Consider the following 202,466-nt stretch of genomic DNA (forward strand, 5'->3'; position numbering starts at 1 on the left):
TTGTAGAGCTGCCACAGTTCGGGGCGCTGGCGGCGCGGGTCCCACTGCGAGAACTCGTCCCGGAGGCTGAACACCCGTTCCTTGGCGCGGGCCTTCTCCTCGTCGCGGCGGCCGCCGCCGAACACGGCGTCGAACTTCTCCGCCTGGATCTTCTCGGTGAGCGGCACGGTCTGCAGCGGGTTGCGGGTGCCGTCGGGGCGTTCCCTCAGCCTGCCCGTGTCGATGTACTCCTGCACCGAGGCGACGTGCAGCCGCAGCCCGTGCCGGGCGACCGTGCGGTCACGGTAGTCGAGCACCTCGGGGAAGTTGTGCCCGGTGTCCACGTGCAGCAGCGAGAAGGGGACCGCCGCGGGGGCGAACGCCTTCAGCGCCAGGTGCAGCATGACGATGGAGTCCTTGCCGCCGGAGAAGAGGATCACCGGCCGCTCGAACTCGCCCGCCACCTCGCGGAAGATGTGCACCGCCTCGGACTCCAACGCGTCCAGATGGCTCAGCGCGTAAGGGCTGGCGCCCTCAGGATTCGGAACAGCTTCGGTGATGGTGGTCGCGGTGGTCACGCCAGTCCCCTCTCGGTGAGCAGCGCGTGCAGCGCGGCTGCGGACTCCTGAACGGTCTGCTGGTGCGACTCGATCCGCAGATCGGGGGCCGCGGGCTCCTCATAGGGGTCGTCGACGCCGGTCAGGCCGGAGATCTCACCGGCCGCCTGCTTGGCGTACAGGCCCTTGACGTCACGCTCGGAGCACACCTCCACCGGGGTGGCGACGTGCACCTCCAGGTACGGGGTGCCCTCGCCCTGGTGGCGCTTGCGGACGGCCGCGCGGCTGTCCTCGTACGGGGCGATGACCGGCACCAGGGCCTTGACGCCGTTGGAGGCGAGCAGTTCGGCGACGAAGCCGATGCGCTGCACGTTGGTGTGCCGGTCTTCGCGGGTGAAGCCGAGGCCCGCGGAGAGGAATTCGCGGATCTCGTCGCCGTCCAGCACCTCGACGCGGTGGCCGTCGGTGCGCAGCCGGTCGGCGAGTTCGTAGGCGATGGTGGTCTTGCCGGCGCTGGGCAGACCGGTGAGCCAGACAGTGGCTCCCGTCATGTGCTTCTCCTGAAAGTTCGTCACCCGTGCAGCCCGCATTCGGTCTTGGCGCGGCCCGCCCAGCGTCCGGCGCGGGCGTCCTCGCCGGGGGCGACCCGGCGGGTGCAGGGCGCGCAGCCGATGGAGGGGAAGCCGTCGTCGAGCAGCGGGTTGGTGAGGACGCCGTGTTCGGCGATGTACGCGTCGACGTCGTCCTGGGTCCAGCGGGCGATCGGCGAGATCTTGACCTTCTGCCGCTTCTCGTCCCAGCCGACGACCGGGGTGTTCGCCCGCGTCGGGGACTCGTCCCTGCGCAGCCCGGTCGCCCAGGCGTCGTAGGCGGCCAGGCCCTGTTCCAGGGGCTTGACCTTGCGCAGCGCGCAGCACAGGTCGGGGTCGCGGTCGTGCAGCTTCGGGCCGTACTCGGCGTCCTGTTCGGCCACGGTCTGTACGGGGGTGAGGGTGATGAGGTTGACGTCCAGCACCGCGCCGACCGCGTCGGCGGTGCCGAGGGTCTCCGGGAAGTGGTAGCCGGTGTCGAGGAAGACGACGTCGACGCCGGGCAGCGCGCGGGAGGCGAGGTGGGCGACCACCGCGTCCTCCATGGAGGAGGTGACGCAGAAGGTCTTGCCGAAGGTCTCGGCCGCCCAGCCGAGGATCTCCAGCGGGGAGGCGTCCTCCAGTTCGCGTCCGGCGCGCTCGGCGAGCTCTTTGAGCTCGGCCGCCGTCCGGCGGCTTCCCTGAACGGTCGTCATATCTCTTCCCCTCCGTCGGAGTCACGCGTCAGTCCGCGGGTCAGCAGCCCGAGGAACTTCAGCTGGAAGGCGCGGTTGCAGGCGGCGCATTCCCAGGCGCCGTGCCCGGTCTCGTTGGGGCGCAGGTCCTCGTCGCCGCAGTAGGGGCAGTAGAAGGGGGCGGCTCGCTCGCTCATGAGAGGGCCTCCTCGGATGCGCGGGCGGCCCAGGTGGCGAACCGTTCGCCGTCCGCGCGCTCGGCCTGGAAGCGGGTGAGGACCCGCTCGACGTAGTCGGGCAGCTCGGCGGAGGTCACCTTCAGGCCGCGGACCTTGCGGCCGAACCCGGCCTCCAGGCCGAGCGCGCCGCCGAGGTGCACCTGGAAGCCCTCGACCTGTTCGCCCTGGTCGTTGAGCATCAGCTGGCCCTTGAGACCGATGTCCGCGACCTGGATGCGGGCGCAGGCGTTGGGGCAGCCGTTGATGTTGATGGTGATCGGCTCGTCGAACTCGGGGATGCGGCGCTCCAGTTCGTCGATCAGCGAGGCGCCGCGGGCCTTGGTCTCGACGATGGCGAGCTTGCAGAACTCGATGCCGGTGCAGGCCATCGTGCCGCGCCGGAAGGGCGACGGGTTGACCCGCAGGTCCAGCGCCTCCAGGCCCGCCACGAGCGAGTCGATCCGGGACTCTTCGACGTCGAGCACGATCATCTTCTGCTCGGCGGTGGTGCGCAGCCGCCCGGAGCCGTGCGCGGCCGCGACCTCGGCGATCTTGGTGAGGGTCGTGCCGTCCACGCGCCCGACGCGAGGGGCGAAGCCGACGTAGAAGCGGCCGTCCTTCTGCCGGTGCACGCCGAGGTGGTCGCGCCAGGTTCCGGCGGGCTGCTCGGGGGCGGGGCCGTCGATCAGCTTGCGGTTGAGGTACTCGTCTTCGAGGATCTGCCGGAACTTCTCCGGGCCCCAGTCGGCGAGCAGGAACTTCAGCCGGGCGCGGGTGCGCAGGCGGCGGTAGCCGTAGTCGCGGAAGATGCCGATGACGCCGCCGTAGACGTCCGCGACCTCGTCCAGCGGCACCCAGGCGCCGAGCCGCTGGCCGAGCTTGGGGTTGGTGGAGAGGCCGCCGCCGACCCACAGGTCGAAGCCGGGGCCGTGCTCGGGGTGGCGGACGCCCACGAAGGCGATGTCGTTGATCTCGTGCGCGACGTCGAGCTGCGGGGAGCCGGAGACGGCCGACTTGAACTTGCGCGGCAGGTTGGAGAAGTCGGGGTTGCCGATGAAGCGGCGCTGGATCTCGTCGATGGCGGGGGTGCCGTCGATGATCTCGTCCGCGGCGATTCCGGCGACCGGGGAGCCGAGGATCACGCGGGGCGTGTCGCCGCAGGCCTCGGTGGTGGACAGGCCGACCGCCTCCAGGCGGCGCCAGATCTCCGGCATGTCCTCGATCCGGATCCAGTGGTACTGGATGTTCTGCCGGTCGGTGATGTCGGCGGTGCCGCGCGCGAACTCCTGGGAGATCTCGCCGATGACGCGCAGCTGCTCGGTGGTCAGCCGCCCGCCGTCGATCCGGACCCGGAGCATGAAGTACCGGTCGTCCAGCTCCTCCGGTTCCAGGATCGCGGTCTTGCCGCCGTCGATGCCGGGCTTGCGCTGGGTGTACAGACCCCACCAGCGCATGCGTCCGCGGAGGTCGGCGGGGTCGATCGAGTCGAATCCGGCCTTGGAGTAGATCGTCTCAATACGTGTCCGCACATTGAGACCGTCGTCGTCCTTCTTGAACTGCTCGTTGCCGTTGAGCGGAGTGAAGTGCCCCACGGCCCACTGACCCTCGCCACGGTGACGGCCCGCCTTGCGGCGTGGCGTGGCGGCAGCGGGCTTCTCCGGGGTGGCGGCCATGGCGATTACGTCCTTCTGAACAGCGGGAAAGCGGATCTGACCTGCGCATATAGCGGCGTGCGGCAGTACGCGCGCGGCGTTGCGCGGTGGCGGTCAGGTAAGGGGGTGCGACGGCGAGAGCTGGTCTGTCAGCCCGCCGAACAGATGGCGCTGGACATGCGGCCGAGGTCGACGTGCCGCCGACTCACCAAGGCAATTCCAGCTCGAGACATGACGGAAGCGTGGCACGGGACTTTAGACCCAGTCCACCTTAGTCCGATATATGGACAACACTGTCCCGAGGATCGAGACAGTGTGTCCTTGATCACTCCGTGTTCGCGTAGCGATCGCCTGGCGCGCGTCAGCCCAGCGCGCCCGTCCACGGGCCGGGCGTGGCGACGTCCGGCTCCTCTTCCACCGTGGTGTCGAAGAGCCGGAATCCGCGCCGCAGGTAGTTGTCCATGGCGTGCTGGCCGTCCTTGCTGCAGGTGTGCACCCAGACCCGCTTGGTCGCGGTGCGCCCCGGCCAGCGCTCGGCGAGGTCCCAGGCTCGGGCGACGCCGTACGAGAGCAGATGGCCGCCGATCCGCCGCCCCCGGAACACCGGGAGCAGCCCGAAGTAGGCGATCTCGACGACGCCGTCGTCCTGGGCCGCCAGCTCGATGAACCCGGCGGGCGTCCCCTTCTCGTAGGCGACCCAGGTCTCGATGCCCGCACGCTCCAGGTACGCGCGCCACTGGTCGTAGGTCAGGCTGAGCCGGTCGGTCCAGTGAATGTCACCGCCGACCGCCGTATAGAGGAAGCGGCTGAACTCCGGCGACGGCACCTCGGCCCGCACGATCCGTACGTCCCCCTCGGGCTCGGCGGCGGGGCGCAGGTCGGCCGGAGCGGTCTGCTCCAGGTACCAGGTGGTGACAGTGATGTTCATGACTGCCAGGGAACCATGCCCGCCGACCAGGCGGGTTCTGGGCCTGCCCGGTCGATCAGTCGTAGCTGAGGGCGCCGGTGCGGGTGCGCTTGAGCTCGAAGAAGTCCCGGCGGCCCGCGAGCGTACGCACCGCGTCGAACAGCTCCGCCGCCTCCCGGCCGCGCGGAATCGAGCCGAGCACCGGGCCGAAGAAGGCCACGCCGTCGATGTGCAGGGTCGGTGTGCCGACGTAGGCGTCGGCGGCGGGGTCCTTGCCCATGTCGTGGCTGCGCCGCAGGGCCGCGTCGTACTCCGTCGAGTGCGCCGCGGCCGCCAGCTCGGCGGGGAGGCCGAGCTCGGCCAGCGACTCGGCGACGACGGCGTCGAAGTCCTCGTTCTTCTCTCGGTGGATGCGGGTGCCGAACGCGGTGTAGAGGTCGCGCAGCGTCCCGTCGCCGTGCCGCTCGGCGGCGGCGACGGCGACCCGTGCCGGGCCGGTCGACTTGTCGACCAGCTCGCGGTACCACTCGGGCAGGTCGTTGCCCTCGTTGTGCAGATACAGGCTCATCGCGTGGAAGCGGACGTCGAGGTCACGGTGTGTCTCGGCCTCCAGGAGCCAGCGCGAGGCGATCCAGGCGAACGGGCAGGCGGCGTCGAACCAGAAGTCGACACGGGTACGGGCGGCGGGGAACGCGTCGGACACGGTGTGCGTGGTGTGCGCGGAGTCAGTGGTGGTCATACGGGAGAAGCTAGTCCGGGAGTGGCCTCGGTCCCTGGTCCATTCCGCACCGCTTCGCCTGGGCCATTCGTCAGCCTCGCGGAAGCCCTTTGACCTGGGAAGAGGGGGCGGCCTAGCCTCGCCAGGTGACTCCCGAGCTGCGTACGGACCGCCTGTCCCTGTCTCCCTATGTACACACCGACGAAGCCGACTTCGTGGGGTTCTTCACGGAACCACGGGTCGCGCGGTGGTTCGGGAACGACTCAGCGCGGGAGCTGCGGGCCGTATGGGGCCGGGTCTTCAGCCTGGTGTACCCCGAGGACCGCTTCCAGGTGTGGGCGGTGCGGCACGAGGGGCGGTACGTCGGCCATGCCGAGATCAAGCCGTCGCCCGAGCCCTGGCTCGACGGCCACGAGATCGTCTACGGGCTCAGCCCCGACAGCTGGGGGCAGGGCTTCGGCTCGGAGCTGGTGCGGGCCCTCACCTCGTACGGGCATCAGGAGCTCGGCCTGCCTGAGGTGCACGCGACGGTGGACGCGCGGAACAGCGGCTCGCTGACCGTGCTGAAGAAGGCGGGCTACGTTCATGTCCGGGATGTCCCGGAGGACGACGGGGCCACGACGCAGCTGCTCACCCACCGGCGGGGCTGACCGCCGCCGTTCCGGCCGGAGAGGTCAGCCGCCGGTCAGCTCCATGAGTTTGGCGACGGTGTTCCAGTTGCGGGTGGTGGCGACGGTGCCCTTCAGCAGCGCGGGTCTGGCCAGGGCTTCGGCGAGCTTGGAGCGGCCGAGGCCGTTCGGCGCGTAGAGGTAGAGCGCGCGGTCGCCGAGCCGGAAGTCCTCGGGCGCGTAGGCGGCCGGGTCCACGGACGCGAACCGCTCCGGCTCCACCGGCCGCGTGAAGAACGTGACGTGGAGCTGCTTGCCCTCCAGCGACGCGGCCGGATAGGGGCAGGCGTCGGCGACGGCCCGCAGATACGCGCCCGTGCGGACCAGGCAGTCGACGGAGAAGCCGAAGCGGTCGGCGATCGCCGTGCCCAGCTGCTCGGCGAGCGCGTCCTCGTCGTCCGACGCGCTGGTGAAGACGGCGTTGCCGCTCTGTAGGTAGGTGCGGACTTCGCCGAGACCCAACTCGTTGAGCAGAGAGCGAAGTTCGGCCATTGGGACCTTCTTGTGGCCGCCTACGTTGATGCCGCGCAGCAGGACTGCGTACGTCGTCGTCATGCGCACACGATAAGAGACGTCTCCCCGGTACGAGCCCTAGCCGTCTGACAATTCCCGTCGTCGCGAGGCAGACGGGAATTGTCAGACAGGGCCTAGCCGGGAAGCTCGGCTTCGATCAGGTCCGCCGCGCGCTGGGTGCCGCCCTCCTGGGCGGTCTGGCGCTGGAGCTCCCGCAGCCGCTCGGCGACCCGCTCGTCGCCGGTGAGCGCGAGCACCGCCTCGCGCAGCGCCTCGGGGGTCGCCTCGTCGGTCGGGATGTGGCGGGCGACGCCGAGCGCCTGCAGCATGTCGGCGTTGCCGAACTGGTCGACGGCCTGCGGAACCGCGACCATCGGGGTGGCCGTGGCGAGGCCCTCCTGGCTGCCGCCCGCGCCCGCGTGGGTGATGAAGACATCGGCCTCCCGGAGGATGGCGAGCTGCGGCACCCAGCGGTGCACCTCGACGTCGGCGGGGAGTTCGCCGAGTTCGTCGATGTCCACGTGCTGGCCGATCTGCAGGACGAGATGCCAGCCGGGCAGTTCCCGGAAGGCCTCGACGCAGGCGCGGTAGAACGCGGGCTGCTTGGTGAACGTGGAGCCGAGCGAGACCAGCGCGACCTTGTCGGCGCCTTCGGGGCGCTGCCAGTCGCCCTGCTCGCTTCGGTCGCCCTGGCAGGCGCCGACGAAGGTGTAGACGGACTCGTCGACTCGGTCGGCGTGAGGCTGCAGCGCCTTGGGGATGACGACGACGCACCGGTCGGGGTGGCCCATGAAGCGCTCGACGGTGAGGTCCAGGCCGTTCTCGGCGATCCAGGCGTGGAAGTCGTCGTAGAAGGCCTGGCCGCGGGCGGTTGAGCGGAGCGTCGCGTACATCTGGTCGGCGACCTCCTCCTCGTAGCCCTTCCAGGCCACCAGGTTCGGCGAGAGCTGCACGATCGGGACGCCCCAGCGGTGCGCGAGCACCCGCGCCGGGTACGCGGTGATGTCGTAGAGCACCAGGTCCGGTTCGTCGCCCGCGTAGAGGTCGGCGAGCTGCGGCAGGGCCTGGACCGCGTCGGTCAGGAACGGCTCCAGATTGTCGACGAGTTCGGTGCCCCAGGCGTCCGGGTCGTCGTCGGTGGGCAGGGTCGAGCGCCAGATCCGGGGCTCGGCGCCGGTGGCGGCGACCTTCTCGGCGAAGGCCTCGGGGATCGCGTAACTGACGCGGTGTCCACGGGCGACGAGCTCCCGGATCACCTCGAGACTCGGGTTCACATGTCCGTGGGCGGCGATGGAGAACATGGCGATATGAGCGGGCTTGCGACTGGTCATGATCGAAACCTTAACGAGACGATACGTATCGTGCAAGCGTTTTTCTCCGGGACTTGCGAGACTGTCGCGGACGGCATGAGTACGGCGGAAGGCAAGTGATGGACGAGGCGCGCGCACGGGATGTGCTGGCCGCGGCGGGCCTGGCCCCGGACGCCGAGCTGCTGGCCCTGGGCGAGAACGCGGTGTTCGCCGACGGCGAGTTGGCCGTCAAGGTCGGCCGGGCGGCCGCCGAGCTGCTCGACCGCGCCGCACGCGAACTGCGCGTCGCGGGCTGGCTGGAGAAGTCGGGCGTCCCCGCGGTACGGGCCGCCGAGCCGGAGCCCCGCTCGGTCGACGGGCATCCGGTGACCCTGTGGTACCGCCTGCCGGAGCCGGTGCGCCCCGCCGGGCCAGCCGATCTGGCCGCCCTGCTCCGGCGCGTGCACACGCTGCCCGCGCCTTCCTTCGCACTGCCACGCCGTGAGCTGCTCGGTGGCGTCGAACGCTGGCTGCGGCTCGCGGGCGACGCGATCTCCCCGGCCGACGCGGACTATCTGCGCGAGCGCCGGGACGGTTTCGCGGCGGCCGTGGCCGCGCTGGACCCGCACCTGCCGGTGGGCCCCATCCACGGTGACGCGCTCCCCCGCAACGTCCATGTCGGCGCGGACGGCCCGGTGCTGGTGGACCTGGAGACGTTCGCCGCCGACCTCCGGGAGCACGACCTGGTGGTGATGGCCCTGTCCCGCGACCGGTACGGCCTGCCCGGCGCCGCCTATGACTCCTTCACCGCCGCGTACGGGTGGGACGTCCGGGAGTGGGCGGGCTGCGCCGTGCTGCGCGGGGCGCGGGAGACCGCGAGCTGCGCCTGGGTCGCCCAGCACGCACCGAGCAACTCCCGTGCCCTGGCGGAGTTCCAGCGCCGGGTCTCCTCACTCCGCGACGGCGACACCACGGTGCGCTGGTACCCGTTCTGACCTGCTCCCGGCACGCGTACGCGGTCCGCCGGGCAGGGGTGGGGTGGGGCGCGGTGGGATCAGGTCAACGTCAGGGTCAGGTGCGCAGGGGCCACCGGCCGTCCACGACCGCGTCCGCGTCGCCCTTGCGGCGCAGGAAGCTCTGAAAGCTCTCAGCCCATCGCGCGTACCACTCGATCTGCCGGCGGTGCAGCTCCGCGGGTCCGAGCGAGGCGACCTTCGGATGCCGCTCGGCTATCGCCCGAGCCACCCGCGCCGCGGCCAGGGCGTCCGCCAGCGCGTGGTGCGCGGAGTCGAGCGCGACGCCGTACTCCGCGCAGACCGCTTCCAGCGTGCGCTTGCCCTTGCGGTACTTGTCCACGGCGCGGTCGATCGTGTACGGGTCGACGACGGGGCCCGGATCGATGCCGCCCAGCCGCTCACGCAGGGACGGCAGGCCGTGCCGTCCGAGCTCCGCCGCGAGCAGGGACAGATCGAAGGCCGCGTTGTACGCCACCACCGGTATCCCCTCCAGCCAGTAGCCGGTCAGCGCACCGGCCAGTTCGTCTGCGACCTGGTCGGCCGGGCGGCCTTCGGCCGCCGCCCGCTCGTTGGTGATCCCGTGTACGTCCACGGCGTCCTGCGGGATGACGACCCCCGGATCGGCCAGCCACTCCCGCCGTCCGGCCGGTTCGCCGTCCTTGACCTCCACCAGTGCCCCCGTCACGATCCGCGCCTCGTGCGGGTCGGTGCCTGTGGTTTCCAGGTCGAAGCCGATCAGCAGCTCCTGGTGCCAGCTCATGGTGGCCCCCCTCCTTCGTGGTGCTCCCCCGTTTTCCTACTGGGCTCCACCCTCGCACGCACCACTGACAATCCACTCTCCGCGGCCGTCGGGGCGGCCGCGGCAGAGGCTCAGGACACCCGCGGCTCAGGACACCGGCCGCGAGTCGGCCCAGGCCGCTTCAAACTCCTCGCGGTAGGTCGCGAAGAGCCCGTGCTCGCCGCTCTCGGCGTGTTTCACCACCCGGCCCCCGCCGCGGAGCACCAGCACCGGCGCCTCCATGCCGCGGGTCCTGCGCAGATAGGACTGCACGATCGCGATGCCGTCCGGGCCGTCCCCGTCGACCAGATAGGCCGTGAAGCGCGGGGTCTCGTCGAACACCTGGATCTCGAACGCCTCCGGGTCGCGCAGCCGCGACCGCACTCGCCGCATATGGAGGATGTTCATCTCCACCGCGCGGCTCAACTCGCCCTTCTTCAGGCCGAGCTCCCGCTCCCGGCGCTTGACCGCGCTGCTCGCCGGGTTGAGGAACAGCAGCCGCGCCCGGCAGCCGGACTCCGCGAGCCGCACCAGACGGCGGCCGGAGAAGTTCTGCACCAGGAGGTTCAGGCCTATCCCGATGGCGTCGAGCCGCCGCGCCTCGCCGAAGAGGTCCTCGGCGGGGAACTGCCGCAGCAGCCGCACCCGGTCCGAGTGCACCCCCACCACATCCGCGTACCGGTCCCCGACCAGGTCCTCGACGGCGTCCACCGGCAGCCTGCGGGAGGAGGGCACATCGGAGTCGGCGCCCAATATCTCCAGCAGCCGGGCCGCGGCGCGCTCCGCCTGGGCGAGCACGGCCTGGGACAGCGCGCGGTTGCGCGACACGACGTTCCGGGTGACCTCCAGCTCGTCCAGGGCCAGTTCGACGTCCCTGCGGTCGTCGAAGTACGGCTCGAAGCACGGCCAGTGCTGCACCATCAGCTCACGCAGCTGCGGCAGCGTGAGGAAGCTCAGTACGTTGTCGTCGGCGGGGTCGAGCAAGTACCCCTTACGGCGGCTGACTTCACGTACCGCGACGGCGCGCTGCACCCACTCCTGCCCGGTCGGCCCGGCCGCGGCGACCACCCAGTCGTCGCCGTGCACCGGCTCGTAGACCGGGCGCAGCACCGCGGCGACGACCGCGCGCAGCCGCTGCTCCACCAGGTTCAGCCAGACATAGGCCCGTCCGGCGCGCTGGGCGCGCGTCCGTACCTCGCGCCAGGCTTCGCTGCCCCAGTCCAGTTCGGGTCCTATCTGGTTTCCCGCGTCCATCGACCGCGCCAGGGAGACCGCTGAGGGCGGAACCTCCACGGAGTCCCCCTCCCGGACCGGGTCCCGACCCGATTCGCCTGGGGGCAGCTCCAGCCCTCCCGAGCTCACCCGTGCACCGCCTTCCGCCCCCTGAGGCTCCTGCGAGCCCCCTGCCCGACCCCGTTCACGATCAAGGAAGGGTACTCCGCGAGCGGCGGGCGGTGCAGCCCGATGGGCGCACTCCTAGGCCGGGGCGCTCACTGCGCGGAGAGCAGGTAGCTCACGGAGCCGAAGGAGACCTGGTCGCCCTCCTGGACGATGGCGGCTCCGATCACCCGCCTGCCGTTCACCGTGGTGCCGTTGGTCGAGCCCAGGTCGTACAGCACCCATCGGCCGCTCTGCACCCGCAGTTCGGCGTGCGTCCGGGAGACGGACTCATGGCTCAGCCGCAGTCCGCTGGCCGGGTCGCGCCCGATCCGCAGCGGGTGCGGGGCCGGAGCAGGCAGCAGCAGCTTCGGCAGCCGCTCGGCCTGCCAGGCTCTGCGCACCCGTACCGTGAACGCGGACATCGAGCCCACCGCGCCGGTCACCAGCCGCGTCAGCAGGCCCTGCCGCTGGGGCAGATCGGCGGTGAGCGCGGACAGCTCGTCCAGCCCGCGGGCGCCGAGCGCGAGCCCCATGCGGCGTACGAAGGTGTCGTGTGACAGCCTGCCCTGGACCGCGCCGTCGCGCAGCAGTCGAAGCGCCTTGTCTCGCTCGGCGTCGGAGACCCGCTCGGGGTGCGTAGGGAACTCGAATGACGATGTCACCTCGCGATTGTCAGGTAGCGGGGCCGGAGTGTCCAGCGACCCGGAACTTCCGTCCCTTCGCTGACCTGCGCGAACTCATGTTCCGGCCGATCAACGCGCTGGACGTGGCGGCGGGTTGCCCGTAGGGTCGGCGCGAAGCCGACACCGCGGGAAGACCACAGCAAACCGCGGGAAGACCGCAGGAAGGAGGCCAGAGCCGTGTGTTTCGCCGACGTGTACCCGTGCTCCCGCCCCGCCTGTGCGGCGTCCCCGCTCGCTCGGGGATGACCGGGAGCGCGACCAGGCCTTCCGGAGGATTTTCCCCATGACCGATCTGGTCATCCGCCCGCTCACCGAGAGCGACGCTCACCTCTTTCACACCCTCGCCGACCCCGGTCTCGTCGGCCGGATCGTCACCGGCACCCCGTACCGCACCGTCGCCCAGGGCGGCGACTACCGCCCCGAGTGGACCTATGTGGCGCTGCGCGACGGTGAGGTCGTGGCGCGCGGGGCGTGGTGGGGCGGGCCCGACGACACCGCCCCGGTCAATGTCAACTGGCTCGACTTCGCCGACGGCGAGCAGGAGGCCGGCGCCGAACTGCTGCGCCGGGCGCCGTTCGACGTCGAGTACGAGCTGATCCTGCCGCCCGGCTGGCGCGAGCACCCCGAGACTCGCGCGGCTGGCGAGGCGCGGGTCGCGGCGGCCGAGGCCGCGGGCAAGCGCGTCCTGGCGGAGCGCTGCCGCTACGCGTGGACGCCCGAGCGGGGCCTGCCCGAGCGTCCGGGGCGGCTGGTCTTCCGCGCGGAACAGGACGACCGGGTGCTCCTGGACGTCCTGCGCAGGATCAACTCGGCCACGCTCGACGCGCACGCGCTGCACGCCACCGCCGAGCACGGCCTGGACACGGCCGCGCGGGAGGAGCTGGACTATATCCGCTGGTGCCCCGAGGCGTGGCCGCAGCTGGCCTTCACGCCGGGCGGCGAGCTGGTCGGGCTGCATCTGCCGTGCCGTATCCCGTCCGGCCACGCCGCCGGGTACATCGGGGTCGTGCCCGAGCAGCGGGGGCACGGATACGCGTACGACCTGGTGGTCGAGTCGACGCACTTCCTGGTGGAGCGGGGCGTGACCCAGATCGTGGCGGCGACGGACGACGGGAACTTCCCGATGCTGGCGCACTTCGCCAGGGCGGGCTACCCGATCGTCCAGAAGCGCATCGACCTCGTCTGACGCCGCCTCCGGCGAGCGGCCCGCACGGACTTTCTTGATCGATCTCGCCCGTTCGCCCAGCGCGTCGGCCTCTTCTCCCGCACGATGGACGCCAGGACGCAGGCGTGGGGTCAAAGGGGACGAGCGGCGTCGACGGGACGAGGGAGACGAGGGGGAACCGTCCGTGCGGTTCGAGGTGTGGGCACCACAGGCAGACCGGGTCGCGCTCCAACTGGAGGGCGCTACACACGCGTTGGAGCGCGACCCGGAGCGTACGGGCTGGTGGGCGGGCGAGGCCGACGCGGGCGACGGAGCGCGCTACGGCTTCGTGCTCGACGACGGCCCGGTGCGCCCCGATCCACGCTCGGCGCGGCAGCCGGACGGACCCGACGGGCTGAGCGCCGTCGTCGACCACGACCGGCACACGTGGCGCGCCGAGTGGGCCGGGCGCGGGCTGCGGGACGCGGTGCTGTACGAGCTGCACATCGGGACGTACACCCCCGCTGGCACGCTGGACTCCGCGACCGAACGGCTCGGGCACCTCGCCGAGTTGGGCGTCACACATGTCGAGCTGATGCCGCTGTGCCCGTTCCCCGGCCGGCACGGCTGGGGGTACGAGGGCGGCGGGTCCCCGTGGGCCGTGCACGAACCGTACGGCGGCCCTGAGGCACTGAAGCGCCTCGTCGACCGGGCGCATGAGCTGGGCCTGGGTGTGGTGCTCGACGTGGTGCACCATCATCTCGGCCCGTCCGGGGGCCATCTCTCCGCGTTCGGGCCGTACGTCACCGACGCCCACCGCACGCCTGGGGACGCCGCCGTCAACCTGGACGCACCGGGTTCGGACGAGGTCCGCGCGTATCTCGTCGGCAGCGCGCTGTCCTGGCTGCGGGACTACCGGATCGACGGGCTGCGGCTCGACGCCGTGCACGCGCTGCGCGACACCCGCGCCCGGCACTACCTGGAGGAGCTGTCGGCGGCGGTGGACGCGCTGGCCGACGACGTCGGGCGCCCGCTGTTCCTGGTCGGCGAGTCCGACCTGGGCGACCCGAGAGTGAGCACGCCGCGTGCGGCGGGCGGGCTCGGGCTGCACGCCCAGTGGAACGACGACTTCCACCGCGCCCTGCACACCGCCCTGACCGGCGAATCCCAGGGCTGCTACGCGGACTTCGCGCGGGCGCCGCTGGCCGCGCTCGCCAAGACGCTCAGCCGCGGATTCTTCCACGACGGTACGTACTCGGCGTTCCGCGGCCGCAGCCACGGCCGCCCGGTGGACCGTACGACGACGCCCGCGCACCGCTTCGTCGGATTCGCCCAGGCGCACGGCCGGATCGGTGACCCCGCCCTGGGCGACCCCGCCCTGGGCGACCGCCTCTCGGCCACGCTCTCGCCCGGCCTGCTGGCCTGTGCCGCCGCGCTCACGCTGACCGCGCCGTTCACGCCGATGCTGTTCATGGGCGAGGAGTGGGGGGCGCGCACGCCATGGCGGCACTTCACGGACCGTACGGACCCGGCCGGCCTGGACCGCTCCCGTCTCGACTGGAGCGAGCCGGAGCGCGAACCGCACGCGCGGCTGCTGGCCTGGTACCGCGAGCTGATCGCCCTGCGCCGCGCCCAGCCGGACCTGACGGACCCGGACCTCGCGGCGGTCCGCAGCGCCTACAGCGAGTCGGCGCGCTGGTTCGCGTTCCGGCGCGGTGATCTGCGGATCGCCGTCAACCTCGGTGCGGAGCCGGCCGAGATCCCGTTGCGGAACGGGCCCGAGCGGGTGCTCGCGGCGTGGGGCCCGGTCGAGGCGCCGGGACCGGACGGGCGGCTGCACGTGCCGGGCGAGTCATGCGTACTGCTGACGCCCGCCAAGTCCTGAGCGGTCACGGGTGTCTGTGCACGGCATCTGACGTACGCGCACCGCCTGTTTTGCCGTATCGGCAATGATGTTTGCCGCTTCTGGCGGCCGTGTCGCAGCCTGGCTCCGTTCGATCCCCGAGACCGCACCGAGCCGGGAGGCCGCACGATGACCACACACGACAACGCCGGAACCACTCCGCTGAACGACCGCGTCCACCTCGTCAGGGCCGGTGAGCTGGACGGTTTCGCCGCCATCAGCGGCGGCACCGTCGGTTCCCGGCGGCTGTGGATGGGCCGGGTCGAGAACCCGCCGCTGAGCTCGACCGACAACCACCACCACGGCGACTCGGAGGCGGGAATCTACGTGGTCAGCGGCCACCCCGTGTTCGTCTACCACGACGGCACACGGGAAGTGCGGCTCACCGCCGGGCCCGGCGACTTCTTCCTGGTGCCGCCGTTCGTCCCGCACCGCGAGGAGAACCCCGACCCGGACGAGCCCGCGGTCGTCGTGATCGCCCGGACCACACAGGAGCCGATCAAGGTCTCCGTGCCAGAGCTGTACCGCCGCACCGCCTAATGGTTAGATACCCGAGTAATCATTAATCCTCTCGGGGGTGCCCTATGCTCGTGCTGGCCCAGATCAGTGACCTTCATCTCGACGGGACCGCCCGCGGCACCGAGCGTGCCGAGCGCGTCATGGACCGGCTGCGCGGCCTGTCCCGGCCCGTGGACGCGCTGTTGGTCACCGGAGACATCGCGGACCACGGCACGGAGGCGGAGTACGAGGAGGCGGCGCGGATCCTGGACGCGCCGTTTCCCGTACTGCACTGCCCCGGCAACCACGACCACAGGCCGTCCTATCGCAAGGCGCTCCTCGGCGAACCGGCCCCCGAAGCACCCGAAGCGCCCGTGAACAGCGTCCATCAGGTGGGCGGCGCCGCGATCCTGATGTGCGACTCCAGCATTCCGGGTGAGGACGAGGGGCTGCTCGACGACGCCACCTACGCCTGGATCGAGGACACCCTCGACCGCCTCGGCGGCGAGGTACCCGTACTGCTGGCCGTCCACCACCCGCCGGTCGCGCTGCACCACCCGCTTCCGGACAAGTACCGGCTCCAGGAGCCGGAACGGCTGGCCGCTCTGCTCGGCCGCCGCCCGGAGATCGCGGCGCTGATCACCGGCCACGCCCACACCCCGGCCGCCACCGCCTTCGCCGGGCGGCCGCTGGTCGTCGGGCCCGGTGTGACCTGGACCCTGCGCCTGCCCTGGGAGGGCGAACAGGTCGCGGACCGCGCGGCCGATCCGGGGCTCGCGTTCCATGTGCTGGACGACGCGGGCCGGTTGACGACGCACTTCCGCACGGTGCCCGCCGCGCTCGGGTGACTGACGGGACGTTACCCAGACGCAATGGACGCGCCGGAGACAGCGGCCCCGACCGGTGGCAGGATGCATCGCAACTCGCGCACCACCCGGCGCTTTTGGTCGCCTACGCCCGGTGATCGTCCGACGCTGGTCCCGTCTGCTCTGGAGGTCCCGTGTCCGCTCGTTCCTCTCGTTCCGCTCGTTCCTCGGTGCCTGTCATAGCGATCGTCGCGGCCGCCGGGCTGTTCGCCGCCGGATGCACCAGCGTGGAGTCCGACAGCGACAGCGGCGGGGACGAAGGGAGTTCGGAGATCGAGCTCGTCTCCTCCGGCAAGCTCAAGACCTGCACGCATCTGCCGTACCCGCCGTTCCAGTCGAAGAAGGACGGCAAGGTCGTCGGCTTCGACGTGGACCTGGTCGACCTGGTCGCCAAGGAGCTCGGCGTCACCCAGGAGATCGTCAACACCCCCTTTGAAGGGATCGAGACCGGCCAGGACTTCACCATCCGCAAGTGCGACCTGGCGGCCGCGGGCATGACGATCACCGAGGACCGCGACAAGGTCATGGACTTCTCGGACCCCTACTTCAACGCCACCCAGGCGCTGATCACCCGGAAGGGCAAGCCGTACCAGACGATCGCCGACCTCAAGGGCAAGAAGCTCGGCTACCAGAAGGCCACCACCGGCGGCATCTACGCCAAGGAACACGGCGACGGCGTCGAGCTCAAGGAGTTCGAGGACGTCGGCCTGCTGCTGACCGCCGTGAAGTCCGGCAAGGTCGACGCGGGGATCAACGACAACGGCGTGCTCTTCGAGTACGTCAAGCAGAACCCGGACACCGAGGTGACCGCCGAGTTCGACACCGGTGAGCAGTACGGCATCGGCTTCCGCACCGGCAACGACGCGCTGCGCGAGAAGGTCAACGAAGTACTCAAGGCGGCCAGGGCCGACGGGCGTTACGACACGATCTACAAGAAGTGGTTCGGCACCGCACCGCAGAGCTGACGAGGAGTTCCGCGCGTATGTCCCTGTCCCGACGGCAGCGGGCCCGGCTGTTCCGTGGCGTTCAGTACGCCGTGCTGGTCGCCGCCATCGCCGCCTTCGCCCTGGTGGCCGACTGGGGGACGCTGCGCGCGGCGTTCTTCGACGTGGACGTGGCCAAGGCCCTGTTCCCCGAGATCATCACGACCGCGCTGGTCAACACGGCCCTCTACGCGCTGCTCGGCTTCGGCTTCGGCCTGGGGCTCGGTCTCGTACTGGCCATGATGCGGCTGTCGTCGGTGCCTCCGTACCGCTGGCTGGCCGTCGCGTACATCGAGTTCTTCCGTGGCGTTCCGGCCCTGCTGGTGTTCATCTCGCTCGGCTTCGGCGTACCGCTGGCCTTCGAGGTCGCGCTGGAGATGAACCTGACCGTGATGCTGTCGCTCGGCCTGGTCGGCGCCGCCTATATGGCGGAGACGATCCGCGCGGGCATCCAGGCCGTCCCCAAGGGCCAGCTGGAGGCGGCGCGTTCACTCGGGATGTCGCCGGGCCGCGCGATGATCTCGATCGTCATGCCGCAGGCCTTCCGGATCGTCCTGCCGCCGCTGACCAACGAGTTGATCCTGCTCACCAAGGACTCCTCGCTGGTCTATCTGCTCGGCCTCTCGCTCGGCGAGTACGAGTTGGCCAACTTCGGCCGGGACGCGCTCAACGAGCACAAGAGCCTGACCCCGATCCTGATCGCCGGGCTGCTGTATCTCGTCATCACCCTGCCGCTCGGCCATCTGGTACGGCGGCTCGAGGCCCGTACCGCGAAAGCCAGGTGAACCCCGTGCCCCCCGTGAACGCCGCGAAGGACGGCCAGTCTCCCGCCTCACCCGCGCACGACGGGAAGGCGATCGAGGTCCGCGAGCTGCACAAGTCCTTCGGTGATCTGGAGGTGCTCAAGGGCATCGACTTCTCCGTCGAGCGGGGCGAGGTGGTCTGCGTCATCGGCCCTTCCGGGTCCGGCAAGTCGACGCTGCTGCGCTGCGTCAACCTCCTGGAGGAGCCGACGGCGGGGACCGTCACCGTGGCCGGTACGGAGGTCACCGACCCTGATGTGGACATCGACCGGGTGCGCCGTCGGATCGGCATGGTCTTCCAGTCCTTCAACCTCTTCCCGCATCTCACCGCGCTGGAGAACCTCACCATCGCCCAGCGCCGGGTGCTGCGGCGCGGCACGGACGAGGCGAACCGGATCGCCCGGCACAACCTGCGGCGCGTGGGCCTGAGCGAGAAGGAGACCGCCTACCCCGCGCAGCTCTCCGGCGGCCAGCAACAGCGGGTCGCGATCGCCCGCGCGCTGTCCATGGACCCCGAGCTGATGCTCTTCGACGAACCGACCTCGGCCCTGGACCCCGAGCTCGTCGGCGACGTACTCGCCGTGATGCGCTCGCTCGCGCGGGAGGGCATGACGATGCTGGTCGTCACGCACGAGATGGGCTTCGCCCGTGAGGTCGCCGACCGGGTCGTGTTCATGGACGGCGGCGTCATCGTCGAGCAGGGCGCCCCTGACCAGGTACTCGGCGACCCCCAGCACGAACGGACCCGCACCTTCCTGGCGCGGGTGCACCACTGAGAAAGGCGGCGACAGGTATTTCGCTCTGTGGATGTTTCAGGTTGAGAACATTATCGGCCTGACGACGGCAGCGGTTCCTACCGACCAGTAATGTACCGGGTCCGACCACCACCCCCCCACCCCGGTCGCCTTCGTCGTCGCACAGGAGCTGTCCCCCCACATGTCTTTCGGACCCGACCCGTTCCCGCCACCGCCGTCTCCGCCGGGAGGGCTGTTCACGCCGTACGGTCACAGCGACGGCGGCGGGAACGGGCACGCCCGCCAGGCCCCCGTACCGGACGGGCCCCCGGCCGGGCTCCCGCACCTGCGCTCCTCGTACCGTCTGCTGCGCCGCACCATGTCCATCACGGCGGTGGGCTACTTCACGCTGTTCCTGCTGCTCACCGGCTACGCGCCGGGGCTGATGGAGACCGAGCTGTTCGGCGGGTTCACCTTCGGGCTCCTCATGGGCCTGTTGCAGTTCCCGGTCACCTTCGCCGCGCTCGTCGGCTACGAGCGGAACGCCGTACGCACCGTGGACCCGCTCGCCCGCGACGTCCGCCGCGCCGTCGAGCGGCGCGGCGCCGAGGGAGGCGCCCGATGAACGTCTTCGACTCGTCGGCTCAGATGTTCTCGCTGGTGGCGTTCAGCGCCATCGCCTCCTTCACCCTGCTGCTCTGCATCATCAACAGCGCGGAGCGGGACGACCTGAGCGACTACTACACCGGCTACCGCGGCATGTCGTCGATCCCGAACGGCCTGGCCATCGCCGGTGACTACATCTCGGCGGCCACCATCCTCAACACCGCCGGGTTCATCGCGCTCACCGGTTTCGACGGTGTCACGCTCGCGCTCAGCACCGCGCTCTCGCTGCTGCTGCTGATGTTCCTGCTGGCCGAACCGCTGCGGAACGCGGGCCGCTTCACCATGGGCGACGCCCTGGCGCGGCACTCGTCGGACCGTGCGGTGCGGATGGTGTCGTCCGCGGTGACGCTGGTCGGCCTGGTGCCGATGATGATCGTGCAGCTCGCCGCGAGTGGCTATCTCGTCGCGCTCATCCTCGGCTTCGAGGGCGATGCCATCCGTACCGGCTGCATCGTCGTCCTCGGAATCCTGATGATCGCGTACGCGGCGATCGGCGGCATGCGGGGCACCGCCCTGATCCAGACGATCAAGATCGTGGTGCTGCTCGGCGCGTCCCTCGCCGTCGCCTTCCTGATCATGAACAGGGTCGACTGGAACCCCGCGCAGCTCCTGTCCGACGCCAAGGCCGGCAGCGGCGCGGGCGAGGCCTACCTCACCTCGGGGCTGCGTTTCGGCACCGACGGCCTCGGCAGACTCGACACCGTCAGCGGCATGGTGACCGTGATGCTCGGCGCCGCCGCGCTCCCGCACGTGACCATGCGCATGTACACCGCCCACAGCGCGCGCCACATCCGGCGTTCGATGTCCTGGGCGGTGGGCACGGTCAGCGTGGTCTGCTTCCTGCTGGTGATCATCGGCTTCGGCGCCGCGGCGATCGTCGGCCGTGACGCGCTCGCCGCCGGGGGCCCGCAGGGCACCCTCGCGATCCTCCAGGTCAGCCAGGGCGTGCTCGAGGGCTCGTCGATGGCCGCGACACTGCTGTTCACGGCGGTGGCCACCGCCGTGTTCCTCACGCTGCTCTCCTCGGTCTCAGGCATGATCCTGGCCTGCTCCTCCTCGCTCGCCCATGACTTCTACGCCCTGGGCCTGCGCAAGAAGGCGCTCCCGGCCGCCCGCGAGCTGCGGGCGGCGCGGCTGGCCGCGACGGTGGTGGGCGTACCGGCCATCGCGCTGGCGATCGCCGTACAGGACTGGGGCCTGCAGGCCCTGATCACCCTCTCCCTGTGCGTCGGCGCGTCGGCCATCGCCCCGGCCCTGGTCTACCGCCTCTTCTGGCGTCGCTACACCAACACCGGGCTTCTCTACACCATGGTCGGCGGCACCCTCGCCGTGCTGGTGCTGCTCACGTTCTCGGAGGTGGTCTCCGGCGGCGAGCACGCGCTGTTCACCGACCTCGACTTCGCCTGGTTCCCGATGCACACCACCGGCCTGATCACCATCCCGCTCGGCTTCTTCCTCGGCTGGCTCGGGACGGTCCGCAGCGGCTCCGGCGACCAGCGGAACCAGGAGCGCGAGTACGACGACGCCGAACCCCGCATCCTGGCAGGCGCCGGAACCCGCACCTGACCTGCGGGGCACCGCACACACCTGGGCCGCGCCGCCCTCCCTTCAACGGGGGGCGGCGCGGCCCGGTGCCGTCCTCAGAGGGGGCGGCGGGTTCAGCCCTCGTGCGGCGTCAGGCGCAGCGCGATGGAGTTGATGCAGTACCGCTGGTCGGTCGGGGTCGGATAGCCCTCGCCGTCGAAGACGTGGCCCAGGTGCGAGCCGCACTTCGCGCAGCGGACCTCGGTGCGCACCATGCCGTGCGAGCGGTCCTGGACCAGTTCGACGGCGTCGGTGTCCCTGGGGTCGTAGAACGAGGGCCAGCCGCAGTGCGAGGCGAACTTCGTCTCGGAGGTGAACAGCTCGGCCCCGCAGGCGCGGCAGGAGTAGACGCCGCGGGTGGTGGTGTCCGTGTACTCGCCGACGAAGGCGGGCTCGGTGCCCGCCTCGCGCAGCACCCCGTACTCCGCCGGGGTCAGCTCCTCGCGCCACTGCTCGTCCGGCTTCTCGACCTCGTACGGCATCGCGGGTCTCCCTCGTTCCCTCGGTTCGGGCCAGTGCGGCGGGCTGGCCGCCGCGTCGGTGCGGCAGGCGGGTTCAGCGCGTCAGACGGGCCAGGATCTCCGGTCCGAGGTCCGTCACGTCGCCCGCGCCCATGGTCAGAACGAGATCGCCGGGGCGGGCCATTCCCGCGACCGCGTCCGGGACGCTCTCCTTGTCGGGTACGGGCGTGACGTCGGCGCCCGCCGCGCGGGCCGCGTCGATGATCAGGTCGCTGGTGACACCGGGGATCGGGTCCTCGCGGGCCGGGTAGATGTCCAGCACCGCGGAGGCGTCGGCGAGGGCGAGCGCCTGGCCCATCTCGGCGCCGAGCTCCTGGGTACGGGAGAAGAGGTGGGGCTGGAAGACGACCAGCAGGCGCGCGTCCCCCGCGGCGGAGCGCATGGCGGCCAGGTCGGCGGACATCTCGGTGGGGTGGTGCGCGTAGGAGTCGATGACCTGGACTCCGGCGGCCTCGCCCTTGAGCTGGAGGCGGCGCTTGACGCCGGTGTACTTGCCGAGCGCGGAGGCGAGGTTGTGCGCCGGGACGCCGAGGGCGACGCCCGCCGCCAGCGCGGCGACCGCGTTGTGCGCGTAGTGGCTGCCGGGGACCGAGACCGTGAAGGTGAGCGGCTTGCCCCCGAGCAGCACGGTGACCTCGCTGGTCAGCCCGCGCGGGGTGATCTTGTGGATGCGCAGGTCCGCTGAGTCCGACTCGCCGTAGGTGACGATCTTGAGCGAGGGCAGGTCGCGCCGCAGCCGGGAGGTGAGCTCGACGGCGCCGGACTGGTCGGCGGAGACGACCAGGGTGCCACCGGGGACGATCTTGCCCGCGAAGGTCTCGAAGGACTCGTAGATCTCGTCCATCGACGCGTAGTTGGCGTGGTGGTCGAGTTCGACGTTGAGGACGATGGCGACCTCGGGGGCGTACTTGTGGAAGCTGCGGTCCGATTCATCCGCCTCGGCCACGAAGATCTCGCCCGTGCCGTGCACGGCGTTGGATCCCGGTACGTCCAGGTCGCCGCCGATCGCGTACGAGGGGTCGAGCCCGAGGGATGACAGGGACACGGCCAGCATCGACGTGGTGGTGGTCTTGCCGTGGGTGCCCGCGACGGCGATCGGGCGCAGGCCGTCCATCAGGGCGGCCAGCGCGTCGGAGCGGTGCACGGTCGGCACGCCGCGCTCGCGGGCGGCGGCCAGCTCCGGGTTGTCCTCGCGGATGGCGGAGGAGACGACCACGCAGCTGGCGTCGGCGGCGAGGTGCTCGGCCGCGTGCCCGACGCGCACCGTGACGCCGAGCGCGCGCAGCGCCTCGACCGTCGCCGACTCACGGGAGTCGGTGCCCGCGACCTTCGCGCCGCGCTGGGCGAGGATCTTGGCGATGCCCGACATTCCGGCTCCGCCGATGCCGATGAAGTGCGGTCGGTCCATGGCGGGGGGAAGGCCGGGGGTCATAGAGGTCTCCTGGGCGCGGCGGTACGTCGGGGCGGGCGGCGTCGCGCGCGTCAGCGCGCGGGTGCCGCCCGCCCCACAGCCTATTCGCTGTGCGCGTAGAGCTTGAGCACCGGTACGCCGACCTTGTGGCGGGCCCGCGACGCCCAGTCCCGGTGGAAGAACTCCTCCACGTAGTGCGGTGCGGTCAGCACGATCACCTCGTCGGCCGCGGTTTCCTGGGTGACGGAGGTCAGCACGTCCAGCGGGTGGTCCTCGACGAGCTGGCCCACCGCCTCGCTGCCCGCCTCGCGCAGCTCGGCCAGCGAGTGCTCCAGGGCCCGCTGGGCGGGGTCGTCGTTGTCGTCGCCCTTGCGGTGGGCGGCCTCGCGGACCGCCTCGTCGATCTCGCCGAGCGCGACGTCGTCGACGGCGCGCAACAGGCGGTCCTGGTCGCCGCGCGGCTGCATGAGGACGACGAAGGAGACCCGCTCGTCGCCGTGCAGGGTGGTGACGAACTCCACGTCTACGGCCGACAGGGCCTTCTCGATCATCAATACGCTCGTGAACACGACCGGCGCCCTTCGCCTTCGGGGGCCGTCAGCGGCCCCTGCGGAAACCATCCTGCCCCGCACCCGCACGGGGTCCCCGAGTCATAGTGTGCCCAGCGGAAGCTAAACGGAACGAGCAATTCCGCTTCGTGTCAGCTTCGACGGTAGCGGGTGAACAGGAACCCGTCCTCTTCCAGCACCGAGGCGAGCCGGAACCGCTCGGGCGCGGACAGGGCGGGACCGTGGGCGATCCGCTGCGCGTCGCCCGCCGCGAGCATCGGCGACACGGTCAGGCACAGCTCGTCCAGCACCCCCGCGGCCACGAACTGGCCGAGCAGGCTCGGCCCGCCCTCGGTCAGCAGCCGGGTGAGTCCACGCTCCCCCAGGGCGCGTACGGCCCGAGCGGGGTCCACGCCCCGGCCCGCTCCGGCGATCACCACGTCGGCGCCCGCGGCCTCGGCGGCCCGCAGCCGTTCGGCGGGGGCGTCAGAGCCGGTCAGCAGCACGGTCGGGACCAGCGGCGCGGTGAACAGCGGAAGCGAGAAGTCGAGGTCCAGGCTCGCGCTGACCACGGCGATCGCGGGCGCCGGGCCCTGCCCCGCCGCGGCCCGCCGCGCGGCGAACGCCTCGCGGGCGCGCGGCGGCCGGTAGCCCTCCTGGCGTACCGTCTCGGCGCCCACCACGACCGCGTCCGCGAGCCCGCGCAGGGTGCCGAAGATCCGCATGTCGGCGGGGCAGGAGATGGGCTGCGAGCGCCCGTCGTGCTGGGCCGCGCCGTCCAGCGTGGACACCATGTTGCCGCGCAGCCAGACGCGCTCGCCCGCCGGGTACGCGTAGTAGTCGGCGAGCGCGTCGAGCTCCCACTCGCGGTCGGTCGCCCTCGCGGGGTCCTCTGCCTCGTCGGCCTTGTCAGCCTTGCCAGTCTCGTCGGCCTTGTCGGCCTTGTCGGCCTTGTCGGTCGCAGGGAAGTCGGTTACAGGGAACAAGCTGCGCATGGCCCGCAGTCTTCCACGCCTTTACACGCCCCTTAGGGTGGAGAGCTGTGTCGTCTTCCCCTGCATCCCCGGCCCCCTCCGCCTCTGCCGACCAGCCCATACCCGACGCGGGCCCGCTCTCGCTGTGCGCGCGCCGCCCGCATGTGCCCGCCGACCGGCTGGTCGCCGAGATGGTGCCGCCGCCGCGTTTCCAGGCCGCGCGCTTCGAGACGTACGTGCCCGACCCCCGGCAGTCCAGCCAGGCCGAGGCCGTGCGCGTCCTGGAGGGGTTCGGCGGGACCCTGGGCGGCGCGCACGCCAGCGGCTCGGGCCGACGCCGCTGGTTCGGCAGGAAGGCCGCCGCCGCGCCGAGCGGGCCGCGCGGGGTGTACCTCGACGGCGGGTACGGCGTCGGCAAGACCCATCTGCTCGCGTCCCTCTGGCACGCCGCCCCAGCCGCGCCCGAGCTCAAGGCCTTCGGCACGTTCGTCGAGCTCACCAACCTGGTCGGCGCGCTCGGCTTCCAGCAGACCGTGCGGACGCTCAGCGGCCACCGGCTGCTCTGCATCGACGAGTTCGAGCTGGACGATCCGGGCGACACGGTCCTGGTGTCGAGCCTGCTCAGCAGGCTGGTGGAGGAGGGCGTGGCGCTGGCCGCCACCTCCAATACGCTGCCCGGCAAGCTCGGTGAGGGCCGGTTCGCGGCGGCCGACTTCCTGCGCGAGATCCAGGGGCTCTCGGCCCACTTCCGCGCCCTGCGCATCGACGGCGAGGACTACCGGCACCGCGGGCTGCCCGAAGCGCCGCCGCCGTACTCCGACGAACGGGTGACCCGGACGGCGTACGCCACCGCCGGGGCCTCGCTCGACGACTTCCCGCACCTGCTCGCCCATCTCGCCGAGGTCCACCCCAGCCGCTACGGCGCGCTGACGGACGGGGTGTCGGCGGTCTGTCTCACCGGCGTGGAGCCGGTGCCGGACCAGTCGACGGCGCTGCGCCTGGTCGTACTCGCCGACCGGCTGTACGACCGTGAGGTGCCGGTGCTGGCGTCCGGGCTGCCGTTCGACAAGCTGTTCAGCGAGGAGATGCTGAAGGGCGGCTACCGCAAGAAGTACTTCCGGGCGATCTCCCGCCTGACCGCGCTGGCCCGCGACGCGGGCGCGCTGGCGTCGCCGGACGCGGAGACCGGGTCGTAACCGGGTCGTAGGGGGGCGGCACGCCCGGCGGTAGGCGCGGCACGCCCGACCGTGGGAACGGCACGCCCGACCGGCAGCACAATTAACCGATAAGCGGGTTTTGTCCCGTTATGGTCGGCGGGTGATCCTCTTCGTACGGAGACTCGCCGCCGTCGGCGCGCTGGGGGCGGTGCTGGCCGGGTGCGGCGGCGCCGACCCGCCACGGGCTCAGGGCGCGCGGCCGCACCACGCGTCGCCCGCCGGGTCCGTTCCGGGGCCCGCCTCGGGGGCCGCCTCAGGGTCTCCGACGCCGTCGCCGTCCCGGCCGCCCACCCTCGCGCCGGGCCCCTCCGGCCAGGCGCCCGTGTTCGAGCACGGCCCGCGCGGCGGCGGCAAGACGGTCGCGCTCACTTTCGACGCCGATATGACCGCCGACCAGGGCCCGCGCGCGGCGGGCGGCGAGCGCTTCGACAACCCCGCGCTGATCGCCACGCTGCGCCGCCTGAAGGTGCCGTCCACCGTCTTCATGACGGGGCGCTGGGCCGAGGAGTACCCCGACCAGGCCAGATCGATCGGCGCCGACCCGCTCTTCGAGGTCGCCAACCACTCCTACAGCCACTACGCCTACACGGCCGACTGCTACGGCCTGCCGACCCTCGCGCCCGAGCGGATGCGGGCCGATGTGGACCGCGCCTTCGCCGCGTTCCGCGCGGCGGGCGTGACGCGTACGGTGCCGTACTTCCGCTTCCCCGGCGGGTGTTACGACCGCGCCGCGCTGCGCGCGATCGCCGGGAGCTCGGTCACCGCGGTGCAGTGGGACGTGGTGGGCGGCGACGCCTTCGCGACGGACCCGGACGCGGTGGCCCGCGAGGTGCTGCGCGAGGTCAGGCCGGGTTCGGTGGTCGTCCTGCACTGCACCCGCAGCGCGGCCCCGGCCACCGAGCGGGCACTGCGCACGGTGGTGCCGGAACTGCGCGAGCGCGGGTACCGCTTCGTACGAGTGTCGGAGCTGATCGGGGCGGCGTCCGGCGGACGCCGCTAGGCCCCATGGACCACGCGCGGCCCACTCCGGGTGACCGGTCACCGCCGGTCGCCCGGAGTGGGCCGCCTGGCAGACTGGACGGGGTGAGCAGCCACGACACGAGCACCACCGCCAGCGCGCCCGCCACGGACAGCCCGTTCCGTCACGAGAGCACGGCACGCGACGAGGCCCCGCAGTTCGTCCTGCCCCTGGTGACCCGCATCGAGAAGACCGCGCCGCCGACCCGTACGGACGCGCTGGAGACCGCGGCCCGCGCCGTGCTGGTGATGCTCAGCGATGAGCGGTCGGTCGGCGACGGCGTCTGGGCACAGGCGATCCGCGACTGGCAGGACGCCAGGATCCGCAAGGTCGTACGGCGGGCCCGCGGCGCGGAGTGGCGCCGCGCCGCGGCGCTGCCCGGCATCACCGTCGCCGGACAGACGGCCGAGGTACGGGTGTTCCCACCGGTTCCGCTGGACGGCTGGCCGAAGGACCTGGCCCGGCTCCAGGTCTCCGGCACCCACCTCGACGACCCGGAGCCCCCGCCCGCCGCCGACCCCGCGAACCCGGTCCTCTGGATGAACCCCGAAGTCGACATGTCCACCGGGAAGTCCATGGCCCAAGCCGGGCACGGCGCCCAGCTCGCCTGGTGGGAGCTCTCCGCCGCGGACCGCACGGTCTGGCGCGACGCGGGCTTTCCGCTCGCGGTCCGCACCGCGGACCCGGCCCGCTGGCGCGGACTCACCGCCAGCGGCCTGCCGGTGGTCCGCGACGCGGGCTTCACGGAGATCGCGCCGGGCTCCTGCACGGTCGTGGCGGAAGGGGGCGGTCGCTTCTGCCCCCTTCCGCAGGGCCAGCGGCGGCGCTGAGGAGACGGCGGACCGGGTGAGCGGGCGTCAGCCCCGGAGCCGGAAGAGAGTGTCCCGGTTGGTGGACGACGTGCAGACGCCGCGGCGCTTCACCGTCTTGTCCCAGGTGAAGCCCTTGGGCACCGAGCAGGCCCAGACCATGTCCGCGGGGACCCGGATACGGAACATCTCTTCCCTGTTGGTCGGGTGGCACTTGCCCCGCCGCTCCGCCGTGTCGTCCCAGGTGTAGCCATAGGGAACGGAGCAGGCCCACACCTCGTCGGTGGGGGGAATCACGTGGTACAGGGTGTCCCGGTTCGCGGGGCTGGTGCACGCGCCGCGTCGCACGGACGTGTCGTCCCAGGTGTAGCCCTGCGGCACGGAGCAGGCCCAGTAGCCGTCCGCGGCGGCGGCCGTGGCAACCGCCGGGGACGCCGCCGCGGCCTTCGGGGCGTCGTCGGGCGCGGTAGCGGCGGCGGAGCCCGTGCTGAGGCCGCCGACGAGCAGTACGGCGGCGGCCGAGGCCGTCATCGCCGCGGTACGGAAGTGAGTTCTCGCCATTGGAGTAATTCCCCCTGGGGTTCGGTCAGTTGGAGTTCGGTCGGTCGTGGTCGCCGCTCACCCTGACAGTGTCCGTACAAGCCGCACAACATCACTTGTGTCATCACCGTCGAGAACCAGCCATTCAGGCAGTGTGTGCGGGCCCGTCCCGGAGAGCCGTCAGGACGCGGCGTCGACGAGCGCCTGGAAGAGGCGCTGAGGGTCTTCGGCGAGCCGGTTGCAGACGTAGAGCCACCATTCGGCGCCGAAGACGACGTACTCACGGGTGGGGTGGCCGTGCTCCGCCATCGCCGTGAGACGGTCCCGGCCGAGGCCGAGCAGCGTCTCGAACTCCCACGGCGCCGCGTCCGTGCCGACCCCGCCGAGACGCCGGTCGATGCGGTGGATCAGATCCCAGTCGTGCGTCGCGAACGAGCACAGGTGGCCGGAGTCGGCCAGCAGCCCGGCGTAGTGGAGATACCTCCCCGGCAGTGCGGTGTCCTCGCGGGCGAGAGCGACCCCCTCCGGCTCCAGGAACGCCCCTTTCACCAGCCGGATTCGCCCCGGCCTCGCCAGCAGCGCGGTGAGGTCGTCGCCGGTGCGGTGCAGCCGCGCCTGCACGGTGACGCCGACGTGGTCGAAGCGTTCGCAGAGTCGGCGGTGCACGTCGAGCACGGCGTCGGTACGGTCGGATCCCTCCGCCGATATGACCATCTCTCGGCCGCCGCCGGAGGTGGCCTGGGCGATGCGGACAGCGTTCTCGACGGCGAGGTCCCGGTCCACCGCCAGGCCTATGTGAGACAGGTCGAGTGAGACCGAGCACCCGGACGGGAGCTGTCGGGCGGCATCGACGAACACGTCCGTCTCGGTCACCGCGCGCTCCGGATCGCGGCAGCTCTCGCCGAGGTACTCGGCGTTGGCGCGATGCCCGGCCGCGAGCACGTCCGCCACGCGTTCTCGCGCCTCCGCGACGGTGGTCCCGGCCACGAAGCGCCGGGCCACGCGCCGGGCCAGCGGGCCCAGCACCGGGTCCTCGGGGATCTGCCACTTGAGCCGCTCGTCAAGGGCCAGGGCACGCAGGATCTGGGCCGCGCGGGCTTGGGCGTCGCCGAGGACGCCGTCCTGGCCGGGGGCGACGACGGCGGCGTCGGTGCGGGTGCGGGTGCCGGTGTCGGTGTCGGTGTCGGTGTCGGTGGGATACGTACGGTGCATCGTGCCTCGCTGCTGAAGGGATGAGCTGACGGGATGATCCGACGGATGGCTTGAAATCAGTGAGCAGGCGGAACAACCGGGCTCAGCCTCCCAGCCGCCCGCCGCCCCGAACAGCGGCAGGAATGCCCGGTACCCTGAAATTCCTGCCACTCACATCCGCGGACAACCCGCACCCGCACCCGCACTCACACTCACACCCCACACCCGCCCTGGAGGCCCGGTGCTCCGCGATGTCGCCGTCCTCGCCCTGGAGGGCGGGCATGCCTTTGAACTGGGCACGTTCTGCGAGGTGTTCGGCGTGGACCGCTCCGACGAAGGTCTGCCGACCTACGAGTTCGCGGTCGTGTCCGCCGCCGGACCGAGCGTGCGCGTCGGCCACGGTTTCCGCGTCGAGACCCCGCACGGACTGGAGCGGCTGGAGTCCGCCGACCTGATCGGCGTCCCGGCCGCGCCCCCGGAACTGCCCCAGCCCGAGGCGCTGTACGAGGCTCTGCGCGCCGCGGTGTGGCGCGGCGCGCGCGTGCTCAGCATCTGCACCGGCGCCTTCGTCCTCGGCTCGGCCGGACTCCTCGACGGCCGCCGCTGCACCACCCACTGGCTCTACGGTGCGGAACTCGCCCACCGCCACCCGACGGCACGGGTCGAGTCGGACGTCCTGTACGTCGACGAGGATCCGGTCATCACCGGCGCCGGTACGGCCGCGGGCATCGACACCTGCCTGTACCTGGTACGCAAGGAGCAGGGCGGCGCGGTCGCCAACGGCATCGCCCGGCGCATGGTGGCGCCCCCGCACCGCGAGGGCGGCCAGCGGCAGTACGTGCGGCGTCCGGACCGCGACCCGCGCGCGGGCGCGCTCGCGCCCCTGCTGGCCTGGCTGGAGGCCAACCTCCACGAGGAGCTGACGGTGGAACGGATGGCCCGCCGGGCCCATATGGCCCCGCGCACCTTCGCCCGCCGCTTCCTTCAGGAAACCGGCACCACCCCGCTCCGGTGGCTGGTGGGCCAGCGCGTCGCACTGGCCCAGCAACTGCTGGAGAACACCGACGCGCCGCTCTCCGCGATCGCCGCGCGCTGCGGCTTCGGGACCGCCGACACGCTGCGCCACCACTTCGTCCGGCGCGTGGACACCACCCCGCACGCGTACCGTCGGGCCTTCCGCGGCCGTGGGCCGGGCGCCGTCGACGGGACCGGGGCGGAGATCTAGCCCGGTCGCGCCGGGGCCGGATCAGATGACGCGTTGAACACGGCCAAGGCTCACCGCGTATCTCTCCATGCCGTCAATCAGCCTGTACGGCAGCCTGGTTGACGGCTGGTTCGTGCCCAGGACCCGCTAGTTACGGGAGTCGCCTTGTTCCGACGCATCAACGGCACCGCTCTGATCATCGCCGCGCTGGCGGTGACGCTCGCCGCGCTCGCCTTCCCCGTCTGGTCGTACGCCGACCGGTCCGGCACCGGCGAGGCCAACCTGGAGGCCAGCACCGTCGCCACCCAGTGGGGCCCGCTCAGCGCGACCGACCGGGATCTGCTGGTGAAGGTCAGACTCGCCGGGCTCTGGGAGATTCCCGCGGGCCAGCAGGCCGTGGAGCGCGCGCCGACCAGGGCCGTCAAGGACGCCGGGGACCATCTGGTGGTCGGGCACACCGATCTGGACAAGCGGGTACGGCAGGTGGCGGCGCAGCTCGGCGTCGAGCTGCCGAGCCAGCCGACCGAGCAACAGCGAGGCTGGCTACAGGAGCTCACGGAGGCCGAAGGCGAGGTGTACGAGCGGAAGTTCGCGAACCTGCTGCGCGACTCGCACGGCAAGGTCTTCGGCCTGATCGCGAAGGTGCGGCACACCACGCGCAACGCGCTCGTACGCCAGCTGGCGACCGACGCGAACCAGGCGGTCCTGGACCACATCACCATGCTGGAGCGCACGGGGGACGTGGACTTCGACGCCCTGGCCAGGGACGCGGCGGGCCGGTCGACGGCCAGCCCGACAGGTCCGCCGCCGCCGGTCGTGGGCAGCACGCCGCTGCCGCCGCCCGCGGCCGGTCCTACGGACGGCGACCAGTCGTTCACCTCGCGGCCTTCGGCGCCCGGCACTGCGGACATCAACACCAGCCGTCCCGAGGTGCGCTGAGCACCGCCGAGAGCACCACCTAGAGCACCGCCGAGGGCGAGCGCGGCCGAAACTCGTCGGTGAAACCTCAAATCGAGCTCTGAACGTCCTCCAGGGTGGGTTCACCCGCCTCTTCCTGGCGAGAAGAACCTTACGCACACCGAGGGGGCGGAGGGATCATGAGCAGGGGGATCATGAGCAGGGGGCTGGAGCTGGGTACGGGAATCGGCTGGCGGCCGGAGATCGCCGAGGCCGTGGAGCGGATGCGCGGCGTCGACTGGGTCGAGGTGGTGGCGGAGAACGTCTGTCCTGAGCATGTTGACCCGTCGCTGGCGCGGCTGCGCGAGCGCGGGGTCACGGTCGTGCCGCACGGCGTCGCGCTCGGCCTGGGCGGTGCGGAACGGCCGGACGCCGGTCGGCTCGCGGCGCTCGCGGAGCGGGTCGAGGCGCTGGGCGCGCCGCTGGTCAGCGAGCACATCGCGTTCGTCAGGGCGGGCGGGGCGCTGACCGCGTCGCCGCGTCTGGAGGCGGGGCACCTGCTGCCGGTGCCGCGCACCAGGGACGCGCTCGATGTGCTGTGCGAGAACGTCCGCGTCGCGCAGGACGCGCTGCCGGTGCCGCTCGCGCTGGAGAACATCGCGGCGCTGATCTCCTGGCCGGGCGAGGAGCTGACCGAGGGCCAGTTCCTGACCGAGCTGGTCGAGCGCACGGGGGTGCGGCTGCTCATCGACGTCGCGAACCTGTACACCAATCAGGTCAATCGAGGCGAGGACGCGTCGACCGCGCTCGACGAGCTCCCGCTGGAGGCGATCGGGTACGTCCATGTGGCGGGCGGCGTCCTCCGCGACGGCGTCTGGCACGACAGCCATGCGCACCCGGTGCCGGGGGCGGTTCTGGACATTCTGGCCGACCTCGCGTCGCGGGTGTCGCCGCCGGGTGTCCTGCTGGAGCGCGACGCGGACTTCCCGGACCAGCCCGAGCTGGAACGCGAACTCACCACGATCCGCGCGCACACGACGAACGCCGCCCCCGGCGACCGCCGGGCCCCCGTGGCCGCGCCGCGCGAGCGCGCGCTGGTCACCGCCGGACGACCGTCGGGCGCGCCGCTTCCCGTGGGCAAGGCCCCAGCACGGCACCCGGTCCCGGAACCGAGCACGGACACGAGTACGAGCAGGGGTACGAGCGCCGGCGCCGGCGCGGGCGCGGGCGCGCGGGAGGTGGCCGTGTCGCGCGTAAGCGATGCTGTGCGGCAGCGGGTCGCGCTGCGGCAAGCCTCGTTGTTGTCCGCTCTGGTGGCCGGTACGCCCGCGCCCGAGGGCTTCGACCGGGCGCGGCTGCGGGTGCAGAGCCGGGCGCTGACCGGGAAGCGCGCCGACGTGGTGGCCAAGGTCGCGCCCGAACTGCCCCGCATTCTGGGCGCGGAGTACCGGCCCGCCTTCCTCGCGTACGCGCGCAACCGGCCGCTCACCGCCGGGGCGCGGCGCGACGCGCTGGACTTCGCCGCGCACCTGCTGCGCGCCCGCAGGCCCCGGTCGCCGGGCGCGCGGCGGGAGTTGACCCGCTGGTGGCTGGACCGCTCGGGCCCGGCGCCCCTCACCGGCCGCCCGGTGGCCCGCCTGGCCAGAGCGGCCCGGCACGCGCTGTTGAGGAGGTGACCGGAGGCCGCCACGCCGGGCATAGGGGTTACGGAGCCGACACCGGCCGTCTGGTGCTTTACTTCGCCACCGGCTGACCGAACCATCCTTCTCATCACGCTATATACGGCTGCGGTTCCGCCGTTGCTCGAAGGGATGCCGAGGGATGCCGAAGCGCGGGATGCCGGGGCGCGGGAAAGCGCCTGTCCTGTACGCCGTCGCCGGATCGCTGGTCCTGACGGGCCTGGCCGCGTCACCCGCGGGCAGCGCCCCCGAACCGGTCGAGGACGTCGGCGTCAGGCTCGCCGCCGAGCGCGCCGCGGCCGCCGGAATCGCGTTCGGCCGCTGCCCGGAGGCCGAGCGTCTGCCGTCGGACGTACGGTGCGGCACCGTCTCCGTACCGCTGGACTACGCCGACCCCGACGGGAAGCAGATCAAGCTGACGGTCAGCCGGGTGAAGGCCAAGGACCCGGACAAGCGCCAGGGCGCGCTGGTCTTCAACCCCGGCGGCCCCGGCGGATCCGGGATGTACTTCCCGATGGTGTCGACGGCCGACCTCCCCGAATTCCGGCGCATCTCCGCGGCGTACGACGTCGTCGGCTACGCCCCGCGCGGAGTCGGCCGCTCCGCCCCGGTGTCCTGCCAGGACCCGGCGACGGCCGACCGGGCGCCGACGCTCGCGCCGACCCACCCCGACGCGGCGTACAAGAAGGAGCGCGTCGCGCGGGCGAAGGCCTACGCGCGCGGCTGTCTGCGCAGGACGGGCGACGCGCTGCGGCACTACCACTCGCTCAACAACGCGCGCGACCTCGATGTGCTGCGCGCCGCGCTCGGCGAGCGGAAGCTGAACTTCCTGGGCGCCTCGTACGGAACCTACTTCGGCGCCCTGTACGCGGCGATGTTCCCCTCCCATGTGCGCCGGATGGTCTTCGACTCGGCCGTCAACCCCGACCCGGAGCGGATCTGGTACCGCAACAACCTCGACCAGTCACTGGCGTTCGAGCGCCGCTGGGCCGACTTCCGCGCCTGGGCGGCTCGCCATGACGCGACGTACGGCCTGGGCCGCACCCCGCAGCGGGTCGCGGACTCCTACGACCGGGTCCGGGCGGCGCTGGCGCGCGAACCGGCGGGCGGCACGGTCGGGCCCGGCGAGCTCCAGAGCGCGTTTCTGCAGACCGGCTACTACGACGACGTCTGGCCGGAGCGGGCCGAGGCCCTGGCCGCGTACCTCAAGGGCGATCCGGGGCCGCTCGTCGAGCAGGCGGCCCCGGACCCGGCGCGCGCGGCCGAGAACGAGAACGGCACCGCCGCCTACACCGCCGTGGAGTGCAACGACGCGCCCTGGCCGACGGACTTCCGAACCTGGGATGAGGACAACACCCGCCTCGCGCGCGTGGCGCCCTTCGAGACCTGGGACAACGCCTGGATGAACCTGCCGTGCGCCTACTGGCCGGTGCCACGACAGCGCCCGCTGGACATCAGGATCGCCGACGACGCGCTGCCGCCGATCCTGATCCTGGCCGCCGAGCGGGACGCCGCGACCCCGTACCACGGGGCCTACGAGCTGCGCCGCAGGCTGCCGGGCTCGGCGCTGGTCACCGAGCGCGGGGCCGGGACGCACGGCGTCGCCGGCGGCCCCAACCAGTGCGTCAACGGGCACCTGGACGCCTACCTGCTGGAGGGTCGGCTCCCGGCGCGGCAAGCGGCGAGCTGCGCACCGCGCCCGGAGCCCGAGCCCTAGGGTCTGTCAGCCACCCGGCGGACAGACCCTAGGGGCCCGCCCGGCGGGCAGGTCCTAGGCCAGCCCCGCCACCAGGTCGGCCACCGACTTGCGGCGGCCGGTGTAGAACGGCACCTCCTCGCGTACGTGCATCCGCGCCTCGGACGCGCGCAGGTGCCGCATCAGGTCCACGATGCGGTACAGCTCGTCGGCCTCGAAGGCGAGCAGCCACTCGTAGTCGCCGAGCGAGAAGGACGCCACCGTGTTGGCCCGGACGTCCGGGAAACCGCGGGCCATCTTGCCGTGGTCGGCGAGCATCCGGCGGCGGTCCTCGTCGGGCAGCAGGTACCAGTCGTAGGAGCGCACGAACGGGTAGACGCTGACGTAGTCGCGCGGCGTCTCGTCGGCCAGGAAGGCCGGGATGTGCGACTTGTTGAACTCGGCCGGGCGGTGCAGCGCCATGTTCGACCAGACCGGCTCCAGGGAGCGGCCCAGCTTGGTGCGGCGGAAGAGGTTGTACGCCTCCTGGAGCTCGTCGGCGGTCTCGGCGTGCCACCAGATCATCAGGTCGGCGTCGGCGCGCAGGCCGGACACGTCGTAGGCGCCGCGGACGGTGACGTCCTTGGCGGCGAGCTGGTCGAACAGGTCCTGGACCTCGTCGGCGTAGCCGGTGCGGTCCTCGGGCAGTACGTCACGCAGCTTGAAGACGGACCACAGCGTGTAGCGGATGACCTCGTTGAGGTCCTTGGCCTTCTTGCCTGCGTTGGGGGTCTTGGCGGGGGCGTCGTCACTCATACGGCTATTCTGCCGCGCCGCCGTGCGGGCTCTGGACCGGGTGGGCGCTGAGCCGGTCCACGGCCGCGTACGCGCTGGCGATGCAGGCCGGGATGCCGACGCCGTCGTACGCCGCGCCGCACACCGCGAGTCCGGGCAGCTTGCCGACCTGTTCGCGGATGCGCGCCACGCGCGCGTGGTGGCCGACGGGGTACTGCGGCAGGCCGTCGTTCCAGCGGGTCACGCGGGCGGCGACGGGGGTCGCGGTGAGTCCGGTGGCCGCGCGCAGGTCGTGCCGCGAGACGTCGATCAGCTCGGTGTCGTCCCGGCGCAGGTCCCGCTCCTCGCCGTACCGCCCGACGGAGGTGCGCAGCACCATCAGGTCCGGGTCCTCGTCGGCGATCCAGCCCCACTTCTGGCTGGCGAAGGTGGACGCCTTGATCGTACGGCCGTCCACGGGCGGTACGAGGAAGCCGCTGCCCGCGGGCAGCTCGGCGTCGGCCCTGCGGTAGGCGAGGGTCATCAGAGCCATGGAGGCGTACTCGACGGCGCGCAGCTCGGCCGCGGCGGCGGGCGCGTCGGCGGCCAGGAGCCGGGCGGCCCCCGGTGCGGGCACGGCGACGACGACGGCGTCGGCGGAGATCGCCCCGCCTTCCCCGCCCTCGACGTGGACCTGCCAGCCGTCCGCCGTCCGGCGCAGCCCGCTCACCGGGCAGCCCAGCCGGATCTCGGCGCCACGCGCGCGCAGCGCGTCGGCGACCGCGAGGGGCAGGCTGCCGACGCCGCCCGCGATGCCCATGAACACCGGTCCGGCGGCCCCGGCGTCGGCGGCCTGGCGCTGGATGTCGCGTACGCCGTCCAGCAGGGAGCGGTGGGTGCGGGCGGCCTCGTAGAGCTTGGGGACGGCCATCCGCATCGAGAGGCGGTACGCGTCGCCCGCGTACACGCCGCCGAGCAGGGGTTCCACCAGGCGGTCGACGACCTCGCGGCCGACGCGGGACGCGACGTACTCGCCGACCGCGACATCGTCGCCGACCTCGGTCGGGGGCAGCTCCCGGTCCCGCTCGATCCGTCGCAGCCCGTCGTCGGAGAGCACTCCCGCCAGCGCGTCGGCGGCGCCGGGTACGCCCATCACATGCCCCTTGGGCATGGGGCGCAGCGCTCCGCGCGTCCAGAGCGCGGCGGTCGCGGTGGCGGGCGGCTGGAGCAGGCCGCCCAGGCCGACCGCGCGGGCGAGCTCGACGGCCTCGGGGCGGCGGGCGAGCATCGACTCGGCGCCGAGGTCGACGCGTACGCCCTCGATCTCACCGGCGTGCAGCTTGCCGCCGAGCCGGTCGGCGGCCTCCAGGACGGTCACCCGAGCGCCTGTGCCGAGCAGCCGGTGGGCGGCTGCGAGACCGGCGATGCCACCGCCGATGACGACGACCTGGCCGTTGACCCGGCCCGTGTCCGTGTCCGTGTCCGTGTTCCGCATGGTTTCACTCTCCCAGACCCCCGGCGGGAGTCCGTACCGAGTCCGCACCGTGACCGCTTCGGTACCGGCGGCGGGCAAACCCCGCGTGGGTCTCGCGCGTCAAAACTGCGTCGGGACACCACAACTCTCCGGGGGTCAGATCACGATGCGCACAGCTACCCACTCCACCCGCTCCACCCGCTCCAGGCACTCCGGGCGGCGGTCCGTCCGGGTTCTCACGGCCCTGCTCCTGGCGTCCGCCGTCGCGGTCGGCGGGTGCAGCGCGGACGACGGGTCAGGCGACGCCGGGAGCAAGGCCGCCGCGCAGAAGGACGCCCAGGGCATGCGGGACGAAGCCGCCGCCGAGCCCGAGGCCGGGGCCGGGCCCGGAGCGGCGGACCGGGACGCCGCCGCCGACCCGCGGTCGAGCGGCGAGAACGCCGACCGGGCGCCCGACCCCGTGGGCGTCCACATCATCCGCACCGCCTCGCTGACCGTACGGGTCAAGGACGTGCCGAAGGCCCTGGGCGCGGCGCGCGACACCGCGCGCGACGCGGGTGGCGTGGTCGGCAGCGAGACCACGGACCGCGACCGGGAGGGCAGGGAGCGCTCACGGGTCGTGCTGCGGGTGCCGCAGGAGAAGTACGAGGACGTGCTGGCCGCGCTGGCGGGCTCGGGCGAGCTGATCGAGCGCAAGGTCAAGGCCGAGGACGTCACCGAGCGGGTGGTGGACGTGGGGAGCCGGGTGAAGTCACAGCGCGCCAGCGTCGCGCGGGTGCGGAAGCTGATGGACCAGGCGACCAAGCTGAGCGATGTGGTCACCCTGGAGGGGGAACTGAGCTCGCGTCAGGCCGAGCTGGAGTCCCTGCTGGCCCGCCAGGCCGCGCTCAAGGACCGTACGTCCCTGGCGACGATCACGCTCACCCTGTCCGAGACCGCGCGGAAGAACGCGAAGGACGGGGACGACGGCCCGAGCGTCCTGGACGCCGTCGCGGGTGGCTGGAGCGCGTTCGTCACCGGACTGCGCTGGATCGTCGTCGGGCTCGGCGCGGCGCTGCCGTTCGCGGCGGCGCTCGCGCTGCTCCTCGTGGCGTGGCGGCTGGTGCGCGACCGGCTGCTGCCCCGGCGCGCGTCGGCCGCGCCCGCCGCCGCGCCCAGCGCGCCCGCCGCGCCCGCCGCGCCCGAGGAGGACTGAACTCGCCATCGCCCGTAGCGTGTTCGTATGAGCGAACGACTGGTGGTCATCGGCGGCGACGCGGCGGGCATGTCCGCCGCGTCGCAGGCGCGCAGACTCAAGGGCCGGGACGAACTGGAGATCGTCGCCTTTGAACGGGGTCACTTCACCTCGTTCTCGGCGTGCGGGATTCCGTACTGGGTGGGCGGCGAGGTCCCCGAGCGGGACGCGCTGATCGCCCGCACCCCGGCGAAGCACCACGAGCGCGGCATCGACCTGCGGATGCGTACCGAGGTGACCCGGATCGACGTACCCGGACAGCGGGTGCTCGCCCGCGACCTGGAGTCCGGCGCCGAGGCGTGGACCGGCTACGACAAGCTGGTGATCGCGACCGGCGCGCGGCCCGTGCGGCCTCCGCTGCCGGGCATCGACGCCGCGGGCGTGCACGGCGTGCAGACCCTCGACGACGGCCAGGCGCTCCTGGACACGCTCGCCGCCACCGACGGCCGCCGCGCCGTCGTGGTCGGCGCGGGCTATATCGGCGTCGAGATGGCTGAGGCGCTGTGCGGACGCGGCTACCAGGTGACCGTCGTCAACCGCGGCGCCGAGCCCATGTCCACGCTCGACCCCGACATGGGGCGGCTGGTGCGGGACGCGATGTCCGGCTTCGGCATGGAGATGGTGAACGACGCCGAGGTCACCAAGATCCTCACCGGTGACGACGGGCGGGTGCGCGCCGTCGCCACCGAGGACGCCGAGTACCCGGCGGACGTGGTGGTCCTGGGCATCGGCGTCCGCCCCGAAACCGCCCTCGCCCAGGCGGCGGGCCTGCCGCTCGGCGAGCACGGCGGGCTGCTCACGGACCTGGCGATGCGGGTGCGCGGCCACCAGGACATCTGGGCGGGCGGCGACTGTGTGGAGGTGTTCGACCTGGTCGCGGGCCGGGAACGGCACATCGCCCTCGGCACCCACGCCAACAAGCACGGACAGGTGATCGGCTCGGGCGTGGGCGGCGGCTACGCGACGTTCCCCGGCGTGGTCGGCACGGCGGTCAGCAAGGTCTGCGACCTGGAGATCGCGCGCACCGGGCTGCGCGAGAAGGACGCGCGCGCGGCGGGCCTGCAGTACGTGACGGCCACCGTCGAGTCCACCAACAGCGCGGGCTACTATCCGGGCGCGGCCCCGATGACGGTGAAGATGCTCGCCGAGCGCCGCACGGGGCGGCTGCTCGGGGTCCAGATCGTGGGCCGCGCGGGCGCGGCCAAGCGGGTCGACGTCGCGGCGGTCGCGCTGACGGCGGGCCTGACGGTGGAACAGGTGGTGTCCCTGGACCTCGGCTACGCCCCGCCGTTCTCACCGGTGTGGGATCCGGTGCTGGTCGCGGCCCGCAAGGCGGTGACGGCGGTGCGGACGGGCCCAGTTTGAGCCCGTCCGGCGAGTGAGGACAACGGGTCTGGGGCCAAAGCCCCAGGCCCTCAGCGCGCCGTCCGCGCGTGGACGTGCTCGACCAGCCTGGTCAGCGCGTCCGGGTCGGTCGTCGGCAGTACGCCGTGACCGAGGTTGAAGATGTGGCCTTCGAGGCCGGACGCGGCGTCCAGCACCTCGTCCGCCTTCGCCGCCACCGCCTCCGGCGTCGAGAAGAGCACCGCCGGGTCCAGGTTGCCCTGGAGCGCCTTGCCGGGGCCGACCCGGCGCGCGGCCTCGTCCATCGGCACCCGCCAGTCGACGCCCACGACGTCCGCCCCCGCCTCGCCCATCAGGCCGAGCAGCTCGCCCGTGCCGACGCCGAAGTGGATGCGCGGCACCCCGTACGAGGCCACCGCGTCGAAGACCTTCGCGGACGCGGGCAGCACCGAGGCGCGGTAGTCGGCGGGGGCCAGCGCGCCGACCCACGAGTCGAAGAGCTGCACCGCCGACGCGCCCGCCTCGATCTGCACCTTCAGGAAGGCGGCGGTGATCTCCGCGAGCCGGTCCAGCAGGTCGGCCCACAGCTGCGGGTCGCCGTACATCAGGGCCTTGGTGTGCTCGTGGTTGCGGGACGGACCGCCCTCCACGAGGTAGCTCGCGAGGGTGAACGGCGCGCCCGCGAAGCCGATCAGCGGGGTCGGGCCGAGCTCGGCGGTGAGCATGCCGATGGCCTCGGTGACGTACGCGACGTCGTCGGGGGTCAGGTCGCGCAGTCGCGCGAGGTCCGCGCGGGAGCGGATCGGCGAGGCGACCACGGGGCCGACGCCGGGCTTGATGTCCAGGTCGACGCCGATGGCCTTGAGCGGGACCACGATGTCGCTGAAGTAGATCGCGGCGTCCACCCGGTGGCGGCGCACCGGCTGCAGCGTGATCTCGGTGACGAGGTCGGGCCGCATACAGGAGTCGAGCATCGTGATGCCCTCGCGCACCTTGCGGTACTCGGGCAGCGAGCGCCCGGCCTGCCGCATGAACCACACGGGGGTGTGCGGCACGGGCTCGCGTCGGCAAGCCTTGAGGAAGGCGGAGTCATACGTTGCGTTCTGCTGGCCCGTGGGGCGGTCTGTGGCACTCACAGGGGGAAGTCTCGCATGGGAGCGACCGGGCCGGACGGGCGGCCAGGGCACGCCGGCATCGGGGCCGCGCGGCGGCCGCGCGGCGGCCGTATGGGGTCCGCGCGGCGTCCGTGTGGCGTCCGTCGCGAACTCCGGCCCGCCGTCCGGGTGTCGTGCCCGCCTGCGGGCCCGGTTCCCCTTAACCTTCCCCGCATGGCTGCGGTGCGGGGACAACGGTCGGAGGGTTCGGACGGGATGGACGGTAGGGAGGGGAAGGAGGGGAACGCCGCGGCGGACGCCGCTCCGCTCCCGTTCCGCTCGGCCGTCGAGGCGCTGCGAGCGGCCCGGCTGCGGCCCGGAGTCGAGATCGAGCCGACCCGCGCGCCGAGGCGGCTCGCCCCGTACGCGTACGCGCTGGAGGCCGCCGTCACCGAAGGCGACGAGGATCTCGCGGACGGGCGGCTCGTCCTGCTGTACGACCCGGCCGGGCACGACGCCTGGCAGGGCGCCTTCCGCCTGGTCACCCTGGTGCGCGCGGACCTGGAACCCGAGATGGCGGCCGACCCGCTGCTGCCCGAGGTCTGCTGGTCCTGGCTGACCGGGGCGTTGCAGGGGCGCGGACTGTCGTACGGGGAGCCGAGCGGCACCGTCACCCGAGCCGGGTCGTCCTACTTCGGCGGGCTCGCGGAGCAGCCGCCCACCTCGCAGATCGAGATCCGGGCGTCCTGGACTCCGCGCGAGGGGCTCGGCGGGGTCCCGGACCTGGCGTCACATCTGACCGCGTGGTGCGATCTGCTCTGCCAGGTCGCCGGACTGCCGCCGACGGGTCCGGGCGGCCCCGGCGGGGCGGGCGGTCCCGGCGGGCCGGGGACGTCCACCGACGCCTCGGTCGTCTCGCTGCCGCAGCGCCGTGGGCCGCAGGCCACCTGAGCCCGCCCGAGCCCCCCGTCCGGGCCCCCGTCCGGGCCCACCCGAGTCCCACCCGCGCCGTCTCCCCCGGCCCTCCGGCCTCCCAGTCACGCCCGGCCACCCCTCGAACATGACCCGAACACCGCCACTCGTGCGTGATCGAAGTGATCACAGAGGGACACCCTCCGGCTTGGGTTGATCTTCGGATGATCGATCGCGCGTCCGAATTGCCCAGATTTTGACTCATCAAATCGTGATCATTCGCTAAAGGCGGGCGGGTTTGCTGCCGAAGAGGTCTGTGACCTTGAAAGCACGGTTCATCCCGGCTTCATCCCCGAGCCGGCTCCGTCCCGCCGCCATCCCCAGGAGGCCTGGTGTCCGTTCTCCTCGAGCAGCCCGCAAGCCTGGTCGCCTACCGCCCCAACAAGCCGACCGCCATGGTCGTCGTGGCCGACCCGCGCGTCCGTTCCACCGTCACCCGCCACCTGTGGGCGCTCGGCGTCCGCGACGTCATCGAGGCGTCCTCCATCGCCGAGGCCCGTCCCCGCATCGGTCACCCGCGCGACATCTGCGTCGCCGACGTCCACCTCCCCGACGGCTCGGGGCTCACCCTGCTGTCCGAGACCCGCGCCGCGGGCTGGCCGAACGGCCTGGCGCTCTCCGCCGCCGACGACATCGGCGCCGTACGCAACGCCCTCGCGGGCGGCGTCAAGGGCTACGTCGTCACCGGCACCCGGAACAACGTCGGGCTCCCCGGCCGCCCCGGCGCCGCGCCCATCGGCTCCGGGGCCCGTATGCACCGCCGCCCTCCGGGCGCCCCGAGCCATCCGGGCGGCTACCGCGAGCTGTCGGGCCGCGAGGTGGAGGTGCTGCGCCTGGTCGCCGAGGGTCAGTCGAACAAGGCCATCGGCGTCTCGATGGGCCTGTCCGCGCTGACCGTCAAGAGCCACCTCGCCCGGATCGCGCGCAAGCTCGGCACGGGCGACCGGGCCGGAATGGTCGCGGTCGCGCTCCGTACCGGAATCATCCACTGATCGCATACCTGATCGATTGACAGCTACCCCGCGCCCGTCGACGTAACGTTCCGTCGACGGGCGCGGTGCACACACAGATACCCTTTACTGGTGACCGACGCCCAAGAGACCGCAGCAGACAGCTCACTGCGAACCACCGGAGCCCCGCGGCGACAGCCGCCGGCGTCACCCCCTCCGGACGATGTCGCACCGGCGCCGATCCCCTTGCTTGAGCCGCACGAGGGCATCCCGGACGTGGTCGCCGACACGGCCGCGCTGGACGAGGTGACCGCGGCCTTCGCCGCGGGTTCCGGGCCCGTCGCGGTGGACGCCGAGCGCGCCTCCGGATACCGCTACGGCCAGCGCGCCTATCTGGTGCAGCTGCGCCGCGAGGGCGCCGGATCGGCCCTGATCGACCCCATCGCCTGCCCCGGCCTCTCGGGGCTCCAGGCCGCCATCGGCGACGCGGAGTGGGTGCTGCACGCCGCGACCCAGGACCTGCCGTGTCTGCGGGAGATAGGCCTGACGCCGACCCGGATCTTCGACACCGAGCTCGCCGGGCGGCTGGCCGGGTTCCCGCGCGTCGGGCTCGGCGCGATGGTCGAGTCGGTGCTCGGCTACGTACTGGAGAAGGGGCACTCCGCGGTCGACTGGTCGACCCGGCCGCTGCCCGAGCCGTGGCTGCGTTACGCCACGCTGGACGTGGAGCTCCTGGTCGACCTGCGGGACGCCCTGGAGAAGGAGCTCGACCGGCAGGGCAAGCTGGAGTGGGCCCGCGAGGAGTTCGACGCGATCGCCTCGGCCCCGCCCCCGCCGCCGCGCAAGGACCCCTGGCGGCGCACGTCCGGCATGCACAAGGTGCGCCGCCGCCGTCAGATGGCGGTCGTACGGGAGCTGTGGACCACGCGGGACCGGATCGCGCAGCGGCGCGACATCTCGCCGGGCAAGGTGCTCTCCGACGCCGCGATCGTGGCGGCGGCCCTGGCCCTGCCGTCCAACACCCAGGCGCTGTCCGCGCTGAACGGCTTCGGTCACCGTACGAGCAAGCGCCAGCTGGAGCAGTGGCAGGCCGCCGTGGACCGCGCCAAGGCCCTCCCGGAGGCCGAGCTGCCGCAGCCGGGCCAGACCGTGGCCGGACCGCCGCCGCCGCGCGCCTGGGCGGACCGCGACCCGCGGGCCGCCGCCCGGCTCACGGCGGCCCGTACCGCGGTATCGGCGATCGCCGAGCGGCTGAGCATGCCGCAGGAGAACCTGATCACCCCGGACACCGTGCGCCGCCTGTGCTGGGAGCCTCCCGCCGAGACCACCGTCGAGTCCATCGCCGCCGCGCTCGCCGGGTACGGGGCGCGCCGCTGGCAGATCGAGCAGGTCGCCGCGGCCCTGGCCGGGGCGCTGACCGCGAGTGACGACTGAGACGCGCGCGTCGAGCGGGAGCGCCCCAGAGGGAGCGTGAAGACGGGAGACCCCCGGCCTGGCGGGCCGGGGGTCTCCCGTCTTCAGGGCCCCCGTGAGCGTCGCTCGGGGTGCTCGCCGAGTGTGACCTTCGCCGCTTGGGGCGGGGGGCCTGTTCCACGTGGTTACCGGCAAGTAGCATGAACGGAGTAGCCGCCGGAGCACGCCCAGCGGCAGCGATCCCGCACCCTTGGAGGAGAGCCATCGTGCCTCGTACCGTCAAGGACGTCGTCTTCGTCGACGGCGTCCGCACCCCGTTCGGCAAGGCGGGCCCGAAGGGCATCTACCACGAGACCCGCGCTGACGATCTCGTGGTGAAGGCCATTCGGGAGCTGCTGCGCCGCAACCCTGATCTCGACCCCGCCAAGATCGACGAGGTGGCCATCGCCGCCACCACCCAGATCGGCGACCAGGGCCTCACCCTGGGCCGCACCGCCGGGATCCTGGCCGGGCTTCCGCAGTCCGTGCCGGGGTACTCCATCGACCGGATGTGCGCGGGCGCGCTGACCGCCGTGACCTCGACCGCCGGTTCCATCGCGTTCGGCGCGTACGACGCCGTCATCGCGGGCGGCGTGGAGCACATGGGCCGCCACCCCATGGGCGAGGGCGTCGACCCGAACCCGCGCTTCGTGAGCGAGAAGCTCGTCGACGAGTCGGCCCTGTTCATGGGCATGACCGCGGAGAACCTGCACGACCGCTACCCGACGATCACCAAGCGCCGCGCCGACGAGTACGCGGTGCGCTCGCAGGAGAAGGCCGCCAAGGCGTACGCCAACGGCAAGATCCAGCAGGACCTGGTGCCGATCTCGGTCCGCCGCACGAACGAGGAGGCCGGTGAGACGGGCTGGGGCCTGGCCACCGCCGACGAGCCGATGCGTCCCGGCACCACGCTGGAGAACCTCGAGGGCCTGAAGACTCCGTTCCGCACCCACGGCCGGGTCACCGCGGGCAACGCCGCCGGTCTCAACGACGGCGCCACCGCCTCGATCATCGCCTCCGAGGACTTCGCGCGCGAGAACGGCCTGCCGGTCAAGATGCGCCTGGTCTCCTACGCCTTCGCGGGCGTCGAGCCCGAGGTGATGGGCTACGGCCCGATCCCGGCGACCGAGAAGGCCCTCGCCCAGGCGGGCCTGTCGATCTCCGACATCGGCCTGTTCGAGATCAACGAGGCCTTCGCGGTGCAGGTGCTCGCCTTCCTGGAGCACTACGGCATCGCGGACGACGACGCGCGCGTGAACCAGTACGGCGGCGCGATCGCCTACGGCCACCCGCTGGCCTCCTCCGGCGTCCGGCTGATGACGCAGCTGGCCCGGCAGTTCGAGGAGCAGCCCGAGGTGCGCTACGGCCTGACCACCATGTGCGTCGGCTTCGGCATGGGCGCCACGGTCATCTGGGAGAACCCGAACCACAAGGACGCCGGAGGCGACAAGTGAGCACCACCACCGCCGAACTTCTGAAGGGCGCGGCCGAGCTGTTCCCCGACGAGGTCGTCACGCAGGCGCACGTGCGCCACCTCGACCTTCCGGCCGGCGCGGGCAGGTTCGCCCTGATCACGCTGGACAACGGCCTGGACCACACCAAGCCGACCACCTTCGGACCGCAGTCGCTGGCGAACCTGAACGCCGCTGTCGACCAGGTCGAGAAGGAGGCCGCGGACGGCGACATCGTCGGCGTCGGCCTCACCGGCAAGCCGTTCATCTTCGCGGTCGGCGCCGACCTCAAGGGCGTGGAGCTGCTGAAGCGGCACTCCGACGCGCTGGCCATCGGCAAGGGCGGCCACGACGTGTTCAAGCGGCTGTCCGCGCTGGCCGTGCCGACCTTCGCGTACTACAACGGCGCGGCGATGGGCGGCGGCGTCGAGGTCGGGCTGCACTGCTCGTACCGCACCGTCTCCCAGGCGATCCCGGCGTTCTCGCTGCCCGAGGTCTTCCTCGGTCTGGTGCCCGGCTGGGGCGGCTGCGCGCTGCTGCCGAACCTGATCGGCGCGGACCGCGCGGTCTCGGTCATCATCGAGAACTCGCTGAACCAGAACCGTCAGCTCAAGGGCAAGCAGGTCTTCGAGCTCGGCATCGCCGACGCGATCTTCGAGGGCGCGGACTTCCTGGAGCAGTCGCTGATCTGGACGTCGTCGGTGCTGCGCGGCGAGACCACGGTCACCCGCGCCGACGTCGACCGCGGCGAGGCCTGGGACGCGGCCGTCGAGCGCGGCCGTACGATCGCCGACGGCAAGGTGCACGGCGCGGCCCCGGCCGCCTACCGCGCGCTGGACATCATCGCCGCCGCCAAGAGCGGTGACCTCCAGGCGGGCTTCGACGCCGAGGACACGGCCCTGGCCGACCTCATCATGGGCGGCGAACTGCGCTCCGGCATCTACGCGTTCAACCTGGTCCAGAAGCGCGGCAAGCGCCCGGCCGGCGCCCCGTCCAAGGACCTGGCGCGCCCGGTCACCAAGGTCGGCGTGGTCGGCGCGGGCCTGATGGCCTCGCAGCTGGCGCTGCTGTTCCTGCGCCGCCTCGAGGTGCCGGTCGTGCTGACCGACATCGACCAGGAGCGCATCGACAAGGGCGTCGGCTATGTCCACGCCGAGATCGAGAAGCTGCTCGGCAAGGGCCGCATCAACCAGGACAAGGCCAACCGCCTCAAGGCCCTGGTGACCGGCAGCCTGGACAAGGCCGAGGGCTTCGCCGACGCGGACTTCGTCATCGAGGCCGTCTTCGAGGAGATGGGCGTCAAGCAGCAGGTGTTCGCGGAGGTCGAGGCGGTCGCCCCGGCGCACGCGATCCTCGCCACCAACACCTCCTCGCTGTCGGTGACCGAGATGGCGTCGAAGCTGAAGCACCCCGAGCGGGTCGTCGGCTTCCACTTCTTCAACCCGGTCGCCGTGCTGCCGCTGCTGGAGATCGTGCGCGGCGAGCAGACCGACGACGCCTCGCTGGCCACCGCGTTCGGTGTCGCCAAGAAGCTGAAGAAGACCGCGGTGCTGGTGAAGGACGCCCCGGCGTTCGTCGTGAACCGCATCCTGACCCGCTTCATGGGCGAGATCCAGAACATCATCGACGAGGGCACCCCGGTCGCCGTCGCCGAGAAGGGCGTCGAGCCGCTCGGCCTGCCGATGTCCCCGCTGGTGCTGCTCGAACTGGTCGGCCCGGCCATCGGCCTGCACGTATCGGAGACCCTGAACCGGTCCTTCCCGGACCGCTTCACGGTGTCCCCGAACCTGAAGGCCGTCGTCGAGGCGGGCAAGCGCGGCTTCTACGTGTACGACTCGGGCAAGCCCGAGCTGGACCCGGAGGTCGCGGCGCTGCTGAAGCAGGGCGACAGCGTCCTGACGGAGGAGCAGGTGCGGGCCCGCGTACTGGACGCGGTCGCGCAGGAGATCGGCCTGATGCTCGACGAGGGCGTCGTCGCCGAGGCGCAGGACATCGACCTCTGCCTGATCACCGGCGCGGGCTGGCCCTTCCACCTGGGCGGCATCACGCCGTACCTGGACCGTGAGGGCGTGTCGGAGCGCGTGAACGGCAAGCGGTTCCTGGAGCAGGGCGTGGCGAGCGTGCCCGCGTAACGCTCCGGCGCACCACGGCTGGCGCACTTGACTGGCGCACCACGGCGGGCCGTACGGGAACATCTCCCGTACGGCCCGTCCGCGTGTGCGGGTCCGCTGACGCGGGGTCAGCCGCCGAAGGTCCTGACGGCCTGGTAGTACGTCCACGCGGTCGCATTGCACGCGCTCTCCTTCGCCCCGCTCATCGGGGCGCAGACCCGTCGCATGTCCGCGTAGAAGGCGCTGTCGAGGCGCGCCTTATCAGCCGAGAAGGTTCCGGCCTTCTTGTAGTTGCGGTAGCCGAAGTCATGCCGGGCGCAGGACAGCGCGAACCTGAAGCCGAAGGGGTTGTCCGGCGAGTACGAGCAGTAGTCCGTGGACCAGTCGAACCCGTACCCGGACCAGGCGCCCTGGTTGCCGCGGGCGGAGACGAAGGCGCGGTAACTGCTGGCGCTGGTCTGGGTCCAGGACGACAGCACCTGGCTCTTGTCGGCGGGAGCGGCGCTCGCGGGTGACCCTACGGTGACGACCGCGGCCAGGGCGACGGCGGATCCAGCTAGCCCTCTGACGAGCTGACGTTTCATCAAGTGCCTCCGGAGGCTGAGCGGTTGGGGATCCTCGGGGTGTCGAGGAGGGCCCTGAGTCTCGGAGGGCTGTCTCAAATTCGGCTATATTCTGGATGGCTGACGGGGGAAATCCCGTGTATGGCAGGGCCGCTTACGCCGGAAGGTTCGCCGTTGTTGTTGATCGTGGACGGAGCGAATGTCGTCGGGTCCGTCCCGGACGGCTGGTGGCGGGACCGTCACGGGGCCGCGGAGCGGCTGCGGGACCGGCTGGCGGCGTACGCGACTGACGGCCTGCCGGGCTGGCCGGGGCCGTGCGAGGTCGTGCTGGTCGTCGAAGGGGCCGCGCGGGATGTGCGGTCCGTGCCGGGCGTACGGGTCGAGGCCGCCGCCGGGAGCGGGGACGACCGGATCGTGGAACTGGCCGGAGCGGCGGACCAGCCGTGCGTCGTGGTCACGGCCGACCGTGAACTACGGCGCAGGGTGAGCGCGCTGGGAGCCGAGACGGTGGGCCCGCGGACGGTACGCCCGCGCTCCGGCGAAGAGAGCTGAGCGAGACCGGGGAGGCGTGCCTAGTCGCGGGCGGGCTCTACGGAGTCCGCGATCGTCACCGAGCGGGACGCGTCGCGCCCGTAGCGGCCGTCCAGCTTGGAGACCAGGCCGGTGACCTGGCGTGCGATGTCCGGGGCGGTCAGGCCGATCTCGGCCATGACCTCCTTGCGGGAGGCGTGGTCCAGGAACCGCGGCGGGATGCCGAAGTCGCGCAGCGGCACGTCGACGCCCGCGTCGCGCAGCGCCTGGGCGATCGCGCTGCCCACGCCGCCCGCGCGGCTGTTGTCCTCGACGGTGACCACGACGCGGTGCCGCTCGGCCAGCGGGGCGAGCGCCTCGTCGACCGGCTTGACCCAGCGCGGGTCGACCACGGTCGTGGAGATGCCCTGCTTGTCGAGGAGCGAGGCGATCTCCAGGCACATCGGGGCGAGCGCGCCGACCGAGACCAGCAGCACGTCCGGGCTGTCCGTCCCGGCCTTGCGCAGGACGTCCATGCCGCCGACCTTGCCCACCGCGGGCACGGCCGGGCCGACCATGCCCTTGGAGTAGCGCACCACGGTCGGGGCGTCGTCCACGTCGACCGCCTCGCGCAGCTGGAGCCGCAGCTGCTCGGCGTCACGCGGCGCGGCGAGCCGGAGACCGGGGACGCACTGGAGGATCGACATGTCCCACATGCCGTTGTGCGAGGCGCCGTCGGTGCCGGTGACGCCCGCGCGGTCCAGGACGAAGGTCACCCCGCACTTGTGCAGGGCGACGTCCATCAGGAGCTGGTCGAAGGCGCGGTTGAGGAAGGTCGCGTAGACCGCGAAGACGGGGTGCAGGCCGCCGGTGGCCAGACCCGCCGCCGACACCGCGCCGTGCTGCTCGGCGATCCCGACGTCGTACACCCGCTCCGGGAAGGTCTCGGCGAAGCGTTTGAGGCCGACCGGTTGCAGCATCGCCGCGGTGATCGCGACGACGTCCTCGCGGTCCTCGCCGAGCTTGACCATCTCGTCGCCGAAGACGGAGGTCCAGTCGGCGCCGGAGGCCGACACCGGCAGGCCGGTGTCGGGGTGGATCACGCCGACGGCGTGGAACCGGTCGGCCTCGTCCTGGACGGCGGGCTGGTAGCCGCGGCCCTTCTCGGTGAGGCAGTGCACGATGACCGGGCCGCCGAAGCGCTTGGCGCGGGTCAGCGCGGACTCCAGGGCCTCGATGTCGTGGCCGTCGATGGGGCCGACGTACTTCAGGCCGAGGTCCTCGAACATGCCCTGCGGCGTGATGAAGTCCTTCAGGCCCTTCTTGGCGCCGTGCAGCGTGTCGTACAGCGGCCTGCCGACGACGGGGGTGCGCTCCAGGACCTCCTTGGTGCGGGTCAGGAAACGCTCGTAGCCGTCGGTGGTGCGCAGGGTGGCCAGGTGGTCGGCCAGTCCGCCGATGGTGGGGGCGTAGGAGCGCTCGTTGTCGTTGACGACGATCACCAGCGGGCGGTCCTTGGCGGCGGCGATGTTGTTCAGCGCCTCCCAGGCCATGCCGCCGGTCAGCGCGCCGTCGCCGATGACGGCGGCGACGTGCGCGTCCCGCTTCAGGACCTCGTTGGCCTTGGCGAGGCCGTCGGCCCAGCCGAGCACGGTGGAGGCGTGCGAGTTCTCGATCACGTCGTGGTCGGACTCGGCGCGCGAGGGATAGCCGGACAGGCCGTCCTTGGCGCGCAGCCGGGAGAAGTCCTGGCGTCCGGTGAGCAGCTTGTGCACATAGCTCTGGTGCCCGGTGTCCAGGAGCACCTTGTCCTTCGGCGACTCGAAGACGCGGTGCAGGGCGATGGTGAGCTCGACCACTCCGAGGTTGGGGCCGAGGTGGCCGCCGGTCTTGGAGACGGCGTCGACGAGGAAGGTCCGGATCTCAGCGGCCAGCTGGTCGAGCTGCTCATGACTGAGCCGGTCCAGGTCACGCGGCCCCTTGATGCGGGTCAGCAAGCCCACCCGTGCCTCCTAGCGAGTTCATATGATCGGTAGAGCTGTCCAAGCTTTGCCGGGTCTGTCGAGTCTAATGTTCCGCGCGGGGCGGCGTACGCCGGGTACGTCACTCGTATGGCTGTACGGCGATACGCACCGGCGCCCGGCGCCAGCGGGAAGGCCGGTGCCGGGCACGGAGGCACGGCGCGCCCCGAAGGGGCGCGGGGCCGTGTCGATATGCGGCTCCGCCGCGTGGGCGCGACCAGCCACGACGCACCCGCAGACGGCGGCGCACCGGAACTCCCCGCGGAGCGCCTACGTACGCCCCGCGGACTTCTGTGTCCGACGGGACACAGAGTCAAGAACCACCGCGGCCAGCAGCACCGCACCGGTGATCATGTACTGCGCGGCCTGGCTGGAGCTGCCCTGCATATACAGGCCCGTCATGATCGACTGGATCACCAGGATGCCGAGCAGCGCCGACCAGGGGGTGCCGCGGCCGCCGAACAGGCTGGTGCCGCCGATCACCGCGGCGGCGATCGCGATCATCAGCATGTTGCCGCCGCCGAGGTTGGAGTCGGCGACGCCCGCCTGGGAGGCGATGAACAGTCCGCCGAGCCCGCCGAGGAACCCGGAGACGGCGAACACCGAGATCCGCACGGTCACCACGCTGATACCGGCCCTGCGGGCGGCTTCGGCGTTGCCGCCGACCGCGAAGACCTTGCGCCCGTACCGGGTGCGGCGCAGCACGAAGCTGGCCAGCGTCACCGTACCGAGGAAGATCGTCAGGCCGAGCGGCAGGCCGCGTGACTGGTTGAGGACGTACGCGGTGGTGAAGGCCAGCGCCGCGACGGCCCCGGTGCGCAGCGCGAGCTCGCTGAGCGGGCGGTGCGGCAGGTCGACGGCCTGACGGCGGCGGCGGTCGGAGAGCTGGGCGAGCGCGTACGCCGCGACGCAGACGGTCGCGAGGCCGTAGGCGGCCGCGATGTCGTCGAAGTAGGTGTTGTTCAGGGAGTAGACGACGCCGTCGGAGATGTTGTTCAGGCTGAGCGTGTTGCCGAGCACCGACAGTTGCAGACCGCTCCAGCCGAGGAAGCCCGCCAGCGTCACCACGAACGCGGGCACCCCGATCTTGGCGAAGAAGAAGCCGTGCAGGGCGCCGATGGCGGCGGCCGCGAGCAGGCCGATGAGGACGGCGAGCGCCTCGTTCACGTCCTGCTTGATGGCGAGTACGGAGGTGAGGGCGGCGGTGAGTCCGGCCACCGAGCCGACCGAGAGGTCGATCTCGCCGAGCAGCAGGACGAAGACGATCCCGGTGGCGATCAGGCCGGGGCCGACGATGTACTGGGCGATGTTGGACAGGTTCGCCGGGTCGAGGAACCGTCCGGTGGTGATCTCGAAGATCGCCCAGATGACGATCAGGCCGAGCACCACGGGGATCGAGCCGAGCTCGCCGCCCTTGATCTTGCGCTTGAACTCACCGAGGTACCCGGCGAGTCCCCGCTCGCGGACGAGCAGCCGGGGGTCGACGGCGGGCGCGGCGTCGGCGGACGCGGCATCGGCCGACGGGGTGCCGGGGGCCGGGGCGTCGGGGGCCGGGGCGTCGGCGTCGGTGGTGCGGGCGGTCCGCTGACCGGCGGTCTTCTGGAGGCCGATCGTCGACCGCGTGTCGGCGTCGCCGTCGGCCGCGGCGGCCGCGCCGCCGGAGGCGGCCGGACCGTCCGACGCGGTGGGGTGCTGTGTGTCGCTCACTTCGCGGCCTCCGCGTTGCGCGCCTGTCGTCGGGTCACGGCGTTCTCCGTGGCTCCGGTGATCGCGGCGATGATCTCTTCGTGGCTGGTGTCACGGACGGTGAAGACGCCGTTGTTGCGGCCCAGCCGCAGGACGGCCACCTCGTCGGCGACCGCCTTGACGTCCGCCATGTTGTGGCTGATGAGGATGACCGCGTGGCCGCGCTCCCGCAGCCGTTCGACCAGGTCGAGCACCTGGGCGGTCTGCTCGACGCCGAGCGCCGCGGTGGGCTCGTCGAGGATCACCAGCTTGGGGTCGCCGACCAGGGCGCGGGCGATCGCCACGACCTGGCGCTGGCCGCCGGAGAGCGAGGCGATCGGGATGCGGACGCTGGGGATGCGGATGGACAGCGTGTCGAGAAGCTCCTTGGCGCGCTTCTCCATCGCCACCTCGTCCAGGACGGTGGCCCTGCCGAGCTCGCGGCCGAGGAACAGGTTGGCCACCACGTCCAGGTTGTCGCAGAGCGCGAGGTCCTGGTAGACGGTGGCGATGCCGAGTTCCTGGGCGTCGTGCGGGCGCGCGATGGAGACGGCCCGGCCGCCCCACTCGATGACGCCGTCGTCGACGGGGTGGACCCCGGCGATCGTCTTGACCAGGGTGGACTTGCCGGCTCCGTTGTCGCCGACCAGGGCGACCACCTGACCGGCGTGCACCTCCAAGTCGACGTCGGTGAGCGCCTGAACAGCGCCGAAGCGCTTGGAGACGCCGCGCAACGCCAGTACGGGCGCAGCGGACATGTGAACCATCTCCTTCGACTCGTACGCGGAACGTCGTGCGGGACGTCGTACGGCCGGATGAATCGTGCGGGGAGGGGGCGGCGATGCCAAGGGGGCGGGCATCGCCGGTGTGCGGGATCGCCGGTGTGCGGGATCGCTGGTACGCAGGCATCGCGCCGGTACGCGGGCATCGCCGGTACGCGGCGCACGGCGCGCCCGGCCTGGGCGGCGGGGTGAGGCCTCAGGCCGGGCACGCCGTGCGGGACTGTCGGGCACGCCGTGCGGGACGTCCGTACGGCCGGTGCGGCTCCGTCCGGCGCGCGGGGACTACTTGATGCCCGCGTCCGCGCAGGCCTTGGCGAACTCCGAGGTGCAGATCTCGCTCACCTTGTAGAGCTCGTCCGCGACGACCGTGTCCTTGACGGTGTCCTTGGTGACGACCTTGGCTTCGAGCAGCGCCGCGGGGATGCCCTGGTCGCTGGGGCTGTCGATGGTGCCGGTGGTCAGCGAGTCGATCTTCTCGCCGTTCAGCAGCTTGACCGCGATCTCGGCGGCCAGATCGGCCTCGGGCTTGTACGGCTTGTAGACGGTGAACTCCTGCGTACCCTTCAGGATGCGCTGGATGCCCGCGAGTTCGGCGTCCTGGCCGCCGACCGGCACGTCCTTGACGCCGGCCGACTCCAGGGCGGCGACGATGCCGCCGGCCATGCCGTCGTTGGCCGAGTAGACCGCGTCGAAGCCGTCCTTGCCGAGCGAGGTGATGGCGCCGCCCATCTTCTCGCCCGCGATCTTCGGGTCCCACTCGCCGGTCTGCTCGTAGACGATCTTGCCGACCTTCTCGTCCAGGACGGAGTGCGCGCCCTTCTTGAACAGGGCGGCGTTGGGATCGCTCTCCTTGCCGTTGATCATCACGACGTCGGCGTCCGCGGCCTTGTCGCCGAGCGCGGCGACGATGCCCTCGCCCTGGAGCTGGCCGACCTTCTCGTTGTCGAACGAGACATACGCCGAGACCGGGCCTTCGGCGAGGCGGTCGTAGGCGATGACCTTGATGCCCTTCTCGACGGCGTCGCCCACCCACTTCTTGGTGGCGGCGGAGTCGACGGGGTCGAGGATGATCACCTTGGCGCCGGAGGCGACCAGGTCGTCGAACTGCTGCTTCTGGACGGCGACGTCTTCGCTGGCGTTCTTGTAGTCGACCTTGCACTCCGCGCACAGATCCTTGACCTTGGCCTCGATCAGCGGGCGGTCGAAGGACTCGTAGCGGGTGGTCTTGCTCTCGGGCAGCAGCAGGCCGATGGACTTGCCGTCGCCGTTCGCCTGGTCGCCGTCGCCGCCCGCCTTGCCACAGGCGGTCATGGCCAGTGCCATGGAAACCGCGGCGGTGCCTATCACGACGCGGCGCGTCACTGCGTTCATGTGGGGTGCCTCCCTGACGTGGCCGCGTCGTTGCGGCCGAGGTGGCTCGAAGTCAACTCGGCCGCAACATTGCCGTCAAGGAGTAAAAACTTAACGAGATGACAACGGTGCCATCCGTTAGCTAAGTGAAGGCATGGGCTCGGCGGACGGCGTGCCGTCGAGCAGGGTCGAATCGCCCATCTCGCTGAGCGCCAGGGCGAGCGCGCCCAGCACCTCGGCGCGGCCGCCCAGGGAGCCGGGCAGCACCGACAACTGCCGTGCCGCGCTGGGGATCGCGTACCGGGACACCGACTCGCGGATCGGCCCGAGCACCAACTCGCCGGAGTCGGCGAGGTCGCCGCCGAGCACCACCCGGCTGGGGTTGAGGAGGTTGCAGAGGTTGGCGACGCCGCTGCCGATATGGCGTCCCACGTCGGCGATCACCCGGCGGCAGCCCGGATCGCCCTCGCGGGCGAGGCGGACCACCTTCTCCATGGTCAGATCCGTGCCGTGGCTGGGTTCAAGCAGTGGCAGCACATAGCGGACGGCGGTGAAGGTCTCCAGACAGCCGCGGTTGCCGCAGCGACAGACCGGGCCCGACTCGTCCAGGGTGATATGCCCGATCTCGCCCGCGGTGCCGCCGGGGCCGCGGTAGATCCGCCCGTTGATCACCAGCCCCGCGCCGACCCCGCTGGCGACCTTGATGTACGCGAGGTCCTTGACGCCGCGGCCGCCGCCCCAGACCAGCTCGCCGAGCGCGCCCAGGTTGGCGTCGTTGTCGACGTACACCGGCACGCCGAGCCGCCGCGTCAGCTCCTCGGCCGGGTTGGTGCCCGACCAGCCGGGCAGGATCGCGGTGGAGCCCAGGGTGCCGGACTCCACGTCGATCGGCCCCGGCACCCCGAGCCCCACGCCCACGATCTTGGAACGGTCGGCGCCCGACCCCTCGATCAGCCGGTCCACCAGCTCCCTCGCCCGGTCCAGGCCCTGGGCCGCCGAGGCGTCCACGTCCAGTGGCTCGGCCTCTTCGGCCAGTACCTGGTGGGCGAGGTTGCCGATCGCGACGCGCAGGTGCGTATGCCCGAAGTCGACGCCCACGACCAGGCCCGCGTCTCCGCTGAGCGAGACGCTGCGGGCCCGCCGTCCGCCCGCCGACGTGGGCGTGACCTCGACGGTGCCGCCGTCCTTCAGCTCGCGCACGATGTTCGAGACCGTGGCCGCCGACAGGCCGGTCGTCCTGGCGATCTCCGCCTGGGTGAGCGATCCGGCCATCCGTACCGCGCGGACCACCCGTTCGAGATTGGCCCGGTGCAGCGACGACTGCGACCCCGGAGTCTCCATTGACTCATTCACCTCTGCCCTGTGGACCATACAAGTTATGAAGTCCAAGCAGAGCTCTCGGCGAGAGCGCAGTCAAGTCCTCGACGGGACGGGGATCCGGTGCGGGCGGGTCCTGACACCCGCCCCCGGCTACTTCAGCGCCCCCGCGGTGAGGCCCTGGACGACCTGGCGCTGGAAGACGATGTACGCGGCGAGCACCGGCAGCATCGCCATCACCAGACCGGCGAAGAGCCCCGACCAGTCGCCCTTGTAGCCCTGGCTGACGGCGAGTTGGACCAGGCCCTGGGAGAGCACCTTGTTCTCCTGCTCGGTGTTGAGCACCGTGGGCAGCAGATACTGGTTCCACTGCCCCAGGAAGTTGAAGATGCCCACGCTGACCAGTCCCGGCTTGGCCATCGGCAGCATGACCTGGAAGAACGTCCGGGTGTGCGAGGCGCCGTCCACGAAGGCGGCCTCCGCGATGGAGGTGGGCAGCGTACGGAAGAAGCCGGTGAGGAAGAAGACGGTGAACGGCAGCGAGTACGCGATATAGACCAGGATCAGTCCGGGCAGCGTGTTCAGCAGGCTGAGGTTCTGCATCACGTAGAACAGCGGCACCAGGGCCAGGATGATCGGGAAGCTCATTCCTCCGATGAAGAGGAAGTAGAGGAAACGGTTGCCCGGAAACTCGAACCGGGCCAGCACATAGGCCGCCATCGAGCCCAGCAGCAGGGTCCCGACCAGCGAGAAGCCGACCACGATGAGGGTGTTGGCGAAGTAGTCGCTCATATGCGCCGATCCCCAGGCGCGCGACCAGTTCTCGAAGTGCAGTCGGTCCGGCAGCGACCAGGGCGAGGTGAAGATGTCCCGGTCGGTCTTGAAGGAGGTCATCACCGCCCACAGCAGCGGCATCACGACCATGAAGGCCCAGAGGATCAGGATGCCGTGCGAGAAGACGTTGAGCACCCGGCCCTCGGCGCCGCCCTTCGCGGGCTTCTCGCGCGGCTCGGGGTGCGGCCGCTTGTCCAGCTGGACGCCGCCTCGGGGGGCGTCGGCGGGCTTGGCGTCGGTGGTCTTCATCAGTACTCCAGCCGCTCGCGTCGGCCCAGCCGCATCACGATCGCCGCGAACAGCAGCGTCACGACGAGCAGGGCGACACCGATCGTGGTCGCGTAGGCGGCCTGACCGTCCCGGAAGGCCTTCTGGTAGACGTACAGCGGCATGACGATGGTGGAGTAGTCGGGTCCGCCGCCGCTCGGCCCCACTGTCATGATCTGGACGACCGCGAAGGACTCCGCGCCCAGCGCCAGGATGCCCATGTAGATCCAGCCGGACTGCACGGTGTCCCAGAGCAGCGGCAGGGTGATCTTGAAGAAGGTGGTGACGCGGTTCGCGCCGTCCAGCAGCGCGGCCTCGTAGAAGTCCTTGGGTATGGAGGCCATGCCCGCCGAGAACAGCACCACGAAGAAGCCGACCGTGGACCAGATCAGCACGGCCATCACACACCACAGCGCGAGGTCGGGGTCGCCGAGCCAGTCCGGCTGAACGCTGTCCAGGCCGACCGCCTGCAGGGCGGAGTTGAGCGCGCCGCTGTTGGGGTTGTACGCGAACTGGAACAGCAGGGCGACGATCGCGATGGACAGCACCTGCGGAAAGAAGTACACGATCTTGTAGAACGCCGAGCCGCGCACACCGGCGATCGCCGCGCCCTTACGCCGCCGCCCGCCGACGTTGATCATGAAGGCGAAGAACAGCGCCAGGCCGACCGTGACCAGGGGCAGCAGCACCGCGAAGGTCAGGCTGTGCTGGAGTGACTTCCAGAAGACCTCGTCGTCCAGCATTCTGGTGTAGTTGTCGACGCCGACCAGCTTGAAGTCGGGGCTCAGACCGGTCCAGTCCGTGAACGAGTAGTAGATGGACTGGATGAACGGCCAGATGACGAAGAGCAGGTAGAGCGACAAAGGGGCGACCAAGAACCCCACGATGAAACGGTACTTACCGTGTTGCATGAACACCGACCCCGATCTTCCCGCACGCCGCGGGGTTTTCGTACATCAGGCACCGGGGCCCGGTCAGGCCGGCACGTGACCGGACCGGACCGGGCTCCCGGTCGCACTCAGCGGTGCTGGTACTTCTTGATGGAGTCGTCCTTGGCCGTGTCGTCGGCGTACTTCTGGATCTTCTTGATGGCCTCGACGGGCGTGAGCCGCCCGGCCATCATCTCGCCGAGACCGCCGACGCCGATCTTCTCCTTCTGCAGGGCGACGTACCAGTCCTGCAGCCGCGGGTTGACGACGTTGTCCCCGGCCTTCTCCAGGGCGGCGACGCCGGACGCCAGGCCCGGAGTCAGGTCGAGCCCGTCGGTGCCGCCGTTGTAGGCGGTCAGCGACTTGACCTTGCTGGTGAAGTTCTTCGACGAGGCCTCGCTGAGCATGATGCGCAGCTGCTCCATGCCGCCGTCGGGGTTCTTGGCCTGGGCCGGGACGATGAAGGACTCGCCGCCGGCCGCCCACAGGGTGCCGAACGGCATCTTGTCCGAGTCGTCGAGCCCGGTGGGCGCGGAGACGGCGAGGTCGAAGTCCTTCGGCATGGTGCTCGCCGCCTCGTTCTCCACCCAGGAGCCGTTGGGGATGAACAGGGCCTGGCCCTCGGTCCAGGCGGTCTGCGACTGGATGTGGTCCAGGCCGGGCGTGCCCTTGAGGATGTACCCCTTCTTGTACAGCTCGTAGTACGCCTCGAAGCAGGCCTTCACGGCGGGGTGCTTCCACGCGTTCGGTTCGAGGTTGTCGATCGCGTCGAGCACCTCGCGGCCGCCGACCTTGGCGATCATCGGGTAGAGCGAGAAGGGCAGGTAGTACGGGTGCTTGCCCGCGTAGGTCCAGGGCGCGATGCCCTTCTTCTTGGCCTTGGCGCAGACGGCGAGCATGTCGTCCCAGTTCTCCGGGTACTCGGCGTCCAGCGAGGCGAGCAGTTTCTTCGAGTACCACACGCCGTAGACGGTGTACGCGTAGTACATGATCAGCACGGGGTCGCCGTCGAGCTGGCCCATCTCGACGATGCCGGGGCGCAGGGTGTCCCGGACCTTCCTGGCGGGGTCGTCGATGGACGGCGCGTCCAGCAGCGGGGTGAGGTCGGCGAGCTGGTTCTTGCTGGCCAGGACGCCCAGGTCCATCTGCTTGGCGCCGGAGTTGTCGATGAGGTCCGGCGGGCTGCCGCTGTTGAAGCGCGGCTGGAGCTCCGGGGTGATCTCCGTCGTGGAGCGGAACTTCACCTTGGCCTTGGGGAACCTCTTCTCGTACTCCTTGACCGCGTCCTTGGCGTATTCCTCGCCGAAGCCGCCGTTGAAGAGGACGAACTCCATTCCCGCGCTCTCGTTGACGGCGAGGGGGTTGTCCTCGGTCTTCTCGCCCTTGTCGACCTTCTCGTCGTCGCTGTCGCCGCCGCCGCTGGCGCAGGCGGAAAGGATGCTCATGGTCGGTACGGCTATCAGACCGAGCGCGGCGGAGCGCTTGATCAGGTCGCGACGGCCGAGGCCGCCTGGACCGTGGTGGGCTGAAGTGGGACCCATGCTGTTCATCACTCGCCTTCTACAGGACTCAGGCGGTGAACGGGACCCTCCCCGGCGCCGCGCTGGTGTGCGGCTGGGGTCGTACGACGCTGTCCCGGATGTGCCTGAGTGAAACGGCAGTTGACGCCTTCAGTGCCCTCGCCCCTCTCTGTCCCGGACTTACGGCCGGTCGAACAGGTACGCAGACGCGGACAGGTATAGTCCACTCGCGTTCGGATGGGCAAGATCGAGTGCGGTTTGGCCGACAGTCTTTCCCGAGTTGAGACCTGCCGCTCACGACGGCACAGGCGGGCGGCGACCGCGCTCGTCAGGTCGGTCTTGAGAACACGCCTACGCGGGAAGGGACTTCAGCGGGTTCCGTAGACCGGTGGCGGGGGCGCGGCGGACGTGAGGAGTACGCGGGCGGCTTCGCCCGCCTGGGACGGGGTCCAGCGGGCGCCGTTGTCGGCGGCGGGCCCTCGCCGCCAGCCTTCCATGACGGTGATCCGGCCCGCTTCGGCCTCGAAGACGCGGCCGGTCACTGAGGCGCACGCGGCCGAGCCCAGCCAGACGACCAGCGGGGACACGTTCTCCGGGGCCATGGCGTCGAAGGCGTCGGCGCCTTCGGGTGGCGCGGCCATGGTGTCGGCGAAGGTCCGCTCGGTCATCCGGGTGCGGGCGGCCGGGGCGATCGCGTTGACCTGGACGCCGTAGGGGCCCAGTTCGGCGGCCGATACCAGGGTGAGGGCGAGGATTCCGGCCTTGGCCGCGGAGTAGTTGCCCTGGCCGACGCTGCCCGCCAGGCCTGCTCCGGAGCTGGTGTTGATCACGCGGGCGGTGGGTGTGCGGCCTGCCTTGGCCTCCGCGCGCCAGTGTGCGGCGGCGTGCTTCAGGGGGAGGAAGTGGCCTTTGAGGTGGACGCGGAGCACCGCGTCCCAGTCGTCCTCGTCGAGGTTGACCAGCATCCGGTCGCGGAGGAATCCGGCGTTGTTGACGAGGGTGTCCAGGCTCCCGAAGGCGTCCAGGGCGGTGGCGACGAGGCTGGCCGCGCCGTCGGTGGTGGCGATGTCGTCGCTGTGGGCGACGGCTTCGCCGCCGCGTGACGTGATCTCGTTGACGACCTGCTGCGCGGGGCTCGTCCCCTCCCCCGCCGCACCGAGCGCTCCGTCGAGGCCGACGCCCAGGTCGTTGACCACGACCGAGGCTCCCTCGGCGGCGAAGGCCAGCGCGTGCGCACGGCCGAGGCCGCGGCCCGCGCCGGTGACGGCGACGACCCGGCCGGAGCAGATTCCCGTCATGGTGAAGGCCCCTTCAGTAGTGACCAGTTAGTGGTTGGTGGTGGCCGCGTCCAGGAACGCCGGGCGTTCACCGCCTCCGTGCAGCGCCAGCGCCGCGCCGCTGATGTACGCGGCCCGGTCCGAGGCGAGGAAGACGCACGCGTCGCCCACCTCGGACGGCTCCGCCAGGCGGCCGAGCGGGACGGTGCGCCCGACGGCGGCGACGCCGTCCTCGTCTCCGTAGTGGAGGTGGGACGACTCGGTGCGGACCATGCCGAGTATCAGGGTGTTGACCCGGACCTTCGGCGCCCATTCGACGGCCAGCGAGCGGGCCAGGTTCGCGAGGCCCGCCTTGGCCGCGCCGTAGGCGGCGGTGCCGGGTGACGGGCGGGTGCCGCTGACGCTGCCGATCATCACGATCGCCCCGCCTTGCCGCTGGGCGCGCATCAGGCCGTACGCGGCGAGCGAGGCCGTGAGCGGGGCGATCAGGTTCAGTTCGACGGTGCGGGCCGCGTGCCCGGCGTCGCCGTCGGCGAGCAGTCGGTACGGGGTGCCGCCCGCGTTGTTGACCAGAGTGTCCAGGCGGCCGTACTCGCTCTTGACCTGGGCGAAGAGCGCGCTGACCGCGTCCGGGTCGCGCAGGTCGACGGGCAGGAAGCGGGCGGTGCGGCCCGCCGCCGCGACCGGCTGGCTCGGGGGTCTTCTGGCGCAGATCACGACCGCCGCACCGGCTTCGAGCAGGGCGCGCGTGACGCCCGCGCCGACGCCGCGGGTCCCGCCGGTGACGACGGCGACCTGTCCCGCCAGATCGATGGTCGTGGCCAACTGACACCTCCCGCGGCGCACGTGCCGCTGCTACCTTCTACCTAACAAACGTTTGGTGGAAAGGTAGCTGATCCGCTGATGAGTGTCTCCACCTCCACCCCACAAGAGGGCGTCGCCGTCGTCACCGTGGACTTCCCCCCGGTCAACGCCCTCCCCGTACAAGGCTGGTACGACCTGGCCGCCGAGGTGCGGGCCGCCGGAGCCGACCCCGAGGTGCGCTGCGTGGTGCTCACGGCGGCCGGGCGTGGTTTCAACGCGGGGGTCGACATCAAGGAGCTGCGACGGCGGGCGGGCGGACACCAGGCCCTGATCGGCGCCAACCGCGGCTGCCACGCGGCGTTCGGCGCGGTCTACGACTGCGAGGTGCCGGTGGTCGCCGCCGTGCACGGCTTCTGCCTGGGCGGCGGCATCGGCCTGGTCGGCAACGCCGACGCGATCGTGGCCAGCGAGGACGCGACCTTCGGCCTGCCCGAGCTGGACCGCGGGGCGCTCGGCGCCGCCACCCATCTGGCCCGGCTGGTCCCCCAGCACCTGATGCGCGCCCTGTACTACACCTCGCGCACCGCCACGGCCGCCGAGCTGCACCGGCACGGGTCGGTGTGGCGAGTCGCACCGAGGGCGGAACTCCTCAAGTGCGCCCTGGAGTTGGCGGGCGAGATCGCCGCCAAGGACGGATACCTGCTGCGGCTGGCGAAGGCCGCGATCAACGGCATCGACCCCGTGGACGTCCACCGCAGCTACCGCTTCGAGCAGGGCTTCACCTTCGAGGCCGGTCTCAGCGGCGTCGCCGACCGCGTCCGGGACGCCTTCGGCACCGACGCCGACATCGACGCCGACATCGACGCCGACCGGGAGGGTCCCCGATGAGCCGTGACAAGACGATGACCGCCGACGAGGCGGCCGCCCGCCTGGAGAGCGGGATGACCGTCGGCATCGGCGGGTGGGGAGCGCGCCGCAAGCCGATGGCCCTGGTCCGCGCGCTGCTGCGGTCCGACGTCAAAGACCTGACGGTCGTCTCGTACGGCGGCCCGGACGTGGGGCTGCTCGCCGCCGCGGGAAAGATCCGCAGGCTGGTCGCCCCCTTCGTCACGCTCGACTCCATCCCGCTCGAACCGCACTTCACGGCGGCACGGCAGCGCGGCGCCTTCGCGCTGACGGAGCTGGACGAGGCGATGTTCATGTGGGGGCTGACCGCGGCGGCCCAGCGGCTGCCGTTCCTGCCGGTCAGGGCCGGACTCGGCTCGGACGTCCTGCGGGTCAACCCCCAGCTCCGTACGGTCACTTCACCGTACGAGGACGGCGAGGAGCTGGTGGCCGTCCCCGCGCTGCGCCTGGACGCGGCGCTGGTCCACCTCAACCGGGCCGACGCGCACGGGAACGGCCAGTATCTGGGCCCCGACCCGTACTTCGACGACCTGTTCTGCGAGGCGGCCGACCAGGCGTATATGTCCTGCGAGCGGATCGTGGACAGCGGCGATCTGCTGAAGGACGCGGACGCGGGGCCGCAGACGCTGCTCGTGAAGCGCGCGTTCGTGAGCGGTGTGGCCGAGACACCGCGCGGCGCGCACTTCACCTCCTGCTCTCCCGACTACGGGCGCGACGAGGCCTTCCAGGCCGCGTACGCCCACGCCGCCCGCGATCCGGAGCGGTGGCGGGCCTTCGGCGACCGCTTCCTGTCCGGGGACGAGGACGCGTACCAGGCCGCGGTCGCGGCCTTCCACCAGACCCCCGCGGAGGACGTATGAGCACCCCGACGGCCGCCGCGACCCGAGCCGAGTACTGCGTGATCGCCTGCGCCGAGGCCTGGCGCGGCGCGGGCGAGATCCTCGCCAGCCCGATGGGCACGGTGCCCACGATCGGCGCCCGGCTGGCCCGGCTCACCTTCGCGCCCGAGCTGCTGCTGACCGACGGCGAGGCCCGACTCATGGGGGACGTACCGGCGTTGGGCGAGGCGCCGCGCGTGGTGGAGGGCTGGCTGCCGTACCGGCAGCATCTCGCGCTGGTCGCCACCGGACGTCGGCACGTGATGATGGGCGCCAGCCAACTGGACCGGTACGGCAACCAGAACATCTCCTGCGTCGGCGACTGGGCCAGGCCCGCCCGGCAGTTGCTCGGGGTGCGCGGCGCTCCCGTGAACACGCTGAACAACCCGACCAGTTACTGGGTGCCGCGGCACGCGCGGCGGGTCTTCGTCGAGAAGGTCGACATGGTCTCGGGCGTGGGCTACGACCGCGCCGCCGCGGCCGGTCCGGCGGCGAGCCGCTTCCACCGCGTCCCGCGGGTCATCACCGACCTGGGCGTCTTCGACTTCGAGACGCCGGACCGCACGATGCGGCTGCGCTCGCTGCATCCGGGCGTCGCCGTCGACGACGTGACCTCCGCGACCGGTTTCCCGCTCGCCGTACCGGCGTCGGGTCGGGTTCCGCACACCCGCGCGCCCTCGGCGGGTGAACTCCGCCTGATACGCGAGCTGATCGACCCCGAAGGGCTGCGGAACCGCGAGGTACCCGGATGAGCGCCGGACCGACGGACCGTGAACAGACGGGCGGCGAGCAGGCGGGCGGCCGGGCCATCCGTACCCCGCGGGCCGTCCGTACCCCGCTGACCGATCTGGTCGGGGTGCGGTATCCCCTGGTGCAGACCGGCATGGGCTGGGTGGCGGGGCCCCGGCTGGTGTCGGCCGCCGCGAACGCGGGCGCGCTCGGCGTGCTGGCCTCGGCCACCATGACTACGGACGAGCTGCGCGCGGCCGTACGGGAGGTCAGGTCCCGTACGGACGCGCCGTTCGGGGTCAATCTGCGGGCGGACGCCGGGGACGCCGCCGAGCGGGCGCGGATCATCGTCGAGGAGGGGGTGCGGGTCGCGTCGTTCGCGCTCGCGCCCTCGCGGGAGCTGATCGCGCGCCTCAAGGACGCCGGGGTGGTGGTCATCCCCTCCGTCGGCGCGCGGCGGCACGCGGAGAAGGTCGCCGCGTGGGGCGCCGACGCCGTCCTGGTGCAGGGCGGCGAGGGCGGCGGCCACACCGGCGACGTCGCCACCACCGTGCTGCTGCCCCAGGTCGTGGACGCGGTGGACATCCCGGTCATCGCGGCGGGCGGCTTCCACGACGGCCGCGGCCTGGTCGCGGCCCTGGCCTACGGGGCGGCCGGGATCGGGATGGGCACCCGGTTCCTGCTCACCGCGGACAGCACGGTGCCGGACGCGGTGAAGGCGCGGTACCTGGCCGCCTCGGTGCGGGACGTCACGGTGACCACCCGAGTGGACGGGCTGCCGCACCGGATGCTCCGTACCGAGCTGGTGGACTCGCTGGAGCGGTCGGGCCGGGCGGCCGCCCTGTTGCGGGCCGTGCGGCACGCCGCCGCCTTCCGGCGGCTGTCCGGGCTCAGCTGGGCCGGTCTGGTCCGCGACGGGCGGGCGCTGAAGCACGGCAAGCGGCTGACCTGGGGGCAGCTGCTGCTGGCCGCCAACACGCCCATGCTGCTCAGGGCCGCGATGGTGGAGGGCCGCACGGATCTCGGGGTGATGGCCGCCGGGCAGGTCGCGGGGGTGATCGACGACCTGCCCGGCTGCGCCGAGCTGGTGGAGCGGATCATCGCCGAGGCCCGGCAGACCCTCACCGCGCTCGAAGCGCTCAGCCCTCCGGGGAGTCGGGATTGAGCACGACGAACTCCGCTCCGGACGGGTCCGCGCAGACCGCCAGCCTGCCGACGCCCTCCGCGTCCTCCGGGCCCATCTGGATGGCGCCGCCGTTGCTCGTCACCTTCGCGACGGTGGCGTCGCAGTCCGCGACGGCGAAGACCGGGTGCCAGTACGGGCGGCCGCCGGTCAGGGTGAGGTTCTCGGCGCCCATCTCCATCAGGCCGCCGTGCATACGCTCGTCAGGCTGACCGGCCGGGGTGAGCATCCAGTACGTCTGGTCCGCGTCGCCCGGCAGCTCGAAGGCGGTCGTCCGCCAGCCGAAGAGGTCGCCGTAGAAGGACTTCGCGCCTTCCGCGTCGGTCGTCATCAGCTCGACCCAGCACAGGGTGTCCGGCTCGTCGGCGGCTTCGAGGCCCGGCATCGCGGCGGGCTGCCAGATGGCGAAGTGCGCCCCCTGCGGGTCGCTGAGCTGCGCGAACGTACCCGCGCCCATGGCGTCCATCGCGGGCATCCGGACCGTGCCGCCGGACTTCTGGACCTGCTGGACCGTGGCCTCGGCGTCGTCCGTGTGGAAGTAGACCATCCACGCGGGCCGCGCGCCCTCCTCGGTGAGCCGCCCGATCGCGCCGATCGCCTTGCCGTCCTTGCGCAGGAAGCCGTAGTCACCCGCCTCCTCGCCCAGGGACTCGAAGTCCCAGCCGAAGACCGCGCCGTAGAAGCGGGCCGCGGCCTGGATGTCCGGGACGCCGAGGTCCACCCAGGATGGTGAGCCCTGCACAAAGTCCGTGGTAATCATGAAAACGCTCCTCTCTCGGTGCGCGCATGCCGTTTTCAGCGTGGCACCCGTCACCGACCGTCGCCTGTCGAGGCCCTGCAGAGGGCAGACCGGCGGGCGGGGCGAAACTCATCGCTCGACGGGCGGATTCCCGGCGGATTCGCGAAAAATTCCTACAGCCGTTCGATGATGGTGACGTTGGCCTGGCCGCCGCCCTCGCACATGGTCTGCAGACCGAACCTGCCCCCGGTGCGCTCCAGCTCGTGCAGCAGCGTCGTCAGCAGCCGGGTGCCGGTGGCGCCCAACGGGTGCCCCAGGGCGATCGCGCCGCCGTTGACGTTGACCTTGCCGGGGTCGGCGCCGGTCTCCTTCAGCCAGGCCAGGACGACCGGGGCGAACGCCTCGTTGATCTCGGTCAGGTCGATGGCGTCCAGCGTCATCCCGGCCTTCTTCAGCGCGTACGCGGTGGCCGGAATCGGCGCCGACAGCATCCGGATCGGGTCCTCGCCGCGTGCCGAGAGATGGTGGATACGGGCGCGCGGAGTCAGGCCGTGCTCCCGGACCGCCCGCTCGCTGGCGATCAGCACCGCCGACGCGCCGTCGGAGACCTGCGAGGACACGGCGGCCGTCAGCAGGCCGCCCGCGACGAGCGGTTTCAGCGCGGCCATCTTCTCCAGCGAGGTGTCCCGGCGCGGGCCCTCGTCCGCCCGTACCTCGCCGTACGCCGCGATCTCGCGGTCGAAGCGGCCCTCGTCGACGGCGCGCAGCGCCCGCCGGTGGGAGCCGAGCGCGAACTCCTCCAGAGAACGCCGGGACATCCCCCACTGGCGGGCGATCAGTTCCGCGCCGTGGAACTGATCGACCGGCGCGTCGCCGTACCGGGCCCGCCAGCCCGCGCTGCCCGCGAACGGCCCTTCGGTGAGGCCGAGCGGCTCGGCGGCCTGCCGGGACGCGAAGGCGATCGGCACCTGGGACATGTTCTGGGTGCCGCCCGCGACCACCAGGCCGCTGGTGCCGGACAGGACGGCCTGGGCGGCGAAGTGCACCGCCTGCTGCGAGGATCCGCACTGCCGGTCCACGGTCACACCGGGTACCTCCTCGGGCAGCCCGGCGGCCAGCCAGCTGGTGCGGGCGATGTCACCGGCCTGCGGGCCGACCGTGTCCAGACAGCCGAAGACGACGTCGTCGACGGCCCCCGGATCGACCCCGGAGCGCTCGACGAGCGCCCGCAGCACATGCGCGCCCAGGTCGGCGGGGTGCACGGCGGCCAGCCCGCCGCCGCGCCTGCCGACCGGGGTACGTACCGCTTCGACGATGTACGCCTCGGCCATGACGACGCCCTCCTCACGCGTGCTGGCTGCTCACCGAGATGACCTCCCCGGTCAGATACGAGGAGTAGCCGCTGGCCAGGAACACGATGGCGTTGGCGACCTCCCACGGCTCGGCGTACCGGCCGAACGCCTCGCGCGCGGTGAGCTCTTCGAGCAGCGCGGGCGTGGTGACCTTCGCCAGGTGCGGGTGCATGGCGAGGCTGGGGGCCACGGCGTTGACCCGTACGCCGAAGTCCGCGGCCTCCAGGGCCGCGCAGCGGGTCAGGGCCATCACCCCGGCTTTGGCGGCGGCGTAGTGCGACTGGCCCTTCTGGGCGCGCCAGCCGACCACGGACGCGTTGTTGACGACGACGCCGCCGTGGCCCGCGGCCCGCATGCGGCGCAGGGCGGCGCGGGTGCAGCGGAAGGTGCCGCCGAGTGTGACGTCCAGGACCTTGTCCCACTGCGCGTCGGTCATGTCCGCCAGGTCCGCGGTGCCGCCGAGTCCGGCGTTGTTGACGACGATGTCCAGGCGGCCGTGGCGTTCTTCGGCGTGGTCGAACAGGGCGGCGACCTGGGTCTCGTCGGTGACGTCGCAGGGCAGCGCGGTGACGCGTCCGGGGCCGTACGCGGCGGCCAGTCCGGCCTCGGTCTCCTTCAGCCGCCGGGTGTGCGCGTCCGATACGACGACGTCGGCGCCCTCTTCGAGCAGGCGGCGGGCGGTCGCGCCGCCGATTCCGGCGCCCGCGGCGGCGGTGACGACGGCATGGCGGCCGGTCAGCAGCCCGTGGCCCGGTTCGTACGGCGGGGGCTGGGGCTGGGGCGGGTTGGCGCTGGGCCTCGTCATGGGCCGACCTCTTCCGGGGCGACGACGCTCGGCAGCCGGGATCTCGACGGCTGGGACCCCCTACGCTAATCTACCAAACACTTGTTAGGGAAGGGGAGGCGTGACCGGCTGATGGACCTCGACTTCACCGCCGCCGAAGAGGCCTTCCGCGCCGAGGCGCGGGCCTGGCTGCGCGCCCATGTGCCCGCCGCGCCCCTGCCGTCCCTGGAGACCGAGGCGGGCTTCGCGGCGCACCGCCAGTGGGAGGCCGCGCTGTACGCGGACCGCTGGTCGGCGGTCAACTGGCCGCGCGCGTACGGAGGTCGGGGCGCCTCACTGCTTGAGTGGCTGGTCTTCGAGGAGGAGTACTACGCGGCCGGTGCGCCCGGCCGGGTCAGCCAGAACGGCGTCAGCCTGCTGGCCCCCACGCTCTTCGCGCACGGCACCGACGAGCAGCGCGCCCGCGTGCTGCCGCCGATGGCGCGCGGCGAGGTGGTCTGGGCGCAGGCCTGGTCCGAGCCCGAAGCGGGCTCGGACCTGGCCTCGCTGCGCGCCACGGCGGTACGGACCGCGGGCGGCTGGCGCTTGAGCGGGCAGAAGACCTGGTCGTCGCGGGCGGCGTTCGCGGACCGCGCGTTCGGGCTGTTCCGCTCCGGTTCCGAACCCGGACGGCCGCACCGCGGGCTGACCTATCTGATGTTCCCGCTGGACGCGGAGGGCGTCACCGTACGGCCCATCGGGCGGCTGGACGGCAAGCCCGCGTTCGCCGAACTGTTCCTGGACCGCGTCTTCGTGCCGGACCGGGACGTGATCGGCGAGCCGGGCCAGGGCTGGCGGGTCGCGATGAGCACGGCGGGCAACGAACGCGGTCTCACACTGCGCAGTCCGGGGCGGTTCAGCGCGGCGGCCGCGCGGCTCGCGGCACTGTGGCGGGACGCGGCCGACCCGTCGGACACGGCGCTGCGCGACCGGGTCGCGGACGCGGTGATCGGCGCGCGTGCGTATCAGCTGTTCACGTTCGCGGGGGCGTCGCGGATCGCGGCCGGGGGGTCGATCGGCGCCGAGTCCAGCCTCAACAAGGTGTTCTGGTCCGAACTGGACATCGCCCTGCACGAAACGGCCCTCGACCTGCTCGGCCCGCAGGGCGAACTCTCCGACGAGGCCGCCGACGCGCCCGCGCACGGCGGTTGGTCCGAGGGCTACACCTTCTCGCTCGCCGGACCGGTCTACGCCGGAACGAACGAGATCCAGCGCGACATCATCGCCGAACGCCTCCTGGGCCTGCCGAAGGGCCGCCGATGACAGGCCCGGCGGGGGCCGCGAACGGCCCGCCCGCCACCCGCGTTCCGGGCGGCCCCGCCATCGCCGCCCCGCGCACGCGCGGACACGGCCCAGCGGCGCGCCCCCGCACGCCCGCACGGGCACGGCCCTGCGGCCCTGCGGCCCCGATCAACGCCGGACGACCGCTCGATCCACCGAGAGGCCGCCCGCAGCGGGGCCCGGCGGACAGCCCGGCGATACGGGTGCTGTCGAGCCGCCGTCTTCGCTCCCCCAGCGGCAGCCGGTGCGGCCTTCCGTGCCGGCTGGTGCGCGCGCCTGGCGCGGCTTCGCCTGTCGGCCACCACGCGACCTCCTGAAGGGCGCCCGTGATGAGGTTTCTCCTCGATGAAGAGCAACGCGACTTCGCCCGCTCGCTCGACGCGCTGCTCTCCGCGGCCGACACACCGTCGGCGGTGCGCGCCTGGTCCCGTGGCGACCCGGCGGCCGGGCGGGCGCTGTGGGAGCGGCTGGCCCGGACGGGTGTGTTCGCGCTCGCCGTGCCGGAGCGGCACCAGGGGCTGGGGCCGCTGCCGCTGGAACTGGCCGTCGCGTTCGAGCGGTTGGGGCGGTACGCGGTGCCGGGCCCGGCTGTGGAGACGGTGGCGGCCGCCGCGTTCCTGGACCGGCTGGACCGGCTGGGGCTGCCGGAGCCCGCCGCCGCGTGGCTGCCGTCGCTGGCGTCCGGCAAGGCGGTGGCCTCGCTGTGTCTGCCCGCCGTGTCCGGGCCGTACGCGCTCGACGCCGACGCGGCGGACCTCACCCTCGTCGTGGACGGCGACACGGCCGAGGTCGCGGAGTCGGCCGGGCCCGTGCAGCCGTCCGCCGACCCGGCGCGCCGCCTGGCCCGGCCGGTCGTCGGCGGCGGTCCCCCGCTCGCGTACGGGCCCGCCGTGGCCGAAGCGGCCGCGTACGCCCGCGAGGTCGCCGCGCTGAGCACGGCGGCGCAGGCGCTCGGACTGGGCCGCACGCTGCTGGAGCGGACCGTGGCGTACGCGCGGCGGCGCACCCAGTTCGGCCAGCCGATCGGCGCGTTCCAGGCGGTGAAGCACCGCCTCGCGGACACCCTGATCGCCCTGGAGTTCGCCCAGCCGCTGGTGCACGCGGCGGCGCTCGCACTGGCGAGCGCGGGCGCGAGCGCGGACCAGGACGCGGACCAGGACGCGGCGGCCTCCCGCGAGGTCGCCGCGGCGAAGGTGACCGCCTGCGAGGCCGCGTACGCCGCCGCGCGCGCCGCGCTCCAGCTGCACGGCGCGCTCGGCTACACCGACGAGCTGGACCTGTCGCTGTGGATACGCAAGGCCCGCGCGCTGCGGACCGCCTGGGGCACGCCGTCGCAGTGCCGGGCACGGGTGCTGTCCTGACAGCCTGTCTTCGGCACGGCGACGGACCGCGCCCCGAGCCGGATCGCTTACTTGCGGATCAGGCTTGATCAGGCCGCCGGGGAGCCGGGTCCGCAGCACTCGGCGAGCGTCCAGGTCGTGCACTGCGGCGTTGGGCTGTTCCTGGGCGTCGGGTGGTAGCTGGTGCCGGGCTCGGTGGGGGCGGTGCGCGTTGTAGTGCTGCTGGTAGACGGCCAGGACCTGCCGGGCTCTGCCTTGAAGACCGCGTCGAACGCCGCACCGTACTTGTCGTCGCGGTCACGCAGCAGGAACCGCAGGGACTGGGCGATGGGCTTCGTCGTCCTCGACCCCACGGCCGAGCCCGGCGCCGACCCGGCCGACATCGTGCTGGGCGCGCTCACCGTCGGCGAGGACGCGCGCCGCTTCCTGCCCAAGACGGCTGCCAAGGCCGCAGGGCGAGCGGGACTGGCCCGCCGCCACGGACGAGCCGCCAGCTCGCTACACGGAGATGACCGCGTGGTTCCCCGAGGAGCCTGTCGGCTCCGCCGGCTGACGCCAGAGCGGGCGGAGCCTGCGGCGTGCGGCCCACCCGTGAGCCGGTCCGGTCATACTGTGTGCTGCACGGCGTCCTCCGCCGCCCGCCGCCGACCTCAAACCCCGTCAACCCACCCTGACCACCTGATCAGCACCTCCCGGACACCGGGGGAACCTCACTGGCCGGCCTCCCGGCCTCCCGGTCTCCACCACGATGCGCGCCGCACCCTCAGCGACAGGAGAAGGGTTTTCCGTGTCGACACAGCAGCGGTCTGCCGCCTCATCGACCTGGCAGCGGGGCCGAGGCGGGGCGGGCCGCCCAGGGGACGGCGCCCGCGAGGGCCACCACGGCCGCGCGGCAGTGGTCCGTCCATTCGGTCAACCGGACGTCGTCCCGCCCGGCCTTGTACAGCGCCTCCCGGCGAACCCACAGCCGCAGCAGTGCCCGGCCGGGGTCCGGCTCGGCGCAGGCGGCGTCCACCTCGGCCTCCGGCAGCAGCCGCCGCAGTACGGGCAGGGGTCCCGGCCGACGCGTCAGGGGCTCCACGTCGATGCCAACTGGGCCGGGGCCGACCGCCGCCGCGACCAGCCCGTCGGCGTGGCTGAAGGCGGCGCCCAGCTCGGGGTGGTCCGGGAGGTAGGGCCGGCCGTGTCCCTCCCGGTCGCACTCGGGGCAGCGCTGGGCCGGCTCCACTTCCCAGGGCGGCCGCCCGGTGATCCGGGAGGCGCACAGCCGCAACAGCAGACGGGCCGCCACGACTTCGTCGCGCCGGCCGGGCACCCGGATTCCCGCGAGCCGTCGCCGCTCCCACGGGGCGAGCAAGGCTTCGTCCAGCTCCGGGTGCGCCAGCACCTCGGCGGTGGTGCCCACGAGCGCGACGGTGGCCGCGCCCTTCTCGTACGGCGACGGGAAACGGGTCACCGGCGCGTGCTCACACGGCAGGCGCCTCCGTGAGGCCGACGGAGCTCAGGAAGCGCTCCTTGACGCGGGCGAGGGTGCGGAAGTCGTCGATGGTGACTTCCTGCAAGTCAATGCCGCTGCCCGAGATCTCCTCCAGGAGATCGATGAACTCCAGGAAGTCCATGGAGTCGATGAGGCGGGCCTCGATGAGGTCCTCGTCGACGCCGATGGGGCCGTCGAGGCCGGGATTCTTCTCGTAGAGCCACGCTACGACACGTTCCATGCGAGAAATCGCTCCTCAGACTTGTTCTGTGACCGCTGGGGCCGGGGAGGTCAGGAAGCAGCGGCGCGGAGCCGCTCCAGGGCTTGCTCGGCGGTGCCATGGGCGAGGATCATCGCGTGCACCCAGCGCTCGACGCCGAAGGCGACGCAGGAGCTGTACGCGGGCCCGTGGGATCCGGCGCGGATGCCGAGCCGCTCGCCGAAGAAGTTGCGGTGCCGGTTGACGGAGGCGATGGCGGTTCCGTCGGGGGCTCTGTACTCGTACTTCACCGGATCCAGCGCCATCAGGCGCGCCCGCGATCCCCCGTTGTCGTAGAACGGGTCGTCGGCCGCCTCCCGAGCCAGGGTCAGCCCCAGCCGCCCGGCCGCCTCCTGGATGAACTCCCCGCCGTTTTCCTGGTGTTCGGTGGCACCGTCCCTGGTGCCGAGGTAGATCACCTCACGCATATGGAACCCCCACAGGCGGCGCAGGCCGTCGTAGTGGGTCTCGTTGCGGAAGCAGCGGCCGACCGCCGAGAGCCGCAGCCCGTCCTCGCCGACGTCCCCTCCTTCCAGGGAGAGCAGGAGGCCGTAGCAGGTCGCGGACGGCAGCACGTGGCCGGTCGGGTGCAGCGGGAGGTCCCGCGGTGAGCCTCCGGAGGCCAGGCCGTCGAGCGATTCCGGGTCGAACCGCCCAGCAGAGACGCCGAGATGGGGAAAGTTGCGGAAGAAGTCCAGCCGTGCCAGTCCGTCGGCGGACAGCAGGGGCGGCCCGACGACCTCAGAAGCGGAGAGCCGAGTGGCCAGGCCGGTCAGCAGTTCGTCCAGGCCCCGCAGCAGAGTGGTGCGGACCGGGTCCAGCGTGATCAGCCCGGCACCGGGGCTCTTCAGTTCGATACCCGGCAGGTCCGTGATGCTGGTTGTGTTCATGAAACCGCGTCTTTCTGGGTTGGGCCGACCGTCTGGACACCCACCGGATGCACGGACCGCGACGCCTTGGGGTCGGCGGTCCTCAAGAGGGCCGTCACCGGCCGGAGCGCAGGCGGGTAAACGGGTTGACAGCCCGTCAGAACCCGACCGCACCCTTGGACACTAGGTCCGCTACTCACTTGTTGTCTAGACCAAAAATGCCGAACGACGGGTATCAGTTCAGTGACCGTCAGGCACGGAACGGCATCCCGTATCGCCATATGCGCCGGGCCCTTGACAGCCCAGGTGGTCTGGACCAATCCTGCTGACCTACGTAGTCGCGGCTCTTCCCACCACGGCACCGCCATCCGTCCCGCCGTCGGCCCCGCCTGCACCGAGCGGCGTCGGATGTCCCGTACTTCAGCGCGGACGGCGAGGTCTACCTCGCGCAGACCGCTCTGCGGGAACTCGACAAGTCGCGTCCGCTGCGGGTGCTGTCCGAGGAGGACTTCGCCCACTGGCAGACCTACGGCTATGTCATCGTCCGGGAAGCGGTTCCGGCGTCGGCGGCACGTCAACTGCTGGACTTCACCTGGAACTTCCAGGGGCTGGACCCTGAGCGGCCGGAAACCTGGTACGAGGACCGGCCGCTGCGCTCCGAGCTGGACCGGCAGTTGCACATCTACGGCTTCGTGGAGGCGTACCACCACCAGCTGCTCTGGGACAACCGGCAGTCGCAGCGGGTGTACGACGCCTTCGTCGACGTATGGGACTGCGAGGAGCTGTGGGTCACCCTGGACCGGCTCAACCTGAATCCGCCGAACCGGGGCAACCGTGACCGCGCCCTGATCGAGCCGACGGACCGGGGCTTCGACATCGAACTCCACTGGGACATCGACACCACGCTCGCCGTCCCACCGCAGCGGGTGCAGGGCATCATCGCGCTCAACGACACCCAGATGGAGACGGGCGGCTTCCAGTGCTGCCCGGAGCTGTTCCGGCAGTTCGACATCTGGAAGACGGGCCAACCCGCGGACCGGGACCCTCTGCGCCCGGACATCGACCGGGACGAACTCCCCGTCGTACGACCGGATCTGCGGCCCGGCGACCTGCTCATCTGGAACGGTCTGCTGGCCCACGGAGTGGCGCGCAACCTCTCCGAGAACGGGGTGCGGGCCGTGCAGTACCTGTCGATGATGCCCGCGCTGGAGGAGCACGAGCGGCTGCGCAGGTCCCGTGTGGAGTCCTGGCGCCACCTGCGCACCCCACGCTGGAACCGCACCCTGGTCGGCGACCCGGTGCGGCCCGAGTACCAGCGCTATCCCACGGCCGACCTGAACCCGCTGGGCAGCCGACTGCTGGGGCTCGCCTCGTGGCAGGACCCGGTCGAGGACACAGCACCCTCCACGCGGGGTGCCGACGAGGCGCCGTCCGCCGCGCAGAACGGGGAGCCTTCGTGCGTCGCGTCTGTCTGACCCTGCCTACCCACCGCGCCTGCGCCGGCACCATCGTGGCGATCGGCGAGGAAGCGGCCTACGGCGCCCGGAAGTTCGACGTCGAGGTGCATCTGCTCGTCCTGGACTCCTCCCCCGCGCCGGTGCTCGCCCGGCACCGGCAGGTGGTGGCGGCACTGCCCACGTCCCCCGGTGTGACCGTCCACCACCTGGACGAGGACGAGCAGCGTGCCTTCCTGCGCGAGGTGACCGGCCGGTCCGGCGGGGCTCCGCAGGACCGGCTGCTGGAACTGATGCTGCCGTCCCGCGTCTCCTACGGCGCCTGCACCAACCGGGCGTTCCTCGTCGCCCAGGCCCTCGGCTGCGCGTCCGTCCACCGCCGGGACTCCGACAGCCGCTACCAGTATCTCGACGGCGAACCGGTCTTCCCCCTCCACCAGGAACTCACCTACCTGGGGCAACGGGCGGATGACGTACGGGAGTCAGCGACCCGGAGCCTGCTCGCACCGGGATCCGGCGACCGGCGCGTGGCGATCACCGGCGGCTCCTTCGTGGGCGAGATGTCCGTGGACGTCGCGGAGATCCGCGAGCTGGCCCCGGACATCTATCGCGAGTTGGCCGGCCTGTCGATACCCGAGGGATTCCCGGAGATCTGGCGCGGACATCTGATCGACGCATCCTTCCGGGGTGCCGGGGACGAGGCATTCAGTGGCGACCGCACCACCCTCTCCCCCATCAGCCCGATGCACGTGGACATGTGCAACATCGGACTCGCCCACGAGGTCTACCGCAGAGTCCCGCTGCCGCCCGCCGCAGACACCATCGGCACCGACTACTTTCTGACCCACCTCGTCCACGACGCCCGGCTGCCCGGCGTCCAGCACAACCGGCACATCGTCAACTTCCATACCCCGGAACGGCGTACGGACGCCGGGTTCCTCGGGTACCAGCTGCGCTTCGCGAAGTTCCTGCTGTCGAAGACGTACCTCAACGCCGTGTACGCGAGGACGGCGGCGGCCGGCGAGTCGCTGCTCGACGCCGAGGGACACATCCGGGCCTCCATGGTCGCCGGTTTCGTCCGGGACAGCGTCGGCCTCGACCGAGCCGAGAACGTACGCCGCCTGGACGTCATCGACCGTGCGTACCGGCAGCTCGGGGGCCGTTACACGGCGGTCGCGGACACGCTCGCCGACCGCCGCTCCCGGCTCCTGGACGAGGCACGGGACGACATGGCCGACTTCGCGCTCCTGATGGACCACTGGGAGTCGCTGGCCCGTGCCAGCGCCGAAGTGGACCTGGGGAGTGTCTTGCCGTTCGCGGCCGGACACCGCCTGACCGTGAACCGATGACCTCCGCCGTCGGCAAGGACACCATGCACCCGAATCCCCCACGCACCAGCACGGTCACCGTCGCCTACGCGGGCGGTGAAGAGCGCCGCGGCCCTCTCACCATGGGCCAGGCCAACATGATCCGCTGCATTCTGCGGGACGACCCCGAGCACATCAACAACCACGATGTGTGGGCGATCCCTCCGGGTACCTGCCTGGACTCGGCCGTCGACGCCCTGCGCACCCTGGCCCTGCGCCACGAAGGGCTGCGCACCACGTTTCCGGGCAAGCCGGGGGCCGCGCCCGTGGAACAGGTGGTGGCGGCCGAGGGCACCTTCACGGTGACCGTCGTCGAGCACACAGAGTTCCCCGCAGAGTCCGCCCGGTACGCCGAATCGGTGGCGCGGGCCGCCCGCGCCGGCCGCTTCGCCCTCGACCGGGAGTTCCCCCTGCGGATCTCGCTGCTCACCCTCGACGGTGCACCCGTCCACGCCGCCCTGGCATCCAGCCACGCGGTGACCGACGGCAGTGCGCTGGCCGTCCTGCGGGAGGAGTTCCTCGCCCTGCTGGCAGGTGAGGAACTACCCGCCCCGGCTTCCTTCTCCCCGCTCGACCTGGCCGCCGAGGAGGCCTCGTCCACCGGAAAGCGGAAGTCGGAGGCGTCCCTGCGGTACTGGGAGCGGATCATCCGCACCGAGCCGCAGGAAATGTTCGCCGAGCCGCGTGCGGCTGGTGCGGACGGCCGGGCCCGGCAGCTCACCCTCCGGTCCCGGCGCGGCGCACGGGCCCTCGCCGCAGCGGCCGGACGCACCGGGAACCCGGAGGCCACCGTGCTGCTCGCGGCCTGGTGCGCACTGGTCGCCCACCGGGCCGGTCAGGACTCCTGCGTCACGGCCGTGCCGACCTCAAACCGGTTCCACCCCAGCACCGCCCGCTCGGTGAACACTCTCTCCCAGGACGCGCTGCTCTGCCTGGGCGTGCGAGTCCCGTCCTTCGACACCCTGGTCCGCAAAACCTGGGGCGCGGCCCTCAACGCCTACCGGCACAGCCAGTTCGACTCCGTACGCCTGTGGGAAATGATCGGCCGGGTCACCGAGGAGCGCGGCAGCCACTTCGCGCGGGACGTGGTCTTCAACGACGTCAGCGCGCTTCCCGCCACCCTCCTCTCGGCGCCACCGCAGGACAGCGGCGCCGCCGAACTGGAGCTGACCTGGGGCCCGTTCCAGGCGCTGCCGACGCGGATGCTGGCGTTCACGTACGAGACGGCGCCCCAGCTCCACATCTCCCTGTGGGCCGACCCCGCGCTGTTCACCACGCAGGAGGCGGAGGGCTTCCTGACCGGTTTGGTGCAGCTGCTGGAGGCGGCCGCCGACGGGGACGTGCCGCTGGACTCGCTCGGCGAGGTGACGGGCATCAGGCCGGCCGAGCGCGGCCCCGGCTGGACGCGGGTGGACGGCTGTTGGGTGTCGCCGACCGCCGTGCGGGACGCGCTGGGATCGGCGGTGGGCGGGCTGCCCGTGCACATCGAGGTGGAAGCCGGTGGGGACAGTTCGCCTCCCGGCCTCACCGCGTACATCGCCGTCGGTGACGCCGCCCTGACACCGGTCGGAGCCCACGAGGCGCTGATGGCCGAGGTTCCCGCCCACGGCGGTACAGGCGTCATCACACCCCGCCGCTATGTGCTCGTCGAGAGCCCGCCTGACCAGGCGGACCGGAGCGACGCGTGGCGTCGGCAGATCATCGAGGAAGGGACCGGCAGGAGCCGGCGGGTGCGACATGAGCGTTGACGACAGCACCCGCCAGAAGCCCGAGCTGCCGCCCAGCCCCTGGCGGTCGGGCCGGTTCCGGCTGTTCTTCACGGCCCGCAGTGCGTCGCTGCTGGCCGACGGCATGCTGATGGTCTCCCTCACGGCGGCGGTGCTGGGAGCGGGCCACGGTGCGAGCGGCGTCGGGTACGCGCTGGCCGCGTGGATGACCCCGATCGTCCTTCTGGTGTTGTTCGGCGGGGTGCTGGCCGACCGGTTCACCCCTCAGTTGATGATGATCTGCGCCGACCTGGTGCGGATGCTGGCCATGGTGACGCTGGGCGGGCTGCTCTTCTTCTCGGACGGCGTCCCGCTGTGGCAGATCATGGCGCTGATGGCGCTCAGCGGCGCCGCGTCCGCGATGTTCCAGCCCGGAATGGCGAGCATGGTCCCCCGGGTCGCCGAGGACATCCAGAAGGCCAACGCGCTGCTGCGGATCTCCGAGGCCCTGAGCACCCTGCTGGGCCCGGGCCTGGCGGGCATCCTGGTCGCGTACTGGCAGGTCTCCGGCTCGTACCTGGTCATCGCGGCGGCGTACGCGCTCAGCGCGGCGGTCCTGATGCCGCTGCGGAAGCTGCCCACCGTGCGCGACGAGGGCGACGCCCCGATGTGGCGAAGGCTCGCGACGGGCTGGCAGGAGTTCCGGTCCCGCCAGTGGCTGTGGAGCGTCATCGCGGTCTGGTCCGTCTACGGCCTGTTCGTGTTCGGCCCCGCGCTGCCGCTGGGCGCGACGCTGATGATCGAGCAGCACGGGGCGAGCGGGTACGGCTGGATCGCATCGGCGGACGGCGCGGGCACGATCATCGGCGGCCTGATCGGCATGCGGGTCCGCCCTCGACGTCCTCTCGTGGCGGGCGCCCTCGCCATGCTCTGCTTCGCCCTCAACCCCCTGGCACCGGCCCTCGAATGGTCCTTCGCGGCCACGGCCGTCGCCCATGTCATCGCAGGCTACGGCTTCGCGTTCTGGGGGGTGATGTGGGCGACCAGCGTCCAGTCGCACATCCCGCTGACGGTCCTGAGCCGCGTCTCCGCGTACGACGTCGCCGGCTCCATCATGGTCATCCCGCTCGGCCGCGCCCTGGCGGGCCCGGCAGCCGACACGTTCGGCGCGAACGAAGTGCTGATCTTCTCGTCGGTCATGTCGTTCGTCCTGCTGGCCGTCATGCTCAGCGCGCCGGCGATCCGCGCGCTGCGCAGGGCGCCGGAGGGCATGCCGCGAACGGCGGACAGCGAACCGGCGGCCTGACGCGTACCACCGGGGCGCGTCGTACCGGGCATAGCCGGTACGACGTACTGCGGCCGCTTTGCAGTGACGGCACGGCCAGCCAGCGGCCCGACGGGAACGAGCAGGACATCGTGCGACCACCGCACTCGGGACGGCCGGGATGATCAGGCAGCGAGTCCTGGCCTCCCTGCTCCCGCCCGACGGCCACGAGTCACGACGACGTCGGCCTTCAAGACCACGACCGGGTCTTGAAGGCCGACGTCACGCGCGCCCCCGAATTCGCCGACAGCATCGGCCGAAGCCTGACGGGGCGCTTGTGCGAGGCTCTGGTGCGACGGCCGTTGGCAACGGGTCAGCGACCAGATCCTCCGGCATCCGAGCCGATCAGCTCATCAACCGACGAGTTGGCGCAGCACGTACTGCATGATGCCGCCGTTGCGGTAGTAGTCGGCCTCGCCGGGGGTGTCGATGCGGACGACCGCGTCGAAGTCACGGCGTACATTGTCGGCTTCGCCGGGGGCGGTGTCGGTGGTGACCTTGACCGTGGACGGCGTGGTGCCGTTGTTCAGCTCGGTCACGCCGGTGATGCTGAACGTCTCCTCGCCGGTGAGCCCGAGGGACTCGGCCGTCACGCCCGCCGGGAACTGCAGCGGGAGGACGCCCATGCCGATGAGGTTCGAGCGGTGGATGCGCTCGTAGGACTCGGCGATGACGGCCTTGACGCCGAGCAGCGCGGTGCCCTTGGCGGCCCAGTCGCGGGACGAGCCGGAGCCGTACTCCTTGCCCGCGAGGACGACCAGCGGGATGCCCTGGTCGATGTAGTTGCGCGAGGCGTCGTAGATGAACGACACCGGCGCGTCGGCCTGGGTGAAGTCGCGGGTGAAGCCGCCCTCGGTGCCCGGCGCGATCTGGTTGCGCAGGCGGATGTTGGCGAACGTGCCGCGGATCATGACCTCGTGGTTGCCGCGGCGCGAGCCGTAGCTGTTGAAGTCGCGGCGCTGCACGCCGTGCTCCGTGAGGTACTGACCGGCCGGGGTGTCGGCCTTGATCGCGCCCGCCGGGGAGATGTGGTCGGTGGTGACCGAGTCGCCCAGCTTGGCCAGCACGCGCGCACCGGCGATGTCGGAGACCGGGGTGGTCTCCATCGTCATGCCCTCGAAGTAGGGGGGCTTGCGGACGTACGTCGACTCGGCGTCCCACTCGAAGGTGTTGCCGGTCGGGATCGGCAGCGCCTGCCACTGGGCGTCGCCCGCGAAGACGTCCTGGTAGGACTTGGAGAACATGTCCTCGCCGATGGCGTTCGCCACGACGTCGTTCACCTCGGCCTCGGACGGCCAGATGTCCTTCAGGAAGACCGGGTTGCCCTCGGTGTCGGTGCCCAGCGCCTCGGTGGTGATGTCCACCTTCATGGAGCCCGCGATGGCGTACGCGACGACCAGCGGCGGGGACGCCAGGTAGTTCATCTTGACGTCGGGGTTGATCCGGCCCTCGAAGTTGCGGTTGCCGGAGAGCACCGAGGTCACGGCCAGGTCGTGGTCGTTGACGGCCTTGGAGACCTCGTCCGGCAGCGGGCCGGAGTTGCCGATGCAGGTGGTGCAGCCGTAGCCGACGAGGTTGAAGCCGACCTTGTCGAGGTAGGGGGTGAGCCCCGCCTTGTCGAAGTAGTCGGTGACGACCTTGGAGCCCGGAGCGAGGGTGGTCTTGACCCACGGCTTGCGGGTCAGGCCCTTCTCGACCGCCTTCTTGGCCACCAGCGCGGCGGCGACCATGACGTACGGGTTCGAGGTGTTGGTGCAGGAGGTGATGGCCGCGACGGTCACCGCGCCGTGGTCGATCTCGTACGTCGTGCCGTCGGGGGCGGTGACGGTGGTCGGGCGCGACGGCACGCCGTTGGAGGCGGCCGGGGAGTCGGAGGCCGGGAAAGACTCCTTGCCCGCCTCGTCGTCGTCCTCGACGTAGTTGCGTACGTCCTGCGCGAACTGCTGCTTGGCGTTGGCGAGGACGATGCGGTCCTGCGGGCGCTTGGGACCGGCGATCGACGGGACGACCGTGGCCAGGTCCAGCTCCAGCTTCTCGGAGAAGTCGGGCTCGGCGGCCGGGTCCAGCCAGAGGCCCTGCTCCTTGGCGTACGCCTCGACCAGCGCGACCTGCTGCTCGTCGCGGCCGGTCAGGCGCAGGTACTTCAGCGTCTCGTCGTCGATCGGGAAGATCGCGGCGGTGGAGCCGAACTCCGGCGACATGTTGCCGATGGTGGCGCGGTTGGCGAGGCTGGTGGCGGCCACGCCCTCGCCGTAGAACTCGACGAACTTGCCGACGACGCCGTGCTTGCGCAGCATCTCGGTGATGGTGAGGACGAGGTCTGTGGCCGTGGTACCCGGCTTCAGCTCACCGGTCAGCTTGAAGCCGACGACGCGCGGGATGAGCATCGAGACCGGCTGGCCGAGCATCGCGGCCTCGGCCTCGATGCCGCCGACGCCCCAGCCGAGCACGCCGAGACCGTTGACCATGGTGGTGTGCGAGTCGGTGCCGACGAGCGTGTCGGGGTACGCCTGGCCGTTACGGACCATGACCGTGCGCGCCAGGTGCTCGATGTTGACCTGGTGGACGATGCCGGTGCCCGGCGGGACGACCTTGAACTCGTCGAACGCGGTCTGGCCCCAGCGCAGGAACTGGTAGCGCTCGCGGTTGCGGCCGTACTCCAGCTCGACGTTCTGGCCGAAGGCGTCCTTGGTGCCGAACTTGTCGGCGATCACGGAGTGGTCGATGACCAGCTCGGCCGGGGCCAGCGGGTTGATCTTCGCCGGGTCGCCGCCGAGCTCCTTGACGGCCTCGCGCATGGTGGCGAGGTCCACGACGCAGGGCACGCCGGTGAAGTCCTGCATGATCACGCGGGCCGGCGTGAACTGGATCTCCTGGGCGGGCTGGGCCTGGGAGTCCCAGCCGCCGAGCGCCCGGATGTGGTCGGCGGTGATGTTCGCGCCGTCCTCGGTGCGGAGCAGGTTCTCCAGCAGCACCTTCAGGCTGTAGGGAAGGCGTGCGGCGCCCTCGACCTTGTCCAGCCTGAAGATCTCGTACGACTCGTCGCCCACGCGCAGCGTGGCGCGGGCGTCGAAGCTGTTCGCCGACACGACAGTCTCCTTCATTTATGTGCGCGTACCACCGCATCCTGCCGCCACGCCTTGCCGCCGATCCGCTAAGGTAAGGCTTAGTTAGGTAACCCTTACCGTCAGACTCGATGCTGGCGTGCGGTCGCGGTGCGCCTCGGCAGATATCTCGATGTCGAGATAACTCTAGTACATCGCGGCCGCTGGGTCATGCCCCGACCCGGCCGACCCGGCCGGAAACGCCACTCGCCCGCCGATCCTGACCTCGCTCACCGGAGTCCGATTTGGCCAGAGGCAACCCTATTTGACCCTCCGCCACCCTTATGCCACCCCCAGCGCGTCCGCATCTCATATCTGAGATAGCCTGCCGCCATGTCAGATGACTACCTCGTACGCATCGGCAAGCTCATCCGTGACGCCCGGCAACACCGGGGCTGGACACAGTCGCAGCTCGCCGAGGCACTCGCCACAAGTCAGAGTGCCGTGAACCGCATTGAGCGCGGGAACCAAAACATCAGTCTTGAGATGATCGCTCGAATTGGTGAAGCTCTGGACAGCGAGATCGTCTCTCTGGGCTACGCCGGGCCGATGCACCTGCGCGTGGTCGGCGGCCGCCGCCTGTCCGGCGCCATCGACGTCAAGACGAGCAAGAACGCCTGTGTGGCGCTGCTCTGCGCCTCGCTGCTGAACAAGGGGCGCACCGTGCTGCGCCGGGTGGCCCGCATCGAGGAGGTCTTCCGCATCCTGGAGGTGCTGAACTCCATCGGCGTACGCACCCGCTGGATCAACGACGGCGGCGATCTGGAGATCGTCCCGCCCGCCGAGCTCGACCTGGACGCCATCGACACGGAGGCCGCGCGCCGCACCCGGTCGATCATCATGTTCCTGGGCCCGCTGCTGCACCGCATGGACCGCTTCAAGCTCCCGTACGCGGGCGGCTGCGATCTCGGCACCCGGACCATCGAGCCGCACATGATCGCGCTGCGCCGGTTCGGCCTGGACATCACGGCCACCGAGGGGATCTACCACGCCGAGGTGCGGCGCACGGCCCCGGACCGGCCGATCGTGCTGACCGAGCGCGGCGACACGGTGACCGAGAACGCGCTGCTCGCCGCCGCCCGGCACGACGGGGTGACCGTCATCCGCAACGCGTCGTCCAACTACATGGTCCAGGACCTGTGCTTCTTCCTGGAGGCGCTCGGGGTCCGGGTCGACGGCGTCGGCACCACCACGCTCACCGTGCACGGCGTGCCGGAGATCGACACGGACGTCGACTACTCGCCGTCCGAGGACCCGGTCGAGGCGATGAGCCTGATCGCCGCCGCGGTGGTCACCGAGTCCGAACTCACCATCCGCCGGGTACCGATCGAGTTCATGGAGATCGAGCTGGCGGTGCTGGAGGAGATGGGTCTCAACCAGGACCGCTCCCCCGAGTACGCGGCCGACAACGGCCGTACCCGGCTGGTGGACGTGACCGTACGCCCCTCCAAACTGGAGGCGCCGATCGACAAGATCCACCCGATGCCGTTCCCCGGCCTGAACATCGACAACGTGCCGTTCTTCGCGGCGATCGCGGCAGTGGCCCAGGGCAAGACCCTGATCCACGACTGGGTGTACGACAACCGCGCCATCTACCTGACCGACCTCAACCGGCTCGGCGGCAGGCTGCAACTCCTGGACCCGCACCGGGTGCTGGTCGAGGGCCCGACCCGCTGGCGGGCGTCGGAGATGATGTGCCCGCCCGCGCTGCGGCCCGCGGTGGTCGTCCTGCTGGGCATGATGGCGGCGGAGGGCACGTCCGTGCTGCGCAACGTGTACGTCATCAACCGCGGGTACGAGGACCTGGCCGAGCGGCTCAACTCGGTGGGCGCGCAGATCGAGACATTCCGCGACATCTGATGCGCGGATGCCGCCGCACCCCTTTCTGACTTGCGCCGCAGCGGGCCAGAAGGGGGTACGGCGAAAGCTCTGGGACTTGTCTGAGACTCGGCCCCGCTGCCGAAGCGGCCTGAGAACGGCGGAGCACGCGGCGGCCAGCCCTGTGGCGTCAGCGAGATCCACCAGCGACCGTGCCCCGGCATGACCAATCACCCCCGAACCATCGGCAGTGGGGCACTGGGTGCGTAGCCTCCTCTAAGATCGGATGCGTTGCGCGATCCAGGAGCAGGAGTCTGAACAACGTTGACAGATAAGCGAGTTGTCATCGTGACCGGCGGCGGTACGGGCGTGGGGGAAGCCACCGCCAGACTGCTGCGTGAGAGCGGGCACCACGTAGTCATCACCGGTCGGCGGTCCGAACCGTTGCGGCGCCTCGAACGGGAAACTGGAGTACTGGCATATCCCTCTGATGTAGGCGCCCCCGATGCTGCCGACGGTCTCGTGCGCACGACCCTGGCCGCCCATGGGCGACTCGACGGGCTCGTGCTTAACGCGGGCATCGGACGCGGCGGAACCGTCGGAGATCTGTCGTTGGACGACTGGGACGACGTGATGCGCACCAACCTCACCGGTCCGCTGATGCTTCTGCGCGCGGCGATACCGCACTTGTTGGAGGCGCATGGGTCGGTGGTCGCTGTCGCCTCGGTGTCCGCACTGCGCAACGGCGCGAGCAACGTCCCGTATGCCACGTCCAAGGCAGCCCTGCTTCAGCTTTGCCGCTCAGTCGCCGTCGACTACGGGCGTCAGGGGGTGCGCGCCAATATCGTGTGTCCCAGCTGGGTACGAAGCGAGATGGCCGACCGCCGCATGGCGCGTTTCGCCGAGGAGACAGACCTGCCGGAAGGCGGCGCCGAGTCCGCCTACGAGGAGGCGACCAGGCTTCTGCCCTTGGGTCGGCCCGCCGAGCCATGTGAAGTCGCGGAGGCGATCAGCTGGCTGCTTTCCCCGGCAGCGTCGTACGTCAATGGCGCAGTACTCACGGTTGACGGTGGCGCGACGGCGCTTGATCCCGGAACCCTCGCCTTCGATTTCCAAGTCGCCCCACGCGACGGTGTGGAACGCTGATCCGCCCGAGTCAACTACCCGGCGCGGCGTCCCGCTGCTCAGCGTGGCCAACTCCGTTCCTGGGGCACGCCGCAGGACGCTGACCGGAGCGGTGTACGGCCTCGTGTCAGGTGCGAGCGCGCCTGAGCCTATGCGGGCAGCGCGGGGAACACGACCACCGAGCCGTCCTTGTCGCGGGCGATCTCAACCGCCATGTCCGTCGTGCGGCTGTTGACCATGACGCCGTCGCCCAGCTTGCGAATCCGGTTCGCCGCGCGCAGCAGGCGATCGACGTCACCGATGTGCATCAGGGGCACCAAGCTGGACGAGCGGGTCAGCTCCAACGACGACAAACGCTCCAGGACACCGGCGATGCCCGACTCCAGTTCGTCGAGGCGCTGCTGATCGCATTTGAGGGCGCGGGTGAAGTTCTCGAACGGATTGCCAGGCTCGCTCTGTGCGCGCTCGACTGCCTGTAGGACGACCACTCGCCGCATCATCGCGATGGCCAAGGAAGCGAGTTCGAGGTGGGTGTGGAACGTGCCGCCGTCGTCGTCGACGCCGGGGAACGACTTGGTCAAGGTGCCGAGTTCGGCCGCCTTGCCCTCGGGCAGCCTGTCGAGCGCGCTCTGCCATCGGGCAAGGCGGCCGTTGGCCTTGCTCAGCGCCGTGTCGATGGCATGCACCGCCGAGTCGAGTCCCAGCGAGACACCGAGTTTGCCCTGGTCGAGCAGAATGGCGGTGGCTTTGTCGATGGCGTTGCGGCAGGCGTCAAGTTCGCTGCGCTCGTCGTCGAGCTTGTCCTCCTGAAGCTGCTCCAGCAGTTCCGTGATGTGCTCGATGGCCTGCTGGCGCCTGCGATCGGCATGCGCGCTCACCCCCACTGCCACGGCCATGAGCACGAGCGGAGCGGCCACGGTGAGCGCCGTGCCGCCGGCTGCCGCGGCACCGGCGGTCGCACCGGCTCCGCCGACCGTACCCGCCGCCGCTCCTCCGACTGGCACGAACCTCGCTTTGGAGGCGATCCTGCCCGTCGAGTTCACGAGCTCGCCGAAGATGCCACCGGCCGCCCCCTTCGAGGTCATGGGCCGAACGAGGCCCTGCCCGAACTGGGCGGCGACTTTCGCCGGGACCACCATGCGATACAGATTCTCGCCAGAAGCGGTTGCTCTGGCCGTCGTCAGGGAGGTTCGCGCCGATTGTGCGATGAACTGTGACAGGTACTGCGCCAGGGGACTCGCGGCATCGAGCGGGATGCCACGGCTGCGGTCGATCTTGTCGGGCAGCGGATGCACCTCAAGTGTGAGGATCGGCTCGTCAGCCAGAACGGCCAGCACTCCGCGCAGTTCAGCTAGGCGCTCAGCCGTCATCGACTCTCCCGCGGTCAACCCTGGCACTCGGACGTCAGCGGTCGCCAGCGTCCACACAGGCACGGTCGCCTTGCGGTCGTCAGTCATCGTCCCCTCCTTGTTTTCCGGCAACAGCCTACGGCTGTCACGCCGACTGACCGACGGCTGGCCGCGAGGCCCCGGAACCCGGACCACGGTGCGTGTGCTCCCTTTCCGGCTGGGGAAGAACCCCTTCATGGGGCGCCGTCGGCGTCCCACGGAACAACAGAGCAAGGGGGCTGCCTTGACGGTCCACGCCACTGTCCATGACCCGTTGCTGCTCACATCGCCGTTGCAGCGCTTCCTGACCCGCCGCCTGCCCAACGGCCAGTTCGGCTCGGTCCGTACCGACTCCTCGCGCACCGGCACGGTCGGGGGGACCTCCGTCACCTACAGCCCGCGCCGTGCGCATGAGGGGGTCGACCTGGTCGCGAACCAGGGCGATCCCGTCTTCGCCGTCACGGACGGGACGATCGCCGTGTCGGGGAGCAGCCCCACCGACAGCCGGGGCCCGGCCTGGGTCGTGCTGGACCACCAGCCCGACTCGCTGGGCTATGTGAGCATGTACTACCACCTGAGCGTGGGGCTGCCCGCCGGCACCGACGTCCGGGAGGGCCAGCTGATCGGCTTCATCGGCGCCCACTCCTCGGGGCCGCACCTGCATTTCGAGCTGCGGCACATCGTCAACGACGTCGGCGCCCCCGCCGGGGACACGCTGTCGGTGCCGATCAATCCGGGTCCTTCGCTGGAGCCCTGGTCGTTCTCCGACGCCAGCGCGGTGGAGACCGCCGAGGTCCACATCCGCGAACTACGCCTCCTCCAGCACAAGAACCTCCAGGTGCCGTATCTGCGGGTGCGCCTGGACCACGACGAGAACTACTACTTCCTGCCGATGGAGCACCCCACCCCCGACCAGCTCCAGGCGGCGGAGCTGCTACGGGTGTCGGGCGGGCACGGGGTGCGGCTGCGGTATGTGACGTCGTCCTGGCATGCGGGGCGGAAGATCATCCGAGGGGTGCAGTCGGAGTTCTGACGCCGCGAGGGGCCCGGACCAGCTGACTGGTGCGGGCCCCTCGCCTGGCGGTCAGTCAGGCCTAGGCGTCCACCAGGGCGGCGTGCTCGGCCTCGTGCAGGGACTCGATCAGGGAGGTACGCGCGCGGGCCACGCGGGAGCGGACCGTGCCGACCGGGCAGTCGCTCACGGCCGCGGCCTCCGCGTAGGGCAGGCCGAGGACTTGGGTGAGGACGAAGGCCTCACGGCGTTCGTCGGGCAGGGCGGACAGCAGTTCGTCCAGGGCGATGCCGTCGTCGAAACCGGGCAGGTCGTGCGGCTGGGCGCGCTCGACGGCGCCCTGCCAGTCCTCCGCGTCGGACAGCCGGGGCCGGGCGGCGGCGTGCCGGAAGCTGTCGATCACCGCGCGGCGGGCGATGGACAGCAGCCAGGTACGCGCCGACGAGCGGCCCTCGAAGCGGTGCAGGCTGCCCAGGGCGCGCAGAAAGGTGTCCTGGGCCAGGTCGTCGGCGGCCTGCGGGTCGGCGCAGAGGTAGCTGACATAGCGGCGGACGTCGCGCTGCAGGGCGCGGACGAAGTGATCCACGGCCTCGGAGTCGCCGCCGCGTGCGGCGAGCGCCCAGGCCGTGATCGACTCGTCGGTCGACGTCGCCGGGTCGGGCGGGTCGGTCGGGATCGACCGGCCGGTCGGGGTGGGCGGGGCGGTGTACGTGGTCGGCATGGTCCCGGCGGCCTGCTTCGTCTGGTCGCGCGAGGCGGATAGGGCAGGAGTGATCACCTGGTGTCCTTCTCGGGAATCCGGGACCGGCGGGCCGGCGCATGCGTCGTCGCGGTCCCGGTAAGCGTGTTGGGGTGCGGCCCTACGCGGGGACGGCGGCGCGGTGCGTACGCGTCACCGGCGGCGCGGGGCCGTTGCCCGAACCGCCCGTCGGCCGCGACGCGGCGGCCTGGGGCGAGGTCGGGGAGCCAGCTGTCTCAGGCGACAGCGGTCCCCACGGGCGGACCCCGAGAAGTGATCGCGTGGACGAGGAGGAACTGCCTGAGCGCGCGGGACGAGTGCCAGCGGCGGGCACGGACTCGCGGGCGGTGCGGGGGCGTCGGCAGCCGGAGCGCCAACTCCAGCGGGGCGAAGAGCCATCCGGTCAGGGCCCGCAGAATGCGGAAGGCGGCGCGTTCGCCGTACGCGAGCCACAGCCCGCACAGCAGGGCGGCGAGCAGGTGCGCGGCCAGCATGCCGGTGGACGACAGTCCGCTCATGTCGTGGCCCACCGACGCCATCGCGTCCGCGTGGTGCGCCGTGGAGTCCGCGGGGAACGGCACATGCGCGGCGTGGCCCGTGGCGTCTGCGGGCGTGGGCGGCGCGGCCGCCTGGGACGGCGGCGAGAAGCCGGACAGGAGTCGCTCAGTGGGCGAAGTCCCGCCGGGCCGCACCTGGTTCACCGATGTCTGCGCGAAGGAGAACCACGAGTGCAGCACCGTCTGAGCGGCCACCGCGAACGTGATCACGACGCGCGATCCGCGTTCCCGGCCAGCGAGGCACCATGCCGTGGCGCCGACCGTGGCGGCTCCGGCGGCCAGCGCCCACCCGGCCACCGGGACGCCGGACATCATGACGTGCCCCAGGGCCGAGAGCAGCACGCAGACGGCCGCGAACACCGCGGCCCGTACCGTGCGCACACCCCAACCAGCAGTCATGGCGCTTCATCCTCGCATCCGCGGATCCCCCTTCAAGTGAAGGTACGTATAACTCCCCTCGTATCTCACTCGACACGAGCTGTGTGACGCAGCGCACGCCGAAGGCGGTCTGGCGGTCTAGGGCAGCACCGCCACCCCGTCCAGCTCCACCAGAGCCCGGATGTCCCAGAGGCGGACCGCGCCGATCACCGCCATCGCGGGGTAGTCGCGGCCCGCCAACCGGCGCCAGACCCGGCCCAGCTCGGGGGCGTGGGCGCGGTAGTCGGCGACGTCGGTGGCGTAGACGGTGACGCGGGCGAGGTCCTCCGGGGTTCCGCCCGCGGCCGCCAGGGCCGTGAGCAGGTTGGTGAGCGCCGTCTCGAACTGCTCGGGCAGGGTCTCGCCGACGACCTTGCCCTCGGCGTCGAGCGCGGTCTGGCCCGCGAGGAAGACCAGGCGCGACCCGGTCGCCGTGACGGCGTGCGAGAAGCCGGTGGGCGGGGAGAGTTCGGCGGGGTTGACGCGCTCCAGGCTCATGCGGACGGCTCCTTCGTGGTCGGCGCCGGCTGTGTCGGCTGTGTCGATTGCGTCGGTTGCGTCGGTTGCGTCGACTCTCCCGCGTACAGGTCCTTCGCGATGATGGCGCGCTGGACCTCGGTCGCGCCCTCGTAGATGCGTGGCGCTCTGACCTCCCGGTAGAGGTGTTCGAGCAGGTGGCCGCGTTGCAGGGCGCGGGCGCCGTGCAGTTGCACCGCCGCGTCCACCACCTGCTGCGCGGTCTCGGTCGCCAGCAGCTTCGCCATCGCCGCCCGCCTGGGTACGTCGTCCTCGCCACGGTCGTACGCGGCGGCCGCGGCGTACACCAGCAGGCGGGCGGCCTCGGTGCGGGCGGCGAGGTCCGCGACCTGATGGGCGACCGTCTGAAGGTCCTTCAGCGGGCCGCCGAAGGCGCGCCGCCGCGCCGTGTACGCGAGCGTCGCGTCCAGCGCCGCCTGGGCCATGCCGACCGCGAAGGCCCCCACGCTCGGGCGGAAGAGGTTGAGGGTGCCCATCGCGACCCCGAAGCCCCGCCCCGGCTCGCCCAGCAGGTCCGCGCGGGTGACCGGGACCGCGTCGAAGGCGAGCGCGCCGATGGGGTGCGGCGAGAGCATCTCCAGGGCCGTGCCGGTCAGCCCCGGCCGGTCGGCCGGGACCAGGAAGGCGGTGACGCCGCGGGCCCCCGCGCCGGGGGTCGTACGGGCGAAGACGGTGTAGAAGTCGGCCTCGGGGGCGTTGGAGATCCAGGACTTCTCGCCCGTCAGCCGCCAGCCGGAGGCCCCATCCGGCTCCGCCGTCAGCGCCAGGGCCGCCGCGTCCGAGCCCGCGCCCGGCTCGCTGAGCGCGAACGCGGCCACCTCGCGGCCCGCCGTGACCCCCGGCAGCCAGCGCTCGCGCTGCTCGGGCGTGCCGTGCGCGTGCACCGGGTGAGCCCCGAGACCCTGGAGGGCGAGCGCGGTCTCGGCCTCCGTACAGGCGTACGCGAGTGACTCGCGCATCAGGCACAGGGCGAGCGACGGGGAGGTGAAGAGCCTGGACAGCAGGCCCAGTTCACCGAGCGCCCGCACCAGCGGGCGGTTGAGCCGTCCGGGTTCGCCCCGCTCGGCCAGCGGACGCAGGCGTTCGGCGGCCAGGGCGCGCAGTTCCCCGCACCAGGCCCGCTCGTCCGGTTCCAGTGCGAATGCCGACATGGGCACCCCCTCCGTATCGCGAACTGTTGACTGCCGTCACTATGACGATACGCTCGATGGGCGACCCCACCACACCCAAGGGGCGGACCATGGAGCTGACACCCCTCACTGTCTCCGCGCACGCCGACACGTTCCCCCGAGACCATCTGCCGCCAGCGGAACACTGGCCCAGGCTGGTCTTCGAACTGCCCGAACTGGCCTATCCGGACCGGCTGAACTGCGGCGCGGAGCTCCTGGACCGCACGGTGGACCAGTTCGGCGCGGACCGCGCCGCCTTCCGTACCGCGTCCGGCGAGCAGTGGTCGTACGGTCGGCTGCGCGACGAGGTCGACCGGATCGCCCAGGTGCTCACCGCCGACCTGGGCGTGGTGCCCGGTAACCGGGTGCTGCTGCGCGGGCCGACCACGGCGCGGCTGGCGGCCTGCTGGCTCGCGGTGCTGAAGGCGGGGGCCGTCGCGGTCACCGTGCTGGCCCAGCAGCGCGCCGCCGAGCTGGCCACGGTCTGCGAGATCGCGCGCGTGCGGCACGCGCTGTGCGACGTACGCGCCGTGGACGACCTGACGAAGGCGGCCGTGCCGGGGCTGCGCGTCACCACCTTCGGGGGCGAAGGCCCCGAGGACCTGGGGGCGCTGGCCGCGCGGCGGCCCGAGCCGTTCACGCCCGTGGACACCGCGGCCGACGACGTCGCGCTGATCGCGTTCACCAGCGGGACCACCGGGCGGCCCAAGGGCTGTATGCACTTCCACCGCGATGTGCTGGCCATCGCCGACACCTTCTCGCGGCATGTGCTGCGGCCGGAGCCGGACGACGTCTTCGCGGGCAGTCCGCCGCTCGGCTTCACCTTCGGGCTCGGCGGGCTCGTGGTCTTCCCGCTGCGGGCGGGCGCCTGTGCGCTGCTGCTGGAGCAGGCGGGCCCCAAGCAGTTGCTGCCCGCGATCGCCGAGCACCGGGTGTCGGTGGTCTTCACCGCGCCGACCGCGTACCGCGCGATGCTCGACGAGCTCGAAGCGTCCGACGCGTCTGATACGCCCGATGCCTCTGATGCCTCTGATGCGTCCGACGCGTCCGATGCGCGAGAGTCCGGCCCGTACGACGTCTCCAGCCTGCGTCGCTGCGTGTCCGCGGGCGAGAACCTGCCCGCCGCCACCTGGGAGGCCTGGCGGCGGCGGACCGGGCAGCGGATCATCAACGGCATCGGCGCCACCGAACTGCTGCACATCTTCATCGCCGCGGCCGACGACGCCATCCGCCCCGGCACGACCGGGGTCCCGGTGCCGGGCTGGCAGGCGCGGGTCGTGGACGCCAAGGGCGAGCCGGTGCCGGACGGGGAGCCGGGGCTGCTCGCGGTGCGCGGCCCGGTCGGCTGCCGCTATCTCGCCGACGCGCGGCAGTCGGAGTACGTGCGCGACGGCTGGAACATCACCGGCGACACCTACGTACGCGAACCGGACGGCTACTTCCGCTATGTGGCCCGCGCGGACGACATGATCATCTCGGCCGGGTACAACATCGCGGGCCCCGAGGTCGAGGAGGCGCTGCTGCGCCACCCCGACGTACGCGAGGCCGCGGTGGTCGGCCGTCCGGACGAGCGGCGCGGACAGGTCGTGGTGGCGCATGTGGTCCTGCGGGACGGACGGGAGCGGACCGACGCCGCGGCGGCGGCGCTGCGCGACTTCGTCAAGGCCGAGCTGGCGCCGTACAAGTGCCCGCGCGAGATCGTGTTCCCGGACGCCCTGCCGCGTACGCCGACGGGCAAGCTGCAACGGTTCCGGCTGCGGGAGTCCGGGTGACGGGGGCCGGGGCCAGGGGGTCGGGGCCAGGGGGCCGAGGCCAGGGGGTCGGGCGAGCTGCGGCGGTGCTCGCCTGGCGATCTAGAGTGAGCGCGTGGCAGACCAGCACACTCCGCGATCCCTGATCGTCACCTACTACGGCGCGTACGGCCGCCGTGCGCCCGCGCCCATGCCCACGCCGGTGGCGCAGCTGATCCGGCTGCTCGCGGCAGTCGGCGTGGACGCGCCGTCGGTGCGGTCGTCGGTGTCCCGGCTCAAGCGGCGCGGGCTGCTGGTCCCGGAGCGTACCGAGCGGGGCGCGGCCGGGTACGCGCTGTCGGACGACGCCCGCCAGCTCCTGGACGACGGCGACCGGCGGATCTACTCCGAGATCCGCTCCGGCGCGCGGCCGCGGCTCGACGACGGCTGGGTGCTCGCCGTGTTCTCGGTCCCGGAGTCCGAGCGCAGCAAGCGGCACATCCTGCGCTCTCGGCTGTCCGGGCTCGGTTTCGGCACGGCCGCGCCCGGTGTGTGGATCGCGCCCGCCCGGCTGTTCGACGAGACCCGGCACACGCTGCGGCGGCTGCGACTCGATCCGTACGTCGACCTGTTCACCGGCGCGCACCAGGGGTTCGCGGCGACCGTGGACGCGGTGGCGCGCTGGTGGGACCTGGCGGCCATCGCCGGGCTGCACGAACGGTTCCTCGCCGCCCAGGAGCCGGTGCTGCGCTCCTGGGACGCCCGCGCCGACACCCCGGCCGAGCACGCCTACCGGGACTATCTGCTGGCCCTGGACTCCTGGCGGCGGCTGCCGTACGCCGATCCGGGGCTGCCCGCCGAGCTGCTGCCGCGCGGGTGGCCGGGTGAGCGTTCGGCCGAGGTCTTCGCGCGGCTGCACGCGCGGCTGCGGGACGCGGGCGCGGGGTTCGTGCGGCGCACGGCGGGGTGATCGCGGGTCGGTCCGGGGTGAGGTGCGGAGTGACGGCGGGTCAGTCCAGGGTGAGGCGCGGCTTCGGGGCGTCCGTGCGGCCGGTCTGCGGGGGCCTGCTGCCCGCCCGGTACGGCCGTGGCCAGTCGACGCCCGGATAGCCCTGTTCGGCCGCCGCGTGCAGGGTCCAGTGCGGGTCGTACAGGTGCGGCCTGGCCAGCGCGCACAGGTCGGTGCGGCCCGCCAGGATCAGGGAGTTGACGTCGTCCCAGGAGGAGATCGCGCCGACCGCGATCACCGGGATGCCGGTCTCGTTGCGGATCCGGTCGGCGAACGGCGTCTGGTACGAGCGTCCGAAGGCGGGCCGCTCGTCGGCGACGACCTGTCCGGTCGAGACGTCGATCGCGTCCGCGCCGTGCGCGGCGAAGGCCCGTGCGATCTGCACGGCGTCCTCGGCCGTCGTCCCGCCGTCGGCCCAGTCGGTGGCGGAGATGCGGACCGTCATCGGCTTGTGGTCCGGCCAGACGGCCCGTACGGCGTCGAACACCTCCAGCGGGAAGCGCAGCCGGGCCGCGAGGGAACCTCCGTACGCGTCGGTGCGTTGGTTAGTCAGCGGGGAGAGGAATCCGGACAGCAGATAGCCGTGGGCGCAGTGCAGTTCGAGGAGGTCGAAGTCGCAGCGGGCGGCCCGCCAGGCCGCGGCCGTGAACTGCTCGCGGATCGCGTCGAGCCCGTCGCGGGTCAGCTCGTGCGGGGTCTGGCTGCCCGGCTTGTACGAGAGGGAGGACGCGGCGGCCAGCGGCCAGTTGCCGTCCGGCAGCGGCTCGTCGATGCCGTCCCACATCAGGCGGGTCGAGCCCTTGCGGCCCGAGTGGCCCAGCTGGACGCCGATGGCGGCGCCCGGCGCCTGGGTGTGCACGAAGTCCGCGACGCGGCTCCAGACGTCGGCCTGTTCGGGGGTGTAGAGACCGGCGCAGCCCGGTGTGATGCGGCCTTCGGGGCTGACGCAGACCATCTCGGTCATGACCAGGCCCGCGCCGCCGAGCGCGCGGGCGCCGAGATGGACGAGGTGGAAGTCGCCCGGCACACCGTCGACGGCGGAGTACATGTCCATGGGAGACACCACGACGCGGTTGCGCAGGGTCAGTCCGCGCAGCGAGAAGGGGGTGAACATCGGTGGCGTACCGGCGGGGCAGCCGAACTCGCGCTCCACCGACTCGGTGAAGGCGGCGTCGCGCAGCCGCAGGTTGCCGTGGGTGACGCGGCGGCTGCGGGTGAGCAGGTTGAAGGCGAACTGCCGGGGCGGCTGGTCGGTGTAGCGCGCGATCTCCTCGAACCACTGGAGGCTGGCGCGTGCGGCGCGCTGGGTCGAGGCGACGACGGGGCGGCGCTCGGCCTCGTAGGCGGCGAGCGCGTCCGGCAGAGTGGGCCGCTCCTCGATGCAGGCGGCGAGCGCCAGAGCGTCCTCGACGGCGAGCTTGGTGCCGGAGCCGATGGAGAAGTGCGCGGTGTGCGCGGCGTCGCCGAGCAGCACCGTGCGGCCGTGTGACCAGTGGTCGTTGACGACCGTGCGGAAGGTGAGCCAGCTGGCTCCTGCCGGCTTGGTCGCGTGGGTCCGTGAGGTGTTCGACCTGAGGGTGCGGCCGCCGAGCGCGTCGGCGAAGATCTTGGCGCAGCGCTCGGCCGACTCGCTCTCGTCCAGGTCCGCGAAGCCCGCGGACCGCCACACCTCGTCGCGCATCTCGATGATGACGGTGGACTCGGCGGCGGAGTACGGATAGCCGTGCAGTTGCATGACGCCGTGCTCGGTCTCGGCGATCTCGAAACGGAAGGCGTCGAAGGCGAAGTCGGCGGCCAGCCAAATATAGCGGCAGCGGTGTTCCTCGATGTGCGGCCCGAAGGCGTCGGCGTGTGCCGCGCGGGTGGCGCTGTGCACGCCGTCCGCGGCGATCACCAGGTCGTACGCGGCGGCGAGTTCGGCCGCGGGCGGCGCTTCGGCGCGGAAGCGGAGGCCGACGCCGAGGTCGCGGCAGCGCGCGTGCAGGATCGCCAGGAGGCGGCGGCGGCCGAGTGCGGCGAAGCCGTGGCCGCCCGAGGTATGCCGGTGCCCGCGGTGCACGATGTCGATGTCGTCCCAGCGTACGAACTCCTCCTGGAGTGCCGCGTAGACGACGGGGTCGGCGTGTTCGATGCCGCCGAGGGTCTCGTCGGAGAGGACGACGCCGAAGCCGAAGGTGTCGCCCTGGGCGTTGCGCTCCCATACGGTGATGTCCCGGCCGGGGTCCAGGCGCTTGAGGAGTGCCGCCGCGTACAGCCCGCCGGGGCCGCCGCCGATGACCGCGACCCGCATGGCTATCTGCCCTGCCACTTGGGCGGGCGCTTCTCGGTGAACGCCGCGTGGAACTCCGTGTAGTCCGCGCCGTGCATCAGCAGGGCCTGGGTCGCGGCGTCCAGTTCGACGGCGGCGGCCAGCGGCATGTCCAGTTCGGCGGTGAGCAGCGCCTTGGTCTGTGCGAGGGCGAGCGCGGGGCCTTCGGCGAGGCCGCGGGCCAGTTCGGCGGCGCGTTCGTCGGCGTGGCCCTCGTCGGTGAGTTCGCTGATCAGGCCGATCCGTTCGGCTTCGGCGGCGCGTACCGGTTCGCCCAGCATCAGCAGGCGGGTGGCGTGGCCGAGCCCGACGACCCTGGGCAGCAGATAGGCGGCGCCCATGTCGCCGCCGGAGAGCCCGACCTTGGTGAACAGGAAGCTGAAGCGGGTCGACGGGTCGGCGATCCGGAAGTCGGCGGCCAGGGCGAGCACCGCGCCCGCGCCCGCGGCGACCCCGTGCAGGGCGGCGACGACGGGAAAGGGGCACTCCCGCACGGCGCGGACGACCTGGCCGGTCATCCGGTTGAAGTCCAGCAGCCGCGAGGTGTCCATGGCGAGGGTCGCGCCGATGATCTCGTCCACGTCGCCGCCCGAGCAGAACCCGCGGCCCTCTCCGGCCAGCACCAGGGCGCGGACAGACTTCTCGCGGGACAGTTCGGCGAGCAGGTCGCGCAGATCGGCGTAGGCGCCGAAGGTCAGCGCGTTGAGCCGGTCGGGCCTGGCCAGGGTGACGGTGGCGACCCCGGTGTCGTCGACGGTGAACCGGATGTGCTGCCACTTCGGTGTGCGGGGCGTGGAGCCGGTGAAAGGACTCATGGTGTGCGGCCACCTCCCTCACAGCAACGTATCACCGCTTTGTGACTGCCGTCAGGAGTACGCGATAACTTCGGGTCAGAGGTCCCTGGGGACCCCGACCACCGCCTCTACGGACGGCGCTCTACCATTCGTACGGTTGAAAGCAGGACAGCCTGCACCTCGAACGGACCCGCCGTGCATCCCATCGCCGCCACCCCCCTCGCCGCGCCCGCCTCCGCGACCGCCTCCGCGCCCGTCGCCTCTTGGCGTACCGCACTGCCGCACACCCTGGCGGCCGTGCCCATGGCCCGCGGGCTGGTGCGCAGCGCGCTCGCCGAGGCGGAAGGCGTCGCCGACCGCGACACCGCCGAGCTGCTCACCGCCGAGCTGGTGGCGAACGCCGTCGAGCACACCCCTCAGGCGGCTCCGCTGGAGCTGGTGATCGAGCTGCTGCCGGGCGGCTGCCGGGTGGAGGTGCACGACCCCGACCCGGCGCCGCCCGGTGACCTGTCGGCCTCCTGCTCCGCCGACCAGCCGGACCCCTGGCAGGAGCACGGCCGGGGCCTGCTGCTGATCCGTGCCCTGAGCCAGACCTGCGGGCACCGCCCCACCGCGGCGGGCAAGGCGGTGTGGTTCACCCTGGCGACCGTGCCCGTACCGACCGCTCCCGTGCCGACGGCCCCCGCGACGGCCGCTCCCGTGCCGACGGCCCCCGCGACGGCCGCCTCCCTGCCAGCCGTTCCCTGACCTGCGGCGTCCGCCGGTCGGGGCCGACCCGGCCCGGAGCGCCGGTCACCGGCGGCGGGATGCCAGCGCGAGCGCGTCGAGCAGCGGGGCGGTACGGGACCAGCCGAGGCAGGGGTCGGTGACGCTGAGGTCCGGGCGGAGGGGTTCCGCCGCCAGGGACTGGCCGCCGTCGGACAGATAGGACTCGATCATGACGCCCGCCAGCGACTGATCGCCGTCGGTGATCTGCTGGGCCAGTTCGGCGATGACGGCCGGTTGGCGGTTGTGGTCCTTGCCGCTGTTGCCGTGCGAGGCGTCGACGACGATGCGCTGGGGCAGTCCGGCCGCCGCGAGGGCCGAGCGGGCGCGCGCGACGCTCTCCCGGTCGTAGTTGGGGGTCGGGCCGCCGCGCAGGACCAGGTGGGCGTCGGGGTTTCCGGTGCTGTGCAGGGTCGTGAGGCGGCCGTCGGACGACACGGCGGGCAGCGTGTGCGGGTGGGCGGCGGCCTGGATGGCGGCGATCGCGGTGTCGGTGCCGCCGGAGACGCAGTTCTTCATGCCGACCGGCATCGGAAGCCAGGAGGCCAGATGGCGGTGCGGCTGGCTGGCGACGGTGCGCGCGCCGATGGCCGCCCAGGACACCGTGTCGGCCACGTACGGGGCGAGGGCCGGGTCGACGAATTCATACGCGAGGGGCAGTCCGGTGGCGGCCGCCTCGGTCAGGAAGGACCGGCCGACGTGCAGACCGGCGGCCAGGTCGCCCTCGTCGTCCAGCGTGGGGGCGGCGAGCAGACCGGTCCAGCCGGTGACGGTGCGGGGCTTCTCCAGGTAGGCGCGGAAGACGATGACCAGGTCGTCGGCGAGGCGCCTGGCGGCGGTGGCGAGCAGGGCCGCGTACTCCAGTGCGGCGGTGGTGTCGTGGACCGAGCAGGGGCCGACGACCACGAGCAGACGGGGGTCGCGGCGGGCGAGCACGGCGGCCACGGTGTCGCGGTGCTCGGCGACGGCTTCGGCTGTCGCCTCGGGCAGGGGGTGGGCGGCGGCGAGTTCGGCCGGTGCGGGCAGCGGGTCGGCCGTGGCCAGGTCGGCTGGCGTGGGCAGGGGACGGGCAAACGCGCGATCGGACTGTGCGGGCAGCGGGCGGGCGGTGGCGTGATCGGCCGGTGTGGGGTGGATGTGCATCATGACTTCCCTACGTGGGTTCGGGGCAGCCTGGTGGCCCCGGCGGCGGCGAGCAGGCAGAAACCGACCACCCACCAGAAGGTGTCGGCGAAGGCCGCGGAGACGTCCGGGCCGCGGGCGGCCAGCCGGTCCTGGAGCACCACGGCGAGGGCCGCGGTGCCGACCGAGCCGCCGACGGTGTTGAGCAGGTTCAGCGCCCCGGACGCGCGGGGCAGGTGTTCGGGCTCGATACGGCTGTAGACGATGTTCATCACGGGCGCGCCGATCATGGCCATCCCGACACCGCGGACCACGAGCGCCGAGGTGATCAGCAGGTCCGTGGGCGCGTGGTCGAGCTGGGTGAACGGGACGGTACCGGCGAGGATCAGCACGATGCCGGTGACCACCAGGGTCCGGGGCGCGACCTTGTCGATGGTGCGGTTCACCAGGACCGACCCGACGACCGCGCCGAGGCCCTGGGGGGCGAGCAGCAGCCCGGCCCCCCAGGCCGACAGGTCGCGGCCGGTCTGGAAGTACAGCGGCAGCAGGAACATCGTGCCGAACACCGACGCGCCCAGGACGACCAGCGCGAGGGCGGCGGCCCCGAGCGGCGGCCGGGTGAACAGCCGGGGGTCGACCAGCGGGGTGCGGCGGGTCCGCAGCCCGTGCACGACGAAGGCGGCCAGCATGGCGAGGCCCGCCGCCACCCCGACCGCGGCCGGGACGGTACGGCCGTGGGCGACCTCGGTCAGCCCGTACACCAGCACGGCCAGGCCCGGCGAGAGCAGGGCGGCGCCCCGCAGGTCGAACGCCGTGCGCCGCGTCGACGGCGGCACCACGGGCACATGGCGGCGCGCCAGCACGGCGGCGACCACCCCGATCGGCAGGTTGACCAGGAACAGCCAGGGCCAGGGCGCGACCCCGAGGATCGAGCCGCCGACCACCGGGCCGAGCACCGGCGACAGCAGCGGCACGACCGCGACGACGCTGATCACCCGCCCGGTGCGCCGGGGTCCCGCGACGCGGGCCAGCAGCGCCTGCCCGGTCGCGGGCAGCAGCCCGCCGCCGAGGCCCTGGACCACCCGGAACACGACCAGGCTGGTCACCGACCAGGCCAGCGCGCACAGCAGCGAGCCGAGCAGGAACACCCCCACGGCGGCGAGCCAGGTCCGCCGCCCGCCGTACCGGTCGGCCAGCCAGCCGGACGCGGGCAAGGCCGCGACGACGGCCAGCAGGTAGGCGGTGCTGACCCACTGGATCTCGGCGACGGACGCGCCGAACTCGCCCGCCAGCGTGTCGATTCCGACGCTGACGATGGTGGCGTCGATCGTGGCCATGAAGGTGCCGAGCACCAGGATGAACGCGATCCGCAGCAGCTGGCCGTCGATCCGCTCGGCCGGTGGCGCGGCTTCCCCGGCACTCATCGCATCTCCAGGAGTTCGCGTACGTCGTGGTCGAGGTGGCCGCCCAAGGCCCGCAGCAGGGCGAGCAGTTCCTCGGCGAGCCCCTCGACATCGACCCCGGCCCGGTGCGCCAGGACGCCGGTCCAGCCGTCGCCGTCCGGCATCACGGTCAGGGTCGCCGGGTGGTGGGTGGACTCACGGAAGCGGGTGCCGACGACCGTGAGTCCGGGGGCGGGTTCGCGCAGCCGGTCCGGGTCGACCGGGTAGTTCTCGAACACCACGAGGCTGTCGAACAGCCGGTGCCGTCCGGTGAGTTGTTCCAGGTCGGGCAGGGCGACGTGCTGGTGCTCGACCAGCGCCCGCTGCCTGGCCTGCAGGTCGGCGAGCGTGTCGGCGAGTGTGCCGGCGAGCCGGGCTCGTACGGGCACGGTGTTGGCCAGCAGCCCGATGATCTCCTCGACGCCGGCCAGCTCCGGGGGACGGCAGGCGACCATCGCGCCGAAACAGACGTCCGTGCGGCCGGAGCGCCGCGCGAGCAGCACCGACCAGGCGCCCTGCACCAGCGTGTTGCGGGTCAGGCCGCGCCGCGCGGCGAGCTGGGTGAGGTCGGCCACCAGCGCGGCGTCGAACTCGATGAGCGTGGGCTCCTGCCAGGCCGGTCCTGGCTCGGCGACGCCGCCGCTCAGGTAGTCGCCCTCCGGCAGCCCCTCCAACTCGGCGGCCCAGCCCCCGAGATCCGGTTCGTGGTCGGCGCGCCAGCGCAGATAGTCGCCGAACGGGACGGGGGCGGGCAGGTCCGCGACGGTGCCGCTGACCCGTGCGGTGTAGAGGGCGAACAGCTCGGTCAGGATGCGCGGCGCCGACCAGCCGTCGGAGAGTACGTGATGGCTGGTCATGACCAGGTCGGCGCGCTCGGGGCTGTGCCGGATCACGGTCAGCCGGATGAGCGGTCCCTCGGCGAGGTCGAACGGTTCGGCGAGGTCGGCGGCCAGCGCCTCGTCGGCCGGTCCGTCGACCACGCGGCAGTCCGGCCGGGGCGATGGGGGGATCACCGCCAGATCGGCGGGGAACACGGCGCCCAGGTTCGGGTGCCGGGCCAGCAGATCCCCGCCGGCGGCGTGCAGGGCGTCGATGTCGAGCGGCCCGGCCAGCGAGAACGTCGACTGCACGGTGTACGGGTCGGGGCGCTCGGTACGCGAGTGCCGCAGCATCACCTCCTGGAGCGGGGTGAGCGGCTGTACGTCGGCGACCGGGCGGTCCCGGTCGAGCCCGCTGGCCTCCGGAGCGGCGGCGGTACGGACCAGCGCGGTGCGCAGGTGCGCGGCCAGCTCCTCGATCGCGTCGGCCGTGAACAGCGCGGACGGCCAGGTGATCCGCACCCCGAGCGCGTCGTCGCGCACCAGGGCGTTGACCATCAGGCTGTGCGGCAGCGGCAGCGCGTCGGAGCCGCCCGAGCCGAGCGGATCGGCGTCCGGCGCCGCCTGCCACGGTGTCTCCGTCGCCGGTGCGCCGGGGAACTGCCCGAGGTAGTTCCAGGCGATCTCCGGCTGTACGGGGTCGAGTTGGCCGCTCGCGGTGAGGATGCCGTAGCCGAGGCCGTCGCCCTGGGCGCGCAGCCGCTCCCTGACCGCCTTGACGTCGTCGTCCGCGGCGAGCCGTACGGGGTGGACGGCGGTGAACCAGCCGACGGTCTGGGACAGGTCGACCTGCGGCGGGCGGCCGTGGCTCTCCAGCGCGACCAGCAGTTCGGGCGTGCCGCGCCAGGCCCGTACCGCCTGGGCGAGCGCGGTGAGCAGCACGGCGTCCGGGGTGGTGCGGTAGGCGGCGGGCAGGGTGGTGATCAGGGCGCGGGTCGCGTCGGCGTCGAGCCGGATCTCGTGGTGCGCCGCCGTCGCCACGGTGTCCCGCGCGGGGTCGAGCGGCGGGGCGAGGGCCGGTGTGGCGGTCATGCGCCGCCAGTGCGGGAGCTCGGCCCGCCGGTCGGCGTCGCCCAGCGCACGCGCCCAGCCGAGGAACGACTGGCCGTGCCGGGCCAGCGAGCCGCCCGCGTAGGCGTGCTCCAGGTCGTCCAGCAGGATGCGCCAGGACACCCCGTCGACGACCAGGTGGTGGGCGACCAGCGCCAGCCTGCCCGGCCGGTCGGGCCCCGCGTCCACCCACACCGCGCGCAGCATCGGCCCGGTGCGCGGGTCCATCGACGCGCGGGCGGCGGCGACTTGGGCGTCGACCAGTTCCCGCAGCCCGTCCACGCCGGCCGGGGCACCCGCCTGTGGGGCACCCTCCCCCGCGCGTACGCAGGTCAGTACGTCGGCCGAGGTCACCGCGCCGACCGCCGGGATGTGCAGGGTGTCGTCGGCCAGCCGGGCGCGCAGCACGTCGTGGCGGGCCAGGACCGCGTCGAGTACCGCCCGCCAGGTCGGCTCGTCGCCGCCCGCTGGTACGCAGACCTCCACCCACTGGCAGAACCCGTCCGCCGCGCTGCCGGTGGCCCGGCGCAGCAGGTCGCGCATGATCGGGGTCAGGGGCGCGTCCCCGACGGCGGGTGCCTCGTCGCCGCCGAGTGCGCTGGCCCGTGCCGCGATCCCGGCGACCGTCGCGCCCTCGAACACGTCGCGCGCGGTCAGGCCGAGGCCCTGGCGGCGGGCCCGCGACACCACTTGCAGCGACACGATGCTGTCCCCGCCGATCGCGAAGAAGTCGTCGTCGGGGCCGATCGCGTCGGTGCCCAGGATGTCCCGGAACACGCCGAGCAGCACCGCTTCGGCCTCGGTGGCGGGCTCGCGCCGCGCGGCCACGGTGGTCTCGGGGTCGGGCAGCGCGTCCGGGTCGAGCTTGCCGCCCGGGGTCAGCGGCAGCCGGTCGACCGGCACGAGCGCGGTCGGCACCATGTGGTCCGGCAGCTCGGCCGCCAGGTGCTCGCGCAGCCGCGCGGTGTCCGGGTCGGCGCCGTCGGCCGGGATGACATAGCCGATCAGTCTGCCGTCGCGCACGATCACCGCGGACGCCCGTACGTCGGCGTGGCGGGTCAGCGTGGACTCGATCTCGCCCAACTCGACGCGGAAGCCGCGGACCTTGACCTGGTGGTCGGCGCGGCCGAGGAACACCAGCTGCCCGTCGGGCCGCCACCGCACCAGGTCGCCGGTGCGGTACATCCGCTCGCCGGGCGGGCCGTACGGATCGGCCACGAACGCGGCGGCGGTGAGTCCGGGGCGGCCCAGGTAGCCGCGGGCCAGGCTGGGTCCCGCGAGGTACAGCTCCCCCGTCACGCCGGTGCCGGCCGGCTGCAGCCCGCCGTCGAGCACATACGCGCGGACGCCAGGATCGGGGCGGCCGATCGGCAGCGGTCCGGTGTCGTCCGGATCGTACTGCCAGGTCACGGAGTTGATGGTGACCTCGGTCGGCCCGTAGGCGTTGAACAGCGCGCGGCGTCCGGCGCCCCAGCGCCGTGCCAGCTCGGGGTCGAGGCGTTCGGCGCCGACGACGAAGAACACGTCGGGGTGGACGGTTCGGTCGTCGGGCATCGCGGCCAGGAACGACGGCAGCAGATTCACGCCGGTCACCCGGTGCTCGACGATGTAGTCGAGCAGTTCGTCGCCGGGTACGCGCACTTCCTCGGGTGCGATCACGGACGTACCGCCGGACAGCAGCGGCACCATGGTCTGCCAGAACGCGACGTCGAAACTGGTCGACGCGAAGTGCAGATACCGGTCGTGTTCGGTGACCCCGACGACCTCCTCCTGGAGCGCGATCAGGTCGGGTACGCCCCGGTGGGTCACGCCGACGCCCTTGGGCCGCCCGGTGGTGCCCGAGGTGTAGATGACGTAGGCGAGCGCGTCATCGGTGAGCCGGGCGCGCGCGTCGGACGGGTCGGTGTCGGGTACGGACGCGAGCGTAGCCGGGTCGTCGAGCCGCAGCACCGGGATGTCCCGCTCGGTGGGCAGTTCGGCGCTCGTGGTCACGGCGGCGGCCGGGGCGATGTCGTCGAGCATGTACGCCAGCCGCTCGCGCGGGTAGCTCGCGTCCAGCGGTACGTACACCGCGCCCGCCTTGGCCACGCCGAACAGCGCCACCGTCATCTCGACGTCGCGCCCGAGCAGGACCGCGACCGGGTCCTGTGGCCGCACCCCGTGCGCGATGAGGGCGTGGGCGAGGCGGTTGGCCTGGCGGTCGAGTTCGGCGTAGCTGAGGCTGCGGTCGCGGCAGACCAGGGCCTCGGCGTCGGGCTTGCGGCGCACCCAGGCCGCGAACTCGTCCAGCCAGTGGCCACGGGCCCGGGCGGGGACGGCCCCGGCGCCGGTGCTCAGCATGCGCTCCCGCTCGTCGGAGTCGAGGACGGGCAGGCCGGTCGCGGGCCGTGCCGGGTCGTCGGTGAGCTCCCGCAGGAGGTGGTGCAGCCAGCGGCCGTAGTCCCGTACGGTCTGGGCGGTGAAGGCGTGCGGCTGGTAGCCGAGGCCGATGGTGATCTCGTCGTCGGGGATGACGATCACGGTCAGCGCGTAGTGCGTGGCGTCGGTGATGTCCACGCCGGCGAGGTCGAGGCCGGGGGCGAGTGGGGTGCGCTTCCGGCTGGACAGCGGGAAGTTCTCCATCACCAGCATGGTGTCGAAGAGTTCGCCGACGCCCATCGCCCGCTGGATCTCGGGCAGTCCGACGTGATGGTGCTCGGCCAGCGCGACGCTCTCGGTGTGCACCTGGGCCATCAGGTCCCGCGCGCTCTGGTCCTGGGTGTGCCGGACGCGCACCGGGATCGTGGTGCCGAGCTGGCCGATCATCGCCTCCACGCCGTCGACTTCGGCGGGCCGCCCGGACACCGGGCAGCCGAACACGACGTCACGGCGTCCGGTGAGCCTGCCGAGGAGCAGGCCCCAGGCGGTCTGGAGCACGGTGGTCAGAGTGACGCCCTGGTCGCGGGCGAAGGCGCGCAGCCGGTCGCTGAACTCCCGCCCGAGTCCTACGGTCACCCGGTCGGGCCGCTCCACGACAGTCCCGGTGCTGGTGAGGGCGGGTGCCAGCCGCGTCGCGTCGTCGACACCGGCCAGTGCGTCCCGCCACAGGTCGAGCGACGCCTTACGGTCCCGGCCCGCCAGCCAGCGGAAGTACTCCGACAGCGGCGGGGCGGCGGGGGCCGCCGGGCCGCCGCCGAGTTCGGCGTAGATGGCCAGCAGGGTGCGGCCGACCAGTGGCATCGACCAGCCGTCGAGCAGGGCGTGGTGGTTGGTGATCACCAGCTTGTGTTCGGCGGGCCCGACGCGGGACAGCAGGAAGCGGATCAGCGGCGGCCTGGCCGGATCGAACGGGCGCTCCAGCTCGGCGCGGGCGGCCTCGGGGAACCGGTCGTCGCGCCGCCAGTCCAGGAGGACGTCGGCGGGGATCACCTGGACGACGTCGTCGCCCGCGGGGGCCAGGTAGACGCGCAACGCGGGGTGGCGGCGCAGCAGTTCCCGCGCGGCCTCGGCCATCCGGTCCTCGTCCAGCTCCCCGGCGAGGGTCGTGACGGCCTGCACGACGTAGACGTCGGTGTCGTGGTCGTCGCGGACCAGCGTGTGGAAGGACAGCCCGACTTGGAGGGGCGTGGCGGGCAGGACGTCGTCGACCCGGCCGGTGCGTTCGATGGCGTCGATGGCGGCCTGGTCGAGGTCGACCAGCGGCAGGTCGGACGGGGTGAGCCCGCCGGTGGTGTGCGGGGCGTGCGCGGCGAGCGCGTCCAGGGCCGTGGTCCAGGCGGTTTGCAGGGCCGCTACGGCGTCCGGGCCGAGCACCTCGGTCGCGGCGGTCCACTCGACGGCGAGCCGGGGCGCGCCCTCCTCGTGGACGAAGCAGTTGAGGGCGAGCACCTGCTCCAGGGCCTTGGCGTCGGGCTCGGTCACCGAGAAGGCGTCCCGCTCGGGGAGGCGCCATCCGGTGCCGGGCAGCGGGGCGAACCGGCCCAGGTAGTTGAGCAGGACGTCCGGTGGCGGGGTGGCCGCCAGCTCGGCGCTCGTGTCCGGGTCGAGGAAGCGCAGGACGCCGTAGCCGACGCCGCCGTCGGGGACGCCGCGCTTGGCTTCCTTGGCCGCGCGCAGCAGCTGTCCCACATCGCCCAGCGCGGGAACGCGGACCGGGTACTCGCTGGTGAACCAGCCGACCGTGCGGGACAGGTCGAGGTGTTCGCGGCCGTGGCCCTCCATCGTGACGGTCAGCGCGTCACCGGACACGCCCCAGTCCCGCAGGGCGAGGGCGAGCGCGGCCAGCAGCACCTCGTCGACGCCCGCGCGGTACGCGGCGGGCAGTGTGGTGAGCAGGGCTTCGGTGACCTCGGGCGAGGCGACGGTGACCGACCGGTGGGCGGTGGCCACGGTGTCGCGGGTCTGGTCGAGCGGCCTCGCGCCGAGCCGGGTCGCGGAGTCGAGCGCGGTGTGCCAGTAGGCGAGTTCGGGGCGTCGCGCGCCGGATTCCCCCTGTTCGGCGAGGAGGGTGGCGTGCCGCCGCCAGGACGCCCCGACCGGGTCGAGGGCGCCGCCCGCGCAGGCCGTACGCAGGTCGGGCAGCAGGACCCGCCAGGAGACGCCGTCCATGGCGAGGTGATGGACGACGATGACCAGCCGGTCCGGTGTGCCGTCGCCGGTACGGACCAGGGTCGCCCGCAGCAGGTCCCCGGACAGCGGGTCGAGCTCCCCGGCCAGCCGCTGGGCGAGCTCCTGCTCGGCGAGCCGTATGCCCGCCTCACGGTCCTGCCCGCCGTGGACCTCGCCGACGTGGACCTCGCCGACGGCGGGCCGTACCGCGTCACGCGGCAGTATCTCCAGGCCGTCGTCACCGACGCGCAGCCGCAGCGCGTCATGCCGGTCGAGTACGGCCCGTACGCCTGCCGCCAGTTCGTCGTAGGCGAGCGCGTCGACGCGCAGGGCGGTCCACTGCGCGTACCCGGCGACGACGCGTACGTCAGGGTGCGGGTCGAGCAGGCCGCGCACGATCGGCGGCGCGGGTACGGGCCCTGTCGGGTCGTCCGCCGCCTCGGGTACGTCGGCCACCAGCCCGGCGGACGCGGCCAGCGCGGCGAAGCTGCGGCGGGCCAGCAGGTCCCGTGGCCGCAGCTCGATCCCCTTCGCCCGGAGCCTGCTGCTGACGGTGATCGCGGTGATGCTGTCGCCGCCGAGCGCGAAGAAGTCGTCGTCCACGCTGACCTGTTCGGCCTCGAACACCTCGGCGAGCACGGCGCACAGCAGCCGCTCCCGCTCGGTGCTCGCCTCCCTGCCGCCGCCGGACAGGGCGGGTGCGGGCAGGGCGGCGCGGTCGAGCTTTCCGTTGGGGGTGAGCGGCAGTTCGTCCAGCACCACCACGGCCGCGGGGACCATGTGGTCGGGCAGCCGCCCGGCCAGGTGGTCGCGTACGGCGTCCGGGCTGGCCGAGGCGGACACGACGTAGCCGGTCAGCCGGGACGACCGGACCGTCACGGCCGCCGCGGTGACGCCGGGCACCGCGGCGAGCGCGGCCTCGACCTCGCCGGTCTCCACCCGGTGGCCGCGGATCTTGATCTGCCCGTCGCCGCGGCCCAGGTAGGCGAGGCCGCGTCCCGGCACCCAGCGGGCCAGGTCGCCGGTACGGTACATCCGCTCGCCCGGCGCACCGAACGGGTCGGCGACGAACCGCTCGGCGGTCGCTCCCGGCCTGCCGAGGTAGCCGCGGGCCAGGTGCGGTCCCGCCAGGTACAGTTCGCCCGCCGTGCCGTGCGGTACCGGCTGCAGCGCGTTGTCGAGCAGGTAGATCCGGGTGCCCGCGAGGGGGTGGCCGATCGTCGGCTCATCGCCGTCGACCGGGGCGGTGGTGCTGTCCACGGTCGCCTCGGTCGGGCCGTATATGTTGCGTGCGGTGACCCCGGACTCGGCGACCCGCCGCCAGAGCGCGGGCGGTGTCGCCTCCCCGCCGAGCACCAGCAGCGTCGGCCGCCGGTCCAGCAGGCCGCCGTCGATCAGGGGCGCGGCCATCGACGGTGTGGTGTCCACGATGTCGATGCCGTCGCGGGTGTACGCGGCGAGCAGGGCGTCGGCGTCGCGGGTGGTCTCGGCGTCGTAGACGTGCAGTTCGTGGCCGCACAGCAGCCACACCAGGTGGTCGAACGCGGAGTCGAAGGCGAAGGAGTAGGTGTGCGCGGCGCGCAGCCGTCGGCCCTGGGCCCGTTCGGCCTCGGCGATGACCGTCGACCGCTGGTGGTGCAGGAGTGCGGCGAGGCCGCCGACCCGGCCGAGTACGCCCTTGGGGCGTCCGGTCGACCCTGAGGTGTGGATGACGTAGGCGAGGTGCTCGGGGTGCCGGGGCGCGGCGAGTTCGTCGGCCGTCAGGGGGGTGCCGGGCAGTCCGGCCGCCTCGTCGAGCAGCGTGTCCCAGGGCACGCCGTCGACCGGGCCCGCGTCCGTGCCTGTGCCTGTGGTCAGTACGAGCGCGGGGCGGGTGTCGTCGAGGAGTTCGCGCAGCCGCTCGGGCGGGTGCGCGGCGTCCAGGGGCAGGAACGCGGCGCCCGCGTCCATCACCGCCAGCAGGGCGGTCACCAGGTCGGCCGAGCGCGGCAGGGCCAGCGCGACGACGTCGTCGGGCCCGATGCCGCGGGCCCGCAGGGCGCGCGCCAGCCGGTGTACCCGGTGCGCCAGTTCGGCCGCGGTCAGCCGCTCGGCGCCGCACACCAGGGCGGTGTGTGCGGGATTGGCGGCGGCCATGGCGTCGAAGGCGGTCGGTACGTCGGCCGGTGTGCCGGGCAGGGCGGGTGGCGCCCAGTCGGCGAGGAGCCCCGCCACGTCGTCGGTCAGGGCGACCCGTCCGACGGGCAGGCCGTCGGTCAGTCCGGCCAGCAGGGCCCGCAGCGCGGACAGTTTGCCGTCGACGGCGGCCTGGTCGTTGGTGCGGCCGTCGACCTCGAAGCCGAGCAGCAGCCCGCCGTCGCGGGTCGGCAGCACGCTCAGACCCATGTCCTCCGGCGGACCGCCCGCGACGTTGCGCATCACGCCGGTGGCCCCGGCGAAGTCGATGGACAGGTCGAACGCCTTGAGGTTGATGCCGCGCCCGTGCAGCAGCGCGCCCGCGCCGGGCACGCCGAGGTCGCGTGGCAGGTCCTCGCCCCGGTACCGCTGGTGGTCGCGCATCTCCCGCATGGCGGCGGCGACCCGCCTGCTCAGGTCCCCGAGCCCGTCCCCGCCGCTCACGGTCACCCGCAGCGGCAGCACGTTGACCGCCATGGCCGGGGTGCGCAGCTCGGTCGAGCCCGTACGGCACATCAGGGGCAGCGCGAACACCACGTCGGTGCGGCCCAGCATGCGGTGCAGGAAGGCGGCGTACCCGGCGATCAGAGCCTCGCCCCAGGTGACGCCCTCGCGGTCGGCGAACGCGCGCAGCTTGGCCGTCTCGTCGGGGGTGACGACGGCGCGGGCGGTCAGGGTGCGTCCTGGCGGTCCGGCGGCGGTGTCCAGGTCCCCGAGGTCGCCGACGTCGGGCAGCGGGGTGAACCGGTCGACCCAGTACGCGCGGTCGTCGGCGAACCGGTCGCTGTCGCGGTAGGCGCGGTCGGCGGCGACGAGGGCGGCGAAGGAGCCGAACGTCGACCGTGGGGGCTCGGTGCCGCGCACCAGGGCGGTGTAGCGGGCGGCGGTGCGGCGGGCCAGCATCGCGGCGGTGTAGCCGTCGAAGACCAGGTGGTGGCCGAGCTGGGTGTACCAGACCTCGCGGTCGGACAGCCGGATGACGGTACGCGCGTACAGCGGCCGGCCCGTCATCTCCTGACAGGCCTCGGCCAGTCGCATCCGCTCGGCGTGGACCAGCGCCTCCGCCACGGCGGCGGGATCGGCCTCGGCGCTGACGTCGACGACCTCGGGCGGCTCTACCGGCTCGTCGCTGACCGCCTGGCGCGGCCCGTCGGGGGTGTCGTACACGCGCAGCCGCAGGGTCTCGGCCTCTTCGGTGGTCGCCCGGACCGCTTCGACCAGCGCGTCGATGTCGACCGGCTGGTCGCCGGATATCTCCACCACGTCGCCGACCACGTAGTAGGGCGAGTCGGGCTCCAGGCGCTGTGCGTTCCAGATGCCCGTCTGGGCGCCGGTCAGCGCGAGCAGCCCGTCCGATGACTCGTCTGTCACGTCTGCCAGGTCTGACACGCCGTCCGACGACACGCTTGCGGTGGTCAACTTACTCTCCTTGAAGTGTGGGGACGACCATCGGCGTTCCGGTCACCGGGTCGGGGACGATCACGCTCGGCAGGTCGAACACGTCCTTGATCAGCGCGGCGTCCACGATGTCCGCGGGGTCGCCCTCGGCGACCACGCGGCCGTCCTTCATGGCGACCAGGTGGTCGGCGAACCGGCATGCCTGGTTGATGTCGTGCAGGACGGCGATCACCGTGCGGCCCTCGTCGCGCAACCGGGCGAGCAGGCCGAGGAGTTGGTACTGGTGGGTGATGTCCAGGAACGACGTGGGTTCGTCGAGCAGCAGGTAGGGCGTCCGCTGGGCGAGGACCATGGCCATCCACACCCGCTGCCGCTGACCGCCGGACAGCTCCTGCACCGGCCGGTCGCCCAGGTCCTCGACACCGGCCGCGGCCATCGCCTCGGCGACGGCCTCCTCGTCGCCGCTCGACCACATGGCCAGCAGCGACTGGTGCGGGAACCGTCCCCGGCCGACCAGCTGGCGGACCTTGATGTCGTCGGGGGCCAGCGGGTCCTGCGGCAGGAACCCGAGGTGCTTGGCCAGCGCCTTCGCCGGGTAGCCGCCGACCTCGCGGCCGTCGAACCGCACCTGCCCGGCGTCGGGCCGCAGCAGCCGCACCAGCGCCCGCAGCAGGGTGGACTTCCCGCAGGCGTTGGGGCCGACGACGGCGGTGAACGCCCCGTCGGGTACGTCCAGGCTGAGCCGGGTGGACACCACTCGGTCGCCGTAGCGCAGGGTGATGTCCCGCGCGGTCAGGCGTGCGGTCACGCGCGCCTCACCTCCTTGGTCAACAGCCAGATCAGATAGCAGCCGCCGATCGCGGTGCTCACCACGCCGACCGGCAGCGCGACGGGCGCCAGCAGCATCTGGGCGAGCAGATCGGCGCCTTGGAGCAGCACCGCACCGGTCAGCGCGGCCGGGAGCAGCGGCACTCCGGCCGCGCCCGCGAGCCTGCGGCCGATCTGCGGGGCGGCCAGCGCGATGAACGCGATCGGCCCGGCCACCGCGGTCACCGTGGCGGTGCAGCCGACGCCGACCAGGACCATCAGCAGGCGCAGCCGGTCGAGCCCGACCCCGGTGGCCACCGCGATCGCGTCGCCGAGCGACGCCTGGTGCATGGCGTGCGCGCGGGTGGCCATCAGGGTCAGCAGTACGGCGATCACCGTGAACGGAATCCACAGGTCGGCCCAGCCCACTCCGTTGAGTGAGCCCGCGCTCCAGCCGACCGCGGCGATCGCCACCTCCAGTTCGGCGCGCAGCACGATCCACGAGTTGACCGCGGTCACCATGGCGTTGACCGCGATGCCGATGACGACGAGACGCAGCCCGGAGAAGCCCCGGTCGAACGAGAGCAGATAGATGGCCGTCGCGACGAGAAGTCCACCGGCCACCGAGCCGACGGCCAACTGCGCGGAGGTGCCGGACAGTACGGTGAGGGCGACGAGTGCGCCGGTGTAGGCGCCCGCGTCGAGGCCGATGACGTCGGGGCTGCCCATCGGGTTGCGGGTGAGGTTCTGGAAGAGGGCTCCGGCCACGCCGAGTGCGGCGCCGAAGACCAGTCCGGCCAGCACCCGTGGCAGACGCCAGTCCAGGATCACCACGGAGTGTTCGGCTCCGGTGAGTACGGCCAGTACCTCGCCGGGTGTGGACCAGGACGCGCCGTAGCAGAGCCCGAGCAGTCCCAGGCCGAGCAGCAGGGCGACCAGCACCGCGGTGAGGACGACCGTGCGGCGTTCGGCCCGCGGCCGGGGCAGTGCCTTGCGTTCCCGCGGTTCGACGACGGTCACAGCGCCCCCGCCCCGTAGCGGCGGACGGCCCAGATCAGCATCGGGCCGCCGAGGAACGCGGTGACGACGGCGACCGGCACCTCGCCGGTGGGCAGCAGGACCCGCGACCCGATGTCGGCGACCAGCAGCAGGATCGGGCCGAGCACCATCGTGTAGAGGATCAGCCACGGCACCGAGCCGCCCGCCGGTCGGCGGACCAGGTGCGGCACGATCAGTCCGACGAACAGGATCGGCCCGGCGATCGCCGTCGCCGCCCCGCTGAGCACGGTGATCAGGGCCAGTGTGGCGGCCCGTACCCGGACGACGCCCGCGCCCAGCGTGTGCGCCACGCTCTCGCCGAGCGTCAGGACGCCCAGCGTCCGGCTCAGCAGCAGCGCGCCGAGCAGGGACGCTCCGATCGCGGCCAACGGCAGTTCCAGGGGCGCTTGTTCGCGGGCCGCGAGCGAGCCGACCGACCAGAACCGGTACATGTCGAAGACGTCCGGGAGCATCAGTCTGAGGCCCAGTCCGACGCCGCCGAGCACCGCGGTCAGGGCCACGCCGGTGAGCACCAGGCGCAGCGGCGAGCCGCGCCCGACCGCGGCGACCAGCAGCGCCGCGAGCACCGATCCGATGACCGCGAAGCCCAGTTCGCCCGCCTGTCCGGTGGCCAGGCCGAGCGCCGAGCCGACGGTGATGGCGAACCCGGCGCCCGCGGTGACCCCGAGGATGCCGGGTTCGGCCAGCGGGTTGCGGGCGAGGGTCTGGATCAGCGCGCCCGCGACCGCCAGGGCGGCGCCCACCGCGACGGCCAGCAGCGCGCGGGGCGCCCGGACGTCCCGCACGATCACATGGTCGTCGGTGCCCTGGAAGTCCAGCAGCGCTCGTACGACCTCGGCGGGCGGGACCGGGCGGGCGCCGATGCCGATGCTGAGTACGGCGACGGCGGCCAGCAGGACCAGTCCGCCGGCGAGCAGGCCGAGCTGCGGCGCCGCCCGTCTGGTTCTCGCCGTCTCGGGGGCGTGCCCTGCGACGGTCACTGGTCCAGCAGCGGCGCGAACGACGTGTCGATCGCGTCCAGGGTCTGCATGGCCTGCCCGTAGGTCGCGGCCTCGGTGTAGCGGATCGGGAAGGTCTTCCCGGCCTTCACGGCGGGCAGGTTCTTCCACAGCTTGGAGTCCATGACGTACTTGACCGACTCCGGGACGCTGCCGTCGGCCTTGACGGAGTAGGTGATGACGTCGGCCTCGCCGAGCGAGTCCGGGAGTTCCTCGATGGAGGGGTACTCGCTGACCGAGCGCGAGCCGGGCCCGGACTCCTTGACCTTGCCGTAGTACTCGGCGCCGATGTCCTCGGCGATGTTGGTGCCCCAGGATCCGCTGAACTCGCGCTGGAAGGTGCCCTTGGCGACGTCGCCGTACGAGCCGATGTGGCCGACCTTGTACGGGGACAGCGCGTCCTTGTACTTCTTGGCCAGCTTGTCGGCCTTGGCCTCGTACGCCTTCTGCACGGCGTCGAACTGCTTGAGCGAGCCCGCCGCGTCGGCCTGCTTGCGGGACAGTTCGCGCCACGCGGACGGCACGGTCGGGCCGATCGCCACGACGGGGGCGATGGACTCCAGCCGCTTGACGTCGATGTCGCCGAGCACCGGGGCGGGGACGCCGATGACGATGAGGTCGGGGTCGGCCTCGGCGACGGCCTCGTAGTTGGTCTCGGCCGCCTGCTCACCCGCGATCTTGGGGAGCTTCTTGTAGGTGGCCAGGTCCTCCTCGCTCATCATGGGTTCACCGCGCTGCCAGGAGGAGATCCCGACCAGCGGCGCGTCGGCCTCGATCATGACGGGTACGGCGTAGCCAGTGGCGACCACGCGCTGCGGGTCGGCGGGGATGGTGATCTTGCCGTTGTCCGCGGCGAACACCCGCGTCTCGCTCTTGTCGTCCTTCTTGGCCTTGTCCGATCCGCTGTCGGAGGACGAGGAGCCGCACCCGGTCAGGGCCAGGGCCAGCACCACGGCGCCGACGAGGCCTGACGATCTACGCATGGACATAGGGAACTCCGTATTCATGAGGCAAGGGATTTATTAGGTAAGGCTCACCTCGCTAGGTGGCCTTCAGGGCATGGCGACCGGGCAGCGGCAGGACGTCCGCCCCTGTCAGGTCAGCCAGTTGGTCAGTGGTCGTCTTCGTCGAAGTCGGCGACGCCGCGCTTCCAGTAGCCGGTGATGTCGTGGTCGGCCTTCTCCAGCCGCAGCTCGTCGCGGACCCAGCGGCGCAGCGGCTTGATCTGCCCCGCCTCGCCCGCGGCCCACACGTACACCCGCTCGCCCTCGGGCACGGTCACCGCGGTCACGGCACGCGCCAGCGCGTCGCCGGTGCCCGCCGGGCGGTCGCCGCGGTGCAGCCAGCGCACCTCGACGCCCTGGGGCGCGGAGAGCTCGATCTCCTGGGCGGCGTCGGCGACTTCGACGAACGCCCAGCCCCGCGCGCTCCGCGGCAGCTCCTCCAGCCAGCGGGCGATCGCGGGCAGCGCCGTGATGTCGCCCGCGAGCAGATAGCGGTCGTAAGTGTGCGGGACGATCAGGCCGCCGGGCGGGCCCGCGACATGCAGGACCGCGCCCGGCCGGACCTTCTGCGCCCAACCCGACGCGAGACCGCCGTCGTGCGGGGCGATGTCGATGTCGATCTCGCCCGCGACCGGGTCGTAGCGGCGCACGGTGTACTCGCGCGAGGTGGGCGCGGGCCGTGGCCAGCGCAGCATCATGCCGTTCCGCTCGGGCAGCCGCAGCGAGCCGTCCGGCTCGGGGAAGATCAGCTTCACATGCTCGTCCGGCGCGTGGGCCTCGAATCCCTTCGCGCCCGGCCCGCCCAGGGTCACCCGCAGCAGTCCGGTCCCGACCATGGCGGTCCGTACGACCTCGGTCTCCCGGAGATGGATCGGGTAGCCCACCTTCTCGGCGTGGCGGCCCGCGCGGACCTCGGCGATCCGGTCCAGGTGCCGGTGCCGGTGGTCGACGCGGGTCATGCGGCCGCTCCGGTCAGCAGGGCCGTCCAGTGGCCCAGTTCGGGCTGTTCGGCCAGGTCGGGGAATTCCAGTGTGCTCGCCCCCGCGGCGCGCCAGCGCTCGACCAGGGTCATGATCCGTACCGAGTCCAGGCCGAGGTCGAACAGGTCGTCGTCGGGCGCGATGGCGGCCGGGTCGCAGCCCAGCAGCTCCGCCACGTCGGCGCGGACGCGCTCGGGCGACAGGGTCTGGCTCGTGGTCTGGCTCACGGGCTGGCTCATCGGGCGGCTCCTGCGGGGATCGGCGCGGACAGGGCGGTCAGCGCGTCGGCGGTGGTGGTGACGACGCCGCAGCGCTGGGCGACGTACTCGCATGCCTGGTCGTGGCGTTCGCGGGAGAAGTCGGCGACCGCGTCGGCCACCAGGAACGGCCGCACGTCCCGCATGAACGCCTCGACGGCGGTGGCCTGGCAGCCGATGTGCGCGTAGACGCCGGTGATCAGCAGCTGGTCACGGCCGAGCGCGGCCAGTTGCTCGGCGAACGTGCTGCGCTGGAACGCGCTGTAGCGCCACTTGACCAGTACGGTGTCGGCCTCGGCCGGGGCGAGCGCGTCGACGACGTCCGCGGCCGCCGGGTCGGAGTCGATCACCGCGCCGATGCCGTCGCCCCAGAACTCGGTGAGCAGCCCGCGGTCCGCGGCCTCCTGCCTGCCGGGCTGCGCGGTGTAGAAGACCGGAATCCCCCGCTCGCGGGCGGCGTCGGCGAGCCGCGCGATGTTCGCGGTCACCTCGGGCACCGGAGCCCCGGCGTAGGGCGCCAGGAAGTAGCGCTGCATGTCGTGGATCAGCAGGGCCGCGCGGTCCGGGTCGGGCCGCCAGGCCACCCGCCCCGCGGGCAGTTCGGCGGCCGTGGGCAGCGGATAGGGCCGTATCTCGGGCAGGGACACACTCATCACTCCTTCCGAGCGAGTGCGGCCAGGGCCGCCCTCAGCTCGCGCTTGCTGGTCTTGCCGACGCCGGTCACCGGGAACTCCTCGACGACCTGCACCAGGTCAGGCACCTTGAACGCGGCCACCCCGCGCTCGCGTACGAAGGCGCGCAACTCCCGCCCGGTGGGCCGCTCTTGGGCCATGGGCACGACGTACGCGCAGGTCCGCTCGCCCAGATACGGGTCGGGTACCGCGACGACGGCGGCGTCGAGCACGCCCGGATGGGCCATCAGATGGTTCTCGACCTCTTCGGCCGCGACCTTCTCGCCGCCCCGGTTGATCTGCTCCTTGGCCCGGCCGACGACTTCGAGTTGCCCTGTGGGCGTACGTCGTACCAGGTCACCGGTCCGGTAGAAGCCGTCCGGGGTGAACGCGGCGGCGTTGTGCTCCTCGGCCCGGTAGTAGCCGCGGATCGTGTACGGGCCGCGGGTGAGCAGCGCGCCCACCTCGCCCGGAGCCACATCGGCGCCGGTCTCCGGGTCGACGACACGTACCTCGTCGTCAGGGGAGATCGGGCGGCCCTGGGTCCCGAGCACGATCTCGTCCGGATCGTCCAGGCGCGTGTAGCAGACCAGTCCTTCGGCCATCCCGAACACCTGCTGCAGCCGGCAGCCGAGCGCGGGGCCGATCCGTTCGGCCAGTTCGCGCCCGCACTTGGCCCCGCCGACCAGCAGCACCTCAAGAGAGGACAGATCACGGTCGGTACGGGCCGCGGCCTGCACCCAGGCAGCCGCCAGCGGCGGCACCACGCCGGTGATCGTGACCCGCTCGGCCTCGATCAGCCGGAACGCGGTGTCCGCGTCCGGCCGCGGCGCCATCACCGTGGCCGCGCCCGCGTACAGCGCGCCCAGCACTCCCGGCGAGCTGAGCGGATAGTTGTGCGCCACGGGAAGCGCGGCCAGGTAGACGCTGTCCGGGCTGAGCCCGCAGATCCCGGCGCTCTCGCGGACGCTGTAGAGGTAGTCGTCGTGGGTGCGCGGGATCAGCTTCGGCAGCCCGGTGCTCCCCCCGGAGAGCTGGAGGAACGCCACGCCCTCCGGGTCGGGGTCGGGCAGTTCGCGCGGCCCGGTCGCGGCCAGCGCGGCGAACTCATCCGACCCGACGACCAACACCTCTCGTACGGAGGGCACTTCGGAGGCGACGGCACGGGCCACGGCGGCGTGGTCGTGCCGCTCGTAGGTACCGACCGTGACGATGGCGGCGGCCTCGCTCTGCTCGGCGAAGTGCCGCAGCTCGCTGTGCCGGTGCGCGGGCAGGGCGAACACCGGCAGCACACCGGCCCGCCACATCCCGAACACCACCGGCAGGAACTCCGGGATGTTGGGCAGTTGCAACACCACCCGGTCGCCGGGCGCGAGACCGGAGTCGACCAGTCCGGCCGCGATCCGGTGGGCCCGCTCGTCCAGTTCGGCGAAGGTCCACCGGATGTCCCCGCCGATGACGGCGGTCCGCTCAGCGTACGTACCGGCGAGCGACGTCAGCAGCGCCCCGAAGGTCTCTCCCCGCCAGTGACCGGCGGCCCGGTAGCGGGCGGCGGCCTCCGGCGGCCAGGGCACATGGTCCACGGTCACGCCACGCCCTCCAGGCCGATGGCACGCAGCAGCGTGCGGAACTTCGCGGCGGTCTCGGCCAGTTCGGCGGCCGGGTCGGAGCCGTCCACGATCCCGGCCCCGGCGAACAGCCGGACCGTCCGGTCGCACACCTCGGCGCTGCGGATCGTCACCGCCCACTCGCCGTCGCCGTCGAGCCCGGTCCAGCCGACCATCCCGGCGTAGTAGCCGCGGTCCTCCGGTTCCAGGTCCGCGATGGCCGCGAGCGCCCCGGCCGCCGGGACCCCGCACACCGCGGGCGTCGGGTGCAGCGCCTCGGCGAGACCGAGCGCCGAGCTGGCGGGGTCGGCCGGGTCCGCCAGCCGCCCGGTGATCCGGGTGGACAGGTGCCACATCGTCGGCGTGCCGATCACCTCGGGCCCGTCAGGCACCTCCAGATCAGCGCAGAACCCGCCGAGTACGTCGGCCACCTGTCCGGCGGTGTGGGCGTGTTCGCCGAGGTCCTTGGCGGACTCGCGCAGCCGCGCGATCCGTTCCCGGTCGAGGGCCGCGTCGCCGGACCGGGGTATCGACCCGGCCAGCGGGTTGGCGACCACCGTCGTGCCGCGCCGGGACACCAGCAGTTCGGGGCTGGCCCCGACGAGTGTGCGCGGCGCGGGATCTCCGGGCGCGGTGACATCGGCGGCGAAGGCGTACGCGGCCGGGTCGGCCCGCACCAGCCGGGCCAGCAGCGCGGGCACCCAGACCGGGGTGTCGGCGGTCAGCTCCAGGCAGCGGGCCAGGACGACCTTGCGCAGGTCGCCGCGGCCGATGAGGTCAAGGGCGCGGCGCACACTGTCGGCGTACGCGGCGGGCTCGGGGCGCGGGGTGACCGTCCATGCCACGCCGGACTCCGCCTCGGGGGCCCGTACGGCGTCGGGAACGCCCGCGCGCCGCACCACGGACGGCACCACCAGGCCGGTCTCGGCCTCCGGGCGGAACCCGACGGCCCCGACGACCACGGGCTCGGGCAGCCCCGCCGCCGCGGCCCGGCCCAGCGCCTCGGCGGCGGCCGATGCCCGCGCTTCGCCGCCGGGCCGGACCCGGGCGTGCACGCCGTCGGCGAGCAGCGCGCCCCGCGTGGAGGAGAAGTAGAACGACCCTGGCAGATAGGCGGTCAGCAGATCGGCTGCCCGGTGTACGGGCCTGGGGCGCACAAGCGCGGATAGGGACACGTCGGCTATTCCTTTCTCAGGCGCGCAGAGTCGCGCCGCCGTCGACGAACAGGTCCTGCATGGTGATGTGCCGGGCGCGGTCGGAGACCAGGAACAGCACGGCGTCGGCGATGTCGGCCGGGTCGGCTATGCGACCCAGTGGGATGCCCACCCGGAACTGCTCGGGGGTCCCCGCGATCACCCGCGCGAGGTCGTCCTCGCCGGTCCACAGCTGCCGCTGCATCGGGGTGTCGGTCGATCCGGGCGAGACCACGTTGCACCGGATGCCGTGGCGGGCCAGTTCAAGGCCGAGGCACCGGGTGAGCATCGTGGCCGCGGCCTTGGACGCGGCGTACGCTCCCATCCCCGTACGCGGCACGCCCGCGGCGTTGGACCCGACGGTGACCAGCGAGCCGCGCCCGCGGGGCACCATCTTGCGGGCGAGTTCGCGCAGTACGGCGAACACCCCGGTGGTGTTGACGGCGAAGGTGTCCGCCCAGTCCTCGTCGGTGGTCTCATACACCAGACCCGGCCGCAGGATGCCCGCGACGGACACCCCGATGTCGACGGGCCCGATCCCGCGCTCGATCTGTTCGACCACATCGGTGACCGCGCCGGCGTCCGCCACGTCCACGACGTAGGCCACCACCCGGCCGTCCGAACGGTCCACGAGTTCGGCCAGTCCGTCGGCGTCCACGTCCAGGGCGGCGACGGTGGCGCCCTCGCGGACGAGTCCGTCCACCACGGCGGCACCGATTCCTCTGGCCGCGCCGGTGACCAGCGCGACCGAGCCGGCGACCCCCGTATTCCGGGTCGTCATACGTTCCCCCCGAGCAGATTAGGTAAGGCTAACCTAATCACTACTGAGGCTGAGCGCAAACCAGCCACCACGCAAGCCCCTGAACAGAGCTGACCCTGTGTGATGATCCGCGGGCACGCCGCGGGCCCGCAGGACTACGCCCTGCGGGCCCGAAACGCGTCTCTCCGCTACGTGAGGGTGGCCACCAGGACCGCCTTGATGGTGTGCAGCCGGTTCTCGGCCTGGTCGAAGACGACCGAGTGCGCCGACTCGAAGACCTCGTCCGTCACTTCGAGTGCGCTCAGGCCGTGCCGCTCGTGGATCTCGCGGCCCACCTTGGTACCCAGGTCATGGAAGGCCGGAAGGCAGTGCAGAAACCTGACGTCGGGGTTCCGGGCGGCTCGCAGCACGTCCATGGTCACCGCGTACGGCGCGAGCGCGGCGATCCGCTCGTCCCAGACCTCCCGCGGCTCCCCCATCGACACCCAGACGTCGGTGGCGACGAAGTCCGCCCCGCGCACGCCGTCGGCGACGTCCTCGGTGAGGGTGATCCGGGCGTCGCTGGCCGCGGCGAGCTCGTGGGCCCGTGCGACGATCTCCCCGGCGGGCCAGTAGGACGCGGGCGCGACGATCCGTACGTCCATCCCCAGCAGCGCGCCGGTGATCAGGTACGAGTTGCCCATGTTGAACCGGGCGTCGCCGAGGTAGGCGAAGGCGACCTCGCCGAGCGGCTTGGTCGTGTGCTCGGCCATGGTGAGCATGTCGGCGAGCATCTGGGTCGGGTGCCAGTCGTCGGTCAGCCCGTTGAACACGGGCACCCCGGCGTGCGCGGCGAGCTCCTCGACGGCGGCCTGGCTGTCGCCGCGGTACTCGATGCCGTCGAACATCCGGCCGAGCACCCGCGCGGTGTCGCGTACCGACTCCTTGTGCCCGATCTGCGAGCCGGAGGGGTCGAGGTACGTGGTCGACGCCCCCTGGTCGGCGGCCGCCACCTCGAAGGCGCAGCGGGTGCGCGTCGAGGTCTTCTCGAAGATCAGCGCGATGCTCTTCCCGACCAGCCGCCGGGACTCGGCCCCCGCCTTCTTGGCGGCCTTGAGCTCGGCGGCCAGGGCGATCAGGCCGCGGAACTCCTCGGCGGTGAAGTCCAGCTCCTTGAGGAAGTGGCGGCCGGTGAGGTCGGTGGCCATGGGCGCTCCTGTACTGCGAGGACGGGTCGGCAAGACGGGAAGGCTGGAAGTCTATACGACGGTCGACATTTCTATACAGGGCCCTGTTCGGTGCCGGACTCGGCGCTAGACCGGGTCGCGTTCGACCGGGCAGCTCATGCAGCGCGGGCCGCCCCTCCCCCGGCCCAGCTCGCTGCCCGGAATCTCGATCACCTCGATGCCCTGCTTGCGCAGATAGGTGTTGGTGGTCGCGTTCCGCTCGTAGGCGAGGACCACCCCCGGTTCGACCGCCAGCACATTGCAGCCGTCGTCCCACTGCTCGCGCTCCGCCGCGTGCACGTCCTGGGTGGCCGTCAGCACGCGAATGGCGCTCAGCCCCAGGGCTGAGGCGATGGCCCGGTGCATATGCTCCGGCGGGTGGTCGGTGACCTTGAGCTCCCGAGCGTCGTCGGCGGGCTCGATGGTGTACGAGCGGAGCATGCCGAGGCCCGCGTACTGCGTGAAGGTGTCCGCGTCGATCATCGTCAGCACCGTGTCCAGGTGCATGAACGCCCGGCTCTTGGGCATGTCCAGGGCCACGATCACGCTCGCGCTGCCCGCCGCGAACAGCTTGTGGGCCAGCATCTCCACGGCCTGCGGCGTCGTGCGCTCGCTCATCCCGATCAGCACCGCGCCCTTGCCGATGACCAGCACATCGCCGCCCTCGATGGTCGACGGGTAGTCGCTCTGGCCCTCCGACCAGTGGTGGAAGGCCCCGGCCTCGGGCCCGGTGAACAGCGGGTGGTGCCGGTAGATCGCCTCGAAGTGGACGGTCTCGCGCTGCCGCGCGGGCCAGCGCATCGCGTTGATCGACACCCCGTCGTAGATCCAGGCGGAGGTGTCGCGGGTGAAGAGGTGGTTGGGCAGCGGGCGCAGCAGGAAGTCGTCCAGCTCCATGGCGTGGAAGCGCACCGACGTCGGCTCCGGGTGACGCTCCAGGAACTCGCGCTTGGTCATGCCGCCGACCAGGGCCTCCACCAGGTCCGTCGACGGCGTGGTCTCCATGGCCTCGCGCAGCGGCCCGGCGGCCAGCGGCCCGTACTCCTTCTCGTCGAAGACCCGGCCGAGGACGAGGTCCCTGGCGGCCGGGACGTCCAGGGTCTCGCGCAGCAGGTCGCCGAAGAGGTGCACGGCCACGCCCCGGTCGCGCAGGACGTCGGCGAACCCGTCGTGCTCGTGGCGGGCCCGGCGCACCCACAGCACGTCGTCGAAGAGCAGGGCGTCCTTGTTGCTGGGCGTGAGGCGCTTCAGCTCGAGATCGGGGCGGTGCAGGATCACGCGGCGCAGCCGCCCGGCCTCGGAGTCGACATGGAATCCCATGGAACCCATCCTGGCCGAGACCGGGGTGCCGCGCCGTGACAATCACCGGATACCGCCGACCGGAGCCGGGAGCTGTCTTTCACAGCCGCGGGTCGACCGGCTCCGATTCGAGCGCGAGTACCGCGAAGACCGCCTCGTGCACCCGCCACAGCGGCTCGCCGTCGGCCAGCCGGTCCAGCGCCTCCAGCCCGAGCGCGTACTCCCGCAGGGCGAGCGAGCGCTTGTGGCCGAGCGAGCGTTCACGCAGCCGCCGGAGGTTGTCCGGCCTGGTGTACTCGGGACCGTAGACGATCCGCAGATACTCGCGGCCACGACACTTGACGCCGGGCTGCGCCAGGCGGCCCTTCCCGTCCCGCACCAGCGCGTCCAGCGGCTTGACGACCATGCCCTCGCCGCCCCGCCCGGTCATCTCCAGCCACCAGTCGACGCCCGCCTGTACGGACGCGTCGTCGCCGGTGTCGACATACAGCCGCCGGGTGGTGCGCAGCAGCCCCGAACCGTCGTGCTCGATCATCCGGTCGAGCAGCGCGAGCTGCTGGTCGTGCGGCAGCCCGGCCAGGCTGCGCCCCCGCACGGCCAGCAGCTGGAACGGCGCGAGCCGCACCCCGTCCAGGCCGTCGGTGTCCCAGCAGTAGCGGCGGTACGCGTCCGTGAACGCGGCGGCGTCCGCGGCCCGGTCCCGCTGTCCGGCCAGCAGCTCACCGGCTCCGTCCACCCCGCGCGCCGCGGCCGCTTCGACGGCGGCCAGGGCGTCGGGGAAGACCGCGCCGGAGGCGGCGCCCACGGCCGCGTACTGCTTGCGGAGCAGCCCGGAGGCCTTGAGCGACCAGGGCAGCAGCTCCGCGTCGAGCAGCAGCCAGTCGGTCGCCAGCTCCTCCCAGAGCCCGGCATCGGTGACCGCGGTGCGCAGCCGGTCCAGGACCTCTTCGGTGACGGACGGGTCGTCGAAGAAGGGGCGGCCGGTACGTGTGCAGACCGAGCCGGTCGGGCCGTCAGCCCCGGTCAGGCCGCCCGCGACGCCGAAGCGCTCGCGCGCCGTCCGCGCGTCCCGGCAGAGCAGCACCACCGCCCGCGAGCCCATGTGCTTCTCCTCGCACACCACGCGCCGCACGCCGTCCGCCGCGTACTGCGCGAACGCCTCCGCCGGGTGCTCCAGGTAGCTGTCGCGCCGGGACGTCGCGGTCGGCGCCATGGTCGGCGGCAGATACGGCAGCAGCCTCGGGTCGACGGCGAAGCGGCTCATCACCTCAAGCGCCGCCGCCGCGTTCTCCTCGCGCACCGAGATCCGCCCCGCGTGCCGGGTCTCGACGACCCGGCGGCCCTGGACGTCGCCGAGGTCCAGCGGGCGTCCCTCATGCCCGCCGGGCGCCTCGGTGGCCAACGGCTTGGCGGGCTCGTACCAGACCCGCTCGGCCGGTACGTCGACCAGCTCGCGCTCCGGCCAGCGCAGCGCCGTCATCTTCCCGCCGAACACCGCGCCGGTGTCCAGGCAGATCGTGTTGTTCACCCAGGAGGTACTGGGCACGGGTGTGTGGCCGTACACCACGGCGGCCCGGCCGCGGTACTCCTCCGCCCACGGGTAGCGCACGGGCAGCCCGAACGCGTCGGTCTCGCCCGTGGTGTCGCCGTACAGCGCGTGCGAGCGCACCCGCCCCGAGGTGCGGCCGTGGTACTTCTCGGGCAGCCCGGCGTGGCAGACGACGAGCTTGCCCTCGTCGAGGACGTAGTGGCTGACCAGACCGTCGATGAACTCCCGCACCTGTGCGCGGAACTCCTCGCTCTCCCCTTCCAGTTGCGCGAGGGTCTCGGCGAGACCGTGGGTGTGCTGGACGTTTCTTCCCTTGAGGTAACGGCCGAGCTTGTTCTCATGGTTCCCGGGCACGCACAGCGCGTCGCCGGAGGCGACCATCGACATCACCCGGCGCAGGACGCCCGGACTGTCCGGGCCCCGGTCGACCAGGTCGCCGACGAAGACGGCCGTACGGCCGTCGGGGTGCGAGCCGTCCACATAGCCGAGCTTGCCGAGCAGGGTCTCCAGCTCGGAGCGGCAGCCGTGGACGTCGCCGATGATGTCGAAGGGGCCGGTGAGGTGGGTGAGGTCGTTGTAGCGGCGCTCCAGGGAGATCTCGGCGCGCTCGATCTCCTCCACGCCGCGCAGGACGTGCACCTTGCGGAAGCCCTCGCGCTCCAGGTGGCGCAGGGAGCGGCGCAGTTCGCGCTGGTGGCGCTGGATGACGCGGCGCGGCAGCGCGGCCCGGTCGGGGCGGTTCGCGTTGCGCTCGGCGCACACCTGCTCCGGGACGTCCAGGACGATCGCGATCGGCAGCACATCGTGCTGGCGCGCCAGCTGGATCAGCTGTCTGCGGCCGTCGGACTGCACGTTGGTGGCGTCGACGACGGTGCGGCGGCCCGCGGCGAGGCGCTTGCCCGCGATGTAGTGCAGGACGTCGAAGGCGTCGCGGCTGGCGCTCTGGTCGTTCTCGTCGTCGGCGACGAGTCCGCGGCAGAAGTCGCTGGAGACGACCTCGGTCGGCGTGAAGTGCCGGGCGGCGAAGGTGGACTTGCCGGAGCCGGTGGCGCCGACCAGGACGACCAGGGACAGGTCGGTCACGGCGAGGGTGGTCATACCGCCCGCACTCCCTTCTGGTTCTCGTTGCGCTGGCTCTCGTTGCGCTGGCTGCCGTTTCGCTGATTCCCGTTCCGCTGGTTCTCGCTGTCGCTGAGGCGGAACACGGCCATCTGGGTCGGCGGGCCCACCTCGGGGTCGTCCAGGCCGACGGGCCTGAACTCCACTCCGTACCCGTGGCGTTCGGCGACGGCGCCAGCCCAGGCGCGGAACTCCTGGCGGGTCCACTCGAAGCGGTGGTCGCCGTGGCGCGCGTGTCCGGCCGGAAGCGTCTCCCAGCGCACGTTGTACTCGACGTTCGGCGTGGTCACCAGCACGGTACGCGGCCGGGCCGAGCCGAACACGGCGTACTCCAGGGCGGGCAGCCGCTCCAGGTCGACGTGCTCGACGACCTCGCTCAGCACCGCCGCGTCGTACCCCTTGAGGCGCTTGTCGGTGTACGCGAGCGAACCCTGGAGGAGCCGCACCCGGTCCGCCTGGCGCTCCCCCATCCGCTCGACCTTCAGCCGCCGCGCGGCGGTGGTCAGCGCGCGCATCGACACGTCGACGCCCACGATCTCGGTGAACCGCACGTCCTTCAGCAGCGCCTGCACCAGCTGGCCCTGCCCGCAGCCCAGGTCGAGCACACGGCTCGCGCCGCACTCGGTGAGCGCGTCGAGGATCGCCTCGCGGCGGAGTACGGCGAGCGGCACCGGCTTCTCCTCGGTGTCGGCGTCCTCGTCCACCGCGTTGTCGATCTCCTCGACCTCGGTGTCGTCCGTGTCGGCGAGTCGCGCCAGTTCGAGCCGCTCGCGCGCCTCGCGGGTCAGCGACCGGCGGCGCGCCAGATAGCGGCTGGTGATGAGCTCCTGCTCCGGGTGGTCGGCCAGCCAGCCGTCACCGGCCCGCAGCAGCTTGTCCACCTCGTCGGGCGCGACCCAGTAGTGCTTGGCGTCGTCCAGCACCGGCAGCAGCACATACAGGTGTCGCAGCGCCTGTGCGAGCGTCAGTTCGCCCTCCAGCACGAGGCGTACATACCGCGAGTCACCCCAGGCGGGAAACCTCTCGTCCAGGGCGATCGGATCGGCCGTAACCGTCCAGCCCAGCGGCGCGAAGAGCCTGCCGACCAGTTCGGGGCCGCCGTGCGCGGGGAGCGCGGGCACCTCGATCCGCAGCGGCAGCGGCCGCTCCACCAGCTCGGGGCGCGCGGCGCAGACGCCCCGCAGGGCGCTCTTGAACACCGCGCTGAGGGCGACGGCCAGCAGCGAGGACGCCGCGTACGGACGGTCGTTGACGTATTGGGCGAGGGCCGAGTCGGGCGCGCCGCCCCGGCCCTTGCCTCTGCCGCGCCGCACCAGCGCCACGGGGTCCACGTCGAGCAGCAGCGCGGCCGTGCAGCGCTCGGCGGACGCCTCGGGGTAGAGGACCCGCGCCACACCATGGGCCAGGTGCTCCACCCGCATCCGGTCGGGATGCTTGTGGAGCAGGAACCCCAGGTCGGTGGCGGGCTGCTCGGCGGTGCCGGTGGCACTGATCGTCAGGAACACCCTCCCGAGTATGGGCGGCCTGGCGACCTCTGGACCAGCGGTTTTCCCCGGCGCGCTAGGGCAGCTGCGAGCCCACCTGCGAGGAGATCAGGTCCAGGTGGTCCAGGTCGTCCAGATCCAGGATCTGGAGGTAGATCCGCTGGCAGCCGGCCTCCGCGTACCGGCCGATCTTGTCGACCACCTCGTCCGGGGAACCGGCGAGGCCGTTGGCCTTCAGTTCCGCCACATCGCGCCCGATCACGGCGGCCCGGCGGGCCACCTCGGCGTCATCCTTGCCCACGCACGCGACCAGGGCGTTGGAGTACACCAGGTCGTCGCCGCCGCGTCCGGCCTCCTGTGCGGCGGCCCGGACCCGGCCGAACTGCCGCTCGCTGTCGGCGACCGAGGCGAAGGGGATGTTGAACTCGTCGGCGTACCGCGCGGCCAGCCGGGGAGTGCGGGTCTTGCCATGGCCGCCGATCAGGATCGGGACCTTGGTCTGGGTCGGCTTGGGCAGGGCGGGTGAGTCGGTCAGCCGGTAGTAGGCGCCGTCGTAGTCGAAGGTGCTGCCGGTCTCGGTGGCCCAGAGCCCGGTGACGATGGCCAGCTGCTCCTCGAGCCGGGCGAACCGCTCCTTGGGGAAGGGGATGCCGTACGCACGGTGCTCCTCCCCGAACCAGCCTGCCCCTAGGCCCAGTTCGACCCGGCCGCCGGACATCTGGTCGACCTGCGCGACCTGGATGGCCAGCACACCCGGAAGCCGGAAGGTGCCCGCCGTCATCAGGGTGCCGAGACGGATGCGCCGCGTCTCACGGGCGAGCCCGGCGAGCGTGATCCAGGCGTCGGTGGGTCCCGGCAGCCCGTCGCTGGAACCCATGCTCAGGTAGTGGTCGGAGCGGAAGAAGGCGTCAAACCCCAGGTCTTCGGTGGCCTTGGCCACGGTCAGCAGCGTGTCATAGGTCGCCCCCTGCTGGGGCTCGGTGAAGATACGGAGATCCATGCCTCCATCCTGCCCGCTCAGCGGCGGACTTCGGGTGCGCGGCCACGGCGGGCCGAACGGATGTCGCAGGTCAGTCACGGCTGCCCCGATCTCCTTGCGTGACGCGGGGCGCCGCGGGTTGGCTCTCAGCTGTGCGAGACTCCTCGCACACCCACACGGGCAGCTGACAGCTACGACGCACACAGACGCATACACACGCACGACGGGACCCGGCCTGGCGAAGGGCGACCTCGCAGCGGAGGACCGTCGGATCGGGGGATCCACTCATGACGCAGCCACCACCCGACGGGTACGGCTATCCGCAGCAGCCGCCACCGGGCATGCCGGGGCAGCAGCCGCCCTACGGCCAGCCCCCGCAGCAGCCCGGCTTCGGCCAGCCGCAGCCGGGCATGCCCCCGCAAGGCATGCCCCCACAGGGCATGCCGCCCCAGCCGGGACCGTACGGGCAGCAGCCTCCCGGCCCGCCGCCCGGCCCACCCGGAGCGCCCTACGGGGGGATGCCGCAGCAGCCCGGCGGGATGCCTCCCCAGCAGCCGCCAGGAGGAGGCGCCTCCAGCGGCAAGACCGTCGGCGTCATCCTCGCGGCGGTGGCCGCCATCGGCCTGATCGGCGGCGGCGTCTACTTCCTCACCAAGGACGACGACGAGGGCAAGAAGGACCCGCCGCCGCTGGCCGACCCCTCGATCCCGATCCCCTCCCTCTCCATCAAGCCCCCGGACCTGAAGACCCCCGGCGGAGACGACTCCAAGGACAAGCCGTCCGACGGAGACAAGCCGTCCGCCGACGCCCCCGGCAGCGGCGGCGCGTCGGACGACGGCCTGCGCGGAATCTGGCGGACGAACACCGACAAGCGGGCGTCGCTCATCGTCGGGACCAAGCGAACCTTCGGGGCCGACAAGGGCAAGCGTTCGATGTCGTACCTCGGGTTCCACAATGACTCCCGCTGCCGCGGCATGGGCGAGGAGGAGGACGGCGGCAAGTCGCTCAAGGTCGACTTCGTGTGTACGAAGAAGGGCGACACCGAGCGGAAGAACGTCTCGGCGACCGGCACGGTGAACGGCGACACCATCGAGTTGAAGTGGCCGGACGGCAGCACCGAGAGCTTCGACCGCGCCAAGTAGGCCGTCCGTTCGGCGGCGCGAGCGGCCGTGGGGTTTCCGGGCGGTCGCCCGGACCTCGCCGGACGCTCGCGTCACCGCGAAACTCGCCCGTCACCTCGCGCGGGTGAAAATCCGTCGGCACCGTGGACCGTGCCGCCCGAGCCAGTGACCACCCCGCACAGTGATCGTTGGCTCGGGCGGAGCCGGACCGCCCGGCACCCGCACCGGCGGCCCATGCCGGGCGTCGCTTCGCACCACCGCCTCTCCCCTGGCCGGGAGAGCCAGGGCCGAGGAGTCCGCCATGTCCCAGGAATCCGCGCCTGAGCAGGCCGCGCCGTCCGTACCCGAGCAGGACGGCGGTCAGCCCAAGAGCCTGCTCCAGCAGATGGAGGAGCTGATGGCGGCACTCAACGCCGACCTGACCCAGCTGGACGCCGATCTCCAGTCGTCCGGCACCCGTAGTGCCCCGACGGGCGATGACACCCCCTCCTGACACCGGCTCCCCACTCAAGGCGGGCCCGCCTTGGCGTCCGGGGCGGACAGGCCTCGCTCGCGGACCGCGAGACGGCGAAGCATCTCCAGTACCCGGTCCCGCGACTCATCGGCGGCGTCGATGGCCTCAACACACTGCCAATAGCACGGCTCCTGGTCCACCGAGCAGGCCACGCCCACGAGCGCGATCCCGACCTCTCCCAGCAGACCGCCCAGACCGCCCAGCGTCCGTCGCGCGTCAGCGACACCCGTGAGCCGCGCCGCGCGTATCCCGTCGTGCCCCAGCGGCGGGGGCCCCAGAGCCCCGCACCCCCGGCCGCTGATCTCGCTCAGCCCCAGCGCCTCGCCCCGCAGTTCCGGGGGCCCGCCGACCGCGAGCCGGCTGCCTATCGCCTGCGCGAGGGCCTGCGCCTGCCACGCCTCCGCCATGATGTCCGCCGCTTCCTCACTCCGCGCCAGAGCACCCCTGCTCGCGCGAATGAGCCGCTCCGCGTCCATACGCCACCCCCGTCCATCCCACACTGCCGACCACTCCGCCGCTTGCACGCCGTTAAGGTTCCACTACCCAGAGTGAAGGCAATCAGCCCGAAAGACCAGGGGAATTCGGGAATCTGTGGACAGAATTTCGACTGTGGATATCTCCATCACTCCGCAGAGTGACGACGAGGGATCACTGGCGCGGACGAACCCACCGGATAGCGCCGCTCGTTGCGGTCGATTTTGGCCGCCAGGGCCGCCAGCGGGTCGACTCCGAGCACTTCGCACAGCTGCAGCAGATAGGCCAGGACATCAGCGACTTCGTCCCGCACCCGGTGCGCCGACTCCGGGTCGTCCATCACCCGCGCCGACTGCTCGGGAGTCAACCACTGGAAGATCTCCACCAGTTCGGCGGCCTCCACGCTGAGCGCCGAGGTGAGGTTCTTGGGCGTGTGGTACGGCTGCCAGTCCCGCGCCGCCGCGAAATCCGCCAGCCTGCGCTGTAGCTGCTCTACATCCAGTTGTCCGGTCACGGCCTCAGGTGTACCACCGTCACACCGTCCACGCCGCACACGCCCGCCCCACCCACGGCATCCCCCACCGAGCCCACCAGCCGGACGCGCCCCCTGCCGCACATCCGCACCGCGAGCCCCAGCAGCTCCCGCGCCTGCCGGGTGTCCATGTCGCGCGCGACCCCGTCCGCCAGCACCGTGAGCGTCTGGTACGGCGACGGCACCTCGGCGACCGGGTCGACCGCCAGCACCCCCGGCCCGGTGAGCAGCACCGACGCCAGTGCCAGATACCGCAGTTCGCCGTCGCCGAGACGCTCCACCGGCATCGCCGCCCGCCCGGCGCCGCGCGCGAGCACCGCCCGTACCGTCCCGTCCGTGAGCACATCGGCCCGCACATCCGTAACCGGCCCGGCGCACCCCGCCCGCACCGCCGCCACCAACGCCGCGTACCGTGCCGCGCACTCCCCCTTGGTCCGCCGCAGCACCTCGGCGAGGTTGCCGCAGTCGCCCCGCAGGCGCCCGTCCCCGACCGGCACCGGCGCCCGCATCCCGGCGGGCCGCGGATCACAGGGGAACACCGACCGCAGCGCCACCACCATCTGCTCGGCCGCGGCCAGCACCCGCCGTTGCCCCGCGGTCTTGCCCGCGACCCGCAGCGGCAGCAGCGCCGTGCCCAGGCGGTCGTCCGGCAGCGGCGCCCTCGTCACCGGCGTCGTACCCGCCGTGTGCCACGCCGCCTGGACGGAGCGCCGCGACGGATCGCGCAGCGCCGACTCCAGGAGCACCACCGAGCCGGACGTCAACCGCTCGCCGACCACCCGGAGTTCGGGCTCGGCCTGCACCGCGAGGTCGAGCCGGACCGGGCCCACAGGACCGACGACGGTGCAGCCGATCCGGAATCCACGTCGCCGCTGACGGTCCGGCCGGGCCCGCTCCGGTACACACCCCACCGGATCGGGAAACACCTCGCCGAGTGCCGTGCCCCCGGCGAGCCGCGCTAACGCCTCGTAGGCCTCCAGCGCACTGGACTTGCCGCTGCCGCTCGGCCCCGCGAAGAGCGTGACCGGGCCGAGGGAGAGGTCCGCGCCCCGGTGCGACTTGAAGGCGGAGAGCCGCAGTTCGCTGACGGCGGGCCCACCGCCCGCGCTCCAGCCGCCCGTATACACGCCTGCCGCGCCTGCCGTATCCACCGTATCCGCCGTGTCCGCCGCAGCCGTCGCTTCTGTCAGGGTCTCGGTATCCGTCGCGCCGTCCCACATCACAGTCATATGCGTGACGCTAGGTACCACTGATGCGCAGAACCCTTCCTCCTAACGGATCTTCCTACTATCGGGGGACGTCGACGCCTTCAGTCACCGTGGCCGCGCCGTCCACCAGCTCCCGTACCTCGGTGCCCGACGGGGCCAGCAGGAAGACGTTCCGTTCGACCCGGTGCATGCCGCAGCCGAGACCGAAGACGACCCCGCTGCTGAAGTCCAGGACGCGCTTGGCGACATCGCTCTCCGCGCCGGACAGGTCGAGCAGCACGGGCACGCGGGCCATCACCGTCTGGGCGACATCGCGCGCGTCGGAGAACACGTTCACCCGCATCACCACGAAACGCCGCCTGGCCGCCCCCTTCACCTCGGTCTTCGCCTCGGACATCGCCCGATGCCCCGGCCAGGAAGGCCATGCGTTACGGCTGCGCAGCGGTACGACCTGGGCGAGCCCTTCCCACTGTGCGTCGGTGACGTCGTGGCTGTTCATGCCCCACCCCGTCCGGGCTCATACTGAATGACTGACCGGACAATTCTTACGCGACTCACCCGATCGGCCCAACACCGACACGGGGTCGGCGGCCCGCGCGTCGGCTGGCTACGGTGACGGGCGTTCGTCACGGTGGACGACCGTGACGCGATATCCGGGTCCCGGCGTCTCCAGTTCGTCGACCACGGCGACCGCCAAGTCCTCCGCGCTGATCCAGGATCGGCCGTCGGCGCGGGTGAGCAGGGTGTCAGTGCCACGCAGGTAGCCGCCGGTACGGTCGCCGGGTTCCAGCAGGGCGGGTGGGCTCAGATAGGCCCAGTCGCCATGGGCGTGGGCCTCGCACACGCGCAACTGGGCGACCCCGGCCGTGGCGACGTCCCGCCAGGCGGCGGGCACATACGCGGGGTCGTCGGCGACCAGCTCGCGGTCGTCCGGGCTGTGCAACGCGCCCGCGCCGCCCACCACCAGGACGCGGGCCCCGAGCTCCGCCGCGATGTCCAGCACCGTACGGGTGACGTCGACCAGGAACCGCTGGTCGACCGGAAAGGTCCGCACGGCCAGCACGACGGCGTCCACGGAGGCGGCCAAGGCGGTGGCCGCAGCGGCGTCCACGGCGGCGTGCACGCCGCGGGCAGCCGGGCCCGCCAGCGCCTCACGCAGGGCGTCCGGGTCGCTCGCGTCGACCGCGACCGGTATCGCGTTCGGCTCCACGGACCCCGGCTTCCGGGACAGGGCTAGGGCGTGTGTCGGACACACGCCCTAGTGCCCGGTGTCCCCGTGCGCTGGCCTCGGTGACCACCCGGCCGCCGACCATTCCGGTAGCGCCGAGAACGGCGATCGTCATCATCGAGCCTTCCTTAGTCCGAATCGCTCCGGGGGACGCAGCTGCGCGGCGAGCATGGCGGCCAGGGCGAGCACGAAGCCAAGGGCCTGCGGCAGACTCAGCGACTCGCCGAGCACGACCCCGGCCACGGCCGCGACCAGCGGAGACAGCAGCACCAGCGGCGCGGACGCGCCGACCGGCAGCCGTCCGATCCCGCGGAACCACAGCGTGTACGCGATCAGCCCGCCCATGCTGCCGAGCCACAGATAGCCGCCGACGGCTCCGGCGTCGATCCGCTCCGGCACCCCCTCGACAGCGAGGGTGAACGGGAGCAACATCAGCCCGCCGGCCGCCAGTTGCCACCCGGCCAGGGTGAGCGGACCGACGCCTTCCGGCCGTCCCCAGCGCTTGGTGAGGACGAGCCCGCCAGCCATGGTGGCCGTACCGCCCAGGCCCGCGACCACCCCGACGGCGTCCAGCCGGGCCGTCGGCCCCAGCACCACGAGCCCGACGCCGAGCACACCGATCACGCCCCACGCCAGCCGCCAGGGCGTCGGCCGGTCGCGTACGACCACGACGGCGAGCCCGGCGACCAGCAACGGCTGGGCGGCGCCGAGGGTGGCGGCGACACCGCCGGGAAGCCGTTCGGCCGCGAGGAACAACAGGGGGAAGAACGCGCCGATGTTGAGCGCGCCGAGGACGGCGGCCTTCCACCACCACTCCCCGCGCGGCAGCACACGGGTGATCGCCAGCGCGAGCAGCCCGGCGGGCAGCGCGCGCATCAGCCCGGCGAACAACGGATGCCCGGCGGGCAGCAGCTCCGTGGTCACGGCGTAGGTGGTGCCCCAGGCCGCGGGGGCCAGTGCGGTCAGTGCGACGGTCGCCGCGTACGGCGCGAACGGGGCGCGCGGCGGACCCGGTGGCCGCTCGGTCAAGGTAGCCATGCCGGAAGTCTCGACGAGCGATCACCATGACTCCAAAGCATGGTTGTTATAACAGCTATGAACGGTGACCATGGTCGGGTGGATCTCCAGCAGATGCGTTACGTCGTCGCCGTCGCCGAAACCCGCAACTTCACCCGCGCCGCGGAGCGCTGCTCGGTGGTGCAGTCGTCGCTCAGCCACCGGATCGCCGGCCTGGAACGGGAGCTCGGGGTCAAGCTGTTCGCCCGCTCCAGCCGCCGCACCGAACTGACCAGCGCCGGGGCGGCGTTCCTGGTCGGCGCGCGCGAGTGCCTGGCCGCCGCCGACCGCGCGGCCGCCGACGCCGCCGCCGCGTCCGGCGTGGTACGCGGCCGACTCGCCGTCGGCGTGATCGTCACCACGGCCGCGGTCGACGTACCCGAGGTGCTGCAGCGCTACCGCGCCCAACACCCGGACGTCCGCGTCCTGTTGCGCGCCGGGGGCAGCGACGAACTGGTGGCGGCGATCCGGCGGGGCGAGCTCGACATCGCCTTTCTGGGCCTGCCGGAAGGCGAACGGCCGTCCGGAGTGGACACCCTCGCCCTCGATCACGACGAGCACGTACTGGTGGTGCCCGCCGGACACCGGCTCGCGGGCGCGTCACGGGTCACGCTGCGGGACGTGGCCGATGAGACGTTCGTGGACTTCGTGGCCGGAACGCCCGCTCGGGCCCAGTCCGATCAGGCGTTCGCCGCAGCGGGCCTGGCCCGCGACGTCGCGTACGAGGCTGGCGTGGCGGAGCTGATCACCCGGCTCATCGCACGCGGGCTCGGGCTCGCGCTGCTGCCGTCGGCGTTCATCCGGCCGCTGGCCGCCGGCGACCCCGAACTGGCCCTGGTGCCGGTGGCCGACGGACCGCGGCGCGTCGAGTACCTGGCGTGGAACCGCTTCAACCCCAGCCCGGCCACCCGAGCGCTGCTCGACGTCCTCGGAGTCACAAGATCAATGAATCCCGTCCGGAAATCTTGAGCGCGAATTCCCTGCATCACCTCTCCTAGCGACCCCCGATGGTCTAGATTGACCGTGCTTCGCGCTCTAGGCCAGGTGCTACAGAAAGCCAATAGCCGCGTCTTCGACACCAGTTACGTGGGGGGTGGTCGATTTCCGCACATCTCAAGACTCTGGCGGGACCATGTCCAAACACTGGGGACCTGGGGGGTTCTGTGCGACAGGGGGGATTAGTCAGCCCGTTTTCGCCAACGCGCGGGCGGTTGGCGAACGGGGCCGCCAGTCAGCCCGCGATCGACTGGGAGCAGCGGTACCGCCGTACCGTGATCACCAGCGACACGGTGGCCACCGCGATCGTGGTAGCGGCGATCGGGAACTTCTTCGGGGCCCGAGACGCGGCCGACTGGCACGAGAAGTGGGGAATACTCGCATTCGGCACCGAGCTGCTGGTACTGGGGGCGCTGACGGTGAGCCGGGCATGGACCCCGGCCGTGCTCGGCCAGGGCGCCGAGGAATTCCGTCGGCTCGGACGCTCGCTGTTCACCGCGACCGTCGTACTGGCGCTCGGCGGAATCGCCCTGACCTCGCGCAACATCAAACTCTGGATCTTCGTCGCGATTCCCGCGATCGCGCTCGTCACCATGACCGCGCGGTATCTGCTGCGCCTTTGGCTGCACCGAGAACGGAAGGAGGGACGGTGTCTGCGCTCGGTGCTCGCCGCCGGAAGCCCGGCCACCGTACGCGACCTGATCGCGCGGACCCGTAAGTTCCCGCACCTCGGCTGGCGGGTGGACGCGGTGTGCGCCACGGACGGCCCCCGGCTCGGCGGTACCCGACTCGACGGGGACCGGCTGGACGGGGACCGGCTTGGCGGTGAGCGGCTGGACGGAGTGCCGGTCGTCGGCCGTCTGACGGACGTCGCGGGCCACATACGCCGCGACGGCTACCGTGTCGTCGCGGTCACCCCGGACCCTCACTGGTCGCCGGACCGGCTGCAACGACTGGCATGGGACCTCGAAGGCAGCGAAGCCGAGATGGTCGTGGCCCCCGTGCTGATGGAGGTGGCGGGACCGCGGCTGCACATCGACGCGGTACTCGGGATCCCCCTGCTGCGGGTCAGCATGCCGACCTTCACCGGGGGCCGCCGGGCGGTCAAGGAGGTCGTCGACCGGGCGGGCGCGGCGATTCTGCTGGCGCTGTTCGCGCCCCTGATGGTGATCGTCGGGCTGCTGGTGCTGGCGGACAGCCGGGGCGGCGCGTTCTACCGCCAGCGCAGAGTCGGCAAGGACGGCCGCGAGTTCACCATTCTCAAGTTCCGCACCATGGTCGCCGGGGCCCACCGGGCGCGGGCCGAACTGGCCGACCGCGACGAGGGCGCGGGCCTGTTGTTCAAGGTGCGCCGGGATCCGCGGGTGACCCGCGTGGGAGCGGTGCTGCGCCGGTACTCGCTCGACGAGCTCCCGCAGCTGTTCAACGTACTCACCGGGTCGATGTCACTGGTCGGCCCGCGCCCTCCGCTGCCGGAGGAGTCGGCCGCGTACGGCCCGGACATCCGGCGGCGGCTGCTGGTCAAGCCCGGACTCACCGGCCTGTGGCAGATCAGCGGCCGCAGCGACCTGCCGTGGGACGAGGCGGTCCGGCTCGACCTGCGGTACGTGGAGGACTGGTCGCTCGCCCTGGACACCGTGATCTTGTGGAAGACGCTGCGTGCGGTGCTCTGCGGCCAGGGGGCCTACTGATGCGCGGGGGCCGTCCGGCCGACGCGCGGACCACGGCCCGCGAGGGCCTGCCCAGCGGGAGGAACGGGTCATGAGAGTCAGCGTGTTCGGGCTCGGCTACGTGGGCTGCGTGTCAGCCGCGTGCCTGGCCAGCTTGGGGCACGAGGTCATCGGGGTGGACGTGAACCAGGCGAAGGTCGACCTGGTCAACGACGGCAAGGCCCCGGTGGTCGAGGAACGCATCGGCCAGCTCACCGCCGAGGTCGTACGGACCGGGGCGTTACGCGCCACCCGAGACGTCCGCGAGGCGATCGCGGGCAGCGAGGTGTCGCTGGTCTGCGTGGGCACGCCGTCGGAGCCCAACGGCAGCCTGTGCACCACGTACTTGGAGCGGGTCACCGAACAGATCGGCGCCGCGCTGGCGGATCTCGGGGAACGCGGAGAACACCGCGAGCACGACGGACGCGACGGGCACAGCGGGCGGCACACCGTGGTGTTCCGCAGCACCATGCTGCCGGGCACCTGTCTGAACCTGCTGGTGCCGATCCTGGAGAAGTACGTCGGCGGCACCGCCGGGGCGGACGTCGGCGTCGCGGTCAACCCGGAGTTCCTGCGCGAGGGCACGAGCGTGCGGGACTTCTTCGACCCGCCCAAGACCGTCATCGGCGAGCTCGACCCGGCCAGCGGCGACACGGTGACGGCGCTGTACGACGGCCTGCCCGGCGAGGTGTTCCGGGTGCCGGTCCCGACGGCCGAGGCGATCAAGTACGCGGACAACGCCTTCCACGGCCTCAAAATCGGCTTCGCGAACGAGCTGGGCGCGGTGTGCCAGGCGCTCGGCGTCGACTCGCACCAGGTGATGGACGTGTTCCTGGCCGACCGCAAGCTGAACATCAGCCCCGCCTATCTGCGGCCCGGCTTCGCCTTCGGCGGCTCCTGCCTGCCCAAGGACCTGCGCAGCCTGGTGCACGCGGCACGGCAGGCCGACGTCTCGGTGCCCATCCTCGCCCATGTGCTGCCCTCCAACTCCGACCATCTCCAGCGCGCGGTGGACCTGGTCGAGCGCACCGGCAAACGCCGGGCGGGCCTGTTCGGACTGTCCTTCAAACCCGGCACCGACGACCTCCGCGAAAGCCCGCTCGTCGAGCTGGCGGAGCGGCTCTTCGGCAAGGGGTACGACCTGCGGATCTACGACGCCAATGTGAGCCTCTCCCGGCTGATCGGCGCGAACCGCGGGTACATCGAGACCCGGCTGCCGCACCTCGCGCAGCTGCTCGCGGACTCCGTCGACGAGGTACTCGACCACGCCGAGGTGTGCCTGGTCGGGACCAGGGACCCGGCCGTGCTGTCGGCGCTGCCGCACGGCGAAGGACCGCTGATCGTCGACCTCGTCCGCCTTCCCGACGCCGACGCGCGTCAGACAGAACCGGGGTACATGGGCCTTGCTTGGTAACACGACCGGCGACGACCGGCCGGAACGGCACACACGCGACCGGCGTGCGCTGGTCCTGGTGGAGAACCTCTCGGTGCCGTTCGACCGGCGGGTGTGGCAGGAGTGCACGACGCTGCGCGACGCGGGCTGGACCGTACACGTCATCTGCCCCCAGGGCAGCGGGCGGGACACCGAACCGGAGGCGGAGATCGAAGGGGTGCAGATCCACCGCTACCCGCTGCGCGCGGCCACCGGAGGCCCGGCCGGATACCCGCGGGAGTACGGATCGGCGCTGTGGCATACGGTCCGGCTGGCCCGGAAGGTCGGCCCGGTCGACGTGGTGCACGCCTGCAACCCGCCCGACCTGCTGTTCCTGCCAGCCCTGTGGCTGAAGCGGCGCGGCGCGCGGTTCGTCTTCGACCAGCACGACCTGGTGCCCGAGCTGTACCTCTCCCGGTTCGGCCGCGGCGAAGACCTGCTCTACCGCGCCGTGTGCGCGCTGGAACGGCTGACCTACCGGGCCGCGGACGTCGTGCTCGCCACGAACGAGAGCTACCGGGACGTCGCGGTGCGCCGTGGCGGTCAGCGGCCTGAGGACGTGTTCGTGGTGCGCAGCGCGCCCGACACCGAACGGTTCCAACCCGTACCGCCCGAGCCGGAGCTGAAGCACGGCAAGCCTCATCTGCTGTGCTATCTCGGCGTCATGGGCCCGCAGGACGGCGTCGACTACGCCCTGCGGGCCCTCGCGAAGCTCCGCGACGAGCTCGGACGGACCGACTGGCACGCGGTGTTCGTCGGCGGCGGCGACACGTTCGAGGCGATGGCGGAGCTGTCCCGGCGGCTCGGCCTCGCGGAGCAGGTGCGGTTCACCGGGCGCGTCCCGGACGCCGACCTGGTGCGCTATCTGTCCACCGCGGACGTGTGCCTCTCCCCTGACCCGCGCAATCCGCTCAACGACGTGTCGACCATGAACAAGGTCCTCGAGTACATGGTGATGGGCAAGCCGATCGTGTCGTTCGACCTCAAGGAGGCACGGGTCTCCGCCGGTGACGCCGCCGTCTACGCGCCCGCCGACGACGAGGCCGAGTTCGCCCGGCTGATCGCGCTGCTGCTCGACGATCCGGAGCGGCGGGCCCGGATGGGCGAGAGCGGCCGGGAGCGGATCAACGGGCCGCTCTCCTGGCGGAACTCGCAGGCGTCGCTGCTCGCCGCCTACGACGCCGCCAGCCGTGACCGCGCCCCGGTGCGGCGGGCGGCCCGTGCCGGGCGGGGAGCACCGTACCGGGCAGGGATGAGGCCGCGCCGTTGAGCGACGACACCATACGCCTGGCCACGCTCGGGCGGCTGATCCGTCGGCGCTGGCGGTTCCTCACCGTCGTCGCCGTGCTGGGCGCGCTCGTCGGCTACGGCGTCTCGGTGCTGTTCCCGCCGCGCTACACGGCGTCGGCGTCCGTACTGCTGCCGGGGGCGTGGGAGGCGCGCGAGCTGCGCACCCAGGCGGAGATCGCGTCCAGTTCGGTGGTGGTCGAGCGCGCGGCCGCCGCGCTCGGCTGGACCGCGGTCAGCGACCGCGAGCTGCGGGACCGGGTGAGCGCCGAGGCCGCCGAGGGGAACTTCGTCAAGGTCTCCGGCACGGCCGAGACCCCGGAGCGCGCGCAGCGGCTCTCCGACCAGGTGGTCCAGCAGTACATCACCTTCGCCGCGCGGATCGTCGACGACGAGACCGACCCCGAGGCGGCGGCGCGGCCCGAGACGCTGCGGCAGCTGGTGACGCGGACCAGCCGTCGTATCACCGAGCTGGCCGACGCGGCCGGTCCGGGGCGGACCGTGGAAGACGTACAGACGCACGCCGAGCTCGCGAAGCTGCGCACCGCGCTCCAGGAGGCGGTCAACAAGCTGGACCAGGCCGACCCGGCCGCCGCCAGGACCACCATGGTCGTCATGGGCCCGGCGGCCCGGCCGTCCGGGGCCGCACCGCCGACGCGGACGCACCTCGCCGCCGCCGGGGCGCTGCTGTTCGTCCTCCTCGCGGTCATCGGCCAGCTCGCCGCCGCCCGGACCGGCCGCCGACCGCGTACCGAGCCGGAGATCGCGGCCGCGCTGGGCTCGACGCCGCTGGGCACCGTCGACGTGCCCGGTGAACGGCGCGCGCTCCGGCCGGAAGGCCGTGGCCCGCGGGCCCGGATCCGCTGGCTGCTCGGCGTCGACGTCCCGTGGGACGTGTCCGCCCCGCGGACGTCCGGCGACGAGGACAGCAGGCGGATCCGCTACCAGCGGGTGTGCGCCCGCCTCCGGGACCGGCTGCCGACTCCCCGGCCGCCGCTGGTCGTCGTCCCGGACGACGACCGGATCGCCCGTCAGGCCGCCGAGCGGCTCGCCGCCGAGGCCGGGAGCGATCCGTCACCGCGAGTGGTGGAGGTCTCGGCGTCCCAGCCGACGGTGCCGGACCGCGACGACGAGTCCGGCGTCCTGGTCGTGCTCAGCGCGGGCGTCAGGACCGCCGACGAGCTCGCGGGCCTCGCCGACGCGTGCGCGGACGCCGGGCACGAGCTCGTCGGCGTCGTCCTCACCGGCACGGTCCGGACCCGTGCGGCACAGCCCGCCGACCGTACGCGGGAGGCCGCCACGCCAGCGCCGCTCGCGGTCGGCGGCGGCGCGACGGGGGGCGCCGAGTGACGAGAGCGACGAAGCATGCGACGTCTCAGCCGTCCCTGTCGTCCCAGTCGCCACAGCCGTCCCAGGCGTCCCAGCCGTCTCGGCTGTCTCAGCAGTCCGTCGCGGCTCCGCTCCTCGACCTTCAGGTGCTGGTGGTGGCGATACGGAGACGCCGCCGCCTCTGGTGCGCCATGGCCCTGCTGGGGCTGCTGGTCGGCGCGGCGGCGGCGGTCCTGCTGCCGCCTCCGCCGACCGCGGTGACCAAGGTGCTGGTCGCGCACCAGCAGGACCAGCCGAACGACCCCGGCACGCTGATCCGCACGGACGCCGCGTTGCTGCACACCACGCGGATCGCCGAGCAGGCCCTGCGGTCCCTCGACTCGGCGGAGAAGCCCGAGGACTTCATGCGGGAGTACGAGGGCACCGGCCTGACCAACAATCTGCTCCAGATCAACGCGACGGGCGACAGCGACGCGGAAGCCGTGGCCCGCGTGAAGGCGGTGGCCGACGCGTTCGTCGCGGACCATGTGCGGCGGATACGGGAAGTCGCGGACGCCGAGGCCGAGAGCCTGCTCCGGCAGCGCGACCGGCTGCGCGACGAACTCGCCGACGTCAACAAGACGATCGGGGACGGGTCGGCTCAGAGCGGGCCGAAGGACTCGGCGGACCGGGAGTCGCTGTTCGCCCGCCGGGCCGAACTCACGTCGCGGATCACCGAGTTCGGCGAGCGCGCCGCACAGGCGCGGGTCGGCACGCCCCGGCTCATCGCGGGCACCCAGATCGTGGACGCCCCGCACGCGGTGCGGCACTCGCTGCCCAGGACCGCCGCGGCCAACGGCGCGATCGGGCTCGCCCTCGGGCTCGTCATCGGGCTCGCGGCGGCCACGATCCGTACGGTGGTCGCGGACCGCCCCGTACTGCGCCGGGACATCGCCGCGCACCTCGGCGCCTCGGTCGTCGCGGAGCTGCCCCACCGGTCGGCCAGGCGGTGGCGGCGGCGACGGGTCCGGGCGGCACGGGCCAGGCTCACCACATCCCTGGCCCGCGTCGTGCGCGGCTCGGCGGAACCGGTGTCGCTGCTGGAGCTGGGCTGTGCGCGCGACACGAGCGTGCTCGCCCTGGACCTCGCCAGGGCGCTGGCGGGTCAGGAGCGCGAGGCGGTCGTCGTCGACGGCCTGCCCGGCTCGCGGCTCGCCGACCGCCGCCCGAAGCCGGGCGATCCCACCGTGGTCAGCGGCGAGCGTGACCCCGGCTCTGCGCTCCAGGAGTTCCGGGTCGGCGTCGGCTCGGTGGCGCCCGGCACGGCGTGGACCGACCTCCGGTACCTCGGCGCGCGGACCGTGCTCGTCGTACGCGCCGGACACGGCAGCGCCGCATGGCTGCACACCGTGGCGCGGCAGCTCGCGGACCAGCGCATCGCGGTGATCGGCGTGGTGCTGATCGACCCCGATCCGGGCGACCGGACCGACGGCACGCTGTGGGACGGGCCGCACACCGCCCTGCGCGGCCGTCGTGAGCGGCTGGCCCGGCAGAACGGAACGGCCCAGCGGCGAACGGAGCAGCGGCAGGCAGGCCAGCGGCAAACGGAACGGCAGCGGGCGGAGCTGCCGTCGATGCGGGCGGCACGGATCCCGGACGGCGACTACGACCACGACCACGACCCGAACCACGACCAGAACCACGACCACGACCAGAACCACGAGCAAGGCCAGGGCCACGACCAGGGCCAGGGCCAGGAGGCGCGGTAGAACATGTGTGGCATCGCGGGCACATACCGATGGCCGGACGGGAAGGCCGTGGCCGACCGGCTCACCGACACGCTCACCCACCGCGGCCCGGACGGCGCGGGCCGGTACGACCACCCCGTCGGCGACGGCGAGGTGCACTTAGGGCACCGTCGGCTGGCCATCATCGACCTGTCCGACACCGGCGCCCAGCCGATGGCGTCGGACGGCCTCGTCCTGACGTACAACGGCGAGCTGTACAACGCGCCCGAGCTGCGCGCCGAGCTCGCGGCCGCCGGGGTGCGCTTCCGCGGCACCTCCGACACCGAGGTACTCCTGGAGGCCTGGCGGCGCTGGGGCACGGACTGTCTGCCCCGGCTGCGCGGCATGTTCGCGTTCGGGGTCTTCGACGAGCGCACCGGCGATCTGGTGCTCGCCCGCGACCAGCTCGGCGTCAAACCGCTGTTCCTGCTCCGGCGCGGCGGAGGTCTGGTGTTCGCGTCCGAGCTCAAGGCGCTCGCCGCCGTGACCGGCGGGTCGCTGCGCGTGGACGACGCGGCGCTGGTGGCCTCGCTGCTGTACTACTGGGTGCCGGACTCCCGGTGCGCGTTCCGCGAGGCGGAGAAGCTGCCGCCGGGAAGCTGGCTGCGGTGCCGCCGGGACGGCCGGGTCCAGCGCGGCCGGTTCTGGCGGCTGAGGGACGTCGCCGCCGAGGGCCAAGAGCGCGCCCGGAGCGGTGAACAGCCGGACCTGGCCGCCGTCGTGGAAGAGTCGACCCGGCGGCATCTGCTCTCCGACGTGCCCGTGGCGACCTTCCTCTCCGGCGGTCTGGACTCCAGCTACCTGACCGCGCTGGCGGCCCGCGACCGGCCCGGCATCCCCGCTTACACGATCGGGTTCCGCGCCGAGGACGCCAGGTTCGAGGCGATGCCGGACGACCTGCGCTACGCGCGGCGGGTGGCCGAGCGGTTCGGCGTGGACCTGCGGGAGATCGAGATCGCGCCGAACGTGCTCGACCTGCTGCCGCGGATGGCGTACTCCCTGGACGAGCCGATCGGCGACCCCGCCGCGATCAACACCTTCCTGATCTGCGAGGCCGCCCGGCAGGCCGGGGTCAAGGTGATGCTCTCGGGGATGGGCGCCGACGAGCTGTTCGCGGGGTACCGCAAGCACCTGGCCAACCTGCTCGCGCTGCGCTACCAGCGCGTCCCGCGCCCCCTGCGGCGCGGGGTGTCCAAGGCGGTGGACCGGCTGCCGGTCGCCACCGCCCGCCGCGGCTACCGATCGGTGCGCTTCGCGAAGCGGTTCCTCTCCTTCGCCGAGCTGCCGGAGGAGACCGCGTTCCGGCGCAGTTACACCCTGTACGACCGGGACGAGCTGCTCGCCCTGGTCAATCCGGACCTGGCCCCGGAGGTCGACGACGTGCTGACCGAGCACGCGGACACCTACCACGACAACGCCCTCGACGACTTCGTCAACCGCATGTGCCTGGGCGACACCCGGATGTTCCTGCCGGGCCTGAACCTCGCCTACACGGACCGGGCGAGCATGGCCGCCTCGACCGAGGTGCGGGTGCCGTATGTGGACGTCGAGGTGGTCAAGGCGGCGTTCGCGGTGCCCGGTGACCGCAAGATCGTCGGGCGGCAGGGCAAGGCCGTCCTCAAGGAGGCGGCGGTCTCGGTGCTGCCGCGGGAGATCGTGTACCGGCCCAAGGGCCTGTTCAGCGCCCCGCTGCGGGCCTGGATGAGCCGGGATCTGGCGCCGCTGGTGCGCGAGGTGATCCATGACGGCGCGCTCGTCCGGGCCGGGTTTCTGCGCCGCGACGCGCTGGCGCGGCTCGCCGCCGAGGACGCCGCCGGGCACCGGGACTTCTCCAAGCAGCTATGGCATGTGCTGACCCTCGAGTACTGGTATCGCGACGCGTGTTCAGCGGAGTTCGGGTGAAAGAGGAGTTCGGGTGAAACAGGTTGCACAGAACTACAAGAGCGGCGAACTGGCGCTGATCGACGTGCCCGAGCCGGGGTGCAAGCCGGGCGGTGTGCTGGTCCGCAGCGCGTACTCGCTGATATCGACCGGGACCGAGGTCATGAAGGTGTCCGAGGCCAGCATGTCGATGCTGGGCAAGGCCCGCTCCCGCCCCGACCAGGTGGCCAAGGTCGCGCAGAGCGTGGCCGCCAACGGGGTGCCCGCCACCTACCGCAAGGTGATGGGCAAGCTGGACTCCTATACGCCGCTGGGCTATTCGCTGTGCGGGGTGGTCGAACGGGTCGGCGCCGGGATCGACGATGTGGCGGTCGGCGACCTGGTGGCCTGCGCCGGGAACGAGCACGCGCTGCACGCCGAAGTGAACTGGGTGCCGAAGAACCTCTACGCCCGCGTCCCGGACGGTCTCGCGCCGCGGCACGCGGCGTTCGGCACCGTCGGGTCGATCGCGTTGCAGGGCGTCCGCCGCGGCGAGTCACAGCTCGGCGATGTGGCGCTGGTCGTCGGCCTCGGTCTGATCGGGCAGTTGGTGGTGCAGCTGCTCACCGCGTCGGGGGTCCGCGTCATCGGGGTCGACCCGGATCCGGAGCGCCGCGCGCTCGCCGCGCGGCTGGGCGCGGCGGCCTGCGGCGATCCCGGCTCGTCGGCCGTGGAGAACTCCGTCGCCGAACTCACCGGCGGCCACGGCGTGGATCAGGTGTACCTGGCCGCGGGCGGCGACAGCAACCAGCCCGTGGAGCTGGCCGCCCGGCTGAGCCGGGACCGCGGCCGAGTCGTCGACATCGGCAAGTGCCGTCTGGATCTGCCGTGGAACGCGTACTACGAGAAGGAACTCGACGTCCGGTTCTCCCGCTCGTACGGCCCCGGACGGTACGACCCGGAGTACGAGATCGAGGGGCGGGACTACCCGATCGGCTACGTACGCTGGACCGAGCGCCGCAACCTGGCGTGCTTCCTCGATCTCCTCGCCCGCGGCCGGGTCGACGTGGAGCCCCTGGTGTCGCACACGGCGGACTTCGCCGACGCCGTCGAGACGTACCAGGGCCTGAAGGACGGCGAGCTGAAGGCCGTGGCCGTGCTGTTCCGGTACCCCGAACACACGGCGGAAGCTGGGGACTTGGCGATGCCCGTGCCCGCCGTACGGCACGACGGCGAAGCGCCCACCCCGCGCCGGTCCGCATCCGCATCCGCGTCCACGCCCACGCCCGCGCCCGCGTCCGCGTCCGCGTCCGCGTCCGCCAAGGCTCCGGTGCGGCTGGCGTTCGTCGGCGCGGGGAACTACGCGACGTCGATGCTGCTGCCGCACCTGGCCCAGCGCGACGGCGTCGAGCTGTCCACGGTCGTCACCACGACGGCGCTGTCCGCGGCCAACGCGCAGCGCAAGTTCGGCTTCGCGCGGGCGACCACCGACCTCGACGGCGTGCTCGGCGACCCGTCCGTCGACGCGGTGTTCGTGGTCACCCGGCACAGCTCGCACGCCGAACTGACCCGGAAGGCGCTCCTCGCGGGCAAGGCGGTGTTCGTGGAGAAGCCGCTGGCGCTCACCGAGGACGAACTGGCCGATGTGCTCACCGCCGTGAAGGAGTCCGGCAACGACCGGCTCCAAGTGGGCTTCAACCGCCGGTTCGCGCCGCTGCTACGGGAGGCCAGACAGCGGTTCGGCACCCCCGCCGGACCGGCGAGCCTCCGCTACCTCGTCAACGCGGGGCGGCTCGACCACGGCAGCTGGTATCTCCAACAGGACGCCGAGGGCTCCCGGTTCGCCGGTGAGGGCGGGCACTTCATCGACACGGCAAGCTGGCTGCTCGGGGCCGACCCGGTCTCGGTGTACGCGGTCACCGCACCCGGCGACGACGACCTCCAGGTCGTGCTGCGCTACCCGGACGGGTCCACCGCCGCCCTCAGCTATGTCACCACAGGACCGGGCAGCTTCCCCAAGGAGACCCTGGACGTGTTCGCGGACGGCCGCGCGCTGCGGCTCGACGACTTCGTCCGCGCCTCGGTGTACGGCCGCAGGCGCTGGACCAGTTCCCTGCTGCCCAAGGCGCGGGACAAGGGCCAGCGCGCCGAACTGGCCGCGTTCCTCAGGGCCGTGCGGACCGGCGGGCCGATGCCGGTGCCGCTGGAGTCGCTGGCCGCCACCACGGCGGCCACCCTCGCCGTGCGGGCCAGTCTGGTCGGCGGCGCGCCCGTGACGCTGGCGGGGGCGCGATGACGGTGAGCGCGTCAGGCGCGGGCTGGTACCTGCGGCGGCTGTCCCGGATGGGGCCGCGGGAGGTCGGCGGCCGGGTCGGCGACGCGGTGCGCAGGCGGCGGTGGCGCTCGGCCCCGCCGGACTGCCCGCGCGGCGCCGGCGACGCCTTCACCGCCGTACTGCCCGCCGGGACGATCGCCGCGATACCGCCGGACGCCGCGAAGCGCCTCATCGCCGATGCGGACCGGCTGCTGGCGGGGCACGCCGAGTACTTCGGCGTGCCCCGCGACGACCTGGCCGACCCGGACTGGCGGTACGACCCGAAGACCGGCCGTCGCGCGCCGGAGTGCTACGCCTTCGATGTGCCGTACCGGGACGAGGACGCGGTCGGGGACGTCAAGCAGCTCTGGGAGCTGTCCCGGCACCAGTACCTCACCGTGCTCGCCGCCGCCTACGCGGTCACCGGGGACGAGCGGTACGCCGAGCGGGTTGCCGGGCACCTGCGGTCGTGGTGGGCGGCCAACCCGCCGCTGCGCGGGGTGCACTGGACCAGCGGCATCGAGCTGGGGATCCGGCTGCTGTCCTGGGTGTGGGTCCGCCGCCTGCTGGACGGCTGGCCGGGCGCGGCCGGACTGTTCGAGGACAACCCGGTGGCGGTGGGCCAGGTCTGGCACCACCAGCGCTGGCTGGCGGCCTTCCCCAGCCGGGGGTCGTCGGCGAACAATCACGTCATCGCCGAGGCCGCCGGACAGTTCGCCGCGGCCTGCGCGTTCGGCTGGTTTCCCGAGTCGGCGTACTGGCGGGCCGACGCGCTGCGGTCGCTGGAGCGGCAGCTGCGCGCCAACACCTTCGGCTCGGGCCTCAACCGCGAGCTGGCCACCGAGTACCACGGCCTGGTCCTTGAGCTCGGCCTGGCGGCGCTGGCCGAGGCGGACGCCGCCAGGGTGCCGGCCCCCGCGTCGGTGCGGCTGGTGCTGCTGCGGATGACCGACGCGCTCGCGGCCGTCGTGGACGGCCGGCTGCGGCCGCCGCGCCAGGGGGACGGCGACGACGGGCACGGCCTGGTCGTGGACGGCGCGGGCACCGACCGCTGGGCCTCGCTGCTGGCCACCGGGCAGGCCGTGTTCGGCCGTCTCGCCTGGTGGCCGACGCCGCCCGACGCCGATGCGCGCACCCCGCTGCTGGCCGCGCTGATCCGCCCGTACCCGAAGGAGGGCGGCACACCGGCCGTGACCCGCCCGGCGCACCGGCCGGACCACTTCGCCGACGCGGGCCTGACGATCCTGCGCGGCCCGTCGGGGATCTGGTGCCGCTGCGACGGCGGTCCGCACGGCTTCCTGTCCATCGCCGCGCACGCGCACGCGGACGCGCTGTCCGTGGAGGTCCGGCACGACGGGGTCGATGTGCTCGCCGATCCGGGGACGTTCTGCTATCACGGGCAGCCCGAGTGGCGGCGGTACTTCCGGTCGACCCTCGGCCACAACACCCTCCAGGTGGACGGCGGTGACCAGTCCGCCTCCGGCGGGCCGTTCCTGTGGACCCGGCAGGCGCGCAGCCGCGTCCTGGCCGTGAACACCTCCGCCGACGTCGGGGGCACGGCCGACTGGTGCGCCGAGCACGACGGCTACGGGCCCTCCGTGCACCGCCGCGAGGTGCGGCTGACGGACGCGAGCCAGGAGCTGCGGGTGGTCGACCGGCTGTCGGGACCGCGCCGGGCCGTGCGCCTGGCGTTCCACCTCGGCCCGGCGATCGCCGCGGACCTGGTGGACGACCGGGCGGTGCTCACCTGGACACGGGACGGCGAGGACCGCTCCGCGGTGCTCGACCTGCCCGGACAGCTGCGCTGGCGGGCGCACCGCGGCGAGAGCGATCCGCCGCTGGGCTGGTACTCGGCCGGTTTCGGACGCAAGGAGCCCGCCACCACGCTGGTCGGCACCGGCTTCGCGGGCGGCTCGGACGGGCCGCGCGGCCTCACCACCGTGCTCGGGTTCCGCGGCTAGGGGGGCTGGGAGGTATGGGGATCAGGCAGCGGCGTTGGATGCCGTCGGCGGCCGCGCTGGCGCTGGCGCTGCTGGCGGCGACCGGCTGCGACCGTACGCCGGACGCGCGTCCGGAGCCGGAGCCGACCGGCTCGGCGGCCGCGTCCGTGGCACGGGTGTGCGCCGAGCCGGCGGCCGGGCCGACGAAGGCGCCGGCCGGCGCGGTGACGGTCGACCCCGGCGTCACCGGCGATCTGGCCGCGAAGACCAAGGACAACCCCCCGAACACCACGTTCTGGCTCAGTCCCGGCGAGCACCGGCTCGCGCCGGACCGCTATGCCCAGGTCATCCCCAAGAAGGGCAACAGCTACCTCGGCGCGCCGGGCGCGGTGCTCGACGGCCGGAAGACCAACCAGTACGCGTTCGGCGGCGCCGCCCCCGACGTGACCATCCGCCACCTGACCGTGCAGGGGTTCGTCGCGCCGCACAACGAGGGCGTGGTCAACCACGACTCGGCCGACGGGTGGGTGATCGAGCACGCGACGATCCAGCACAACGCGGGCGCGGGGCTGATGGCCGGAGCCCGCCAGCGGGTCCGCGCCAGCTGTCTGCGCGGCAACGGCCAGTACGGCGTCAACGCGTACAAGGCGAAGGCGGACGGCCGCATCACCGGCCTGGTGCTTGAGGGAAACGAGATCACGGGCAACAACACGGACGACTGGGAGCGGCGGCGGCCGGGCTGCGGCTGCACCGGGGGCGTCAAGTTCTGGGCCGTCGACGGGGCCGACGTACGCGGCAACTGGGTGCACGACAACCGCGGCACGGGGCTGTGGGCGGACACCAACAACAACGACTTCCGCATCGAGGGCAACGTCATCGAGGCCAACGACGGCGCGGCGCTGATCTATGAGACCAGCTACAACGCGGTCATCCGGGAGAACACGATCCGGCGGAACAACTGGGTCGAGGGCCGCCGGAAGGCGGACCGCGACGACGACTTCCCGTTCGCGACGATCTATCTGTCCGAGTCCGGCGGCGAACCACGGGTCCGGGCCCGCACGGACAAGATCGAGATCTACCGGAACGTCCTGGAGGACAACTGGTCCGGGATCACCCTGTGGGAGAACGCCGACCGGTTCTGCAACAGCCCGGCCAACACCTCGTCCGGTGACTGCACGCTGCTGGTGAAGGACGCCGACCGCTGCGCGCAGCCGGAGATCGCCACCGCGCCGCTCTATGACGACTGCCGGTGGAAGACCCAGCGGGTCGACATCCACGACAACCGCTTCGCGCTGGACAAGTCCGTCGTCGACTGCACGGTGAAGTGCGACCGCATGGCGGTCCTGGCCAACTACGGCACGTTTCCGGACTGGTCGCCGTACCAGGGCGAGCGGGTGGCCGAGGCCATCACCCGCGAGCAGCGCAACCGCTGGCGCGACAACGTCTACCTCGGCCCGTGGAAGTTCGTCGCCCACGACCCCAGCCGGGTGCTCGACTCCGCGCAGTGGCAGGGCACCCCGTACCAGCAGGACAAGGGCAGCACCTTCCGCGCACGGGACGGTGGTTGAGATGACCGCGGACCGCACGCCGAAGCTCGTCGGGGCGGCCTGGGGGCTGCTGATCCTCAACACGCTCGGCTCCGCCGGGGCGCGGACCATCGTCCCGCTGCCCCGCTCGCTCATCCAGATGGTCACCATGGGCGCGCTGGTCGCCGCGTTCACGCTGGCGCTCGCCGTCAACCTCCGGCCGCGCGTGCGGGCCAGCGCCTTCCTGTTCCTGCTCACCCTGCTGCTGGTGCCGAGCGTGCTCTCCAGCGCGAGTCTGGAGTCCGGGTTCGGCGCGCTGTTCCGCTGCGCCCGGCTGGCCCTGTTCGTGGGCACGCTGTGGCTGCTCAGCCGCTGGTGGGGCGGCGGCCTGACGTTCGTACGGCACCACATCCGCGCGTACTTCGCGGTCCTCGGGTCGGTGGCCGCCGGTGCGCTCATCTCACCGGGGGCCGCCCTGCCCGACCTCTACGGCGGACGTCTGGTCGGCGCGCTGTGGCCGCTCACCCCGCCGCAGATCGGCCAGTACGCCGCGGTGGTCATCGGGCTTACGGTGCTGCTGCTCCTGGGCCGCCGGACCGACCGGGTCAGCGCGGCGGTCGTCATCGCGCTGGCGGTCGTCCTGCTCGCGCTGACCCATACCCGGACGGCCACGCTCGGCCTGCTCGTCGGTCTCGCGCTGGCGATCGGTTCGCTCGTGCTGACCAGCGCCGTCGCCCGCAGGTTCTTCGCCTGGGCGGTGGTGGGCGCGGCCGTGGCCGCGGTGGCGTTCGAGTCCGCGCTCCAGGCGTGGTTCCTGCGCGGGCAGAGTGAGGAGAACTTCACCAGTCTCACCGGCCGGGCCAAGGTCTGGGACGCTCTGCTGGCCGCGCCGCGGACCACTTCGGAGTACCTGTTCGGCGCGGGTCTGGGCGACAAGTCGTTCGACGGGCTGCCGATAGACAACAGCTGGCTGGCCGTCTACCACGAGCAGGGGATGACCGGCGTCGCCCTGGTGGCGGCGATCGTCGTCGTGCTGGGCGGCGTGGCGCTGCTGCGGCCGCCGTCGCTGGCGCGGGCCTGCGCGATCTTCCTGATCGGCTACTGCGCGATCGCGTCGTACACCGAGGCCGGGCTCGGCGACGCCTCGCCGTATCTGCTGCATCTGGCCGTGGCCGCCTCGCTCCTGGCGTCGCCCGCCGCGGCCCTCCCCACACCCGAAGCCCCCACGTCCGAAGTCCCCACGTCCGAAGCCCCGCTGTCCGAAACCCCTCTGTCCGAAACCCCTCTGTCCGAAACCCCTCGACGACGTGTCCCGCGCTGGGTCCGGGACCGGGAGGTGACCTGAGCATGCGGGTCCTCGTGGTGCACAACCGCTATGCCTCCGCGCAGCCGAGCGGCGAGAACAAGGTCGTCGACCAGGAGACGGCACTGCTGCGCGCGGCCGGTCACCAGGTCGAGATGTTCGAGCGGCGCAGCGACGACATCGCTGCCCGGTCCCTGCTCGGCAAGGTCGCGGTGCCGCTGCTCGTGCCGTGGAACCCGGCGGTACGCGCGGAGCTCGCCGCCCGGCTGCGCGCCGCACGCCCTGACGTGGTGCATGTGCACAACGTCTTCCCGCTTCTGTCGCCCGCGGTGCTGGCCGCCTGCGCCGACGTCGGCGTGCCCGCCGTCGCCACGCTGCACAACTACGCGCAGGTCTGCCCGCCCGGCACACTGCAACGGGACGGGCGGCCGTGCACCGAGTGCGTCGGGTCCGCGCCGCTGCCCGCCGTCCGGCACGGCTGTTACCGGGACTCGCGGCTCGCGACGGTGCCGCTGGCGGTCAGTCTGTCGGTCAACCGACGGCGATGGCGGTCTGGGGTGCGGCGGTTCTTCTGCATCTCCGAGGCGCAGCGCGCCGTCCTGGTGCGGTCCGGCCTGCCGCCCGAGCGGCTGGCGGTGAAGCACAACTTCGTGCCGGAGCCGGGCGTCCGCCGGGCGGGCCCCGGCGAGCATCTGCTCTATCTCGGGCGGCTCGCGGAGGCCAAGGGTCTGCGGCTGCTGATGGCCGCGTGGGACCAGCTCGCCGACGGCGGCGGTGTGGGCGTGCCGCTCGTGGTCGCGGGGGCGGGGCCGCTGGAGCGGGAGGTGGCCGCGTGGGCGGCGGGCCGGGACGACGTGCGGTACGTCGGCCTGTACGACACGGCCCAGAGCCGCGACGCGGTCGCACGGTCGGTGGCCGTGGTGGCGCCCTCCACCTGGCGGGAGACGTTCGGCCTGGTGGTCGCGGAGGCGATGGCGGCCGGGGTCCCGGCCGTCGCCGCCGGTCACGGCGCGTTCGTCGAACTCGTCGAGGACGGGGTGACCGGGCTGCTGCACCGGCCGGGCGAACCCGCCTCGCTCGCGGCCTGCCTGCGCCGGATCACGGCCGAACGGGCCCGCAACCAGGAGATGGGCCAGGCGGCCCGGCGGCGCTACGAGCGGGACTTCAGCCCGGCCGTCGGCCTTGAGCGCCTGGTGGACGGCTACCGCACCGCGATCGCGGACCAGACGGAAGCAACAGAAGCGAACAGAACCGATGGGGGCAGTAGATGACACGATGCCGACTCTGCGGCTCGGCGGCGCTGACCAGCGTCGTCGACCTCGGGGCGACACCGCCGTGCGAGAGCTTCCTCGCCGCGGACCAACTGGACCAGCCGGAACCGGCGTACCCGCTGCATCTGCGGGTCTGCACCGACTGCTGGCTGGCGCAGCTCCCTCCGCTGATCACGCCGGAGGAGACGTTCAAGGAGTACGCGTACTTCTCCTCGTACTCGACCTCCTGGGTGGAGCACGCGCGCGCGTACGTCGCCGACGCCGTGCGGGATCTGGGGCTCGGCCCCGACGCCTTCGTGGTCGAGGTCGCGAGCAACGACGGGTATCTGCTGCGGCACGTCGTGGACCACGGGATCCGCTGCCTGGGCATCGAGCCGTCGGTGAACGTCGGCGCGGCGGCGCGGGACGCGGGTGTGCCCACGCTCACGGAGTTCCTGGACCCGGCCACCGGCGCGGACGTACGCGCCGAGCACGGCCCGGCGGATCTGGTCGTGGCCAACAACGTGTACGCGCACATCCCCGACGTGACCGGGTTCACGCGGGGGCTGCGCGCTCTGGTCGCCGAGGACGGCTGGGTCTCCATCGAGGTGCAGCATCTGCTGACCCTGATCGAGGAGAACCAGTACGACACGATCTACCACGAGCATTTCCAGTACTACACGGTCGCGTCCGCGATCCGGGCGCTCGCGAGCGGCGGACTCGCGCTGGTGGACGTCGAGTCGCTGCCCACGCACGGCGGCTCGATCCGGCTGTGGGCGCGGCCGACCGAGGCGGCGGGCGAGCCCGCGCGGCGGGTGTTCGACGTACTGGACCGAGAGAAGGCCGCCGGGCTGCGGGAGTCGTCCGGGTACACCGAGTTCTCCGCTCGGGTGGCCAAGGTACGCCGGGACCTGCTGCGGTTCCTCATCGAGGCGGCCGAGCGCGGCGAGACGGTCGTCGGCTACGGCGCTCCGGGCAAGGGCAACACCCTGCTCAACCACTGCGGCGTACGGCCCGACCTGCTCCCGTACACGGTCGACCGCAACCCCTACAAGCACGGCAGGTTCACACCGGGCACCCGCATCCCGATCCTGCCGCCGGAGCGGATCGCCGCCGACCGGCCGGACTACGTCCTCGTCCTTCCGTGGAACCTGCGGGCCGAGCTGGTCGAGCAGCTGTCCTATGTGCACACCTGGGGCGGGCGGCTGGTCTTTCCCATACCGGAACTGAGCATTGTCGAGGTCAAGCCATGAAGGTCGTACTGTTCTGCGGCGGTTACGGGCTGCGGATGCGCGAGGGGGCGTTCGACGACGTGCCCAAGCCGATGGCGATGGTCGGCCCGCGTCCGCTGCTCTGGCATGTCATGCGCTACTACGCGTACTTCGGGCACACGGAGTTCATCCTGTGCCTCGGCTACGGGGCCCAGCACATCAAGGAGTTCTTCCTCACCTACGAGGAGACGACGTCCAACGACTTCGTGCTGCGCGGCGGGCGGACCGAGCTGCTGTCGACGGACATCGCCGACTGGACGATCACGTTCGCGCAGACCGGCGTCGAGTCGCCGATCGGGGAGCGGCTGCGCCGGGTGCGGCATCATCTGGACGGCGACGAGATGTTCCTGGCCAACTACGCGGACGTGCTCACCGACGCCCCGCTGCCGGAGATGATCGACCGGTTCGCCCGGCGTGACGCCGGGGCCTCCATGATGGTGGTACCGCCGCAGTCCTCGTTCCACTGCGTGGATCTGGGCGACGACGGCCTGGTGGGGGGCATCACCTCGGTGAGCGAGCTGCCGCTGTGGGAGAACGGCGGCTACTTCGTGCTCCGCCAGGAGGTCTTCGACCACATCCCGGAGAACGGCGACCTGGTCGGCGACGGATGCGTCCAACTGGCCAAGCGCGGGCGGCTGGTGGCCCACCAGCATCGCGGCTTCTGGAAGCCGACCGACACCGTGAAGGAGCGGGCCGCGCTGGACGCCGCCTACGCCCGAGGCGACCGCCCGTGGGCCGTGTGGGAACGGGACGGCTCGGGAGTGGGCACGACCGGCTCGGGAGCGGGCGCGACCGGCTCGGGGGTGAGGGCGTGATCCGGCTCGGGGCCGGGCGTCTTGACCGGCTCGTCGCGGTGGGCGCGCACTGCGACGACATCGCCATCGGCGCGGGCGGCACGCTGCTCACGCTGTGCCTCGCCCGGCCGGGCGTCCGCGTCGACGCGCTGGTGCTCTCCGGCGGCGGCGGTGAACGGGAGCGGGAGGAGCGGGCCGCGCTCGCCGCCTTCTGCCCGGACGCCGACCTGCGGCTGACCGTCCTCAAACTGCCGGACGGCTGGCTGCCCGCGCACTGGGACGAGGCCAAGGCCGCGGTCGAGGAGCTGCGCGCGCGGACCGACCCGGATCTGGTGCTGGCCCCGCGCACCGACGACGCGCACCAGGACCACCGCGGCCTGGCGCGGCTGATGCCCACCGCGTTCCGCGACCACCTCGTACTCGGCTACGAGATCGTCAAGTGGGACGGGGACCTCGGCCGCCTCGCCGCGTACCAGCCGCTGTCGCCGACGGTCGCCGAGCAGAAGGCGAGGCTGCTGCGGGAGCACTACCCCTCGCAACAACACCGGCCCTGGTACGACCGGGAGGCCTTCCTCGGTCTCGCCCGGATCCGCGGCATCGAATGCCACGCCCGCTACGCCGAGGCGTTCGCCGTCACCAAACTCACTCTCAGCTTGGGGGATTGAACCTTGCGCGTACTGCTGACCGGGCACCAGGGCTATCTGGGCACCGTCATGGCCCCCGTCCTCACGGCCGCCGGGCACGAGGTCACCGGGCTCGACGCCGGGCTGTTCGCCGACTGCCTCCTCGGCCCGCCGCCCGCGGACCCGCCGGCGCACCGGGAGGACCTGCGCGACGTCACGGCCGAGCACCTGGCCGGGGTGGACGCCGTGATCCACCTGGCCGCCCTGTCCAACGACCCGCTGGGATCGCTCGCGCCGGAGCTGACCTACGCCATCAACCACCACGCGTCCGTGCGCCTGGCCCGGCTGGCCCGCGACGCCGGAGTGCGGCGCTTCCTGTACGCGTCGACCTGCTCGGTGTACGGCGCGGCCGGGGGCGACGAGCTGGTGACCGAGGACGCCCCGCTGCGCCCGGTGACGCCGTACGCGGAGTCCAAGGTGCGCGTGGAGGACGATCTGCACGCGCTCGCCGACGGCGACTTCAGCCCGGTGTTCCTGCGCAACGCCACCGCGTTCGGCCACTCGCCCCGGCTGCGCGCCGACATCGTGCTCAACAACCTGGTGGGGCACGCCCTGTTGAGCGGCGAGGTGCTGGTGCTCTCGGACGGCACCCCCTGGCGTCCGCTGGTGCACGCCGCCGACATCGCACGGGCCTTCGCGGCCGCGCTGACCGCGCCGCGCGAGGCGGTGCACGACCGGGCGTTCAACATCGGCGGCGAGGTCAACAACGTCACGGTCGCCGAGATCGCCGAGCAGGTGGCCGAGGCGGTGCCCGGCTCGCGGGTGGTGATCACCGGTGAGACCGGCGCGGATCCGCGGTCGTACCGGGTGGACTTCTCCCGGTTCCGCGCCGCGGTCCCCGGCTTCGACTGCGAGTGGACGGTGAAGCGCGGCGCGCTCGAACTCGCCGCCGCCTACCGGGAACACGGGCTGACCCGTGAGGACTTCGAGCACCGCTTCACCCGGCTGGCCGTGCTGCGCGCGGCGTCCGATGCGGGCACCGTGGACGAGACCCTGCGGCGGCGCGGATGACCGCGACCGGAGAGGACACGACGGGCGACGAACTGTACGCGCTGGTGGAGCGGTTGTACCCGCTGTGCCGGAGCATCACCGGCGACGGGGTGCGCGCCACCCTGGACATCGTCGGCGAGTACATCCCGCTGCGGACGCATGAGGTGCCGACCGGGACGCGGGTGCTCGACTGGACGGTGCCGCAGGAGTGGAACATCCGGGACGCGTACATCGCGGACGCCTCCGGCCGCCGGGTCGTCGACTTCGCCGCGTCCAGCCTGCATGTGCTCGGCTACAGCGTGCCGGTGTCGGCGACCCTGCCGCTGGCCGAACTGCGCCCGCATCTGCACACCCTGCCGGACCACCCGTCCTGGGTGCCGTACCGCACCAGCTACTACCAGCCGCGGTGGGGCTTCTGCCTGGCCCAGGAGACCCTGGACGCGCTGCCGGACGGCGACTACGACGTACACATCGACTCCACGCTCGCCGACGGCCACCTGACCTACGCCGAGCATGTGGTCCCCGGACAGGTCGCCGACGAGGTACTCGTCTCCTGCCACGTCTGCCACCCGTCGCTGGCCAACGACAACCTCGCCGGGATCGCGGTGGCGACGTTCCTGGCCCGGTCCCTGGCGGAGCGTCACACGCCGTACTACACCTACCGGTTCCTGTTCGCGCCCGGCACCATCGGCGCGATCACCTGGCTGGCCCGCAACCGGGAGCGGGTCGCGGAGCGGGTCAAGCACGGCCTGGTGCTGGCCTGCGCGGGCGATCCGGGCCAGCTGACGTACAAACAGAGCAGGCGCGGCGACGCGGAGATCGACCGGGTGCTGCGGCATGTGCTGGCCGCATCCGAACGCCCGCACCGCGTCACCGAGTTCACCCCGTACGGCTACGACGAGCGGCAGTTCTGCTCGCCCGGCTTCGACCTCGGCGTGGGCTCGCTCAGCCGCACCCCGTACGCCGGGTACCCCGAGTACCACACCTCGGCGGACGACCTGGACTTCGTCTCCCCGGAGGCGATGGCGGACACGCTCGCCGTGTGCCGGGAGGCGTTCGCCGTACTCGACCGCGACCGGCGGTACGTCAACCTCAGCCCGTACGGCGAACCCCAACTGGGGCGGCGTGGGCTGTACGACTCGCTCGGCGGCCGCAGCGACGCCAAGCAGGCCCAGCTGGCCATGCTGTGGGTGCTCAGCCTCTCCGACGGCGAGCACGGTCTGCTGGACGTCGCCGAGCGGTCCGGGCTGCCGTTCGACGCCGTCGCCGCCGCGGCCGACGCGCTGCACGACGCCGGACTGATCAAGGCGTGAGGGGGAGCACCCGGCGGGCTGTCGTCGGTCGGCTGTCCTGGGGGCTGGCCGACCAGGCGGCCTCCAGCGCGACCAACTTCGCGGTGGGCATCTATGTGGCCCGCTCGCTGGGGCTGGCTGCGTTCGGCGTGTTCAGCCTGGCCTGGGTGACGTACGGCGTGGTGCTCAGCGTCTCGCGCGGGCTGGCCACCGACCCGCTCGTGGTGCGCTTCAGCGGCGTGCCGGACGCGTCCTGGCGCGGGGCCGCGGCACGGGCGTCGGGTACGGCGCTGGGCGTCGGCGGCGCGATCGGCGCGGCGTGTCTGGCAGCCGGTCTCGCGGTGGGCGGCAGCGTGGGGGCCGCGTTCGCCTGCCTCGGCGTCGTGCTGCCGGGGCTGCTGCTCCAGGACGCCTGGCGGTACGCGTTCTTCGCCGCGGGCACCGGGCGGAAGGCGTTCGTCAACGACCTCGTGTGGGGCGTCGCGCTCGTCCCGGCGATGGTGGTGGCGGCCCGCGCGGGCGGCGTGGCCGCCTTCGTGCTCGCCTGGGGCGCGGCGGGCGCGGTGGCCGCCGCGTACGGCTGCTTCCAGTCCGGGATCCGGCCCCGCCTGACCGGGGCGCGCGCGTGGGTGCGCGAGCACCGCGACCTCGGCTACCGGTATCTGGTCGAGAACACCTGTGTCAGCGGCGCGAGCCAGCTGCGGGCGTACGGGCTCGGCGCGCTCGCCGGGGTCAGCGCGGTGGGCGTGATCCGGGGGGCCGAGCTGCTGCTCGGCCCGTTCCTCGCCGTGCTGATGGGGCTGTCCCTGGTCACCGTCGCGGAGGCGGCGCGGGTGCTGCGCCGGGCCCCGCACCGGCTCGGCGCGTTCTGCCTCCTGCTGGGCGGCGCGCAGGCCGTCGCCGCGCTGCTGTGGGGCGCGGCGCTGCTGCTGACCCCGGACCGGTTCGGCGAGCTGGTGCTCGGCGACGTCTGGCACGGGGCGTCCCAGCTCATCGTCCCGGCCACGCTGGGCGTCGCGGGCGCGGGCCTCGGCACCGGCGCGGCCGCCGGGCTGCGCGCGCTGGCCGCGGCCCGGCGCAGCCTGCGCTGCCAGCTGTTCGCCTCCGCCTGCTATGTGACCGGCGGGATCGGCGGCGCGGTCGCGGCCGGGGCGGTCGGCTCGGCGTGGGGCGTCGCCGCCGCGACCGCGTGCGGCTCGGCCGTGTGGTGGCTGCAGCTGCGGGCCGCGCTGCGCGAGCGCCGCCAACAGGATTCCATCCCCGAAGTGAGGACATCATGACCGCCCATCCCCGGCTGAGCGTCGGCCTGCCCGTGTACAACGGCGAGGAGTACCTCGCCGAGTCGCTGGACGCCCTGCTCGGCCAGACCTACGAAGACTTTGAACTGGTCATCTCCGACAACGCGTCGACCGACGGGACGGAGGACATCTGCCGCGCGTACGCCGCACGGGACGCGCGCGTACGCTACCTCCGGCTCCCCCGGAACATCGGCGCGGCCCCGAACCACAACCGCGTGTTCGCCGAGTGCCGCGGCGAACTGTTCAAGTGGGCCTCACACGACGACCTGTACGCCCGCGACCTGCTGCGGGCCTGCGTGGCGGCGCTGGACGAGCGGCCGAACGTGATCCTCGCGCACTCCGGCCAGGCGGTCATCGACGGCGACGGCCGGGTCAAGGTGCCGTACGCGTACGGGCTCGCCACCGACTCGCCGCGCGCGCCGGAGCGCTTCCGCAGCCTGCTGTTCGAGCCCGGCGGCGACGACTTCTACGGGGTGATGCGGGCCGATGTGCTGCGCCGGGTGAAGCCGCACGACAGCTACCACCACGCGGACCGCACATTCGTCGCCGAGATCACCCTGCACGGCCCCTTCCACCAGGTGCCGGAGCTGCTGTACTTCCGCCGCGACCACCCTGCCCGCGCCGAACGCGCGAACCCCGGCAAGCGCTCCCGGTGCGTCAACCTGGACCCGCGCCGGGCGGGCCCGCTGCACCCGACGCCCCGGCTGCTCGCCGAGTACGTCTGGGGCTTCGTCGCGGCGATCCGGCGGGCACCGCTGTCCTCGGCCGACCGGCGCGCGTGCTACCGCCATCTGGCCGCGTGGCTGACCAGCCGCACCAGGCCGGGGGCGGGCGAGCGGGTCGAGGACCGCGCCCCGGCCGACCCGTCCGATCCGTCCGCGCTCACCGTCTCGGTGGACGCCTTGGTGGCGGGCCGCGAGGGGAGGCGGGCGTGACGCCCACGCGTGAAGGCCCGGTCCGCGTCGGGGTGTTCGGCCTGCTCGGCTCCGGCAACCTCGGCAACGACGGCTCGCTGGAGGCCGTGCTCGGATACCTGCGCGCCGAGCATCCGGAGGCGGCCGTGGACGCCCTGTGCGGCGGCCCCGAGACCGTCACGACCCGGTACGGCATCCCCGCGACGCGGCTGCACTGGTACCGCGGCGAGTACCGGACCGCGTCCCGCGCGGCCGCGATCGCCGCGAAGGGCCTGGGCAAGCTCGTCGACGCCGCCCGCACCGCCGCCTGGGTGCGCCGGCACGACGTGGTGATCGTGCCGGGCATGGGCGTCCTGGAGGCCACGCTGCCGCTGCGGCCGTGGGGCTTCCCGTACTCGCTGTTCCTGCTCTGCGCGTCCGGGCGGCTGCTGCGTACGCGGGTCGCGCTGGTCGGCGTCGGCGCGGCCCCGATCGGCAACCGGCCGACCCGCGCCCTGGTGCGCTGGTCGGCGCGGCTGGCGTCCTACCGGTCGTACCGGGACACCCAGTCCCGCGACGCGATGCGGGAGATGGGCGTGGACACCGCGCGCGACGAGGTCTACCCGGACCTGGCGTTCGCCCTGCCCGCGCCGGAGGCGGGCGGGGCGGCGGAGGCGGGCGCGCCCCCGGACGGCCCGCCGGGGCTGGTCTGCGTCGGGGTGATGGACTTCCACGGCGGCGACGAGGACCGCGCCGGGGCCGAGCGGATCCACCGCCGCTACCTCGACGGGACGACCCGCTTCGTCCGCGCGCTGGTCGAGGACGGCAGGCCGGTCCGGCTGCTCACCGGCGACGCGTGCGACGCGGCGGTGGTCGCCGCGATCCGCGACGCGGTGGACTCTCCGCTGGTCACCGCGGCCGAAGCGGCCTCGCTGGCCGACCTGATGAAGGAGACGGCGGCGGCCGACGCCGTGGTGGCGACCCGCTACCACAACCTGGTGTGCGCGCTGAAGACCGGCACGCCGACGCTCGCGCTCAGCTACGCGGCGAAGAGCGACGCGCTGATGGCCCGGATGGGCCTCGGCGCGTACCGCCACCCGGCCCGCGAGATCGACGCGGACCGGCTGCTCGCCCAATTCCGGGAGCTGGAACGGGAATCGGCGCGACTGCGGCGCACCCTCACCGAGCGCAACCTGATCGCTGCCGAGCAACTCACGTGCCAGTTCGCGGCCTTGACCGCGACCGTGTTCCAGGAGGCCCCATGAAAGCGACCGAAGTCCCGGAGATCGCCGGAGCGTATCTCTTCGAGCCGACGCCGTACGCCGACGAACGCGGCTTCTTCTGCCGCACCTTCGACGCCGGCGTGGTCCGCTCGGCGGGCCTCGACCCGGACGCCTTCGTCCAGGACAGCGTGTCCCGCTCGGCGCGGGGCGTGCTGCGCGGCCTGCACCTGCGCTCCGGCGACGGCGAGGCCAAGCTGGTGCGCTGCTCGTACGGGAGGATCTTCGACGTGGTCGTGGACCTGCGGCCCCACTCGCCGACGTACCTGGGCCGGGCCTTCTTCGACCTGTCCGGCGAGACCCAGGCGACCGTGTACGTCCCGGCCGGGTGCGCGCACGGCTTCCAGGCGCTGACCGAGACCGCCGACACCTCGTACCGGATCGACCGCCCGCACGATCCGGCCGAGGACGTCACGATCGCCTACGACGACCCGGAACTCGCCATTCCCTGGCCGCTGCCGGTCACATCGGCGTCCCAGATGTCCCAGCGGGACCGGGAGGCCCCGAGCCTCGCCGAGGTCCTGAAGCGGATGGGGAGGTGAGTTCGGCGTGGACGACTCCCGACAGGCGAACGAGCGGCTGCACGCCCTGATCCCCGGCGGCGCGCACACCTACGCCAAGGGCGACGACCAGTACCCCGAGAACCTGGCCCCGGTCATCAGCCACGGCCACGGCGCGCACGTCTGGGACGTCGACGGCAACCGCTACATCGAGTACGGCTCCGGCCTGCGGTCGGTCAGCCTCGGCCACGCCCACCCGCGCGTGACGGAGGCGGTGCGACGCCAACTCGACCGCGGCGGCAACTTCGTCCGGCCGTCCATCGTCGAACTCGAAGCCGCGGAACGCTTCCTGGACACAGTGCCGACGGCCGAGATGGTGAAGTTCGCGAAGAACGGCTCCGACGCCACCACCGCCGCGGTACGCCTCGCCCGCGCCGCCACCGGGCGGCCCCGCGTGGCCGTCTGCGCCGACCATCCGTTCTTCTCGGTCGACGACTGGTTCATCGGCACCACACCGATGTCCGCCGGCATCCCGGAGGCGACCACCGAGCTCACCGTGGCGTTCCCGTACGGGGACCTGCCCGCCACCGAGGAGCTGCTCGCCCGGTACGGGGACGAGGTCGCCTGCCTGATCCTCGAACCCGCCGCCCACACCGAGCCGCCGCCCGGATACCTCACCGGTCTGCGCGAGCTGGCGGACCGGCACGGCTGCGTACTGATCTTCGACGAGATGATCACCGGCTTCCGCTGGTCCGAGGCGGGCGCCCAGGGCCTGTACGGCGTCGTCCCCGACCTCTCGACGTTCGGCAAGGCGCTGGGCAACGGCTTCGCCGTCTCCGCGCTGGCCGGACGCCGCGCCCTGATGGAACGGGGCGGGCTGCGCCACCCCGGCGACCGGGTGTTCCTGCTGTCCACCACGCACGGCGCGGAGACGCACTCCCTGGCGGCCGCGATGGCCGTGCAGACGACGTACGCCGAGGAGGGGATCACCGCGCGGCTGCACGCCCTCGGCGAGCGCCTGGCCGCGGGCGTCCGCGACGCCGCGGCCAGCATGGGAGTGGCCGACCACGTCCTCGTCCGGGGCCGGGCCAGCAACCTGGTCTTCGCCACCCTCGACGAGGACCGGCGGCCGTCGCAGCGCTACCGCACCCTGTTCCTGCGCCAGCTCATCGCGGGCGGGGTGCTGGCCCCGTCGTTCGTGGTGAGCAGCGCGCTCAGCGACGCGGACATCGCTCATACGGTGGACGTGACAGCCCAGGCGTGTGCGGTGTACCGCAAGGCGCTGGAGGCCGCCGACCCCACACCCTGGCTGTCCGGACGCCCGGTGAAACCGGTGTTCCGCCGCCGAGCCTGACACGACACCACACCACACGAGGTGCCCTCAACGACGCCCCCGCCCACCCCCGTCGGCGACCCGGTCGACCAGCCACGCGGCGGCCGGTACCACCGCCAGCGCCGTACACCAGCCCCCGACGACATCGGTCGCGTAGTGCGCGCCGAGAGCGACCTGCGCCCACCCCATGGCGGCGCCGGCGACGAGCGCCGCGCCGAGCACGAACAGCACACCGCCCACCCTGCCGAGCCCGAGCCGCCCGGCCGCGAGCAGCGCCCAGACGAGGGCGAGCGCGGTGAGAAAGGCGGTGTGCCCGCTCGGATAGGACAGATTGCCGTCACCGTGGATGGTGCGCCCCACCAGCGGCTTGACCAGCATCGTCACCCCGACGGCCAGACCGGTCCCGCCCACGGCCAGCGCCGCCCCGCGCGGCCTCCGAAGAATCACACAGCCCGCCACGGTCCCCCCGACCAGCACCGCCGCCCCCACCGGCTCCCCCAGGAAGTCCACGGCCAGCGCGACCTCCCGCCAGGGCGACCGCACCCCCTCCACCGCGGCCCAGACCCGCGCGTCCACCGCACCGGGCCCACCGTCACCGGCGTACACCATCCCGAGCCCGGCGACCACCAGCGCGGCGACCACCGCGACCAGCCCCAGCCACCCGCGCGGCCCCACCGGCGGCACGCTCACCCCCACACCCGGTCCGCCCCCAACGGCCGGAGGAACCGGCTGGGTTCACCGCTCCACGAGACGGTGAGGGCGTCCCGCGCCACGGACGAACGGGAGACCAGGCGGCCTTCCGACGCGAGCGCGTACGTCGTCGCCAGGTACTGGCTCAGGCTGTCGCGTACCTGCTCAGCGGCGAGGGTCGGTCGCACCCTTCCGTCTCCTTTCGAGGACCCTGTCACGGGACGTCGAGGACCCTGTCACGGGACGCTACCAGTTCCTCACACTCGTGATCGTTCAGAGTGTGAGATTGACCGCGACCGCATCGAACAGGGCTCTGCCGACGAGTGACTTGGCCCTTCCGCGCGGAGACGGCGGGCGAATCGTCAGCGCGGCAGGTCCAGCTCGGCTCGGACCGTCTTCCCGATGGGAACGCGGTCGAGCACGGTCAGCCGGTCGGCCAGCGCCCCGACGAGCAGCAGCCCGCGTCCGCCGCCCGCCGCCGCGTGGGCGGGGCACGGGTGCGGGGCGGGCAGGCGGCGCTCGCCTCGGGCGTCCGACACGTCGATCCGGAGGGTGCGGTCGTCGAGGGTGATCCGCACCTCGAAGTCGCGGCCGGGAACACGGCCGTGCGTGACGGCGTTGGCGGCGAGCTCGCCGACGAGCAGCGCGGCGGTGTCCGAGGCCTCGGAGCCGTACGGGATGTCCCAGACGTCAAGCCGGTGCAACGCGAGATGCCGGGCGAGCCGAGCGCCGCGCCGCGTGGAGCTGAACCGCTGCGCGAACATACGTACGGTGACCGGGATCTGGGGGGCGGGGCGTGGTGTCATGCCCCGAATCTGACCGTCGGCAGACCTCCGGCACCAGGTCAGCCACTAGTACGCTGCGTCAGCGTACTAGCACGGAGGGTAGACAGGGCTGGCAACTGACCGTAACGATGGCCGGGTTGGGCGTGGACTGCGGGGACGGGTGTACGGGAGGTGTCCTGGCATGGCGGACGGTGCGGGCGGGTCGCAGGGCAGCGGTGAGCCGGAGGTGTCGGACAGTCTCAGGACCTTCGGCGAGGTACTGAAGGCCTTCCGCAAGCGGGCGGGCGTGACACAGGAGGAGTTCGCCGAGCTGGTCCCGTGCTCGGTCCAGACGGTCGCGAAGATCGAACAGGGCCGCCGCTTCCCGCAGCCGGACTTCGTCCGGCGGGCGGAGGAGACCCTGGACGCGTTCGGAGCGCTCCAGGGGGCGGCGAAGCATCTGTCGCGGCAGCCGGGGTTGGCTAGTTGGTTCCGGCAGTGGGCGAGTTTCGAGGCGGAGGCGGTGACCCTTTGGACGTACGAGTGCCGAGTGATCCCAGGCCTCCTGCAACCGGGGTCCTACGCGCGGGCGGTGACGGTGAGCGTCCCACCGATCAAGGACGAGGAGCAGGTGAACCAGCAAGTGGCGGCACGTCTGGCGCGCCAGGAGCTGTTCCAGCGGCGGCCGCCGATCGCGTTCAGCTTCATCATCGAGCAGGCGCTGATCGAACGGGGCACGGGCGGGCCGGAGGTGACGCGGGAGCTGATCGACCACCTGCTGGACCAGGCGGAGCGGTTCAACGTGGAGCTCCAGATCATGCCGCTGCGGCAGCCCGATCACGCGGGGTTTGACGGACCACTGCAAGTGCTGGAGGCACCCGATAACCGGTGGTACGGCTACGCCGAGGGACAGCGCGGCGGCCTGCTGATCACCGACTCCAAGGAAGTCAGTATCATGCTCCAGCGCTATGCAAGACTGCGCTCACAGGCCCTCACCCCCGAGGACTCCAAGGGCCTGCTGGAGCGAATGCGAGGAGCGCTATGAGCACGTCCGAACTGGCCTGGTTCAAGAGCAGTTACAGCGGCTCCGACGGTGACGACTGCGTCGAGGTGGCGATGTCTTGGCACAAGTCCAGTTACAGCAGCGGCAGCGACGGCGACTGCGTCGAGGTGGCCGCATGCCCCGACACCGTGCACGTCCGGGACTCCAAGGTGCGGCAGGGCCCGCAGCTCGCCGTGACCCCCGAGACGTGGCAGAGCTTCCTCTCGTACGCGACCCAAGGCTGACGCCGCCGCACCCGCGAGCACCCCGCACGGCCCCGAGGCGTCCCGTGCGGGGCGCTGAGCCTGAGCCAGCGCGTACGCACCGATGGTCTGCTGAGCAGGCGGCGGGGGCATCTCGCTCAACGGACTCTCCTCGTTGGCCGACAGCATCCACGCCGCCGGCGACGCCGGCGACCGGCACGGCCGGTGCGGGCGCGGTGCGGCGCGCCCAGACGGCCCTGGACGGCGGGCCGAAACGCGCGTCGGGGGGTCAGGACGCGAGCGACAGTTCCTGGCGCAGCGCGATCGCGTTGAGCCGGACCGAGAACGGCACCACGTCCGTGAGCTCCAGGGCCCCGGCCCTGGCCTTGTCCACGCCGAGGGTCACGTCGACGCAGAAGGCGATCGCGTAGAGGTGCTCGCCGGTCTCCGCTTCCTGGAGGAAGAACAGGTCACGGTAGTAGCAGGTCCGGTCCGCGTCTTCCTGGTAGTACGCGAGCCCCGGCGCGCCCTCCTGCGCGGCGAGCCCGGTGAACGCGCGGACCAGTTCCCGCTCGACGGTGTCCCACACCGCCGCCTCGGCGGACTCCATGGGCAGTGCCTGGCGAACCGCCTCCTTCAGGGACAGCACCATGACCATGACCGGGGCGTTCTCCTGGAGCCCCCACCCGCGGACCATGCTCACGACCTCGCTGCGGGGCAGGGCGGCGGCGGCCTCCCGGATGTGCGCGAAGTCGAAGTTGACGGTCGCGGGAGCGATCGCGTCCTGGAACAACCGGTCGACTGCCTGGGCCTGTTCGAGGTGCTCCTCTCCCACTTCGATGACGGTTCTGAAGCTGGCGGCCATGCTTCCTCCCACGGATGCGGCGGTGATCAGGTGATCAAGAGCGGCCAGTATGCCGACCGCCGCCGCCCGACGGCACCGCCGTCCCGCCGTGCGGACGGCGCGGCCGGTCGCAGGACGAAGTCCTCGGCCGAGACCTGACGGGCACTCATGCGGCCCGACGCGATCTCCTACGCCGCGGCGGTCTCCGCCTGGGCGATGGCGACGGGGGGCGCCTCTTCGGGAGATCGTCTGCCACGCCCGCGCCGCGCCTCATGCCCAGACGCGCAGAGCGCTGGCGCGCGGTGATCCGGCACGGAGCGGCACCCCGCTCATGGAAGGGGTGACGCGCTCCCCTGCTCCTTCGTTTGCCCCTTCGTTCCGGTCACCGGAAGCACGTACTCACCAGCGAGACGTGCCAGGTGCAGCGGAAGAGGTCGGGCGAGCGGCGGGTAGTCATCGTGGTAGCGCAGTTGGTGCGTGAGCGTCGCCCACTCCGCCGGCCGGTCAGGCAGGTCCCCTGTACGCCCCGAGTCCGCCAGCGTCTTCGCCGACAGGCAGCCGAGCACGGTGATCTCCAGTTGTCCGGGGTTCCAGGCGGTTTTTCCGGGTGCTGTCCGGCCCTGTGCCGTGGGCGCCAGTTTCATGAGTCCCTTCGGCAGTTTCGCCACCGTGTGCGGCTTCGAGGCCGTACTCGCGAAGACACGGCTCGCCGGCTCCGCCGTCCCCCACACGCCCTCGGCGAAGCCGACTTCGCCCTCCGCGTCGTGGGCGTACCACTCCGCCACTTCCTCCCGCGTGTTGGCATCCCGTACGAGCACCACCCGCAGATCGTCTCCGTAGAGCGTGTGGCGCTGGGCGGGTTCGGCACCGAAGCCGAGCATGTCGCGGTCCAGTTTGCCGTTCCGCAGGCCGGGCCAGCACTGGCGCAGATTACCGGCGTCCGCCAGCAGGAGCGTCGGACGGTCGCGGAGCTGGAAGAGCAGCGCGCGGATCTGCCGCTCGGTCTCCCGTTCCCTCTCCGTCGCCACCGGTTCCGCTGCCTGAGAGAGCAGCAGCAACAGCTTCGGGTACGGCACCCATTCGGCGCGCTCGGCGTCCCACCCCTCGATGACGCCCGGCCCGTATTCGGGGCGGACCCGCACCGCGACCAGCCGACGGGCAGGACACCGCGTGGGCCCCTTCCTGGTGTGGCGTACGAGCCAGAGCGCCGCGTACTGAAGGTCGTCGGGGACTCCGGCCCCCACCCGGTGGGCGGGCGGGCTGATCGCGCTCAGCTGCCGGAAGGTGTCCAGCCAGATCCACTTGGCCCGGTGCTCCAGGGCGCTGCCCGTGACGTCGGGCACGTTGACGAACTGGCTCAGTCGGCCCTGCCGCGCCCAGGCGATGCGCAGCGCGTACTTGGGGTCGGAGTCAGGGACGGCGTCGAAGCGCTCCTTGTCGGCGATCTCCGCGATCACGACTCCGACCCCGTCGTCGGCTCGCGGGACCATCCGGTCTGCCACGAGCCGGCAGCGCTCCTCGATGGCTTCGGCCAGCCGGACGGCCCTGGGGCGCCTGGGCTCCCGCGAGACCGGCAGGGCATCGGCCAGAGGCCCCGCGGGCCGGGCACGTACGCGGATCTCGATCCCCTCGCTCCGCCACCGCCAGGTTTCGTCGTCGGCCGACCCCGCGTTCTCCCCTGGAGGGAAGCCGATGAGCTTCGGCAGTTCCGCGAGCAGTGCGGCACGGATCTCTGGGGACTGCCAGCAGACGTCGATCTCCAGGGGCCGACCGTTCAGTGAGCGCGCCAGCGCAGCCCGCCGTTGCAAGGCCAGCTGTGCGTCCCGGACGCCCGGACCGCGTCCGACACCCGAACGGGGCAGCAGCGAGGGAGTGTTACGCCGGGTCACTCGCGTGAGGTCGGGGACTCGGGTCAGCATGGGGCGCAGCCCTTCCTCGACCCATGCGTCCAGCTCCGCCCGCTCCCGTGGCATCAGCCCGGATCCAACCTTGTGCGGGCCGATCGACGGGTGGTAGACGATGCCGGCGGCCACGTCCCCAGACCCGTTGATCCAGCGTTCCGGATGGGCGAAGAGCGCTGCGGGCTGGGGGTAGTTGCGTACGATGTCCAGTTCAGGAACGAGCGGTGCGGGGCTGTGGTGACGCCATGCCAGTTCCTTCAGCCGTCGGTCGTAGCCGAGGGTGTTCACCATCAGCCGATGGCCCCGGTCCGGCCCTCCCGGCCACGGCAGCGGGGTGTCGAGTAGGACGGTCGTGCCTCCGAGCTGGTGGGGGCGCACGTCAAGCTGGGTGGCCCACCGGCGTACCTGGGTGGACACATGGACGCGAAACCGTGGGGCGAACGGCACGGTGTGGACGGTGATGTTGAGGCAGGCCGAGTAGTACCAGGTCCGCCCGCGTCGTTCGTACCGCTGCGGCGGCCAGGAGACGAGTCGCGCACCGTTGCCCGAGCTCTCGACGCGGAAGTGGAGTGTGGCGCCCCCGGTGCGGAACGTCCGGGCGGCCAGCCGGAAGGCGACCCATTCGGGCAGCAGGCTGTAGAGCCGCGTGGCGGGTTCGGCGGTTCCGCCCGCCGAGGTCACGGTCTCGGCGAGGTCGACCGATTCGGCCTCCCAATGCGGCAGCGGGACGGCCTCGGCCGGGTCGTCGGAGCGGAGCCTGTCCTCCAGGTCAGCCTCTTCGGTGTCGTCCCCTTCCCGGCACACGCCCGCCGCCCAGGTACCGATCACCGGGGTCAGCACCTCCGGCGGGACGGCTTCCCGCGCGTAGAGCCACGGCAGGCGGCCGTCCGTTCCGGCGTTGCGGCCGGTCGCGATGACACCCGGAGCCATCGCCTGGAGCAGGGAGTTGAGCCTGCGTACGGGGAGCCGGTCGGGGCGGACGGAGCCCTTGTCGGTCTCGCTGCGCATCCTGGCGAGCTCGGCGTGCAACTCCTCCCCGAGCCGCAGCACTTGCATCTCCTCCCGCCACGGGCCGTATTGCGGGTCGGGCTCGTAGGCCGCGACGCGAATGGTGTGATACACGAAGTTACCTCCGGAAAGCTGGAGTTCATCGCTTATGGACGGGTCGGGGTGGGTGCGGGGGAGAGCAGACGGGTGAGCATGCGCCAGAGCGGCTCGTAGAGTGCGCGGGCGATGAACTGCTCCTCCGCGCTCTTCGTGCCGCCGTCGAAGTACGGGTCCAGCACATCGAGCACGCTGTGCAGCAGGCTGGAGCGGGGGGTGTCGGGGCGTGGCGGTACGGCCTCGCGGTTCGGGGCGAAGGCGGAGTCGACGAAGACCACTCGGGCCGGTACGCCGCCGCGCACCAGTCGGCCGATCACCTGCCACATCAAGACGAGCATGTCCCAGGTGACTTGCTCGCGTACCTCGTCGCCGAGGCGGCTCCACGCCATCGAGCGGGCGAGCACCTGGTACCAGCGCGAGCGGGCGAGGCGGCGGACCTCCTCGGCGCCTTCCTCTACGGTGTCCTGTTCCCGTACCCAGGTGTCGAAGTCACCGCCGGTGACGGCACGGACGATCCAGTCGTTGACGGCGTGGACGGCCAGGGACAGGTCTTCGGGGTGCGGATTGGGCCGTGCCAGGAAGTACACCGTGCCGATGGCCGCCTCATCGTCGTCGTTGAGGATGTTGTGGCCCCGTTCCACGGCCAGCAGGGGCGCCACGAGGATGTCCGCGTCGAGGTCCTTCAGGTGTTCGACGTCGCCCCGGCGGAGCGACCTGGCGCGGTAGGCGGACGGCTTCTCGTCCTCCGGGGCGATCTCCTCGTCGTCCGATACCAGGCACAGCACGCTGTCGTGCCAGCGGGAGTTGAGGTTGTGCAGGGTGTCGGCCACGATGCGTGCCTCGGCGTAACTGCCGACCAACAGGAGGATCTGGTCACGCTTCCCCGGACGGAGGGAGAGCAGCTCGCGCTCCAGTGGACCTCCTTCGGGAGCGTCGTACTCCCCCGCGCCGAGGTGGGTGGCGATGCGGCGCAGCTTCTCGGGGCGGTCATCCGGATGGGTCCCCGACAGACGCAGCTTCTCATCGCCGTCGTCGATGAACTCGAAGCGCATCAGGCTCTCGTCCGCGATGCGTTCGGTCACCTCGGGCCGCGGCTCGATGATCACGCCGACCGGGACGCAGACGTGGTAGCGACTGGACGCGCCCGCCCAGCTGCTGCCGGACATGAGCAGCAGATGAGCGCCCGGCCTGCCGTCGACGGAGGCGAGGTGGGGCATGGCGCGCAGCAGCTCACGCCCGACGCCGCTGCAGCGGAAGAAGGTCAGCTCGCCGCTGCGGACTCCGCCCTCGTCCTCGCCCGGAACCCGGAACTGGAAGCCGAGTACGTTGCCCATCGGGGCCTCGGGCACCATCGGCCCGTAGTCGAGCGGCCGCCGGTACATCGTGTTGTAGCCCAGGCTGAGGGCGGCCTCGACGCGGGGCCACATGGCGTTGATCATGGCGAGTCGGGGTTCCAGGGCGCTGAGCAGCAGCATGAACTCGAAGCGTTCGGCGAGCTTCTGCCGCCACTGCTCGGGAGTCTGGGGCGGCGGCTTGGGCTTCCGGCGGCGCCCGCGCTTCTTCCGCCGTTCCTCCTCCTCGCACTGCCACTCCTCGTACTTCTCCTTGTACTGCTGCTTCCGGGCGGCCATGTACCGCGCGTCGACGCGGAAGACCTCGTCCATGACCTCGGTCAGACGGCGCCGGGTGTTCTCCGGGTTGCCGGTGTGGAGCAGTTCGTTGAGCAGGGCGGTCAGTCGGCTGAAGTCCTCCTCCGTCCTGCGGCGGCGGTCGCCGAAGGGGTTGTCGCGGAAGGCGTCGAGGAGCTTGCCGAGGGCCTGTCTGGGGGCGTGGTTCGGATGTTCCGGCCCGCTGCCTTCGGGGAGTTCGTAGCGCTCGTCGAGCAGCCTGATCTGGATCGTCCAGGCACTGAAGTAGCCCGTCCGCACCCAGTCGCGCAGTTCGTACCCGGCAACGAGCATCGCGTACAGCCGGTCGGTGGCCGATCCGGCGGTGTTGAGGGCCGCGGCGAAGGTCTCCACGTCCCGTTCGGAGAGCTGGGTGCGCCCGCTCGCCGCGAGTTCCCGGATCTTGTGTCGGTTCAGCTGGTCGATGAGTCCCTTGTCCTCGTCGCTGGCGAGGACGACGGCGGGTGCGAAGGTCTGGTCGAGCTGCATCTGCACACGGTCGGCCTCGTCGATGATCACGAGGTCGCTGCGGCGGCAGGCGAGTTCGAGATAGCGGATGCGCTCGCCGTTCTGGGGAAGGGGCGGCGAGGCGTCGATCAGTCCGGCCGGCGTGGCCACCCAGATCAGGGCGCCGACCAGGGTGCGGGCTCCGTGGTGCCGAGGGCAGGCGGACCAGTACGGACAGCTCTTCGCCCCTTTCTGCCATTCGGACGCCCGTCCGCCACCCTTGTCGCGCCGCGGGGCAGCCAGTGGCCGGAGCCGGGAGCAGGGCGCCTCGCCGAAAGCGAGCGGCTCGGGGGGCGAAGGAACTCCCTGCCGCCTGACGTTGAGCACGCAGGAGGTCCCGAGGTAGGCGAAGGCGGGGTCGTCGTGGGCGAGCAACCGGTGCTCGCCCCGCCCGGCGAGTCGGCGGTGCAGCCGCTGGGCGTGCCTCTCCCGGCCGGAGGAGCCGAGCACGGGTGCGGCGGCGCCGTCGGTGTAGAGATCGTAGAGCTGGACGAGCTTCAGCACCTCCGCGACGTCGGTGACCACGATGGTGGTGCGCTTACCGAGCTTGGCGAGATGGACGGCGATGATGTCGCGCAGCGTGCTCTTGCCCGCGCCGACGATGCCGAGCAAGTGCTGGATCCCGTCGACCGTGAACGTGAAGTCCTCGTCCTTGCCGGCCTTGTGAAAGGTGCCGTTCTCCATGGCAGACAGGTCGAAGTCCCGCAGCCGCCCCAGCCAGCGCGGCGGTCTTCCCTCGCCGACTCGGGCGTGCGTGGCGTCCATCTCCGCCGCGGTGCGCTCCAGGCTCTTCCTGGTGAAGACCAGGGGCTCGCCGCCGCCGGCCGGTTCCAGGTCCATGTCGTGGGCGACGAGGGGGGTGTGGGGAACCGCCGGCAGGTCGACGACGGCCGCGGTGCGGCTGACGGGGAAAGTGTGCGGTCCCTGGCTCGCGACCGGCATGCGTGTGCCCGCCAACGGCGGTGCGACACACAGCAGTTGCTCGTAGACGGGGAAACGGTCGCTGGCGACGGAAGGTTCGCGGCGGGCGGCGGGCGACTCGGTGTCCGGTACGTCGTAACCGCGCACCCGAGGGTCGGACAGCTGGTAGCGCTCCAGAGCCTCACGCCAGGTACGGCTCCTGCGCAGCGTCCACAGCGAGTACCGGGCGACACGCAGCGTCTGCGCGGCGTTCGGTGGCAGCGGCGTTCCGTGCGCCTCGGCGAACCCGTATCCGCTGAACAGCACCCAGGCGCTGCCCGCGGGGCTGCCCGGCATCAGCTTCTGTTGGAGGTACAGCCCGAGTTCCACCTGGCAGAGGTCTTCCAGGGCTGGCTTGGGGAAGGACGGCCCCAGGAACGCCTGGAGTGCGCGGAGCACGTCGGTCAGGGGCGGGGTGATGCTACGCATCGTCCTTCTCCTCTCTCCGGTCCCGTCCCAGGTCGGGCACGAGATCCGCGGGTGTGGTGAGCACCACCCGGTCCCGCAGGAGCGCGGGAAGGGCTGCGGTGAAGGCCTCCCGGTAGCCGTCCCTCCCGGTGAGCGCCTCAGGGACCACGACGAAGGTGCGGTCCGCGGGGGGTTCGCTGTCGGCGAGTTGTATGGCAAGGAGGGCCGGCTGCAAGCGGTCGTATACCTGGATGTCCACGATTCCGGGACCGGTGCCCCGCAGCCGGTGGGCGGACAGTGGCCCCGACAGGGCCTCGTGGTCGATCCCGGCGTGATCCAGTGCGTTCAGGGCGGCCTCTTCGGTGTGGTACGGCAGCGCGAGGAACGTCCGCAGCGAGCGTCGCAGGATCCACGCCTGGTCCGGTTCGTGGACCTGCTGCGGGGGTTCGTCACGCGGGCATTCCTCGCCCTCGCACCAGATGTCCGCGCCGGTCGCGGACGGCCCGGACACGGGCGCGGCTCTGTCCTGAGCCAGCGCGGGGAGTCCGCAGGAACGGCAGCACAGGAAGTCTCCGGAGGCGAGCAGGGATTCGGGAATCGGCCCGTAGAGGTGCTTGACCCAGTTCCAGACGGCCTTGCTCCAGGCGGGCTCGAAGCGGTCCCGTTGGTGGACCACCGGGTGGCTCGCCAGGAATCCGCGGCACCGCCGGTAGCGCTCGCCCGGTCCGCACCGCGCTTCCAGGTCGCCCAGAAGCACGTGGGCGTGCGCCGCCACGCCCCCATCCGGCCCGTGCGAAGCGAGTTCGAGGCACGACCGGGTCGGCACCCGGCCAACCGGGTGCACCAGCGTCGCGCCCGGAGTGACCAGGGAGGCGGGAACCGCGAAAAGCGGATCGCCCGCCGGCCTGACCCGGCACCACTCCCACAGCTCCGGAAGGCTCCTCGGCGGTGCCTCCCCGGCATCGAGGCAGTGCGTCACCGTGTGGTCCAGCGCACGCTGGGCGAGGCCGGGATAGGGCAGGGCGAACGAGCGGAGCCCCTCGATCTCGGCGAGGGCCGCCACCATGCGGGCGAGCTCAAGGAAGAGTTCGCCGCCCACGCCCTCGGGCACCTCCCAGGTGTCCGATCGGTCGGCCCGGTGGGCCGCACCCGCCCTCATGCCGCGGACTCCGCAGCGGGCGACGCCGAGCACCATCGGGCCACTTCGCACCGCTCGCAGGAGCGTCCGGGTACGGCCGGGTAGTGGTCGTCCCCGTGCCAGTCGGCCACCATCGCCCGCAGGACTCCCTCCGCCGCGGTCCGGTTGGCTGGAGCGAAGGGGTCGATGATCTCCAGGTCGGCGCCGCCGGGGCGCAGTACCTCCAACTCGACTCGGGCACAGGACGGAGCGCCGCCCAGGTCACCGCGGGCGATCAGCACGACCGCCAGGGCCAGTTGGGGGTAGAGCTCCAGCAGGGGGCGGAGGGACCGCCGGTCGGTGGCGGAGGTCTTGGTCTCGCGCCACACCCATGAGTCAGCGTCCCGGTAGAGCAGGTCGGGCTCGGCGATCACCACTACGTCGGCCGCGGTGTCGTGCCGTACCACTCGGGGTTCGGTCCGCACGTCCGTCCCGTCCTCGACACATCGCAGCGGGCAGACCGCGGCGTGCCGCCGCAACAGGAGCGCGCCGAGGGTGCGTTCACGATCGGGTAGGTCGAATCCGTCCGGCACCCACTGTTCGGGGACCTCGACTGTGCACGGTCGGGGGATCCGTGTCCGTGCCGGTCGGCGAGGTAGGCGTGCAGGGCCCGGCCGCGCTCGGCCGTCACCTCGCGCTCTACGGAGTCCGCCGTGGGCAGGCGCAGTCGACGCATGTGATCGCGGGCCGGGCAGGCCCGGTAGTTACGTCCGTTGGTCACCGACCACGTGCGGCGGGGCCGGCCCGGCGCCTTGACGCCCAGCAGTCCGGGCGCCGCGCGCAGGGCCGGGCAGACCGACAGGTAGGGGCATCCGGCGCAGGCCGCTCCGGGACGGTACTCCCGTCCGTCCAGTACGCCGGCCAGGGCGTCGGGGCCGTGCTCGCGGTACCGGGCGAGTGCCTGCTCCCGGCTACCGGCGAAGAGTTCCCGCGTACGGCCGTCGAACAGCGCGAACTCCACAATCCGCAGGTGATCCGGCGGCGGACCGGGAGTGCCCTCGGCCAGCACCAGGGCGACGGCGGCGGTGAATCCGTCGGGCGGCAGGTCCCGGCTCAGGCGGTACACGGGCAGACGGATCTCACGGTAGGCGCCGCCCGCGGAGGCCAGGCAGCGGCCCCACACGGTGAAGCGGTACTCCTGGGCGTCGCGCGGGTCGGGGCCGGATGGCCGGTAGCAGTACGTCCACGGCTCGGGAACCTCGCTCAGAGGGCGCTCCGGGTCGGCGGGGAAGGCCGCTTCGTACGCTTTTACGCCGTGCTCCGACCAGGCCCTCAAGCCGTCGTGCGGGGGCGCGGTACGGGTCCGGGGCGGCGGCCTGTCGGAGGGCCGGTAGCGGGCGTCACAGGCGGCCATGAAGGGGCCGAGAGCGAAGTGCTCCAAACGCTCGCGGCGTCGCCGTACGGGACTGACGGGGTGGTAGCCGCGGGTCTTGAGGGCATCGGCGGCGGGGCACCGGAATTCTCCCCCCTTGAACATTCCGGCGGATACCGTGATGACGTCGGAGGTGCGGGTCACCCCGTCGGGGGGCAGCCATGGCTGTGACAATTTTCTGCTCCATTTCCGTGCGAAGGAAAGAAGGGTGGCCATGAGGGAGATCGAGGAGATCGGCAATGTGGAGAAGCGTTACGAGGTGCTGGACATGGTCGGTGACGGCGGCCAGGGCGACCTCTTCCTCGGCCGCGACCGCAGGAGCGGGGAGCGGGTGGCGCTGAAGCTCCAGAAGGCCCGAGATCTTGGACCCGAGAGTGACTTCTCTCGGGCTGGCAGGAAGCTCATCGAAGAGAGCTCCCGCATGATGAAGCTGACGGGCATTCAGGCGATTCCCGAGATTTTCGCCACCGGGACGCATCGAGGACGTCGGTGTCTGGTCATGGAGTTCGTCGAGGGACGCCAACTGCAGAACGTCCTGCTGGCGGCCCGGCCCGTCAGGATTCCGGAAAATGTCGCGGCCATTATCGGCCAGCTGTGCGAAATCTTGGGGGAAGTGCACGACCGGAACATGGTGCACTGCGATCTCAAACCCGAGAACGTCATCGTGCAACCGGACGGCCGTCTCCGCCTCATCGATATGGGCCACGCGGTCATGGCGGGTGAGGAGACATCCTTCGAGCGCGGCACGCGTGGTTGGGCCTCCCCCGAGCAATCCGACGCGTGCCCGCCAGGTCTGACACGGCGGGCGGACATCTTCGGGCTCGGCTGCATCCTGCTGGAGATGATCGTCATGCGGCTGCCCTACGGCGGGCTGGAGGAGCGGGCGGAACCGGGCGCCCCGGTGCTGCCGGCCGACCGGCTCGCCAAGCTTCCCCCGGAGTTCGCCTCTCTCGCCCTGTGGATGGTCCGGTGGGAGGCGGAGGAGCGCCCGGCGGATGTCCGTGAGGTGTTCGACCAACTCCGCCCGTACCTGCCCCGGCTGGGCTCGCGGCGGCCGTCGAAGCGGTTGCGTCCCGACCCGACCGAGTACTACCGCACGCATCCGCCCCGGCTGTGACGGCGCCCCGGCGGTCGCCAGCCCGGCGGGTCACCTCAGCCCTTCCAGCGACTCCCGGATCTCGCGTACGCCTTCGCCACCCATCAGCTCGCGCAGCACGATGACTCTCTCCAGTTCCCGTACCGCCTTCTCGGTCTCACCGGCGGACACCAGGACGTCCGCGAAAAGCAGTCGTGCCTTGCCCTCGTTGGGCCAGTTCTCCTGTTCGCGGTAGATGTCGCAGGCCCGCCGGTACAGAGAGACGGCCTCGCCCCGCTCGGAGCGGGCCAGGTGCACCTTGGCCAAGGTGAACAGCACGTCGGCCAGGCCGCTGCGCTCCACCGTGCGCCCCACCACGTCCAGGGCGTCAGCGCACCGGCGGAGCGCCTGCTCATGATCACCCCGGTCGTGGTGAAGCGCGCCGATGGCGTTCAGGGCGGCCGCCTCCCCGACCGGGTCGGATACCTCCCCGCACAACTCCAGCGCCTGGCACAGCGCTTCCTCCGCCCCCGTCCACTCGCCCTGCCTGCGCAGGGTGATCCCGAGCCGGTGCAGCGATCGGGCCAGACTCAGTCGGCCTGCCTCGCTGTGGTCCTCCTCACTGAGCCGGACGGCCCGGCGCAGGTGGCCCACAGCCGCGTCGTACATGCCGAGCCGCCACCGTGTCCCCGCCAGCATCCGGTAGACCATGGCGCAATCGACCGGGGCGGCGGCGGATTCCGCTGCCGCGGCGGCGTACCGGAGGTTCGTCAGCGCGTCGTCGAGGAGGTGACGGCGCCACTGATAGGTGACCAGGGCCATCGGAAGCAGCCATTCGTACCGTTCGATGCCCTGGTCGATGGCTAACCGGATACCTCGTTGGACCGCGGGGTACTCCTCGTCCAGGAACCCCATCGCCTGTGCCGGTTCCGCGGGTTCGGTGACCGTGACTCCGTCGGGCTCGCCGATGGGAAGGGTGCGCTCGTGGTCGAGCACCCGGTCGCAGGCGCGGACGTTGTGCAGCTGATGTTCCAGCACCTGCCGTACGGTCGCCCGCTCGATGTCCGCCGTCTCTCCGTCCGGCCCCGGCCGCACATGCTGGCGGGCGAAGGCCCGCACGAGGTCGTGCAGCCCGTAGCGGTCGCCCTGGAGCTCCACCAGGTTCGCCGCCACGAGCTCCGCCAGGGCCCGGTCGGTGCGCGTCCCTTCACCCGCCGCCCTTCCGAGGTCCATCACCGCCTCCCAGGAGGCGGTGGGACCGGGGTGGGCAGCGAGCTGCCACAGCAGCAGCCGGGCCTCCTCACCGAGTACGCGTGCGGAGCAGTTCAGCGCGGCACGGACCGACAGTTCGTGCTCCGGCAGGTGCAGGGTGTCCAGCTTCGCCCGCTCCTCCTCCATCTGCCGCACCAGGGCGGGGAGGGTACGCAGCGGACGCGCACCGTCATCCAGGAGCCGGGCCACCACGACGAGGGCCAGCGGCAGCCGGCCGCAGAGCCGGACCAGATCGCTGAAGGCCTGGGCGTACTTCGCCCGGTCCGCGACCGACACCTTCTCCTGGAGCACTTCCAGGGCGTCCGCCTCTCGCAGCGGCTCCATCTTGCGGAACAGCACCTTTCTCTCAGACCGCAGGCGCAGAAGGTCGTTGCGGCTGGTGACGATCACGGCACAGGTGCCGTCTCCGGGCAGCAGCGGCAGCACCTGCCGGGCGTCGAGCGCGTCGTCGAGGACGATGAGTGCCGAGCGGTGGGCCAGTGCCGACCGCAGCGCGTTGCTCTTGCTCTCGAGTCCGGTCACCGTGGTGTAGGGCGGCAGCGCGGCCAGGAACCCGTCCAGGACCTCGCCCGGTTCGGCGGGCCGCACGTCTCCGTGGGCGAACCCGTTCAGTCCGGCGTAGAGCACCCCGTCGGGGAAGCGCTGCCGCAGCCGGCGGGCGAGGCAGTGGGCCACCGTGCTCTTCCCGACACCCGCCATACCGCTGATGAGGACCAGCGCCAGGTTGCCGGCGTCCTGTTCCTCGCACACGGCTTTCGCGAGGCCGCGGATCAGTGCGTCCTGCCCGACCGGCCTGGGTGCGCCGCCGGGCAACTGGTCGGGCACGGGCGGCAGGGGCGTCCCGCTCGACCGGTGGGCGACTCCCCGGACCAGGTCGATGGCGCTCTGCACATCGGCGTCCGGCTTTCCGTTGCGCTTCTCCCATTCCTTGATGAGCCGTTCACGCCGTCGCTTTGGCAGGTCATCGTGGGCGAGCAGGTAGAACCGGAAGACCTGGGGCAGATCCGGCGCCTGCTCGAACCATTTCTCCGTCTCCTCGCGGAGCCATTTCCTCTCCCAGGATTTCCAGGCGGCGTCCAGCCGGGCGTACACGGCGGCCATCAACTCGGCCCGTATCTCCTCCCGGCGCAGCCGGAAGCCCCTCCCGGTCAGCCCACGCAGGGGCTCGCCGCCGTCCCACTCCTCCAGGGCCGCACCGAGCTGCTCGAACCGCTCCGGATCGCTCAGCCCCTCGGCCCTCGCCACCCTGCCGCGGAAGCGGAGCAGATCGACGCCGCCCTCCGGCACGCGGAGCCTGCAGTATCCCGACGTGCCCTGCGGCACGGCCTCCCTGCCCAGTCGCCCCCGCAGGTCGGAGATGGCGCGGTCCACCCGCTGGTCGACGTTCCCCTCGCCCTCCCAAAGGACGTCGGCGATCTCCTTCCGGGTACACCGGCAGCCAGGTGACGTCGCCATAAGCGCGAACAGCGCGGCCGGCTTCGACACTCCGAAGACCCGTCCGCCGTCGTTCCCTTCGGCTCTGACCGGGCCCAGCACGTGCCCCTCCATCGCCCTTCCCTTCTCCGCACCGGAAGTAGTGGTACGGCCCCTCCACGGCACCGCCCTTCATCTGTGCGCCGCGGTATGCCGCTTCACACGCGCTCACTCCTTCACGCCCCCTCAGGCCTCAGTTTTTCCTCAGTTTCCGCTCCGCGGCCTTCCCTCACCCCTGGGCACGATGGCACCAGCCGCTCGCAGCAGCACGAGACGGGCGGCGTAGTCATCCATCGACCCATCAGGAAGGAACCCGAAGCTCTATGAACAACCGTCAGCGAAACCGTCGGGTGAGCCGTCTGCGCCAGTCCCCCGACTGGCCGCCGAGCCGCCGCCGGCGGGCGGTCGGCCAGACCGAGGGCACCACGCCGACGAACCCGCGCACCGAGGCGCCGGACGCCTCGCCCTCCGAGACCGCCTGAGCTCCACAACTCATGGGTGCCCGTCCCGGACGGGCACCCACCGCACCTGTCACACGCTCGTGGTCGAAGTCGGCGAATCCCGGTCGACAAGACCAACACCGCATACGCACGCATCAAAGTGGGGCGCCTGGGACCCCCTTCCGTTCCATCCGCATCTGGGGTGATATGACCACCCCACAGGTGAGAGGACATTTCCTGATGTACGCGCTATCCAGCAGTGTGTTCGCCTCGGTGAGGCGGCACTTCGACCAACCCCGGCTCGGCGACACGGTCCTCGTGACCGTTTCTACGGGCGTCGAGCGGGCGGAGCCGGTCCGGCTAACCGCCGCCGAGACGTACGAGGCCTTGTACGGTCCGGGCTCCGACCCGCAGTTCGCCGCCGCGGTCTGGAAGGAGGTACTCCGCACCGCGCTGAGTGACCTCGCTCCACACGGCACCGGGAAGCTCCTGGTGATCTGGCTGGTCTTGCCCCGGCTGACCGGGACGGTCCACCGCGTCTGCACGCGCCTGCGCGCCGACCGGTCGGACGTGGAAGCCGAGATGGCCTTGGCCCTCCTGGAGGAACTGGCGGCCCCGGACGCCGCGAGCCGCCTCTCCAGCTCCTCTCTGATCCACGCGGCGCGCACCAGGGCGTGGCGCTTCGCCCGCGACGGCCTGCGGGAGTTCCCCTCCACCGAGGTCGACCGCATCGCCCGAGAACGCGGACTCACCGCGTCCGGCGGGGAGGCGGACGCTCCGAACGAGGAGAGCCTGGACGTGCGGGTCGACCGTCCGGACTCCCCGGACGGGCTGCGCGCACCGCTGCGCTTCCGGGTCCGCCCGGAGCATCTGCGCACGGGGGTCCTCGTCGACACCGACGACGGTCCGGGGGACCGTTCGACGTGCCACGCCCCCCGGAAGAAGCAACGGTCCGGGCGCCGCGTGAACGGCCGATCGGTTCGCCCGGCGGGGAGGCGAGGATGAAGGACCCGGCAGAAGGCCGACTCAGTTTCACCGAGATGTTCGACCTGCCCGTCGCGGTGGATCTGCGGACGGCGGCCCGAGCGCTCGGGATCGGCTCCACGACCGCGTACCGGTTGGTCCGCAGGGACGAGTTCCCCTGCTCCGTTCTCCGCGTCGGGGGCAGGTACAGGATTCCGACCAACGAGCTGATGCGCGCCCTGGGGATCGAGGACCGTCCGGTGTACAGCGTGGAGACCTGAAGCTGAACGCGGACGGTCCGGACATCAGCTTCTGACAAGCAAGAAGGGCGCTTCGTGTCCCCCGCCGCCGTACGGCCCCGTGGCAGAGGTCACGGGGCCGTACGGCCATAATCGTGCGCCACGGCAACCCGCAGGTCAGGCGCCCTTCGCGGCAGGCTCCAGAATCGCCACGCACTCCACGTGATGCGTCATCGGGAAGAGGTCGAACGCCCGCAGCGTGCGGACCCGGTAGCCGCCGTCGCGGAAGTACGCCAGGTCGCGGGCCAGTGCGGCCGGGTCGCAGGCGACGTAGGCGATGCGGCGGGGGCCGAGGCTCGTCAGGTGGCGTACGGTCTGCTTGCCGGCGCCCGCGCGGGGCGGGTCGAGGACGACCAGGTCGACCTCGGTGATGCCGGTGCGGGGCAGGGCCTGGTCGACCTTGCCCTGTTCGATGCGTACGCGGTCGAAGTCCCTGAGGTTGTGGCGGGCGTCCTCCACGGCGCGCTTGCCGGACTCGATGCCGAGTACGGCGCCCTGCTCGCCGACCCGGTCGGCGATGGCGCCCGCGAACAGGCCCACGCCGCAGTACAGGTCGAGGGCCATGTCGCCCTTGCGCGGCAGCAGGCCCTGCATCACGGCCTTGACCAGGGTGTCGGCGGCCTTGGGGTGGACCTGCCAGAAGCCGCCGTTGCCCACCCGGTGGGTGCGGCCGTCGGCGCGCTCGCGGACGAAGGCGCGGCCGTGCACGCGGTGCACACCGCCGTCGCGTTCGTCGACGCGGAGTACGGAGACCGGCTTGTCGAGCTCGACGAGCGGCAGCCGGGCGCCGGGGCGCGGGGTGAGGATCACCTGGCGGTCGCCCGAACCGGTGGCCGCGATGGCCTCGACGGACTCCATGCCGTCCCAGGCGCGCTTCTCGATACCCAGTTCGGTCACTCCGGGGGCCGCGATCATGCAGTGGTCGATCGGTTCGACCTCGTGCGAGCGGTGGCGGCGCAGTCCGGCGCGGCCCTCGGCGTCGACCGCGTACTGGACACGGGTGCGCCAGGCCGGGACCTCGCCCGCGGGGAGCTTGTCGCCCTCGGCGGGCATGACCGTGCCGTCCCAGCCCGCCTCCTCGGGGGTGAGGCCCGCGAGCCGCTGGAGCTGCTCGGCGATCACCTCGCCCTTGAGGCGGCGCTGCGCGCCCGGCTTGGCGTGCTGCCAGTCGCAGCCGCCGCACCTGCCGGGCCCGGCGTACGGGCAGGGGGCCTCGACCCGGTCCTTGGACGCCTCAAGCACCTGGACCGCGTCCGCGCGCAGGAAGCGGGAGTCCTCCTCGCCGTCCGTGACCCGCGCGACGACCTTCTCGCCGGGCAGCGTGTGCCGGACGAACAGCACCCGCCCGTCGGCGGTGCGGGCGATGCAGTGGCCGCCGTGGGCGACGGGGCCGATCTCGACCTCGTACTCCTGACCCACCAGCGAGTTCTTCGGTTCTGCCTGCATGGTGGGATGGCTCCAAGAGATCGAATGCGTGCGGCCGGACGACGGCCTTCAAGTCGACGACAGCCTTCAAGTCTACGTGGCCGACGGCCGTCCGCCGCCCATGTGTAGCTTGGGGCTCGGTCTGACAGGCTTCTGCCAGGCTGAGGAGCCTCTGCCAGGCTGAGGAGCCTGAGCGCACCACGAAGGACATCCGGAAGGACGGGCGTGCACATCGTCATCATGGGCTGCGGGCGAGTGGGGGCCGCACTCGCGCAGACCCTGGAGCAGCAGGGGCACACGGTCGCGGTGATCGACCAGGACCCCACGGCCTTCCGCCGTCTGGGCTCCGGCTTCGGCGGCCGTCGGGTGACCGGGGTCGGCTTCGACCAGGACACCCTGCGCGAGGCGGGCATCACGGACGCGGGCGCCTTCGCCGCGGTGAGCAGCGGCGACAACTCCAACATCATCGCCGCCCGCGTCGCCCGCGAGATGTTCGGCGTCGAGAACGTCGCGGCCCGTATCTACGACCCGCGCCGCGCCGAGGTCTACCAGCGTCTGGGCATCCCTACCGTGGCCACGGTCCGCTGGACCGCCGACCAGATGCTGCGCCGCCTGCTGCCGTCGGGGGCGGAGCCGCTGTGGCGCGACCCCACGGGAGGGGTGCAGCTGGCGGAGGTGTACGCGTCCACCGCCTGGGTCGGTCATAAGATCAGCAAGTTGCAGGAGGAGACGGGCGTGCGCGTCGCGTTCCTCACCCGGCTGGGCGAAGCGATCGTCCCGACTTCGCAGGCGGTGCTACAGGAGGGCGACCTGGTGCATGTGATGATGCGCACCGACGAGGTCGAGAAGGTCGAGGCGGCGTTCGCCGAAGGCCCGAAGGAGGGTCGCCGATGAGGGTCGCCATCGCCGGAGCGGGCGCGGTGGGTCGTTCCATCGCGGGTGAGCTGCTGGAGAACGGGCACGAGGTCCTGCTGATCGACAAGGCGCCGACCGCGATCTCGGTGGAGCGGGTGCCGCACGCCGAGTGGCTGCTGGCCGACGCCTGTGAGATCACCTCGCTGGACGAGGCGGCGCTGCAGCGCTGCCAGGTGGTGATCGCCGCTACCGGTGACGACAAGGTCAACCTGGTCGTGTCGCTGCTGGCGAAGACCGAGTACGGCGTCCCGCGGGTCGTCGCGCGCGTGAACAACCCCCGGAACGAGTGGCTGTTCAACGAGGCCTGGGGCGTGGATGTCGCGGTCTCCACGCCCCGGCTGATGTCGGCCCTGGTCGAGGAGGCGGTGAGCGTCGGCGACCTGGTCCGGCTGCTGCGCTTCAGCCATGGCGACGCGAACCTGGTGGAGCTGACGCTGCCGCCCGAGTCGGCTCTGGCCGGGACCCGGATCGGCGATATCGCGTGGCCCGAGGACACCTCGCTGGTCACGATCATCCGCGGCACGCGGGTGCTCACACCGGGTCCGGACGATGCCCTGGAGGCGGGTGACGAACTGCTGTTCGTGGCGGCCCAGGCCCAGGAGGAGCAGCTGGAGGACCTGCTGTCGGTACGCGCCTGAGGCCCCCTCTCGGTACGGGTACGACCGGGCCCCGCGCCAGCCCCGTCCCCGGCACCGCCGCCCGCACCGCACGCGGCCGGGCCCAGCCAGTCGCCGGGCCGGCCCGGCCGCAGGTCCCAACCCGGCCGCAGGTCCCAACCCGGCCGTCACCCCGCCTGGCTGCCAGGGCCGACCCAGCCGTCAGGGCGCGCCGCCCTGCCAGGGCGCGCCTCGCTGCCGCCCGGCCCCGCCGTACCTCCGTAACCTCGCAAGCCCGACGGGCCGCGCCACACGCGTCTGGCCTCGGCCGCGCGCCGTACAACGTATGACCGGCCCCACGCGCTGGATGCGCACGAACGGCTATGCGCCGCCCTGCGCGCAGGGCCAGCCCAGCCCGCTCGCGGGCGTGCGTACGGTCGCGCGTGGCTACGCCTCGCCCCGCTCGGCCGCCGCGCGCTCCCGTTCGGCCTTCGCGGCCTGTTCGGCCCGCTCCTCGGCCTCCATCTCGGCGAACACGTCGATCGGCGGCGGCGCCTTGGACAGGAAGAGCCACGTGAAGTAGACGGCCAGCACCATCGGCGGCAGCTTCAGCGCGATCAGCACCCAGCCGAGCTGGGTGGTGTCCGCCCACCAGTAGAGCGGGAAGAGAATCGCGGCCTTGGCCAGGAAGACCGTGCCCCAGGCGAGGCTGGCCTTGACGTAGGCCTTCTTGCGGCCGGGGTTGCGGGTGCGCCAGGAGAGGTTCTCGCGGAAGATCGGCCCGAGCAGGACGCCGAGCAGCGGGAACCCCACCAGCGCGGACACCACGAAAGCGAGGCCGAGGCCGAGGCCGTAGAGCATGCCCGGCAGGTAGAAGTTCTTGGCATCGCCGGTGAAGAGGGCGAAGGCCACACCGACCGCGACCCCGAAGACGCCGCTGAAGGCGTGCTTGACGGTGTCCCTGCGGGCGAGCCGGACGACGACCAGGACGACCGCGACGCACAGTGCGGCGATCGCCGCGCTGTGCAGGTCCCGGTTGATCGTAAAGATCATCACGAAGAGCAGACCGGGAAGCATCGTCTCGACGGTGCCCCGCACGCCGCCGAACGCGTCGAGCAGCGCGGCCTGGGTGACCGCTTGGGCGTCACCGTCCCGCTGGCTCGCGGCGCCGTCGTGCTGGCTCACCTGATCGGTCGGCTTGTCGACAGACGTCACCGGCTACTCCCGTCCGAGCGGTCTGAGTTCGTATTTGGGATTGAAGAGCACTCTGCGGCCATGGCTTATGGATATCCGGCCCGAAGCGATCAGCTTGCGTCCCGGTTCTATGCCCACGATCGCGCGCCTGCCGAGCCACACCACGTCCAGGGGGGCCGAGCCGTCGAAGAGCTCCGCCTCCAGCGAGGGGACTCCGGCCCGTGGCTTGAGGGCTACCGTGCGCAACGTACCAGCAACCGTCACCATCTCGCGGTCCTGGCAGTCTCCGATAGGGGTGCAGCCCGCGGTCGCCGACCGCTCCTGGAGCTCCTCCGACTCCTGGTCCTCCGACGAGGAGGACAGTCGGCCGAGCATCCGGCGGAGCCGGCCCGCCGACTTCTCTGATCGAGGAACTGGGCTCATAGGGGAAGGGTACCGGGGTCGCGGGAGGGGGGATCAACGCCGGTGGCGGGAGGGGTTCCGGCGACTCGGCGAGGCTCCGGGGCTCGACGGGATTCCGGCGGCTCGACGAGGCTCCGGGGGCTATCGCTCGAACCGGTATCCCATTCCCGGTTCCGTGATGAAGTGCCTGGGGTGCGAGGGGTCCGCCTCCAGCTTGCGCCGCAGCTGGGCCATGTAGACCCGCAGGTAGTTCGTCTCGGTGCCGTACGAGGGGCCCCAGACCTCCTGGAGCAGCTCCTTCTGGCCGACCAGACGGCCGGTGTTGCGCACCAGCACCTCCAGCAGGTGCCACTCGGTGGGGGTCAGGCGTACGTCCCGGCCGTCGCGGTTCACCTTCTTCGCGGCCAGGTCGACGCTGAAGTCCCCGGTCTCCACCAGTACGTCCTCGTCGCCGCCCCCGGTGGGCTCCGCGCGGCGGACCGCGGCGCGGAGCCTGGCCAGCAGCTCGTCCATCCCGAAGGGCTTGGTCACGTAGTCGTCGGCGCCCGCGTCGAGCGCCTGGACCTTCTCGTCCGAGCTGTGCCGGGCGGACAGCACCAGGACCGGCACCCTGGTCGAGAGGCGCAGGCCCCGGATCACGTCGACGCCGTCCATGTCGGGCAGCCCGAGGTCCAGGACGACGACGTCCGGGCGGCGGGCGGCCGCGAGCCGCAGCGCCCCGGCGCCGTCGGACGCGGCGTCGACCTCGTACTGGCGTGCCTTCAGGTTGATCTCCAGCGCGCGGACGATCTGCGGCTCGTCGTCGACCACGAGCACCCTGGTCATGGAAACCTGCTTTCTGATCACGAGGCGATCCGGGCGGAGAGGTCGGGCCTGGCGGGCGGCCGCCCGGACGCCGCGGGCAGCGTGAGGACCATGGTGAGGCCGCCGCCCGGAGTGTCCTCGGCGTTCAGCGTGCCACGCATGGCCTCCACGAAGCCCCGCGCGACCGCGAGCCCGAGCCCCACCCCGGCGCCCCTGGGGGCGTCTCCGTAGCGCTGGAAGGGCTCGAAGACAGTCTCTTTCGCGTCGTCCGGGACGCCGGGGCCGCGGTCGGCCACCCGGAGCTCGACGCGGTCGCCGAGCGCGCTCGCGGCCACCGTGACCGCCGTGTCGCCGGGGCTGTACTTGACGGCGTTCTCGACGACGTTGGCGACGGCCCGCTCCAGGAGCCCCTTGTCGGCCGCGACCATCGGGAGGGTCTCGGGAACGTCCAGTTCCACGCTGCCGTCCGGTACGCCGCCGAGCGCCATGGGCACGACCTCGTCCAGGTCGATCTCCCGGATCAGCGGGGTGACGGTGCCGGTCCGCAGCCGTGACATGTCCAGCAGGTTGCCGACCAGGTGGTTCAGCCGGTCCGCGCCGTCCTCGATGCCCGCGAGCAGTTCGGCGCGGTCCTGCGGGGACCAGGCGACGTCGTCGGAGCGCAACGAGCTGACCGCCGCCTTGATGGCCGCCAGCGGGGTGCGCAGGTCATGGCTGACGGCGGCGAGCAGGGCGGTGCGGATGCGGTTGCCCTCGGCGAGCGCGCGGGCCCGCTGGGCCTCGCTGCGCAGCCGCTCACGGTCCAGGACCACGGCGGCCTGCGCGGCGAAGGCGCCGAGCACCCTGCGGTCCTCGGCGGGCAGCACGCGCCCGGAGAGCGCGAGCGCCATATGGTCGCCGACCGGTACGTCCACGTCCGCGTCCTCGGGGCGGCCCGGCTGCTGGGAGCCGACGCTGCCCGCGCACACCCACGGCTCGACGTCGCTGTGCCTCTCCAGGAGGGCGACGGACTCCATGGCGAAGGTCTCGCGGACCCGCTCCAGGAGGGCGTCCAGGGTGGTCTCGCCGCGCAGCACGCTTCCCGCGAGGAAGGACAGGATCTCGGACTCGGCGCGCAGCCGGGCGGCCTGCTGGGTGCGCCGGGCGGCGAGGTCCACCACCGACGCCACCGCGACCGCGACCGCGACGAACACCGCGATGGCGACGATGTGCGTGGGGTCCGATATCAGGAACCGGTGCTCGGGGACGGTGAAGTAGTAGTTCAGCAGGATCGAGCCGAACACCGCCGACGCCAGCGCGGGGCGCAGTCCGCCGAGCATCGCGGCGGCCACGGACAGCGCCAGGAAGAGCATCATGTGGTTGGCGAGGCCGAGGTCGCCGACGAGGTGGATGAGCGACAGGGTCAGCAGGGCCGGGCCGCCGATGCCGACCGCCCAGCCGGCGACGGTCCGGGCGCGGCCGAGCCGGGCGCGGCGGGCCACGGGCAGTCCGCGGCCCGTGCCGACCTCGTCGTGCGTGACGATGTGCACATCGAGGTCGGTGCCCGAGTCGCGGGCGACGGTCGCGCCGACGCCGGGCCCGAAGACGTACTGCCAGGACTTGCGGCGGCTGGAGCCGAGCACGATCTGGGTGGCGTTGACGCCGCGGGCGAACTCCAGCAGGGACGCCGGTATGTCGTCGCCGACGACGTGGTGGAAGGTGCCGCCCAGGTCCTCGACGAGGGTGCGCTGGACGGCCAGTTCCTTGGGCGACGCGGCGGTGAGGCCGTCGCTGCGGGCGATGTAGACGGCGAGGATCTCGCTGCCGGAGCCCTTGGCGCCCATCCGGGCCGCGCGGCGGATCAGGGTCCGCCCCTCGGGGCCGCCGGTCAGCCCCACGACGATGCGCTCGCGCGCCCGCCAGGTGGAGTGGATGCCGTGCTCGCCCCGGTACTGCTGGAGGTACTCGTCGGCCCGGTCGGCCACCCACAGCAGGGCCAGCTCGCGCAGCGCGGTGAGGTTTCCGGGGCGGAAGTAGCGGGAGAGGGCCGCGTCGATCTCGGCGAGCTGGTAGATGTTGCCGTGCGCCAGCCGCCGGCGCAGCGCCTGGGGTGACATGTCGACCAGTTCGACCTGGTCCGCGCGGCGCACGACCTCGTCGGGCACGGTCTCCCGCTGCCGTACCCCGGTGATCGACTCGACCACGTCGCCCAGCGACTCCAGGTGCTGGATGTTGACCGTGGAGACGACGTCGATCCCGGCGGCCAGCAGGTCCTCGACGTCCTGCCAGCGCTTGGCGTGCCGCGAGCCGGGGGCGTTGGTGTGGGCGATCTCGTCGACCAGGGCGACGGCGGGGGCGCGCGCCAGGACGGCGTCCACGTCCATCTCGGCGCGGGCGGCGCCGGGGCGGCCCAGCTCGCGTCGCGGTATCTGTTCCAGGCCGTGCAGGAGCGCCTCGGTGCGCGGCCGGGCGTGGGGCTCCACGGCGGCGATCACGCAGTCGGTGCCGCGCTCCACCCTGCGGTGCGCCTCGGCGAGCATCGCGTACGTCTTGCCGACGCCCGGTGCCGCACCGATGTAGATCCGAAGCCTGCCGCGTGCCATGGCCTCATTGTCTGCCAGACCCCGCTCGCCGCGTCGGGCGGGTACGCGCGCGTGGCCGCTGCTCGGCCGGGCGGGCATGCCGGTGGCCCGTACATCCGCGCCGAACGAGGGGGACGTACGGGCCCCACGGGCAGGCGGCTGGCAGGCCACAGGTCGCTGGTCCGGCGGCCCTGCGGCGTCGGCCGTCAGCGGACCTCGGTGATCTCCGGGCCGCGGGCGAGCTGCCCCATGCCACCGGCGAAGCGGGAGCCTTCCTGGGCCTGCGGCTCCTGCTGCTGGACGCCTTCGGCGACCATCTGGGCGTCGTCCGGCAGCTTGAGGACGATCGGGTCACGCGGGGCCATCGGGGCGTCGCCGCGTACCACGACGGTGTCCCGGAAGATGCTTTCCAGCAGGCCCGCGGCATCAGGTCGCACGGCGCCCTGGCCGGAGATCACTCCGCGCAGGAACCAGCGCGGCCCGTCGCAGCCGATGAAGCGGACCACCTGTACGCCGCCCGTGCCGTCCGGCAGCTGTACCGGGACCTGGGCGCGCAGCTCCCAGCCCAGCGGGCCCTCGATCTCGTCGATGACGCCGCCCTGCTGGGTGATGCCGGAGGCGATCTCCTCGCGGACCTCGCCCCAGATGCCCTCCCGCTTGGGGGCGGCGAAGGCCTGGAGCTGTACGGCGCTGTCGCGCAGCACGACGGTCGCCGCGACGATCGCGTCACCCGCGACCTCGACGCGCAGCTCCATGCCCTCGACTCCGGGCACGAAGATGCCGCCGAGGTCCACCCGGCCCTCGCCTGGCTCACGGACCTCGGAGAGGTCCCAGGGGCCGTCGGGGCGGGGCGCGGGCGGCAGGTTCACCCGCTGAGCCTCGGCCTCCCCCGCCGAGGTCGCCGCGTCTCCCGTGGCGTCCGTGGCGTCCGTGGCGTCCGTGCCTTCGGGGGTCAGGTCTCCGGGCTGTCCGCCGACCTGCTCGGCCTCGCCGGCCGCGTCGTCGGCGGCACCCTTCTTACGACGTCCGAACACGTCACTGTCCTTCCCGGTCGTGTGCGACCGAAGCGTATTGGTTACCGGGCTGCGGACCGCCCGCCGTGCCGTCCACGGCGGCATGGCCGCCGGTGGAACCGAAGCCCCCCTCGGCCCGTACCGAGCCGGGCAGTTCCGCCACCTCCTGGAAGCGGACCCGCTCGACCTGCTGGACGACCAGCTGGGCGATCCGGTCGAAGCGCTCGAACCGCACGCTCTCGCGCGGGTCGAGATTCACCACGATCACCTTGATCTCCCCACGGTACCCGGCATCCACCGTCCCTGGGGCATTCACCATGGAGACACCGCAGCGGGCGGCGAGGCCGGAGCGCGGGTGCACGAAGGCCGCGTACCCCTCGGGCAGCGCGAACGCCACCCCGGTGGGCAGCACCGCGCGCTCGCCGGGGGCGAGCACACAGGACTGGGTGGTCCGCAGGTCGGCTCCGGCGTCGCCGGGGTGGGCGTACTCCGGAAGCGGCACCTGAGGGTCCAGGCGGCGGATCCGTACGGGCAGCGGCTCGCGCGGGGCGGGGGTCACGGGTTCACCTCGAAGGCGCGGGCCCGCTTGACCTGGTCCGGGTCGCTCATGGCGGCCTCGATCTCGGCCGGGCGGCCGTTGTCGATGAAGTGGTCGACCTTGACCTCGATGAACAGGCCGTCGGCCCGGACCGCCACGGGCCCGTCGGGGCCGCCGATCCGGCCGGTGGCCGTGGAGTAGATCTTGCGCCCGGACACCGCGGTGACCTCGGCCTCCAGATACAGCACGGTGTCCACGGGGACGGGCCGGACGAAGTCCGTCTCCAGCCGTCCGGTCACCGCGATGACGCGCAGCAGCCAGTTCAGCGAGCCCAGCGTCTCGTCCAGGGCGGTGGTCAGTACGCCGCCGTGCGCGAGGCCCGGCGCCCCCTGGTGCTCGGGCTTCACCGTGAACTCGGCGGTGATGGCCACGCCGTCGGCGGCCCGCGCCTGGAGGTGCAGACCGTGCGGCTGGCCGCCGCCGCAGCCGAAGCAGTACTCGTAGTGCGCGCCGAGCAGCTCACCGGGCGCGGGGGCCTCGGGGTGCCGCTCGGGCGGTACCGCGTCGCCTGGGGGTGTCAACGTTGTTCGTCCACTCACAGCCGCAGACCCTACCTGCGTGGCCGCGGGTCCGGGGCACCGTGCCAAGCTGGGTTTCATGCAGCCCTCAGCCCAGCTCTTTGAAGAACGTCTGACCGCGCCCCGTTCGTGGTGGGTCATCGTGGCCCTGCTCGGCGTCGCCGGGGGCCTGATGCTGCTGCCGCTCGGCCCGCTCCCGATGCTCGGCGGTCTGATCGGCGCCGGGGCGCTCGCGGCCGTCGCGGTCAGCTCGTACGGCTCGGTCCGGGTGCGGGTGGTGGCCGGGTCGCTGGTCGCGGGGGACGCCAGGATTCCGGTGGCGGCGCTGGGCGCGGCCGAGGTGCTCGACGCGGAGCAGGCGCGCGCCTGGCGTACGCACAAGGCCGATCCGCGCGCCTACATGCTGCTGCGCGCTTACATTCCTACGGCGCTGCGCGTAGCGGTCACCGACCCGTCGGACCCGACGCCGTACGTCTATGTGTCGACCCGCGATCCGCGGGCCCTGGCAGCGGCGCTGGAGGCGGTCCGGGCGTCCTGACGCCTGACGGCCCTGACCTCCTGTGCCTGACTCTGCGCCTGAGACCGGCTGGGCCTGCGCCTGAGGACGGCTGGGCCTAGGGGACGGGACCCGCGGGTCTGGCCAGCGGCTCAGGGGCCTTCGACAGGGCCTTGGGGGCCTTCGACGGCCTGCTGGCGGTCCTCCGGCGGCTCCACGCGCGACGGCTCGGCCTTCGACAGTTCGAGCGGGGTCGGGAGGGGCGGCTGGTCCGGCAGGGCGTCCCAGGGCACCTGTGCGCGGCGCAGGTCCGCGCGGACGCGTGCGGCGAGTTTCCTGGTGTCCCGGCGGTTCATCACCGCGCCGACGGCGGCTCCCACCAGGAACGGCGCCAGGTTGGGCAGGTTCCTGACCGTGCGCTTCATGATCTGCTGCCGCAGCTCGCGCTTCGCCTGGGTGCTGAGCGCGGCGCTGATCGAGGCCGTCTTGGCCACGTCGATTCCGCGCTCGCGGGACCAGGAGGTCAGATACGCGGTGGAGCGCTGGGTGAGGTTGCCCTCGGGGCGCAGCCCGTAGACCTCGCGCAGTTCGGCGATCAGCTTCAGCTCGATCGCGGCGACGCCGGTGATCTCGGCGGCCAGTTCGGCGGGCATCGCGGGCGGTACCGGCATCGCGGCGGCCACTCCCACGCCCGCGCCGACGGTCGAGGTGGCACGACAGGCCCCGGCCACCAGTTTGTCGGCGATCTCCTCGGGCCCCAGGCCCGGAAACTGCTGTCGCAGGGCGGCGAGATCGCGCACCGGCACGCGTGGTGCGAGGTCGATGATCCGGTCGGCCAGGTGGCCGACCGCGGCCTTCGCTGTGCGGCCGCCCTTGCGTACTCCTTCTGTGGCTGTTGCCAGTCGGCCGGGCCTGGCCAGGGCGTCGCTCCCGTCGTGCGGGCCGTCCGTTGGCTCGAGCGAGGCCGACCAGCCTCGCTCGCCGTCACGGACGCCGTCGTACGGGGTGTCGCCCACCGCCTTGCGGAAGCGCCGCTTCCGGGGCGGCTTCGACCCTGTCACGGCCGACCGACCTCAGTCGCAGTCGCGGCAGATGGGCTGTCCGTTCTTCTCCCGCGCCAGCTGGGACCTGTGGTGCACCAGGAAGCAGCTCATGCAGGTGAACTCGTCCTGCTGCTTGGGGAGCACCCTGACGGCGAGCTCCTCGTTCGACAGGTCCGCGCCGGGCAGCTCCAGGCCTTCGGCGGCCTCGAACTCGTCGACGTCGACGGTGGACGTCGACTTGTCGTTCCGCCGCGCCTTCAGTTCTTCGATGCTGTCCTCGTTGAGGTCGTCATCGGTCTTGCGTGGGGTGTCGTAATCCGTTGCCATGTCGCTCTCCCCCTCCGGGTGTCTGTGGTGTCTCAGCGCTCGTAACGCGTGAGAGGCCGGACTTGTGCCCGACCCGAGGCGGAGATTTTGCCTCACATCAAGGTCTGTTACTCAATCGACACCCAACCGCACCTCTGAAGAGGTGATCGACTTGGATGGCGAGGAGGACCGTACACGGTCCGAATATCGCAGTTCACGGCCGCCACCCCGTGTACTTCCCGTGATCAAGACCCCCCAAAACCCGGATTTTCCCGGCTTTCTGGGGACCTTGGTGATCACAGAGAGTGGATGGCCGAAAATTCGCCTTTGTGATCGATCCCACACGGATCTCCCTGGCGGCAGGTCCCGAAAATTCCGCTAAAAGCGAACTTGCGGGCAAATCCAGAGTGACCTCTCACGCGGCATCTCAGAGGGACAGGGTGACTCGCATCACGAGACCACCCCCCTCACGCGGCTCGGCGATGATACGGCCTCCGTGGGCCCTCGCCACCGACCTCGCGATGGACAGCCCGAGCCCGACGCCCTTGTCGCTGCCGGTGCGCTCGGTGCGCAGCCGCCGGAAGGGCTCGAAGAGGTTGTCGATCTCGTAGGCGGGCACCACGGGACCCGTGTTGCTCACCTGGAGCACCGCCTGGCCGTGCTGCACCTCGGTGCGCACCTCGACCCATCCCTGGTCGGGAGCGTTGTAGCGCACGGCGTTCTGCACCAGGTTGAGCGCGATCCGCTCCAGCAGGACGCCGTTGCCCTGGACCACCGCGAGCGCGCGCTCGCCGCGGATCTCCACCCCCCGGTCCGCCGCCTCGGCCCGTACCTGGTCGATCGCGCGCGAGGCGACCTCGGCGAGGTCCACGGGCTTGCGCTCCACGATCTGGTTGTCGCTGCGGGCGAGCAGCAGCAGGCCCTCCACCAGCTGCTCGCTGCGCTCGTTGGTGGCCAGCAGCGTCTTGCCGAGCTGCTGGACCTCGACGGGCGCTCCCGGATCGGAGAGCTGCACCTCAAGCAGGGTGCGGTTGATCGCCAGCGGGGTCCGCAGCTCGTGCGAGGCGTTGGCGACGAACCGCTGCTGGGCGGTGAAGGCGCGCTCCAGGCGCTCCAGCATCTCGTCGAAGGTGTCCGAGAGCTCCTTGAGCTCGTCGTCCGGGCCGTCCAGCTCGATCCGCCGGGAGAGGTCGGACCCGGCCACCTTGCGGGCGATCCGGGTGATCCGGCCGAGCGGCGACAGCACCCGCCCGGCCATCGCGTACCCGAAGGCGAACGCGATCACGCTGAGCCCGAGCAGGGCGAGCAGCGAGCGGCTCAGGAGGTTGTCCAGGGCGTGCTGGCGCACGGACTCCGCGCACTCCGAGATGGCGGCGTTCAGATCGCCCTGGCTGACGGCCGCGCCGACCGCGGGGCACTGCGGGCTGCTGATGGTGACAGCGCCCTCGGCGCTGATCCGCAGGGTCGGCACGGAGCCGCTGCGCAGGGCGTCCGCCGCGAGGAGGTAGATGATCGAGAGCAGCAGGATGCCCGCGATCAGGAACATCCCGCCGTACAGCAGCGTGAGCCGTATCCGGATCGTCGGACGCAGCCACGGGAAGGGCGGCTCGGGGCGTACGGGGTCCCAGGTCGGCTTGGGGGGCGCCGACGGCGGCACCGGGGCAGTGGTCATGAAGGGGTCAGATCCGGTATCCCGAGCCGGGCACGGTCACGATGACCGCGGGCTCGCCGAGCTTGCGGCGCAGGGTCATCACGGTGACCCGTACGACGTTGGTGAACGGGTCGGTGTTCTCGTCCCAGGCCTTCTCCAGGAGCTGCTCGGCCGAGACGACCGCGCCTTCGCTGCGCATGAGCACTTCCAGGACCGCGAACTCCTTCGGCGCGAGCTGGATCTCCCGGCCGTCCCGGAAGACCTCGCGGCGGTTGGGGTCGAGCTTGATCCCGGAGCGCTCCAGAACGGGCGGCAGGGCCACCGTCGTACGGCGTCCGAGCGCACGCACGCGTGCCGTCAGTTCGGTGAACGCGAAGGGCTTGGGGAGGTAGTCGTCCGCGCCGAGCTCCAGGCCCTCGACGCGGTCGCTGACGTCGCCGGACGCCGTGAGCATCAGCACGCGCGTCGCCATGCCGAGTTCGACGATCTTGCGGCAGACGTCGTCGCCGTGCACGACCGGGAGGTCCCGGTCGAGCACGACCACGTCGTAGTCGTTCACGCCGATGCGCTCCAGGGCGGCCGCGCCGTCGTACACCACGTCGACGGCCATGGCCTCCCGGCGCAGTCCGGTGGCCACCGCGTCGGCGAGCAGCTGCTCGTCCTCGACGACGAGTACGCGCACGTCGTGTCCTTCCTCTGGGCCCGCGCGGGCGGGCTCTGCATGTCACTGGGCAGGCCTCCATCCTGCCCCTTTCGGCCATAAACCGGCTGTAAGGCGGCTCGCGGTCCGGGAATTCGGGGATTGCCGGGCCGGTTGAGGTTTCCCGGCAAGTCGCCCAGGGGAGGACGACTGCACATCCGCGATCACACTCTGCATGTGGCGTGCCACGACCCGCTTCCGCGGGCGCGGCGGCCGTGATCGTCCCTTGCCGAGGGCACACCCCCGTGCCACCGACCCACGACCCACGACGAGGGGGCGCACCATGGACGCATTCACCGCAGGGCTCCTGCAACGCATAAAGGCCACTGAGACCGACCTCACGCGGGCCCGCGAAGACGGCGACGACTTCCTGGCCGAGGTCGAGCAGGCCGAGCTCGACGATCTGCACCGACTGGCCGCGGAGCACGGCGTGCAGGTCAGCGCGGCTGGCGCCTGACCCGCGCCGCGTACGTACGAGGGCCCTGGGCACCTGAGAAGGCGCCCAGGGCCCTCGTACGCGTGCGCACCTGCGGCCCGGTGGCCGGGCTGATTTCAGCCCGGCCGACGATTGAGGCCAAGAAAGAGTCAGTCGTGCCAGGCCCCCAGCGCGTCGAGCTGCTCGCGCAGCGGCTCGAAGAGGCCCGGTGACGCCGCCACCACGAGGTCGCCAGAGGGCGCGTCACCAGGCGCGCGGCCGCCGACCAGCGCGCCCGCCTCGCGCGCGATGAGGTCGCCCGCCGCCAGGTCCCAGGGGTGCAGTCCGCGCTCGTAGTACCCGTCGAGACGCCCCGCCGCGACATCGCACAGGTCGATCGCCGCCGACCCGCCGCGCCGGATGTCCCGCACCCGCGGAATGAGCTGGCGCGCCACCTCGGCCTGGTGGACCCGCCGCTCGGCGCGGTAGCCGAAACCGGTGGCGATCAGGGCCTGCTCGAACGGGGGTGCGGGGCGTACGGCCAGCGGCCGGTCGTTGACGTACGCGCCCTCGCCCAGCGCGGCCCGGAACATCTCCGACTGCGCCGGGGCGTACACCACGCCGACGACCGTCTCGCCGTCCTTGCGCGCCGCGATCGACACGGCCCACGCGGGCCGCCCGTACAGGTAGTTGACGGTGCCGTCGACGGGGTCGATGACCCATTCCACGCCACTGCCGCCCTGGACGCTGGCGCCCTCCTCGCCGACGAAACCGTCGTCCGGCCGGTGCTCCGCCAGGAACGCGGTGATCATCTTCTCGGACGCGATGTCCATCTCGGTGACGACGTCGACGGCGCTGGACTTGGTGGCCGCGACCCCGAGGTCGTCCGGGCGGCGCTCGCGCAGGAAGTCGCCCGCCTGCCGGGCGGCCCGCAGCGCGAGGTCGAGGAGTTCGGCGTTGGGCTGGTCGGTCACGGGAGGGCTCCTTACGCGTAGGGGCTGTCGGCGCCCGCCGCCGCGGGGCGCGGGGTCCGGGCGGGGCAGCAGCCCACGGGGCACAGGTCATGGCTCGCGCCGAGCTCCCCGAGCGCGCAGGGCCGTACGTCCTGCCCGCGCTCGGTCGCGGCCCGCTCCACGATCAGCTCGCGCACCGCGGCGGCGAACCGCGGATCCGCGCCGACGGTCGCCGATCGGGCCACGGGCAGGCCCAGCTCGGCGGCCTTGGCCGTCGCCTCGGTGTCGAGGTCGTACAGGACCTCCATGTGGTCCGACACGAAGCCGATCGGCGCCATCACCACCGCGGGCGCGCCCTGCCCGTGCAGTTCCTCCAGGTGGTCGCAGACGTCGGGCTCCAGCCACGGGATGTGCGGCGCACCGGAGCGCGACTGGTAGACGAGCCGCCAGGGGTGCTCGATCCCGGTCTCCTCGCGTACGGCGTCGGCGATCAGCCGCGCGACGTCCAGGTGCTGGCGTACGTACGCGCCGCCCTCGCCGTGCGCGTCGGCGGGGCCCGAGGTGTCCGCGGCCGCGGTCGGGATGGAGTGCGTGGTGAAGGCCAGATGCGCCCCCGCGCGTACGGCGTCGGGGAGCCCGGCGAGCGACTCCAGCACGCCGTCGATCATGGGGCGCACAAAGCCGGGGTGGTTGAAGTAGTGGCGCAGCTTGTCGACCCTCGGCGGCTCAAGGCCCTCGGCCTCGAGCGTCGCGAGCGCGTCGGCGAGGTTCTCGCGGTACTGGCGGCAGCCCGAGTAGGAGGCGTACGCGCTGGTCGCCAGGACCAGCACGCGGCGGTGGCCGTCCCGCACCATGTCCCGCAGGACGTCGGTCAGGTAGGGCGTCCAGTTGCGGTTGCCCCAGTACACCGGCAGGTCCAGGCCGTGGTCCGCGAAGTCCTTGCGCAGGGCGTCGAGCAGGGCCCTGTTCTGGTCGTTGATCGGGCTGACGCCGCCGAACAGGAAGTAGTGCTGACCCACCTCCTTGAGCCGCTCCTTGGGGATGCCGCGGCCCTTCGTCACGTTCTCCAGGAAGGGCACGACGTCGTCGGGGCCTTCCGGGCCGCCGAACGAGAGCAGCAGCAGGGCGTCGTACGGAGTCGAATCAAGCGCTTCGGGCATGGCTCGATCCTGCCACCTGGGGCGAGCGCGGCGGAAATGACGGTACGGAGCGCGAGAGCGCGGGCGTAAGCTGTGTCAGGTCGCTTCACGCCTTACCGGAGTACTCCTTGGCCAGCCCCTACCGCACGATCTTCACCGCCCCCGGCACCCGGTCCTTCTCCGCCGCGGGGTTCGTCGGGCGGCTGCCGCTGGCCATGCTCGGCATCGGCATCGTGACGATGGTCTCCCAGCTCACCGGGCGGTACGGGCTCGCGGGCGCGCTGTCGGCCACCGTCGCGCTGTCCGCCGCGGCACTCGGCCCGCAGGTCTCCCGGCTGGTGGACCGGTACGGCCAGCGCCGGGTGCTCCGCCCGGCGACGCTGGTCTCGCTGACCGCCGTCGCGGGACTGGTGGCCTCGGCCGCCTGGGAGCTCGCGGACTGGACCCTGTTCGTCTGCGCCGCGTTCGCGGGCTGTGTGCCGAGCCTGGGGTCGATGATCAGATCGCGCTGGGCCGAGTTGTACCGCGCCGACCCGCGTCGGCTGCACACCGCGTACTCCTTCGAGTCCGTGGTGGACGAGGTCTGCTTCATCGTCGGGCCGATCGTCTCGATCGGGCTGTCCACGGCCTGGTTCCCCGAGGCGGGTCCGCTGCTGGCGGCGCTGTTCCTGGCGACCGGCGTCTTCTGGCTGACCTCGCAGCGCGCCACCGAGCCGGTGCCGCAGCCGCGCGAGCGGCACGGCGGCGGCTCGGCGCTGCGCTCGGGCGGGCTGCTGGTGCTGATGCTGGCGTTCGTGACCGTCGGCGTGATCTTCGGCTCGATCGACGTGGTGACGGTCGCGTACGCGGAGGAACAGGGCCACAAGGCGGCCGCCAGCCTGGTGCTCGCCGCGTACGCGCTGGGCTCCTGCCTCGCCGGAGTGGTCTACGGGCTGCTCGACCTCAAGACGGCGCCCGCCCGGCGGTGGCTCCTGGGCGTCTGCGCCATGGCCGTGAGTATGATCCCGCTTCAACTGGTCGGGAACCTGGCGTTTCTGGCCGTGGCGCTGTTTGTCGCGGGCCTGTCCATCGCGCCGACGATGGTGAACACGATGGCCCTGGTCGAACAGCACGTACCCCGCGCGAAGCTGACCGAGGGCATGACCTGGACGAGCACCGGGCTCGCGGTCGGCATCGCGCTCGGCTCGTCAGCCGCGGGATGGGTGATCGACGCGGCCGGAGCGCGGGCCGGGTACGCGGTGCCGGTCGCCTCCGGCGCCGTCGCGGTCGTGGTCGGGCTCCTGGGGTACCGTCGGCTGACCCGGCCGGCGCCGCGACGGGGAGGAACCGATGAGCACGGCGAGCAGAAGCGGCACGATGAGCAGGCCGCGCAGATCGTGGCGTAACTGGGCGGGCAACGTGACCTCCCGCCCGGCGCGGGAGATCGCGCCCGCGTCGGTGGACGAACTCACCACGGCGATACAGCAGGCGGTCGCCGACGGCCGCCGGGTGAAGGCCGTCGGCACCGGGCACTCCTTCACCTCGGCCGCCACCACTGACGGACTGCTCGTCCGCCCCGAGCTGTTCACCGGCATCCGCGCGATCGACCGCGCCGAAGGAACCGTCACCGTGCAGGCCGGGACGCCGCTGAAGCGACTGAACCGCGCGCTGGCCAGGGAGGGCCTGTCGCTCATCAACATGGGCGACATCATGGAGCAGACCGTCGCGGGCGCCACCAGCACGGGCACCCACGGCACGGGCCGCGACTCGGCCTCGATCGCCGCGCAGATCCGCGGACTTGAGCTGGTCACCGCCGACGGATCGGTGCTGCGATGCTCGGAGAAGGAGAATCCCGACGTCTTCGCCGCGGCCCGGATCGGCATCGGCGCGCTGGGCGTGATCACCACGATCACCTTCGCGGTAGAGCCGATCTTCCTGCTGACCGCCCGCGAAGCGCCCATGAGCTTCGATCAGGTGACCGCGGAGTTCGACCAGCACGTCGCCGAGAACGAGCACTTCGAGTTCTACTGGTTCCCGCACACGGGCAACTGCAACACCAAGCGCAACAACCGCAGTCCGGGCCCCGAGGCGCCGGTGGGCGCGTTCAGCGGCTGGTTCGAGGACGAGTTCCTTTCGAATGGCGTGTTCCAGGTGGCCAACTCGGTGGGTCGGGCCGTGCCCGCGACCATCCCCTCGATCGCCAGGATCTCCAGCCGGGCGCTGTCCGCGCGTACGTACACCGACATCCCGTACAAGGTCTTCACCTCGCCGCGCCGGGTGCGCTTCGTGGAGATGGAGTACGCGGTCGAGCGCTCGGCCCTCGTCGAGACGCTGCGCGAACTGCGGGCCATGGTCGACCGCTCCGGGCTGCGGATCAGCTTCCCGGTGGAGGTCCGTACGGCGCCCGCGGACGACATCGCGCTGTCCACGGCCTCGGGGCGGGAGACCGCGTACATCGCCGTCCACATGTACCGGGGCACGCCCTACCGGGAGTACTTCACCGCCGCCGAGCGGATCTTCACCGCCCATGGCGGGCGGCCGCACTGGGGCAAGGTGCACACGCGGGACGCGGAGTACCTGGCGTCGGTGTATCCGCGGTTCGGTGAGTTCACCGCTGTACGGGACCGGCTGGATCCGGATCGGCTGTTCGGCAACGACTATGTGCGGCGGGTGCTGGGCTCTTAGGGGTTTCGCGGTTCCCTTTCCCTTCGGTTTGGTTCGGGGTGGAGTGGGGTGGGGTGGCTCGCGTGCGTTATTCGGCGGGGTTAGCCCCGTTCTCCACTGTGCTGCCTGTGTCGGGGGTGGGTGTCGGGGTCGGGGTGGGTGTCGGAGTGGGGGTCGGGGTGGGAGTCGGCGTTGGGGTCGGGGTCGGGGTCGGTGTGGGGGTTGGCGTAGGTGTGGGCGTCGGGGTTTTTTCGTCGTCCGGGGCTGGCGAGTTCTCGCCGCGGGTGGTGTCGCCTCCTGGCGAGGGGTGTGCCGGGTCCGGCGTCGTCGCGTCGTCCGTGGGAGCGGAGCCCGGATCGGCGTCCTGGCCGGCCGGGGATTCGCGGTGCGAGTCGTGCTGAGTGAACGTGGAACCGATGCTGCCGCCCTTGCTGCCGAAGGCGTCGCCGGAGACCGTCTCGTACGTCACGATTCCCGCCATCGTCAGACCGAAGACCAGCGCGGCGCCCAGCAGCGGCCGTTTCCAGCCGCGTATCCGCTTGCCGTGCACCGTGGGCTCACCGAAGCCGTCCGGCGGCGGCGGTGCGGTGCGGAGCAGTTGGGTCCGCTCGGCGTCGGCGGGCCAGGCCCGTTCGGCGGCGGGCCGCGTCCGTTCGGCACCGGCCGCGACACCGGCGGTCGGCACCTGGCGGGTGACGGGCTTGGCCCGCACCGCAACCTCCTTGACCTGCTCCCCGGTGCGGGAGAAAAAATGCTGGAAGACCGTGCCGCCGCAGGTGGCGATGACGCTCACCAGACCGGCGCCGAGGATCGTGCCGTAGACCCCGAAGCTCGACGCGAGCTTCGCCGCCACCACCGCGGCCACGGCGCTGCCCGCCACCTGAGGCACGCTCAGGTCGATGCGCTTCTTCGGTTCTTCGGCCGGCTTCGATTCTTCGTCCGGCTCGTCCGGCCTCTTGCCGGGTTCCGCGTGCTCGGCCATCCCCGTCCCTTGGTCGCCTTTGGTCGCCTTCGGTGCATGCCTCTACAGAAAGGACAAATGGGCGAAGGGAATGGTTCCGGTTCTGGGGATCCTGTGAAGCAAGCCACCCGCGTAAGCAGCGCGTATGCGCCGGGTGGCGGCCAACTCCCTTGCCCCGAGACAACTTGCGTGGCGCGGCGGTCCACCCACGTGGCCCGAATGGAGTACTGTTGCGAGCCCTGGGTCCGGTCTCCAACCTGGGTGTCCGGGGGCCTGACTAACCCTCCGGAAGGGGGCTCGCCACACAGGGTGACGACTCAGTCACTTAGCGTTGCGAATAGGTAACCGTGCCATAACGGCGGTCCAGGGCCCTTGCCCGACACGCCGGGCAAATCGGCAAGGTTGTGGCAGGCTGCACCCTGGGCAGGCCACACTCGACTAGCGGAAGCAGCGACGCACGTGACGTCGGCAGGCACCACCCGGGAGGTCCCCATGCCCGAACTGCGTGTCGTGGCCGTCAGCAACGACGGCACACGGCTGGTGTTGAAGGCTGCGGACAGCACGGAGTACACGCTTCCCATCGACGAACGGCTGCGCGCCGCGGTGCGCGGTGACCGGCCGCGGCTCGGGCAGATCGAGATCGAGGTGGAGAGCCACCTCCGTCCCCGCGACATCCAGGCCCGGATACGGGCTGGCGCCACCGCGGAAGAGGTCGCCCAGCTCGCCGGTATCCCGGTCGATCGCGTACGGCGCTTCGAGGGGCCGGTGCTCGCGGAGCGCGCCTTCATGGCCGAGCGCGCCAGGAAGACCCCGGTGCGCCGCCCCGGCGAGAACACCGGACCGCAGCTCGGCGAGGCTGTTCAGGAGCGGTTGCTGCTGCGCGGCATCGACAAGGACACCGTGCAGTGGGACTCGTGGCGCCGTGACGACGGCACCTGGGAGGTACTGCTCGGATACCGGGCCGCGGGCGAGACCCACACGGCCAGCTGGACTTACGACCCGCCGCGGCGGCTGGTCCAGGCCGTGGACGACGAGGCGCGCTCGCTGATCGGTGAGTCCGACGACTTCTCCACGGCGGCTGAGCCGAGCTTTCCGTTCGTGCCGCGGATTGCCCGGCTGCCGCGTGACCGGCCGCTGGACCGTGCGCTCGACCGCGACCGCGACCGCGATCGTGACCGTCACTCGGAGCGCGCGTCGGAGCGGCCGAGCCTGCCTGGGCCGAGTCCGAGTCCGGAGCCCTCGGAGGAGAGCACGGCCGTCACCGGCTCGTCCGAGCAGGGGCGTGACTCGCTGACCAGCCTCCTGGAGGCGGTGCCCAGCTTCCGGGGTGACATGGTCGTGCCGGAGCGGCCGTCCGCGACGCCGGGGGCGGCGGCCGGGGCGTCTGGGGCATCTGCGGGCTCGGACCTGCCCGCGGCGGACTCGGCCGAACAGGATCTGGACCTGGAGGCGGAGGAGGCGGCGCCAGCCGCTTCGGCGGGTGCCGCGTATGCAGACGTGCTGATGCCGCGTGCGGTGGCCGGGCACCGGGACCGGCTGGTCGGCACCACGGACCGGCAGGCCGAGGCGGACGGCGTGCGGCCTGGCCGCCGGGCCGCGGTTCCCAGCTGGGACGAGATCGTCTTCGGCACGCGCCGCAAGAAACAGGACTAGCGCGCGGCAGCGCAGCGCAGCGGGGTGCGCGGTGCGTGCGTGCGTTCTGTTCGTTGTGGGGCGGGGGCGGGGTGGGGGGTACGTGCTCACGGCGACTGATAACCCGGAAGCTGCGA

Annotated in this window: 176 protein-coding genes and 1 pseudogene; 79 read left to right on the forward strand and 98 right to left on the reverse strand. The window is 72.1% G+C overall.

All coding sequences use genetic code 11. From position 1 onward, the window contains the following. The 8 genes from cysD to ACX6XY_RS02510 all read right to left on the reverse strand — a co-directional run. Positions 1-539: sulfate adenylyltransferase subunit CysD (gene cysD, locus ACX6XY_RS02475; RefSeq protein WP_460326117.1), on the reverse strand; the 539-nt coding region annotated here is incomplete at its 3' end. A 14-nt stretch (positions 540-553) separates the two neighbouring features. Further along, the gene (gene cysC / locus ACX6XY_RS02480) at positions 554-1,087 is read right to left on the reverse strand and encodes an adenylyl-sulfate kinase (protein WP_460325789.1); all 534 of its coding nucleotides are present in this window, start codon (positions 1,085-1,087) and stop codon (positions 554-556) included. A 20-nt stretch (positions 1,088-1,107) separates the two neighbouring features. Further along, on the reverse strand, positions 1,108-1,821 hold the full coding sequence (locus ACX6XY_RS02485) for a phosphoadenylyl-sulfate reductase (protein ID WP_460325791.1): 714 nt from the start codon (positions 1,819-1,821) through the stop codon (positions 1,108-1,110). After that, a complete protein-coding gene (locus tag ACX6XY_RS02490; RefSeq protein ID WP_460325793.1) occupies positions 1,818-1,997 on the reverse strand; it encodes a hypothetical protein in 180 nt (59 codons plus the stop codon). The genes ACX6XY_RS02485 and ACX6XY_RS02490 overlap by 4 nt, the downstream gene beginning before the upstream one ends. After that, a complete protein-coding gene (locus ACX6XY_RS02495; protein WP_460325795.1) occupies positions 1,994-3,691 on the reverse strand; it encodes a nitrite/sulfite reductase in 1,698 nt (565 codons plus the stop codon). The genes ACX6XY_RS02490 and ACX6XY_RS02495 overlap by 4 nt, the downstream gene beginning before the upstream one ends. A gap of 128 nt (positions 3,692-3,819) precedes the next feature. Then, entirely contained in the window at positions 3,820-3,903 is an 84-nt protein-coding gene (locus ACX6XY_RS02500; protein ID WP_359331488.1) for a putative leader peptide, read from the reverse strand. 128 nt (positions 3,904-4,031) lie between these two features. Then, complete coding sequence (locus tag ACX6XY_RS02505; RefSeq protein WP_460325797.1) at positions 4,032-4,598, reverse strand: GNAT family N-acetyltransferase; 567 nt, start codon at positions 4,596-4,598, stop codon at positions 4,032-4,034. A gap of 55 nt (positions 4,599-4,653) precedes the next feature. After that, positions 4,654-5,316 carry a mycothiol-dependent nitroreductase Rv2466c family protein gene (locus tag ACX6XY_RS02510; protein WP_460325799.1) on the reverse strand — a complete coding sequence of 221 codons (663 nt, stop codon included), beginning with the start codon at positions 5,314-5,316 and terminating at the stop codon, positions 4,654-4,656. A 125-nt stretch (positions 5,317-5,441) separates the two neighbouring features. Between ACX6XY_RS02510 and ACX6XY_RS02515 the strand changes: the two genes are divergently transcribed. Then, the gene (locus ACX6XY_RS02515; RefSeq protein WP_460325801.1) at positions 5,442-5,945 is read left to right on the forward strand and encodes a GNAT family N-acetyltransferase; all 504 of its coding nucleotides are present in this window, start codon (positions 5,442-5,444) and stop codon (positions 5,943-5,945) included. 24 nt (positions 5,946-5,969) lie between these two features. Here the strand turns inward: ACX6XY_RS02515 and ACX6XY_RS02520 are convergent, their stop codons facing one another. Both ACX6XY_RS02520 and mgt read right to left on the reverse strand, forming a co-directional pair. After that, positions 5,970-6,518 carry a DUF1697 domain-containing protein gene (locus ACX6XY_RS02520; protein WP_460325803.1) on the reverse strand — a complete coding sequence of 183 codons (549 nt, stop codon included), beginning with the start codon at positions 6,516-6,518 and terminating at the stop codon, positions 5,970-5,972. A 92-nt stretch (positions 6,519-6,610) separates the two neighbouring features. Continuing rightward, positions 6,611-7,807, reverse strand: a complete 1,197-nt coding sequence (gene mgt / locus ACX6XY_RS02525) for a macrolide-inactivating glycosyltransferase (RefSeq protein ID WP_460325804.1) — start codon at positions 7,805-7,807, stop codon at positions 6,611-6,613. Positions 7,808-7,905: 98 nt separating this feature from the next. Here mgt and ACX6XY_RS02530 point away from each other — a divergent pair, with 98 nt between their 5' ends. Then, the gene (locus ACX6XY_RS02530) at positions 7,906-8,760 is read left to right on the forward strand and encodes a phosphotransferase enzyme family protein (protein WP_460325806.1); all 855 of its coding nucleotides are present in this window, start codon (positions 7,906-7,908) and stop codon (positions 8,758-8,760) included. A 76-nt stretch (positions 8,761-8,836) separates the two neighbouring features. Here ACX6XY_RS02530 and ACX6XY_RS02535 read toward each other — a convergent pair whose 3' ends face one another. The 3 genes from ACX6XY_RS02535 to ACX6XY_RS02545 form a co-directional block, all read right to left on the reverse strand. Beyond that, positions 8,837-9,541, reverse strand: a complete 705-nt coding sequence (locus ACX6XY_RS02535; RefSeq protein WP_460325808.1) for an exonuclease domain-containing protein — start codon at positions 9,539-9,541, stop codon at positions 8,837-8,839. Between the two features lie 126 nt (positions 9,542-9,667). Next, the gene (locus ACX6XY_RS02540; RefSeq protein WP_460325810.1) at positions 9,668-10,921 is read right to left on the reverse strand and encodes an SAV2148 family HEPN domain-containing protein; all 1,254 of its coding nucleotides are present in this window, start codon (positions 10,919-10,921) and stop codon (positions 9,668-9,670) included. A gap of 128 nt (positions 10,922-11,049) precedes the next feature. Further along, complete coding sequence (locus tag ACX6XY_RS02545; protein WP_460325812.1) at positions 11,050-11,601, reverse strand: FHA domain-containing protein; 552 nt, start codon at positions 11,599-11,601, stop codon at positions 11,050-11,052. A 304-nt stretch (positions 11,602-11,905) separates the two neighbouring features. Here ACX6XY_RS02545 and ACX6XY_RS02550 point away from each other — a divergent pair, with 304 nt between their 5' ends. The 9 genes from ACX6XY_RS02550 (at position 11,906) to ACX6XY_RS02590 (ending at position 20,785) form a co-directional block, all read left to right on the forward strand. Next, entirely contained in the window at positions 11,906-12,808 is a 903-nt protein-coding gene (locus tag ACX6XY_RS02550) for a GNAT family N-acetyltransferase (protein ID WP_460325814.1), read from the forward strand. 163 nt (positions 12,809-12,971) lie between these two features. Beyond that, positions 12,972-14,651 (forward strand): malto-oligosyltrehalose trehalohydrolase, encoded by a 1,680-nt coding sequence (gene treZ / locus ACX6XY_RS02555; protein WP_460325816.1) that lies wholly within the window; start codon positions 12,972-12,974, stop codon positions 14,649-14,651. Between the two features lie 147 nt (positions 14,652-14,798). Next, positions 14,799-15,209, forward strand: coding sequence for a cupin domain-containing protein (locus tag ACX6XY_RS02560; protein WP_460325818.1), 411 nt, complete (start codon positions 14,799-14,801; stop codon positions 15,207-15,209). Between the two features lie 44 nt (positions 15,210-15,253). Further along, positions 15,254-16,015 carry a metallophosphoesterase gene (locus tag ACX6XY_RS02565; RefSeq protein ID WP_460325820.1) on the forward strand — a complete coding sequence of 254 codons (762 nt, stop codon included), beginning with the start codon at positions 15,254-15,256 and terminating at the stop codon, positions 16,013-16,015. A 188-nt stretch (positions 16,016-16,203) separates the two neighbouring features. Next, positions 16,204-16,998, forward strand: a complete 795-nt coding sequence (locus tag ACX6XY_RS02570) for a basic amino acid ABC transporter substrate-binding protein (protein ID WP_460325822.1) — start codon at positions 16,204-16,206, stop codon at positions 16,996-16,998. A 17-nt stretch (positions 16,999-17,015) separates the two neighbouring features. Next, positions 17,016-17,801 (forward strand): amino acid ABC transporter permease, encoded by a 786-nt coding sequence (locus ACX6XY_RS02575; protein WP_460325824.1) that lies wholly within the window; start codon positions 17,016-17,018, stop codon positions 17,799-17,801. A gap of 14 nt (positions 17,802-17,815) precedes the next feature. Beyond that, a complete protein-coding gene (locus tag ACX6XY_RS02580; RefSeq protein ID WP_460326119.1) occupies positions 17,816-18,595 on the forward strand; it encodes an amino acid ABC transporter ATP-binding protein in 780 nt (259 codons plus the stop codon). 160 nt (positions 18,596-18,755) lie between these two features. Beyond that, complete coding sequence (locus ACX6XY_RS02585) at positions 18,756-19,178, forward strand: DUF485 domain-containing protein (RefSeq protein WP_460325826.1); 423 nt, start codon at positions 18,756-18,758, stop codon at positions 19,176-19,178. After that, positions 19,175-20,785, forward strand: a complete 1,611-nt coding sequence (locus ACX6XY_RS02590) for a sodium/solute symporter (RefSeq protein WP_460325828.1) — start codon at positions 19,175-19,177, stop codon at positions 20,783-20,785. Before ACX6XY_RS02585 ends, ACX6XY_RS02590 begins: the two co-directional genes overlap by 4 nt. Positions 20,786-20,877: 92 nt before the next feature. On the opposite strand, the gene msrB is transcribed toward ACX6XY_RS02590, so the two are convergent. From msrB to ACX6XY_RS02610, 4 genes are all read right to left on the reverse strand, one after another. After that, positions 20,878-21,285 carry a peptide-methionine (R)-S-oxide reductase MsrB gene (gene msrB / locus ACX6XY_RS02595; protein WP_460325830.1) on the reverse strand — a complete coding sequence of 136 codons (408 nt, stop codon included), beginning with the start codon at positions 21,283-21,285 and terminating at the stop codon, positions 20,878-20,880. A gap of 73 nt (positions 21,286-21,358) precedes the next feature. Beyond that, positions 21,359-22,756 carry a UDP-N-acetylmuramate--L-alanine ligase gene (gene murC, locus ACX6XY_RS02600; protein ID WP_460325832.1) on the reverse strand — a complete coding sequence of 466 codons (1,398 nt, stop codon included), beginning with the start codon at positions 22,754-22,756 and terminating at the stop codon, positions 21,359-21,361. An 80-nt stretch (positions 22,757-22,836) separates the two neighbouring features. After that, a complete protein-coding gene (locus ACX6XY_RS02605) occupies positions 22,837-23,304 on the reverse strand; it encodes an indole-3-glycerol phosphate synthase (protein ID WP_460325834.1) in 468 nt (155 codons plus the stop codon). 131 nt (positions 23,305-23,435) lie between these two features. Continuing rightward, the gene (locus ACX6XY_RS02610) at positions 23,436-24,278 is read right to left on the reverse strand and encodes a pyrimidine reductase family protein (protein ID WP_460325836.1); all 843 of its coding nucleotides are present in this window, start codon (positions 24,276-24,278) and stop codon (positions 23,436-23,438) included. 47 nt (positions 24,279-24,325) lie between these two features. On the opposite strand from ACX6XY_RS02610, the gene zapE reads away from it, so the two are divergent. From zapE to ACX6XY_RS02625, 3 genes are all read left to right on the forward strand, one after another. After that, positions 24,326-25,453: a cell division protein ZapE gene (gene zapE / locus ACX6XY_RS02615; protein ID WP_460325837.1), complete on the forward strand. Its 1,128-nt coding sequence runs from the start codon at positions 24,326-24,328 to the stop codon at positions 25,451-25,453. A 121-nt stretch (positions 25,454-25,574) separates the two neighbouring features. Beyond that, complete coding sequence (locus ACX6XY_RS02620) at positions 25,575-26,474, forward strand: polysaccharide deacetylase family protein (RefSeq protein ID WP_460325838.1); 900 nt, start codon at positions 25,575-25,577, stop codon at positions 26,472-26,474. A gap of 83 nt (positions 26,475-26,557) precedes the next feature. After that, positions 26,558-27,322 (forward strand): peptidyl-tRNA hydrolase, encoded by a 765-nt coding sequence (locus tag ACX6XY_RS02625; protein WP_460325839.1) that lies wholly within the window; start codon positions 26,558-26,560, stop codon positions 27,320-27,322. A 27-nt stretch (positions 27,323-27,349) separates the two neighbouring features. Here the strand turns inward: ACX6XY_RS02625 and ACX6XY_RS02630 are convergent, their stop codons facing one another. Together ACX6XY_RS02630 and ACX6XY_RS02635 are read right to left on the reverse strand one after the other, a co-directional pair. Then, a complete protein-coding gene (locus ACX6XY_RS02630; protein ID WP_460325841.1) occupies positions 27,350-27,862 on the reverse strand; it encodes a hypothetical protein in 513 nt (170 codons plus the stop codon). Between the two features lie 159 nt (positions 27,863-28,021). Further along, the gene (locus ACX6XY_RS02635) at positions 28,022-29,053 is read right to left on the reverse strand and encodes a proline dehydrogenase family protein (RefSeq protein WP_460325843.1); all 1,032 of its coding nucleotides are present in this window, start codon (positions 29,051-29,053) and stop codon (positions 28,022-28,024) included. Positions 29,054-29,273: 220 nt separating this feature from the next. Here ACX6XY_RS02635 and ACX6XY_RS02640 point away from each other — a divergent pair, with 220 nt between their 5' ends. The 4 genes from ACX6XY_RS02640 (at position 29,274) to ACX6XY_RS02655 (ending at position 34,529) form a co-directional block, all read left to right on the forward strand. After that, entirely contained in the window at positions 29,274-30,257 is a 984-nt protein-coding gene (locus ACX6XY_RS02640; RefSeq protein WP_460325845.1) for a GlxA family transcriptional regulator, read from the forward strand. A 144-nt stretch (positions 30,258-30,401) separates the two neighbouring features. After that, a complete protein-coding gene (locus ACX6XY_RS02645) occupies positions 30,402-31,175 on the forward strand; it encodes a DUF4142 domain-containing protein (RefSeq protein ID WP_460325847.1) in 774 nt (257 codons plus the stop codon). A gap of 158 nt (positions 31,176-31,333) precedes the next feature. Continuing rightward, on the forward strand, positions 31,334-32,809 hold the full coding sequence (locus ACX6XY_RS02650; RefSeq protein WP_460325849.1) for an MbnB/TglH/ChrH family RiPP precursor modification enzyme: 1,476 nt from the start codon (positions 31,334-31,336) through the stop codon (positions 32,807-32,809). A gap of 145 nt (positions 32,810-32,954) precedes the next feature. After that, positions 32,955-34,529, forward strand: a complete 1,575-nt coding sequence (locus ACX6XY_RS02655; protein ID WP_460325851.1) for an alpha/beta hydrolase — start codon at positions 32,955-32,957, stop codon at positions 34,527-34,529. Between the two features lie 54 nt (positions 34,530-34,583). Here the strand turns inward: ACX6XY_RS02655 and hemQ are convergent, their stop codons facing one another. Beyond that, on the reverse strand, positions 34,584-35,303 hold the full coding sequence (gene hemQ / locus ACX6XY_RS02660; protein WP_460325853.1) for a hydrogen peroxide-dependent heme synthase: 720 nt from the start codon (positions 35,301-35,303) through the stop codon (positions 34,584-34,586). A 4-nt stretch (positions 35,304-35,307) separates the two neighbouring features. Continuing rightward, positions 35,308-36,756, reverse strand: coding sequence for a protoporphyrinogen oxidase (hemG, locus tag ACX6XY_RS02665; protein ID WP_460325855.1), 1,449 nt, complete (start codon positions 36,754-36,756; stop codon positions 35,308-35,310). A 145-nt stretch (positions 36,757-36,901) separates the two neighbouring features. Here hemG and ACX6XY_RS02670 point away from each other — a divergent pair, with 145 nt between their 5' ends. Together ACX6XY_RS02670 and ACX6XY_RS02675 are read left to right on the forward strand one after the other, a co-directional pair. After that, the gene (locus ACX6XY_RS02670; RefSeq protein ID WP_460325857.1) at positions 36,902-37,930 is read left to right on the forward strand and encodes a DUF4349 domain-containing protein; all 1,029 of its coding nucleotides are present in this window, start codon (positions 36,902-36,904) and stop codon (positions 37,928-37,930) included. A 27-nt stretch (positions 37,931-37,957) separates the two neighbouring features. Then, a complete protein-coding gene (locus ACX6XY_RS02675) occupies positions 37,958-39,334 on the forward strand; it encodes an FAD-dependent oxidoreductase (protein ID WP_460325859.1) in 1,377 nt (458 codons plus the stop codon). Between the two features lie 50 nt (positions 39,335-39,384). On the opposite strand, the gene hemE is transcribed toward ACX6XY_RS02675, so the two are convergent. After that, positions 39,385-40,449 (reverse strand): uroporphyrinogen decarboxylase, encoded by a 1,065-nt coding sequence (gene hemE / locus ACX6XY_RS02680; RefSeq protein ID WP_460325861.1) that lies wholly within the window; start codon positions 40,447-40,449, stop codon positions 39,385-39,387. A gap of 192 nt (positions 40,450-40,641) precedes the next feature. Between hemE and ACX6XY_RS02685 the strand changes: the two genes are divergently transcribed. From ACX6XY_RS02685 to ACX6XY_RS02705, 5 genes are all read left to right on the forward strand, one after another. Then, entirely contained in the window at positions 40,642-41,358 is a 717-nt protein-coding gene (locus tag ACX6XY_RS02685) for a DUF3000 domain-containing protein (RefSeq protein WP_460325863.1), read from the forward strand. A 353-nt stretch (positions 41,359-41,711) separates the two neighbouring features. Next, positions 41,712-42,371: a helix-turn-helix transcriptional regulator gene (locus tag ACX6XY_RS02690; RefSeq protein WP_460325865.1), complete on the forward strand. Its 660-nt coding sequence runs from the start codon at positions 41,712-41,714 to the stop codon at positions 42,369-42,371. A 90-nt stretch (positions 42,372-42,461) separates the two neighbouring features. Next, complete coding sequence (locus ACX6XY_RS02695; RefSeq protein WP_460325867.1) at positions 42,462-43,763, forward strand: HRDC domain-containing protein; 1,302 nt, start codon at positions 42,462-42,464, stop codon at positions 43,761-43,763. Positions 43,764-44,008: 245 nt separating this feature from the next. After that, on the forward strand, positions 44,009-45,235 hold the full coding sequence (locus tag ACX6XY_RS02700) for a thiolase family protein (RefSeq protein ID WP_460325869.1): 1,227 nt from the start codon (positions 44,009-44,011) through the stop codon (positions 45,233-45,235). Continuing rightward, the gene (locus ACX6XY_RS02705; RefSeq protein ID WP_460325871.1) at positions 45,232-47,364 is read left to right on the forward strand and encodes a 3-hydroxyacyl-CoA dehydrogenase NAD-binding domain-containing protein; all 2,133 of its coding nucleotides are present in this window, start codon (positions 45,232-45,234) and stop codon (positions 47,362-47,364) included. Before ACX6XY_RS02700 ends, ACX6XY_RS02705 begins: the two co-directional genes overlap by 4 nt. 107 nt (positions 47,365-47,471) lie before the next feature. Here the strand turns inward: ACX6XY_RS02705 and ACX6XY_RS02710 are convergent, their stop codons facing one another. Continuing rightward, a complete protein-coding gene (locus tag ACX6XY_RS02710; protein WP_460325873.1) occupies positions 47,472-47,927 on the reverse strand; it encodes a phospholipase in 456 nt (151 codons plus the stop codon). 120 nt (positions 47,928-48,047) lie between these two features. Here ACX6XY_RS02710 and ACX6XY_RS02715 point away from each other — a divergent pair, with 120 nt between their 5' ends. Beyond that, positions 48,048-48,458, forward strand: coding sequence for a PIN domain-containing protein (locus ACX6XY_RS02715; protein ID WP_460325875.1), 411 nt, complete (start codon positions 48,048-48,050; stop codon positions 48,456-48,458). A gap of 20 nt (positions 48,459-48,478) precedes the next feature. On the opposite strand, the gene dxs is transcribed toward ACX6XY_RS02715, so the two are convergent. The 10 genes from dxs to ACX6XY_RS02765 form a co-directional block, all read right to left on the reverse strand. Then, entirely contained in the window at positions 48,479-50,419 is a 1,941-nt protein-coding gene (gene dxs / locus ACX6XY_RS02720) for a 1-deoxy-D-xylulose-5-phosphate synthase (protein WP_460325877.1), read from the reverse strand. Between the two features lie 288 nt (positions 50,420-50,707). Continuing rightward, positions 50,708-52,144, reverse strand: coding sequence for a sugar ABC transporter permease (locus tag ACX6XY_RS02725; protein WP_460325879.1), 1,437 nt, complete (start codon positions 52,142-52,144; stop codon positions 50,708-50,710). Beyond that, positions 52,141-52,929, reverse strand: coding sequence for an ATP-binding cassette domain-containing protein (locus ACX6XY_RS02730; RefSeq protein ID WP_460325881.1), 789 nt, complete (start codon positions 52,927-52,929; stop codon positions 52,141-52,143). The genes ACX6XY_RS02725 and ACX6XY_RS02730 overlap by 4 nt, the downstream gene beginning before the upstream one ends. A 297-nt stretch (positions 52,930-53,226) precedes the next feature. Continuing rightward, positions 53,227-54,315, reverse strand: coding sequence for a substrate-binding domain-containing protein (locus tag ACX6XY_RS02735; protein WP_460325883.1), 1,089 nt, complete (start codon positions 54,313-54,315; stop codon positions 53,227-53,229). Positions 54,316-54,432: 117 nt separating this feature from the next. After that, positions 54,433-55,635 (reverse strand): ROK family transcriptional regulator, encoded by a 1,203-nt coding sequence (locus ACX6XY_RS02740; protein WP_460325885.1) that lies wholly within the window; start codon positions 55,633-55,635, stop codon positions 54,433-54,435. Positions 55,636-55,764: 129 nt separating this feature from the next. Next, the gene (locus ACX6XY_RS02745) at positions 55,765-56,694 is read right to left on the reverse strand and encodes a carbohydrate ABC transporter permease (RefSeq protein ID WP_460325887.1); all 930 of its coding nucleotides are present in this window, start codon (positions 56,692-56,694) and stop codon (positions 55,765-55,767) included. Beyond that, on the reverse strand, positions 56,694-57,623 hold the full coding sequence (locus tag ACX6XY_RS02750; protein ID WP_460325889.1) for a carbohydrate ABC transporter permease: 930 nt from the start codon (positions 57,621-57,623) through the stop codon (positions 56,694-56,696). Before ACX6XY_RS02750 ends, ACX6XY_RS02745 begins: the two co-directional genes overlap by 1 nt. A 107-nt stretch (positions 57,624-57,730) precedes the next feature. After that, complete coding sequence (ngcE, locus tag ACX6XY_RS02755) at positions 57,731-59,182, reverse strand: N-acetylglucosamine/diacetylchitobiose ABC transporter substrate-binding protein (RefSeq protein ID WP_460326121.1); 1,452 nt, start codon at positions 59,180-59,182, stop codon at positions 57,731-57,733. 347 nt (positions 59,183-59,529) lie between these two features. Continuing rightward, entirely contained in the window at positions 59,530-60,459 is a 930-nt protein-coding gene (locus ACX6XY_RS02760) for an SDR family oxidoreductase (protein WP_460325891.1), read from the reverse strand. A gap of 27 nt (positions 60,460-60,486) precedes the next feature. After that, positions 60,487-61,263: an SDR family oxidoreductase gene (locus ACX6XY_RS02765; protein WP_460325893.1), complete on the reverse strand. Its 777-nt coding sequence runs from the start codon at positions 61,261-61,263 to the stop codon at positions 60,487-60,489. A gap of 78 nt (positions 61,264-61,341) precedes the next feature. On the opposite strand from ACX6XY_RS02765, the gene ACX6XY_RS02770 reads away from it, so the two are divergent. Genes ACX6XY_RS02770 through ACX6XY_RS02785 form a run of 4 tightly spaced genes read left to right on the forward strand, consistent with a single transcriptional unit; the run spans position 61,342 to position 64,920 of the window. Next, a complete protein-coding gene (locus tag ACX6XY_RS02770; protein WP_460325895.1) occupies positions 61,342-62,130 on the forward strand; it encodes an enoyl-CoA hydratase family protein in 789 nt (262 codons plus the stop codon). Continuing rightward, a complete protein-coding gene (locus ACX6XY_RS02775; RefSeq protein WP_460325897.1) occupies positions 62,127-63,008 on the forward strand; it encodes a CoA transferase subunit A in 882 nt (293 codons plus the stop codon). The genes ACX6XY_RS02770 and ACX6XY_RS02775 overlap by 4 nt, the downstream gene beginning before the upstream one ends. After that, positions 63,005-63,778, forward strand: coding sequence for a CoA-transferase subunit beta (locus ACX6XY_RS02780; RefSeq protein ID WP_460325899.1), 774 nt, complete (start codon positions 63,005-63,007; stop codon positions 63,776-63,778). The genes ACX6XY_RS02775 and ACX6XY_RS02780 overlap by 4 nt, the downstream gene beginning before the upstream one ends. Beyond that, positions 63,775-64,920 carry an NAD(P)H-dependent flavin oxidoreductase gene (locus ACX6XY_RS02785; protein ID WP_460325901.1) on the forward strand — a complete coding sequence of 382 codons (1,146 nt, stop codon included), beginning with the start codon at positions 63,775-63,777 and terminating at the stop codon, positions 64,918-64,920. Before ACX6XY_RS02780 ends, ACX6XY_RS02785 begins: the two co-directional genes overlap by 4 nt. On the opposite strand, the gene ACX6XY_RS02790 is transcribed toward ACX6XY_RS02785, so the two are convergent. The 3 genes from ACX6XY_RS02790 to ACX6XY_RS02800 form a co-directional block, all read right to left on the reverse strand. Then, entirely contained in the window at positions 64,895-65,698 is an 804-nt protein-coding gene (locus ACX6XY_RS02790) for a VOC family protein (RefSeq protein ID WP_460325903.1), read from the reverse strand. The two genes, ACX6XY_RS02785 and ACX6XY_RS02790, sit on opposite strands and share 26 nt — an antisense overlap. 152 nt (positions 65,699-65,850) lie before the next feature. Then, the gene (locus ACX6XY_RS02795; protein ID WP_460325905.1) at positions 65,851-67,008 is read right to left on the reverse strand and encodes an acetyl-CoA C-acetyltransferase; all 1,158 of its coding nucleotides are present in this window, start codon (positions 67,006-67,008) and stop codon (positions 65,851-65,853) included. Between the two features lie 13 nt (positions 67,009-67,021). Continuing rightward, entirely contained in the window at positions 67,022-67,834 is an 813-nt protein-coding gene (locus ACX6XY_RS02800; RefSeq protein ID WP_460325907.1) for an SDR family oxidoreductase, read from the reverse strand. A gap of 111 nt (positions 67,835-67,945) precedes the next feature. On the opposite strand from ACX6XY_RS02800, the gene ACX6XY_RS02805 reads away from it, so the two are divergent. Together ACX6XY_RS02805 and ACX6XY_RS02810 are read left to right on the forward strand one after the other, a co-directional pair. After that, positions 67,946-69,115, forward strand: coding sequence for an acyl-CoA dehydrogenase family protein (locus ACX6XY_RS02805; RefSeq protein ID WP_460325909.1), 1,170 nt, complete (start codon positions 67,946-67,948; stop codon positions 69,113-69,115). A gap of 347 nt (positions 69,116-69,462) precedes the next feature. Continuing rightward, a complete protein-coding gene (locus ACX6XY_RS02810; protein ID WP_460325911.1) occupies positions 69,463-70,494 on the forward strand; it encodes an acyl-CoA dehydrogenase family protein in 1,032 nt (343 codons plus the stop codon). A gap of 68 nt (positions 70,495-70,562) precedes the next feature. Here the strand turns inward: ACX6XY_RS02810 and ACX6XY_RS02815 are convergent, their stop codons facing one another. The 4 genes from ACX6XY_RS02815 to ACX6XY_RS02830 all read right to left on the reverse strand — a co-directional run bounded on the left by ACX6XY_RS02815 (position 70,563) and on the right by ACX6XY_RS02830 (position 73,099). Beyond that, positions 70,563-70,919 carry a hypothetical protein gene (locus tag ACX6XY_RS02815; protein ID WP_460325913.1) on the reverse strand — a complete coding sequence of 119 codons (357 nt, stop codon included), beginning with the start codon at positions 70,917-70,919 and terminating at the stop codon, positions 70,563-70,565. Positions 70,920-71,287: 368 nt separating this feature from the next. Further along, a complete protein-coding gene (locus tag ACX6XY_RS02820; RefSeq protein ID WP_460325914.1) occupies positions 71,288-71,929 on the reverse strand; it encodes a 4'-phosphopantetheinyl transferase family protein in 642 nt (213 codons plus the stop codon). A 10-nt stretch (positions 71,930-71,939) separates the two neighbouring features. After that, the gene (locus tag ACX6XY_RS02825) at positions 71,940-72,191 is read right to left on the reverse strand and encodes an acyl carrier protein (protein WP_460325916.1); all 252 of its coding nucleotides are present in this window, start codon (positions 72,189-72,191) and stop codon (positions 71,940-71,942) included. A 50-nt stretch (positions 72,192-72,241) separates the two neighbouring features. Continuing rightward, positions 72,242-73,099, reverse strand: a complete 858-nt coding sequence (locus ACX6XY_RS02830) for a class-II aminoacyl-tRNA synthetase family protein (RefSeq protein ID WP_460325918.1) — start codon at positions 73,097-73,099, stop codon at positions 72,242-72,244. A gap of 368 nt (positions 73,100-73,467) precedes the next feature. On the opposite strand from ACX6XY_RS02830, the gene ACX6XY_RS02835 reads away from it, so the two are divergent. Genes ACX6XY_RS02835 through ACX6XY_RS02850 form a run of 4 tightly spaced genes read left to right on the forward strand, consistent with a single transcriptional unit; the run spans position 73,468 to position 78,911 of the window. Then, positions 73,468-74,553 (forward strand): phytanoyl-CoA dioxygenase family protein, encoded by a 1,086-nt coding sequence (locus ACX6XY_RS02835; RefSeq protein ID WP_460326123.1) that lies wholly within the window; start codon positions 73,468-73,470, stop codon positions 74,551-74,553. Next, positions 74,535-75,881, forward strand: a complete 1,347-nt coding sequence (locus ACX6XY_RS02840; RefSeq protein ID WP_460325920.1) for a DUF6271 family protein — start codon at positions 74,535-74,537, stop codon at positions 75,879-75,881. The genes ACX6XY_RS02835 and ACX6XY_RS02840 overlap by 19 nt, the downstream gene beginning before the upstream one ends. Then, a complete protein-coding gene (locus ACX6XY_RS02845; protein WP_460325922.1) occupies positions 75,878-77,647 on the forward strand; it encodes a condensation domain-containing protein in 1,770 nt (589 codons plus the stop codon). Before ACX6XY_RS02840 ends, ACX6XY_RS02845 begins: the two co-directional genes overlap by 4 nt. After that, positions 77,637-78,911 carry an MFS transporter gene (locus tag ACX6XY_RS02850; protein WP_460325924.1) on the forward strand — a complete coding sequence of 425 codons (1,275 nt, stop codon included), beginning with the start codon at positions 77,637-77,639 and terminating at the stop codon, positions 78,909-78,911. The genes ACX6XY_RS02845 and ACX6XY_RS02850 overlap by 11 nt, the downstream gene beginning before the upstream one ends. A gap of 371 nt (positions 78,912-79,282) precedes the next feature. Here the strand turns inward: ACX6XY_RS02850 and acnA are convergent, their stop codons facing one another. Further along, a complete protein-coding gene (gene acnA, locus ACX6XY_RS02855) occupies positions 79,283-82,018 on the reverse strand; it encodes an aconitate hydratase AcnA (protein WP_460325926.1) in 2,736 nt (911 codons plus the stop codon). A 348-nt stretch (positions 82,019-82,366) separates the two neighbouring features. Here acnA and ACX6XY_RS02860 point away from each other — a divergent pair, with 348 nt between their 5' ends. Together ACX6XY_RS02860 and ACX6XY_RS02865 are read left to right on the forward strand one after the other, a co-directional pair. Beyond that, positions 82,367-83,893: a helix-turn-helix domain-containing protein gene (locus ACX6XY_RS02860; protein WP_460325927.1), complete on the forward strand. Its 1,527-nt coding sequence runs from the start codon at positions 82,367-82,369 to the stop codon at positions 83,891-83,893. A 282-nt stretch (positions 83,894-84,175) separates the two neighbouring features. Then, positions 84,176-84,997, forward strand: coding sequence for an SDR family NAD(P)-dependent oxidoreductase (locus tag ACX6XY_RS02865; protein ID WP_460325929.1), 822 nt, complete (start codon positions 84,176-84,178; stop codon positions 84,995-84,997). Positions 84,998-85,125: 128 nt separating this feature from the next. Here the strand turns inward: ACX6XY_RS02865 and ACX6XY_RS02870 are convergent, their stop codons facing one another. Beyond that, entirely contained in the window at positions 85,126-86,433 is a 1,308-nt protein-coding gene (locus ACX6XY_RS02870; protein ID WP_460325931.1) for a hypothetical protein, read from the reverse strand. Positions 86,434-86,608: 175 nt separating this feature from the next. Here ACX6XY_RS02870 and ACX6XY_RS02875 point away from each other — a divergent pair, with 175 nt between their 5' ends. Then, positions 86,609-87,397: a M23 family metallopeptidase gene (locus ACX6XY_RS02875; protein ID WP_460325933.1), complete on the forward strand. Its 789-nt coding sequence runs from the start codon at positions 86,609-86,611 to the stop codon at positions 87,395-87,397. A 61-nt stretch (positions 87,398-87,458) separates the two neighbouring features. Here ACX6XY_RS02875 and ACX6XY_RS02880 read toward each other — a convergent pair whose 3' ends face one another. From ACX6XY_RS02880 to ACX6XY_RS02895, 4 genes are all read right to left on the reverse strand, one after another. Beyond that, positions 87,459-88,154, reverse strand: a complete 696-nt coding sequence (locus ACX6XY_RS02880; protein WP_460325935.1) for a sigma-70 family RNA polymerase sigma factor — start codon at positions 88,152-88,154, stop codon at positions 87,459-87,461. A 197-nt stretch (positions 88,155-88,351) separates the two neighbouring features. After that, positions 88,352-89,071, reverse strand: coding sequence for a hypothetical protein (locus ACX6XY_RS02885; protein WP_460325937.1), 720 nt, complete (start codon positions 89,069-89,071; stop codon positions 88,352-88,354). A 117-nt stretch (positions 89,072-89,188) separates the two neighbouring features. Further along, on the reverse strand, positions 89,189-89,587 hold the full coding sequence (locus tag ACX6XY_RS02890) for a RidA family protein (RefSeq protein ID WP_460325939.1): 399 nt from the start codon (positions 89,585-89,587) through the stop codon (positions 89,189-89,191). Beyond that, a complete protein-coding gene (locus ACX6XY_RS02895; protein WP_460325941.1) occupies positions 89,584-90,777 on the reverse strand; it encodes an acyl-CoA dehydrogenase family protein in 1,194 nt (397 codons plus the stop codon). The genes ACX6XY_RS02890 and ACX6XY_RS02895 overlap by 4 nt, the downstream gene beginning before the upstream one ends. Positions 90,778-90,866: 89 nt before the next feature. On the opposite strand from ACX6XY_RS02895, the gene ACX6XY_RS02900 reads away from it, so the two are divergent. Together ACX6XY_RS02900 and ACX6XY_RS02905 are read left to right on the forward strand one after the other, a co-directional pair. Further along, positions 90,867-92,567 (forward strand): AMP-binding protein, encoded by a 1,701-nt coding sequence (locus ACX6XY_RS02900; RefSeq protein WP_460326125.1) that lies wholly within the window; start codon positions 90,867-90,869, stop codon positions 92,565-92,567. 94 nt (positions 92,568-92,661) lie between these two features. Beyond that, positions 92,662-93,495: a PaaX family transcriptional regulator gene (locus ACX6XY_RS02905; protein WP_460325943.1), complete on the forward strand. Its 834-nt coding sequence runs from the start codon at positions 92,662-92,664 to the stop codon at positions 93,493-93,495. 40 nt (positions 93,496-93,535) lie between these two features. Here the strand turns inward: ACX6XY_RS02905 and ACX6XY_RS02910 are convergent, their stop codons facing one another. Continuing rightward, positions 93,536-95,824: a bifunctional salicylyl-CoA 5-hydroxylase/oxidoreductase gene (locus ACX6XY_RS02910; RefSeq protein WP_460326127.1), complete on the reverse strand. Its 2,289-nt coding sequence runs from the start codon at positions 95,822-95,824 to the stop codon at positions 93,536-93,538. Positions 95,825-95,826: 2 nt separating this feature from the next. Further along, positions 95,827-96,657: an enoyl-CoA hydratase family protein gene (locus ACX6XY_RS02915; protein ID WP_460325945.1), complete on the reverse strand. Its 831-nt coding sequence runs from the start codon at positions 96,655-96,657 to the stop codon at positions 95,827-95,829. A gap of 174 nt (positions 96,658-96,831) precedes the next feature. On the opposite strand from ACX6XY_RS02915, the gene ACX6XY_RS02920 reads away from it, so the two are divergent. After that, complete coding sequence (locus ACX6XY_RS02920; RefSeq protein WP_460325947.1) at positions 96,832-97,383, forward strand: ATP-binding protein; 552 nt, start codon at positions 96,832-96,834, stop codon at positions 97,381-97,383. A 45-nt stretch (positions 97,384-97,428) separates the two neighbouring features. On the opposite strand, the gene ACX6XY_RS02925 is transcribed toward ACX6XY_RS02920, so the two are convergent. The 18 genes from ACX6XY_RS02925 to ACX6XY_RS03010 all read right to left on the reverse strand — a co-directional run bounded on the left by ACX6XY_RS02925 (position 97,429) and on the right by ACX6XY_RS03010 (position 127,045). After that, positions 97,429-98,544, reverse strand: a complete 1,116-nt coding sequence (locus ACX6XY_RS02925; RefSeq protein ID WP_460325949.1) for a 3-deoxy-7-phosphoheptulonate synthase — start codon at positions 98,542-98,544, stop codon at positions 97,429-97,431. Then, positions 98,544-99,947 carry an MDR family MFS transporter gene (locus ACX6XY_RS02930; RefSeq protein ID WP_460325950.1) on the reverse strand — a complete coding sequence of 468 codons (1,404 nt, stop codon included), beginning with the start codon at positions 99,945-99,947 and terminating at the stop codon, positions 98,544-98,546. The genes ACX6XY_RS02925 and ACX6XY_RS02930 overlap by 1 nt, the downstream gene beginning before the upstream one ends. Then, positions 99,944-110,074, reverse strand: coding sequence for an amino acid adenylation domain-containing protein (locus ACX6XY_RS02935; RefSeq protein ID WP_460325952.1), 10,131 nt, complete (start codon positions 110,072-110,074; stop codon positions 99,944-99,946). The genes ACX6XY_RS02930 and ACX6XY_RS02935 overlap by 4 nt, the downstream gene beginning before the upstream one ends. Position 110,075: 1 nt before the next feature. Next, the gene (locus ACX6XY_RS02940) at positions 110,076-110,861 is read right to left on the reverse strand and encodes an ABC transporter ATP-binding protein (RefSeq protein WP_460325954.1); all 786 of its coding nucleotides are present in this window, start codon (positions 110,859-110,861) and stop codon (positions 110,076-110,078) included. Continuing rightward, entirely contained in the window at positions 110,858-111,880 is a 1,023-nt protein-coding gene (locus ACX6XY_RS02945; RefSeq protein ID WP_460325956.1) for a FecCD family ABC transporter permease, read from the reverse strand. Before ACX6XY_RS02945 ends, ACX6XY_RS02940 begins: the two co-directional genes overlap by 4 nt. Continuing rightward, complete coding sequence (locus ACX6XY_RS02950; RefSeq protein ID WP_460325958.1) at positions 111,877-112,899, reverse strand: FecCD family ABC transporter permease; 1,023 nt, start codon at positions 112,897-112,899, stop codon at positions 111,877-111,879. Before ACX6XY_RS02950 ends, ACX6XY_RS02945 begins: the two co-directional genes overlap by 4 nt. After that, complete coding sequence (locus ACX6XY_RS02955) at positions 112,896-113,906, reverse strand: ABC transporter substrate-binding protein (RefSeq protein ID WP_460325960.1); 1,011 nt, start codon at positions 113,904-113,906, stop codon at positions 112,896-112,898. Before ACX6XY_RS02955 ends, ACX6XY_RS02950 begins: the two co-directional genes overlap by 4 nt. 122 nt (positions 113,907-114,028) lie before the next feature. Further along, the gene (locus tag ACX6XY_RS02960; RefSeq protein ID WP_460325962.1) at positions 114,029-114,880 is read right to left on the reverse strand and encodes a siderophore-interacting protein; all 852 of its coding nucleotides are present in this window, start codon (positions 114,878-114,880) and stop codon (positions 114,029-114,031) included. After that, positions 114,877-115,140 carry a phosphopantetheine-binding protein gene (locus ACX6XY_RS02965; RefSeq protein ID WP_460325964.1) on the reverse strand — a complete coding sequence of 88 codons (264 nt, stop codon included), beginning with the start codon at positions 115,138-115,140 and terminating at the stop codon, positions 114,877-114,879. Before ACX6XY_RS02965 ends, ACX6XY_RS02960 begins: the two co-directional genes overlap by 4 nt. After that, entirely contained in the window at positions 115,137-115,811 is a 675-nt protein-coding gene (locus ACX6XY_RS02970) for an isochorismatase family protein (protein ID WP_460325966.1), read from the reverse strand. The genes ACX6XY_RS02965 and ACX6XY_RS02970 overlap by 4 nt, the downstream gene beginning before the upstream one ends. Continuing rightward, complete coding sequence (locus ACX6XY_RS02975; protein WP_460325968.1) at positions 115,811-117,418, reverse strand: (2,3-dihydroxybenzoyl)adenylate synthase; 1,608 nt, start codon at positions 117,416-117,418, stop codon at positions 115,811-115,813. The genes ACX6XY_RS02970 and ACX6XY_RS02975 overlap by 1 nt, the downstream gene beginning before the upstream one ends. Next, complete coding sequence (locus ACX6XY_RS02980) at positions 117,415-118,611, reverse strand: isochorismate synthase (RefSeq protein WP_460325970.1); 1,197 nt, start codon at positions 118,609-118,611, stop codon at positions 117,415-117,417. Before ACX6XY_RS02980 ends, ACX6XY_RS02975 begins: the two co-directional genes overlap by 4 nt. Before the next feature lie 16 nt (positions 118,612-118,627). After that, the gene (locus ACX6XY_RS02985; RefSeq protein ID WP_460325972.1) at positions 118,628-119,410 is read right to left on the reverse strand and encodes a 2,3-dihydro-2,3-dihydroxybenzoate dehydrogenase; all 783 of its coding nucleotides are present in this window, start codon (positions 119,408-119,410) and stop codon (positions 118,628-118,630) included. 167 nt (positions 119,411-119,577) lie between these two features. Then, positions 119,578-120,576 (reverse strand): ornithine carbamoyltransferase, encoded by a 999-nt coding sequence (gene argF / locus ACX6XY_RS02990; protein ID WP_460325974.1) that lies wholly within the window; start codon positions 120,574-120,576, stop codon positions 119,578-119,580. A gap of 105 nt (positions 120,577-120,681) precedes the next feature. After that, complete coding sequence (locus tag ACX6XY_RS02995; protein ID WP_460325976.1) at positions 120,682-121,914, reverse strand: arginine deiminase; 1,233 nt, start codon at positions 121,912-121,914, stop codon at positions 120,682-120,684. A 79-nt stretch (positions 121,915-121,993) separates the two neighbouring features. Then, positions 121,994-124,540 (reverse strand): polynucleotide kinase-phosphatase, encoded by a 2,547-nt coding sequence (locus ACX6XY_RS03000; RefSeq protein ID WP_460325978.1) that lies wholly within the window; start codon positions 124,538-124,540, stop codon positions 121,994-121,996. Further along, positions 124,537-126,066, reverse strand: coding sequence for a 3' terminal RNA ribose 2'-O-methyltransferase Hen1 (locus tag ACX6XY_RS03005; RefSeq protein WP_460325980.1), 1,530 nt, complete (start codon positions 126,064-126,066; stop codon positions 124,537-124,539). The genes ACX6XY_RS03000 and ACX6XY_RS03005 overlap by 4 nt, the downstream gene beginning before the upstream one ends. A 55-nt stretch (positions 126,067-126,121) precedes the next feature. Next, the gene (locus ACX6XY_RS03010; protein ID WP_460325982.1) at positions 126,122-127,045 is read right to left on the reverse strand and encodes an LLM class F420-dependent oxidoreductase; all 924 of its coding nucleotides are present in this window, start codon (positions 127,043-127,045) and stop codon (positions 126,122-126,124) included. 266 nt (positions 127,046-127,311) lie between these two features. Between ACX6XY_RS03010 and ACX6XY_RS03015 the strand changes: the two genes are divergently transcribed. Together ACX6XY_RS03015 and ACX6XY_RS03020 are read left to right on the forward strand one after the other, a co-directional pair. Further along, positions 127,312-128,166: a hypothetical protein gene (locus tag ACX6XY_RS03015; protein WP_460325984.1), complete on the forward strand. Its 855-nt coding sequence runs from the start codon at positions 127,312-127,314 to the stop codon at positions 128,164-128,166. 280 nt (positions 128,167-128,446) lie between these two features. Then, a complete protein-coding gene (locus ACX6XY_RS03020; RefSeq protein ID WP_460325986.1) occupies positions 128,447-128,638 on the forward strand; it encodes a hypothetical protein in 192 nt (63 codons plus the stop codon). 14 nt (positions 128,639-128,652) lie between these two features. On the opposite strand, the gene ACX6XY_RS03025 is transcribed toward ACX6XY_RS03020, so the two are convergent. From ACX6XY_RS03025 to ACX6XY_RS03050, 6 genes and pseudogenes are all read right to left on the reverse strand, one after another. Beyond that, a complete protein-coding gene (locus ACX6XY_RS03025) occupies positions 128,653-129,135 on the reverse strand; it encodes a DUF6099 family protein (protein ID WP_460325988.1) in 483 nt (160 codons plus the stop codon). Positions 129,136-129,281: 146 nt separating this feature from the next. After that, positions 129,282-129,647: a nucleotide pyrophosphohydrolase gene (locus ACX6XY_RS03030; protein WP_460325990.1), complete on the reverse strand. Its 366-nt coding sequence runs from the start codon at positions 129,645-129,647 to the stop codon at positions 129,282-129,284. Further along, entirely contained in the window at positions 129,644-130,894 is a 1,251-nt protein-coding gene (locus ACX6XY_RS03035) for an AAA family ATPase (protein ID WP_460325992.1), read from the reverse strand. Before ACX6XY_RS03035 ends, ACX6XY_RS03030 begins: the two co-directional genes overlap by 4 nt. A 58-nt stretch (positions 130,895-130,952) precedes the next feature. Further along, entirely contained in the window at positions 130,953-131,372 is a 420-nt protein-coding gene (locus ACX6XY_RS03040; protein ID WP_460325994.1) for a cell division protein SepF, read from the reverse strand. 108 nt (positions 131,373-131,480) lie between these two features. Beyond that, positions 131,481-132,216 (reverse strand): annotated as a pseudogene (locus tag ACX6XY_RS03045) (NAD(P)-dependent oxidoreductase). Continuing rightward, a complete protein-coding gene (locus ACX6XY_RS03050; protein ID WP_460325996.1) occupies positions 132,216-133,139 on the reverse strand; it encodes an EamA family transporter in 924 nt (307 codons plus the stop codon). Before ACX6XY_RS03050 ends, ACX6XY_RS03045 begins: the two are co-directional and overlap by 1 nt. A gap of 78 nt (positions 133,140-133,217) precedes the next feature. Here ACX6XY_RS03050 and ACX6XY_RS03055 point away from each other — a divergent pair, with 78 nt between their 5' ends. From ACX6XY_RS03055 to ACX6XY_RS03160, 22 genes are all read left to right on the forward strand, one after another. Further along, the gene (locus ACX6XY_RS03055; RefSeq protein ID WP_460325998.1) at positions 133,218-134,126 is read left to right on the forward strand and encodes a LysR family transcriptional regulator; all 909 of its coding nucleotides are present in this window, start codon (positions 133,218-133,220) and stop codon (positions 134,124-134,126) included. A gap of 194 nt (positions 134,127-134,320) precedes the next feature. Continuing rightward, entirely contained in the window at positions 134,321-135,844 is a 1,524-nt protein-coding gene (locus ACX6XY_RS03060) for a sugar transferase (protein ID WP_460326000.1), read from the forward strand. Positions 135,845-135,914: 70 nt separating this feature from the next. Then, entirely contained in the window at positions 135,915-137,276 is a 1,362-nt protein-coding gene (locus tag ACX6XY_RS03065) for a nucleotide sugar dehydrogenase (protein WP_460326002.1), read from the forward strand. Continuing rightward, a complete protein-coding gene (locus ACX6XY_RS03070) occupies positions 137,266-138,564 on the forward strand; it encodes a glycosyltransferase family 4 protein (protein ID WP_460326004.1) in 1,299 nt (432 codons plus the stop codon). Before ACX6XY_RS03065 ends, ACX6XY_RS03070 begins: the two co-directional genes overlap by 11 nt. Further along, complete coding sequence (locus ACX6XY_RS03075; protein WP_460326006.1) at positions 138,561-139,931, forward strand: Wzz/FepE/Etk N-terminal domain-containing protein; 1,371 nt, start codon at positions 138,561-138,563, stop codon at positions 139,929-139,931. The genes ACX6XY_RS03070 and ACX6XY_RS03075 overlap by 4 nt, the downstream gene beginning before the upstream one ends. A gap of 83 nt (positions 139,932-140,014) precedes the next feature. Beyond that, a complete protein-coding gene (locus ACX6XY_RS03080) occupies positions 140,015-141,658 on the forward strand; it encodes a Wzz/FepE/Etk N-terminal domain-containing protein (protein ID WP_460326129.1) in 1,644 nt (547 codons plus the stop codon). Between the two features lie 3 nt (positions 141,659-141,661). Then, positions 141,662-143,578 (forward strand): asparagine synthase (glutamine-hydrolyzing), encoded by a 1,917-nt coding sequence (gene asnB, locus ACX6XY_RS03085; protein ID WP_460326008.1) that lies wholly within the window; start codon positions 141,662-141,664, stop codon positions 143,576-143,578. A gap of 13 nt (positions 143,579-143,591) precedes the next feature. Beyond that, positions 143,592-145,832 (forward strand): bi-domain-containing oxidoreductase, encoded by a 2,241-nt coding sequence (locus tag ACX6XY_RS03090; protein ID WP_460326010.1) that lies wholly within the window; start codon positions 143,592-143,594, stop codon positions 145,830-145,832. Then, positions 145,829-147,811: an alginate lyase family protein gene (locus tag ACX6XY_RS03095; RefSeq protein ID WP_460326011.1), complete on the forward strand. Its 1,983-nt coding sequence runs from the start codon at positions 145,829-145,831 to the stop codon at positions 147,809-147,811. Before ACX6XY_RS03090 ends, ACX6XY_RS03095 begins: the two co-directional genes overlap by 4 nt. A 14-nt stretch (positions 147,812-147,825) precedes the next feature. Beyond that, positions 147,826-149,358, forward strand: coding sequence for a right-handed parallel beta-helix repeat-containing protein (locus ACX6XY_RS03100; RefSeq protein WP_460326013.1), 1,533 nt, complete (start codon positions 147,826-147,828; stop codon positions 149,356-149,358). A gap of 1 nt (position 149,359) precedes the next feature. Continuing rightward, the gene (locus ACX6XY_RS03105; protein WP_460326015.1) at positions 149,360-150,661 is read left to right on the forward strand and encodes an O-antigen ligase domain-containing protein; all 1,302 of its coding nucleotides are present in this window, start codon (positions 149,360-149,362) and stop codon (positions 150,659-150,661) included. A 2-nt stretch (positions 150,662-150,663) separates the two neighbouring features. Further along, the gene (locus ACX6XY_RS03110; protein ID WP_460326017.1) at positions 150,664-151,890 is read left to right on the forward strand and encodes a glycosyltransferase; all 1,227 of its coding nucleotides are present in this window, start codon (positions 150,664-150,666) and stop codon (positions 151,888-151,890) included. Continuing rightward, a complete protein-coding gene (locus ACX6XY_RS03115; RefSeq protein ID WP_460326019.1) occupies positions 151,887-153,122 on the forward strand; it encodes a class I SAM-dependent methyltransferase in 1,236 nt (411 codons plus the stop codon). Before ACX6XY_RS03110 ends, ACX6XY_RS03115 begins: the two co-directional genes overlap by 4 nt. Then, complete coding sequence (locus ACX6XY_RS03120) at positions 153,119-153,955, forward strand: glycosyltransferase family protein (RefSeq protein ID WP_460326021.1); 837 nt, start codon at positions 153,119-153,121, stop codon at positions 153,953-153,955. Before ACX6XY_RS03115 ends, ACX6XY_RS03120 begins: the two co-directional genes overlap by 4 nt. Then, on the forward strand, positions 153,952-154,599 hold the full coding sequence (locus ACX6XY_RS03125; RefSeq protein WP_460326023.1) for a PIG-L deacetylase family protein: 648 nt from the start codon (positions 153,952-153,954) through the stop codon (positions 154,597-154,599). Before ACX6XY_RS03120 ends, ACX6XY_RS03125 begins: the two co-directional genes overlap by 4 nt. Before the next feature lie 3 nt (positions 154,600-154,602). Next, complete coding sequence (locus ACX6XY_RS03130; protein WP_460326025.1) at positions 154,603-155,628, forward strand: NAD-dependent epimerase/dehydratase family protein; 1,026 nt, start codon at positions 154,603-154,605, stop codon at positions 155,626-155,628. Continuing rightward, the gene (locus tag ACX6XY_RS03135) at positions 155,625-156,920 is read left to right on the forward strand and encodes a DUF4910 domain-containing protein (RefSeq protein ID WP_460326027.1); all 1,296 of its coding nucleotides are present in this window, start codon (positions 155,625-155,627) and stop codon (positions 156,918-156,920) included. The genes ACX6XY_RS03130 and ACX6XY_RS03135 overlap by 4 nt, the downstream gene beginning before the upstream one ends. Beyond that, a complete protein-coding gene (locus ACX6XY_RS03140) occupies positions 156,917-158,179 on the forward strand; it encodes a hypothetical protein (RefSeq protein WP_460326028.1) in 1,263 nt (420 codons plus the stop codon). Before ACX6XY_RS03135 ends, ACX6XY_RS03140 begins: the two co-directional genes overlap by 4 nt. Next, a complete protein-coding gene (locus ACX6XY_RS03145; protein ID WP_460326030.1) occupies positions 158,176-159,132 on the forward strand; it encodes a glycosyltransferase family 2 protein in 957 nt (318 codons plus the stop codon). Before ACX6XY_RS03140 ends, ACX6XY_RS03145 begins: the two co-directional genes overlap by 4 nt. Then, positions 159,129-160,355, forward strand: a complete 1,227-nt coding sequence (locus ACX6XY_RS03150) for a polysaccharide pyruvyl transferase family protein (protein ID WP_460326032.1) — start codon at positions 159,129-159,131, stop codon at positions 160,353-160,355. Before ACX6XY_RS03145 ends, ACX6XY_RS03150 begins: the two co-directional genes overlap by 4 nt. Then, entirely contained in the window at positions 160,352-160,912 is a 561-nt protein-coding gene (locus ACX6XY_RS03155) for a dTDP-4-dehydrorhamnose 3,5-epimerase family protein (protein ID WP_460326034.1), read from the forward strand. The genes ACX6XY_RS03150 and ACX6XY_RS03155 overlap by 4 nt, the downstream gene beginning before the upstream one ends. Before the next feature lie 7 nt (positions 160,913-160,919). Continuing rightward, positions 160,920-162,224, forward strand: coding sequence for a glutamate-1-semialdehyde 2,1-aminomutase (locus ACX6XY_RS03160; RefSeq protein ID WP_460326036.1), 1,305 nt, complete (start codon positions 160,920-160,922; stop codon positions 162,222-162,224). A gap of 27 nt (positions 162,225-162,251) precedes the next feature. On the opposite strand, the gene ACX6XY_RS03165 is transcribed toward ACX6XY_RS03160, so the two are convergent. From ACX6XY_RS03165 to ACX6XY_RS03175, 3 genes are all read right to left on the reverse strand, one after another. Beyond that, entirely contained in the window at positions 162,252-162,899 is a 648-nt protein-coding gene (locus ACX6XY_RS03165) for a phosphatase PAP2 family protein (RefSeq protein ID WP_460326038.1), read from the reverse strand. Beyond that, positions 162,890-163,081, reverse strand: coding sequence for a hypothetical protein (locus ACX6XY_RS03170; protein WP_460326040.1), 192 nt, complete (start codon positions 163,079-163,081; stop codon positions 162,890-162,892). Before ACX6XY_RS03170 ends, ACX6XY_RS03165 begins: the two co-directional genes overlap by 10 nt. Before the next feature lie 174 nt (positions 163,082-163,255). Beyond that, positions 163,256-163,699: an ATP-binding protein gene (locus ACX6XY_RS03175; protein ID WP_460326042.1), complete on the reverse strand. Its 444-nt coding sequence runs from the start codon at positions 163,697-163,699 to the stop codon at positions 163,256-163,258. A 160-nt stretch (positions 163,700-163,859) separates the two neighbouring features. Here ACX6XY_RS03175 and ACX6XY_RS03180 point away from each other — a divergent pair, with 160 nt between their 5' ends. Then, positions 163,860-164,702: a helix-turn-helix domain-containing protein gene (locus ACX6XY_RS03180; protein ID WP_460326044.1), complete on the forward strand. Its 843-nt coding sequence runs from the start codon at positions 163,860-163,862 to the stop codon at positions 164,700-164,702. Then, on the forward strand, positions 164,699-164,944 hold the full coding sequence (locus tag ACX6XY_RS03185; protein ID WP_460326046.1) for a DUF397 domain-containing protein: 246 nt from the start codon (positions 164,699-164,701) through the stop codon (positions 164,942-164,944). Before ACX6XY_RS03180 ends, ACX6XY_RS03185 begins: the two co-directional genes overlap by 4 nt. A 247-nt stretch (positions 164,945-165,191) precedes the next feature. Here the strand turns inward: ACX6XY_RS03185 and ACX6XY_RS03190 are convergent, their stop codons facing one another. The 7 genes from ACX6XY_RS03190 to ACX6XY_RS03220 all read right to left on the reverse strand — a co-directional run bounded on the left by ACX6XY_RS03190 (position 165,192) and on the right by ACX6XY_RS03220 (position 175,016). Further along, positions 165,192-165,767, reverse strand: a complete 576-nt coding sequence (locus ACX6XY_RS03190) for a Type-2Aa cytolytic delta-endotoxin (protein WP_460326048.1) — start codon at positions 165,765-165,767, stop codon at positions 165,192-165,194. A 26-nt stretch (positions 165,768-165,793) separates the two neighbouring features. Continuing rightward, positions 165,794-165,916: a hypothetical protein gene (locus ACX6XY_RS03195; protein ID WP_460326050.1), complete on the reverse strand. Its 123-nt coding sequence runs from the start codon at positions 165,914-165,916 to the stop codon at positions 165,794-165,796. A gap of 159 nt (positions 165,917-166,075) precedes the next feature. Then, positions 166,076-168,769 carry a pPIWI_RE module domain-containing protein gene (locus ACX6XY_RS03200; protein WP_460326053.1) on the reverse strand — a complete coding sequence of 898 codons (2,694 nt, stop codon included), beginning with the start codon at positions 168,767-168,769 and terminating at the stop codon, positions 166,076-166,078. 32 nt (positions 168,770-168,801) lie between these two features. After that, a complete protein-coding gene (locus ACX6XY_RS03205) occupies positions 168,802-172,314 on the reverse strand; it encodes a pPIWI_RE_Z domain-containing protein (RefSeq protein ID WP_460326055.1) in 3,513 nt (1,170 codons plus the stop codon). Continuing rightward, complete coding sequence (locus tag ACX6XY_RS03210; RefSeq protein ID WP_460326057.1) at positions 172,307-173,452, reverse strand: pPIWI_RE_Y domain-containing protein; 1,146 nt, start codon at positions 173,450-173,452, stop codon at positions 172,307-172,309. Before ACX6XY_RS03210 ends, ACX6XY_RS03205 begins: the two co-directional genes overlap by 8 nt. Next, positions 173,449-173,895 carry a PD-(D/E)XK nuclease family protein gene (locus ACX6XY_RS03215; RefSeq protein ID WP_460326059.1) on the reverse strand — a complete coding sequence of 149 codons (447 nt, stop codon included), beginning with the start codon at positions 173,893-173,895 and terminating at the stop codon, positions 173,449-173,451. The genes ACX6XY_RS03210 and ACX6XY_RS03215 overlap by 4 nt, the downstream gene beginning before the upstream one ends. Next, a complete protein-coding gene (locus ACX6XY_RS03220) occupies positions 173,847-175,016 on the reverse strand; it encodes a PD-(D/E)XK nuclease family protein (RefSeq protein ID WP_460326061.1) in 1,170 nt (389 codons plus the stop codon). Before ACX6XY_RS03220 ends, ACX6XY_RS03215 begins: the two co-directional genes overlap by 49 nt. 40 nt (positions 175,017-175,056) lie before the next feature. Here ACX6XY_RS03220 and ACX6XY_RS03225 point away from each other — a divergent pair, with 40 nt between their 5' ends. Next, entirely contained in the window at positions 175,057-175,959 is a 903-nt protein-coding gene (locus ACX6XY_RS03225) for a serine/threonine protein kinase (protein ID WP_460326063.1), read from the forward strand. Positions 175,960-175,989: 30 nt separating this feature from the next. Here ACX6XY_RS03225 and ACX6XY_RS03230 read toward each other — a convergent pair whose 3' ends face one another. Beyond that, a complete protein-coding gene (locus tag ACX6XY_RS03230; RefSeq protein ID WP_460326065.1) occupies positions 175,990-178,737 on the reverse strand; it encodes an AfsR/SARP family transcriptional regulator in 2,748 nt (915 codons plus the stop codon). A 248-nt stretch (positions 178,738-178,985) separates the two neighbouring features. On the opposite strand from ACX6XY_RS03230, the gene ACX6XY_RS03235 reads away from it, so the two are divergent. The 3 genes from ACX6XY_RS03235 to ACX6XY_RS03245 all read left to right on the forward strand — a co-directional run bounded on the left by ACX6XY_RS03235 (position 178,986) and on the right by ACX6XY_RS03245 (position 180,346). Next, positions 178,986-179,144, forward strand: coding sequence for a hypothetical protein (locus ACX6XY_RS03235; protein ID WP_460326067.1), 159 nt, complete (start codon positions 178,986-178,988; stop codon positions 179,142-179,144). Between the two features lie 198 nt (positions 179,145-179,342). Continuing rightward, positions 179,343-180,107 (forward strand): hypothetical protein, encoded by a 765-nt coding sequence (locus ACX6XY_RS03240; protein ID WP_460326070.1) that lies wholly within the window; start codon positions 179,343-179,345, stop codon positions 180,105-180,107. Then, a complete protein-coding gene (locus tag ACX6XY_RS03245) occupies positions 180,104-180,346 on the forward strand; it encodes a helix-turn-helix domain-containing protein (protein WP_460326072.1) in 243 nt (80 codons plus the stop codon). The genes ACX6XY_RS03240 and ACX6XY_RS03245 overlap by 4 nt, the downstream gene beginning before the upstream one ends. A 135-nt stretch (positions 180,347-180,481) precedes the next feature. Here ACX6XY_RS03245 and ACX6XY_RS03250 read toward each other — a convergent pair whose 3' ends face one another. Continuing rightward, on the reverse strand, positions 180,482-181,810 hold the full coding sequence (locus ACX6XY_RS03250) for a class I SAM-dependent RNA methyltransferase (RefSeq protein WP_460326074.1): 1,329 nt from the start codon (positions 181,808-181,810) through the stop codon (positions 180,482-180,484). Between the two features lie 204 nt (positions 181,811-182,014). On the opposite strand from ACX6XY_RS03250, the gene ACX6XY_RS03255 reads away from it, so the two are divergent. Together ACX6XY_RS03255 and ACX6XY_RS03260 are read left to right on the forward strand one after the other, a co-directional pair. Continuing rightward, positions 182,015-182,683 carry a potassium channel family protein gene (locus ACX6XY_RS03255; RefSeq protein ID WP_460326076.1) on the forward strand — a complete coding sequence of 223 codons (669 nt, stop codon included), beginning with the start codon at positions 182,015-182,017 and terminating at the stop codon, positions 182,681-182,683. Next, positions 182,680-183,342, forward strand: coding sequence for a potassium channel family protein (locus tag ACX6XY_RS03260; protein ID WP_460326078.1), 663 nt, complete (start codon positions 182,680-182,682; stop codon positions 183,340-183,342). The genes ACX6XY_RS03255 and ACX6XY_RS03260 overlap by 4 nt, the downstream gene beginning before the upstream one ends. Before the next feature lie 405 nt (positions 183,343-183,747). Here the strand turns inward: ACX6XY_RS03260 and ACX6XY_RS03265 are convergent, their stop codons facing one another. From ACX6XY_RS03265 to ACX6XY_RS03295, 7 genes are all read right to left on the reverse strand, one after another. Next, on the reverse strand, positions 183,748-184,515 hold the full coding sequence (locus tag ACX6XY_RS03265; RefSeq protein ID WP_460326080.1) for a DUF3159 domain-containing protein: 768 nt from the start codon (positions 184,513-184,515) through the stop codon (positions 183,748-183,750). Between the two features lie 3 nt (positions 184,516-184,518). Continuing rightward, entirely contained in the window at positions 184,519-184,917 is a 399-nt protein-coding gene (locus ACX6XY_RS03270) for an OB-fold nucleic acid binding domain-containing protein (RefSeq protein WP_460326082.1), read from the reverse strand. A gap of 120 nt (positions 184,918-185,037) precedes the next feature. Continuing rightward, positions 185,038-185,721 carry a response regulator gene (locus ACX6XY_RS03275; RefSeq protein ID WP_460326084.1) on the reverse strand — a complete coding sequence of 228 codons (684 nt, stop codon included), beginning with the start codon at positions 185,719-185,721 and terminating at the stop codon, positions 185,038-185,040. Between the two features lie 17 nt (positions 185,722-185,738). Further along, the gene (locus ACX6XY_RS03280) at positions 185,739-188,282 is read right to left on the reverse strand and encodes an ATP-binding protein (protein ID WP_460326086.1); all 2,544 of its coding nucleotides are present in this window, start codon (positions 188,280-188,282) and stop codon (positions 185,739-185,741) included. A gap of 185 nt (positions 188,283-188,467) precedes the next feature. After that, entirely contained in the window at positions 188,468-189,295 is an 828-nt protein-coding gene (locus ACX6XY_RS03285) for a DUF3710 domain-containing protein (protein WP_460326088.1), read from the reverse strand. Position 189,296: 1 nt separating this feature from the next. Continuing rightward, complete coding sequence (gene dut, locus ACX6XY_RS03290) at positions 189,297-189,833, reverse strand: dUTP diphosphatase (protein ID WP_460326091.1); 537 nt, start codon at positions 189,831-189,833, stop codon at positions 189,297-189,299. Next, positions 189,830-190,411, reverse strand: a complete 582-nt coding sequence (locus ACX6XY_RS03295; protein WP_460326093.1) for a PaaI family thioesterase — start codon at positions 190,409-190,411, stop codon at positions 189,830-189,832. The genes dut and ACX6XY_RS03295 overlap by 4 nt, the downstream gene beginning before the upstream one ends. 58 nt (positions 190,412-190,469) lie before the next feature. On the opposite strand from ACX6XY_RS03295, the gene ACX6XY_RS03300 reads away from it, so the two are divergent. After that, positions 190,470-190,928, forward strand: coding sequence for a DUF3093 domain-containing protein (locus ACX6XY_RS03300; protein ID WP_460326095.1), 459 nt, complete (start codon positions 190,470-190,472; stop codon positions 190,926-190,928). A gap of 110 nt (positions 190,929-191,038) precedes the next feature. Here the strand turns inward: ACX6XY_RS03300 and ACX6XY_RS03305 are convergent, their stop codons facing one another. The 4 genes from ACX6XY_RS03305 to ACX6XY_RS03320 form a co-directional block, all read right to left on the reverse strand. Continuing rightward, positions 191,039-191,947 carry a hypothetical protein gene (locus ACX6XY_RS03305; RefSeq protein WP_460326097.1) on the reverse strand — a complete coding sequence of 303 codons (909 nt, stop codon included), beginning with the start codon at positions 191,945-191,947 and terminating at the stop codon, positions 191,039-191,041. 12 nt (positions 191,948-191,959) lie between these two features. Continuing rightward, positions 191,960-192,256 (reverse strand): DUF4193 domain-containing protein, encoded by a 297-nt coding sequence (locus ACX6XY_RS03310; RefSeq protein WP_003951337.1) that lies wholly within the window; start codon positions 192,254-192,256, stop codon positions 191,960-191,962. Positions 192,257-192,662: 406 nt separating this feature from the next. Further along, positions 192,663-193,907: a sensor histidine kinase gene (locus ACX6XY_RS03315; RefSeq protein WP_460326099.1), complete on the reverse strand. Its 1,245-nt coding sequence runs from the start codon at positions 193,905-193,907 to the stop codon at positions 192,663-192,665. Positions 193,908-193,914: 7 nt separating this feature from the next. Beyond that, on the reverse strand, positions 193,915-194,568 hold the full coding sequence (locus tag ACX6XY_RS03320) for a response regulator transcription factor (protein ID WP_460326101.1): 654 nt from the start codon (positions 194,566-194,568) through the stop codon (positions 193,915-193,917). 301 nt (positions 194,569-194,869) lie between these two features. Between ACX6XY_RS03320 and ACX6XY_RS03325 the strand changes: the two genes are divergently transcribed. Then, the gene (locus ACX6XY_RS03325; protein WP_460326103.1) at positions 194,870-195,043 is read left to right on the forward strand and encodes a hypothetical protein; all 174 of its coding nucleotides are present in this window, start codon (positions 194,870-194,872) and stop codon (positions 195,041-195,043) included. Positions 195,044-195,171: 128 nt separating this feature from the next. Here ACX6XY_RS03325 and ACX6XY_RS03330 read toward each other — a convergent pair whose 3' ends face one another. Both ACX6XY_RS03330 and ACX6XY_RS03335 read right to left on the reverse strand, forming a co-directional pair. After that, on the reverse strand, positions 195,172-195,975 hold the full coding sequence (locus ACX6XY_RS03330) for an inositol monophosphatase family protein (protein ID WP_460326104.1): 804 nt from the start codon (positions 195,973-195,975) through the stop codon (positions 195,172-195,174). An 11-nt stretch (positions 195,976-195,986) separates the two neighbouring features. Then, positions 195,987-197,114: a ferrochelatase gene (locus tag ACX6XY_RS03335; protein WP_460326107.1), complete on the reverse strand. Its 1,128-nt coding sequence runs from the start codon at positions 197,112-197,114 to the stop codon at positions 195,987-195,989. Between the two features lie 107 nt (positions 197,115-197,221). On the opposite strand from ACX6XY_RS03335, the gene ACX6XY_RS03340 reads away from it, so the two are divergent. Both ACX6XY_RS03340 and ACX6XY_RS03345 read left to right on the forward strand, forming a co-directional pair. Further along, complete coding sequence (locus ACX6XY_RS03340) at positions 197,222-198,478, forward strand: MFS transporter (RefSeq protein ID WP_460326109.1); 1,257 nt, start codon at positions 197,222-197,224, stop codon at positions 198,476-198,478. Further along, positions 198,423-199,757, forward strand: a complete 1,335-nt coding sequence (locus ACX6XY_RS03345) for a D-arabinono-1,4-lactone oxidase (protein WP_460326111.1) — start codon at positions 198,423-198,425, stop codon at positions 199,755-199,757. The genes ACX6XY_RS03340 and ACX6XY_RS03345 overlap by 56 nt, the downstream gene beginning before the upstream one ends. 67 nt (positions 199,758-199,824) lie before the next feature. On the opposite strand, the gene ACX6XY_RS03350 is transcribed toward ACX6XY_RS03345, so the two are convergent. Further along, on the reverse strand, positions 199,825-200,718 hold the full coding sequence (locus ACX6XY_RS03350; RefSeq protein ID WP_460326113.1) for a hypothetical protein: 894 nt from the start codon (positions 200,716-200,718) through the stop codon (positions 199,825-199,827). A 438-nt stretch (positions 200,719-201,156) separates the two neighbouring features. Here ACX6XY_RS03350 and sepH point away from each other — a divergent pair, with 438 nt between their 5' ends. Further along, positions 201,157-202,350 carry a septation protein SepH gene (gene sepH / locus ACX6XY_RS03355; protein WP_460326115.1) on the forward strand — a complete coding sequence of 398 codons (1,194 nt, stop codon included), beginning with the start codon at positions 201,157-201,159 and terminating at the stop codon, positions 202,348-202,350. Positions 202,351-202,466: the final 116 nt, after the last annotated feature.

Source organism: Streptomyces sp. O3 (genome assembly GCF_054788135.1).

Coding starts and splice junctions, on each gene's coding strand:
- ACX6XY_RS02560 (WP_460325818.1), top strand. CDS start 14,799: ATGACCACACACGACAACGCCGGAACCACTCCGCTGAACGACCGCGTC.
- ACX6XY_RS02530 (WP_460325806.1), top strand. CDS start 7,906: ATGGACGAGGCGCGCGCACGGGATGTGCTGGCCGCGGCGGGCCTGGCC.
- ACX6XY_RS02770 (WP_460325895.1), top strand. CDS start 61,342: ATGAGTGTCTCCACCTCCACCCCACAAGAGGGCGTCGCCGTCGTCACC.
- ACX6XY_RS02895 (WP_460325941.1), bottom strand. CDS start 90,777: ATGTCGGCATTCGCACTGGAACCGGACGAGCGGGCCTGGTGCGGGGAA.
- ACX6XY_RS03155 (WP_460326034.1), top strand. CDS start 160,352: ATGAAAGCGACCGAAGTCCCGGAGATCGCCGGAGCGTATCTCTTCGAG.
- ACX6XY_RS02900 (WP_460326125.1), top strand. CDS start 90,867: ATGGAGCTGACACCCCTCACTGTCTCCGCGCACGCCGACACGTTCCCC.
- ACX6XY_RS02495 (WP_460325795.1), bottom strand. CDS start 3,691: ATGGCCGCCACCCCGGAGAAGCCCGCTGCCGCCACGCCACGCCGCAAG.
- ACX6XY_RS02750 (WP_460325889.1), bottom strand. CDS start 57,623: ATGCAACACGGTAAGTACCGTTTCATCGTGGGGTTCTTGGTCGCCCCT.
- msrB (WP_460325830.1), bottom strand. CDS start 21,285: ATGCCGTACGAGGTCGAGAAGCCGGACGAGCAGTGGCGCGAGGAGCTG.
- ngcE (WP_460326121.1), bottom strand. CDS start 59,182: ATGGGTCCCACTTCAGCCCACCACGGTCCAGGCGGCCTCGGCCGTCGC.
- ACX6XY_RS02505 (WP_460325797.1), bottom strand. CDS start 4,598: ATGAACATCACTGTCACCACCTGGTACCTGGAGCAGACCGCTCCGGCC.
- ACX6XY_RS03250 (WP_460326074.1), bottom strand. CDS start 181,810: ATGCAGGCAGAACCGAAGAACTCGCTGGTGGGTCAGGAGTACGAGGTC.
- hemG (WP_460325855.1), bottom strand. CDS start 36,756: ATGCGGAACACGGACACGGACACGGACACGGGCCGGGTCAACGGCCAG.
- ACX6XY_RS02830 (WP_460325918.1), bottom strand. CDS start 73,099: ATGAACACAACCAGCATCACGGACCTGCCGGGTATCGAACTGAAGAGC.
- ACX6XY_RS02630 (WP_460325841.1), bottom strand. CDS start 27,862: ATGGCGAGAACTCACTTCCGTACCGCGGCGATGACGGCCTCGGCCGCC.
- ACX6XY_RS03310 (WP_003951337.1), bottom strand. CDS start 192,256: ATGGCAACGGATTACGACACCCCACGCAAGACCGATGACGACCTCAAC.
- ACX6XY_RS03235 (WP_460326067.1), top strand. CDS start 178,986: ATGAACAACCGTCAGCGAAACCGTCGGGTGAGCCGTCTGCGCCAGTCC.
- ACX6XY_RS02715 (WP_460325875.1), top strand. CDS start 48,048: ATGGCAGGGCCGCTTACGCCGGAAGGTTCGCCGTTGTTGTTGATCGTG.
- ACX6XY_RS03025 (WP_460325988.1), bottom strand. CDS start 129,135: ATGGACGCGGAGCGGCTCATTCGCGCGAGCAGGGGTGCTCTGGCGCGG.
- asnB (WP_460326008.1), top strand. CDS start 141,662: ATGTGTGGCATCGCGGGCACATACCGATGGCCGGACGGGAAGGCCGTG.
- ACX6XY_RS02810 (WP_460325911.1), top strand. CDS start 69,463: ATGAGGTTTCTCCTCGATGAAGAGCAACGCGACTTCGCCCGCTCGCTC.
- ACX6XY_RS03000 (WP_460325978.1), bottom strand. CDS start 124,540: ATGACCACCCTCGCCGTGACCGACCTGTCCCTGGTCGTCCTGGTCGGC.
- ACX6XY_RS03035 (WP_460325992.1), bottom strand. CDS start 130,894: ATGACTGTGATGTGGGACGGCGCGACGGATACCGAGACCCTGACAGAA.
- ACX6XY_RS03175 (WP_460326042.1), bottom strand. CDS start 163,699: ATGACACCACGCCCCGCCCCCCAGATCCCGGTCACCGTACGTATGTTC.
- ACX6XY_RS02735 (WP_460325883.1), bottom strand. CDS start 54,315: ATGAACGCAGTGACGCGCCGCGTCGTGATAGGCACCGCCGCGGTTTCC.
- ACX6XY_RS03145 (WP_460326030.1), top strand. CDS start 158,176: ATGACCGCCCATCCCCGGCTGAGCGTCGGCCTGCCCGTGTACAACGGC.
- ACX6XY_RS02730 (WP_460325881.1), bottom strand. CDS start 52,929: ATGGTTCACATGTCCGCTGCGCCCGTACTGGCGTTGCGCGGCGTCTCC.
- ACX6XY_RS02590 (WP_460325828.1), top strand. CDS start 19,175: ATGAACGTCTTCGACTCGTCGGCTCAGATGTTCTCGCTGGTGGCGTTC.
- ACX6XY_RS03275 (WP_460326084.1), bottom strand. CDS start 185,721: ATGACCAGGGTGCTCGTGGTCGACGACGAGCCGCAGATCGTCCGCGCG.
- ACX6XY_RS03260 (WP_460326078.1), top strand. CDS start 182,680: ATGAGGGTCGCCATCGCCGGAGCGGGCGCGGTGGGTCGTTCCATCGCG.
- ACX6XY_RS02650 (WP_460325849.1), top strand. CDS start 31,334: ATGAGCAGGGGGATCATGAGCAGGGGGCTGGAGCTGGGTACGGGAATC.
- ACX6XY_RS02780 (WP_460325899.1), top strand. CDS start 63,005: ATGAGCACCCCGACGGCCGCCGCGACCCGAGCCGAGTACTGCGTGATC.
- ACX6XY_RS03210 (WP_460326057.1), bottom strand. CDS start 173,452: ATGAGGGCGGGTGCGGCCCACCGGGCCGACCGATCGGACACCTGGGAG.
- ACX6XY_RS02805 (WP_460325909.1), top strand. CDS start 67,946: ATGGACCTCGACTTCACCGCCGCCGAAGAGGCCTTCCGCGCCGAGGCG.
- ACX6XY_RS02930 (WP_460325950.1), bottom strand. CDS start 99,947: ATGAGTGCCGGGGAAGCCGCGCCACCGGCCGAGCGGATCGACGGCCAG.
- ACX6XY_RS03335 (WP_460326107.1), bottom strand. CDS start 197,114: ATGCCCGAAGCGCTTGATTCGACTCCGTACGACGCCCTGCTGCTGCTC.
- ACX6XY_RS02745 (WP_460325887.1), bottom strand. CDS start 56,694: ATGAAGACCACCGACGCCAAGCCCGCCGACGCCCCCCGAGGCGGCGTC.
- ACX6XY_RS03190 (WP_460326048.1), bottom strand. CDS start 165,767: ATGGCCGCCAGCTTCAGAACCGTCATCGAAGTGGGAGAGGAGCACCTC.
- hemQ (WP_460325853.1), bottom strand. CDS start 35,303: ATGAGTGACGACGCCCCCGCCAAGACCCCCAACGCAGGCAAGAAGGCC.
- ACX6XY_RS03185 (WP_460326046.1), top strand. CDS start 164,699: ATGAGCACGTCCGAACTGGCCTGGTTCAAGAGCAGTTACAGCGGCTCC.
- ACX6XY_RS03270 (WP_460326082.1), bottom strand. CDS start 184,917: ATGAGCCCAGTTCCTCGATCAGAGAAGTCGGCGGGCCGGCTCCGCCGG.
- ACX6XY_RS02960 (WP_460325962.1), bottom strand. CDS start 114,880: ATGACCCGCGTCGACCACCGGCACCGGCACCTGGACCGGATCGCCGAG.
- ACX6XY_RS02565 (WP_460325820.1), top strand. CDS start 15,254: ATGCTCGTGCTGGCCCAGATCAGTGACCTTCATCTCGACGGGACCGCC.
- ACX6XY_RS02585 (WP_460325826.1), top strand. CDS start 18,756: ATGTCTTTCGGACCCGACCCGTTCCCGCCACCGCCGTCTCCGCCGGGA.
- ACX6XY_RS02685 (WP_460325863.1), top strand. CDS start 40,642: ATGGCTGCGGTGCGGGGACAACGGTCGGAGGGTTCGGACGGGATGGAC.
- ACX6XY_RS03095 (WP_460326011.1), top strand. CDS start 145,829: ATGACGGTGAGCGCGTCAGGCGCGGGCTGGTACCTGCGGCGGCTGTCC.
- ACX6XY_RS02850 (WP_460325924.1), top strand. CDS start 77,637: ATGAGCGTTGACGACAGCACCCGCCAGAAGCCCGAGCTGCCGCCCAGC.
- ACX6XY_RS03065 (WP_460326002.1), top strand. CDS start 135,915: ATGAGAGTCAGCGTGTTCGGGCTCGGCTACGTGGGCTGCGTGTCAGCC.
- ACX6XY_RS03205 (WP_460326055.1), bottom strand. CDS start 172,314: ATGCGTAGCATCACCCCGCCCCTGACCGACGTGCTCCGCGCACTCCAG.
- ACX6XY_RS02965 (WP_460325964.1), bottom strand. CDS start 115,140: ATGAGCCAGCCCGTGAGCCAGACCACGAGCCAGACCCTGTCGCCCGAG.
- ACX6XY_RS03240 (WP_460326070.1), top strand. CDS start 179,343: ATGTACGCGCTATCCAGCAGTGTGTTCGCCTCGGTGAGGCGGCACTTC.
- ACX6XY_RS02710 (WP_460325873.1), bottom strand. CDS start 47,927: ATGAAACGTCAGCTCGTCAGAGGGCTAGCTGGATCCGCCGTCGCCCTG.
- ACX6XY_RS03135 (WP_460326027.1), top strand. CDS start 155,625: ATGACCGCGACCGGAGAGGACACGACGGGCGACGAACTGTACGCGCTG.
- ACX6XY_RS02985 (WP_460325972.1), bottom strand. CDS start 119,410: ATGACGACCCGGAATACGGGGGTCGCCGGCTCGGTCGCGCTGGTCACC.
- ACX6XY_RS02520 (WP_460325803.1), bottom strand. CDS start 6,518: ATGACGACGACGTACGCAGTCCTGCTGCGCGGCATCAACGTAGGCGGC.
- ACX6XY_RS02790 (WP_460325903.1), bottom strand. CDS start 65,698: ATGATTACCACGGACTTTGTGCAGGGCTCACCATCCTGGGTGGACCTC.
- ACX6XY_RS02925 (WP_460325949.1), bottom strand. CDS start 98,544: ATGCACATCCACCCCACACCGGCCGATCACGCCACCGCCCGCCCGCTG.
- ACX6XY_RS03280 (WP_460326086.1), bottom strand. CDS start 188,282: ATGGCACGCGGCAGGCTTCGGATCTACATCGGTGCGGCACCGGGCGTC.
- ACX6XY_RS02890 (WP_460325939.1), bottom strand. CDS start 89,587: ATGAGCCTGGAGCGCGTCAACCCCGCCGAACTCTCCCCGCCCACCGGC.
- ACX6XY_RS02775 (WP_460325897.1), top strand. CDS start 62,127: ATGAGCCGTGACAAGACGATGACCGCCGACGAGGCGGCCGCCCGCCTG.
- ACX6XY_RS02670 (WP_460325857.1), top strand. CDS start 36,902: ATGCGCACAGCTACCCACTCCACCCGCTCCACCCGCTCCAGGCACTCC.
- argF (WP_460325974.1), bottom strand. CDS start 120,576: ATGGCCACCGACCTCACCGGCCGCCACTTCCTCAAGGAGCTGGACTTC.
- ACX6XY_RS02550 (WP_460325814.1), top strand. CDS start 11,906: ATGACCGATCTGGTCATCCGCCCGCTCACCGAGAGCGACGCTCACCTC.
- ACX6XY_RS03300 (WP_460326095.1), top strand. CDS start 190,470: ATGCAGCCCTCAGCCCAGCTCTTTGAAGAACGTCTGACCGCGCCCCGT.
- ACX6XY_RS03350 (WP_460326113.1), bottom strand. CDS start 200,718: ATGGCCGAGCACGCGGAACCCGGCAAGAGGCCGGACGAGCCGGACGAA.
- ACX6XY_RS02860 (WP_460325927.1), top strand. CDS start 82,367: ATGTCAGATGACTACCTCGTACGCATCGGCAAGCTCATCCGTGACGCC.
- murC (WP_460325832.1), bottom strand. CDS start 22,756: ATGACCCCCGGCCTTCCCCCCGCCATGGACCGACCGCACTTCATCGGC.
- ACX6XY_RS02845 (WP_460325922.1), top strand. CDS start 75,878: ATGACCTCCGCCGTCGGCAAGGACACCATGCACCCGAATCCCCCACGC.
- ACX6XY_RS03050 (WP_460325996.1), bottom strand. CDS start 133,139: ATGGCTACCTTGACCGAGCGGCCACCGGGTCCGCCGCGCGCCCCGTTC.
- ACX6XY_RS03010 (WP_460325982.1), bottom strand. CDS start 127,045: ATGGATCTCCGTATCTTCACCGAGCCCCAGCAGGGGGCGACCTATGAC.
- ACX6XY_RS03180 (WP_460326044.1), top strand. CDS start 163,860: ATGGCGGACGGTGCGGGCGGGTCGCAGGGCAGCGGTGAGCCGGAGGTG.
- ACX6XY_RS03225 (WP_460326063.1), top strand. CDS start 175,057: ATGAGGGAGATCGAGGAGATCGGCAATGTGGAGAAGCGTTACGAGGTG.
- ACX6XY_RS02675 (WP_460325859.1), top strand. CDS start 37,958: ATGAGCGAACGACTGGTGGTCATCGGCGGCGACGCGGCGGGCATGTCC.
- ACX6XY_RS02785 (WP_460325901.1), top strand. CDS start 63,775: ATGAGCGCCGGACCGACGGACCGTGAACAGACGGGCGGCGAGCAGGCG.
- cysC (WP_460325789.1), bottom strand. CDS start 1,087: ATGACGGGAGCCACTGTCTGGCTCACCGGTCTGCCCAGCGCCGGCAAG.
- ACX6XY_RS03195 (WP_460326050.1), bottom strand. CDS start 165,916: ATGAGTGCCCGTCAGGTCTCGGCCGAGGACTTCGTCCTGCGACCGGCC.
- ACX6XY_RS03245 (WP_460326072.1), top strand. CDS start 180,104: ATGAAGGACCCGGCAGAAGGCCGACTCAGTTTCACCGAGATGTTCGAC.
- ACX6XY_RS02490 (WP_460325793.1), bottom strand. CDS start 1,997: ATGAGCGAGCGAGCCGCCCCCTTCTACTGCCCCTACTGCGGCGACGAG.
- ACX6XY_RS03110 (WP_460326017.1), top strand. CDS start 150,664: ATGCGGGTCCTCGTGGTGCACAACCGCTATGCCTCCGCGCAGCCGAGC.
- ACX6XY_RS03105 (WP_460326015.1), top strand. CDS start 149,360: ATGACCGCGGACCGCACGCCGAAGCTCGTCGGGGCGGCCTGGGGGCTG.
- ACX6XY_RS02610 (WP_460325836.1), bottom strand. CDS start 24,278: ATGCGCAGCTTGTTCCCTGTAACCGACTTCCCTGCGACCGACAAGGCC.
- ACX6XY_RS03040 (WP_460325994.1), bottom strand. CDS start 131,372: ATGAACAGCCACGACGTCACCGACGCACAGTGGGAAGGGCTCGCCCAG.
- ACX6XY_RS03315 (WP_460326099.1), bottom strand. CDS start 193,907: ATGACCACTGCCCCGGTGCCGCCGTCGGCGCCCCCCAAGCCGACCTGG.
- ACX6XY_RS03115 (WP_460326019.1), top strand. CDS start 151,887: ATGACACGATGCCGACTCTGCGGCTCGGCGGCGCTGACCAGCGTCGTC.
- ACX6XY_RS03345 (WP_460326111.1), top strand. CDS start 198,423: ATGAGCACGGCGAGCAGAAGCGGCACGATGAGCAGGCCGCGCAGATCG.
- ACX6XY_RS02870 (WP_460325931.1), bottom strand. CDS start 86,433: ATGACTGACGACCGCAAGGCGACCGTGCCTGTGTGGACGCTGGCGACC.
- ACX6XY_RS02910 (WP_460326127.1), bottom strand. CDS start 95,824: ATGCGGGTCGCGGTCATCGGCGGCGGCCCCGGCGGGCTGTACGCGGCG.
- ACX6XY_RS02800 (WP_460325907.1), bottom strand. CDS start 67,834: ATGACGAGGCCCAGCGCCAACCCGCCCCAGCCCCAGCCCCCGCCGTAC.
- ACX6XY_RS02825 (WP_460325916.1), bottom strand. CDS start 72,191: ATGGAACGTGTCGTAGCGTGGCTCTACGAGAAGAATCCCGGCCTCGAC.
- mgt (WP_460325804.1), bottom strand. CDS start 7,807: ATGACCAGTCGCAAGCCCGCTCATATCGCCATGTTCTCCATCGCCGCC.
- ACX6XY_RS02510 (WP_460325799.1), bottom strand. CDS start 5,316: ATGACCACCACTGACTCCGCGCACACCACGCACACCGTGTCCGACGCG.
- ACX6XY_RS02655 (WP_460325851.1), top strand. CDS start 32,955: ATGCCGAAGCGCGGGATGCCGGGGCGCGGGAAAGCGCCTGTCCTGTAC.
- ACX6XY_RS02635 (WP_460325843.1), bottom strand. CDS start 29,053: ATGCACCGTACGTATCCCACCGACACCGACACCGACACCGACACCGGC.
- ACX6XY_RS02955 (WP_460325960.1), bottom strand. CDS start 113,906: ATGTCCATGCGTAGATCGTCAGGCCTCGTCGGCGCCGTGGTGCTGGCC.
- ACX6XY_RS02575 (WP_460325824.1), top strand. CDS start 17,016: ATGTCCCTGTCCCGACGGCAGCGGGCCCGGCTGTTCCGTGGCGTTCAG.
- ACX6XY_RS02795 (WP_460325905.1), bottom strand. CDS start 67,008: ATGGCCGAGGCGTACATCGTCGAAGCGGTACGTACCCCGGTCGGCAGG.
- ACX6XY_RS03120 (WP_460326021.1), top strand. CDS start 153,119: ATGAAGGTCGTACTGTTCTGCGGCGGTTACGGGCTGCGGATGCGCGAG.
- ACX6XY_RS02500 (WP_359331488.1), bottom strand. CDS start 3,903: ATGTCTCGAGCTGGAATTGCCTTGGTGAGTCGGCGGCACGTCGACCTC.
- ACX6XY_RS02485 (WP_460325791.1), bottom strand. CDS start 1,821: ATGACGACCGTTCAGGGAAGCCGCCGGACGGCGGCCGAGCTCAAAGAG.
- ACX6XY_RS02995 (WP_460325976.1), bottom strand. CDS start 121,914: ATGGGATTCCATGTCGACTCCGAGGCCGGGCGGCTGCGCCGCGTGATC.
- ACX6XY_RS03230 (WP_460326065.1), bottom strand. CDS start 178,737: ATGGAGGGGCACGTGCTGGGCCCGGTCAGAGCCGAAGGGAACGACGGC.
- ACX6XY_RS03100 (WP_460326013.1), top strand. CDS start 147,826: ATGGGGATCAGGCAGCGGCGTTGGATGCCGTCGGCGGCCGCGCTGGCG.
- ACX6XY_RS02760 (WP_460325891.1), bottom strand. CDS start 60,459: ATGACGGGAATCTGCTCCGGCCGGGTCGTCGCCGTCACCGGCGCGGGC.
- ACX6XY_RS03325 (WP_460326103.1), top strand. CDS start 194,870: ATGGACGCATTCACCGCAGGGCTCCTGCAACGCATAAAGGCCACTGAG.
- ACX6XY_RS03020 (WP_460325986.1), top strand. CDS start 128,447: ATGTCCCAGGAATCCGCGCCTGAGCAGGCCGCGCCGTCCGTACCCGAG.
- ACX6XY_RS02915 (WP_460325945.1), bottom strand. CDS start 96,657: ATGAGTCCTTTCACCGGCTCCACGCCCCGCACACCGAAGTGGCAGCAC.
- ACX6XY_RS03015 (WP_460325984.1), top strand. CDS start 127,312: ATGACGCAGCCACCACCCGACGGGTACGGCTATCCGCAGCAGCCGCCA.
- ACX6XY_RS02885 (WP_460325937.1), bottom strand. CDS start 89,071: ATGACTGCTGGTTGGGGTGTGCGCACGGTACGGGCCGCGGTGTTCGCG.
- ACX6XY_RS02535 (WP_460325808.1), bottom strand. CDS start 9,541: ATGAGCTGGCACCAGGAGCTGCTGATCGGCTTCGACCTGGAAACCACA.
- ACX6XY_RS02970 (WP_460325966.1), bottom strand. CDS start 115,811: ATGAGTGTGTCCCTGCCCGAGATACGGCCCTATCCGCTGCCCACGGCC.
- ACX6XY_RS02740 (WP_460325885.1), bottom strand. CDS start 55,635: ATGGAGACTCCGGGGTCGCAGTCGTCGCTGCACCGGGCCAATCTCGAA.